This is a genomic window from Erwinia pyrifoliae DSM 12163 (genome assembly GCF_000026985.1).
Taxonomy (GTDB): Bacteria; Pseudomonadota; Gammaproteobacteria; order Enterobacterales; family Enterobacteriaceae; genus Erwinia; species Erwinia pyrifoliae.
Genome location: NC_017390.1, coordinates 979,316 through 1,210,001, shown reverse-complemented (window position 1 = coordinate 1,210,001; position 230,686 = coordinate 979,316). Strand labels below are relative to the sequence as shown.

At 54.1% G+C, this 230,686-nt stretch carries 197 protein-coding genes, 1 tRNA gene, 3 rRNA genes, 1 other RNA gene and 6 pseudogenes (2 of these 208 cut by a window edge); 70 read left to right on the top strand and 138 right to left on the bottom strand.

Features of this window, described 5'->3' with window-relative positions:
* A protein-coding gene (locus tag EPYR_RS05400) for a glucose/quinate/shikimate family membrane-bound PQQ-dependent dehydrogenase (protein ID WP_012667401.1) crosses the window boundary here: on the bottom strand, nt 1–1,272 show its 5' portion. The gene continues 1,158 nt to the left of window position 1, outside the view; the window shows 1,272 of its 2,430 coding nt (coding positions 1–1,272); it begins with the start codon at nt 1,270–1,272; the stop codon falls past the left edge of the window.
* Nucleotides 1,273–1,588: 316 nt separating this feature from the next.
* On the opposite strand from EPYR_RS05400, the gene EPYR_RS05395 reads away from it, so the two are divergent.
* The gene (locus tag EPYR_RS05395) at nt 1,589–2,425 is read left to right on the top strand and encodes an aminoglycoside 6-adenylyltransferase (RefSeq protein WP_041474096.1); all 837 of its coding nucleotides are present in this window, start codon (nt 1,589–1,591) and stop codon (nt 2,423–2,425) included.
* 167 nt (nt 2,426–2,592) lie between these two features.
* Here the strand turns inward: EPYR_RS05395 and der are convergent, their stop codons facing one another.
* The 9 genes from der to ndk all read right to left on the bottom strand — a co-directional run bounded on the left by der (nt 2,593) and on the right by ndk (nt 12,547).
* A complete protein-coding gene (der, locus tag EPYR_RS05390) occupies nt 2,593–4,089 on the bottom strand; it encodes a ribosome biogenesis GTPase Der (RefSeq protein ID WP_012667399.1) in 1,497 nt (498 codons plus the stop codon).
* Between the two features lie 213 nt (nt 4,090–4,302).
* Nucleotides 4,303–5,484 (bottom strand): outer membrane protein assembly factor BamB, encoded by a 1,182-nt coding sequence (bamB, locus tag EPYR_RS05385; protein ID WP_012667398.1) that lies wholly within the window; start codon nt 5,482–5,484, stop codon nt 4,303–4,305.
* A 128-nt stretch (nt 5,485–5,612) separates the two neighbouring features.
* Entirely contained in the window at nt 5,613–6,233 is a 621-nt protein-coding gene (locus EPYR_RS05380; protein ID WP_012667397.1) for a YfgM family protein, read from the bottom strand.
* A 37-nt stretch (nt 6,234–6,270) separates the two neighbouring features.
* The gene (gene hisS, locus EPYR_RS05375; protein WP_012667396.1) at nt 6,271–7,548 is read right to left on the bottom strand and encodes a histidine--tRNA ligase; all 1,278 of its coding nucleotides are present in this window, start codon (nt 7,546–7,548) and stop codon (nt 6,271–6,273) included.
* Nucleotides 7,549–7,774: 226 nt separating this feature from the next.
* The gene (gene ispG / locus EPYR_RS05370; RefSeq protein ID WP_012667395.1) at nt 7,775–8,896 is read right to left on the bottom strand and encodes a flavodoxin-dependent (E)-4-hydroxy-3-methylbut-2-enyl-diphosphate synthase; all 1,122 of its coding nucleotides are present in this window, start codon (nt 8,894–8,896) and stop codon (nt 7,775–7,777) included.
* Between the two features lie 39 nt (nt 8,897–8,935).
* Nucleotides 8,936–9,970 (bottom strand): cytoskeleton protein RodZ, encoded by a 1,035-nt coding sequence (gene rodZ, locus EPYR_RS05365; RefSeq protein WP_014538672.1) that lies wholly within the window; start codon nt 9,968–9,970, stop codon nt 8,936–8,938.
* The gene (gene pilW, locus EPYR_RS05360; protein WP_012667393.1) at nt 9,960–10,691 is read right to left on the bottom strand and encodes a type IV pilus biogenesis/stability protein PilW; all 732 of its coding nucleotides are present in this window, start codon (nt 10,689–10,691) and stop codon (nt 9,960–9,962) included. Before pilW ends, rodZ begins: the two co-directional genes overlap by 11 nt.
* Nucleotides 10,692–10,776: 85 nt before the next feature.
* On the bottom strand, nt 10,777–11,946 hold the full coding sequence (gene rlmN, locus EPYR_RS05355; protein WP_012667392.1) for a dual-specificity RNA methyltransferase RlmN: 1,170 nt from the start codon (nt 11,944–11,946) through the stop codon (nt 10,777–10,779).
* Between the two features lie 169 nt (nt 11,947–12,115).
* Nucleotides 12,116–12,547: a nucleoside-diphosphate kinase gene (gene ndk / locus EPYR_RS05350; RefSeq protein WP_004159115.1), complete on the bottom strand. Its 432-nt coding sequence runs from the start codon at nt 12,545–12,547 to the stop codon at nt 12,116–12,118.
* A 434-nt stretch (nt 12,548–12,981) separates the two neighbouring features.
* Between ndk and sseA the strand changes: the two genes are divergently transcribed.
* On the top strand, nt 12,982–13,842 hold the full coding sequence (gene sseA / locus EPYR_RS05345; RefSeq protein WP_014538671.1) for a 3-mercaptopyruvate sulfurtransferase: 861 nt from the start codon (nt 12,982–12,984) through the stop codon (nt 13,840–13,842).
* Nucleotides 13,843–13,935: 93 nt separating this feature from the next.
* Here the strand turns inward: sseA and EPYR_RS05340 are convergent, their stop codons facing one another.
* The 14 genes from EPYR_RS05340 to trmJ all read right to left on the bottom strand — a co-directional run bounded on the left by EPYR_RS05340 (nt 13,936) and on the right by trmJ (nt 28,940).
* Entirely contained in the window at nt 13,936–14,937 is a 1,002-nt protein-coding gene (locus EPYR_RS05340; RefSeq protein ID WP_012667390.1) for an Ldh family oxidoreductase, read from the bottom strand.
* Nucleotides 14,934–16,523, bottom strand: a complete 1,590-nt coding sequence (locus EPYR_RS05335) for an aldehyde dehydrogenase (NADP(+)) (RefSeq protein ID WP_012667389.1) — start codon at nt 16,521–16,523, stop codon at nt 14,934–14,936. Before EPYR_RS05335 ends, EPYR_RS05340 begins: the two co-directional genes overlap by 4 nt.
* Nucleotides 16,524–16,527: 4 nt before the next feature.
* Nucleotides 16,528–17,805, bottom strand: a complete 1,278-nt coding sequence (locus EPYR_RS05330; protein ID WP_012667388.1) for an NAD(P)/FAD-dependent oxidoreductase — start codon at nt 17,803–17,805, stop codon at nt 16,528–16,530.
* Nucleotides 17,798–18,034 (bottom strand): 2Fe-2S iron-sulfur cluster-binding protein, encoded by a 237-nt coding sequence (locus EPYR_RS05325; RefSeq protein WP_012667387.1) that lies wholly within the window; start codon nt 18,032–18,034, stop codon nt 17,798–17,800. Before EPYR_RS05325 ends, EPYR_RS05330 begins: the two co-directional genes overlap by 8 nt.
* 4 nt (nt 18,035–18,038) lie before the next feature.
* Nucleotides 18,039–19,145 (bottom strand): NAD(P)/FAD-dependent oxidoreductase, encoded by a 1,107-nt coding sequence (locus EPYR_RS05320; protein ID WP_012667386.1) that lies wholly within the window; start codon nt 19,143–19,145, stop codon nt 18,039–18,041.
* Nucleotides 19,145–20,074, bottom strand: coding sequence for a 4-hydroxyproline epimerase (locus tag EPYR_RS05315; protein ID WP_014538670.1), 930 nt, complete (start codon nt 20,072–20,074; stop codon nt 19,145–19,147). The genes EPYR_RS05320 and EPYR_RS05315 overlap by 1 nt, the downstream gene beginning before the upstream one ends.
* A gap of 5 nt (nt 20,075–20,079) precedes the next feature.
* On the bottom strand, nt 20,080–20,772 hold the full coding sequence (locus EPYR_RS05310; protein WP_014538669.1) for a GntR family transcriptional regulator: 693 nt from the start codon (nt 20,770–20,772) through the stop codon (nt 20,080–20,082).
* Between the two features lie 72 nt (nt 20,773–20,844).
* A complete protein-coding gene (locus tag EPYR_RS05305; RefSeq protein ID WP_014538668.1) occupies nt 20,845–21,765 on the bottom strand; it encodes a dihydrodipicolinate synthase family protein in 921 nt (306 codons plus the stop codon).
* A gap of 28 nt (nt 21,766–21,793) precedes the next feature.
* Nucleotides 21,794–23,410 carry an APC family permease gene (locus EPYR_RS05300; RefSeq protein ID WP_012667382.1) on the bottom strand — a complete coding sequence of 539 codons (1,617 nt, stop codon included), beginning with the start codon at nt 23,408–23,410 and terminating at the stop codon, nt 21,794–21,796.
* Between the two features lie 433 nt (nt 23,411–23,843).
* A complete protein-coding gene (sseB, locus tag EPYR_RS05295) occupies nt 23,844–24,623 on the bottom strand; it encodes an enhanced serine sensitivity protein SseB (RefSeq protein ID WP_012667381.1) in 780 nt (259 codons plus the stop codon).
* A 104-nt stretch (nt 24,624–24,727) separates the two neighbouring features.
* Nucleotides 24,728–26,017 carry an aminopeptidase PepB gene (gene pepB / locus EPYR_RS05290; RefSeq protein ID WP_014538667.1) on the bottom strand — a complete coding sequence of 430 codons (1,290 nt, stop codon included), beginning with the start codon at nt 26,015–26,017 and terminating at the stop codon, nt 24,728–24,730.
* Between the two features lie 203 nt (nt 26,018–26,220).
* Nucleotides 26,221–27,420, bottom strand: a complete 1,200-nt coding sequence (locus tag EPYR_RS05285) for an IscS subfamily cysteine desulfurase (protein ID WP_012667379.1) — start codon at nt 27,418–27,420, stop codon at nt 26,221–26,223.
* 139 nt (nt 27,421–27,559) lie between these two features.
* Entirely contained in the window at nt 27,560–28,057 is a 498-nt protein-coding gene (iscR, locus tag EPYR_RS05280) for a Fe-S cluster assembly transcriptional regulator IscR (RefSeq protein WP_012667378.1), read from the bottom strand.
* A 157-nt stretch (nt 28,058–28,214) separates the two neighbouring features.
* Complete coding sequence (gene trmJ, locus EPYR_RS05275; RefSeq protein WP_012667377.1) at nt 28,215–28,940, bottom strand: tRNA (cytosine(32)/uridine(32)-2'-O)-methyltransferase TrmJ; 726 nt, start codon at nt 28,938–28,940, stop codon at nt 28,215–28,217.
* A gap of 262 nt (nt 28,941–29,202) precedes the next feature.
* Between trmJ and suhB the strand changes: the two genes are divergently transcribed.
* Nucleotides 29,203–30,006, top strand: coding sequence for an inositol-1-monophosphatase (gene suhB / locus EPYR_RS05270; protein ID WP_012667376.1), 804 nt, complete (start codon nt 29,203–29,205; stop codon nt 30,004–30,006).
* Between the two features lie 55 nt (nt 30,007–30,061).
* Here the strand turns inward: suhB and EPYR_RS05265 are convergent, their stop codons facing one another.
* Together EPYR_RS05265 and EPYR_RS05260 are read right to left on the bottom strand one after the other, a co-directional pair.
* Entirely contained in the window at nt 30,062–31,048 is a 987-nt protein-coding gene (locus EPYR_RS05265) for a nickel/cobalt transporter (RefSeq protein WP_012667375.1), read from the bottom strand.
* Nucleotides 31,039–31,683, bottom strand: a complete 645-nt coding sequence (locus EPYR_RS05260; RefSeq protein ID WP_012667374.1) for a DUF1007 family protein — start codon at nt 31,681–31,683, stop codon at nt 31,039–31,041. The genes EPYR_RS05265 and EPYR_RS05260 overlap by 10 nt, the downstream gene beginning before the upstream one ends.
* Before the next feature lie 134 nt (nt 31,684–31,817).
* Here EPYR_RS05260 and csiE point away from each other — a divergent pair, with 134 nt between their 5' ends.
* Nucleotides 31,818–33,086 carry a stationary phase inducible protein CsiE gene (csiE, locus tag EPYR_RS05255; RefSeq protein ID WP_012667373.1) on the top strand — a complete coding sequence of 423 codons (1,269 nt, stop codon included), beginning with the start codon at nt 31,818–31,820 and terminating at the stop codon, nt 33,084–33,086.
* A 220-nt stretch (nt 33,087–33,306) separates the two neighbouring features.
* On the opposite strand, the gene glyA is transcribed toward csiE, so the two are convergent.
* The 5 genes from glyA to EPYR_RS05225 all read right to left on the bottom strand — a co-directional run bounded on the left by glyA (nt 33,307) and on the right by EPYR_RS05225 (nt 38,957).
* Complete coding sequence (gene glyA, locus EPYR_RS05250; RefSeq protein ID WP_012667372.1) at nt 33,307–34,560, bottom strand: serine hydroxymethyltransferase; 1,254 nt, start codon at nt 34,558–34,560, stop codon at nt 33,307–33,309.
* Between the two features lie 439 nt (nt 34,561–34,999).
* Complete coding sequence (gene glnB / locus EPYR_RS05240) at nt 35,000–35,338, bottom strand: nitrogen regulatory protein P-II (protein ID WP_012667371.1); 339 nt, start codon at nt 35,336–35,338, stop codon at nt 35,000–35,002.
* A gap of 135 nt (nt 35,339–35,473) precedes the next feature.
* On the bottom strand, nt 35,474–36,808 hold the full coding sequence (gene glrR / locus EPYR_RS05235; protein ID WP_012667370.1) for a two-component system response regulator GlrR: 1,335 nt from the start codon (nt 36,806–36,808) through the stop codon (nt 35,474–35,476).
* A complete protein-coding gene (qseG, locus tag EPYR_RS05230) occupies nt 36,805–37,527 on the bottom strand; it encodes a two-component system QseEF-associated lipoprotein QseG (RefSeq protein WP_012667369.1) in 723 nt (240 codons plus the stop codon). The genes glrR and qseG overlap by 4 nt, the downstream gene beginning before the upstream one ends.
* Entirely contained in the window at nt 37,518–38,957 is a 1,440-nt protein-coding gene (locus EPYR_RS05225; RefSeq protein ID WP_012667368.1) for a sensor histidine kinase, read from the bottom strand. Before EPYR_RS05225 ends, qseG begins: the two co-directional genes overlap by 10 nt.
* Before the next feature lie 281 nt (nt 38,958–39,238).
* Here EPYR_RS05225 and EPYR_RS05220 point away from each other — a divergent pair, with 281 nt between their 5' ends.
* The gene (locus EPYR_RS05220) at nt 39,239–40,036 is read left to right on the top strand and encodes a hypothetical protein (protein WP_012667367.1); all 798 of its coding nucleotides are present in this window, start codon (nt 39,239–39,241) and stop codon (nt 40,034–40,036) included.
* 642 nt (nt 40,037–40,678) lie between these two features.
* Here EPYR_RS05220 and purL read toward each other — a convergent pair.
* The gene (purL, locus tag EPYR_RS05215; RefSeq protein ID WP_012667366.1) at nt 40,679–44,563 is read right to left on the bottom strand and encodes a phosphoribosylformylglycinamidine synthase; all 3,885 of its coding nucleotides are present in this window, start codon (nt 44,561–44,563) and stop codon (nt 40,679–40,681) included.
* Nucleotides 44,564–44,832: 269 nt separating this feature from the next.
* On the opposite strand from purL, the gene mltF reads away from it, so the two are divergent.
* The gene (mltF, locus tag EPYR_RS05210; protein WP_012667365.1) at nt 44,833–46,314 is read left to right on the top strand and encodes a membrane-bound lytic murein transglycosylase MltF; all 1,482 of its coding nucleotides are present in this window, start codon (nt 44,833–44,835) and stop codon (nt 46,312–46,314) included.
* Here the strand turns inward: mltF and tadA are convergent.
* From tadA to murQ, 3 genes are all read right to left on the bottom strand, one after another.
* Nucleotides 46,282–46,782 carry a tRNA adenosine(34) deaminase TadA gene (gene tadA, locus EPYR_RS05205; protein ID WP_012667364.1) on the bottom strand — a complete coding sequence of 167 codons (501 nt, stop codon included), beginning with the start codon at nt 46,780–46,782 and terminating at the stop codon, nt 46,282–46,284. The genes mltF and tadA overlap by 33 nt on opposite strands.
* 160 nt (nt 46,783–46,942) lie before the next feature.
* Nucleotides 46,943–47,581, bottom strand: a complete 639-nt coding sequence (yfhb, locus tag EPYR_RS05200) for a phosphatidylglycerophosphatase C (protein WP_014538662.1) — start codon at nt 47,579–47,581, stop codon at nt 46,943–46,945.
* A 217-nt stretch (nt 47,582–47,798) separates the two neighbouring features.
* A complete protein-coding gene (gene murQ, locus EPYR_RS05195; RefSeq protein ID WP_012667362.1) occupies nt 47,799–48,704 on the bottom strand; it encodes an N-acetylmuramic acid 6-phosphate etherase in 906 nt (301 codons plus the stop codon).
* Between the two features lie 196 nt (nt 48,705–48,900).
* Between murQ and EPYR_RS05190 the strand changes: the two genes are divergently transcribed.
* Entirely contained in the window at nt 48,901–49,740 is an 840-nt protein-coding gene (locus tag EPYR_RS05190) for a MurR/RpiR family transcriptional regulator (RefSeq protein WP_012667361.1), read from the top strand.
* Nucleotides 49,741–50,122: 382 nt separating this feature from the next.
* On the opposite strand, the gene EPYR_RS05185 is transcribed toward EPYR_RS05190, so the two are convergent.
* From EPYR_RS05185 to rpoE, 14 genes are all read right to left on the bottom strand, one after another.
* Nucleotides 50,123–55,165 (bottom strand): hypothetical protein, encoded by a 5,043-nt coding sequence (locus EPYR_RS05185; RefSeq protein ID WP_226060709.1) that lies wholly within the window; start codon nt 55,163–55,165, stop codon nt 50,123–50,125.
* A gap of 172 nt (nt 55,166–55,337) precedes the next feature.
* Nucleotides 55,338–55,718 carry a holo-ACP synthase gene (acpS, locus tag EPYR_RS05180; protein WP_012667359.1) on the bottom strand — a complete coding sequence of 127 codons (381 nt, stop codon included), beginning with the start codon at nt 55,716–55,718 and terminating at the stop codon, nt 55,338–55,340.
* Nucleotides 55,718–56,449: a pyridoxine 5'-phosphate synthase gene (pdxJ, locus tag EPYR_RS05175; protein WP_012667358.1), complete on the bottom strand. Its 732-nt coding sequence runs from the start codon at nt 56,447–56,449 to the stop codon at nt 55,718–55,720. The genes acpS and pdxJ overlap by 1 nt, the downstream gene beginning before the upstream one ends.
* A 74-nt stretch (nt 56,450–56,523) precedes the next feature.
* Nucleotides 56,524–57,261: a DNA repair protein RecO gene (gene recO / locus EPYR_RS05170; protein WP_012667357.1), complete on the bottom strand. Its 738-nt coding sequence runs from the start codon at nt 57,259–57,261 to the stop codon at nt 56,524–56,526.
* A gap of 5 nt (nt 57,262–57,266) precedes the next feature.
* Nucleotides 57,267–58,172, bottom strand: a complete 906-nt coding sequence (gene era / locus EPYR_RS05165) for a GTPase Era (protein ID WP_012667356.1) — start codon at nt 58,170–58,172, stop codon at nt 57,267–57,269.
* A complete protein-coding gene (gene rnc, locus EPYR_RS05160) occupies nt 58,169–58,849 on the bottom strand; it encodes a ribonuclease III (RefSeq protein WP_012667355.1) in 681 nt (226 codons plus the stop codon). The genes era and rnc overlap by 4 nt, the downstream gene beginning before the upstream one ends.
* A 139-nt stretch (nt 58,850–58,988) precedes the next feature.
* Nucleotides 58,989–59,945: a signal peptidase I gene (lepB, locus tag EPYR_RS05155; RefSeq protein ID WP_012667354.1), complete on the bottom strand. Its 957-nt coding sequence runs from the start codon at nt 59,943–59,945 to the stop codon at nt 58,989–58,991.
* Between the two features lie 29 nt (nt 59,946–59,974).
* Nucleotides 59,975–61,774 (bottom strand): translation elongation factor 4, encoded by a 1,800-nt coding sequence (gene lepA / locus EPYR_RS05150; protein WP_012667353.1) that lies wholly within the window; start codon nt 61,772–61,774, stop codon nt 59,975–59,977.
* A gap of 305 nt (nt 61,775–62,079) precedes the next feature.
* The gene (locus tag EPYR_RS05145) at nt 62,080–62,943 is read right to left on the bottom strand and encodes a hypothetical protein (RefSeq protein WP_012667352.1); all 864 of its coding nucleotides are present in this window, start codon (nt 62,941–62,943) and stop codon (nt 62,080–62,082) included.
* A 284-nt stretch (nt 62,944–63,227) separates the two neighbouring features.
* Nucleotides 63,228–64,004 carry an antitermination protein Q gene (locus tag EPYR_RS05140; RefSeq protein ID WP_012667351.1) on the bottom strand — a complete coding sequence of 259 codons (777 nt, stop codon included), beginning with the start codon at nt 64,002–64,004 and terminating at the stop codon, nt 63,228–63,230.
* Nucleotides 64,005–64,429: 425 nt separating this feature from the next.
* The gene (rseC, locus tag EPYR_RS05135) at nt 64,430–64,894 is read right to left on the bottom strand and encodes a SoxR-reducing system protein RseC (protein ID WP_012667350.1); all 465 of its coding nucleotides are present in this window, start codon (nt 64,892–64,894) and stop codon (nt 64,430–64,432) included.
* Nucleotides 64,891–65,847, bottom strand: a complete 957-nt coding sequence (rseB, locus tag EPYR_RS05130) for a sigma-E factor regulatory protein RseB (RefSeq protein ID WP_012667349.1) — start codon at nt 65,845–65,847, stop codon at nt 64,891–64,893. Before rseB ends, rseC begins: the two co-directional genes overlap by 4 nt.
* Nucleotides 65,847–66,503 carry an anti-sigma-E factor RseA gene (rseA, locus tag EPYR_RS05125; RefSeq protein WP_012667348.1) on the bottom strand — a complete coding sequence of 219 codons (657 nt, stop codon included), beginning with the start codon at nt 66,501–66,503 and terminating at the stop codon, nt 65,847–65,849. The genes rseB and rseA overlap by 1 nt, the downstream gene beginning before the upstream one ends.
* Before the next feature lie 30 nt (nt 66,504–66,533).
* Nucleotides 66,534–67,109, bottom strand: a complete 576-nt coding sequence (gene rpoE, locus EPYR_RS05120; protein WP_012667347.1) for an RNA polymerase sigma factor RpoE — start codon at nt 67,107–67,109, stop codon at nt 66,534–66,536.
* A 466-nt stretch (nt 67,110–67,575) separates the two neighbouring features.
* On the opposite strand from rpoE, the gene nadB reads away from it, so the two are divergent.
* The gene (nadB, locus tag EPYR_RS05115) at nt 67,576–69,192 is read left to right on the top strand and encodes an L-aspartate oxidase (protein ID WP_012667346.1); all 1,617 of its coding nucleotides are present in this window, start codon (nt 67,576–67,578) and stop codon (nt 69,190–69,192) included.
* On the opposite strand, the gene trmN is transcribed toward nadB, so the two are convergent.
* Nucleotides 69,177–69,914, bottom strand: a complete 738-nt coding sequence (trmN, locus tag EPYR_RS05110) for a tRNA(1)(Val) (adenine(37)-N(6))-methyltransferase TrmN (protein WP_014538659.1) — start codon at nt 69,912–69,914, stop codon at nt 69,177–69,179. The genes nadB and trmN overlap by 16 nt on opposite strands.
* Nucleotides 69,915–70,046: 132 nt before the next feature.
* Between trmN and srmB the strand changes: the two genes are divergently transcribed.
* Complete coding sequence (srmB, locus tag EPYR_RS05105) at nt 70,047–71,375, top strand: ATP-dependent RNA helicase SrmB (RefSeq protein WP_012667344.1); 1,329 nt, start codon at nt 70,047–70,049, stop codon at nt 71,373–71,375.
* 300 nt (nt 71,376–71,675) lie between these two features.
* On the opposite strand, the pseudogene EPYR_RS05100 reads toward srmB, so the two are convergent.
* Nucleotides 71,676–71,982: pseudogene (locus EPYR_RS05100) on the bottom strand (autonomous glycyl radical cofactor GrcA).
* 129 nt (nt 71,983–72,111) lie between these two features.
* Between EPYR_RS05100 and ung the strand changes: the two are divergent.
* Nucleotides 72,112–72,795, top strand: coding sequence for a uracil-DNA glycosylase (ung, locus tag EPYR_RS05095; RefSeq protein WP_012667343.1), 684 nt, complete (start codon nt 72,112–72,114; stop codon nt 72,793–72,795).
* 151 nt (nt 72,796–72,946) lie between these two features.
* Here ung and grpE read toward each other — a convergent pair whose 3' ends face one another.
* Complete coding sequence (gene grpE / locus EPYR_RS05090) at nt 72,947–73,531, bottom strand: nucleotide exchange factor GrpE (protein ID WP_012667342.1); 585 nt, start codon at nt 73,529–73,531, stop codon at nt 72,947–72,949.
* Between the two features lie 123 nt (nt 73,532–73,654).
* On the opposite strand from grpE, the gene nadK reads away from it, so the two are divergent.
* The 3 genes from nadK to bamE all read left to right on the top strand — a co-directional run bounded on the left by nadK (nt 73,655) and on the right by bamE (nt 76,820).
* On the top strand, nt 73,655–74,533 hold the full coding sequence (gene nadK, locus EPYR_RS05085) for an NAD(+) kinase (RefSeq protein ID WP_012667341.1): 879 nt from the start codon (nt 73,655–73,657) through the stop codon (nt 74,531–74,533).
* 86 nt (nt 74,534–74,619) lie between these two features.
* Entirely contained in the window at nt 74,620–76,281 is a 1,662-nt protein-coding gene (recN, locus tag EPYR_RS05080) for a DNA repair protein RecN (protein ID WP_012667340.1), read from the top strand.
* A gap of 191 nt (nt 76,282–76,472) precedes the next feature.
* Nucleotides 76,473–76,820 (top strand): outer membrane protein assembly factor BamE, encoded by a 348-nt coding sequence (bamE, locus tag EPYR_RS05075; protein ID WP_012667339.1) that lies wholly within the window; start codon nt 76,473–76,475, stop codon nt 76,818–76,820.
* Nucleotides 76,821–76,962: 142 nt separating this feature from the next.
* Here bamE and EPYR_RS05070 read toward each other — a convergent pair whose 3' ends face one another.
* Together EPYR_RS05070 and EPYR_RS05065 are read right to left on the bottom strand one after the other, a co-directional pair.
* Entirely contained in the window at nt 76,963–77,250 is a 288-nt protein-coding gene (locus EPYR_RS05070; RefSeq protein WP_012667338.1) for an RnfH family protein, read from the bottom strand.
* A complete protein-coding gene (locus EPYR_RS05065) occupies nt 77,243–77,677 on the bottom strand; it encodes a type II toxin-antitoxin system RatA family toxin (protein WP_012667337.1) in 435 nt (144 codons plus the stop codon). Before EPYR_RS05065 ends, EPYR_RS05070 begins: the two co-directional genes overlap by 8 nt.
* 161 nt (nt 77,678–77,838) lie before the next feature.
* On the opposite strand from EPYR_RS05065, the gene smpB reads away from it, so the two are divergent.
* Together smpB and ssrA are read left to right on the top strand one after the other, a co-directional pair.
* Nucleotides 77,839–78,321 (top strand): SsrA-binding protein SmpB, encoded by a 483-nt coding sequence (gene smpB, locus EPYR_RS05060; RefSeq protein WP_012667336.1) that lies wholly within the window; start codon nt 77,839–77,841, stop codon nt 78,319–78,321.
* A gap of 49 nt (nt 78,322–78,370) precedes the next feature.
* Nucleotides 78,371–78,778: a transfer-messenger RNA gene (gene ssrA / locus EPYR_RS18935) on the top strand.
* 375 nt (nt 78,779–79,153) lie between these two features.
* Here the strand turns inward: ssrA and EPYR_RS18930 are convergent.
* Nucleotides 79,154–79,429 (bottom strand): annotated as a pseudogene (locus EPYR_RS18930) (IS3 family transposase); the annotation flags it as partial.
* 671 nt (nt 79,430–80,100) lie between these two features.
* Here EPYR_RS18930 and EPYR_RS20985 point away from each other — a divergent pair.
* The 5 genes and pseudogenes from EPYR_RS20985 (at nt 80,101) to EPYR_RS05025 (ending at nt 86,469) form a co-directional block, all read left to right on the top strand.
* Nucleotides 80,101–81,372: a DUF4011 domain-containing protein gene (locus tag EPYR_RS20985; protein ID WP_012667335.1), complete on the top strand. Its 1,272-nt coding sequence runs from the start codon at nt 80,101–80,103 to the stop codon at nt 81,370–81,372.
* Nucleotides 81,276–82,991 carry a DNA helicase gene (locus tag EPYR_RS20980; protein ID WP_226060706.1) on the top strand — a complete coding sequence of 572 codons (1,716 nt, stop codon included), beginning with the start codon at nt 81,276–81,278 and terminating at the stop codon, nt 82,989–82,991. Before EPYR_RS20985 ends, EPYR_RS20980 begins: the two co-directional genes overlap by 97 nt.
* A 69-nt stretch (nt 82,992–83,060) precedes the next feature.
* Nucleotides 83,061–84,229 (top strand): IS3 family transposase gene (locus tag EPYR_RS05035; RefSeq protein WP_104945030.1). Its coding sequence is split into 2 segments (ribosomal slippage): nt 83,061–83,310 and nt 83,310–84,229, totalling 1,170 coding nucleotides; the frame shifts between segments, so codons are not numbered across the junction.
* Between the two features lie 7 nt (nt 84,230–84,236).
* A pseudogene (locus tag EPYR_RS05030) lies at nt 84,237–85,163 on the top strand (DUF3320 domain-containing protein); the annotation flags it as partial.
* Nucleotides 85,164–85,344: 181 nt separating this feature from the next.
* Entirely contained in the window at nt 85,345–86,469 is a 1,125-nt protein-coding gene (locus tag EPYR_RS05025; RefSeq protein ID WP_315942441.1) for a restriction endonuclease, read from the top strand.
* A 563-nt stretch (nt 86,470–87,032) separates the two neighbouring features.
* On the opposite strand, the gene EPYR_RS05020 is transcribed toward EPYR_RS05025, so the two are convergent.
* From EPYR_RS05020 to flgB, 21 genes and pseudogenes are all read right to left on the bottom strand, one after another.
* Nucleotides 87,033–87,653 carry a Tar ligand binding domain-containing protein gene (locus EPYR_RS05020; RefSeq protein ID WP_012667331.1) on the bottom strand — a complete coding sequence of 207 codons (621 nt, stop codon included), beginning with the start codon at nt 87,651–87,653 and terminating at the stop codon, nt 87,033–87,035.
* 126 nt (nt 87,654–87,779) lie between these two features.
* A complete protein-coding gene (locus EPYR_RS05015) occupies nt 87,780–89,804 on the bottom strand; it encodes a capsular polysaccharide biosynthesis protein (RefSeq protein ID WP_012667330.1) in 2,025 nt (674 codons plus the stop codon).
* Nucleotides 89,805–90,170: 366 nt separating this feature from the next.
* Nucleotides 90,171–90,677 (bottom strand): chemotaxis protein CheW, encoded by a 507-nt coding sequence (locus EPYR_RS05010; protein WP_012667329.1) that lies wholly within the window; start codon nt 90,675–90,677, stop codon nt 90,171–90,173.
* Nucleotides 90,674–92,644: a chemotaxis protein CheA gene (cheA, locus tag EPYR_RS05005; RefSeq protein WP_012667328.1), complete on the bottom strand. Its 1,971-nt coding sequence runs from the start codon at nt 92,642–92,644 to the stop codon at nt 90,674–90,676. Before cheA ends, EPYR_RS05010 begins: the two co-directional genes overlap by 4 nt.
* Nucleotides 92,631–93,539, bottom strand: coding sequence for a flagellar motor protein MotB (gene motB, locus EPYR_RS05000; RefSeq protein ID WP_012667327.1), 909 nt, complete (start codon nt 93,537–93,539; stop codon nt 92,631–92,633). Before motB ends, cheA begins: the two co-directional genes overlap by 14 nt.
* A complete protein-coding gene (gene motA / locus EPYR_RS04995; protein WP_012667326.1) occupies nt 93,536–94,432 on the bottom strand; it encodes a flagellar motor stator protein MotA in 897 nt (298 codons plus the stop codon). Before motA ends, motB begins: the two co-directional genes overlap by 4 nt.
* 86 nt (nt 94,433–94,518) lie before the next feature.
* Nucleotides 94,519–95,091, bottom strand: a complete 573-nt coding sequence (gene flhC, locus EPYR_RS04990) for a flagellar transcriptional regulator FlhC (protein ID WP_012667325.1) — start codon at nt 95,089–95,091, stop codon at nt 94,519–94,521.
* On the bottom strand, nt 95,088–95,441 hold the full coding sequence (gene flhD, locus EPYR_RS04985) for a flagellar transcriptional regulator FlhD (RefSeq protein ID WP_012667324.1): 354 nt from the start codon (nt 95,439–95,441) through the stop codon (nt 95,088–95,090). Before flhD ends, flhC begins: the two co-directional genes overlap by 4 nt.
* Before the next feature lie 417 nt (nt 95,442–95,858).
* On the bottom strand, nt 95,859–96,590 hold the full coding sequence (locus tag EPYR_RS04980) for an RNA polymerase sigma factor FliA (RefSeq protein WP_012667323.1): 732 nt from the start codon (nt 96,588–96,590) through the stop codon (nt 95,859–95,861).
* Nucleotides 96,591–96,761: 171 nt separating this feature from the next.
* On the bottom strand, nt 96,762–98,402 hold the full coding sequence (locus EPYR_RS04975; RefSeq protein ID WP_012667322.1) for a methyl-accepting chemotaxis protein: 1,641 nt from the start codon (nt 98,400–98,402) through the stop codon (nt 96,762–96,764).
* An 89-nt stretch (nt 98,403–98,491) separates the two neighbouring features.
* Nucleotides 98,492–99,400 carry a flagellar hook-associated protein FlgL gene (gene flgL, locus EPYR_RS04970; protein WP_012667321.1) on the bottom strand — a complete coding sequence of 303 codons (909 nt, stop codon included), beginning with the start codon at nt 99,398–99,400 and terminating at the stop codon, nt 98,492–98,494.
* A 24-nt stretch (nt 99,401–99,424) separates the two neighbouring features.
* Nucleotides 99,425–101,063: pseudogene (flgK, locus tag EPYR_RS04965) on the bottom strand (flagellar hook-associated protein FlgK).
* A gap of 110 nt (nt 101,064–101,173) precedes the next feature.
* Nucleotides 101,174–102,139 carry a flagellar assembly peptidoglycan hydrolase FlgJ gene (gene flgJ, locus EPYR_RS04960; RefSeq protein WP_012667319.1) on the bottom strand — a complete coding sequence of 322 codons (966 nt, stop codon included), beginning with the start codon at nt 102,137–102,139 and terminating at the stop codon, nt 101,174–101,176.
* Nucleotides 102,139–103,263, bottom strand: a complete 1,125-nt coding sequence (locus EPYR_RS04955) for a flagellar basal body P-ring protein FlgI (protein ID WP_014538646.1) — start codon at nt 103,261–103,263, stop codon at nt 102,139–102,141. The genes flgJ and EPYR_RS04955 overlap by 1 nt, the downstream gene beginning before the upstream one ends.
* A 1-nt stretch (nt 103,264) precedes the next feature.
* Nucleotides 103,265–103,978 (bottom strand): flagellar basal body L-ring protein FlgH, encoded by a 714-nt coding sequence (locus EPYR_RS04950; protein WP_014538645.1) that lies wholly within the window; start codon nt 103,976–103,978, stop codon nt 103,265–103,267.
* 64 nt (nt 103,979–104,042) lie between these two features.
* Nucleotides 104,043–104,825: a flagellar basal-body rod protein FlgG gene (gene flgG / locus EPYR_RS04945; RefSeq protein ID WP_012667316.1), complete on the bottom strand. Its 783-nt coding sequence runs from the start codon at nt 104,823–104,825 to the stop codon at nt 104,043–104,045.
* Between the two features lie 21 nt (nt 104,826–104,846).
* Nucleotides 104,847–105,584: a flagellar basal body rod protein FlgF gene (locus EPYR_RS04940; RefSeq protein WP_012667315.1), complete on the bottom strand. Its 738-nt coding sequence runs from the start codon at nt 105,582–105,584 to the stop codon at nt 104,847–104,849.
* Between the two features lie 12 nt (nt 105,585–105,596).
* Nucleotides 105,597–106,829 (bottom strand): flagellar hook protein FlgE, encoded by a 1,233-nt coding sequence (gene flgE / locus EPYR_RS04935; RefSeq protein ID WP_012667314.1) that lies wholly within the window; start codon nt 106,827–106,829, stop codon nt 105,597–105,599.
* Nucleotides 106,830–106,863: 34 nt separating this feature from the next.
* Nucleotides 106,864–107,544 (bottom strand): flagellar hook assembly protein FlgD, encoded by a 681-nt coding sequence (locus tag EPYR_RS04930; protein ID WP_012667313.1) that lies wholly within the window; start codon nt 107,542–107,544, stop codon nt 106,864–106,866.
* Nucleotides 107,545–107,553: 9 nt separating this feature from the next.
* Nucleotides 107,554–107,958 carry a flagellar basal body rod protein FlgC gene (gene flgC, locus EPYR_RS04925; RefSeq protein ID WP_012667312.1) on the bottom strand — a complete coding sequence of 135 codons (405 nt, stop codon included), beginning with the start codon at nt 107,956–107,958 and terminating at the stop codon, nt 107,554–107,556.
* A 14-nt stretch (nt 107,959–107,972) separates the two neighbouring features.
* Nucleotides 107,973–108,380, bottom strand: coding sequence for a flagellar basal body rod protein FlgB (gene flgB / locus EPYR_RS04920; RefSeq protein ID WP_012667311.1), 408 nt, complete (start codon nt 108,378–108,380; stop codon nt 107,973–107,975).
* Between the two features lie 282 nt (nt 108,381–108,662).
* Between flgB and flgA the strand changes: the two genes are divergently transcribed.
* The 3 genes from flgA to EPYR_RS04905 all read left to right on the top strand — a co-directional run bounded on the left by flgA (nt 108,663) and on the right by EPYR_RS04905 (nt 110,203).
* Nucleotides 108,663–109,367: a flagellar basal body P-ring formation chaperone FlgA gene (gene flgA / locus EPYR_RS04915; protein ID WP_012667310.1), complete on the top strand. Its 705-nt coding sequence runs from the start codon at nt 108,663–108,665 to the stop codon at nt 109,365–109,367.
* 73 nt (nt 109,368–109,440) lie between these two features.
* Nucleotides 109,441–109,740, top strand: coding sequence for a flagellar biosynthesis anti-sigma factor FlgM (gene flgM / locus EPYR_RS04910; RefSeq protein ID WP_012667309.1), 300 nt, complete (start codon nt 109,441–109,443; stop codon nt 109,738–109,740).
* 19 nt (nt 109,741–109,759) lie between these two features.
* Entirely contained in the window at nt 109,760–110,203 is a 444-nt protein-coding gene (locus EPYR_RS04905; protein ID WP_012667308.1) for a flagella synthesis protein FlgN, read from the top strand.
* Between the two features lie 200 nt (nt 110,204–110,403).
* Here the strand turns inward: EPYR_RS04905 and EPYR_RS04900 are convergent, their stop codons facing one another.
* Genes EPYR_RS04900 through fliD form a run of 3 tightly spaced genes read right to left on the bottom strand, consistent with a single transcriptional unit; the run spans nt 110,404 to nt 112,660 of the window.
* Complete coding sequence (locus tag EPYR_RS04900; protein ID WP_012667307.1) at nt 110,404–110,742, bottom strand: flagellar protein FliT; 339 nt, start codon at nt 110,740–110,742, stop codon at nt 110,404–110,406.
* Nucleotides 110,735–111,142 carry a flagellar export chaperone FliS gene (gene fliS, locus EPYR_RS04895; RefSeq protein WP_012667306.1) on the bottom strand — a complete coding sequence of 136 codons (408 nt, stop codon included), beginning with the start codon at nt 111,140–111,142 and terminating at the stop codon, nt 110,735–110,737. The genes EPYR_RS04900 and fliS overlap by 8 nt, the downstream gene beginning before the upstream one ends.
* A gap of 48 nt (nt 111,143–111,190) precedes the next feature.
* Nucleotides 111,191–112,660: a flagellar filament capping protein FliD gene (fliD, locus tag EPYR_RS04890; RefSeq protein ID WP_012667305.1), complete on the bottom strand. Its 1,470-nt coding sequence runs from the start codon at nt 112,658–112,660 to the stop codon at nt 111,191–111,193.
* Nucleotides 112,661–112,990: 330 nt separating this feature from the next.
* On the opposite strand from fliD, the gene EPYR_RS04885 reads away from it, so the two are divergent.
* From EPYR_RS04885 to EPYR_RS04870, 4 genes are all read left to right on the top strand, one after another.
* A complete protein-coding gene (locus EPYR_RS04885) occupies nt 112,991–114,445 on the top strand; it encodes a FliC/FljB family flagellin (RefSeq protein WP_012667304.1) in 1,455 nt (484 codons plus the stop codon).
* 465 nt (nt 114,446–114,910) lie between these two features.
* On the top strand, nt 114,911–115,717 hold the full coding sequence (locus tag EPYR_RS04880) for a winged helix-turn-helix domain-containing protein (protein ID WP_012667303.1): 807 nt from the start codon (nt 114,911–114,913) through the stop codon (nt 115,715–115,717).
* Nucleotides 115,689–116,207 (top strand): hypothetical protein, encoded by a 519-nt coding sequence (locus EPYR_RS04875; protein WP_014538644.1) that lies wholly within the window; start codon nt 115,689–115,691, stop codon nt 116,205–116,207. The genes EPYR_RS04880 and EPYR_RS04875 overlap by 29 nt, the downstream gene beginning before the upstream one ends.
* Before the next feature lie 119 nt (nt 116,208–116,326).
* Nucleotides 116,327–116,896 (top strand): acyltransferase, encoded by a 570-nt coding sequence (locus EPYR_RS04870; RefSeq protein ID WP_012667301.1) that lies wholly within the window; start codon nt 116,327–116,329, stop codon nt 116,894–116,896.
* A gap of 31 nt (nt 116,897–116,927) precedes the next feature.
* On the opposite strand, the gene EPYR_RS04865 is transcribed toward EPYR_RS04870, so the two are convergent.
* The 15 genes from EPYR_RS04865 to fliF all read right to left on the bottom strand — a co-directional run bounded on the left by EPYR_RS04865 (nt 116,928) and on the right by fliF (nt 132,108).
* A complete protein-coding gene (locus EPYR_RS04865; protein ID WP_012667300.1) occupies nt 116,928–118,052 on the bottom strand; it encodes a DegT/DnrJ/EryC1/StrS family aminotransferase in 1,125 nt (374 codons plus the stop codon).
* Complete coding sequence (locus EPYR_RS04860) at nt 118,042–121,425, bottom strand: bifunctional class I SAM-dependent methyltransferase/glycosyltransferase (protein WP_012667299.1); 3,384 nt, start codon at nt 121,423–121,425, stop codon at nt 118,042–118,044. Before EPYR_RS04860 ends, EPYR_RS04865 begins: the two co-directional genes overlap by 11 nt.
* A gap of 162 nt (nt 121,426–121,587) precedes the next feature.
* Nucleotides 121,588–122,367: a flagellar biosynthetic protein FliR gene (gene fliR, locus EPYR_RS04855; RefSeq protein ID WP_012667298.1), complete on the bottom strand. Its 780-nt coding sequence runs from the start codon at nt 122,365–122,367 to the stop codon at nt 121,588–121,590.
* Nucleotides 122,367–122,636: a flagellar biosynthesis protein FliQ gene (fliQ, locus tag EPYR_RS04850; RefSeq protein WP_012667297.1), complete on the bottom strand. Its 270-nt coding sequence runs from the start codon at nt 122,634–122,636 to the stop codon at nt 122,367–122,369. Before fliQ ends, fliR begins: the two co-directional genes overlap by 1 nt.
* Before the next feature lie 9 nt (nt 122,637–122,645).
* Nucleotides 122,646–123,389 carry a flagellar type III secretion system pore protein FliP gene (gene fliP, locus EPYR_RS04845; protein ID WP_012667296.1) on the bottom strand — a complete coding sequence of 248 codons (744 nt, stop codon included), beginning with the start codon at nt 123,387–123,389 and terminating at the stop codon, nt 122,646–122,648.
* Nucleotides 123,386–123,790: a flagellar biosynthetic protein FliO gene (gene fliO, locus EPYR_RS04840; RefSeq protein WP_012667295.1), complete on the bottom strand. Its 405-nt coding sequence runs from the start codon at nt 123,788–123,790 to the stop codon at nt 123,386–123,388. The genes fliP and fliO overlap by 4 nt, the downstream gene beginning before the upstream one ends.
* Complete coding sequence (fliN, locus tag EPYR_RS04835; protein ID WP_012667294.1) at nt 123,790–124,164, bottom strand: flagellar motor switch protein FliN; 375 nt, start codon at nt 124,162–124,164, stop codon at nt 123,790–123,792. Before fliN ends, fliO begins: the two co-directional genes overlap by 1 nt.
* A 7-nt stretch (nt 124,165–124,171) precedes the next feature.
* Complete coding sequence (gene fliM, locus EPYR_RS04830) at nt 124,172–125,170, bottom strand: flagellar motor switch protein FliM (protein WP_012667293.1); 999 nt, start codon at nt 125,168–125,170, stop codon at nt 124,172–124,174.
* Nucleotides 125,171–125,175: 5 nt separating this feature from the next.
* A complete protein-coding gene (gene fliL, locus EPYR_RS04825) occupies nt 125,176–125,679 on the bottom strand; it encodes a flagellar basal body-associated protein FliL (protein WP_012667292.1) in 504 nt (167 codons plus the stop codon).
* A gap of 127 nt (nt 125,680–125,806) precedes the next feature.
* Nucleotides 125,807–126,919, bottom strand: coding sequence for a flagellar hook-length control protein FliK (locus EPYR_RS04820; RefSeq protein ID WP_012667291.1), 1,113 nt, complete (start codon nt 126,917–126,919; stop codon nt 125,807–125,809).
* Nucleotides 126,916–127,347 carry a flagellar export protein FliJ gene (gene fliJ / locus EPYR_RS04815; RefSeq protein ID WP_187298258.1) on the bottom strand — a complete coding sequence of 144 codons (432 nt, stop codon included), beginning with the start codon at nt 127,345–127,347 and terminating at the stop codon, nt 126,916–126,918. Before fliJ ends, EPYR_RS04820 begins: the two co-directional genes overlap by 4 nt.
* A gap of 34 nt (nt 127,348–127,381) precedes the next feature.
* Nucleotides 127,382–128,746, bottom strand: a complete 1,365-nt coding sequence (gene fliI, locus EPYR_RS04810; protein ID WP_012667289.1) for a flagellar protein export ATPase FliI — start codon at nt 128,744–128,746, stop codon at nt 127,382–127,384.
* Nucleotides 128,743–129,453 (bottom strand): flagellar assembly protein FliH, encoded by a 711-nt coding sequence (locus EPYR_RS04805; protein WP_014538642.1) that lies wholly within the window; start codon nt 129,451–129,453, stop codon nt 128,743–128,745. The genes fliI and EPYR_RS04805 overlap by 4 nt, the downstream gene beginning before the upstream one ends.
* Nucleotides 129,440–130,426 (bottom strand): flagellar motor switch protein FliG, encoded by a 987-nt coding sequence (gene fliG / locus EPYR_RS04800; RefSeq protein WP_012667287.1) that lies wholly within the window; start codon nt 130,424–130,426, stop codon nt 129,440–129,442. The genes EPYR_RS04805 and fliG overlap by 14 nt, the downstream gene beginning before the upstream one ends.
* Nucleotides 130,423–132,108: a flagellar basal-body MS-ring/collar protein FliF gene (fliF, locus tag EPYR_RS04795; RefSeq protein ID WP_012667286.1), complete on the bottom strand. Its 1,686-nt coding sequence runs from the start codon at nt 132,106–132,108 to the stop codon at nt 130,423–130,425. Before fliF ends, fliG begins: the two co-directional genes overlap by 4 nt.
* A 266-nt stretch (nt 132,109–132,374) precedes the next feature.
* Here fliF and fliE point away from each other — a divergent pair, with 266 nt between their 5' ends.
* The 10 genes from fliE (at nt 132,375) to speG (ending at nt 141,381) form a co-directional block, all read left to right on the top strand.
* A complete protein-coding gene (gene fliE / locus EPYR_RS04790; RefSeq protein WP_012667285.1) occupies nt 132,375–132,707 on the top strand; it encodes a flagellar hook-basal body complex protein FliE in 333 nt (110 codons plus the stop codon).
* 9 nt (nt 132,708–132,716) lie between these two features.
* Nucleotides 132,717–133,568 (top strand): chemotaxis protein-glutamate O-methyltransferase, encoded by an 852-nt coding sequence (locus EPYR_RS04785; protein WP_012667284.1) that lies wholly within the window; start codon nt 132,717–132,719, stop codon nt 133,566–133,568.
* 2 nt (nt 133,569–133,570) lie between these two features.
* Nucleotides 133,571–134,620, top strand: a complete 1,050-nt coding sequence (locus tag EPYR_RS04780; RefSeq protein ID WP_014538641.1) for a protein-glutamate methylesterase/protein-glutamine glutaminase — start codon at nt 133,571–133,573, stop codon at nt 134,618–134,620.
* A gap of 50 nt (nt 134,621–134,670) precedes the next feature.
* Nucleotides 134,671–135,063: a chemotaxis response regulator CheY gene (cheY, locus tag EPYR_RS04775; RefSeq protein ID WP_012667282.1), complete on the top strand. Its 393-nt coding sequence runs from the start codon at nt 134,671–134,673 to the stop codon at nt 135,061–135,063.
* Nucleotides 135,060–135,692 (top strand): protein phosphatase CheZ, encoded by a 633-nt coding sequence (gene cheZ / locus EPYR_RS04770; protein WP_012667281.1) that lies wholly within the window; start codon nt 135,060–135,062, stop codon nt 135,690–135,692. The genes cheY and cheZ overlap by 4 nt, the downstream gene beginning before the upstream one ends.
* 18 nt (nt 135,693–135,710) lie before the next feature.
* Nucleotides 135,711–136,856 carry a flagellar biosynthesis protein FlhB gene (gene flhB, locus EPYR_RS04765; protein WP_012667280.1) on the top strand — a complete coding sequence of 382 codons (1,146 nt, stop codon included), beginning with the start codon at nt 135,711–135,713 and terminating at the stop codon, nt 136,854–136,856.
* The gene (gene flhA / locus EPYR_RS04760; protein WP_012667279.1) at nt 136,856–138,961 is read left to right on the top strand and encodes a flagellar biosynthesis protein FlhA; all 2,106 of its coding nucleotides are present in this window, start codon (nt 136,856–136,858) and stop codon (nt 138,959–138,961) included. Before flhB ends, flhA begins: the two co-directional genes overlap by 1 nt.
* On the top strand, nt 138,958–139,374 hold the full coding sequence (locus tag EPYR_RS04755; RefSeq protein ID WP_012667278.1) for a flagellar protein FlhE: 417 nt from the start codon (nt 138,958–138,960) through the stop codon (nt 139,372–139,374). Before flhA ends, EPYR_RS04755 begins: the two co-directional genes overlap by 4 nt.
* 453 nt (nt 139,375–139,827) lie before the next feature.
* Nucleotides 139,828–140,694, top strand: coding sequence for a nucleoside-specific channel-forming protein Tsx (locus EPYR_RS04750; RefSeq protein WP_012667277.1), 867 nt, complete (start codon nt 139,828–139,830; stop codon nt 140,692–140,694).
* A gap of 120 nt (nt 140,695–140,814) precedes the next feature.
* Nucleotides 140,815–141,381 (top strand): spermidine N1-acetyltransferase, encoded by a 567-nt coding sequence (speG, locus tag EPYR_RS04745; protein ID WP_012667276.1) that lies wholly within the window; start codon nt 140,815–140,817, stop codon nt 141,379–141,381.
* Nucleotides 141,382–141,416: 35 nt separating this feature from the next.
* On the opposite strand, the gene EPYR_RS04740 is transcribed toward speG, so the two are convergent.
* The 3 genes from EPYR_RS04740 to EPYR_RS04725 all read right to left on the bottom strand — a co-directional run bounded on the left by EPYR_RS04740 (nt 141,417) and on the right by EPYR_RS04725 (nt 143,636).
* The gene (locus EPYR_RS04740) at nt 141,417–141,839 is read right to left on the bottom strand and encodes a hypothetical protein (protein WP_012667275.1); all 423 of its coding nucleotides are present in this window, start codon (nt 141,837–141,839) and stop codon (nt 141,417–141,419) included.
* A gap of 185 nt (nt 141,840–142,024) precedes the next feature.
* Nucleotides 142,025–143,193, bottom strand: a protein-coding gene (locus tag EPYR_RS04735; RefSeq protein ID WP_104945030.1) for an IS3 family transposase whose coding sequence is annotated in 2 segments (ribosomal slippage) — nt 142,025–142,944 and nt 142,944–143,193 — 1,170 coding nt in all. Because the reading frame shifts where the segments join, the coding sequence is not laid out codon by codon here.
* A gap of 107 nt (nt 143,194–143,300) precedes the next feature.
* Nucleotides 143,301–143,636 (bottom strand): DUF2002 family protein, encoded by a 336-nt coding sequence (locus EPYR_RS04725; RefSeq protein WP_012667272.1) that lies wholly within the window; start codon nt 143,634–143,636, stop codon nt 143,301–143,303.
* A gap of 168 nt (nt 143,637–143,804) precedes the next feature.
* Between EPYR_RS04725 and EPYR_RS20235 the strand changes: the two genes are divergently transcribed.
* The 12 genes and pseudogenes from EPYR_RS20235 (at nt 143,805) to emrB (ending at nt 157,020) form a co-directional block, all read left to right on the top strand.
* Nucleotides 143,805–144,050, top strand: coding sequence for a hypothetical protein (locus EPYR_RS20235; RefSeq protein ID WP_012667271.1), 246 nt, complete (start codon nt 143,805–143,807; stop codon nt 144,048–144,050).
* 102 nt (nt 144,051–144,152) lie between these two features.
* On the top strand, nt 144,153–144,395 hold the full coding sequence (nrdH, locus tag EPYR_RS04720) for a glutaredoxin-like protein NrdH (RefSeq protein ID WP_012667270.1): 243 nt from the start codon (nt 144,153–144,155) through the stop codon (nt 144,393–144,395).
* Between the two features lie 4 nt (nt 144,396–144,399).
* Nucleotides 144,400–144,807, top strand: a pseudogene (gene nrdI, locus EPYR_RS18910) (class Ib ribonucleoside-diphosphate reductase assembly flavoprotein NrdI); the annotation flags it as partial.
* A complete protein-coding gene (gene nrdE / locus EPYR_RS04710; protein WP_012667269.1) occupies nt 144,783–146,933 on the top strand; it encodes a class 1b ribonucleoside-diphosphate reductase subunit alpha in 2,151 nt (716 codons plus the stop codon). The pseudogene nrdI and the gene nrdE, both read left to right, overlap by 25 nt.
* A 52-nt stretch (nt 146,934–146,985) precedes the next feature.
* Nucleotides 146,986–147,945 carry a class 1b ribonucleoside-diphosphate reductase subunit beta gene (nrdF, locus tag EPYR_RS04705; RefSeq protein ID WP_012667268.1) on the top strand — a complete coding sequence of 320 codons (960 nt, stop codon included), beginning with the start codon at nt 146,986–146,988 and terminating at the stop codon, nt 147,943–147,945.
* Nucleotides 147,946–148,337: 392 nt separating this feature from the next.
* Nucleotides 148,338–149,534: a glycine betaine/L-proline ABC transporter ATP-binding protein ProV gene (gene proV / locus EPYR_RS04700; RefSeq protein ID WP_012667267.1), complete on the top strand. Its 1,197-nt coding sequence runs from the start codon at nt 148,338–148,340 to the stop codon at nt 149,532–149,534.
* Nucleotides 149,531–150,694, top strand: coding sequence for a glycine betaine/L-proline ABC transporter permease ProW (gene proW, locus EPYR_RS04695; RefSeq protein WP_012667266.1), 1,164 nt, complete (start codon nt 149,531–149,533; stop codon nt 150,692–150,694). Before proV ends, proW begins: the two co-directional genes overlap by 4 nt.
* A 64-nt stretch (nt 150,695–150,758) precedes the next feature.
* The gene (proX, locus tag EPYR_RS04690) at nt 150,759–151,754 is read left to right on the top strand and encodes a glycine betaine/L-proline ABC transporter substrate-binding protein ProX (RefSeq protein WP_012667265.1); all 996 of its coding nucleotides are present in this window, start codon (nt 150,759–150,761) and stop codon (nt 151,752–151,754) included.
* 196 nt (nt 151,755–151,950) lie between these two features.
* A complete protein-coding gene (locus tag EPYR_RS04685; protein WP_012667264.1) occupies nt 151,951–153,135 on the top strand; it encodes an MFS transporter in 1,185 nt (394 codons plus the stop codon).
* 464 nt (nt 153,136–153,599) lie between these two features.
* Nucleotides 153,600–154,130, top strand: coding sequence for a transcriptional repressor MprA (gene mprA / locus EPYR_RS04680; RefSeq protein WP_012667263.1), 531 nt, complete (start codon nt 153,600–153,602; stop codon nt 154,128–154,130).
* Between the two features lie 165 nt (nt 154,131–154,295).
* On the top strand, nt 154,296–155,468 hold the full coding sequence (gene emrA / locus EPYR_RS04675; protein WP_012667262.1) for a multidrug efflux MFS transporter periplasmic adaptor subunit EmrA: 1,173 nt from the start codon (nt 154,296–154,298) through the stop codon (nt 155,466–155,468).
* A 16-nt stretch (nt 155,469–155,484) separates the two neighbouring features.
* Entirely contained in the window at nt 155,485–157,020 is a 1,536-nt protein-coding gene (gene emrB, locus EPYR_RS04670; protein WP_012667261.1) for a multidrug efflux MFS transporter permease subunit EmrB, read from the top strand.
* A 63-nt stretch (nt 157,021–157,083) separates the two neighbouring features.
* Here emrB and EPYR_RS04665 read toward each other — a convergent pair whose 3' ends face one another.
* Nucleotides 157,084–158,118 carry a tRNA/rRNA methyltransferase gene (locus EPYR_RS04665; RefSeq protein ID WP_012667260.1) on the bottom strand — a complete coding sequence of 345 codons (1,035 nt, stop codon included), beginning with the start codon at nt 158,116–158,118 and terminating at the stop codon, nt 157,084–157,086.
* A 238-nt stretch (nt 158,119–158,356) separates the two neighbouring features.
* Between EPYR_RS04665 and trxC the strand changes: the two genes are divergently transcribed.
* From trxC to EPYR_RS04640, 5 genes are all read left to right on the top strand, one after another.
* Nucleotides 158,357–158,776 (top strand): thioredoxin TrxC, encoded by a 420-nt coding sequence (gene trxC, locus EPYR_RS04660; RefSeq protein ID WP_012667259.1) that lies wholly within the window; start codon nt 158,357–158,359, stop codon nt 158,774–158,776.
* 63 nt (nt 158,777–158,839) lie between these two features.
* Complete coding sequence (locus EPYR_RS04655; protein ID WP_012667258.1) at nt 158,840–159,550, top strand: tRNA-uridine aminocarboxypropyltransferase; 711 nt, start codon at nt 158,840–158,842, stop codon at nt 159,548–159,550.
* 70 nt (nt 159,551–159,620) lie between these two features.
* Nucleotides 159,621–162,290 (top strand): bifunctional acetate--CoA ligase family protein/GNAT family N-acetyltransferase, encoded by a 2,670-nt coding sequence (locus EPYR_RS04650; RefSeq protein ID WP_012667257.1) that lies wholly within the window; start codon nt 159,621–159,623, stop codon nt 162,288–162,290.
* Nucleotides 162,291–162,389: 99 nt separating this feature from the next.
* A complete protein-coding gene (gene pssA / locus EPYR_RS04645; RefSeq protein WP_012667256.1) occupies nt 162,390–163,745 on the top strand; it encodes a CDP-diacylglycerol--serine O-phosphatidyltransferase in 1,356 nt (451 codons plus the stop codon).
* A gap of 50 nt (nt 163,746–163,795) precedes the next feature.
* Nucleotides 163,796–164,116, top strand: coding sequence for a YfiM family lipoprotein (locus EPYR_RS04640; protein WP_012667255.1), 321 nt, complete (start codon nt 163,796–163,798; stop codon nt 164,114–164,116).
* On the opposite strand, the gene EPYR_RS04635 is transcribed toward EPYR_RS04640, so the two are convergent.
* From EPYR_RS04635 to gmhB, 6 genes are all read right to left on the bottom strand, one after another.
* Nucleotides 164,117–165,418 carry an MFS transporter gene (locus EPYR_RS04635; RefSeq protein ID WP_012667254.1) on the bottom strand — a complete coding sequence of 434 codons (1,302 nt, stop codon included), beginning with the start codon at nt 165,416–165,418 and terminating at the stop codon, nt 164,117–164,119.
* Between the two features lie 242 nt (nt 165,419–165,660).
* Nucleotides 165,661–165,776: ribosomal RNA gene (rrf, locus tag EPYR_RS04630) — 5S ribosomal RNA — on the bottom strand.
* Between the two features lie 211 nt (nt 165,777–165,987).
* A 23S ribosomal RNA gene (locus EPYR_RS04625) occupies nt 165,988–168,983 on the bottom strand.
* A gap of 225 nt (nt 168,984–169,208) precedes the next feature.
* Nucleotides 169,209–169,284, bottom strand: a tRNA-Glu gene (locus EPYR_RS04620).
* A 71-nt stretch (nt 169,285–169,355) separates the two neighbouring features.
* Nucleotides 169,356–170,897: ribosomal RNA gene (locus tag EPYR_RS04615) — 16S ribosomal RNA — on the bottom strand.
* The 16S, 23S and 5S rRNA genes sit together here with 1 tRNA gene alongside, the layout of an rRNA operon.
* A 411-nt stretch (nt 170,898–171,308) precedes the next feature.
* On the bottom strand, nt 171,309–171,869 hold the full coding sequence (gene gmhB, locus EPYR_RS04610; RefSeq protein ID WP_012667253.1) for a D-glycero-beta-D-manno-heptose 1,7-bisphosphate 7-phosphatase: 561 nt from the start codon (nt 171,867–171,869) through the stop codon (nt 171,309–171,311).
* 188 nt (nt 171,870–172,057) lie between these two features.
* Between gmhB and metN the strand changes: the two genes are divergently transcribed.
* From metN to EPYR_RS04575, 7 genes are all read left to right on the top strand, one after another.
* Nucleotides 172,058–173,089: a methionine ABC transporter ATP-binding protein MetN gene (gene metN / locus EPYR_RS04605; RefSeq protein WP_012667252.1), complete on the top strand. Its 1,032-nt coding sequence runs from the start codon at nt 172,058–172,060 to the stop codon at nt 173,087–173,089.
* Nucleotides 173,082–173,735 (top strand): methionine ABC transporter permease MetI, encoded by a 654-nt coding sequence (locus EPYR_RS04600; RefSeq protein WP_012667251.1) that lies wholly within the window; start codon nt 173,082–173,084, stop codon nt 173,733–173,735. The genes metN and EPYR_RS04600 overlap by 8 nt, the downstream gene beginning before the upstream one ends.
* A gap of 35 nt (nt 173,736–173,770) precedes the next feature.
* On the top strand, nt 173,771–174,586 hold the full coding sequence (locus tag EPYR_RS04595; RefSeq protein ID WP_012667250.1) for a MetQ/NlpA family lipoprotein: 816 nt from the start codon (nt 173,771–173,773) through the stop codon (nt 174,584–174,586).
* Between the two features lie 135 nt (nt 174,587–174,721).
* Complete coding sequence (rcsF, locus tag EPYR_RS04590) at nt 174,722–175,126, top strand: Rcs stress response system protein RcsF (RefSeq protein ID WP_012667249.1); 405 nt, start codon at nt 174,722–174,724, stop codon at nt 175,124–175,126.
* Entirely contained in the window at nt 175,123–175,830 is a 708-nt protein-coding gene (tsaA, locus tag EPYR_RS04585; protein ID WP_012667248.1) for a tRNA (N6-threonylcarbamoyladenosine(37)-N6)-methyltransferase TrmO, read from the top strand. The genes rcsF and tsaA overlap by 4 nt, the downstream gene beginning before the upstream one ends.
* A gap of 92 nt (nt 175,831–175,922) precedes the next feature.
* Nucleotides 175,923–177,641 (top strand): proline--tRNA ligase, encoded by a 1,719-nt coding sequence (gene proS / locus EPYR_RS04580; protein WP_012667247.1) that lies wholly within the window; start codon nt 175,923–175,925, stop codon nt 177,639–177,641.
* Between the two features lie 383 nt (nt 177,642–178,024).
* A complete protein-coding gene (locus EPYR_RS04575; RefSeq protein WP_012667246.1) occupies nt 178,025–179,047 on the top strand; it encodes a hypothetical protein in 1,023 nt (340 codons plus the stop codon).
* Nucleotides 179,048–179,197: 150 nt separating this feature from the next.
* On the opposite strand, the gene arfB is transcribed toward EPYR_RS04575, so the two are convergent.
* Nucleotides 179,198–179,614 (bottom strand): alternative ribosome rescue aminoacyl-tRNA hydrolase ArfB, encoded by a 417-nt coding sequence (gene arfB, locus EPYR_RS04570; protein ID WP_014538635.1) that lies wholly within the window; start codon nt 179,612–179,614, stop codon nt 179,198–179,200.
* Entirely contained in the window at nt 179,611–180,165 is a 555-nt protein-coding gene (locus tag EPYR_RS04565; protein ID WP_012667244.1) for a YaeQ family protein, read from the bottom strand. The genes arfB and EPYR_RS04565 overlap by 4 nt, the downstream gene beginning before the upstream one ends.
* A gap of 306 nt (nt 180,166–180,471) precedes the next feature.
* On the opposite strand from EPYR_RS04565, the gene rof reads away from it, so the two are divergent.
* Entirely contained in the window at nt 180,472–180,735 is a 264-nt protein-coding gene (gene rof, locus EPYR_RS04560; RefSeq protein ID WP_012667243.1) for a Rho-binding antiterminator, read from the top strand.
* Nucleotides 180,736–180,818: 83 nt separating this feature from the next.
* On the opposite strand, the pseudogene EPYR_RS20970 reads toward rof, so the two are convergent.
* The 21 genes and pseudogenes from EPYR_RS20970 to rpsB all read right to left on the bottom strand — a co-directional run bounded on the left by EPYR_RS20970 (nt 180,819) and on the right by rpsB (nt 204,932).
* Nucleotides 180,819–181,133 (bottom strand): annotated as a pseudogene (locus EPYR_RS20970) (c-type cytochrome).
* 18 nt (nt 181,134–181,151) lie between these two features.
* The gene (tilS, locus tag EPYR_RS04550) at nt 181,152–182,453 is read right to left on the bottom strand and encodes a tRNA lysidine(34) synthetase TilS (RefSeq protein ID WP_012667241.1); all 1,302 of its coding nucleotides are present in this window, start codon (nt 182,451–182,453) and stop codon (nt 181,152–181,154) included.
* Between the two features lie 55 nt (nt 182,454–182,508).
* The gene (locus EPYR_RS04545; protein WP_012667240.1) at nt 182,509–182,904 is read right to left on the bottom strand and encodes a VOC family protein; all 396 of its coding nucleotides are present in this window, start codon (nt 182,902–182,904) and stop codon (nt 182,509–182,511) included.
* A gap of 28 nt (nt 182,905–182,932) precedes the next feature.
* Nucleotides 182,933–185,107 (bottom strand): lysine decarboxylase LdcC, encoded by a 2,175-nt coding sequence (locus EPYR_RS04540; RefSeq protein ID WP_041474093.1) that lies wholly within the window; start codon nt 185,105–185,107, stop codon nt 182,933–182,935.
* Between the two features lie 185 nt (nt 185,108–185,292).
* On the bottom strand, nt 185,293–186,252 hold the full coding sequence (gene accA, locus EPYR_RS04535) for an acetyl-CoA carboxylase carboxyl transferase subunit alpha (protein ID WP_012667238.1): 960 nt from the start codon (nt 186,250–186,252) through the stop codon (nt 185,293–185,295).
* Between the two features lie 12 nt (nt 186,253–186,264).
* A complete protein-coding gene (dnaE, locus tag EPYR_RS04530) occupies nt 186,265–189,747 on the bottom strand; it encodes a DNA polymerase III subunit alpha (protein ID WP_012667237.1) in 3,483 nt (1,160 codons plus the stop codon).
* A gap of 30 nt (nt 189,748–189,777) precedes the next feature.
* Entirely contained in the window at nt 189,778–190,401 is a 624-nt protein-coding gene (gene rnhB, locus EPYR_RS04525; RefSeq protein WP_012667236.1) for a ribonuclease HII, read from the bottom strand.
* A complete protein-coding gene (lpxB, locus tag EPYR_RS04520; protein WP_012667235.1) occupies nt 190,398–191,543 on the bottom strand; it encodes a lipid-A-disaccharide synthase in 1,146 nt (381 codons plus the stop codon). Before lpxB ends, rnhB begins: the two co-directional genes overlap by 4 nt.
* Nucleotides 191,544–191,546: 3 nt before the next feature.
* A complete protein-coding gene (gene lpxA / locus EPYR_RS04515; protein ID WP_012667234.1) occupies nt 191,547–192,335 on the bottom strand; it encodes an acyl-ACP--UDP-N-acetylglucosamine O-acyltransferase in 789 nt (262 codons plus the stop codon).
* 3 nt (nt 192,336–192,338) lie between these two features.
* Complete coding sequence (gene fabZ, locus EPYR_RS04510) at nt 192,339–192,794, bottom strand: 3-hydroxyacyl-ACP dehydratase FabZ (RefSeq protein ID WP_012667233.1); 456 nt, start codon at nt 192,792–192,794, stop codon at nt 192,339–192,341.
* A gap of 158 nt (nt 192,795–192,952) precedes the next feature.
* The gene (gene lpxD, locus EPYR_RS04505) at nt 192,953–193,975 is read right to left on the bottom strand and encodes a UDP-3-O-(3-hydroxymyristoyl)glucosamine N-acyltransferase (RefSeq protein ID WP_012667232.1); all 1,023 of its coding nucleotides are present in this window, start codon (nt 193,973–193,975) and stop codon (nt 192,953–192,955) included.
* 3 nt (nt 193,976–193,978) lie between these two features.
* A complete protein-coding gene (gene skp / locus EPYR_RS04500; RefSeq protein ID WP_012667231.1) occupies nt 193,979–194,476 on the bottom strand; it encodes a molecular chaperone Skp in 498 nt (165 codons plus the stop codon).
* A 122-nt stretch (nt 194,477–194,598) separates the two neighbouring features.
* Nucleotides 194,599–197,010: an outer membrane protein assembly factor BamA gene (gene bamA / locus EPYR_RS04495; RefSeq protein WP_012667230.1), complete on the bottom strand. Its 2,412-nt coding sequence runs from the start codon at nt 197,008–197,010 to the stop codon at nt 194,599–194,601.
* 53 nt (nt 197,011–197,063) lie between these two features.
* Nucleotides 197,064–198,413 (bottom strand): sigma E protease regulator RseP, encoded by a 1,350-nt coding sequence (gene rseP / locus EPYR_RS04490; RefSeq protein ID WP_012667229.1) that lies wholly within the window; start codon nt 198,411–198,413, stop codon nt 197,064–197,066.
* Nucleotides 198,414–198,422: 9 nt separating this feature from the next.
* Nucleotides 198,423–199,280 carry a phosphatidate cytidylyltransferase gene (gene cdsA / locus EPYR_RS04485; protein WP_012667228.1) on the bottom strand — a complete coding sequence of 286 codons (858 nt, stop codon included), beginning with the start codon at nt 199,278–199,280 and terminating at the stop codon, nt 198,423–198,425.
* Between the two features lie 18 nt (nt 199,281–199,298).
* Nucleotides 199,299–200,051, bottom strand: a complete 753-nt coding sequence (gene ispU, locus EPYR_RS04480; protein WP_012667227.1) for a (2E,6E)-farnesyl-diphosphate-specific ditrans,polycis-undecaprenyl-diphosphate synthase — start codon at nt 200,049–200,051, stop codon at nt 199,299–199,301.
* 171 nt (nt 200,052–200,222) lie between these two features.
* Complete coding sequence (gene ispC / locus EPYR_RS04475) at nt 200,223–201,437, bottom strand: 1-deoxy-D-xylulose-5-phosphate reductoisomerase (RefSeq protein WP_012667226.1); 1,215 nt, start codon at nt 201,435–201,437, stop codon at nt 200,223–200,225.
* A 149-nt stretch (nt 201,438–201,586) separates the two neighbouring features.
* Nucleotides 201,587–202,144 carry a ribosome recycling factor gene (gene frr, locus EPYR_RS04470; RefSeq protein WP_012667225.1) on the bottom strand — a complete coding sequence of 186 codons (558 nt, stop codon included), beginning with the start codon at nt 202,142–202,144 and terminating at the stop codon, nt 201,587–201,589.
* Between the two features lie 122 nt (nt 202,145–202,266).
* Nucleotides 202,267–202,992, bottom strand: a complete 726-nt coding sequence (gene pyrH / locus EPYR_RS04465) for a UMP kinase (RefSeq protein ID WP_012667224.1) — start codon at nt 202,990–202,992, stop codon at nt 202,267–202,269.
* 155 nt (nt 202,993–203,147) lie between these two features.
* Nucleotides 203,148–203,999: a translation elongation factor Ts gene (tsf, locus tag EPYR_RS04460; protein WP_012667223.1), complete on the bottom strand. Its 852-nt coding sequence runs from the start codon at nt 203,997–203,999 to the stop codon at nt 203,148–203,150.
* Nucleotides 204,000–204,200: 201 nt separating this feature from the next.
* A complete protein-coding gene (gene rpsB / locus EPYR_RS04455) occupies nt 204,201–204,932 on the bottom strand; it encodes a 30S ribosomal protein S2 (protein WP_012667222.1) in 732 nt (243 codons plus the stop codon).
* A gap of 356 nt (nt 204,933–205,288) precedes the next feature.
* Between rpsB and map the strand changes: the two genes are divergently transcribed.
* The 4 genes from map to EPYR_RS04435 all read left to right on the top strand — a co-directional run bounded on the left by map (nt 205,289) and on the right by EPYR_RS04435 (nt 210,484).
* A complete protein-coding gene (map, locus tag EPYR_RS04450) occupies nt 205,289–206,083 on the top strand; it encodes a type I methionyl aminopeptidase (protein WP_012667221.1) in 795 nt (264 codons plus the stop codon).
* Nucleotides 206,084–206,177: 94 nt separating this feature from the next.
* Complete coding sequence (glnD, locus tag EPYR_RS04445) at nt 206,178–208,835, top strand: bifunctional uridylyltransferase/uridylyl-removing protein GlnD (protein ID WP_012667220.1); 2,658 nt, start codon at nt 206,178–206,180, stop codon at nt 208,833–208,835.
* A gap of 96 nt (nt 208,836–208,931) precedes the next feature.
* Nucleotides 208,932–209,756 carry a 2,3,4,5-tetrahydropyridine-2,6-dicarboxylate N-succinyltransferase gene (dapD, locus tag EPYR_RS04440; RefSeq protein ID WP_012667219.1) on the top strand — a complete coding sequence of 275 codons (825 nt, stop codon included), beginning with the start codon at nt 208,932–208,934 and terminating at the stop codon, nt 209,754–209,756.
* Nucleotides 209,757–210,091: 335 nt separating this feature from the next.
* Nucleotides 210,092–210,484: a DUF3461 family protein gene (locus EPYR_RS04435; protein WP_012667218.1), complete on the top strand. Its 393-nt coding sequence runs from the start codon at nt 210,092–210,094 to the stop codon at nt 210,482–210,484.
* An 88-nt stretch (nt 210,485–210,572) separates the two neighbouring features.
* On the opposite strand, the gene degP is transcribed toward EPYR_RS04435, so the two are convergent.
* Both degP and dgt read right to left on the bottom strand, forming a co-directional pair.
* On the bottom strand, nt 210,573–212,021 hold the full coding sequence (degP, locus tag EPYR_RS04430) for a serine endoprotease DegP (RefSeq protein ID WP_012667217.1): 1,449 nt from the start codon (nt 212,019–212,021) through the stop codon (nt 210,573–210,575).
* A 147-nt stretch (nt 212,022–212,168) separates the two neighbouring features.
* The gene (gene dgt, locus EPYR_RS04425) at nt 212,169–213,674 is read right to left on the bottom strand and encodes a dGTPase (RefSeq protein WP_012667216.1); all 1,506 of its coding nucleotides are present in this window, start codon (nt 213,672–213,674) and stop codon (nt 212,169–212,171) included.
* A 119-nt stretch (nt 213,675–213,793) separates the two neighbouring features.
* Here dgt and mtnN point away from each other — a divergent pair, with 119 nt between their 5' ends.
* Together mtnN and EPYR_RS04410 are read left to right on the top strand one after the other, a co-directional pair.
* Entirely contained in the window at nt 213,794–214,492 is a 699-nt protein-coding gene (mtnN, locus tag EPYR_RS04420) for a 5'-methylthioadenosine/S-adenosylhomocysteine nucleosidase (RefSeq protein ID WP_012667215.1), read from the top strand.
* 318 nt (nt 214,493–214,810) lie between these two features.
* Nucleotides 214,811–215,056, top strand: a complete 246-nt coding sequence (locus EPYR_RS04410; RefSeq protein WP_012667213.1) for a hypothetical protein — start codon at nt 214,811–214,813, stop codon at nt 215,054–215,056.
* Nucleotides 215,057–215,159: 103 nt separating this feature from the next.
* Here the strand turns inward: EPYR_RS04410 and erpA are convergent, their stop codons facing one another.
* The gene (gene erpA / locus EPYR_RS04405) at nt 215,160–215,504 is read right to left on the bottom strand and encodes an iron-sulfur cluster insertion protein ErpA (protein ID WP_004159503.1); all 345 of its coding nucleotides are present in this window, start codon (nt 215,502–215,504) and stop codon (nt 215,160–215,162) included.
* A gap of 265 nt (nt 215,505–215,769) precedes the next feature.
* Between erpA and hemL the strand changes: the two genes are divergently transcribed.
* Complete coding sequence (hemL, locus tag EPYR_RS04400; RefSeq protein ID WP_012667212.1) at nt 215,770–217,050, top strand: glutamate-1-semialdehyde 2,1-aminomutase; 1,281 nt, start codon at nt 215,770–215,772, stop codon at nt 217,048–217,050.
* Between the two features lie 42 nt (nt 217,051–217,092).
* Here the strand turns inward: hemL and fhuB are convergent, their stop codons facing one another.
* Genes fhuB through fhuA form a run of 4 tightly spaced genes read right to left on the bottom strand, consistent with a single transcriptional unit; the run spans nt 217,093 to nt 223,012 of the window.
* Nucleotides 217,093–219,069, bottom strand: a complete 1,977-nt coding sequence (gene fhuB, locus EPYR_RS04395; protein WP_012667211.1) for a Fe(3+)-hydroxamate ABC transporter permease FhuB — start codon at nt 219,067–219,069, stop codon at nt 217,093–217,095.
* Entirely contained in the window at nt 219,069–219,947 is an 879-nt protein-coding gene (gene fhuD, locus EPYR_RS04390; RefSeq protein WP_012667210.1) for a Fe(3+)-hydroxamate ABC transporter substrate-binding protein FhuD, read from the bottom strand. Before fhuD ends, fhuB begins: the two co-directional genes overlap by 1 nt.
* Nucleotides 219,948–219,961: 14 nt before the next feature.
* The gene (gene fhuC / locus EPYR_RS04385) at nt 219,962–220,756 is read right to left on the bottom strand and encodes a Fe3+-hydroxamate ABC transporter ATP-binding protein FhuC (RefSeq protein WP_012667209.1); all 795 of its coding nucleotides are present in this window, start codon (nt 220,754–220,756) and stop codon (nt 219,962–219,964) included.
* A 48-nt stretch (nt 220,757–220,804) separates the two neighbouring features.
* Nucleotides 220,805–223,012 carry a ferrichrome porin FhuA gene (fhuA, locus tag EPYR_RS04380; RefSeq protein ID WP_012667208.1) on the bottom strand — a complete coding sequence of 736 codons (2,208 nt, stop codon included), beginning with the start codon at nt 223,010–223,012 and terminating at the stop codon, nt 220,805–220,807.
* Between the two features lie 189 nt (nt 223,013–223,201).
* Here fhuA and EPYR_RS04375 point away from each other — a divergent pair, with 189 nt between their 5' ends.
* Nucleotides 223,202–223,471, top strand: coding sequence for a SymE family type I addiction module toxin (locus EPYR_RS04375; protein ID WP_041474165.1), 270 nt, complete (start codon nt 223,202–223,204; stop codon nt 223,469–223,471).
* A 60-nt stretch (nt 223,472–223,531) separates the two neighbouring features.
* Here the strand turns inward: EPYR_RS04375 and EPYR_RS04370 are convergent, their stop codons facing one another.
* From EPYR_RS04370 to mrcB, 4 genes are all read right to left on the bottom strand, one after another.
* Entirely contained in the window at nt 223,532–223,963 is a 432-nt protein-coding gene (locus tag EPYR_RS04370; protein ID WP_012667206.1) for a hypothetical protein, read from the bottom strand.
* Between the two features lies 1 nt (nt 223,964).
* The gene (locus tag EPYR_RS04365; protein ID WP_014538629.1) at nt 223,965–228,251 is read right to left on the bottom strand and encodes an RHS repeat-associated core domain-containing protein; all 4,287 of its coding nucleotides are present in this window, start codon (nt 228,249–228,251) and stop codon (nt 223,965–223,967) included.
* Nucleotides 228,252–228,263: 12 nt separating this feature from the next.
* Complete coding sequence (locus tag EPYR_RS04360; protein ID WP_012667204.1) at nt 228,264–228,713, bottom strand: DcrB-related protein; 450 nt, start codon at nt 228,711–228,713, stop codon at nt 228,264–228,266.
* Between the two features lie 172 nt (nt 228,714–228,885).
* A protein-coding gene (gene mrcB, locus EPYR_RS04355; RefSeq protein ID WP_012667203.1) for a bifunctional glycosyl transferase/transpeptidase crosses the window boundary here: on the bottom strand, nt 228,886–230,686 show its 3' portion. 716 nt of this gene lie beyond the right edge of the window; the window shows 1,801 of its 2,517 coding nt (coding positions 717–2,517); its start codon lies off the right edge, out of view — the gene reads right to left on this strand; the stop codon is at nt 228,886–228,888.

Genomic DNA, 230,686 nt, shown 5'->3' with positions numbered 1-230,686 from the left:
GTAAGACATTGGCGCCCATGAGTTCGGCGTACTGCGAACATAGTTCTTGCCGTCCTGCAGAAGGGCGTTAGGGTTCTTATTGCCCGGATCGAACGCCCAGCGCATGGCACCGCTGACGACATCAAAACCGCGCAGCACGCCGCCAGGCATATCGGTCTGCACATTGTCCGCTACGCGGCCGCCGACCACCACGGTGGTTCCGGCCAGTGTCGGAGCGGAGGTCAGCTGATATTTGGGTTCGCTGGCGTCGCCCAAACCGGCTTTCAGGTCAACAAACCCCTTGTTGCCGAAGTGCTGGCACAGCTCGCCATTGTCAGCATTGATCGCCACCAGACGCGCATCGATGGTGTTCATCAGAATACGGCGCTGGCAGCTGTCACCCGCCGCCAGGGTAACCGGCGTGACCGGCGTGGAGTCCGGTACGGTGGGTTGCTGCAGCGGTTTACCGGCATCAAAATAGGCCAGGCCACGGCAGCGGTTCCACACCTCAGAATGCGCATTGATTTCGGTTTTCCACATCTGCTTACCACTGTCTGCATCCAGCGCAATCACGTTATTGTGCGGGGTACAGAGGAAGACACGATCGCCGACCTGTAACGGAGTCTGCTGATCTTCCGCACCGTTACCGGTCGGGCTTTCAGGCGTATCACCGGTGTGATAAGTCCATACCGGCTTCAGATCTTGCACATTATCGCGGGTGATCTGATCCAGCGCGACAAAGCGGCTTCCGCCTGCAGTATTGCCGTAGTTATCCCAGTTTTTCTGTTCGGCAGATTTATCAACCGCAACCAGCGGCAGTTCCCGTCCGTCAGAGGGCACGGTCGGGTGCGGCTGGAACATGCCATAAGTAGTAGCCAGCAGGCCGATCGCCGTAATGCCGCTCAGGCCATAGGCAACTTTGGCTCGACTGGTGCGCGCTTCGCGCTGGCGCAGCGACGGGTAAGTCAATAGCGCAAGCAGCAGCATGCCGGCAAGGATCATCAGGCGGGAAACCAGCGGCCAGAAATCAACGCCGGCATCCTGCACGGCCCAGATAGCCGAGCCAATAAACACCAGGGCAAAAATCACTACCGCAGAAGAGCGGCGGCGGAAAAACTGGATGGCGGAAAGAACGGTGAAGGCACCGGCAATGACGAAATAACCGCTACCGCCGAGTGAGACCAGCTTACCGCCGCCGATGACAAAGTAAAGACCGGTTGCCAGTAACATAACACCCAGCACGTAACACCCTAAGCCCAGCCATTTAGAGGACCCGGCGCGTATTTGAGGCATACAAAATACTCCTGGTGGAAATAAGGCCGATTTAACGTAAAACCTTATCTGATTGAAACTGACCTGGGGCTGAATCGCCCTCCTTTTTGCGCAAGCATGGCCGACACACGCCCGGCGTGACCAGCAATATTGGCAAGCAGCAGAATTGTACCACCAGGTTCATAATGTAAAAAAACAGTAAATTAACAATATGGGCATTATGGGTAACGTTTAATTCACTCCTGTCACAAAATGATTGATTGTCAGTAAGGGCATTTCCCCAAAGCAGATGCGTATTGTCGACAATAAGACCCCATTATCAGCCGAGGATGCAAAAGTGACAGAGACAGAAGCAAAGCGTTGTTACCTGTTGGAAAAGATACAACAGTGGGCCAGCAACACCGATAACGTGCGTGCGCTGGTGCAAACCGGATCCCTGGTAAGGGCTGACGGCCTCGCGGATGAATTCTCCGATATCGATATTGAAATAATAGCGCGTGAGCCGCACTTGCTGGCCGTCACCGATGGCTGGATCGGTGCCATCGGGGAAACTATCACCGTTTTACATCTTGACGCTGAAGATGACCAGCAATGGCCAACCCGGCTGGTGATTTTCGAAGGGAGGACAAAAGTCGATTTTACCCTCGCGGGCTTGTCACGCCTGACTCGTATGGCTGCTGATAACCAACTGGATCCTCTGTATCAGCGCGGCTACCGGCTAGTGATGGATAAGGATAATCTGGCGCAACGCTTACCTGCCGCCATATTGACCGGGTCCACTCGCACCATCCCCACAGAAGCGCATTTTTGCCAGCGTGTGGAAGAGTTCTGGTTTGAAGCGTTTCATGTACCCGGCTACCTCGCCCGCAACGAGCTTTTCCTTGTCAAACAGCGTGACTGGACAATGAAGGAACTGCTGCTGGAGATGATCGAATGGCACGCCTTGGTTGATAGCGGGGGGTTAACAGACGTCTGGCACGGTGGGAAAGGCATGCGGGGCTGGGCCGGAGAGGAAATATGGCTACAGCTCGATCAGACCTTTGGCCACTTTGATGCAGAGGATGCATGGCGGGCTTACGGGGCCACAACAACGCTTTACGCGCGGCTGGCCAGGGAAGTCGCCGGCATAAAAGAATGGGTTTACCCCGACCGCGTGGAAAAGCTGCTGCGTTGAAGCGGGCGGCACAAATTCGACGTTGTTATGTAAGAACGGCATCTGTCACTTCGCTAAGCCACATAAAAAAATCCGCCATCCTGGGAGATGGCGGATTATTGCCGGCGTGCAGAGCCTTTCAGCCGTTCAGTTCACGCTTGAACAATCGGCATCAGCCCCCATGCGCATCAGCGTTTGTTCTTTTTCAAGTGGCTCATTAAGCGTTGGCGTTTACGCTGCTGGTTAGGCGTCAGCAGGTTGCGTTTGCCTTCGTACGGGTTATCACCCTCTTTGAACTGGATACGGATCGGCGTTCCCATGATGTCCAGCGAACGACGGAAATAGTTCATCAGATAACGCTTGTAGGAATCCGGCAGATCTTTGACCTGATTACCGTGGATCACCACAATCGGCGGGTTATAGCCCCCGGCGTGAGCATATTTAAGCTTCACGCGGCGGCTACGCACCAGCGGTGGCTGATGGTCGTCAGCCGCCATATGCATGATACGCGTTAACATCGAGGTGTTAACGCGGCGCGTTGAACAGTCGTAAGCTTCGGTCACCGATTCAAACAGATTACCCACGCCGCTGCCGTGCAGGGCAGAGATAAAGTGAATGCGCGCGAAGTCGATAAAGCCCAGGCGATAATCCAGCGCTTCTTTCACTTCATCGCGCACTTCCTGTGACAGCCCATCCCACTTGTTAACCACGATCACCAGTGAGCGGCCACTGTTGAGGATAAAGCCCAGCAGGGAGAGATCCTGATCGGAAATACCTTCGTGAGCATCAATAACCAGCATCACCACGTTGGCATCTTCGATCGCCTTTAACGTTTTGATTACAGAGAATTTCTCGACGGTTTCCGTTACTTTCCCGCGCTTACGCACCCCGGCGGTATCGATCAGGATATACTCACGCCCGTCACGCTCCATCGGGATATAGATGCTGTCACGCGTCGTGCCCGGCATGTCGAAGACCACCACGCGGTCTTCACCGAGAATACGGTTAGTCAGCGTCGACTTACCAACGTTAGGGCGACCAACGATAGCCAGCTTGATCGGCAGATCGAGCGGGTTAAAGTCATCTTCTTCCGCCGTCTCTTCACCGTTGGCTTTGGCTTCTTTTGCTGCCAGTGCGGCCCAGTAGGCTTCGTTTTCTTCTTCTTCGGTCAGCTCGCGCTCAGGGGCGACTTCATCCATCCACGGCAGCAGTACCAGCTCCAGCAGGCTGGTTACGCCGCGCCCGTGGGAGGCGGCAATCGGATGGATCTCACCCAGTCCGAGTGACCAGAAGTCCACTACCGCCGAATCCGCATCCAGGCCGTCAGTCTTGTTGGCCACGATAAACGTGGGCTTCTGACGCGAACGCAGATGCTTAGCGATAGCCACATCGGCCGGCATCAGCCCGGCGCGGGCATCAACCATAAACAGCACCACATCGGCTTCTTCAATCGCCAGCAGTGACTGTTCCGCCATACGGGTTTCCACGCCCTCTTCGTTGCCATCGATACCGCCGGTATCAATACAAATAAATTCGCGCCCTTCTATTTCGGCGCGACCGTATTTGCGGTCTCGGGTAAGCCCGGGAAAATCTGCTACCAGCGCGTCTCGCGTGCGCGTTAAGCGGTTAAACAAGGTGGATTTTCCCACATTGGGACGCCCGACCAGCGCGACCACAGGTACCATATTGAAGCCTCATAACTAAATAATAAGCGCCTGGCTGCGAAGAGTTTTCGCTGCCCGCAGGCAGTTGATCTGACGCAAGGCGCAGGCCGATGGCGCTTAGGATAACACGCCGGGAGAAAAACAAAACGGCTCCTGACTAATCAGGAGCCGTTTACACTTGCTCGTAGAGCCGTCATGCAGGCGAAAACGAACGGGTAGTGATACCAAGGCGGCTTAACGCGTAATCGCGTAAACCTCGCCGTCTTTCGACTGAATCAGCAATTTGTCGCTGGCAACCACAGGTTCAGTCTGGAAACCGGAGTTGTCCAGCTTCTGCTGGGCGACAAAACGACCGTCGTCGGTGTTTATCCAGTGCAGGTAGCCTTCACTGTCACCCATCACCAGGTAACCGTTATACAGTACCGGTGAAGTCAGGTTGCGGTGCAGAAGATCGCTCTGACGCCAGATGCTGACGCCGCCTTCGGCGTTCAGCGCCATCACGCGGTCATCCTGATCGATCAGGAAGATACGACCGGCATCAATGATCATATCGTGCACCGAGCCAATTTCACGTTTCCAGAGGATCTGACCGGAGCGCAGATCCAACGCCGTCAGGTTGCCGTTATAGGCCAGCGCATAGACCACGCCATTGACCACGACCGGAGTGGTATCGACATCGGCCAGACGGTCAATTTCGGTAGCGCCGCTCGGCTGTGAGATACGCTGTTGCCAGATAATCTGGCCCTGATTCATCATCACCGCGCTGACGCGACCGTTGTCGCCACCGACAATGGCCGCACCGAATGCGCTGGCCGGTGCAGATTCGCCACGCAGGCTCAGTGCGGGTACATCAAGGTTGACTGACCATTTGACGTTACCGCTTAACTGATCGAGTCCCTGCAACACGCCGTTGCTGGTATGAACCAGCACCAGGCCATCGCTGACCACCGGACGGGATAACACTTCACCCGCCGCTTTGGTCTGCCAGGCAATCGAACCATCGCTGGTATTCAGCGCAAAAACCTGGGCGCGTTCACTGCCAAGGTAAACACGGCCGCTATCAACGGTCAGGCCACCGGACAATAGTGCAGGGATATTGCTGGAGAAGAAACCGGTTCTTTCAGACAGGTCAACTTTCCACTGTTCTTTGCCATCGCCAGAATTCAGCGCTTTCACCGTACCGTGGCGATCGGCGGCATAAATGGTGTTATCTGCCCAGGCCGGGTGCAGATTAGAGTAAAAATCACCCACGCCATCCCCGACGGAAGTACTCCAGACTTTTTTCGGTTCGAACTGATTCTGCACCGTTGGTAGTGGTGACATGGTGACAACATCTTCTTCACCGCTGAACCATGAACATCCGCTGAGCAGGGTGACTGACATCAGTCCCGGCAGAAGTAACTTACGCAATTCCATGAAATTCCTCTTGTGCCTGTGCAGGCCAAATTTATAGAGCTAAACACGGTATATTTCAAGCCGGAGGGCGGTGGCTGATGCCGTGCCCATCACTGAGCACCGCCCTGAACTTGAATCATTTAGCTGTATCAGCCCGGCAGATTATTCACTTTCATTTGCAGCATCTCTTTCAGCGACGATGACGCATCAGAAGCGATCCCTTTGCTCCACGCATCGCGTGCGCCCTGGATGTCACCCTTACTGAGCAGCGCTTCTCCGCGCACGTCTGCAACGATAGTCGCCCAGCCATCGCCCTTGACGCTATCCAACGTCTTCAGTACCGCATCCGGCTGCTTCTGCTGCAGTTGGATACGTGCCAGACGCAGATTCAGCACTGCCTGTAGATTCGCGTCCTGGGTATTTTTCAGACCGCTTTGTAGTTGTTCAGCGGCTTTATCCAGCTGATTGTTATCAATATAACGTTTTGCCACGTCCAGTGAAGCCAGCGCTCCGTAGGTATTGCTGTTTTCGCTGGCAAACTGCGCTGCCGCTGCAATCGATGCGGGTTTACTGGCATCCAGCGCCGTGGTTACCTGCTGATAGGCGGCAGAGACTTCGCGCGATCCGCTGTCCTGGTGATTGCTCCAGATACGCCAGCCAATTAAGGCACCGACACCCAATACCACACCGACGACCAGCGCTTTGCCGTTCTGGGCAAAGAAATTTTTCAGCGCATCTGTCTGTTCATGTTCGTTGCTATACACTTCCACGCAATACTACTCCTTTAAATCGTGCTCGCCTTAAGGCTTAGCGCTGTAACAGTGCCGCCAGCGTGGTTGCTGCATCACGCTGCGCCAGGGTCTGCTGCTCGCCGTTACGTAAATCTTTGAAAACCAGCTGGCCATTGGCCACTTCATCTTCGCCAAGCACCAGCGCGATACGCGCGCCCCACTTATCTGCCCGGGCGAACTGCTTCTTGAAGTTACCACCGCCAAAATTGCTCATCAGCTTCAGTTCCGGCAGCGCATCGCGCAGCTGTTCAGCCAGCAGCAGCGCCGCACTTTGTACGCCCTGACCCGAAGCGATAACATAGACATCGACAACACGCGTCGGTTCAAATTCCGGGTTAACTGCCTGCACCAGCAGCACCAGGCGCTCCAGCCCCATGGCGAAACCGACAGCTGGCGTGGCGCGGCCACCCAACTGTTCAACCAGGCCATCGTAGCGGCCACCGGCACAGACGGTGCCCTGGGCACCCAGGCTGTCGGTCACCCATTCAAATACCGTGCGGTTGTAGTAATCGAGACCGCGCACCAGACGCTGGTTGACGCGATAAGCGATGCCGGCCGCATCCAGCTGGCGACACAGCCCGGCGAAATGCTCGCGCGATTCGTCATCCAGATAATCCCCCAAAGTCGGGGCATCGTTCAGTAATGCCTGGATATCAGGATTTTTGCTGTCCAGCATGCGCAGCGGGTTGGAGTACATGCGACGTTTACAGTCCTCATCCAACACCTCAACATGCTGCTCAAGGAAGGCGACCAGCGCATGGCGATAGTTCGCTCGCGCTTCAAGCGAGCCGATGGAGTTAAGCTCCAGCCTCACATGGTCAGCAATACCCAATGCTTTCCACCAGCGGGCGGTCATCATAATCAGTTCGGCATCAATGTCCGGCCCCTGCAGGCCAAACACTTCGGCACCAATCTGGTGGAACTGACGATAGCGGCCTTTCTGCGGGCGTTCATAGCGGAACATCGGGCCGATGTACCACAGACGTTGCTCCTGATTGTACAGCAGACCGTGCTCGATGCCCGCACGCACGCAGCCGGCGGTGCCTTCCGGGCGCAGGGTCAGACTTTCACCGTTGCGATCGTCGAAGGTATACATCTCTTTTTCAACCACGTCGGTGACTTCACCGATAGCGCGCTTAAACAACGGGGTCTGCTCTACAATCGGCATACGAATTTCACTGAAACCGTAGCTGCTCAGTACCTGCTTAAGGATCTGCTCTACGCGCTGCCACACGGCGGTTTCAGCCGGCAGATAGTCGTTCATGCCACGAATGGCCTGGATATTCTTCGCCACTAAATATTCTCTTTCATCTGGTGATGCGCAGGCTGGTTTACGGCCCATGACATACCGGGCAGCGCCCGAATCCGTTATTCATCACGTTAACAACTAAAGCGCGGTTGAAACAGGTGAATAATCGTTACATAACTGCGTTACGCTCCCGCTGTTGCGCTGTCACGGTAAAACTGCCTGCGCCGATTACGTCTGGCCAACGACAGAGGCCAGACACAATGCTGTTCAATTATTTTTCAACCTGCTGGATATCAATCCGGCGTGCTGCGTCCAGAATGGTGGCTTTAGCACGAATGCGCGCCTCCAGCTGGTCGATCATATTGTCATTGTCCAAACGTTCGCGCAGACGCACGCCGTCTTCATAAAAACCACTTTTCTTGCTGCCACCGGTCACGCCCATGGTTGAAACCGTGGCTTCTCCGGGACCATTGACCACACAGCCTATAATGGAAATATCCATCGGCGTGATGATGTCTTCCAGGCGCTCTTCAAGCGCATTGACCGTACCAATCACGTCAAACTCCTGACGTGAACAGGTCGGGCAGGCAATAAAGTTAATGCCGCGCGAACGAATACGCAGTGATTTGAGGATATCGAAGCCCACTTTGACTTCTTCAACCGGATCGGCCGCCAGCGAAATACGTAATGTATCGCCAATGCCTTCAGACAGCAGCAGGCCGAGGCCAATCGCTGATTTGACTGACCCGGCGCGAGCGCCACCGGCTTCGGTGATCCCCAGATGCAGCGGCTGCTCGATCTGTTTTGCCAGCAGGCGATATGACTCAACGGCGAGGAACACGTCTGAAGCTTTTACGCTGACCTTGAACATATCAAAATTGAGCCGTTCAAGGTGGTCGACATGACGCATAGCCGATTCCACCAGCGCCTGCGGCGTTGGTTCACCGTATTTTTCCTGCAGGTCTTTTTCCAGCGAACCACCGTTCACACCGATACGAATTGGGATGTTGTAATGGCGGGCGCAGTCAACAACGCTGCGAATACGCTCTTCATTACCGATATTGCCCGGATTGATACGCAGACAGTCAACGCCATACTCGGCGACTTTCAGGGCAATGCGATAATCAAAGTGGATATCAGCGACCAGCGGGACATTAACCTGCTGCTTGATATGACGGAAAGCCTCTGCGGCATCCATCGTGGGTACGGACACGCGCACAATATCCACGCCAACGCGTTCCAGCGCTTTGATCTGAGCGACCGTCGCGGCAACATCGGTAGTACGGGTATTGGTCATGGACTGAACGGCGACAGGCGCGCCGTCGCCCACAGGCACCTTGCCGACGTAAATGCGCTTTGATTTGCGGCGGATAATGGGTGCTTCGTTATGCATATGCTTTCTCCACAATTACTCGCGACCAGAGAAGATGCGTTATTGCGCACCTACGGTCAGGCGGGCAACCTGGTTAGTACGGATAAAACGACTCAAATCGACAGGTTTACCCTGGTATTCGATCTCTACGGCGGCCGGAGCGCCAATCTTCAACCGGTAAGGTGCCTTTCCGGCCAGACTGAGTTGACCTCCGCTGCGCTGCATGCCGCTGAACAATTTCTTGCCCGTCGCATCGGTCACGTCCAGCCAGCAGTCACGCGAAAAGTTCATCACCAGGCTATTGGTATCAGCCGCTGCCTGCGGCGGGGTAATGGCAACCGGCTGCGCATTATCCGATGGTGCGGCAGCATTAGCATTAGCATTAGCATTAGCATTAGCATTAGCATTAGCATTAGCATTAGCATTAGCATTAGCATTAGCNTTAGCAGCTGGTGATAAGTTGCTGCTTTCTTCAACAGGTGCTGGCGTGCTGCCGTTATTTTGCGCTGCATCAGGCGTGATGCTGTTATCTGTCGCTGGCGTGTTATCCAACGGAACGGCAGTTTGCACGCCGCCAGCGGTGCTACTGCTGGCATTGCTATCCGTTAGCGCAATCGACTGATGATTATTTCCGTCAACCGAGGCGTTTTGATCGGCCATCGACACCAAATCGGCCTGAGCGGCTTTGTGATTCTGCCACCACCAGGCACCGGTCAACCCCAGCACCACAAACAGCACCAGCCAGGTCAAAATCATCAACCAGCCGTCTCGCTTCTTGCGTTGTTTACCAAGGGAATAACTTTGCATCATTTCGACCTTGGCGGCTCTGACCGGGGCTTGTTTAGCCATCATCGGTAGCAGCTCTTCTTCCGGCACGCGAACCAGCCGGGCGTAAGAGCGGATATAGCCGCGCAGAAATGTCGATGCCAGTGAGGCAGGCGAGTTATCCTCTTCAATATCTCGAATAGTGGAAAGTTTCAGGCAGAGGCGCTCAGCAACATTCTGCTGAGTCAGTCCCATCTGTTCACGGGCGCTGCGCAGGCGCTCGCCTGTTGAATTTACGTTCGATTTGTCTTGAGTGGCTTCAGTATTCATTAGCTAAAAAATGCTGGTACTGTATCGATTGTGGAAAAATTTGCGCAAGCTGCGCCCCGTGATGTTGTACATCAGCGGGCCGTTTTGCCTGGGCGGCGAAGCGAATCTCTAACCACAAACTTTCCGCAGAAACAGGAAAGTTGTGTTGATAAACATCTAACAGGAGACGCGATTCTGAGCGTCTCCCTTTTCCCAATCGCCTTGCGGCTTCTGCCAGCATGGGCAGTCCCTTAGTTGGATCGGTCTGCACCGCATCCACCAGCGCTTGACGCGCTTTTTCTTGCTGACCGGCATTCAAAAAACAGTAACCCGAATTTTCAACACTGTCGGCACGCAGTCCGTTTGCGGAATCCTTTCTGGCCAGGCTGAACTGGCGCTGTGCCGCATCATACTGCCCTAATCCGCAGAGAAACGCACCGTAATTATTAAGTACATAGCCGTTTGAAGGCGCCTGCGCCAGTGCACGATGGTAATGGTGCTCTGCCCTGCTGCGATCGCCCGTCTGCTGCTGGTAACGCGCCATCGCCAGCTGAACGCGATAATCATCCGGAGCCTGACTGAGCGCACGCTGCAAATTTCTGCGTGCAGCATCCATATTCCCTTTGGACAGATAAGCCAGGCCCAGCTGGATGCGCGTTTCAACCCTTACGTGGCGCTGCGGTGAGGTCTGGCACCCCACCAACAGTAGCAGCAGCATAGCGGCCAGCTTCCCTGTTTTCATCCCTGTTCTCCCTGGTAACAATGGCTACTTATCGTACGCCAATCTCACTGGGATCACAGTGGTGAACAGGGAAAAAGCGCTGTTTTCAGAGCGCCTTCACAGAGATGGCCTCACCGGCCATTTTCTTTTTCAACGTGCGTTTGGTGCGGTCAATAACGTCTCCGGCCAGCTGGCCACAGGCGGCATCAATATCATCACCACGGGTCTTACGCACAATAGTGGTAAATCCGTATTCCATCAACACTTTAGAGAAGCGATCGATGCGACTGTTCGAACTGCGACCATAAGGCGCACCAGGGAAGGGATTCCACGGGATCAGATTAATCTTGCACGGGGTGTCTTTCAATAATGCCGCCAGTTCGTGCGCGTTATCGGTGCTGTCATTAATATGATCGAGCATCACGTACTCGATAGTAACACGCCCCTGGTTAGCGTTAGATTTGCCAATATAGCGGCTGACGGATGCCAGGAAAGTCTCAATATTGTACTTTTTGTTGATCGGCACAATTTCGTTACGAATTGAGTCATTCGGCGCATGCAGCGAAATCGCCAGCGCGACATCAATCATATCACCCAGCTTATCCAGCGCCGGAACCACGCCGGAGGTGGACAGCGTGACGCGCCGCTTCGAGAGGCCAAAACCGAAATCATCGAGCATGATTTCCATCGCTGGCACCACGTTGGTCAGATTAAGCAGCGGCTCCCCCATGCCCATCATTACCACGTTGGTGATGGGACGCTGGCCGGTCACTTTGGCCGCGCCGATGATTTTTGCTGCGCGCCATACCTGACCAATAATTTCCGACACGCGTAGGTTACGGTTAAAGCCCTGCTGCGCCGTCGAGCAGAATTTACACTCCAGCGCGCAACCCACCTGGGAAGAGACGCACAGCGTGGCGCGGTCTTTTTCCGGAATGTAAACGGTTTCTACCTGCTGACCGCCCACCTGGATGGCCCATTTAATGGTGCCATCCGCCGAACGCTGCTCTTCTGCCACTTCCGGCGCGCGGATCTCCGCCAGCTCTTTCAGCCTGTTGCGGAAAACCTTGTTGATATCGGTCATCTCATCGAAATCATCGCAGCAGTAGTGGTAGATCCACTTCATCACCTGATCGGCACGAAACGGCTTTTCACCCAGGCTGGCAAAAAACTCGCGCATCTGCTGACGATTGAGATCCAGCAGGTTGATTTTTTCTTTTTTCGGGATGGTGGTTACAGGTGGTACGGACGACGGCGTCACATTAAGTTCTGACATAATATTCTCTGGCCTCGTTGTTACACGTTATGGCACTGGGTTTTGAGTGAATTAAAGAGAAACGCCCCGCAGAATGAACTGGCGGGGCGCATTATTGTACTCATGACTTATGAAGGGTTAAAGCGGCAGACCAAAATAATTTTGCCCCCTTCGCCGTCAGGCAGCCGTATTAACGGGTGCGTGGGCAGATTTCGCCTTCGCCGAAGAAGTAAGCGATTTCGCGCGCGGCAGATTCAGCTGAATCAGAACCGTGTGTTGCGTTCTCGGTGAAGCTGTCGGCGTAATCAGCACGCAGCGTGCCCGCCAGGGCGTTAGCCGGGTTGGTTGCTCCCATCAGGTCACGATGGCGCTGCACGGCGTTGTCGCCTTCCAGTACGGAAACCACCACCGGGCCGGAAGTCATAAATTCAACCAGGCCATCAAAGAACGGTTTGCCCTGATGTTCTGCGTAGAACCCTTCGGCCTGCTCTTTGCTCAGGTGTAGCATTTTGCTACCAACAATTTTGAAGCCAGCGCTTTCAAAACGGTTAAAAATGGCACCGATAACGTTTTTTGCCACTGCGTTCGGTTTAACGATAGAAAACGTACGCTCAATAGTCATGTGAACCCCTGTTTTATTTTTCGAGTTTAGCCGTAAAAACCTGTCCCAAACCGGGAAAGTGGCCGCGGATTATAGGGGGCATAGCCATGGATGACTATCTGAGTTTCCATAATTTATCGAAAATTCCGCCGCGCATCGCACCAAATCCCCCCATTTCTGCGGCTATTTTACGCAGTTGCACGACAGATGAACAGAAAAGCCACCGGGGAACTGTCTGAAATAAGGGCGTTAGCATATTGTTTATCAGGCTGTCAGTAGGGAGCGCCAGGCCATGCCAGAAACCGGTCTGAAAGAGCCTCTTTCCGCCCGGCTTATGTTATTCACAACCCGTTGCGCAGCCGTATATTAGCCTGAGTGGATCGAGCGTAATTCACCTTGTGATAGCGAAAAAAATCGCTGACACTGCGTCAAACGTGACTGACAATGAGGCAGCAATGACCACACCTTCTTTTTTTGTATCCGCCGACTGGCTGGCACAGCATCTGAGCGATAACGACCTGCAGATGCTGGATGCCCGTATGCTGCCTCCCGGGCAGGAAAAAACACGCGACGTCCACGCCGAATATCTGGCAGCTCACCTGCCGGGTGCACCGTTTTTCAATATTGAAGCGCTGTCCGATCACACCAGCCCTTACCCACATATGATGCCGCGCGCCGAGAGCTTTGCGGTAGCGATGCGCGAGCTGGGCATTAACAGTGCTAAACATCTGGTGGTGTACGACGAAGGCAATCTGTTTTCAGCCCCGCGCGCGTGGTGGATGCTGCGCTATTTTGGCGTGGAGCGGGTATCGATCCTGGCCGGCGGGTTGGCTGGCTGGCAAAAAGCGCAGCTGCCGCTGTCCAGTGGCGCGGTCGATGTGGCAGAAGCGGAGTTTGAAGCGGTTGTGGGCTACGGCGAGATCAAGCGCACAACCGACGTGCTGCTGGTCAGCCATGAGGGCGGTGCGCAGATTGTTGATGCCCGCGCCGCCAACCGCTTTCACGGAGAAGTCGATGAGCCGCGTCCCGGCCTGCATCGTGGCCGTATTCCTGGCAGCCTGAACGTTGCCTGGAACACGCTGGTCGCCTGCGGGCGGTTAAAACCCGCCGACGAACTGCGGGCAATCTTCAGTCAACAGGGCGTGGACCTGGCGCAGCCGGTGATCGCCAGCTGCGGTTCTGGCGTTACGGCGGCGGTGGTGATTCTGGCATTAGCCAGCCTCGGGGTGAAAAACATCGCGCTGTATGACGGTTCCTGGGGTGAATGGGGCAGCCGTAATGACCTGCCAATCATCAATGATGCGTTATCGGCCTGAAAAACAGCCTGCTGGCATGAGCGGAACAGTAGCCGCAACAGGGAGATCTTCAACAGGTGATACATTGACCTGTTGAAGACGGATATGCGTGACTCAGGTTAATTGCAGTAAGTCCTGATAGACCGAATCGCAAACCTCCAGCCCGTGCGTCAAACTCTGTTTTCTCGCCTGATAGCGGCGCTGCGAGGGTAATCTGGCCCCCTGCTCTACCACCGATGCGAAGAGATTTTCCGCACGGGCAACATGCTGCGCAACCGCATCGCCGAGGAAACGTTCGGGATCGACAGCTATCAGTAACTCACCGTGATACGGTGAAGACTTGCTGCCCGCGTCGTGAGCCAGCGACTCGGCGCTGGTCAGATCGCCAATCAGCGGGCCGGCAAGCAGCTCTATCATCGTCGACAACGCCGAGCCTTTATGGCTGCCAAACGTCAGCATCGCCCCGTGATCGAGCACTTCTGCCGGATCGGTACAGCTATTGCCCTGCCTGTCTACGCCCCACCCCTGCGGAATAGACCTGTACTCGCGGCGATGGAGTTCAATTTCTCCTCGCGCCACCGCGCTGGTAGCGAAGTCGAAGACGTATGGCTCCCCCTCTTTTCTCGGCCATCCGAAGGCCATCGGGTTGGTGCCAAACACCGGTACGGTTCCCCCCGCTGGCGCGACCCACGCGTGACTGGGCGTGAAGGCCAGCGCCACCAGCCCTGCCGCCGTTACGCGTTCAATTTCAAGCCATAATGCCGAAAAATGGACGCAGTGGTTGATCGACATGGCGGCGATGCCCTGCGTTTTGGCTTTATCGACCAGATAAGGCAGGCCGGTTTCGAACGCCAGAATGGAAAATCCCCCTTGCGCATCGACCCTGACCAAACCGGGCGCAAGGCTATCGGCCTGCGGCCGGGCATCGGGTATCACTTTGCCATTATGCAGGGTTCTGACGCACCCGAGGGTGCGCCACAGGCCGTGAGCCGTACAGCCGTCAATTTCACTGGCGACAAGGGTTTGCATCACCGCATGCGCATTAGCCTGATCAAAACCGGCTTTCAACAGGATAGTTTTTACCAGTTGCCTGGCGTCATCGATGCTGATTTTCATTTATCCCCCCGGATGGCGTCACGCGTCAGTGAGCCATTCACCAGGCGCATAATGCCAAGCGGATTTCCATCTTTCAGGGCGTCTGGCAGCCACTGCTGCGGGTAGTTTTGATAACAAACCGGGCGCAGATAACGCTCAATGGCCAGCGTGCCAACCGAGGTGCCGCGTGAATCGGAGGTGGCCGGATAAGGACCGCCGTGGATCATGGCATCACAGACTTCAACGCCTGTAGGATAACCGTTCACCAGCAAACGCCCTGCCTTTTGTTCCAGCAGGGGCACCAGCAGCGGGTGGGCGTTCACATCCTCCGGCTCGGCAATTAACGTCGCGGTCAACTGACCACGCAGACCGTTGAGAACCTGCTGTAGTTCCGCTTCATCACTGACCTGTACCACAATGGTGACAGGGCCAAATACCTCTTCCTGTAACAGAGCATCGCCCTGCATCAGCAGCCTGGCCTCGGCCTGGAAAAGCTGCGCGCTGGCCTGTTGAGCGTTCTGATCCTGCCCTGCCAGCCAGGTGATGCCGTTATGCTGATGAAACGCGTTAAGCCCCTGTCGATAGCTATGTAAAACGCCGCGATTAAGCATCGTTTGTCGTGGGCTGGCGCTAATATTGTTTTTCATCTCATTAAGGAAGCGGTCAAACGCGCCAGAGCGGATGCCAATAATCATGCCCGGGTTGGTACAGAACTGGCCACAACCAACCACCACAGAGTCCGTAAATTCCCTCGCTATCTTCTCCCCACGCTTTTCCAGCGCGCCCGGCAGCAGGACAACGGGGTTGATGCTGCTCATTTCGGCAAACACCGGAATGGGTTGCGGGCGTGCTGCCGCCATATCGCAGATAGCTCGTCCCCCTTTCAGTGAACCGGTGAAGCCGACGGCCTGAATGGCCGGGTGCTTGACGAGGGTCGCACCAATATCCCGGCCGTAAATCATATTGAATACGCCGCAGGGCATGCTGCTTTTCTCGGCAGCGCGCACAATGGCTGCGGCAACCCGCTCCGCAGTGGCCATATGTCCACTGTGCGCCTTCATCACCACCGTACAGCCTGCGGCCAGGGCTGAAGCGGTATCGCCTCCCGCAGTGGAAAACGCCAGCGGGAAGTTACTGGCACCAAAGACCGCAACCGGGCCGATGGCTAATTTGGCCTGGCGCAGGTCCGGGCGCGGCAGCGGCTTTCTGTCGGGCAAAGCGCAGTCAATGCGCGCAGCGAAAAAATCACCACGGCGCAGTACCTGGGCAAACAGGCGCATTTGCCCGCTGGTGCGCGCACGCTCACCGCGAATGCGTGCTTCCGGCAGCGCCGTTTCCTGCATCACCAGCCGGATAAACGCGTCGTCCAGCGCGTCCAGTTCGTCGGCGATGGCTTCAAGAAAAACCGCACGCTGTTCTGCAGAGGTCGAGCGGTATTCGGCAAAGGCACGCCGGGCTGCAAGGCATGCCTGCTCCGCTTCTTCTTCGGTCGCCTGCCAGAAGCGGTAAGGCAGCGCTTCACCGCTTTGCGCATCAAAGCTGGTCAGCGTTGCGTCACCCTGACTGCTTCTTTTTCCATCAATAAAGTTCTGACCATCAATGTTCATAAGCTTATTCCTGTATTTTCAGTGGGTAAGGTGGAGTGTCATCCGGCAGGCACAATGTTTCCAGCCGGGCCGTTACGATCGGTGGACGAGCCTGTTCCGCTGACCAGTTTTTCAGCCAGCCGAGTGAAGCGTGGCAAATTTTTCCCTGGCAGGCCCCCATCCCGCACCGGGTTTGCATTTTGGCCTGCTTCAGGCCGGCAGCATTTTTCACGGAGCCGAACGCAACGTCTTCACAGCGGCACAGGATGGTTTCATCGGTGACCAGCGTTTTAAGCCGTTCATCCAACTCAAAGGTTTGCTGCAACAGGCCAGCAAAGCGTGACCAGCTTGATTTGGCCTGGCGCCAGGGAGCACATTTTTGCCAGGCTCCGATTGCCTGGAACCCGGCAATAAATCCTTCGGCAAGCGACAATTCACTCCCGCCCACGCCGGTGCATTCCCCGGCGGCGTAGATGTGTGCGCATGTGGTTTGCTGGTCGCTGTTCACCACCACCGCTCCCCTGGCGGTGTTTACCCCAAGGAGCTGCGCAATCTGCACGTTAGGCCGTAATCCATAGCCACAGGCAAGACGATCGCAATACACTTTTCTGAGACGCCCGCGCTGGTTGATCATCACATATTCCAGCTTGCCCTCGCCGTGCGCAGATACCACATAGCTGGCGGGTCGATAGTGCAGATTGCTCAGCGCTAACGCCTGGGCGACTTTTCCGGGCCAGCGCCAAAGTTGTGCCAGCATCCGGCTTAGCGTCCTGATGTTTTGCTGCTCACAGATTTGCACCACCTTCGCGCCCTGCTTGCCTGCCGAATGCGCGCTGGCCAGCAAAAGTGGCCCGCTGCCGGCGATAACCACACGCTGGCCGCTGACATCCAACCCCGACTTAATTAACGCCTGTAATCCGCCGGCACCGGTCACACCAGGCAATGTCCAACCCGGAAAGGGAATAAACAGTTCACGCGCCCCGCTACAGATAATCAGGCGACCGGCCGTCACCTGCAGCGCCTTGTCGGGGGTTTCCAGCAGGAACTGCTCAGGCGCAACCTGCATAATCAAACGCGTCTGCGGCAGCAGCTTGATACGCGGGTCGTGCAAAAAATTCTCCAGGTGCTTCAGCGCCACACGGGGTAAACGGCTTCCCGGACCAGCGCGCCAGATTTGTCCACCGGGTCGGGGATTATCGTCAATCACCAGCACATCAGCACCCGTGCTGGCCGCCGCGATGGCCGCCGCCATCCCGGCGGGACCTGCTCCGATAATCAGTACGTTGGCGGCAAGCTTATTCATGGGTTATCACCGCCATCGCTTCGGTACACAATGTCTGGCAAGCCAGCCTGCGCCTGCCGTCAATATTGACCCGGCACTCCTGGCAGATGCCCATACCGCAAAACGGGGCGCGGCGCTGGTCGGTGACCGAGGTGCGACTACAGCCGTCGGCAACCTGCGACAATGCCGCCGCCACGCTGGCGCCATCCACTACCGTGACGGGCGCGCCGTCGATAAACAGTGCGATCATGTGACTAGCCTCCGGATAAGAAACGGTCGGGTAAATACGCCCCGGCATCCAGCTGGTGATGTTGCTGAAAAATGGCGGCTTTAATCAGATCCGCCGTGGCGGTGGCCGTGGTCACGCCCAGCCCTTCGTGCCCCACCGCAAGCCACAGGCCGCAGCGTACCGGATGGCGCCCTATCAGCGGCAAACCGTCGGGTGAGGCGGCCCTGAATCCTGTCCAGGTACGGATCGCGTTCATCTCTTTAAGAGCGGGGACATACTCACAGGCTCTGCGCACCATCTTGCTGAGCATCCACGGCTCAACGGCAGGATCAACGCTATCGAACTGACGGGTTGATCCCACTAAAAGCTGTCCGGTCGGGCGCGGCTGGATATTGCAGGCGGCAGACGACCCGGTGGCATGGTGAGCGCGGGTGACGTAGCCCAGTTCAACTAACGTTCGGGTGATGCCGTGCGGATAGCGATCGGTGATCAGCAGGTGCCCTTTCTTTGGCACCAGCGGTAATTCGGCTAGCAGTTCTGACGCCTGAATGCCATTGGCAAGGACGATATGTCCGGCCCGGTACTGCCTGCCATCGTCAAGGACGACATAAGGTTCGTTGATGTCGACAACGCGCCCGTGCACCTTTTTGATCTGGGGATGATCTGACATCCATTGTGCGACCACGGGCGCGTACAAAATCCCGTCATCTTTGACCAGCAGACCTCCCTTTAAACCATGACGGATGGCAGGCTCGGCCTGAGTAACCTGCTCTGCTTTGAGCAGATCGCACTCTTCTCCCAGCTGGCGCAACAGATGATATTTTTCTTCGGCCACCGCCATCTCTTCTTCATTGGCGGCCATCCACAACGTGCCGTTTCTGCGATATGCCGCCGCCTCAGGCAAGGCGTGGCTTATCTCTTTCCAACGCTTCAGCGAATAGCGCGTCAGATCGCGCTCGGCAGAGTTGTCATCAAGGATCAGTAGATGACCCATGCCCGCCGACGTAGCGTTGGGCAAGCCGGCGTCAATGACTATGACTTTCAGACCGGCATTGGCCAACGTCCACGCGCAGCAGGCCCCGACAATGCCGCCGCCGATAACAATGACTTCAGCAGCCTCGCGGGCCGACATTAGGGTATCCCCCAGGCAAAGGGATCGTTGTCATCAATCACCAGCGTGGTCTCGGCGCAGATGGAAGCCACACCGCGTATGACCGGCTCAATGCCGGTTACCAGTGGCCGGTACCAGGCTTCAAATACGCTGCCGATCACGCTGGCCTGGCGCCAGACGGTATCAGGAGCCAGCTGGTTATCCGCAGCCATGCAGGCCAGCTTGGCACTGGTGCCGGTGCCGCAAGGGGAGCGATCGTACGCCCCCCCCGGGCATAATACGAAGCTGCGACTGTCGGCGATGGCATCGCTTGCAAACAGCTCAATGTGGTCGACAGGCGCACCGTCATCGCCAAATATCCCTTGCATCAGCAGCGCCTTCTGAACGGCAGTGCAGTATTCGGCTAACTGTGCGAGGTTGTCGCGCTGTACCGCCAGCCCGTGATTGCTGATAAGAAAGAACCAGTTCCCCCCCCAGGCAATATCGCCGGTTACCCTGCCGAATTTTGGCACCTCAAGGGAGAACGACTGCTTATAACGCCGGGCGGCAACGTTGCGCACGCTGACGGAGAGATCTTGATGCAGCACGGCCAGCACGTCACCGACCGGGGTTTCAATTTTGTGTTCGCCGGGAGAGATTTTCCCCATCCAGGCAAGGGAGCGCACCAGCCCGATGGTGCCGTGGCCACACATTCCGAGATAGCCGCTATTGTTGAAGAAAATCACCCCGGCACAAGCATCCGGCGAGACGGGGGGGCAGAGTAAAGCCCCTACCAGGACATCATTGCCACGGGGTTCGAGAATGACGGTGCGGCGATATCTGTCGTATTCTCTGGCAAGCAAATCACGTCGTTCCGACATCGAACCTCGTCCGAGATCGGGAAAGCCGTCAATGACCAGACGAGTGGGTTCTCCACCCGTATGAGAGTCTATGACTGAAATTCTATGCATCAAACTCACCTCATAATATCAAATCCTTGTTCACGAGATTTGACATGTAGATTGTCTAATAATGACTGGCAAACGCCATAAATATGCTTTTTCAGCAAATTAACGGCGCCAGCGATATTTTTCTGTCGACAGAAAGAAATAATTTCTGCGTGTTCGCTGTCGGATTTTTCTTTGCCGTTCGACAGACTGAGCTGCATTCGTAGATAGCGTTCAAGCTTTTGGTTAATCGCTTTGACGGTTTCCACAATCAGCGGGCGATTAGCCGCACGGTAAAGCGCCAGATGGAAATCCCAGTTTAATACTGCCCAGTTCATCACATTCTTGTCGCAGATATATTTATTGCAGGCTTTTTCAATATAAATAAAATCTTCTTTTCCCATATTGGGAATAGCCAGCTCAAGCAGCCTCACCTCAAGGAGAATACGCATTTCAAATAACTGGGCGAGTTCAGCGGCACTCATGCGCGTCACCGTAGCCCCTTTATTTTTAACAAACAACACTAATCCTTCTGCTTCGAGTTTTTTTAACGCCTCTCTGACTGGGATCTTACTGACGTTAAATTTCCTGGCTATTTCATCCTGTCGAACAGGCTTATCCTCTGCGAAATGACCGTTCAGAATGGCCCGGCGTAAATATTGCGTAATGACATCTGAAGTTGAAGGCGCGCTGCTTAAATCAGGCGTTTCGAACATATTCATATTTACCTTGTAAATAAGAGTCTGTCGGCCTTCAATATCTTCAGGAACTACCACATGTTCCCGGTAAGCGAACTAAAGACCAACATCGGGTAATACAGGGCGGGTTTCCATAGCAACACGCATAATTTCATAGACGTGTTCACGATCTGCACCCTGTAAAGGCAGGCGTGGCGGGCGAGTCAGCGCACTGCCACGCCCGGCAATTTCTTCACATAGCTTGATGCACTGTACCAGATCCGGACGGGCATCAAGGTGCAGGATAGGCATCAGCCATTCATATATTGGCATAGCCTCCTGATAACGCCCCTGCTGGCACAGGCGAAAAATGGTTTCGCCCTCTTTGGGGAATACGTTCGACATGCCGGAGATCCAGCCTTGTGCGCCAACGGCGAGGCTTTCCAGTACCACGTCATCCAGTCCAGCAAACAGAACAAAGCGATCGCCAACCCGATTACGCACGTCAATAAAGCGGCGCGTATCGCCAGAGCTGTCTTTGAAGCAGACAATATTTTCACAGTCTGCGAGAGAAATCAGGATATCCGGCGTGACATCATTTTTGTAAATCGGTGGGTTATTGTAAACCATCACCGGGAGGTTAGTATGATTGGCGACATAGCGGAAATGCTGAGCCGTTTCATGGGGTTTGGCGGAATAGACCAGCGCTGGCATGACCATAATGCCGTCTACGCCAACGCTTTCCACGGACTTGGCTACTTTAGCAGCGCCCTCGCTGGTGAATTCGGCGATACCGCAGATCACCGGAATGCGGCCTCGGGCAGCATCCTTTGCCACCTGGGTTACCGCCATTTTTTCCTCGATGGTCAACGACGTATTTTCACCGACGCTGCCACAAACAACCAGGCCCGAAACGCCATCTTTTACCAGATTGCTAATAACGGTATAGGTTGCTTCAAGATTAATGGAATAGTCATTATTGAATTGAGTTGATACTGCCGGAAATACACCGGACCAGTTAACGCTGTCAGTCATCATAGTTTCCTTTTATAGAATGAATAAATTATTAACCGTAGGTACTCACCGAGGCTTTCACATTTTCCTCTTCAATCTGTACGTCAGTCACCTCATCATATTCAAAATCGATAAGATGATGTGGAATACTCACGGCCACGGCCCATTGATAAATAATAAAGGCAACAACGGCCACAACCACACTGTCCGCTGGATGAGAAATATAGCCGTGACCGCCGAAGCTTCCTGCCCATGAAATGGCAATTATCATGGCGTAGTAGGTAGTCAGCCAGGAAGATGAAACAATTTGCTGCTTCAGGCTGATTCTTTTAGTCGGCACATGGCGGCCACAAAGGATATAGATAACGAACATGGCAATCTGCAAACTTAACAGCCACGAAAGCGTCGCCCACCCCGACCAATAGATAATCAGTGATGCAATCATAAACGTCACAGGCCCGATAACGTCGTACCTTGCTACACGAAAGGGACGCGGAAGGTCCGGGCATGTTTTACGTAATGCGCCTACTGAAATGGGGGCAAGGGCATAACTTAATACCAGAGCCGCAGATACCACGTTAATCAGCGCTTCCCACGATGGAAACGGCAATGTCCAGAAAATAGAGAGGCCAAAGGTGAGCCACAACGCACGGCGTGGAATACCGGATTTACCGTCAATCTGCGTGAAGCAGCTGAACAGCGTCCCCGATCTCGCCCAGGCATAAACGATGCGGGGCGTGGCGTTCATATAGATATTACCCGCACCGGCCGGTGAAACGATGGCATCCGCCACCACCATATAACCCAGCCAAATCACGCCTAACATCAGCGAGATATCACGGTAAGGCAGTGTAAATTCCTTGCTGATACTATGCCATCCCTGCGCCAGCATTTCGGTTGGAATACTGCCGACAAAGGCCAGCTGCAACGCGGCATAGATAGCGGTAGAGAGTAAAACCGACAGGATCATGGCGATGGGGATCGTGCGTTGCGGATTTTTGACCTCGCTGGCCACTGCGATAATCGGGGTTAAGCCAAGGTAGGCAAAAATCACGCCTCCGGCAGATACCGCCATTTCAACCCCGCTCATCCCGAAGGGGGCAAAACTTGCAATGGTGAGATTGACCGGCTTAAAGAAAGTGAAAAGGGTAAACAGGACCAGTAGCGGGACAATAAATTTGAAGACGCTGATGATATTGTTGGTTTTAGCAAAGGTTTTCACGCTGTTGTAATTGATGTAGAAAAAGCCGCACAACAGTACAAACTGGAATAGCCATCCAACCCCTGTTGGGTTGCTGCTACCCGGCTGCGTCAGCTGTTCGAACCAGGCTCCGGCATACTGGCGCGCGGCAACCACCTCTATTGCAACCAGGCTGGTGAAAGCGATAACGGTAATGGATCCCATCATGTAACCCAGCAATGGCCCGTGGGAAAATACCGGGTAGCTGATCACCCCCCCTGCGCGCGGCAGCGCCGCGCCGAGTTCACAAAAGACGATGCCGAGCAGCAATACGGCACCGCCACCAATCAGCCATGAAAAAATCCCGGCCGGTCCCGCAATCGATGAGACGTGACTGGCGGCAAATAACCAACCTGAACCGAAAATGGCACCCAAACCAATAAACGTTAAATCGGTCAGCGTTAACTGCTTTTTAAATTTTCCAGTCATAAACACCCCTGTATTTTATATTAAATCAGCGTATTCAGAAGCGCATTAAAACAACAAATGCAATGGTATATCGTATATGATGTTAATTTTAATAATTTCCAGCAACCATGCCAATATTATAACTTATTGATAAATATATAATTAATCACAGAATGCCAGTTTCACTGAATAGTGATGCTGTCTGGTAATGCATCAGTTGCACCAACATTGCACAGCGGATATGAATAACGCCAGAAATTTCAAAAAATTTGAATCAAAAAGGTGATCTCGCACAGAGGAATAAGCAAATAGGGTTGCGGGGAAATGGGTCGGTCTCACTATTATCAGACGATGAGGCAATATTACAGGCGCATCCGCAGCAGAGGGGTTTAGCTTTTTTCATCCATCCCCTGCCGGGAATAGTTGATGTCGCTGATGCGCCTTCGAGGTTTATTTAGTCGATGTTTTTAACGTTGAAGTCGCGCAGGAAGCTGCCCCAGCGACGCTCATAGAACGGGGTAATATGGGCAGTAAAGAAATGGCTGATGCCCTTCTCCCCCTCTGCCACCCGACAAATATCAATCGGTTCATCGCCCGGTAGCGTATCGGTTGCCACACTGCCCGCCGCCTGAATAATCGCGTCGATATCGCCATCGGCCTCAATGCCAATCAGCAGATTGGCTGGCTGGTCTGCCGACTCTTTGATCTGCGCCATGTAAGCACGACGCACATGCTTTAAGCCGGCAAACAGCTGGGTGAGTGAATCGACCATCTGCGCCGGGGGGGTTACGACTTCGGACAGTAACAGCGAGGTTCCTCCCTCCAGCACCGTCTGCTGGCTAAGGGCATTGCTGTCATCGCCCAGTAAATGCGTGATTTCACGCGGCGTAAACTCTTTACCGCTATCCAGCTTCGGGTTGAGGAACAACGTTTCACCCAGAGTCATGGCAAACAGCGTACGCACCGGCATCACCAGATATGCCTGTTCGCCACTGACTGCTTCCTCCAGCGCATTGACCGAGGTGAAAAACGGAATGATGTCAGTACCGTCCTCTTTTTCCCAGTGCTGCAAGTCAACCGGTGAGCGGGCATCAATCGGCTGTTCGGGCCGTGCACTGACGCCCGGCACGATAACGCTGGCCTCCATCAGCAGGGCGAAAAACTCCGGGCGGTGCGCAGGTTCCGTCGCCGCCAGTTTCAGCACGTCTTCCAGACGCGGATTAAGGTCATTCATTGGGGTATTCCAGTTCTACACGGTATGTTCAACGGACAGGCCAGCTAACAGGCTCGCCCTGATAATGGGGCAGTAAGGGGCGGTTTATCACCGCCGCCCTCTTGCTATGCGCGGCTGAGCAGCAGGTTAGCCAGGGTGCGCACGCCCAGCCCGGTTGCACCGGCAGACCATTGATCTACGGCACCTTTGCGGTAGGTGGCTGAACAGTCAATATGCAGCCAGCCCTGCTTGTAGTCGCGAACGAAGTGCGACAGGAAAGCCGCTGCGGTGCTGGCACCGGCAGAATGGGCCGGGCTGGCAATATTGTTGAGGTCGGCAAAGTTTGACGGCAAATGGCCGCGATGGAACTCCGCCAGCGGCAGACGCCAGAACGGCTCGTTTTCCCCGGCAGCACTGGTTAACAGCGACTCGGCCAGCGCATCGTCAAAGCTAAACAACGCGTGATAATCATTCCCCAGCGCGGTTTTTGCGGCGCCGGTCAGCGTTGCAGCGTCAATAATCAGCTCCGGGTTAAGCGCACTGGCATCGATCAGGCCATCGGCCAGCACCAGGCGCCCTTCCGCGTCGGTATTCATCACCTCAACGCTTTTGCCATTGCGATAGCGAATGATATCACCCAGCCTGAAAGCGTTGCCGCTCACCATATTGTCGGCACAGCACAGGATAAGCTTTACGCGCTTGTTCAGGCCACGGCTGATGGCCAGCGCCAGCGCGCCGGTCAGAGTCGCCGCTCCGCCCATATCGGACTTCATTGAGTCCATAAAGCCACTCTGTTTCAGGCTGTAGCCACCGGTATCAAAGGTAATTCCTTTACCAACCAGGCAGGCAAACACCGGGGTTGCATCGTTGCCGCCCGGATTGTAGTCCAGCGTCAGCAGTACCGGGCTGCGTGAGGAGCCACGGCCTACGGTATGTAGCCCCATATAATTTTGCTGGCGCAGATCGTCACCTTTGGTAATGCGATAGCTCACCGCATCGCAGGCAACATCACACAACAGATCGATCGCACGCGTGGCCAACTGCTCCGGGCCAAGCTCTTCCGCTGGCAGATTAATGATATGACGTACCCAGTCAACCATCTTCAGGCGGTTTTTGAGTTCCTGCTGGTCGGTGTCGCTTAACGCTGCCCACTGCACTTCGCGCTCGCCTTTCGGCCCGCGATAGCCTTGCCAGAACGCCCAGCTGTTCTCCAGATCCCAGCCTTCGCCGCTCAGGCTAACGTGACGGATGCCCTGGTTGTCGATTTTGCGCGCGGCGCGCTGAATGGTCACCAGCGGTTCGCTGCCGTTCAGGTGGATGGTCATACCCTGATCGTTGCTGCTCAGTATCGCTTTTTCGCCCCAGCGTGGGTCGGCCGTGGCCGTTGACAGAGTAATATTCATCGGGGGGGTCATCGCATGGCTCCTTATCATTTTCGTCATTTTCGTTATTTTCGTCGGTTTTGCCGACCGCTGCGCTGCGCCGTAGCACGATGCTAGTTGAATTCGTCAGGTCAGACTAACAGAAATCTGTCAGGGAAGTTTTCACGGGATGCGGTCATGGAGAGCAAAACGGGCCGGATAATTCCGGCCCGTTAAGTAAACGGCTGTGGATCAGGTTAACCTGCCTGCACATCCATGCTGGCTTTAAAAGCCTGCCACGCCGGGGAATGTTCACGCAGGCGGGAAACTGACTTTTGCAGCAGCTGAACAGCATAATCAATCTCTTCTTCGCTGGTGAAGCGGCCAAGAGAGAACCGCACAGAGCTGTGCGCCAGTTCATCGCTCAGCCCGATAGCACGCAGGACGTAAGAAGGCTCTATACTGGCGGAGGTACAGGCCGATCCGGTAGACACTGCCAGATCTTTGAGCGCCATAATCAGCGATTCGCCATCAACGTAACCGAAGCTGACGTTGAGAATGTTCGCCGCGCCCTGCTGCAACGAGCCGTTAACAGCAACCGCCTCAATGCGGCTAATCCCCTGCCACAGTCTGCTACGCAGCGCGCTGATACGCGCCATATCGTCAGCCATCGCCTCTTTAGCAATACGGTATGCCTCACCCATGCCGACGATCTGGTGCACCGGCAGCGTTCCGGAGCGCATACCGCGCTCGTGTCCGCCACCGTGGATCTGCGCTTCAAGACGAATACGCGGCTGACGGCTGACATACAGTGCGCCGATGCCTTTCGGCCCGTAAATCTTATGGGCCGAGAAAGACATCAGATCCACTTTCAGCTGGCCGAGATCAACGGGCAACTTGCCTACGCTCTGCGTCGCATCCACATGAAAGACGATGCCACGGGCGCGGCAAAGTTCTCCGATGGCGGCAATATCCTGCACCACGCCAATCTCATTATTGACGTGCATGATCGACACCAGCACCGTGTCGTCGCGCAGCGCGTCTTCCAGTTGCCGTAGCGTGATGGAACCATCACTTTGCGGGTTGAGATAAGTGACGCTAAAGCCTTCATGCTCCAGATGAGCACAGGTGTCCAACACCGCCTTGTGTTCGGTGGTACAGGTAATGATATGGCGGCCCTTTTCCTGATAGAAAGTGGCTGCACCTTTGATCGCCAGGTTGTTAGCTTCGGTGGCACCGGAGGTAAAAACGATTTCGCGCGGGTCAGCACCCACCAGTTCGGCTACCTGGTTACGGGCAACATCGACCGCTTCTTCAGCCTGCCAGCCAAAGCGGTGTGAACGCGAGGCAGGATTGCCGAAAGTGCCGTCCTGGGTGAGATACTGCATCATCCTGGCTGCCACGCGCGGATCGACTGGCGTGGTGGCAGAATAATCCAGATAAATCGGTAATTTCATTGCTTGTTAAGCTCCGGAAAGTTGCTGTCTGCCGCCCTTCTGCGCCCCCGGATCTTTACGGATAGCAGAAACGAACAAAAGGCCGCTACAGGCCTTTTGTTCGTTTCTGCGGGCGAAGAAGACTTCGCCGTCACTGCGGTCAGGCGCGCAGATTGACGTCAATGGTTTCGTGCTTACGGCCATGCGGCGCACGACGGATTTCATTGCTGTTCTGGCGGTCGGCCACATCCAGGATCTCCTGGTTGTTGACCAGCTCGGCCAGGGTAATGTTATTGAGGAAGTCGCTGATGCGCTCGCTCAGGTCACGCCACAAAACGTGAGTCAGGCAACGCTCACCGCCCTGGCAGCCTTCTTTGCCCTGGCATTTGGTCGCATCCACCGATTCATCAACGGCGGTAATCACCGCACCTACCGCGATGGCATCGGCTGCTTTACCCAGCAGATAACCCCCACCCGGACCGCGCACGCTTGCCACCAGACCATTCTTGCGCAGACGAGAGAACAGCTGCTCAAGATAAGAGAGCGAGATGCCCTGCCGCTCTGAAATATCAGCTAAAGGCACCGGGCCTTCGTGAGAATGCAGTGCAACATCAAGCATAGCGGTAACAGCATAACGGCCTTTGGATGTCAGTCTCATGGCGTAAAAAACCTCGGTTATAACCCTGATGGGTGTTAACAAATTATGTTCGCCAGTCTGCCATTCCCGAGTAATTTGGTCAAGTATTTAACCTGGTAAAACAGTCAACTATTTAACCGAGTAATTCACTCAACTATTGTGCTGTTTTTTTACCGCCTTAATCGCCCTGTCGCTTCTCAAGTGACGACAGCATGCCGCGCAGAATATTCAGTTCATCACGTTCCGGACGAGCACGGGTAAACAGGCGCCGCATTTTGCTCATCACCTGTCCCGGGCTGGCCGCACGGATAAATCCGCTGTCGGTCATTATTTTTTCCATATGCTGATAGAAGCGTTCAAGATCCTCCACCAGCGGATAGGGAGTCTCATCAGGCTGCGTCTGCGGCGTTTCAACGGATTGCAGGTAAGCCATGCGCACCTCATAGGCGATAATCTGTACCGCCATGGCCAGATTCAGCGAGCTGTACTCCGGGTTGGCGGCAATCGCTACGTGGTAGTGGCACTTCTGCAACTCATCGTTAGTCAAACCCACGCGTTCGCGACCAAACACCAGCGCGACCGGAGCCTGCTGACCTTCTTCGACGCTCTTTAAACCGCATTCCCGAGGATCCAGCATCGGCCACGGCAATGAGCGCGAACGCGCGCTGGTGCCCACCACCAGGCTACAACCTGATATCGCCTCGTCCAGCGTATCAACGATTTTTGCTTCGCCGATCACATCACTGGCTCCGGCGGCCAGCGCTATCGCCTGTGAATCAGGTTTGACCAGTGGATTAACAAGATAGAGGCTGGTTAAGCCCATCGTTTTCATCGCACGGGCAACGGAACCCATGTTGCCGGTATGAGAAGTTTCCACCAGCACAATTCGGATATTTTGCAACATAAGGATCAGGGGTCTTCCGGGTCTGAGAGATAATTTAGCGATGCTAGCATATTTTCAGGACATATACCGACGTTCCCTGCTATACTACGCGCCGTTTTCTATCAGATTATGATAAAAATCCAAATAATTGCAGTGGCTATAAGGGGATCGCCTTATCTGGCACGCATCTATCGGTGCGGACAGGTGTTCATGCGTTGCTTTTTACCCAGTGCAAATATTCAGGATAACCCGTTCTTTAACATCCAGTGAGACGATACTACCTATGCATCCGATGCTCAACATTGCCGTGCGCGCTGCGCGCAAGGCCGGAAACGTCATTGCCAAGCACTATGAAATCCCGGACTCCGTCGAAGCCAGCCAGAAAGGCAGTAATGACTTTGTCACCAATGTTGGCCGCGAAGCGGAACGCCAAATTATTGAAGTGATCCGCAAGTCTTACCCCAAGCACACCATTATTGCTGAAGAGAGCGGTGAGCTACAGGGCGAAGATCAGGATGTGCAATGGGTTATCGATCCACTGGGTGGCACCACCAACTACATCAACCGTCTGCCTCATTTCAGTGTTTCTATCGCCGTGCGCCTGAAAGGCCGCACCGAAGTGGCGGTGGTTTACGATCCGATGCGTAATGAACTGTTCAGCGCCGTGCGCGGTCAGGGCGCTCAGTTGAACGGTTATCGTCTGCGCGGCGGCACCGCACGCGATCTGGATGGCACCATTCTGGCAACTGGCTTCCCGTTCAAAGTGAAGCAGCACGCCACCCCTTATATCAACATCGTAGGCAAACTGTTCACCCAGTGTGCTGATTTCCGCCGCAGCGGTTCTGCCGCGCTGGATTTGGCCTATGTGGCTGCCGGCCGCGTCGACGGTTTTTTTGAGATTGGTCTGAAGCCGTGGGATTTTGTTGCCGGAGAACTGCTGGTGCGTGAAGCGGGCGGTCTGGTCACCGACTTCACCGGTAACCACGGCTATATGCACTCCGGTAACATCGTGGCGGGCAATCCGCGCGTAGTGAAAGCGATGCTGGCCAATATGCGCGATGAGCTGAGCGAAGCGCTGAAGCGTTAATCGTTTAAGGCCGCAAGGGCCGATCGCAAACAGACGATCGGCCCCCAGTTAACGGTCAAAACATAGGCCGGATGCCGCCAGAGATCGCCGGTTGTGCACTAAGCCATAGCATTGCCCCCGCAGCCACCAGCATTAATCCTCCCAGCAGCGCCAGACCATTCAGCGCGATAACCTGCCAGCCCGGCGTATGGCCACGACGGAGCCGCAACGCAAGCCTTCTGCAAAGATGCACCAGCAGCGCCATCGCCGAGACGGTCAGCGCCGTCCCCATCGCCATCACCAACGCCGACAGTACGCCCCAGAACCAGACGCCGACCACTTTGGAGAACAGCAGCATCATAATGGCGCCCGAGCAGGGGCGTAATCCCATCGACAGCACCACCATGATTTTTGTCTGCCATCCCGGTGCTGGTGCCAGCGTATTAACGTCCGGCACATGTTGATGACCGCATCCACAGTGCGCGCCGTGCTGCTTTCCGCGAGGCAGCACACGCTTTATCTTCATGCCCGGCGGCACGGCTACCAGCTGGAGTGCCAGTTTTCTTAGCGCACGCCAGCACAGCCACAATCCCAGCCCGATAACCAACAAATAGCTGCTCTTTTCCAGCCAGTAGCTGCTGAGGTGCAGCTGACGCGCAGAAAGCTGGAGCACCCCCAGCACCAGCATGACCAGGGCAATAGCGACGCAGCCCTGTACCAGCGCCGCCGCCAGCGTCAGTTGCAGACTGGTTTTCATTTTCGTCGGATGAGTGGCAAGGAACGTTGTGATGATCACCTTGCCATGCCCCGGCCCCAGGGCATGTAAAACGCCATACAGCAGGCTGAAGCCCATCAGCGCCAGCCCCGCCTGCTGCGGATGACCGGCGACCTGTTGCAACAGCTGGGTCATCTGACGGTGCAAATCCTTTTGCCACAGGGCGCTTTGCCAGAGCATTTGCGGCCAGCATTGCCAAATCAGCAGCCCGCCGGTGACGAGCAGCGCCAGCAACAGAAGCAGCGGCCAGGCACGGTATCGGCGAGTTATTGGCGCATTCACTGGCATGTCAGCGTCACCTGCTGAGCAAACTGTCGGCCAAGTTCCCTCTCTTCTGCCGGTGCATCGGCTTTATCCAGCGCCAGCGCATAAGCCTTTACCGAGGCACCCGGCTGCGGGGTCTGTAGCTGCAAACGGCACTGCGAGGCCAGTTCAGGCGGTACGGTTAAGTCTTTTTCAGAATCGTAATACATATCTACAAAGTAAGTCGGGTCGAAAGTAGCAAAACGGTAGCGCTGGCCTCTTAACGGCTGCGGATGAGAAAGCGGTAAAACGAACCCCAGCACCGCCTTGTGCCCCTGGCGCGACAGATGGTACTGCGTCGGCATCTGGCCAAATTTTACCGGCTGCTTCTGGTGCCAGAATTCGGTGAAATAGTGCTGAACGAGGACATTTGCCATCACTTCGGCCGCCAGCTTTTTCCAAACCTCCGAATCAGGTTGCGCGTGACCGGCATCATAAAGCAGATCGGCAGAGGTGATTTCATCCATCACCCAGCGCATTTTTAATCCGGTAAGGCTGTCGCCCTGATGAACCAGCGTGGTTTGCATGGCAATAAAGCTATGCGGATGTGCCGAAACCGCTGGCGCGCCGGCAGCCACCAGCCACAGCAGGTGGGCGGTTGATTTGTTATAATATAACAAAATTACGTCCTGTCAGAAATTTTCCGCTCATTTTTGTGACCTGCCTTAAAAGCTCGGCATAAACCGGGGCTGACGGGCTACTGACCACGCTGCCGGGGCTATGCTTAATACTTCTACCGCTACTGAGATCGCAGATGACGAGTGTATATTTACCTGAACATGCTGTCCTCTCCCCTGCGCAGCGCCGTTGCCGTCTGCTTTTAACTCTCTGTCTTCCTGACTGCCTGGTGACGCTGGAGTCGGTATGCCAGCTTAACGGCGTTGATCTTCCCCTCGTCCGGCAAGATATAGCGGAGCTGACAACAGAAATCCAGCGCAATCATCATCTGGCCATTGAGCAGGACGGGCAGGGTCGCTTGTCGCTTAACGGTACAGCGCTAAACCAGCGGCTGTGCCTGATGCACGGCTTACGCCGCGCAATGCGCGTGTCGCCCCAGTTTGTCAGCGGCTGGTTTGCTGACGCCGTCAAACGCCGGTTGCAGGCGCAGTTCATTGATAAAGCGCTGTATAGTGAGCATAACCTGACGAGGTTGATCCGGCATTGTTCACAGCGGCTGGCGCGGGAGTTTAGCCTGCGCGACAGCCATTTTTTGCACATCTGGTTACAGTTTTCTCTTGCCTGGCCATGCCAGCCGCAGTTCAGCTCGCTACAGCAGCAGTGGCTGCAACATAAAGCCGAGTATGCGCTGGCTCAGGAGATTATCCGCTGCTGGCAGAAGCGTGGCTGGCCTGCCGATGATAATCAGGCAGCCCTGCTCGCTCTGCTCTTCAGCCAGCTGCACGCGCCACTGATTGAGGAGATCGCCTGCGAAAGTGAGCGCTCGCTGCTGCAAGCGGTTGAGTTATTGATTCAGTGTTTTCAGCAGATTGCCGGTATTGAATTTCATCATAAGGCCGGCCTTAGCGTGCGCCTGTATACCCACCTGGCCCAGGCGCTGGAGCGTACGCTATTCGCCATCGCTATCGATGACAATCTGGCAGAAAATGTCGCTTTACAATATCCACGCCTGTTGCGCACCACGCGTGAGGCGATTGTCGCTGTTGAACAGCAGTACGCGGTCACGTTTTCACAGGAAGAGGTGGAACTGATGGCGATTATTTTCGGTGCATGGCTGGTACAGGAGCATGCCCCGCATGAGAAACAGGTGCTGCTTCTCACTGGAAAAAATCCCAAACTGGAACGCCAGATCGAGCAGCAGTTACGTGAACTGACGCTGCTGCCGCTGAACATCAAATATCTGGATGTTAACGACTTTCAGCGTGACAGCGCGCCGCCAGGCATCACGCTGGTTATCAGCCCGTATGCCACCTCGTTACCGCTCTATTCACCGCCGCTGATCCATGCCGAACTGCCGTTGGGAGAGCACCAGCAGCAAAGTATCCGCACGCTGCTGGAGTCGTAATCTGGGGTTCGGCGCTGGGGGCAGCGCCGGGTCAAGCCGCTGCAAACAAATGACGCCTGCTCTCTGAAAGCCGCGAAACGGGCGATCGCCGGAGACAAACACCCCGAAGAACAAAACGCAGTCAGAAGGCGCGGTAACCAGAGCAAAAAAAACGGGACACTAACGTGTCCCGTTATTATGACTTCATAACTTCATTCCCGGTGACGGGGGTAAAGCTGGCTTATGCGTAAACCGGGAAGCGGGCGCAGATATCCAGCACCTGTTTCTTCACGCGCTCACTCACGCCTTCGTCGTTGATATTGTCGAGAATATCGCTGATCCAGCCAGCCAGCTCGCGCACTTCGGCTTCTTTAAAGCCGCGACGAGTGATCGACGGCGAACCGATACGGATACCGGAAGTCACAAACGGACTTTTCGGGTCGTTAGGCACGCTGTTTTTGTTAACGGTAATGTTGGCGCGGCCCAGGGCAGCATCCGCTTCTTTACCGGTCAGGTTTTTGTCCACCAGATCCAGCAGGAACAGGTGGTTATGCGTGCCGCCGGAAACCACGTTGTAGCCGCGCTCCAGGAACACGTCGACCATCGCTTTTGCATTCTTCGCGACCTGCTGCTGATAAGTCTTGAACGCCGGCTCCATCGCTTCTTTAAAGGCTACCGCCTTGCCGGCAATAACGTGCATCAGCGGGCCGCCCTGGCTGCCAGGGAAGACGGCAGAATTGAGCTTCTTATAGAAGTCTTCGTCACCGCCTTTCGCCAGAATCAAGCCACCACGCGGGCCTGCCAGCGTTTTATGGGTGGTCGTGGTAACGATGTGGGCGTACGGTACCGGGTTCGGATAAACGTCAGCCGCAATCAGGCCCGCAACATGTGCCATATCAACAAACAGGTAAGCCCCGATGCTGTCGGCGATTTCACGCATTTTAGCCCAGTCGCACACGCCGGAATAGGCGGAGAAACCACCAACGATCATTTTTGGCTGGTGCGTTTTAGCCAGTTCAGCCAGTTCGTTGTAGTCAATTTTGCCGTTTTCGTCGATGCCGTAAGAGATGACGTTATACAGTTTACCGGACAGGTTGACCGGAGAACCGTGAGTCAGGTGACCACCATGAGCCAGGCTCATACCCAGAATGGTATCACCCGGCTGCAGCAGCGCCGTGTAAACGGCGAAGTTGGCCTGAGAACCGGAGTGCGGCTGCACGTTCGCGTAGTCTGCGCCGAACAGCTCTTTGGCGCGGTCGATGGCCAGTTGCTCAACGATATCAACATGTTCGCAGCCACCGTAATAACGCTTGCCCGGATAGCCTTCAGCATATTTGTTGGTCAGCTGAGATCCCTGAGCCTGCATGACACGAGGGCTGGTGTAGTTTTCTGAAGCGATCAGCTCAATGTGCTCTTCCTGACGCACTTTCTCCTGCTCCATCGCCTGCCACAACTCGGCATCGTAATCGGCAATGTTCATATCACGCTTTAACATCTGCATCTCCTGACTCAACTGACTTTTATAAAGGTATGACCCCATGCGGGGGGGTGCCAGGCAACAGTGTAAACTGTTTTCCCACCCGTTGAATAGCGTCAAGGCCGCCTTTTTACGCAAACGATTGGCTTCACGGCCGGTAAGGCCTGGTTCCGGTTCAGGGCAAGCCTTTGCTGGCGGAGTTTTCTTCATCAGGCAGTTGCATGAATTTCATTTGCCCCGGAACAGATTTGCCCCGGAACAGGATATAAAACGCCCCGACGGATCGCAGTGCAGGTATAACACGCTTCAGGCAACAACAGACAGATATCGCAACGCCGCGCCTCAGAAACCGGGGCATTCGGGGGAAGGCACAAAGGTGGGCGCATAACAAACGGCGGGAACAGCGTCAGCATTCAGAGCCTGAGAAGCCAGGCCCTGCGGTCAACATCAGCGATAATTAAATCGCTTCTTCGTCTTCTTCACCGGTACGAATGCGCACCACCCGCGCCACATCGTAGACGAAAATTTTGCCATCGCCGATCTTTCCGGTCTGCGCCGTGCGCATGATGGTATCCACACAGGTATCGACGATGTCATTAGCAATGACGATCTCAATTTTCACCTTGGGCAGAAAATCGACCATATACTCTGCGCCACGGTAAAGTTCGGTATGCCCTTTCTGGCGACCAAATCCTTTGACTTCAGTCACCGTCATCCCGGTGATGCCGACTTCCGCCAGCGCTTCACGCACATCGTCCAGTTTGAACGGCTTGATAATTGCATCAATTTTTTTCATGGCAGATCCTTTTTCTTCCTCCGCCGGGCGCGGCAGGGTAATCAGTTAACATCGCCGGACAGATCGCGCCGGGCGTGCTGTCTCTGGTTTCAACCCGCTAAACTATCATAACTGGCGCGCTTAGCGGCACAGGAATTATCCTTTAAAATCGGCCGCATCCAGCTCATGACGCGACAACAGTTTATAAAATTCGGTGCGATTGCGTCCCGCCAGACGTGCGGCATTGGTCACATTGCCTTTGGTCATTTGCAGCAGTTTACGCAAATAATTGAATTCAAACTGGTTGCGCGCTTCGACAAAGGTCGGAAGTACCGTATTTTCTCCCACCAGCGCCTGTTCGACCAGCGCTTCGCTAATGACCGGTGCTGAGGTCAGCGCCACACACTGCTCGATGACATTGACCAGCTGACGCACGTTGCCCGGCCAGCTGGCGGCCATCAAGCGCCGCATCGCCTCGGCCGAGAAGCTGCGCACAAACGGTTTGTGTCGCTCCGCTGACTGCTTCAGCAGATGGTACGCCAGCAGCGGGATATCTTCTGCACGTTCATGCAGCGCCGGGAGCTTCAGGCTCACCACGTTCAGGCGGTAGAACAGGTCTTCACGGAACTCTTTTTTCTCCATGGCTTTGGGCAAGTCGCGATGGGTGGCGGAGATAATTCGCACATTGATATCCAGGTCGCGATTGCTGCCCAGCGGGCGCACTTTCCGCTCCTGTAATACGCGCAGCAGTTTTACCTGCAACGCCTGCGGCATATCACCAATTTCGTCAAGAAATAGCGTGCCACCTTCGGCGGCCTGGAATAATCCCTCACGGCTGCTCACCGCGCCGGTAAAGGCTCCTTTGGCATGACCGAACAGTTCCGACTCCAGCAATTGTTCCGGCAGTGCGCCGCAGTTAATGGCGATAAAGGCTTTACCCGCCCGCTGGCTGACGCCGTGAATTGCCTGAGCCAGCACCTCTTTCCCCGTGCCGCTCTGCCCGTGGATCAGCACGCTAACATCTGACCGGGCCACCATTCGTGCTTGCTCAAGCAGACGTAGCATCTGCGGGCTGCGGGTGACAATCTTTTCACGCCAGGCTTCATCACCGACCGGTGCACGATAAGCCAGCGCCTCGTCTATCGCTTTGTACAGCGCATCGCGGTCTACCGGCTTGGTAAGGAAACTGAATACGCCCTGGCGGGTAGCGGCGACGGCATCGGGAATGGAACCGTGAGCGGTCAGAATAATCACCGGCATGCCCGGCTTTAGCTTCTGAATTTCGACAAACAGCGCCATGCCGTCCATTTCATCCATGCGCAGGTCGCTGATCGCCAGGTCGACATTTTCGCGGTTCAGCACGCGCAGCGCCTCCGGGCCACTGCTGGCGGTATCGACGGTGAATCCTTCGCTGCGCAGTCGCATCCCCAACAGCTTCAACAAACTGGGGTCATCATCGACCAGCAGCAGTCGCGCTGATGTTTTGTTCATGGGTTTGCCTCATCCGTTGCGCGCTTGCCCGCTGTGCCATCGTCTTGCCCACTGTTCTCGGCCGCCTCCGGCGTGCGGCGTGAAGAGAGCTGGCGTTCAATATCGGTCAGCCTGTCCAGTTTGCGCCGCGTGCTGGCCAGGTCTTTGCGTAGTTCCGTTTGCTGCTGGCGCAGAGCGTCCAGTTCGGCGTCACTTTTCTGCTGCAAAAAGGCATATCGCGTGCGCTCGGCAGATAATTGCAACAGCGCGCCCTGCCCTTCACGCCACAGCATCAGCAGCGGGCGCACTGCCGCCGGGTAATCAGCGCCGTAATTATCCAGCCGCTGCAGATAATGACGCCGTTCAACAGAAGTGACATTGCCATTACTGAGCAGTACTGCCTGTCTGAACGCATTTTGCCAGTTATCCGCCGGCCAGCCTTTCGCTTCAGCGCGGGCATCAGCAGGCGACAGACGAACAGCACAGTCAATGGCTCGCTGCCAGTAAAGCGGGTTTTCCAGCGCGGGGCCGTCGGCCCAGGACCAGATGCGCTCACAGTTTACCAGCCGGAAATCGGCAAGGCTGTTTTCAGGTTCACTCAGGCTACTGTCCGCCCCTTTTACCGCTTTCTGCGGCAGATTCTGACAGCAGGCCGTCAGGATCAACGCCAGCAATGCGCTGGTGAGGGATCGGCCACAACGTCTGCGCTGCAATACGACAATAAAACGGGCTAGCTGCATGATTCTCCTTTTCCGGCGATGGCATGTAATTCAATGCGGAAGCAAACATCAGCGTCAACGCTTTCGATCAGTTGCAAATCCCCCTGCAGCTGGCGCACGCAGTCTTTGGCAATACTGAGTCCCAGACCACTGCCTTTTATCGCGCCTTTACGTTGCAGATCCCCCTGAAAAAAGGGTTCAAATATCATCGCCCTTTCCGCGAGGGGGATCGCAGTACCGGTATTTGCCACCTCAATCAGCACCACGCAGCCCTGCTGCCGACTGCGTATCGATATTTGTCCTGATTCTGCACCGTAGTGTAGCGCATTGGAGTAGAGATTATCGATTGCCCGTAGCAACAAAGTCGGTTCAGCGCGGCAGCTGCTCACCTGTAAATCGATACGGGTGTGAACCCGCTTAGCGCGTGCCGTAAGACTGTGGGAGGAAACCAGCGTAGCGATCAGCGGCTGAAGCGGGACATCCTCCAGCTCCGGCGGGGCATCCGCCAGTTTACGGTTGTAATCCAGCAGCTGTTCGATCAGACGTTGCAGATGACGGCTGCTGTCATCAAGAATGCTGACCACTTCGCGCTGGTCGGCGGTCAACGGGCCTGCCACCTGGTCGGCCAGCAGTTCGGTACCTTCGCGCAGACTCGCCAGCGGGGTTTTAAACTCATGAGAGATATGACGCAAAAATTCGTGGCGCTGAGATTCCAGCCAGGCAAGACGCTCGCTAAGCCAGAGAATACGCTGTCCCAGCGAGCGGATCTCGCGCGGCCCTTTAAACGCCAGGTTCTGATCCAGCGGCTTGCCCTCACCCAGTCGGTTGATCATGCGCTCTACCGCTTTGACCGGGCCGATAATCATGCGGGTAAACAGCAGCACCAGCCCCAGGCTGAGCAGAAACAGGATCAGCGCCTGCCAACCGAAATACTGGCCGCGCTCGGCGATTTCCCGCTGCAATTGCAGACCGCGCGCAAACGCCACTTCACGCGTTGAACGAACCAGCTGACTATTGGCATCAGAAAACACTTCCAGCCATTCTGTCGCCGTGCGCAACGGGGCGCTGTTTTCACAGTGCATGTGGCCGAGCTGGCTGAGGGCTTGCCGCAGAATTTGATCAGTGCGCATATCCGGCAGCACTGCGGCATGCGCATCCAGCATTTGTGAATAGCGGCCGTGCTGAGTCTGATACAGGCGCGCCAGCATCGGGTCATCCAGCACGCAGTACTGGCGATAGCTGCGCTCCAGCTCCAGCGCCGTGCGCGCCATGGCTTCACTTCTGCGCACGTCGGTCAGCGTGGTGCGGTTGGTGTCTGCCGCACGCTTACTGAGCGCCGACAGGCTCTCCCACGCCTGCCAGGCCAGCACCAGTAACGGTAACAGCACCAGTAAAAACGCCATCAGCACCAGCTGGCGCAGCGAACGTGGAAACAGACGCCATCTCTTCACGGCAGGATCTCATTTGAACAATTAACGCTGATGCTAGCTGAGAGCATGCGCAGAAGGAAGCGCTACCTGCCATGACCCGCGCTGATCAAGGCTTAGATCCGTATTTACCCGTGCTGAACTGCACTTTATTTTTCCCGGCTAACGCTGGCTGAAACTGAAACACTGGCGAGTCACATCCTGTAACAGAACGACTCGTCGTAGAAGAGAAAGATGAGTTTGACGGAAATATGAAAGAATTCCGCCATTGATAGGGATAATCTCTACTTTTTTGGGAAAACCAAATGTTACGTACATCAGGAAATGTGAATAATGGCGCAAATGCCCCTCTTGCCGTTAATCAGGTTGAATCCGGAAGAGCGGATCTGATTTCAGGCGAAAAGGACATTTTACAAAAAATATTATCCGTTTCCATTACAGACTGTCAGCATTCCAGGAACGGATCTACCCAGACGATGGAGAGCAGGAGTGTCCCAGACCTGCAAATGCTGGCAACGTCGGCCACCCTTGGGAAAATGCAGGAACCGGGTGATCTGAATCGTATCGCGCGTTTAATCTATACGTTGGCTCCTGGGCTGGAGCCCAGTCTTGTACAGTTTGCTGGCGACAAATTGGCGCAAGTCACCATGATGATTGCCAAAAAGCGTGTCATGAACGGCGAATTATGGGATACCGTCGCCCAGGAACATAGCATCACGGAAGAGCAGGACACACTCGAGCTTCAGATGATAGTCGTCGATGGTTCGGCCAGAGAGCGTGTCATGAGGGGACAACACTGCGGTGAGGTCAGTGAGCTATTTAAAATCAATCATATACTGGCCACCATAAGACTTCAGAGGATAGCCGTCGACGGTCCGGCCAGCAAGTCTGTCCAGAAAGGCGAACACTGCGCCATAGTCGCCAACCGACATGGAATCGAGCACTCCCTGGCCATACTCGAACTTCAGATGGCAGCCGTCAACAGTTATGCCAAACAGCGTATCGATGAAGGCGTAGACTGGGCTGAAGTCGCCAAGAAATGTGGGATCACGCACGTCAAGGCTTTTAACTACCTTCACCAGTATGCATTGCGCGCCTCATAGAAAAATAAGGATCTGTCGGGCATGCGGTTTCTGGAGTCAGTGCCCCCCTGTCGTTCAGTTTTTTCATTTTCAGCTAATGTGGGCTGGAGAAAACGGAATGCAGGTCACCACGCCAGGATCAAAATGAAAAAAAGGCCGGTTCCAGTGAACCAGCCTTCCAAAGTCACGCCGGTAAACCCGCGTAACAAAATAGATGGTACCTGACTCAACGTAGCGTCCGATGTCTGATAACGCCACAAAGTGAACGATTATCGGCGGGGTGGACGACAGGCACCGTATTGTGCGTCATTCGAATGTTATGGGCACTTGTCCGCTTGAGCAGGGCTGTCATAACCGGGTGAATGAGCCACTGCACTGTTATAAGCAATTGGCATGCCAGATTTGAGAAACCCTGTAACATACTGTTCATCAAGCTATTTTCTCAAAACGGTAGCTGAGCCGTACTAAAATATGCGTCGTTGATATTAAGAAACGTCTCCATATAGAGACGTTTACAAGGCTTATTCACAAAAACAGGGGAAATCAATCAGCTGAATGTCTCCTTTCGGAGACATCTGCTCACTGCATTGTCGGCAAAATGCGACAACACGCCGGGACGATACCAAAAGGCCGGAATGGCTCCGGCCTTTACCACAGCTTGACTTAACCCAGCTGTTTACGCGCATTACGGAATATCCGCATCCACGGGCTGTCCTCTCCCCACTCTGCCGGGTGCCAGGAGTGGCTGACGGTGCGGAATACGCGTTCCGGGTGCGGCATCATAATGGTGACACGACCACTTTCGTTGGTTACCGCAGTAATGCCGTTCGGCGATCCATTCGGGTTAGCCGGGTACTGCTGAGTGACGTTGCCAAGGTTGTCGACAAACCGCAGCGCCACTAAACCTTTATTTTCCAGCCGGGCCAGGTGCGCCTCGTTACGCACTTCAACGAAACCTTCACCATGAGCCACCGCAATCGGCATTCGCGAGCCGACCATACCGTCCAGCAGCAGTGACGGGCTGGCCGCCACTTCCACCAGGCTGAAGCGCCCTTCAAAGCGCTCTGACTGGTTGCGCACAAAGCGTGGCCACGCTTCGCTGCCAGGGATCAGCTCGCGCAGATTAGACATCATCTGGCAACCGTTACATACGCCAAGCGCCAGCGTCTGTGGCCGATGGAAGAAGGTTTCAAACTCGTCACGCACGCGCTCATTGAACAAAATTGACTTCGCCCAACCTTCGCCGGCACCCAGTACGTCGCCGTAGGAGAAGCCACCACAGGCGACCAGCGCCTGGACGTCGCTCAGTCCACGACGCCCGGCAAGCAGGTCGCTCATGTGCACGTCAACCGCGTCAAATCCGGCACGGTGGAAGGCGGCAGCCATCTCAACCTGGGAGTTAACCCCCTGCTCACGCAGCACCGCCACTTGCGGACGGACGCCGGTTGCAATGAATGGTGCGGCGATATCTTCCTGTGGCTTAAAGGTCAGCGCAACGTTAAGACCCGGATCGCGATCGTCTTTCTTCGCCTCATGCTCCTGATCGGCACAGGCCGGGTTGTCGCGCAGACGCTGCATCTGCCAGGTGGTTTCTGCCCACCAGGTACGCAGAGTGGTACGGCTTTCGCTGTAGATCGCTGAATCACCGCTGGAGAGGGTGAAGCGGTCACCGCTGACCGCCCTGCCCAGCAGATGCACGCAGTCGCCAAGGCCGTGGGCCGCCAGCAGCGCTTTAACGTCCGCCAGGTCAGCGGCGGCCACCTGAATCACCGCGCCCAGTTCTTCATTGAACAGAGCGGCCAGGCTGTCGTTGCCCAGCGTGGCAATGTCGGCCTCAATACCGCAGTGGCCGGTAAAGGCCATCTCGGCCAGCGTTACCAGCAGCCCGCCGTCTGAACGGTCGTGATAGGCCAGCAGTTTGCCCCCGGCAACCAGCGCCTGAATCGCATGATAGAAACCGGCCAGCTGCTGCGCATCCCGCACGTCGGCAGGCTTATCGCCCAGCTGGCGGTAAACCTGTGACAGCGCCGTGGCACCCAGCGCATTTACGCCGTTACCGAGGTCAATCAGCAACAGCGCGTTATCGCCGGTCTGCAACTGCGGCGTCACGGTTTTACGCACGTCCTCCACGCGGGCAAATGCGGTGATCACCAGCGACAGCGGCGAGGTCATCTCGCGCTGTTCGCTACCCTGCTGCCAGCGGGTTTTCATCGACATGGAGTCTTTGCCCACCGGGATGGTGATGCCCAGCGCCGGGCACAGCTCTTCACCCACCGCTTTGACCGCGGCATACAGGCCGGCGTCCTCACCCGGGTGACCGGCTGCCGCCATCCAGTTTGCCGACAGTTTGATGCGCGTCAGTGGGCCGATCTGCGTGGCGGCAATATTGGTGAGCGCTTCACCGACCGCCAGGCGACCGGAAGCGGCAAAGTCCAGCAGCGCCACCGGCGTGCGCTCGCCCAGCGCCATCGCTTCGCCGTGGTAGCTGTCGAGGCTGGCGGTGGTCACTGCACAGTTGGCCACGGGAACCTGCCACGGCCCGACCATCTGGTCACGGGCAACCATGCCGCCAACCGAACGGTCACCGATGGTAATAAGGAAGGTTTTCTCCGCCACGGCAGGCAGATGCAGCACGCGATGTACCGCGTCCACAAGCGAAATGCCATCGCGCACCAGCGCCTCGCCTTTCACCTGCAGGCTGGTGACGTCACGGGTCATTTTCGGCGTTTTGCCTAACAGCACGTCCAGCGGCATATCGATAGGCGTATTGTCGAAATGGCTGTCAGTCAGCGACAGGTGCATCTCTTCCGTCGCCTCGCCAATCACCGCATAGGGCGCGCGCTCGCGCTTGCACAAGGCATCAAACAGCGCCAGGCTTGCCGGGGCAACAGCCAGCACGTAGCGCTCCTGCGACTCGTTGCACCACACTTCCAGCGGGCTCATGCCCGGTTCATCATTGAGAATATCGCGCAGATTAAACCGGCCGCCGCGCTCACCGTCGCTCACCAGCTCCGGCATGGCGTTGGACAGACCGCCAGCGCCAACATCGTGAATAAACAGAATCGGGTTATCTTCCCCCAGCTGCCAGCAACGGTCGATCACTTCCTGGCAGCGCCGCTCCATTTCCGGGTTGTCACGCTGTACCGATGCAAAATCGAGGTCCGCATCAGACTGGCCGGAGGCCATTGACGAAGCCGCACCGCCGCCGAGGCCAATATTCATTGCCGGGCCACCCAGCACGATAAGCTTAGCGCCGACGCTGATTTCGCCTTTCTGCACATGGTCTGCACGGATATTACCGATACCACCCGCCAGCATAATCGGCTTGTGGTAGCCGCGTAGCTCGCTGCCATTGTGGCTGTTAACGCGCTCTTCATAGGTCCGGAAGTAGCCGTTCAGCGCCGGGCGACCAAATTCGTTGTTAAAGGCCGCACCGCCCAAAGGCCCTTCGGTCATGATGTCCAGCGCGGTGACGATGCGATCAGGCTTGCCGAAATCCTCTTCCCACGGCTGCTCAAAGCCCGGAATACGCAGGTTAGATACCGAGAAGCCGACCAGACCTGCTTTCGGTTTTGCGCCGCGCCCGGTGGCGCCCTCGTCACGAATTTCACCACCGGAACCGGTCGCCGCCCCCGGCCACGGCGAGATAGCTGTCGGGTGGTTGTGCGTTTCCACCTTCATCAGAATGTGCGCATCTTCCTGATGGAAGTCGTAGCGCCCCTGCGGATCGGCGTAGAAACGCCCCACCTTTGAGCCTTCCATGACCGCCGCGTTGTCTTTATAGGCTGACAGCACATGATCCGGAGTTTGCTCAAAGGTGTTCTTGATCATCTTAAACAACGATTTAGGCTGCTGCTCACCATCAATCAGCCAGTCAGCATTGAAGATTTTATGGCGGCAGTGCTCAGAGTTGGCCTGAGCAAACATATACAGTTCAATATCGTTCGGGTTGCGCCCCAATTTTTCAAACGCCGCCAGCAGGTAGTCGATTTCGTCGTCCGCCAGTGCCAGGCCCAGTTTAATATTGGCCTGGACCAGCGCATTGCGGCCTTCGCCCAGCACATCGACGCTTTGCAGCGGTGCGGGCTGATGATGGGCAAACAGCGCTTCGGCCTGCTGAAATTCGCTAAACACGGTTTCCATCATGCGGTCATGCAGCAGTGCAGCCAGCTGCCCCCACTGCGCTTCGGTTAACTGCGGGGCCTTAATATAGAAGGCCATGCCGCGCTCCAGGCGAATGACCTGCGGCAGCGAGCAGTTATGAGCGATATCCGTCGCTTTTGAAGACCAGGGCGAGAGGGTGCCGGGACGTGGCGTCACCAGCAGCAGACGGCCTTCCGGAGTATGTTCCGCGAGAGAGGGACCGTATTTCAGCAGGCGCTGCAGGCGTGATTTGTCATCGGCACTGAGCGGTGCGCTGACATCGGCAAAATGGACGTACTCGGCGTAAATATCACTCACCGGCAGGTGAGCGTCCTGAAAGCGGGTCAGCAGTTTGTTAATACGAAATGCCGACAGAGCGGGCGAACCACGCAGAATTTCCATCATTAAAGATCTCTCGTCTCGAAGCGCCGGGCGACGCTTCATTGGGCGCAACAGGGAAAACCGGCGCCATTATAGAGAATCCCGGTTCGTTACGAAACCGTTTGCGCAGAATTAATCGGCGAACCAGGACGGCTAAAAAACACACTAAAGGGGTGAAATTCAGTTGCGGTGCAGCCCGGAGTTGAGCAAAATGCCCCACGCTCGGGTTCGATTACAGACCATAAATACTGCCTAAAAAGACAGAAGACCGAGAAAAATCGAGAGATAACTACTTGAAACGCCTTAAATTTAATTATCTGTTGATCGGATTAATCACCGTGCTGCTTGCGCTGGCATTGTGGCCCTCGATCCCGTGGTATGGTGGCTCTACCGACCGTATCGCGCAGATTAAATCGCGCGGAGTGCTGCGTATCAGCACCATAAATTCCCCGCTGACTTACTACACCGTTAAGCAATCTCCGGCTGGCATGGATTACGAGCTGGCGAAGCGCTTCGCCGATTATTTAGGGGTCAGGCTTGCTGTCACCGTACGCCCGAATCTGGCCGATCTGTTTGAAGACCTGGCTGACGATAAAGCCGACGTGCTGGCTGCCGGTTTGATTTACAACAGTGAGCGGCTGAAGCGTTTTCGTGCCGGTCCGGCATATTATTCCGTTTCACAGCAGCTGGTCTACCGCATCGGTACGCCACGCCCGAAAAACCTTGGCGATCTTAAAGGCCGCCTGACGGTGGCTTCGGGTTCAGCCTATCTGTCTTCGCTCTGCGAGGTTAAAGATCGTCAGTATGCCGATCTCGACTGGGCGATCTCCACCGATCGGACGCCAGAGGGCTTGTTGCAGGCCGTGGCTGACGGTAAGCTCGACTATACCATTGCCGACTCGGTATCAATTGGACTGATGCAGCGTATTCACCCCCAGCTGGCGGTGGCGTTCGACATTACCGATGAAGAAGCCGTCACCTGGTACATGCGGCAGGAAGCCAATGACAGCCTGAGCGCGGCGATACTCGATTTCTTCAGCCGGATGTCAGAAGAAGGTGCCATCGCCCGCCTTGATGAGAAGTATCTCGGCCATGTCGGCACTTTTGATTATGTTGATACCCGCACTTTCCTGCGTTCAATTGACGAAACGCTGCCGGATATTCGCCGACTGTTTGAGAAGTATGCCAGGGAAATTGACTGGCGGCTGCTGGCGGCAATCTCTTATCAGGAGTCGCACTGGAATCCGCAGGCCACCTCCCCTACCGGCGTGCGCGGCATGATGATGCTAACGCGCAATACGGCCGAAAGCCTGAATGTCAGCGATCGTACCGACCCCGAGCAGAGCATTCGTGGCGGCAGTGAATATCTGCTACACATGATGGAGAAAGTTCCGCCGGGCGTGCCTGAAGATGAACGGATCTGGTTCGCGCTGGCTGCCTACAACATGGGCTACGCCCATATGCTTGATGCGCGCAAACTGACGGAAAAACAGAAAGGCAATCCGAACAGCTGGGCGGATGTGAAAGTACGGCTGCCGATGCTCAGTCAAAAACGCTACTACAGCCAGACCACTTACGGCTATGCCCGTGGCCAGGAGGCTTATAACTACGTGGAGAATATCCGTAAATACCAGCTGAGCCTGGTGGGTTATCTGCAGGATCAGGAGAGAAAGCTGGCGCAGAAGGCGGTGACAGAAGCCGAACTGAGCCAGGCTTACCCGGCGGTTGAGGTTAACACAGCGTTAAACCCGACCGGGGTTTTGCTGCTGCCGTAGCGCTTTTTTTTCAGCCCGCCGCTGGCGAAAAAAATCACTTAGCATTGCGGCGCACTCATCACGCAGCACGCCACAGTCAACCTGCACATGATGGTTCATCCCCGCATGCCCCAGCACATCGAGCAAGGAACCTGCCGCACCGGTTTTCGCATCACGCGCCCCATACACCAGCCGTCCGACACGGCCGTGGATCATCGCACCAGCGCACATCACGCAAGGCTCCAGGGTGACATACAGCGTGGTGTCCAGCAGGCGATAATTCTCTATGACCTTGCCGCCCTGGCGCAGCGCCATCATTTCCGCATGCGCAGTCGGGTCATGCTGACCAATAGGGCGGTTCCAACCCTCGCCGATAGCCTGGCCATCCAGCACCAGCACCGCACCCACCGGCACCTCGCCCTCGTCCCAGGCTCGGCGAGCCAGCCGGAGCGCGTGGCGCATCCAGTATTCCTCATTGTGATCGGTCACCTGCGCCTCCAGAAAAAAAACGCGACATTATATACCGAAATAATTCCGCATGCAGGAAAGCGTAAAATGAATGAAAAGCGCAGGAACCCGGCCCGGCAAGCCAGCAGGTAGCCATCGCATCAGCAGCTTGCAGGATGACCGGACTAAACCGAGCGGCGCATTATTCCAGCTGCTGTAGCTCCCCCACCGGGGTAACACGAAAACGGTGCTGGCAGAAAAACAACAGCGGATTGTCCTGTTTGCTGTCGCTGTAACCACTGTGAAGCTGTAACGGCGTACCGATCTGCTCTTCCAGCTGAGCCACCTTTTCATGGCCCAGGCAGCGCATTATCAGCACTCTGCCGCCATAAGCACGCGCCATTTGACTGGCGATCAGTTTCACCCCCGGCAGAAAAGCGGAATCGAAATAGACCCGCTCCACCAGCGGCTGGGGTGAACCGGTGATCAGCCAGACATCAGCATCTTCACTGCCCAGATAGTCGTTCAGCCGCTGCTGCACCAGCGGAAAAGCCGTTACGCGCTGACGAAACCAGTGGGCAAACTGCGCCTCCCGTTGCAGCAGACGCTCTTCTCCGTGGCCAAAAGTGATTGACCACAGCAGCAGGCTCATCGGCCAGCGCGCCGCGCGCCCCTTCACCAACAGGCCCAGACCAATCACCGGCAATAATGGCACTACCAGCAGCAGATTAAGCGGCTGACGCCACAGCAGCCAGCGCATAAAAGTGCCAAACATATCCTGCTGATGCAGGGTGCCATCTAGGTCAAAAAAGACCACGCGTCGTTCACTACCGGTTGTCAAACCTGACTCCTCAGGGTAATCAAAACCCATAAACCAGACCAAAGGAAAACCGCAGACTGCTGCGCTTAACCACCCGGCCAAAAAAACCCTTATTTAATCGACAAAAACGGGAAGTGCCGGTGGTCGCCTGTACGGGGTAACGCAGATTGGGCTGGCAACCTTAGCATAGCCAATGACGGCCAGGCCAATCGCTCGCCTCAGGTTTTTTTCTGTCCTGTTAGCGCCGGCCGGGGTTCTGCAGTGCCGCACGCAAAAAGCCGTGATGGGCAGACAGGCTCTGCTTAGCCTGTTCGGCGGGCAGGTCGGTCAGCAGCATCAGGATGGCGGTTTTTACCTCATATTGCGTCTGCTTTAAGGCGGCCTCTGCCTGTTGCGCCTCGCAGCCGGTGGCTTCACACACCATGCGGCGCGCGCGGTCGACCAGCTTGATATTCGACGCCCGCATATCCACCATCAGGTTCTGATACACCTTGCCGATTTTCACCATTGCACCGGTAGAAATCATATTCAGCACCAGCTTTTGCGCCGTACCGGATTTCAAACGGGTAGAGCCGGTCAGCGCCTCCGGCCCGACCAGCGGTGAGATCGCTATTTCGGCTGCAAGAGCCAGCGGTGAATGCGGATTACAGGATATCCCGGCGGTACGGCAGCCCAACTGACGGGCATAGCGCAGCGCAGCCGTGACGTAAGGAGTGCGCCCGGATGCGGCCAGACCGACCACCATATCGTTAGCGTTTATCTTCAGCGCCTGCAGGTCACTGATGCCCAGCTGCTCATCATCTTCCGCCCCTTCTATCGACGTGACCAGGGCTGCCGGGCCTCCGGCAATCAGCCCAATCACCACCCCGTTTGCTACGCCAAAGGTAGGCGGGCATTCAGAAGCATCCAGCACGCCCAGGCGGCCGCTGGTTCCGGCTCCGATATAGATCAGCCGCCCGCCGGCAGACAGCGCGGCGGCGGCGGCATCAACAGCGTCGGCCACCTGCGGCAAAGTCAGGCTGACCGCCCCCGCCACGGTGGCATCCTGCTGGTTGAATTTAGTCACCATCTGCAGCGTCGACAAATTATCAAGATCGAGCGTCTCGGGATTACGCGTTTCGGATATCAGTGAGCCAAGATTCATCAATATTTCTCCTACTGCCTGTTTTATTTATCCAGCGATGACTATATCGGCATCCGCCGAATTTAATCTCAACCTTGGGTTATTTTAACGCGTTTAGTCATGGAAACCCTAAAATGCCGCGTTAAACTGAGCATTCTGTCTGTTATGTTTAGCAATCATTCACGATAACAGGCCTGAATACTTAAGAGGAAAAGAGATGAGTTCACTGCTGCGTATCCGTCAGCTTTATCCCAGCCTGGCGATGAACGAACGCCGTCTTGCTGACTACCTGCTGTCGCAGCCGGAGCATGCACTCCACCTGAGTTCACAGAAACTGGCTGATGAGTCGGGCGTCAGCCAGTCAAGCGTGGTCAAGTTTGCCCAGAAGCTGGGTTACAAGGGGTTCCCCGCATTAAAGCTGGCGCTGAATGCATCACTAACGGAGAAAGACGCCATCACCGTGCACAATCACATCCTGAGTGACGATGCGCTGAAGGTGGTTGGGGAGAAGCTGTTTACCGAAAAGACGTCAGCCATCCGCGCCACGCTGGATATCAACAGTGAAGAGAGGCTGCTTGAGACGCTGCGCCTGCTGAAACAGGCCAGGCGCATTGTATTGATAGGGGTTGGCGCGTCCGGGCTGGTAGCGAAGGACTTCTCCTGGAAGCTGATGAAAATCGGTATCAGCGCCGTAGCCGAACAGGATATGCATGCGCTGCTGGCCAGCGTCCAGGCATTAAGCGTGGGCGATGTGCTGCTGGCCATCTCCTATACCGGTGAACGGCGCGAGATTAATCTGGCGGCACAGGAAGCCCGGCGCATCGGTGCCACGGTTTTGGCCTTCACCGGCTTCACCCCGAATACCCTGCAACAGTCGGCCAACCATTGTTTGTATACCGTAGCGGAAGAGCAGACCACGCGCAGCGCCGCTATCTCATCCACGACCGCCCAGCTGGCGCTGACCGATCTGCTGTTTATGGCCTTGATCCAGCGCGATCCGGAACGCGCCTCCAGCCATATTCGCCACAATGAAGCGCTGGTGAAAAAACTGGTTTGATCGAGGCGTGCGCGTATAATACCCGCGCACTTTATCATGTTAACCAGAGAGAATGTTGGCGTTGCTATTACCTCAAAATGTATCAACTGCGATATGTGCGAGCAATGATATTTAATCATTTAAAACTGCAGTTTAAACTGATATTTACTTATTGCGTTAACAGATATAGCACATCAATTTTGTATTTTTAAACGACCCTAACACAAAAAAATCATTTCACTGCCTGCATCAAAATGCCTGTCCTGAAACAAGTTTGTCATTTAAATTGTGTAATTCCCTGATTTTGATATGTTCACTCCAACAACGGAGATAGGAAAACTCAGAATTAAAGATTTCCAGAACTATACCAAAAGCCGGGTGAGAACCTCAGGTGATGCCAGAATTACATCAGGACATTTACAGTTTTTCCTGTGTGTATATTTTTAGCGATTTTAGATAGAGGGAGGTCGACTTCAACAAGCGTGACAACGATTCTTTTTTTTACTTCTAATGCATGGCTCCCACTGGTTACATCATCAGCAATAGCAATTTGCTTTATCTTGAAGGCTGAGTTTCTTTTGAAGACGGATTCCAATTCATCCGAAAAAGTTGCACTTCCTTTTAGTAAAGGCTTTGATGAGTAGGTATTTTCCAATACCAAATATACATTAGCTACAGCATCAGATATGGCCTGGGTCTCTTGGTTAATATATGTAAAATCCGATGACACACTCATATAGCAAGGGTAGTTGGTAACAATATCCCCTGGCTTTAAATCACTATCCCAGGGAGTGGTGAAATCAGTATATTCAGAAACTCTAATAAAATCACCTTTCTGTGAAGGTATTTTATTTAATGCTGAGTCAAAAAGTCTCACCATATTCCTTTCATCTTCATTTAGTTTTTCTGCTGTGGCCAGTTTTTTATTTAAGTCATAATTCATCGGATTCATACCCATTTTAGTAGTATCCTTCATACCATCACTGAAAACCTCATCCAGGTCATCATCAACAGCAGTCCAGCGTCTTACGGCAAGTTTTTCATTTTTTGTGAGAGCCGGATGACTAACAACTCCAGCATCTGAATGATCGGAAAACACCAATTCGCCCCTGGAAATATTTATGTCTTTATCCGAAAAAATACTTTCATAAGCAGATGCATCGATATATTCTTGTTTTAGATGCATTCTGTTGTTTTCATAAAATAAAGCATCATCAATTTTATTTTTAACATCTAGCCGGGTAGATGTATCCATACCATACAACCCTCGATACCGGACATCAAACTCATGTGATTTCTCGTAGCCATCTAATTGAACATTAATTCTGTAATTTATAGTTTCACCACCCACTTCAGGTATTCCAATACATGTAACATCAGGATTAACCAAAAGTTTCCTACCACCTGCACGCGAGGAGCACCAGGTGTCATCGAGATACTTAAAATTTTCTATGTTTTTATTTTTATTCTTGTTAACAACTATAAAATCACCAGAGAGCTGTTCTTTTTTTATAATTAACCTACTACGTACCCCTTGCATCATGTAATATTCCCCCTGACTAAGCTCAGTAATGGAAAACCCCTTCCTTTTATATAGCAGAAATAACTCACCCGTATCTTCACCCTGTAAGTCCAGAGTCGTGTATAATCCAGATCTATGGGGGGTGATTTCATATTTATTTAATTTCTTAAAGTTAAATAGACGCCATTCAACTCTGCCAGTGACTTTGTTGTCATGAATTCCCCCCCCCTTTTTTCTGGTTATACAGTTGATAAGTTTGTCAGAACCTTCCTTAAAGTATTTCTTACCGAAAAGCGCCCCCGTCTCAGGGTTCATCTGCACGTAAATATTTCTGTCTGCCTGCCGTCCTATGGCCTTGACAGGCAAGGACAGTTGAGTTTTCGGTATTATCCCCATGACTATCTCATCTGATGGCGGCCACGGGAGTTTTTCTAAAATGCCCGCTGAGATAATGCTCTTCGTCAGGCCAGCCATTTCTTTATCGGCAGAAAGGAGCTTCACAATTATATTGCCAAACTTCCTGCTGATACCGGTCATGAGTTCAAAGCCAGGGTCTGCTGCACGGAGAGCGTTTTTCCCGAGCGAGGTCAGTTCAGCAGTCGTTGGTAGGCTGACTTCCCGGAGGAGATTTCTACCCGCCACCTGAATCCCTTCCCTACCCGCTATAACCGCGCCACTGCGAAGCGCCCTGGCAAATCCCATACCAAACTTCCCGCTCAGGCTTGCAGCCTCACCAAAAACAGGAATGAATGCAACGGCGTCCATAAGACAGGTAGGAACGGCCTGCTGCAGATTATTATTTACAATATCTTCAACACAGTCATAAAAAGGAATGAGATGTTTAACCACACCCCATATTTTCTGGATATCAGATTTATCGTTCCCTGCTTCATATAATGCGTTATATAGATCATCATGATGTTTTTTACTCAATGAACTTGTAATCGTGTTGATATGACTATCGTTCCCTGTCAATGCTTGTTCAGTTATTTTTACTGCAAAGTTGGCTATGTCCTGACTATCCTCCACCTTATCCCACGTAATCTTATAGTCATCAAAAGTTTCCCCAAAAATTCCGCCAGATATGTACTGTTTTACATCACGATCCACCCTGAAAAGCTTGTAGCCATTATCATTATTTCTTTCTGCTTTTAAAGCATAAATCCTTTCCTCAACCTCTTGTTTCACAGCAAAGAGGTCTGTGCGATCGACAAAATGTTTATGTGTTACAAAAGTAGAACCAGGCTCTCTCATTTGTATATAGGCGGTCGCAAGGTGTATGCTTGCATCAGGTAACTGAATAAAGCTACTTTCGTTCTCTGGCAATGAACTGATTGCTGAAATAATAAGGTATTTATCAATCTCACGAAAACTATCTGAAACATCTGCCGTTAGTCTACGATATTCGTTGCTCAAGCTTTCTGGTGCACTTTCACAAGGTTTTACTATTTCGTTCAGGTAATTTTGTTTTGCAAAATACTTAGCGTTTTCTCTTTTCTGCTCCGGAGTACTTATATCTTCAGCTAAATCAGGAAGAGCGGCGCTAAGAGCAGGACATTGAGCGATTATAACATCTGCCAGCTTCCCCTTCCTAAGCCATGCTTTGGCTGCAAAAAGATATTTATTGTATTTCTCTTTTATATCCTTCTGTACTTCTCTGACCTCTTTTCTGTATTGGATATAGTAATTAATGGCATCAATATCATCATTGCTTTCCTGCATTCTCTTTGCGGATAAAGAAGATTGTGTGAAAAATAGTGCAGGCGCTCTGTAACAGGCTAAGTTATCAATCGTAACACCCTCACTGACTGCTAACTCCCACATTTTCTCTCCTGTACTCATCGCTTCTTCTGCAGTGTAATTATTAAATGAACTCAATGTCAGAAATCGGGAGCCGGAATACAGATGAGAAAAACTGTGATCTTTTAGCTCCAGTTTTTTTATCGACTCATCGGTAAATTTCAGGAAAGGCATTTCTTCTGTCAGAAAAGAGTACCACATCGCATTTAGCTCTCCCCATTGTGACAAGGGAATCTCTCTTAAATGCAAATGTTGTTCTTTAAGCAATTTCTCCATAGATAGCAAGTGATGAATGCTGCTTATGGTATAATATCCTGGATAAGCCCCCACCTTAATATTATTAATAATATACTCTACAGGAGACATACCCATAACATTATTGAATACCCACGAGCGAAGTACCGATTTAGCCTGTGTTGTAAAGAGCTGATCACCATTTCCTCCGCCATATAGCTCATCTGCAGAAAGAATTTTCCTGGCCAGCTTCTGGATCTTGTCAGCGCTACCTGCAATGCCATTTTTGTTACCGAAAAGGTACTCAGCCATGGCAGATAACAATTTTTCCTTATTAACAACTTCTCCTTTTTTCAGTAATCCTTCATTCACCAGAATTTTTTTAATTCTAATATTTTCTTTTCTCGTCTTGAGAGGGCTGTTTTCTATGTTATCAATTCTGTTGACAGGTTTTTCTTCCGCATTGTGTGCCGGCAATTTATCCCACAGAAGTTTCCCGACCATGGTAATCCCGGTAAGCCCTGCCATACCGGTTGCTGCAATGACAGTTTTGCTTTTCACAGACTGCACATATAGATTTGGTAATGCTGCTGCCGTCATCACCAGAGGTAGCAAAGCTTCTCCGCCACTCCGGCTTGTTGCTGGTGAGAATACCTGCGTTTCCGGTTTCTCTGTGTGTACGTGCGTATTCTCTGCCGGTTTTCTAAGCGATTCAGGATAAACCGTGGCGTCACATTTCGTATTGATATGCGTGTCAGTAACGACCTTTCCGTTTGTCTGTTGACGGGTTTCAGTTTTCCGGCTGACACAGTACGCCACGGCTGACAGTTCGCTTTTCTGCCTGAGTTTTTCCACCGCCCGAAAATGTATCTGGTCAGGGATAGTGAAAACGTCACTCTGGCCGGGAGCAGATATCGGTTTGTTATGTACTGCCCCCCGGGAGCAAGCCTCAGGAATAGCGGTTGAATTTGACGAATATGCGGTTATCCGTGGTGATAAGGGGGGACAGGAAAAGGCAGCATCGCATACATCCTCTGTCATTTCCAACGAGGTATCAACCTCGAAAGCCGGCATCTTTTCTAGTAATTCAGATATTTGGCTAGTTTCTCCGCTGGGCGGAAGACGGCTCGCCATATTTTTTATCACACTCATGTAAAAATTGACGTGGATGAAAATATGAGCCACAAAGGTCGGAACTTTCAGCCAACCACGCTGCGGAGCCCCCTCATTTTTCATCCTGCGCCCGATAACAATGGCCGTAATGGCAAGTAAGTTACACACGCAGGTGGAGATGCGACTCTCCTTACCTCCCAGAAACTGCTGCAGGAAAGTCCCATGAGTCCAGCCGTCAAAGGTATCCCAGATAAAAGCGGCCAGTTGATTAACGATATCAGTCTTATCATGAAAATACTCTGATGCCACTGCAGAGGCATACAGTGCTGCCTTACCCATATTTCCTTGCCCTGTAAACGCGTCATACAGAGATTTTACCGCTGCAACGAGTACGCTCGGGACGCCGGGGAGAATTAATCTAATGCAGGCAAAAAAAAAGTGGCTCTCCGCGCATTCTCGTATGGTGAGGACAAACTCTATAAGAGCACGTCTCGAGTCTTCCGTGAACGGAATCCGGGAAGCTGAGGCATCTCCGGCAGAAACCGGGGCAGCATGATGACTGTCGCAGGCGCAGGCGTCAAAAAAAGTTTCGTCCATTTCAACATACCCGGTAGCGTCGAACCAGATATCCTGCTCTTCCAGATTTGAACGGTACGGGGATTCCGGTGTTTTGTGGGCTGATGATGAGCCTGCGGTTGGGTTAAGAGGTGGCATATTTATTTGAATGTGGCTGTTGATAACCTTCTTTTTAGCAGACTGGGATATTTTTTCTTTCAAAAAAACATCTTATATCTGCGATGTAAGGTATCTCGCAGCCCAGCGCGTATATGTGCTCAAAAACGGCGTTATTTGATTTTCGGGGTTCTGCGCGACAGTAAGCGGCATTGAAATGCCTGTCCTGTACCTCACTGCGAGACAGGCTATGGGCAAAATTGGTACTGCTCGCCGGTTAACTCTCGATAATTACCGTGGCACAGGCGTAGTGACGTTCGTCGGCCAGCGTGACGTGCACATGCGCCACGCCCAGCTTCTGCGCCATTTCATGCGCGTGTTGCAGAAATCTCAGGCCCGGCTTGCCCAGCTCATCGTTGTAAACCTCGAACTGATTAAACGCCAGGCCGCCGCGAATACCGGTGCCAAACGCCTTCGCCGCTGCTTCCTTTACGGCGAACCGTTTGGCAAGAAAGCGCACCGGCTGCTGATGTGCCTGATACTGAAGCCATTCGTTTTCGCTCAGTACCCGTTGTGCCAGCCGATTGCCGCTGCGGGAAATCACCGCGCCGATGCGGGCGATCTCCACGATATCGCTACCGAGACCGAGAATAGCCATTAGCGGCGTGCTTCACGCAGCAGCTGCTTCATCTCTTGTACCGCAGCGGCCAACCCAGTAAATACCGCACGGCCAATGATGGCATGACCAATATTCAGCTCGTGCATTTCCGGCAGTGCAGCAACCGGCAGCACGTTGTGGTAGGTCAGGCCGTGACCCGCGTTAACCTTCAGGCCCTTGCCCGCTGCACAGGTCGCCGCTTCGGCAATGCGTGCCAGCTCCGCGTCACGCGCTGGCCCCTCCGGTGCTTCGGCATAGGCTCCGGTGTGAATTTCAATGTAAGGCGCGCCCGCAGCCACTGCGGCATCGATCTGACGCGGGTCGGCATCAATAAACAGCGAAACCAGGATGCCGGCGGCGCTAAGCCGTTTAACCGCCGCAGTCACTTTATCCTGTTGTGCTGCCACGTCGAGACCGCCTTCAGTGGTCACTTCCTCACGCTTTTCCGGCACCAGACAGCAGAAGTGCGGCTGGATCTCACAGGCAATGTCGACCATCTCATCAGTGACGGCCATTTCCAGATTCATACGCGTTTGAATGGTTTCGCGCAGAATACGCACGTCACGGTCGGTGATATGACGGCGATCTTCACGCAGATGCACGGTGATGCCGTCCGCCCCTGCCTGTTCGGAAACAAATGCTGCCTGAACCGGATCGGGATAGTGGGTGCCTCGGGCATTACGTACGGTCGCAACGTGATCGATATTGACGCCTAATAACAGCTCTGCCATGAGAGTCCTCAGATTTTCATAAACGGTTTTGCCGAGTGTACAACGTTCACGGCTTTGAAGGGTATGACCCGTGACTATTCTTCGCCTGCTGGCGCGGTGCCTGCTGGTTTTCTCGGCAAGAATTGCCGAAAAAGCTCGCCACTCTTCAGGGGTTTACCGCCAAGATAAGGTTTCAGGGCAATACGGGTAAAACGTTTGGCGGCACGCAGGGTGTCTGCATCAGGGAATTCACGAGCAGACAGCGCACGCAGCTGGCGACCAGAGAAACTACGGTGTCCTGCAACCAGGCTGGCAATAAAGCCTTTCTCTTCGCGGTAGCTGTAGGTCATGCTGTCCGCCACCTCTTCACCACTGCCGGCGCAGTGCAGAAAGTCAACGCCGTAGCCCAGATGGCCCAGCATTGACAGTTCAAAGCGCCGCAGCGCCGGTTCGGGCGAAGCGGGATCAGCCGCCAGCGTCTGGATGCATTGCAGGTAGTCGAAGAACAGTTCGCTGAAGGCCGTTTCATGTTGCAGCACGCGGGAAAGGAGTTCGTTAACGTACAGGCCGCAGTAAAGCGTGTTGCCGCTAAGCGGCAACGCCAGCGATACCGGCTCGGCAGCGCGCAGGGTTTTCACTTCGCCACGACCGCTCCAGCGCACCAGCAGCGGCGTAAAGGGCTGTAACGCGCCTTTCAGGCTGGAGCGTTTCGAGCGGGCGCCTTTGGCCAGTACCCGCACCCGGCCGTGCTGTTCGGAGAACAGGTCAAGCAGCAGGCTGGTTTCGCTCCAGGGGCGTCCATGCAGGACAAATGCGCGTTGCCAGCCTTCCATCGGGATCAGAGGTCGTCGGTATAGCCCAGGCTACGTAAGGCGCGTTCATCATCCGCCCAGCCGGACTTCACTTTGACCCACAGTTCAAGGTGGACTTTCGCCTCGAGCATCTCTTCCATATCTCTGCGCGCTTCAATACCGATGGTTTTGATTTTCGCGCCTTTGTTGCCGATCACCATCTTTTTCTGTCCCTCGCGCTCCACGAGGATCAGGCCGTTAATGGTCAGACCGCCACGCTCGTTGGTGACGAACTGCTCAATCTCAACGGTCACGGAATACGGCAGCTCGGCACCGAGGAAACGCATCAGCTTTTCGCGGATGATTTCAGACGCCATAAAGCGCTGCGAACGATCGGTGATGTAATCTTCCGGGAAGTGGTGTTCCGCTTCCGGCAGCCGCTTACGCACAATGCTGGCGATGGTATCGACGTTGCTGCCTTTCTCAGCGGAGATCGGCACCACGTCCATAAAGTTCATCTGCTGGCCAAGGAACTGTAAATGCGGCAGCAGGATGCTTTTGTCAATGATGTTGTCAACCTTGTTGATCGCCAGCAGCACCGGCACTTTGCCGTCTTTCAGCTTGTTCAGCACCATTTCGTCGTCGGCGGTCCAGCGCGTGCCTTCCACAACGAAGATCACCATTTCAACATCGCCAATCGAGCTGCTGGCCGCACGGTTCATCAGGCGGTTAATTGCCCGTTTCTCCTCCATATGCAGGCCCGGTGTATCAACATAAATGGCCTGATATTGCCCTTCGGTATGGATGCCCATAATGCGGTGGCGCGTGGTTTGTGGCTTACGCGAGGTGATGGAAACTTTCTGCCCCAACAGCTGGTTCAGCAAAGTGGATTTTCCAACGTTCGGACGGCCTACAATAGCAATAAAGCCGCAATGGGTGGTTTGTTCGCTCATTCAATTCCCAGCTTAGTCAGCGCCTGTTCGGCCGCTGCCTGCTCAGCTTTACGGCGGCTCGACCCGGTTCCCACAACCGGATCTGCCATGCCGCTTACCTGGCAGTGAATAGTAAATTCCTGATCGTGCGCTTCGCCCCGAACCTGTACCACCAGATAAGATGGCAACGGCAGATGGCGACCCTGCAGAAACTCCTGCAGACGCGTTTTTGGATCCTTTTGTTTGTCGCCTGGACTGATCTGATCGAGACGGCTGGCGTACCAGCTGAGGATCAGTTGTTCCACCGTCTGGATGTCGCTGTCGAGGAATACCCCGCCAATCAACGCCTCAACGGTGTCAGCCAGAATCGATTCACGACGGAAACCGCCGCTTTTTAGTTCTCCCGGCCCCAGGCGCAAACATTCGCCCAGGTCAAATTCCCGTGCCATTTCAGCCAGCGTATTACCGCGAACCAGCGTAGCGCGCATACGGCTCATATCGCCTTCATCCACGCGTGGGAAGCGTTGATAAAGTGCATTGGCAATCACGTAGCTTAGAATAGAGTCGCCGAGGAATTCCAGTCTTTCATTGTGCTTACTGCTGGCACTGCGGTGAGTGAGCGCCTGCTGTAATAATTCCTGATGGGTAAAAGTGTAGCCCAACTTCCGCTGAAGCTTGTTAATTACGATGGGGTTCATGCGTTACCAATTTCTGAATGCGTCAATTATGCTGCACAGGGAACAGGGCTGAGCCAGTACACCAACACTTTCTGTTTCGTGTGCAGTGGCCTGTCAGGTTTACAGGCCACCCTAAATCAATGTCAGCCACAGGCAGACATTAGTGAATACCGCCAATGCGGCTCAGGCGAACGCCAGTCGGCCATTGCCCTTCCTGCTTGTCAAAGCTCATCCAAATCGCGGTCGCTTTGCCAACCAGGTTACGTTCAGGTACGAAGCCCCAATAACGGCTATCAGCACTGTTATCACGGTTATCGCCCATCATAAAGTACATGCCTTGTGGCACTGTCCAGCTCGACTGCGGCTGCCCCGGCTGCTGATAGTACGAACCTGGCTGACTTTGCGCCTGGGTCACCATCAGAATACGGTGCGTCACGTCACCCAGCGTTTCATCACGGGTCGCTAAACGCAGTCCACCCGGCATCGATTCATTCTGCGGCATCTGGTAGAAGCCATTGCCGGCTTCATTGCCGTCAAAGCCGCTAAAAGTCTGAATAAAGTCACTTTGCCGCACGTCAGAATAGGTCACCGGCAGCGCGTTTGCACAGCTTTGACCCTCGGCGCAAGCAGGCTGCACCGATACTGTTTTGCCCAGCGGATCGTAAGTTATGCGGTCGCCCGGCAGGCCGATCACGCGCTTAATGTAGTCCAGGCTCGGGTCTTTCGGGTATTTAAATACCGCAATGTCGCCACGCTTCGGGCGCCCGGTGGCAATCAGCGTAGTCTGCGTAATCGGATCTTTGATGCCATAGGCATACTTCTCTACCAGAATAAAATCACCGATCAACATTGTCGGCATCATCGATCCTGAAGGAATTTGGAACGGCTCATAAATAAACGACCGTACCACAAAAACGACTAACAGAACCGGAAACACCGACGCGGTGGTTTCTACCCAGCCTGGCTGTTTCTCAGCCTGGGTTTCTGCTATCCCTTCAGCGCGCGCCGCAGCACGTTTTGCCCGGCGAGCCGGCGCCCATTTCACTTTGTCGATGCCCCAGACAATGCCGGTAACAAGCGTTGCTATCGCCAAAATCAGGGCGAACATATTAGCCATTCCAATTCCCTCTCGGCCCGAAAACGGGCTTATTTACTCTCTTTACCGACATGGAGAATGGCAAGGAACGCTTCCTGTGGTAACTCGACGTTACCCACCTGCTTCATGCGTTTCTTACCGTCTTTCTGTTTCTGCAGCAGTTTTTTCTTACGACTCACATCACCGCCATAGCACTTGGCAAGCACGTTTTTGCGCAGCTGCTTGACCGTTGAGCGGGCAATAATGTGGTTGCCAATCGCCGCCTGGATGGCGATATCAAACTGCTGACGCGGGATCAGATCTTTCATCTTCTCTACCAGCTCGCGCCCACGGTACTGTGAGTTATCGCGGTGGGTGATCAGCGCCAGTGCATCAACGCGCTCGCTGTTAATCAACACATCAACACGCACCATGTCAGAGGCGGCGAAATGTTTAAAGTTATAATCCAGTGAGGCATAGCCGCGTGACGTCGATTTCAGGCGGTCGAAGAAATCAAGAACCACTTCCGCCATCGGGATCTCATAGGTTAGCGCCACCTGGTTACCGTGGTAAACCATATTGGTCTGCACGCCGCGTTTTTCGATGCACAGCGTGATGACGTTGCCCAGATACTCCTGCGGCAACAGCATATGACACTCGGCGATTGGCTCGCGCAGCTCTTCGATGTTGTTGAGCGGCGGCAGCTTGCCGGGGCTGTCAACGTAGACAGTTTGCCCGTCGGTGGTCTGCACTTCATACACCACGGTCGGCGCAGTGGTAATCAGTTCAAGATCGTACTCGCGCTCCAGGCGCTCCTGGATGATCTCCATATGCAGCAGGCCAAGGAAGCCGCAGCGGAAGCCGAAGCCCAGCGCCGTGGAGCTTTCTGGCTCATAGAACAGAGAAGCGTCGTTCAGGCTCAGTTTGCCCAGCGCGTCACGGAAAGCTTCATAGTCGTCAGAGCTGATCGGGAACAGACCGGCATAAACCTGCGGCTTGACCTTTTTGAAACCCGGCAACGCTTTTTCCGCCGGATGACGCGCCAGCGTCAGCGTATCGCCCACCGGTGCGCCCAAAATATCTTTGATTGCACAGACCAGCCAGCCCACTTCGCCACAGTTCAGCACGTCAGTATCTTCACGTTTTGGTGTGAAAATCCCCAGGCGATCGGCGTTATAATTCTGGCCGGTGCTCATCACCTTGATTTTTTCGCCCTTGCGCATGGTGCCATTTTTGATACGCACCAGCGAAACCACGCCCAGATAGTTATCAAACCAGGAGTCGATGATCAGCGCCTGCAGAGGGCCTTCCGGATCGCCTTCCGGCGGCGGAATATCCCGTACCAGACGTTCCAGCACGTCAGGTACGCCCACGCCGGTTTTTGCCGAGCAGCGTACCGCATCAGTGGCATCGATGCCGACGATATCTTCAATTTCCTGCGACACGCGGTCCGGCTCCGCCGCCGGCAGGTCGATTTTGTTCAGTACCGGTACAACTTCCAGATCCATTTCCATCGCGGTGTAGCAGTTAGCCAGAGTCTGGGCTTCCACACCCTGCCCGGCATCAACAACCAGCAGTGCACCTTCACAGGCCGCCAGCGAGCGGGAAACTTCGTATGAGAAATCTACGTGGCCAGGCGTGTCGATAAAATTGAGCTGGTAAGTTTCACCGTCTTTCGCGTGATAATCGAGTGTGACGCTTTGCGCTTTAATCGTGATGCCACGCTCGCGTTCTAAATCCATCGAGTCCAGCACCTGTGCTGCCATTTCGCGCTCGGTCAGGCCGCCGCAGATCTGGATCAGACGGTCAGAAAGCGTTGATTTGCCATGATCGATGTGGGCGATGATTGAAAAGTTTCTTATATGCTTCATTTATATGATTTTTTTTCGCAAGTTAAATCGTACGTTTCTGCGTAGTGGACACGACTTTGGACATTTCTCTCATTGCACCCACCATCAATGTGCCAGCATATTACACTGTTCGCTGCGCTCACGAAAGAATACAAGGCAACAAGGGCATAAAGTAATGGCGCATTAGCGTTTATCATAAGACCAACGGGTCAGCCTGCCGATAAACGGCAGGCTATTCATGTTGGTGACTGAGTCACATTGGCAGAAGCCTGGCGGGCGCAACAGTCCATTCCGCGAGGATATTCGCCATTGATACAGCCCGCTATTTAGTTAATCACCTGATCGCCCGCCCGGTAACTGAACGTTGCGTCAGAGGATAATGACCTCGGTAACGTTAACCTGATAATCGGTACGATCATGCCCGTTTGCTGATAAAAATCGCGCTGGTCGTGCTGAGCATTCTTCAACCCCCCGTCGATATAAAAAAATGCCTGCAGAGGCAGTTTTCCGGGCGCACCTGACGGCCAGCGAGCCAACCTCAGTTCGTTCTGAATCGTCAAAAATTCATTCCCCATCAATCGCCTGGCCTTCAGTGACTGGAGAAAGTAATCACCATTTTTAGACGCACTTTCCTGCGTGTCGAAACCACACTGGTGCTGGCGTGCAGGATGATCGATGCTTTTGTAGTGCTGGTACCAGTCATGGGCAGTGCGGATGCCCATCGTCCGGCAGGACTTACTTGAACCGGGGTAAGAGGCGTGAAAGCCACAGCCTTTGTTCTTTCTGTTAACCGTGTCCGCATCCACCGGGAATGCGCACAGCACCTCAATCTGATATTTATCCGATGGAGCCTTATTATGCGGGTAGAAAATCATGCCATTTTTGTAGCCATACGCCAGACGCGTAAACTTTGCATCCTCCCGGAGATAAGAAAAGGACACACCGCCACTTTTTAATGACTGCGGACTGGGATCCCATGAATGATATTTATCCGAAATGGCAGTAGCGCGCAGTAAGACTCCGGAACACAAAAAGGCAGGCTTATTTTCGCTGCCGCAGTTTTTCGAATGATTATAGTAATTTTCCGTAATGTCGTGGGCCGTCCTTGGCGGCGTGACAATCGACAACGTCTGAGTTGAGAAAGCAAGTGCAATGGCAGCCGATATTAACTTACCGTTGGTGGTTATCATGATTAATTTCCTTTTAAAGGGCAGTGATTAACGAGGCAGTTTGCAGCAGCGGCAACAGGGTGCATTGCCTGGCTGCCGCTGACGGAGTGGTGAATTTCAGGCACAAAAAAGCCCCGAACCAAGTCGGGGCAGACGGTGACAGAATGCCAGAAAGCAAAAAGGCTCCGCGTTTTGCGGAGCCTTATGTCGGGCCGGGATGAGTTTGATATTGAAATCCCACTCTGTTATCGATGATTATCCATTTTTATGCAAATTTCACCCCGGTTCGATCAATGTTTCGCCTGTTAAGCAGTAATTTTGCGAAATTCAGCGGCAGCCAGGGCAGCTTCAGCTTCACATTTAGCTATCAGCTGCAGGTAGAACGGCTTCCAGTTACGCGACCAGGATGACTGAGTCAGTTGCGGCACCTGACAACGGATCGCGCTGAAAACCCGCGACGACGGTGCACGCCTGAATCCACGTCCACCGCAATATCCGCAAATTTTCTCCACCGGCATCCCCTGCCGTTTCGATGCCGCAATATCCCGTACGCGCCCGCTGCCGCTGCAGCGACAGCGTATACTGACCGTGCCTGTGCCATGACAGGTTGCGCAGCTGTTGCCAGGCTGCTGTTGATATTTCAACGGCCTGCGACCGTTAGCCCAAGGTGCAACGTTTTCACCCGTCAGCTTGACGCCTGTCGACATGAAGTTCACTCCGCTCCCCATGCAGGTACCACAGACCTGACGATCGGCCGCAGAACGTGTGTAATTGTGCCAGGCAAAGGTGGCCAGAATCCTCATGCACTGGGCTACTTTGCCGCCTGCGGCTTTTCTGAGCAGGGCCGGAGCGGATTTGCCCGCATAACGCGTCAGCTGGCTGATAACCTCGTCGCCGCCCTGCTGACTGATACCCATTTTGCCGATCCAGACGCTGACGCCAAACCCCGCCCTGCTCTGACATATCGCCAGGGCGGCCATCACCTCGCTGGCGCTCAGGCGGTCAGGCGCGCGCGTACGGGCATCATCGGTGATTTCCTGCCCTTTCGGGTTGAAATAATTGAGTGCGGTTTCGATCTTCACTGTCGGATCCCTCTCACTTAGCGGCGTATCCACTACGCTTTGCCAGACTGAGCTGCAAAAAATGCCTTCAGCTTTGATAACGCTCTCTCCCACCTGACTTGAGACGAACGAAATAGCTGATATCTGATAAGAAACACATCGATGGCATAATTTACCAAGCGCTACCTTGACTCATTTAAGAAAAGTTGATGCCAAAGTGATAAAACCTGGCGACGCAGAATAGGCAAAGCTCTTATCAGGGGCGGGTTCAGCCTTAACGTTGAGGATGACAATATCGCAAAAATGATGTTTTGCCGGGTTTCCGCCGGCTTTGAACAGGCTGCCGGGCGCTTAGTTGATGAGGGTAATTGAAGGTGGGTGCCGGGAAGTATGAGAATGAACATACCCGCACAGGCTGATGCACCCGGCGGGTAACACAGGTATTATCAGCCGTCGCTGGAAATACGCAGCGCGTCTGGCGGCAATGCCACGCTGAGGATCACCGGCTGAAACGAAGCGGAACGCCCCAGTAAACCTGAAATGCCTTTAGCGAGAATAAAACCACCGATGCCGCCCAACAGCGCACCGCTGGCCGCCGCCAGATCGCTGTGAAACAGCATCTGGAACACGCCGCCCAAGGTAAACAGCCCAATCAACGGGGTCATATACACTAAAAACGCTGAACCGAGCAGGCTGGTTTCAGCAATGCCCAGTTCAATGCGCTGACCGGGGATAAGGGGCTTAGCGCTGGCGATTTTCATCACATGCGCATTTTTCGGCCCCAGTTTCTCCAGCATATGACTGCCACAACCTTTTCGGGCGGAGCAGCTGTTACAGGACGTCTTCATTTCGGCGTGCAGCGTAGCAATACCATCTTGCCACGACACCACCGTTGCCCATTCTTTCATCATCGCGCGGTTCCTAAGGTAATACTGTCAGCAATGCGTTTGGCCGTAGCCGGCGGGAGTTCGCCGACCACCGTGATTTCCGCATTATTACGCACTTCGGTCTGCATGGTACGACGACCGGTACGCAGCAGCTGCGGCGAACTGGTTTTATCTGCCAGCGTAACGTTGACCGAGAAGCTAAACAGCCCATCGGAGAACAGGCGCGACTCGACCGGTCGGTTGAGCGTCGGGAGCTGGCGACGGCTTTGTGATAGCTCTTTCATCCCAGACGGCAGCCAGCCGACCTGCCAGTTAAAGGTGACCGGGTTGCCCTTCGGTAACGACAGCACCGCAGGGAATTTGGCGTTTTTCAGCTCCTGCATCATTTTGCCCACGCCATCATCGACGGCAAAGCTCACCACACGATACTGTTCAAGCGTTTCACCGTCACGATCGAGCAGGTCGACGCGCAGAGGCAGTCTGCTTTCGCTGTCCAGCCAGACGATGTAGCCGTAGCGGGTGCCGTCACGCGGCACAATGCGAATGGCTTCACAAAGTTGATCGGCAATACGCGTGCGGCCAACAGAGACAAAATCATAGTCCGTAGCAAGCTGACGGAAATCGGCGTAAATCAGCGAAGGCAGTGAATCAACGATATGGTCGCCCTGCATGGCAAAAGGCTCCAGACCGGATTCAAAATAGCTCACTTCGTTGCCGCGCTGAATGATTTCCCGTCGCGGGCCATCCATCTGCAATAGCTGGGCATACACCGTGCCGTCAATGATGGCGTGGCGATAACGCACAGACTCAATGCCCAGACGAGAGACATTGATGTAGGCAAGTTCGTAACTGAGAGACTGGCTGGCCTGTTTCATCTGCTGTAACAGCACCCCGGACTGCACAGGTGCGGCCGGGGCGACAGATGAGAACATCAGGCTGCCAGCCATCAGGCTGACGGCATACCAAAGCGGCTTCATTACTGCGATTGCATTCCTAACGACTGATTACCGGGAACCTGAGCGGCGGCCTGCTGCTGATTAGGGCTTTCTAACTGCAGCTGTTGTGCATTCAGCCGGCGTTGCAGTTCATAGTCCTGCAGCATGGCATTGACGCGGCGACGCTGATCCTGCACCTGCTGATTGGCACTGGTTGCGGCGGCGTTAGCATTATCGGCCGGGACGCCCAGACTCACTGGTGAAGCCTGTCCCATCATCGGCAGCGTGTTAAACACCGGCGCATCAGAAGACTGCACGGCAACCGGCCGGTTGTACTGTTGCACGCCAACAATCACCGCAAGGGAAACGCAGGCCGCAACGCCAATCTGCGTAATCTGAGCGGCCCACGGACGTACTTTTGCCCAGAACGGCATAGCAGCGGCTGCCTGTTCAGGCACCGGCTGCGCTTCAGGGATAAGTTGGGTGATGTTTTTCGCGGGTTCAGCTTCGATGGCGGCGGCAACGCGAGCAGCCAAGTCGAAATCAAGCCGGGCGGGGATATCACCACATAAAGTATCGCGGATCAGGTGATAGCTTTCCCAATCTTTCTGCAGCGCGATATCACCGGACAGCGCTGATATCAGCTCGTTGTCCACCGTTTCACCGTCCATTAAAGCGGAAAGTTGTTCTTTCTGCATGGCTCTATACCCTTCCTGTATCCGCTATCGCTAGCGTTGGATAAGTGGTTGAATTTTGTTATCAATAGCCTCTCGGGCACGAAAAATACGGGAACGAACCGTACCCACCGGGCAATCCATGATAACGGCTATTTCTTCATAGCTCAGGCCGTCGAGTTCACGCAGGGTGATGGCCATACGCAAATCTTCGGGTAATGTCTCGATGGTACGAAAAACTATCTTTCTCAACTCATCAGACAACATTAAATTCTCAGGGTTCGATATTTCTTTTAGCGCACCGGCGCTTTCGAAGTTTTCGGCGTCGATAGCATCGACATCGCTGGTTGGAGGGCGTCGCCCTTGGGCAACCAGGTAATTTTTGGCCGTATTGACGGCTATGCGATAGAGCCAGGTATAGAAAGCACTGTCACCCCGGAATGAATCCAGCGCACGATAGGCTTTAATAAACGACTCTTGTACCACATCTGGCACGTCTCCTGACGGGACATAACGGGACACCAGACTCGCCACTTTGTGCTGGTAGCGCACTACCAGTAAGTTAAATGACTTCCGATCGCCTTTCTGTACTCGTTCAACGAGAACCTGATCCGTTAACTGCTCGCTCATCTGAGGTAAGGTCTCCCCCAATCTTGTTCCACGCGTAACCACCATCCCAGTGTTGACTTCCTATTTTCGAGCAAGCATGCGGTATGAGTCGGTATCATGCTGAAAGTTCCATTACGCCCTAATTAAGTGTTGTCATCATGTGACGCAGACAAACCTGCTGGCTTTATTATGCATTATCGCTGATTTGTACTGACGTTGCTCACGGTTATGATCCGCGCACAAGCCTGATGACGCCCGCAGAGTAACGCAACACGCTTCTTATTTCACCTTATAATCACTCCGCCCCACCAGAGTTTAGGATGGTAAACTCAACACCGAATTACCTCACTATTCCCAGCGGTCATCCGGTTCATCCCCCCCGCAGCCTGACATTAACCAAACCCATTATTCCTTCGCCTTAGTCTCTTTTTTTTCACGAATTTGCGTGCTAAGCTCGGCGCATGACGCGTTTAGTAAGTTAAACAATATGACACTTTCCTCCGATTATTTCTGTGATGTATTAATCATCGGTAGCGGCGCTGCCGGGCTGTCACTGGCGCTGCGCCTGGCAGATAAGCAGCGGGTTATCGTACTGAGCAAAGGCCCGGTACACGAGGGGGCGACCCGGTATGCCCAGGGCGGTATTGCTGCCGTATTCGCCGAAACCGACAGCATCGAATCCCATATTGAAGATACGCTTATCGCCGGTGACGGATTGTGCGAACGTGATGCAGTTTCGTTTATCGCCAGCAATGCGCGTTACTGCGTGCAGTGGTTAATTGAAAAAGGGGTGTTGTTCGACAAGGCTGGCTGCGCCGACAGCCCGCATCGCTACCACCTGACGCGTGAAGGGGGTCACAGCCATCGGCGCATTCTGCACAGCGCCGATGCCACAGGTAAAGCGGTGGAAACCACGCTGGTGAACCAGGCGCTTAGCCACCCGAATATCACCCTTCTTGAACGCAGCAACGCCATCGACCTGGTGATGTCCGACAACATTGGCCTGCCTGGCGAACACCGGGTGGTCGGGGCGTGGATCTGGGATTGCCAGCGCGAAGCGGTGGCAACCTGCCGCGCACGCGCAGTGGTGCTGGCCACCGGAGGGGCGGCAAACGTTTATCAGTATTCAACCAATCCGTATGTCGCCTCCGGTGACGGTATCGCCATGGCATGGCGTGCCGGATGCCGGGTGGCTAACCTTGAATTTAACCAGTTCCACCCAACCTGCCTGTTCCACCCGGAGGCCCGCCATTTTCTGCTAAGCGAAGCATTGCGCGGCGAAGGAGCGGTGTTAACGCGCCCGGACGGCTCGCGCTTTATGCCCGCTTATGATCACCGTGAGGAGCTGGCACCGCGTGACATCGTGGCGCGCGCTATCGACCATGAAATGAAGCGCCTCGGCGCGGACTGCATGTATCTGGATATCAGCCATCGCCCGGCCGAATTTATTCGCGCCCACTTTCCGACTATCTGCCAGAAACTCCTCACGCTGGGCTTCGACCTGACCCGCCAACCAATACCGATTGTCCCTGCTGCGCATTACACCTGCGGCGGCGTGATGGTGAACCGCCAGGGACGTACCGATGTTAACGGGCTGTATGCCATCGGAGAAGTGAGTTATACCGGCCTGCATGGCGCTAATCGCCTGGCATCAAACTCTCTGCTGGAATGTCTGGTTTATGGCTGGTCAGCGGCAGACGATATTCAGCGTTGTCTGCCTGACCTGCCCCTGGTCGACAATCTACCCGCCTGGGACGAAAGCCGGGTTGACGGCGCTGATCTACAGATGGTCATTCAGCATAACCGGCATAAACTCCGCGTACTGATGTGGGACTGTGTCGGCATCGTTCGTAGCAGCAAACGGCTGGCGCGCGCCCTGCGGCACATCACCATGCTGCAACAGCACATTGACCAGTATTACGCCAACATCCGCGTCTGTGACGCTCTGCTGGAACTGCGCAATCTGGTGCAGGTGGCGCAGCTGATGGTGCGCTGCGCCATGGAACGTAAAGAAAGCCGGGGACTGCACTACATTCTTGACTATCCGCTTACAGCGGGGGAAGCACGCCCAACCATTTTGCGCCCCCTTCAGCGGAACAGATAGAAATCGCGCGTCAGGCTACAGTGCTCTTCTGAATAGTGCTGATCCGGGCCACGGATGGTCATGCGGTCCAGCAGCTGTTCGCCAGGCTGGGGGGACAGTGCCAGCAGGACACGATTAGGCGGCCGCGTGTCATTGTCGGCTACATCGGTGCGAAAACGCAGATGCCAGCCACGCTGCAATGCCTGTTCCACCAGCTTATTCCCTGCGGGTTCAGGCAGGATCACGCAGAAGAAACCGTCTTCGTCAATCAGTTCCTCGGCACAGCCCAACAGCACCTCATGTGTCAGATCCGTGGTATAGCGTGCCGCAGTTCGTTGCGGCGACGCGCATTGCGACCCCGGAGAGAAATAAGGAGGATTACTGACGATCAGTGAATAGCGGTGTTCGCAACGTTGCGTCCATTCAACGATATCAGCTTGCTGTACGCGCACTTTATCCGGCCAGGGTGATGCCGCCACATTTTCCTGCGCCTGCAAAGCGGCCGCTTCATCCAGTTCTACGGCATCAATGTGCACCCGGTCGGCGGTTCTCTGCGCCAGCATTAACGCAATCAGTCCACTGCCGCTACCGATATCCAGCGCGCGCTGCACGTTGGCAACCGGAGCCCACGCGCCCAGCAGCACGCCATCGGTGCCCACTTTCATCGCACACCTGTCGTGAGCGACAAAAAATTGTTTGAAGGTAAATCCGTTGGGGCGAAGAATAGCTTTCTGTGGTGACATTTGACTGACCTGAAAGGGAAACGGCGCTAGCATAGGACAAACTCTGATGAAGGAAAAGTCATTAACTCCACACAAACAGATGAAGATCGCGCTTAATCTGTCTATAATCAGCGCCCCAAACTGAGGTAGACCATGACTGTAACCACTTTTTCCGAACTTGAACTAGACGAGAGCCTGCTGCAGTCCCTGCAGGAGAAAGGCTTCACGCGCCCTACGGCTATCCAGGCCGAGGCTATCCCGCCAGCACTGGAGGGTCGTGACGTTCTGGGTTCGGCACCAACCGGTACAGGCAAGACTGCGGCCTATCTGCTGCCCGCACTGCAACATTTGCTCGATTTCCCGCGTAAGAAGTCAGGTCCGCCGCGCATTCTGATCCTGACCCCAACCCGTGAACTGGCTATGCAGGTCGCCGACCAGGCACGCGAGCTGGCAAAACACACCCACCTGGATATTGCCACCATCACCGGCGGCGTGGCCTTTATGAACCACGCTGAGGTGTTCAGCGAAAACCAGGACGTGGTCGTTGCCACCACCGGACGTCTGCTGCAGTACATCAAGGAAGAAAACTTCGATTGTCGCGCCGTCGAAACGCTGATCCTGGATGAAGCCGACCGGATGCTGGATATGGGCTTTGCTCAGGATATCGAAACCATCTCGGCTGAAACCCGCTGGCGCAAACAGACGCTGCTGTTCTCCGCCACGCTGGAAGGCGAAGCTATCAAAGATTTCGCCGAGCGTATTCTCAATGAGCCGGTTGAAATAGAAGCCGATCCGGCGCGGCGCGAACGCAAAAAAATCCAGCAGTGGTATTACCGTGCGGATGACATCAAACACAAAACCGCGCTGTTACTGCATCTGCTGAAACAGCCGGAAGTGACGCGTGCAGTGGTGTTTGTGCGTAAGCGTGAGCGCGTGCATGAAGTCTGTGGCTGGCTGCGTGAAGCAGGCATTAACAACAGCTATCTCGAAGGGGAACTGGTACAGGCCAAACGTAACGAGGCGATTAAGCGCGTGGTTGACGGCCGGGTGAACGTGCTGGTAGCCACCGATATCGCCGCACGCGGCATCGACATCGATGATGTCAGCCATGTGATTAACTTCGATATGCCGGTCACCTCCGATACCTACCTGCACCGCATCGGCCGCACCGGGCGCGCTGGTAAAAAAGGCATCGCCATCTCGTTGGTGGAAGCGCATGACAATTTGCTGCTGGGTAAAATCATCCGCTACGTTAAAGAGCCGATAAAAGCGCGCGTCATTGATGAACTGCGCCCGACCACGCGTGCGCCCAGCGAAAAGCTGAAAGGTAAGCCATCGAAGAAAGTGCTGGCTAAACGCACAGAACAGAAAAATAAACAAAAAGCAGAAGAGAAACCACGCGTGAAAGAGCGCCATCGCAACAGAAAAAACATTGGTAAACGCCGTCAGCCTGCCAGCGCTAAAACGGACCCAGCTGAATAGCCTGAGCGTTGGCTTATTTGCCTTAATTAACGGCACCGCAAACGTTGTCCAGCCAGCAAGTCGCGGTGCCGTTTTTTCATCCGCATTATCCGGGTACAACCAGCCCCGAGTCATCATTCAGTGAGTCAGTAATAAAAACACACCCTATTGCTTACCGCCGTACTGGATGGACATTATTGGGTTTATCAGATCGGATAATCAGATATAAAAACGGCTGGTGAGTTATTCAACACCCGCTCAGTTATCATCCCCGTTTCAACCTTACAGACTGCCCGTAAAGGCACGGATATGCACGTCACGCTACTGTTCCGGCGTCAGTGCATGAAAACGGACAACATAACGGACCACATAGTAGATACGCGTAGGGTTAGCTGCGGGGTAATCTCCGGATGTTTCACCACTTCTTCCAGCCCTTCCCGGCTAAGAAAATTGGCATTAAGGTGCTGACCGCCTGCCACGCGCAGCCGATATGCAACCTCCAGGGGAATTTCGCGACATTTAATCTGCCCTGAATCGCTTACCGCTATCAGCGGATCCTCACGGTAACCTGCTTTAGCACAGACGCATCGCACCCGCCTTTTTTGCCATCCAGCAGCCAAAAAAGCAACTTTCTGTTTTGCCTCTATTTTTACGCCCTTAACCGCTTATTCGCTTGTGCAAACTTTCCCTCTTTTTCGTTATTACATGCAGGCAAAGCGCGATAAGCTACGCACTCTGACAGATTAAGGAGAGGATAATGGTTAATACCATGACCTGGCACGACGTGCTGGCTGAGGAAAAAGAGAAACCTTATTTCAGGGACACTTTAGCAATGGTCGCCGCTGAACGCGCGTCCGGTAAGACCGTTTTTCCCCCACAAAAGGATGTCTTCAACGCCTTCCGCCTTACCGAATTAGGCGCAGTGAAGGTGGTGATTTTGGGACAGGACCCCTACCATGGCCCCAATCAGGCGCACGGGCTGGCCTTTTCCGTGCTCCCCGGCGTTGCGGTGCCCCCATCGCTGGTCAATATATATAAAGAACTGCTGACCGATATTCCCGGCTTTGAGCGCCCAAACCACGGCTTTCTGGAAAGCTGGGCGCGCCAGGGAGTGATGTTGCTCAACACGGTGCTGACGGTGGAAGCCGGTCAGGCACATTCGCATGCTAAGTTCGGCTGGGAAACCTTTACTGATAATGTGATCGCCGCCATCAACCAACACCGTGAAGGCGTGGTGTTTCTGTTATGGGGATCTCATGCTCAGAAGAAAGGCAGCATCATTGACCGCAAGCGCCACCATGTCTTGCAGGCCCCGCATCCTTCGCCCCTTTCCGCACATCGCGGCTTTTTTGGCAGCGCTCACTTCTCTAAAACCAACCGCTGGTTGAGTGAACAGGGTGAAACGCCGATCGACTGGATGCCACAACTCACGCCGCAGTAGCCTTATATGTGCGCTCCCTTTCACGGTGCGGTTATGGCAATGCGCCTGCGGGCGCATCATCAATGGTTTGATGCCATCAAAAGCGGCTTACGGATAAAAAAATAGCCGCTTGAAGCGGCTATTTGATGTCGGGAGCGTCTGGCTGTAAGGATCAGCTTTTACTTTTAGCCACTGCGACCATCGCCGGGCGCAGCAGGCGGCCGTTAAGCGTATAGCCGCGCTGCATCACCATCATAACGTGGTTAGGCTCGACCTCTTCCGATTCCATCATCGACATCGCCTGGTGCAGCTCCGGGTTGAATGGCACGTTGGTGTCACCCACCACTTCAACGCCGAACTTGCGCACTGCACCCAGCAACGACTTCATCGTCAGCTCGATACCTTCGATCATGGCGGCCAGTTCAGGATTAGACTTATCCGCCACTTCCAGCGCACGTTCCAGGCTGTCAATCACCGGCAGCAGTTCGTTAGAGAATTTCTCCAGCGCAAATTTATGCGCCTTTTCCACATCCAGCTCGGCACGGCGACGGATGTTTTCGATTTCGGCCTGAGCGCGCAGCTGTGCATCACGCACGCCGTTCTGTGATTCAGCAAGCTGGACCTCCAGCTGAGCAATACGCTCATCACGCGGATCCACCACTTCTGCTGCCGTCTCCGCGTCCTGATTTTGTGCCTGCTCCATCTCAATTTCGTCTGAGACTTGCTCGATAGGTGTGTTCTGTTCTTTACTACTCATGAATTTCTCCGCGTTTGTGCATATTCATCTCGCTGGTTCGCTTATTATGGGGATCAGAATCGCGGTTTCAAGGGAACCAGCCACATTGTCGGGGGAGTTTACCTCGTAAGGAATGTCAGTAACATGAATAACCCTTTCAGCTGTATCGGGATCGTTGGCCATCCACGCCATCCAACCGCGCTCACCACGCATGAAATGCTGTATCGCTGGTTAACGAAGAAAGGCTATCAGGTGATTATCGAACAGCAGATAGCGCGTGAATTAAAGCTGGAAGGCGTTGAAACCGGTACATTAGCAGAAATCGGCCGCAGAGCCGACCTGGCAGTGGTGGTCGGCGGCGATGGCAATATGCTGGGTGCCGCTCGCGTGCTGGCGCGCTACGATATAAAAGTCATTGGCATCAACCGTGGCAATCTCGGGTTCCTCACCGATTTAGACCCGGATAATGCCTTGCAGCAGCTGGCCGACGTGCTGGAAGGCGACTATTTCGTTGAAAGCCGTTTTCTGCTGGAAGCGCAAGTATGCCGCCAGTCCGGTACGCCCCGCATCGGTACTGCCATAAACGAAGTGGTGCTGCATCCGGGCAAAGTGGCACATATGATTGAATTCGAAGTGTATATCGATGAAAACTTCGCCTTTTCACAGCGTTCTGACGGGCTGATCATCTCGACCCCGACCGGCTCCACCGCCTATTCACTCTCTGCCGGGGGGCCAATCCTGACGCCGTCGCTGGATGCCATTGCGCTGGTGCCAATGTTCCCACATACCCTGTCAGCGCGTCCGCTGGTGATTAACAGTAGCAGTACCATCCGCCTGCGTTTTTCACATATGCGCAACGACCTTGAGATCAGCTGCGACAGCCAGATAGCGCTGCCTATTCAGCAGAGTGAGGATGTGCTTATCCGCCGCAGTGATTACCACCTCAATTTAATTCATCCGAAAAATTACAATTATTTCAATACGCTAAGTTCAAAGCTCGGCTGGTCAAAAAAATTATTCTAAAAAATCGCCTGGTTTGTTTACTGTTTATAAAACCAGTATATACTGTATGTAAAACCATATCTGTGTTTTCATACAGGAAGGCAACTATGCTGTCACAACTGACCATCAGTAATTTCGCCATCGTGCGCGAGCTGGAGATCGATTTTCAGCGCGGTATGACTGCCATCACCGGCGAAACAGGTGCGGGTAAATCCATCGCCATCGACGCGCTGGGTCTTTGTCTGGGGGGGCGTGCCGAAGCAGATATGGTACGTCAGGGAGCATCGCGAGCTGATATCTGTGCCCGCTTCTCGCTGAAAGATACCCCATCAGCCCAGCGCTGGCTGCTCGACAATCAGCTGGATGACGGCAATGAATGCCTGCTGCGCCGGGTGATCGGCAGCGATGGCCGCTCACGCGGCTTCATCAATGGTACCGCAGTGCCGCTTTCACAACTGCGAGACCTGGGCCAGACTCTGATTCAAATCCACGGTCAGCATGCCCATCAGCTACTGCTCAAATCCGAACACCAGAAAACGCTGCTTAATGCCTATGCCGCAGAACCTGAGCTAATGCAAAGCATGGGGCGGCACTATCGTCAGTGGCACCAGAGCTGCCGCGCCCTTGCCCAGCATCAGCAGCAATCGCAAGAACGTGAGGCCAGACGTGAACTGTTGCACTACCAGCTGAAAGAGCTGAATGAATTTGCCCCGGCCAGCGGCGAATATGAACAGATTGATGAGGAATACAAGCGTCTGGCCAACAGTGGACAGCTGCTTTCCACCAGCCAGCGGACGCTGCTGATGCTGGCAGATGGCGAAGATAACAATTTGCAAAGCCAGCTGTACAGCGCACGCCAGCTGATGAGCGAACTGATCGAGATGGATGATAAACTGAGTGGCGTTTTCTCTATGCTGGAAGAAGCCGCTATCCAGATAGGCGAAGCAAGTGACGAACTGCGCCACTACTGCGATCGTCTTGACCTTGACCCTAACCGCCTGCACGAACTGGAACAGCGTCTTTCACGTCAGATTGGGCTGGCGCGCAAGCATCATATCAGCCCGGAAGAGCTGCCCGGCTTCCATCAGCAGCTGCTGGCCGAGCAACAGCTGCTGGACCAGCAGGAAAGCGACCAGCACCAACTGAGCCAGGCCGTTAACACGCACTATTCCGCCGCCGTTAGCTGTGCAGAGCAGCTACATCTGCGCCGCGTTCACTTCGCTGAAGAACTGAGCGGTCTTATCACTGACAGTATGCATATGCTGTCGATGCCACACGGCCGCTTTACCATCGACATTCAATTAAACCCGGACCACCTGACTGCTGAAGGAGCCGACCGCATTGATTTCCGCGTCAGCACTAACCCGGGTCAGGCAGTCCAGCCGCTGGCGAAAGTGGCATCGGGTGGGGAACTGTCCCGTATCGCGCTGGCAATTCAGGTGATCACCGCACGTAAAATGGATACCCCGGCGCTGATTTTCGACGAGGTGGATGTGGGCATCAGCGGTCCAACGGCTGCCGTGGTCGGCAAAATGCTGCGCCAGCTGGGCGAATCTACGCAGGTCATGTGCGTTACACATCTGCCGCAGGTCGCGGGCTGCGGTCATCAGCACTTCTACGTTAGTAAAGAAACCGACGGTGAGATGACCGAAACCCGTATGCAGCCGCTGGATAAGCGCTCGCGCCTGCAGGAACTGGCACGTCTGCTGGGCGGGAGCGAGGTGACACGCAACACGCTGGCGAACGCCAGAGAGCTTTTAGCTGCCTGACCATTGCACTTTATTAGCGGTTTGTGGTCATATCGTTGCTTCACAGAGGTTTTAAACTGCGGAAAGGTTTATTATCATCGGCAGCTGAAGCTGGAGTTGTCGCTGCCTACTGACAGCCCCGGAAGACCTGACGCTGCGGTTTCAGGCATTCAGGGGATACGAATATAGCCACAAAGGAATAAACATTGATTATGCGCTGTAAAACGCTGACTGCTGCTGCGGTGGTTCTTCTGATGATGACCGCCGGGTGTTCCACTCTGGAGCGAGTGGTTTACCGCCCGGATATCAACCAGGGCAATTACCTGGTTGCCAACGATGTTGCAAAAATTCATGCCGGAATGACACAGCAGCAGGTTGCTTACACCTTGGGCACACCGATGATGCATGACCCGTTTGGGAGTAACCAGTGGTTTTACGTCTTCCGTCAGCAGCCAGGCCATGAGCAGGTTAAGCAGCAAACGTTAACGCTGACTTTTGACAGAAGCGGCACGCTGACCAACATTGATAATAAGCCGGCTCTGAGCAACAACGCAGGTTAACCCCTGCTTGCAAGGTCTGAACGAGGTTAAGACCAGCAGAACCGACCTGCTGTTTCGCACAGCCTGGTACATATGGTCAATCGGGAAGACGTTTAACCGGTCGTTACTGGTGGGCTGGAGCAGATAAGGCGCATGAAGCGCCTTATTTTTTTGCCGCACGCTCGGCGCGCTGGCGACGCAGATCTTTGGGATCGGCTATCAGCGGGCGATATATTTCCACGCGGTCGCCGCTATTAACCTCATCCTTCAGCTTTACTGGCCGGCTAAAAATGCCCACCTTGTTTTCCTGCAGATTGATCTCCGGGCGCAGCTGCAACAGCCCTGAGGCTTTTATCACCTGCTCTACAGAGCTACCCTGCGGAACCTTAATATTGTAGATATACTGCTTTTCAGGAAGTGCATACACCACTTCTACAGTGATATCAGACACTGTAAACCTCTTTTGCGCGCTGGGTAAATGCCTGCACCATGCTGCTGGCCAGCTCTTTGAACACCCGACCAAACGCCAATTCCACCAACATGTTGGTAAACTCAAAATCCAGGTTCAGCTCTACCTTACAGGCTTCTTCGCTCAGTGCGGTAAAACGCCAGCCGCCGCTCAGTTTGCGAAACGGACCGTCGACCAGCTGCATATCAATACTCTGGTTATCAGTCAGCGTGTTACGCGTGACGAAAGTTTTACTTATCCCTGCCTTAGAGACATCCACTGCGGCGGTCATCTGAGCGGGGCAGGCTTCCAGAATCCGGCTTCCTACGCAGCCCGGTAGAAACTGCGGATAACTGTCTACATCGTTAACCAGGCGGAACATTTGCTCAGCACTGAACGGGACCAGCGCAGAACGACTAATCTGGGACATATCGATTCCTGTCATTTCTCATAACCGCCTGATAATACCATCGACCGTTATCAAACAAAAATTCTCTACTGCGAAGCTTCTGCTAAAATAGCTTTTTTTCCCTCGCGGCCGCCGTGACGGGGATGCCATTAATCACCGCTTCATGTACACTAACGGGCACTATGACAAAGAAAAAAGCACATAAACCCGGTTCCGCTACCATTGCCATGAATAAGCGCGCCCGCCACGAATACTTTATTGAAGAAGAGTTCGAAGCCGGGCTTTCGCTACAGGGATGGGAAGTTAAATCTCTCCGTGCCGGCAAGGCCAACATCAGCGACAGCTATATCCTGCTACGCGATGGCGAAGCCTTCCTGTTCGGTTCCACCTTCCAGCCGCTGAGCGTTGCGTCATCACACATTGTGTGCGACCCAACCCGCAGCCGTAAGCTGCTTTTAAAGCAGCGTGAACTGGATACGCTATTCGGCAAGGCCAACCGTGATGGCTATACCATTGTAGCGCTATCGATGTACTGGAAAAATGCCTGGGCCAAGCTGAAGATCGGCGTGGCGAAAGGTAAGAAAGAGCACGACAAGCGCGATGATATTAAAGATCGCGAATGGAAATTAGACAAAGCACGTATTATGAAGCACGCCAACCGCTAACATACTGGTGCAGCGCCCGCTTTTTATGATATAGTGCACGACAGTACTTGGGGCTGATTCTGGATTCGACAGGATTTGCGAAGCCCTAGGAGCATGCCGAGGGGCGGTTTGCCTCGTTAAAAGCCGCAAAAAAATAGTTGCAAAACTAAAGTATAACGAATCTGTAGCTAACGACGGTGAGTATGAACTCATCGCCGCAGCTGCTTAATCAGCTTAATACACTGAAGGTTCCCTCTCTCCCTAGCCTCCGCTCTTAGGACGGGGATCAAGAGAGGTCAAAACTAAAAGAGATCGCGTGGATACCTTGCCTGGGGTTGAAGCGTTAAATCCAATCAGGCTAGTTTGTTAGTGGCGTGTCCGTTCGCAGCTAACCGGTGAATGTAATAACTGGACTAAGCATGTAGTGCCGACGGCGTAGTAATTCTGGACGCGGGTTCAACTCCCGCCAGCTCCACCACTTTTAGCAGGACTGCACCCAGACAGTAACTATAAAATCAGTTACTTATGGACACTGACCAGACAGAAAGCAGACCACAAAAAGACAAAAACATGCACGTCAAATCCACGTACATTTAGAAAAACCCCAGATTTTACGATCTGGGGTTTTCTATTTGTAAGTAAGCGAAACAATTTATCCCCCCCCCCCGTACACCCACCCATTCAGCCTGATTAAATTCAGAGTAGCTACGATTCATTAGCCCGGGTTATCATGGGTAAATGGCAGTGGCCGGAAGAGACGTTCGGGTAAGGTCTTTGTGACGCTTGCAAATACACAGCGTGCATTTGACAAAAGATCAATTCAGACGCTTATTTATCAGGGATAGGGCGAGTTGGTCACCCGCAACTTTTTGCCATTGTCGCAGCGGAACTCGAAGCCGTCTGAGCACCAGCATCGGTTACTCTCAGCCACCGCCACGCGTCCTTTATGGGCCTGCTTCCGATGGTTATCAGCAGGCTTACGCTCGAGAAGCAGATGGTGTGTGCACATGCGGTACACCCGTTTTGCGTTAACAACAGGCTGTCCGTCACGATCAGACTCCCGCCGCAACAGCGCCCATACCCGTCGATAACCGTACGTGGGCAGGTCGGCCACGGCGGTATTTATCCGGCAACACAGTACATCTCCTCGCGGTTGGGATAGGCCCTCTTTCCCGCGTTGCCTGTCTATTGGAATGCGCCCGCAAACAGCCAGGTTTCAGTGCCTGCGATGCTGAAAAGTGAAACAACATCTATGCGGTTAAACTCCAGTCGCTTCTGCCTACACTGCCAGTCGTCGAAAGTGCATTCTCGAAATTTAACCAAAAGATCCTCATTGTAATCATTAACTTGCGCAAGGTGAACTTTGATTGCATCAGGTGTTAGATCTGGAAATTCCATCTGCAGATAATCAAAAAGCTTCCATTCGCTTCCTCATCATAAGTCTGGACTTTTCATACGCTACGGTGACGCAACTACCCCACCAACCATAAAATTGCTGCCTATGAGGTTAGAATAATTTGGTATTAGCAATGTCCTCTGCTGACGTGCAGTTTTTGATCTCACCAAAAAGTAACATCAATTTATCTTATTAGTAATAATTTACAAAAAAAAATAGCTTTCACATAAATCATTAAATAATTGATTTAATTGAACTAAAAAACAAAGCACAAAAATTTATAAGAAAAATCTTAATATTTACACGGAAATATTCTAATATGTATAGAAAATCTTTAGTAACTTAATCATCAAAGCATAAAGCACTGATAAATAAATAAAATATTAATTCAAAGGTCATGCGTAATGGACGATAATGAAGGTTCACTTTACAGAAACTCAAATCTATCACTCAGTCAGAAACTTGAAAAGGCGCGAGCAGAACTCCTCGATCTGACAGCCAGAAATCGTTTACTTAACATACCAAAATCAAAAAAAACAAAATTTTTAGAAATTGTTAATGAACGTTCTGACATCCTGTTCAAAATGCTTTTTGAAGAAGGTAAACTATTTACTTTTCTCCATGGAAAAGAAGATAAAAAAACAGATGAAAGCGATGAACCCAATGATATGGATTCTGACTCTGAAAATATTATTTTCTTAGAAGACTCAGAATCAAACCATACGGATACAAAGCTTCAGACTAAGCTCACACCAAAGACATTACAAAAAAAGTTATTAGATTTATATTATGACTCAAAAACTCTTGAAGAAGAACAAGGCGTAAATATCCTGTTTCTTTCTTTGGGCTTACTAAAGTGGATAGATCCTAATAATAAAGCAAATATACGCTATGCACCTCTAATATTATTACCAGTTGAGTTAATGCGAGCCAAAGCAGGTGAGCGTTTCAAAATAAAAGTCAGGGATGAAGACATTATTAGCAATCTTTCCCTCGAAACATTCCTTAGTCGTGTTCATCAAATTAGTCTTCCCGCCCTATATATTGATGATGAGTTTTCTTTAAAGGATTATTTCGTTTCAATTAAGCAAGCTGTTTCATTGAAAGAAGATTGGGAAGTATTAGAAAATGAAGTAAATTTAGGTTTATTTTCTTACGCCAAATTCATGATGTATACAGATTTAGATCCAGATAACTGGCCCTCAGGTTCAAAAATTACAGATCAAGAAGCAATTAAGTGCCTCTTAGAAACTGGCTTTTCTGGCGGGGAGTTAATGTCTGACGACATTGTTATTGATTCAGTGATTCCTCCCCGCGAAATGCTACATATTTTGGATAGTGACAGCTCACAGACTCTTGCCATTCAAGAAGTACGTAATGGTAAGAGTTTAGTTATCCAAGGCCCCCCGGGAACCGGTAAATCTCAGACTATCGCAAATATCATTGCTGCAGCTATAGCAGACGGTAAAAAGGTATTGTTTGTTGCTGAAAAAATGGCTGCACTTGAAGTAGTTAAGCGCAGGCTGGACCAGGCTGGACCAGGCTGGACCAGGCTGGGATTGGAGATGCTTGCATTGAATTGCATAGCAATAAAACGAATAAAAGAGCATTTCTTGAAGAGCTTAAACGTGTTTGGGAACTCGGTTCACCTCGGGGAGAGTTTCCAGATACGTTAATCAATAATCTCACAGAAAGTCGTGATATTCTTAATACTCACCCCAAAAGAATTCATAAATCCTATATGCCCTGTGGGGTAACGCCATATAAGGTTATGGCGCAACTGATACGACTCAGGCAATCAGGTTATAATCCAAATGATTATAACCTAAATGGGTACGAACTATGGACTAACGACGATTTTGATAAAAGACACGCACTCATAGATGAGTTAATTGAAAGAATAAGCGATATCGGTATTCCTGATTTTCACCCATGGAAAGGTATTGGCAGGACTGAGATACTTCCGAGTGAAGTTGAACGACTGACATCTTCATTAAGAAATTTAGACTCTGAATTTATGAATACTATTGAGGGAACGTCTAACCTCTCAAAAGTTACAAATGAAGTCTATTGCGTTGAAAAAATCAATGACTTGCAGGAACTCATCCGAATTGCTGAATTAATAAACTCAGCACCCAAAATATCATCTGAATCATTAATCTCATCACTATGGGATAGCTCACAAGATGATATCAAATCCTTAATTGAAGAAGGATTCTCGTTTAAAGAACTTCGCAGTAAAGTTGAAAGTCAGATAAATGCAGAAAAATTCCACATCGAGGTTACTAACCTTGTAGAAGATTATAATAAACTTCCTAAAGATTTTAATATTAATGCTTTTACTGCTACGCATAAAATCAAAACACTTGCACCTAAGCTCTTGAAAGAGGCTTCGAAATTACAGCAAGAATTAGGATCAAAAATAGGGTTTTCAAATCTAAATGAAATTAAAAGTCTTATTGAGCTGGGAGAAAGTATCACTCATGCTCCCAATGTTAGCTCGGAGGCATTCATTGCCACTGTATGGGAAGGGGGCATTGAAAAAGCTGCAAACCTGGTTACAGATATAAAGCAACTTAGCATATACAAAGAAAAAGTTAACGTTACCTTCATTGAAAATGCCTGGGAAACAGATGTTGAAATCGCCAAAAATTGCCTGGTAAACAAAACTGGTGCTTTTAAAATACTCAATGGCGAATGGAGAAAATCGAAAAAGTTGGCTCTTTCCTTAATACGTGACCAAAGTTTAACGATCCCGCAGCAAATTGAGAAGCTCAAGCTTTTACTTAAGGCACAGAAACTTAAAAAATCAATTAACGAGTTGAATGACTTCGGCCAGTCTGCATTCAGTTCTGACTGGCGAGGTGAAAACAGTGACAGTGAGCTTTTAAGATCTCTTGTTGAATGGATGCAAACTCTGGGTGGAATTAACTCTGAAGCAAGGATTATTGCGAGCCGTCTTGCCAATAAAGATGCTTTGATTTATCAGGTTAGTCAACTCAAAAAACTGACAGATGAAGTGCTCAATGAAAGCCACATTTTGTGGAACTCTCTGGGAAGCTCACCAGAAGAATATTTTGATAACTGTTACTCTGTAAAAAATATTCCGTTGAGATCCTTGGCCGAAAAATCTGATTCGCTCAGTACTATCGACTCAGTATACAACGAAATATTTGTGAATGCTGGATTGTCAGTTCCTGATCGCATTGAAGTTCTGAATTTATTATCCAGCACGCAACAAAAATTCAAAGCCATTCATTCTTATGATGACATAGCTCAATCAACAATGCATTGAAGTGGTTTACTGAATTTGGCCATCTGAACAGAGGTGATATGCTCACCTCAGAACAACACAGGTGCTCCAATGAAAAGAAGAAATTTTAGTCCTGAATTCAAACGTGAATCCGCTCAGTTGGTTGTTGATCAAAACTACACCGTCTCTGATGCCGCTAAGGCTATGGATGTCGGTCTTTCCACGATGACAAAATGGGTCAAGCAACTGCGTGATGAGCGGCAGGGCAAAACACCAAAAGCCTCTCCGATAACACCGGAACAAATCGAAATACGTGAGCTGAAGAAAAAGCTACAACGTATTGAAATGGAAAACGAAATATTAAAAAAGGCTACCGCGCTCTTGATGTCAGACTCCCTGAACGGTTCTCGATAATCGGGAAACTCAGGGCGCGTTATCCTGTGGCCACTCTCTGCCATGTGTTTGGGGTTCATCGCAGCAGCTATAAATACTGGAAAAATCGTCCTGAAAAACCAGACGGCAGACGGGCTGTGTTACGAAGTCAGGTACTTGAGCTACATGGCATCAGCCACGGTTCGGCCGGAGCAAGAAGCATCGCCACAATGGCAACCCAGAGAGGCTATCAGATGGGGCGCTGGCTTGCTGGCCGGCTCATGAAAGAACTGGGGCTGGTCAGTCGCCAGCAGCCGACTCACCGGTATAAGCGTGGCGGTCATGAACACGTTGCTATCCCGAATCACCTTGAGCGACAGTTCGCCGTAACAGAGCCAAACCAGGTGTGGTGCGGTGATGTGACCTATATCTGGACAGGCAAACGCTGGGTATACCTCGCTGTTGTTCTCGACCTGTTTGCAAGAAAGCCAGTGGGCTGGGCAATGTCGTTCTCGCCGGACAGTAGACTCACCATGAAAGCACTGGAAATGGCATGGGAAACTCGCGGTAAGCCCGCAGGAGTGATGTTCCACAGCGATCAGGGCAGTCATTATACGAGCAGGCAGTTCCGGCAGTTACTGTGGCGCTACCGGATCAGGCAGAGTATGAGCCGGCGTGGAAACTGTTGGGATAATAGCCCAATGGAACGCTTCTTTCGGAGTCTGAAAAACGAATGGGTGCCAGTGACAGGTTACGTAAGCTTCAGCGATGCGACTCACGCCATAACGGACTACATCGTTGGATATTACAGCGCACTCAGGCCGCACGAATATAATGGTGGGTTGCCACCAAACGAATCAGAAAATCGATACTGGAAAAACTCTAACGCGGTGGCCAGTTTTTGTTGACCACTTCAACCCTCAGGTCGGTATCGCAGGTTTCTTCATTGATTTAGCCATTGCCGACCCTGACATGCCGGGCCGCTACCTGATTGGGATTGAATGCGATGGAATGACTTACCACTCTTCCCGGTCTTCGAGAGAAAGAGATCGTCTACGTCAGGCGGTGCTTGAAGATCATGGATGGATCATTCACAGAATTTGGAGTACTGACTGGTTCCAGCGTCCTGAAGAGCAACTTCAGAAAACTCTCTCTGCTATCCAGGCGGCTAAGAAGGAGCTCGAAAATCGTTCTGAAACTTCGCTATCTCGTTCGAGAGCTGTACCTATCGAGATAGTGACAGTAGAAAGAGAGACTGTCACAGAAATTGGTTTACAGACGATTGAAGACAGCTCCAACGAAGCCGTGGCATATTTTGAGGCTGTTCCTGACGTTGATACAAGAGTCCAGATTCATGAAACCCCAGTGGGAATACTCGCCAAGATAGTCGAACAGATTGTTCTTATTGAAGCCCCGATACATGTGAATGAAGTAATCACTCGCATAAGATCCGCATGGGGTTTACAACGTGCGGGGGCTCGTATTGAATCAATTGTCAAAGACGCTATAAAAATTACAATCTCAAATGATGCAATTTCTTTGGAAGATGATTTTATATACCACAATAGTCATTCCATAAAATTGAGAGACAGGACATATGTTAAATCTGCAGGATTAAGGAAGTCTGAAAACATATCGAATAAGGAAATGGAGGCAGGAATTATTGATATTATCAATAAGAGCTTTGGTGCTACCCAAGATGAGCTAGTGAATTCTTTATCTAGAGCCATGGGGTTCAAGGCTACAAGCGGTAGTTTGAAAAACCTTATTTCCTCAATAATTGAAAAAATGGAAATCGATAATAAGATTGTTTACATAGAGCCCATGTTTCATATCGCTTAAATTAATAATTTAGCGGCTTACTTTGTTAAGCCGCTCAAGGAGATCGCGAATGAAAACTACAAGGCTACTATTTTCGGGCGTCTCCTGATAACACCTAAAATAATCGATAGATTTAACAGCTTAAAATGGGGTTAAGATTATGATTTATCTATGTTATTAATGCAATAAAACATCTTTTGAGATCAACTGTCCTTGGTGCTCTGGCGGCGTTACAACGGCAACAAATGCATGGGGTACGAAAACGCCAGCGCCCATAACTTCAGAACAAATGATACCTATCAACCCTTCCTTTTATCCAGAATTTCAGTACCAATCAAAAGGCATTTTGAAAGATTTATTTGGGAAAAAGAAAGAACAATCCCAGCTAAATCAGCTTTTGCAAGATGTTTTAGATAAATATGCAGCGTTCAAAGATCCATATTTTACAAACTTCATTTATACAACTAAGTTTTCGCACGATAAGCAATCAGAAAATGATTCATCAAAAGATAAGAGTACTTATTCTGATTTTGTGCTGTTCCGTGAGGTTCTTGTTAGAAAGGGATTTAATGAGTTAGAAGAACTACCAATGCTTTTGGACAAACTTTTGCTTACTACATCATTCAACGCTTTGTATAACGGATTTGCGAAAGAGATAAAAAGGCATATCAAACCGACATTTACTGAATCGTTGAAATCATGGATAGAAGAAGCAGGAACAACGTTTAGATCTGATCTTTCATTGTTTTTATATTTCACCTGGAGTAATAGAATAGCTTTCTCTTCTTTAGAGTTTAATGAAGATGCTGAAAAAATGCCTGGTGTTCCGTTATTATCATTTGATTATATTAGAAAATACATATCCGTCTGCGAAAATATTTACTTTGACATATTAGTTGAAAGACTTGCCACCCGACTTGAACACTTTAACCCGGAAAAATATATTAATATGTATTCGGTCGATTCTATGAATGGTTTCGAGTTTGAAGACTTCTTAGTTAAAGTTTTCCAGACTCTCGGGTATGACGTCAAAGAAACCAAGAGAACACAAGATCAAGGCGCAGATCTATTTGTAAAACGTTTTGACAAAAGCATTGTAATTCAGGCAAAAAATTATTCTGGTTCAGTTGGCAACTCAGCAGTGCAGCAGGCCATCTCGGCCAAAACATTTTATTCTTGTGATGAAGCAATGGTTGTTACAAACTCATATTTCACAAACTCGGCGAAGGAACTTGCAGAGTCAGCAAAGGTCCGTTTGGTTAATAGAAACGAACTGCAAAATTATATAGATGATTACAATCAAAAGATAATTGAAAACTTCCAATAATTTAAATCTCACCACTTTCAGTCAAGGTGGTTTATAGTTTAAATATACCTGGCTGATTAGCAATGTAAGATTTTGACAGTTTTCAAAAGGAGAAATATATGCTGACCCGCCAGGAAAAAGTAAAATAATTTTAATTTAGCGCCTGCAAGTTTTAGTGGCTATTTTGAATTAAATTCGAAAACCGTTTCTTTCGACCTTCATAAAACTATTGGAGCAGTTCTTATTTCGATTTAAAACATCACTTATAATAGAAGTTATATCAACCTAAAGGTTGCGTTGAGTGGATTGAAGCATCGTGCGTAGCTGCTGGTAATTCTTTTGCGATTATCAGCCGCGACGATGATCTGTTAGGTTTGGTACTGTGCCACTACAATATCTCGAAAACGTCAATTAAAGCTTTCAATAAATCCGTTCTGTGTTGCTTTGTCCGGCTAAATAAGCCGAAGCTTCAGGCCGGACATGAGAGAAGAACCACTAAATACAGCCAAACCCCGTTGATATCCAATTATGCTGTGAGTTGAGGGAGCGAGGATCAAACAGCCGTTATATCCGGCATTTCTGTTCTATATCTGCGGCGCGACATAATTTATACCTTTCACCGGTTCAAAATAGGGCAGCCCCATAATGATACCAAAAAAATAATTATCGCCGGGGCTGGCATTTAACTGTTGGGAATAACGTTCATGCAGCATAAGCTCGCCGCTGAGGTGTTTTTCGAATTTCGCTCTCAGTTTGGCCACCGTTAACAACGCGGCAGAAAACGCCTCCCGGTCATGGCGTTCTGCGGATGCCATTAGCGGCCCCATCCCCTGCTGGCGCAGCTCAAGATAGCTCGACCGGTAGCACTCTTTTAGTTTCTCTTCCCCCGGCAGTAACTCCGTCTGTATAAATGCCGTAAAGGCCGCATCGGCCTTTACCAGCAGGGATTTTGCCAGGGTAAGTGACTCTGCTGCACGCTCGAAATCGCCAGAATCAATTTCTTCCAGATAATTCTCCAGATACATCTGACTGGTACGCCCGTGATTAATCGGGTCGATCAGTGACAGAATAACGCCAATTTGCAGGTCGATATCCTGCGATGACGCTTTCAGTTGCTCTTTATCGGTTGGGTCATGACTGGTGCCGATCGTTATGGCCAACATAAAAATAGCAAAGCCAATAAAAATGTATTTTCTTGAAGGCATAGTTAAGATTCTTATTCCCTCTGTTTGCCGCAGGATTTCGATCGGAAAATTTAGCCTCTGTTGCCAAATATTCCGTTCATCCAGCAGATATCCCTGCTGCCGGATTTTCTGTTCCCGGGCGGGTTATCAGAACAGCCTGAGCTTGATAAACATCATTAGCTGGCGGAAATAGTGCCTGAGCCTGCGGCGAATTTTTTTCATGGTGCACGGCCTGCCATGCGGCGCTTCGACTAGTATTGCCACCGCATCCTCAGGGCTAATCACCGTATAGGTATGTGGATCAAGATAGGTGGGATAAGCGATCAGTCCTTGATAAATCAGATCGTTTGGCGTCAGTTTGCGCGTGCGGCGGGCGCAGGGTAATTCATCGTCCGTTAGCCCCCAGCCTGCATAGAAAGGCAATCCGTAGCAATGAACACGTTTTCCGTGCAGCAGCGCTTCAAATCCCCACAGTGAAGTCATGGTGTGCACTTCATCTGCCTGCATGATGCACGGGATAATATCGACGTCGCGCGCGTCGAAATCCGCCAGGCGGCTCAGTGCATCAGGTGAAATATCCCCCTTCAGATCCCCCGCCAGCGCGTTCGGATGTGGCTTATAAAAAATAAATGCCTGGGGATAGTTTTCTCGCACGCGGTGCAATAAATCATGATTGGTACGCACCCCGAGCGCGCCGGTGGCAAGCGAAATATCGTCTTCCACCTGGCCCAGTACCAGTATCGCTAGGCGATTAGCGGCGGCGGCGGGCAGTTGAAAATGGTCAACGTCTTGTTTAACGGTGCGCTGCTCCACCAGCCGCTGATGAAGCCGCTGCGCTCTTGTCGCTTGTTGCGCTGACAGCTGACTGTTATTCAGCATCTGTTCCAGATCGCTCGGGCGACGCGCATCGTAATAAATGCCCTGTTTATCAAGCACCAGCGACAGCGGCGGCTTCTGAGCTGCCCCGTGTCCACTGGAACGCAGCAGGCCATTTTCCATGCGCCAGACGGGAATACCGCGCTGTTGTGCCAATCTGCCCCAGCGATGCTCTCCTTTGATCCCCCAAACCACGCAGGCTTCTGCCGGTCGGCAACGCCTGGCCATGGTCAACTGATTATCACGCGTGTGCAAAAATGGCTTCACCATCGTCGCTTTCCACAGCGGAAGCCCGGGCGCCCATAGATGCCCGACACGTTGCAGGCCGTGCCGGCGCTCACGCACCAGCCACTCAAGGACCTCGGTCAGTCTCGCCGGTTGCCCGCTTGCGGGATGAATATAACGGCTATACCGCAAATAGGCGGCGGTAAACAGCGCGGTCAGTGAGGCGCGCCCCCGTCGTTCCGCCAGGCAGGCGGCTCCAGAATGGCGGTCGTCGGTCAGCCCCCAGGCGGAATACCACGGCAGACCAAAACACACTACCGGTTTACCCGCCAGCAACGCCTCGAAACCTAACTGCGAGGTGACAACATAGACTTTAGTCACCACGCGTAGCAAAGACTGCGGGCTGACATCTTCAGTGAACAGATGGACTCGTTCATCCAACTCTACCGCCCCCAAATAGCCCTGCTTAGAACCACTCAGTACATCAGGATGAACCTTGACCCAGATTGTCGCGTAAGGATTTTCGCTCAGCGCTGCATTCACCATGCGGGTAAAATCGGTCGCTCCGCCACCGCCCCACTTGACTGACAGATCGCCAGCGGTTTGATCCACCACCAGCACCACGTCAGACGGCATCGGCGTTGTGCGTTTAAACGGCAGAGCGTGATTGAATTTGGAAAGATCTTCGTTAACGATGGTACGCATGGCGTCTTCCGCTTCCGCTACCAGCACGCTGCTACCTGGCGTGTCCTGAATCAAACGTTCAAGCGTACTGGGGCGTCCTGCATCGTAGTACATGCCAAGACGATCAACGACCATGGAAAATGGCGACGCGCCTTCTACACCCAGTCCCAGCGAACGGATAAAACCGTCCTCAAGTCGCATCAGGGTCTTACCGGCGGATTGGGCAGCCCGAACCTCCTTTTTACCGGATGGACGATAGCCCCATACGGCGATTGCATCTACCTCTGCGGGTAGGGCATGGCGCAGCGCAACTTTGTGGCAACGCTCACGCAAAAAGTTGGCCAGATAAGGAATACGCCAGATGCCGGAAGAATAAATGCCAATCATAATGCTACCTGTTGCTTAACCTGCCATTCGCTTTCCCGCCCGGACTGCTGAAAAAAAGCATCGCGAACGGGGCCAGTCGTTATCTTGTGCAGCGTGTTGATTTCCCTATCACGCCAGGCTCCCTTGTGCCGGGACGGCGGGCGGGTAATGCGGGTCGGGTATATGCCGGATGTCTTCAATGTTCTGTAAAAACGCAGCCGGATATTCCGCTCCCGACAAGGGAAAAATGGCCGTTAGTCGGGAAAGACATTGCGTTTGAGGCCGGCATGAGGCATATCAACCCGGTGAACGATGCCTTGAAATACCCCATTGACAGAAAGCCCACCGTGCTGGTTTTCTGCCGCTCCCCCCTGCGTGCCGGGTTGTTTATTTCGCCATGGCATCTGCCAGCGATCCCACCACCTGCATCTCTTCGCGACTGAGCAGCATTTCGATATTCACCAAAATGACCATGCGCTTGTCTATCACGCCGATCCCTTCAAGATAGCTGCTGGCCATCACTGAGGAGACATCCGGCGTCGGCCTGATTTGGCTTTCATCCAGTGACAGCACGTCGGCAACGCCATCAACCATAATGCCCAACACGCGATCTTTAAGATTCAACACGATAACCACAGCAGCGGCATTTTCGGTCTCAACCACCTGGTCAAAACGCACGCGCAAATCGACAATCGGCACAATCACGCCGCGCAGGTTGGTGACACCGGTGATAAATTCAGGCACGTTGGGAATACGCGTAACCCTGTCGCAGCCGCGAATCTCCTGCACTTTCAAAATATCGATGCCGTACTCTTCATTCGCTAAGCGAAATACCAGGTATTTTTGTCGACCGGCATCGGATACGGCAAGATGATTGCCAGCGTTTAAGGTCATGATTTCTTTCCTTCTAAACGATCGGATTGATGACTCAGGCTGGCCAGTTCAATGACATCCAGAATCAGCGCCACGCTACCATCGCCCAGGATGGTCGCGGCGGAGATACCGGGCACTTTGCGATAATTGTGTTCAAGATTTTTCACCACCACCTGATGCTGGCCAACCAGCTGATCGACCCACAGCGCATAGCGGCAGCCACCGCTCTGTACAATAACGATGATGCCGTCTTCAGATGCAGCCTCACCAGACACATCAAATGCCTGGCGCAGTTCCGTTAACGGCAGATACTCACCGCGTACCTGCACCAGCCGTGACTGACCAACAAATTGATAAAGCATATCTGCACTGGGCTTCAACGATTCCATCACCACGTTCAGCGGCAGCACGTAGATTTCGTCCCCCACCTTGACGGACATGCCGTCAAGGATGGCCAGCGTCAGCGGCAGCAGAATACGGATGGTGGTGCCTTGATCCTTGACCGAACAGACTTCCACATGTCCGCCCATTGCCAGAATATTACGCCGCACCACATCCATACCGACTCCGCGCCCGGAAACATCGGTGACGTTAGTTGCCGTAGAAAAACCGGCAGCAAATATCAGCATCCACACTTCATCGTCGCTGGCTGAATCGGCTATCTGGGTGCCGCGCGATCGCGCTTTGGCCAGCAGTTTTTCCCGATTCAGGCCGGCACCATCATCTCTGACTTCAATAACGATATTGCCGCCGTGATGTTCTGCCGACAGCGTAAGATTGCCCGTGGCGCTTTTCCCTTTACGCAGACGTTCGTCTTTTTCCTCGATGCCATGATCGAGACTGTTACGTACCAGATGCGTTAACGGGTCGATAATGCGTTCAATCAGACTCTTATCCAGTTCGGCGGCACCGCCCAGCAGGGTCAGCTCAACGTCTTTATTCAGCCGGGCGCCAAGGTCGTGAACCAGGCGCGGGAAGCGGCTAAAGACGTAATCCATTGGCATCATGCGGATCGACATCACCGACTGCTGCAGCTCGCGCGCATTACGTTCCAACTGCGCCACGCTGCTGAGCAACATGCCGTACTTGGCCGGGTCAAGCTGTTCGGTCAGCTGGGAAAATATCGATTGGGTGATAATCAGCTCACCCACCTGATTAATGATCATGTCAACTTTTTCTACAGCGACACGAATGCTGCCGGACTCCGTTCCGGTGGTACGCTTCGCCATCTCAGGCTTAGCATTGACGATAACTTCCGCTGCCGCAGACACTGCCGGGATCTGTGCAGGTGCGACCGCATCGGGTTCGATCGGCGCACTGACGGCAGCCGACGGGCGAATATCAATTTGGGTTTCATCAAGCACAAAACACAGCACCGCGCCGATCTCATCGCCGAGTACCGAGGTCTCGAGTTCCACCTCAATGCCGCTGCCGACAGGCCGCTGACTGATAACGGTTCCGAGGTTAGCTAGCTCATCAAGCAGCAGCGGCTGCTCTTGCGGTTTGATACCGCTTAGCGTGACGGTAAGGCGACCATCGCTTTTCGGGGCATGTGTTACAGATGGCGTGGCAGGTTGCACTACCGGCTGCGACAGTTCGCCTTTTTCCGACAAAGCAATCTGCTGTAGCGCCGCACAAATATAGCGAAAACTCTCTTCATCTGGTTCCTGCAACGACTGATAGGCTTCAAGCTGCGCTTGCATAATGTCCTTACCTTCCAGAAAAAGATTAACCATATCGCGGCTCAGCTGTATCTCACCGCAGCGGGCTTTATCCAGTAAATTTTCTAACAGATGCGTGGTTTCCTGCAGCACGCTAAATCCGAAGGTGCCCGCACCGCCCTTCAGTGAATGGGCCGCACGGAAAATCGCATTCAGCTGCTCAATATCAGGACGCGCGATGTCCAGCAGCAGCAGATGTTGCTCCATATCGGACAACAGCTCTTCAGCTTCTGAGAAGAAAACTTGTGAAAAATCATTTAGATCCATCTGAATATCCCTGAACCGCGCTCACGCTGGTTCCCAGTGGGAGGGCCGTGTCCGCCTGCTGGAGAATGCTGTTTTCCTCCAGCACCTGCCGTTCCTTGAGCTTGCTCAGCACCAAAATGCTGATACGTCGGTTCATCGGGTTATCCGCGCTGATATCCGTCAGTCCCATGCGGCTACCGGTACCTATCACGCGTAAAATATGATCATCACCCAGTCCGGCGTTAACCAGCACACGTCGTGCCGCGTTGGCACGCCCGGTGGAGAGTTCCCAGTTGCTGTAGCCACCGCTGCCACCGGCATAGGCCAACGAGTCGGTATGCCCGGTCAGGCTGAGCGAATTAGGCAGCTCTTTCAGTAAAGGGACCAGCGCCTGCAGAATGCCTTTCATATACGATTCAGGCGATTCACTGCCGGTCTTGAACATTGGCCGCTCCTGACTGTCGGTAATTTGAATCATCAGGCCGTCATCCGTCAGCGTCAGCAGCAGGTTGGATTTAAAGTTGCTCAGACGCGGATCGCTTTCGATCATCGCTTCCAGATGGGTTTTGACCTTTTTCAAACTTTCCACGTTCTTAAATTTGTCCAGCTTGTCGACCTGGTATTTGGAAACTTCACCCTCTTGCCTTATCACGTCATCGCCGCCGCCGGGGATGACACTTTCGCTGAAACTGGTCTTATTTCCCTGTCCCATCGTCGGCTTAATCGGCATACGAAAATAATCGGCGATCATTTCGCGCTGCATATCGGAAGAGGAAGCGAGCAACCACATCACCAGAAAAAAGGCCATCATTGCCGTCATAAAATCGGCATAGGCGATTTTCCATGTCCCGCCATGGTGAGCATGCTTTTTATGCTTGCGCTTGCGCTGCCTGATAATGGGAGTGGTTGCCTTCATTCAGCAGCATCCCCAGACTGATTTTTGAAACTCCCATTGCTTTTGACCTCACGTACGTGGGTTTCCAGCTCTTCAAAGGAGGGGCGCTCGCTGGTATACAACGTTTTACGGCCAAACTCGACCGCGATTTGCGGCGCATAGCCATTGAGACTGGAGAGCAGGGTGACCTTAATACATTGCAGCATTTTGACCTGATCGCTGCTCTTCTGACGCAATACCGTCGCCAGCGGCAGCACAAAGCCATAAGCGATAAGAATACCGAGGAAAGTACCCACCATGGCATGTGCAATCAGCATGCCCAGTTCGGCAGCGGGACGGTCAGCCGCCCCCAGCGCGTTCACCACGCCCATGACTGCCGCCACAATACCAAAGGCCGGGAAGGCGTCACCGACGGTATTAAGACTCTGTGCCGGAACTTCCAGTTCTTCCTGACAGGTTTCAATTTCTTCGTCCATCAAATCTTCAATTTGGTGGGCGTTCATACTGCCGCTGATCATCAGACGGAAGTAATCCAGCACAAAGTTGATCAGCGTCGGGTCAGAAAGTAAACGCGGATAGGCACTGAAAATATCGCTGTTGGCCGGATCTTCGATATCCTTCTCCAACGACATCAAGCCCTGAACACGGCTCTTGGAGAGCAGAAGAAACAGCATAGCCATCAGATCCATGTAAACGACTTTACTGTAGCTACGACCGAAGAAAAGACGAACCAGCGCTCTGCCGGTGGCCTTCAACGACTTCATATTATTACCGACGATAAAGGCGCCAACACCTGCCCCACCAATAATCAGTAGCTCAACCGGCTGAAATAATGAGCTAAGACTGCCACCGGAAAGCACAAAACCACCAAAAACAGTCGCAATAACAACCAAATAGCCAATGACTACTAACACACTTACTCCTTTTTATCGTTTATGTCCCGTGCCGACGTCTTTGCCTGCAAGGGAAAACCGGCCCGTTGACTGCCATGCAACGTTGTTCAGGCAGATGCAGTCAACTGCTGAGGGTACGAACTGACGTACTCATGGTTGTTGACCTGCGTTTTCTTCAGCGCCCGTGAAGGCGGGCTGCACAGGCTGCAGGTAAACGGATTCTTGATAAATTCCGTCGCCACCACAAAGCCCCCTTTGCATACAGCACAAGACTTCTGCGAAATAATTCCGCAGCCGACAAACCGTAATAGCGTCCACGCACGCGTTAATCCCAATACGGGTTTTTCTGACGAGCGCGGATAACACTGTTCAAGATAAAGCCGGTAGGCTTTCATCAGGGTTTTAATCGGCCGCCCTTTTTCAGCTTTCTGCAAATAGAGATAAATATTATAAAACATTGAAGAATGAATATTTTGTTCCCAAGACATAAACCAGTCTTCGGAAAAAGGCAGCATGCCTTTAGGCGGCGGGCAGCCGCGTAATTCTTTATATAAACGCAGCAGACGCCGACGACTGATTGACGTTTCCGATTCAAGAACCTGCATCCTTGCACCGAGGTTAATCAATTCCATAGCAATATTCACTTCGTGAATTTCATTCAGCAGGCTCTTATCACTCATGACTGGCCTCCGGATGAAGTATTTTGCTGACAGCTTAATTTATTAAGCAAATCTGTCGACAAAAGGATCCCGGTATGAATTTGCTGTAAAGCTTCAATTCGTGAATCCTTGGTCAGATTTTCAATAGCAATATCATCATCAACACGCAGACGACAAATCAGCTGATTAGTTGCAGCCAGTTTCATCAGCTGAGGTAATGAAAGTGCTTTCAGGTTATCAATCGTCGCCTCAGACAATCCAAGGCGAAAGCCAGCAGCAAATTTATCTTTACGAATTAATTGTTGTGAAAGCAGTAAATATGACAAATTAATATCATGAATACTCTGCAGGTGCTCATCAAAACTAGGCATTATCTAATTCTCTTAATATCACTCAGTACGAACCGGCCATGTCATTATGTAAAAGATATCCAAAATAAAACCGGCAACCAGATACTGACACAAAGCCTTTTTGCATTGATACTCACGGCGACCAACCTTGCAATGGGTTAGGCGCAACAAAATATGAATGTATTGATTTCCCTGTCGACTGCGGCTGCATCAAAATCGAGGAAGCATCCTAACCATACCGGTTTTCAATCACAATACATCCAAAAGCACCACCTGCCTGAAAGACACATAACTGATTGATTAAAAGAAAAATTAAAACAAATTAAAAGGATTATTTCTTATTAAATCGCAACATAATCATGTTAAAGGTGAACAAAAATGAAAACCCTGCTTTCTATTGAAATCGACACCCTAATTCATTCGACTAATAACAAAAATTCACTCACAACCGTTCAAGGCATCCATTCTGGCCCTGATTCTTTTTATCGCCAGACTGTGTAACTGACTGACCCGCGTCTCTGTCAGGCTGAGAACTGCGCCAATCTCTCTCATATTCAGATCTTGCTGATAGTAAAGTTGCAGGATCCTCTGCTCTCTTTCAGGTATTACACTGATATGTTCTGCAATCTTACCCACCAGGTTTTCCTGCACGGCCTGATGTACAGGATTTAATGCTTCATTCCCTTCATCGATCGTTTCATACGAATCAGCAAACTGTTCTTGCAGTTCATCAAGCGAATAAATCTGGCTGCTATTGGTATCTGCTAGCATCTGCTGCAATTCACCGACAGAAACGCCCATTTCTGTGGCAATATCTGCTTCTGATGCCTCACCGCCTTTATTTTGCTCCAACTGCTGAATAACCGCCGTCACTTCCCTGGCATGTTTCCGTACCCGTCTTGGCACCCAGTCACGCTCACGCAATTCATCCATTAATGCCCAGCGTATACGTTGGGCAAGGAAAGCGCTGAGCGTTACCCCTTTGGTCGGGTCAAAATGATCAATTGCGGACAAAAAACCTAGCGAGCCAGCCTGAATAAGATCATCAAGTTCCACACTGGCCGGCAGACGCTTTTGTAAGCGTAATGCCTCTTGACGGACAATATGGTTATATTTCCCCCATAATATCGTCTTATCTTCAATGCCACCCGGGGTATAAATTCCGCTCACGCTAATGCTCTCACCCAATAATATCAACTGAAATTATCCGATGAAACGTGGAATTTAAATAGTGCAAAAAACCTTTATAAAAATGCCTAATCCGCTACTTTGATTACCCGATAAATAGTGCGTTAAATTCACGCCATGAATTACCACCACAAATAATGGCATTACCGGGAGTTAAAAGGTTTCCCATTGGTCGTTATCCACATGCATCGCTGCGGTTTTATAATCATTGACCTGCCCAGCTCGGGTTAATTCTACCGGGGTACTGTCACGGTTTTCATTAAGCACAAACTGCGCCACCAGGTTCTCAAGGGCATCAGACTGCATCTCCAGCTCGCCGGCAGCCATCGCAGCTTCTTCAACCATCGCAGCATTTTGCTGTGTCACTAAATCCATCTCGTTAACCGCTTGGGATATCTGGTTAATCCCCGCGCTCTGTTCGTCAGAGGCTGAAGTGATTTCTCCCATAATCTCAGTAACCTGAGTAACGGAAGAGACAATTTCCTGCATCACGCCGCTGGCCTGTACCACCTGACGCGAGCCGGCATCCACCGTAGATACACAGGTGTTGATCAGATGATTGATCTCTTTCGCCGCCTCGGCGCTGCGTTTTGCCAGGTTACGCACCTCTTCGGCTACCACGGCAAAACCGCGTCCCTGCTCGCCGGCACGGGCAGCCTCTACCGCAGCATTCAGTGCCAGAATATTGGTCTGATTAGCAATACTGTCAATCACGCCATTGATATCGGCAATCTGACGTGAGCTGGTGCTGATTTTCTGCATAATTTCCTCAAGATTATGCATTGCATCACCGCCACTACGGGCATTGCCGCTGGCGCTTTCAGCCAGCTGACGTGCGGTATGGGCATTATCGGCATTCTGGCGCACGGTGGTTTTGATTTGTTCCATGCTGGCTGCCGTTTCCTGCAGCGCCGACGCCTGCTGTTCGGTACGCGATGACAGCTCATTGTTACCGGTAGCGATTTCACGGGCATTTTTGTGAATGCCCAGCACGCCTTTGCGAATACCGACAATGGTGCCCGTCAGCGCATTACGCATCTGCTCTAGCGCTCTTAGCATTATGCCAATTTCATTATGGTTACCGGCCAGCACTTTTTTACTTAAATCGCCTGCAGCAATGGTTTGTAGTGAGTTTACGGTCAGTTCCAGGCGTTGTACCAGCGTACGTTTCAGCCAGTAGCGCACGAATATCCACATCATCAGCGCGCCTATCACAACGATAATACTGATAGCGATCATTTTCTTATTATCACTTTCAGCCTCATTAATATAGGCACTACTGACGTGGTTTGAGGCTTCGTTATAGCCTCTTAGCTTTGTGCGCAGCAGGTCACGCATCTCCACTTCACTTTCCAGTGAGCCGGTATAGCGTGCCGGCGTGTTAACAAACTGCTTTTTGTTCACCGCCATCGCATAGAGCCGATTAAACACGGTCAGGATCTCCGCTGCCGCTTTACGCTCCTCCTGGCTGTTAAACGACGAGGCCATGAAATCATCCATGCTCTGACGTGCCTTACCAAGTATGTCATCGGTGGCATGCACCATGTCCTGGGAAAGGGGCTTACCTGACGCAGTTTGCAGCATCTCACTGTTAATATGCGCAATGCCGGCAGTGATATTATAAGCTGCATCACCTACGTGTCGCTCACTGGAGGCGGCGGCAACAATATGGTTAAGGTGCTTGTTGGCCACAAAACCGTTCATCGCGAAGAAGCTGGTGGTCAACAGCAGCGTGATAGCGAACAGGCCAATAATCAGGCTGACCGTGGTGTTAATTTTCAAATTTTTAAACATAGTATCCATTAAGCATGCTGATAACAGGCTTTTGTCCGCTGTCAGCATGCTGCCTCATTACCGGGTAAGTGCTACACGGAAGATAAGAATTAAGATCTGAACAGGCTCATCTTTTGCATCGACTGAAATACTTTCATCGAGGCTTCCATAACCACTTCAGCCATTTTTGTTTGCTGAATTAAGTTAATCTGCGTACTGGTGTCTGCTCCTAGCACGCTCTGCAGTTTGCCGACGATGGAGTTGAAATCGTTATCAGCCTGAATATCCAGCGCGTCAAGCTGTTGCAATTGAGTCCCCAGATCGGCCTGCACCTTGCCCAGACGGTCAATACCGGCATCTACCGCTTTGCTCGCCGCACCCAGAGCTAATTTAAGCTGTTCTTCATCAAGCGGCGATTTGGTCAGCTCGCTGGCCGCACTCTGCAGGTTCTTGAACAGGTCGCTGCTGGTTCCACTCATAAAAATATCGCTACCGAGATGGCTGATTTGCATATCGCTACCATCGGCTACCGTCTGATGAATAGCGGTATCCCCGCCCTGATAGTTACCCTGCTCATCGAACGCGGCAGTACCGGTTTTAAATCCGGAGAAGACATAGCGACCACTGCCGTCGCGGGTATTGGCCAGGTCCAGCAGATTTTTACTGATACCTTCAATTTCCTGCCCCAGCACGGCTCGGTCTTCTTCCGACAGGGTACCGTTCATCGCGGCAACCAGCTTCTCGCTGAGGTTTTTGGTCAGCAATTTTCCAACGGAACTCAGGGTAGAATCCTCCTGCTCCATGCCGCTGCGCGCCCCGGAGCGGGCATCTTTATACAGCTCCATTTTTGCCAGCGCATTCTGCAGAATAACGGCATCTGCTGCACCGCCGGGATTGTCGGACGCGGCCAACAGGGTTTTGCCCGCGCTGATACGGCTGAACAAGCCGTGGTTTTGAGTCATCTGTGCAGACATGCTCTCCATGTTCTGCTTATACATATATTGCGTACTTAGGCGCATCATTCTTCCTCTTTCGCGGGGCAATTACTTAATGGCTAACAGCGTGTCCAGCATCGTGGTGGCCGTTTGCAGAACCTGCGCATTCGCCTGGTAATACTTTTCAAACATACTCAGGGTCACATACTCATCTTCCAGGTTAACGCCAACCACCGACTGCCACTTGGTGGTCAGCTCGTTCAACACGCTACCTGCCGTCGCATAATCGGCTTTTAACGCACTGGTTGATGAACCCAGCCCACTGACCAGGCTGGCATAGGACTCGGTCAACGTTGCTTTACCGATCAGCTTTTCATCCTGAATCCCCAGCAGTTTTGCCAGGTTTTTGTTATTCGAGACTTCCTCTGGATCGCTGGAATCGGAGGCGGCGATCGCCTCGCCGTTGTCAACAGCCACGCTGACATTTTCCGCCACGCCTGCCGCCGGGTTCAGCATAAAGCTGTCGCCTTCCTCTGCCGTGCCACTGACGCCGAGGCTGACACCATCAAATTCCAGTTCGCCGGCGGCGTTAACCGTATGCGGCACCACGCGACCATCTGCCCCTTTGACTTCCCAGTCACCGTTGGTGAAGGTGATGGTGTAGTCCTCCGCTTTCACGTCGGTGTAAGGTGCGGTTAATCTTGCATCAATGCTGGCATCGCCGCCGTTATTGCGGTTGGCCAGCGCTTCAGGGGTGGGAACGTTAAACAGATCGCCGCCCGGGTTGCCGTTCTGGTCATAACCCTGGCCGTTGACTTCATTAAAGCGCCCCGCCATCTTCAGCGCCATCTGGTTCAGCTCATTGCGCGCCTTGCTCAAATCTTCGTTGCGGAAGGTAAACAGGCCGCCCAGCGCGCCGCCGGTCATGCGCTCTTCGTCAAGCCGGGTGGCATTACCGCTGGCATCGATGTAGGAAACGACGGTTTTATTGGGATTCTCCGCGCTGGCCTCTGCCTTCAGCTGATAGACCCGTGTGCCAGAAACCAGCGGGCGGCCGTCGGCCAGCGTCACGTCCATCCGCCCGGTGAGCTTGTCTTCATTGACCTTGATGCCAGTCTGCATACTCAGGTCTTCCAGCAGGCCGTCGCGCGCGTCCAGCAGATCGGCCGGTGGCGTACCGTGCTGCGAGACGATCTTTTCGATATTTTCATTCAGCTTCGCCAGCTGTTGCGTGCAGCTGTTGATATCATCAACGCTTTGCTTAATCTGCGTGTTGGTGCTTTTTTCCAGTCCGGTAAGGCGCTCACTGCTGCTGTTAAACTGATAGGTCAGTGAACCGAGCGTGCTATAAGCCGACTGACGGGCGGCGGGCGCGCTCGGATCCTTTTCCATCTCTTTTAACGCCTCAAAAAAACTTATTCAGCGAAACGGAAGGGTTGGTTTCATCGTTGCCGAGCATATTGTCGATTTCAGCCAGCTGCTCATAACGGGTTTTGTGGCCGGCACAGGCGGTAATTCCGCCGCGCAGCTCATTGTTAATAAAGGCATCATAGCCGCGCTGCACGCCGTTAACCTGCACGCCGAAACCGTAAAAGCCTTTACCCGAAATCATGCCACCGGATTCGCCCAACAGAATATCGCGACGGCTATAGTGCCCGTTCATGGCATTATTAATATTGCTGCCGATAACGCTTAATCCTGCTTGTGAGCTACTGAGGCCACTTCTGGCGATATTAAAAAGGTTCATCGTTTATCCACCTGATTCTGAGTGCACCACCCGGAGGTTAATGCCGGGCGATCTGAATTCCACTGTTCTTAATTACTTCATCGGTCATTAGGAAATTAACTAAAACTTTCTTAAAAAATATCGTTCAGGTCACTTTTATAAGCCTGAATGCCGGTACTGATGCTGCCTTTTACCTGCTGAATAATATTCTTAAGTTTGCTGGCGTAAGCCGGATCGGTGGCGTATCCCCCGGCCTGTAGCGCGTGTGCACCCTGTTCAGCAGAAGTGGATTGTGCTACATGGCGATAGCGTGGATTATTGGTCAGCAACCTGGCGTAATCGGTCAGCGCATCGCTATAGGAGTCATAGACACGGAAGGCCGCCTTCACTTTATGTGGACTACCATCACGGTATTCCGTAGTGGTAATTTCCGTGGTTTTCCCCTGCCAGTCAGCGCTGGCTTTAATACCAAACAGGTTGTGGCTTGGTTTGCCGTCGCTGGCCGCGATCTCGCGTTTCCCCCAGCCAGACTCCAGCGCTGCCTGTGCCAGGATCAGATGCGGATGAATACCGCTGCTCTGCGCCGCCTGCAATGCGGGCCGCAGCAGACGCTGAATAAACGGCTGCGAGCTGCTGCCCTGTGCACAGGCTAAGTGGGTCGGTGATGATGTCGACATAGCCACAGGCGATGACGGGGGTACCGCCGCCGTTTTCGCCGAAGGAGGACGTAAACCATCGGGTAACGACGACCAGGATGCAGCGGCAGGTGCGGCAATGTTCGCGGTTGGCGATGCGCTTTCCCCGCCCATCTGACGCACGATCATCCCGGCAAAACCGAGCTGGCTTTTTTGGGCAATATCCTGAGCCAGCTGCTGATCGTGCATCGAGGTGTACATATCCGTTGCCGGGCTGTGCAGCGCGTCGTCTTTGATACTGGCGTCACGCATACTTTTCAGCATCATCTGCACAAACAGCCCTTCCATCTGCTGCGCCGCAGCCTTGAGCGCCTGCGGTGCGTTATTGGTCGCCTTCAGTTTGAGCGCATCAAGCGAACGGAGATCCCATGCGGCAGTGCTGAACGGTGGGTTAGCGCTCATCAGTTAATCTCCAGCTTCGCCCGCAGACAGCCAGCACTTTTCATCGCCTGTAAAATCGACATCAGCTCGTTAGGGGTTGCGCCCAGTCCGTTTAACGCGCGAACCACGTTATTCAGATCCGCACTGCTGTTAACACGCTGCAGCGCGCCGCCGCTATCGCGTACCGAGATTTGTGCCTGCGGCACCACCACGGTTTCACCGCCTGCCAGTGGCGTATCCGGTTGACTGATAAGATTGTTTTGCGCCACCTCAACGGTCAGCCCACCGTGCGCAATGGCGCAGGATTCGAGGGTAACGTGACGGTTCATCACCACCGATCCAGTACGCGAATTGACGATCACTTTGGCATCCTGCACGGCAACATGCAGCGGTATGTCCTGAATATTGGCGAGAAAGCGCACGCGTGACGGCCCGTCAGTCGGGCCGAACAGGCGTACGGTGCGCGCATCTTCAGGCACCGCACCGCCGCTAAAGCGGCGGTTAATGGCATCGCTAATCTGCTGGGCCAGCGAAAAATCGGTCTCGTTGAGCTGCAGGCGCAACGCCGTTTGCTTAGCAAAATCGTTAGGCACTTCCCGTTCGACGGTTGCCCCACCGCTAATGCGCCCGCCATTAAGCTGATTAACCTGAACCCGACTGCCGCCCGCCTGCGCGCCTGCGCCGGAAATCAGGACATTACCTTGTGCCAGGGCGTAAATCTGGGTATCCGCGCCTTTCAATGGCGTCATCAGCAGCGTACCGCCGCGCAGACTTTTAGCGTTACCGAGCGAAGAGACGACAATATCAATGCGGTCACCAGGCCGGGAAAATGCCGGCAGTTCGGCAGTGACCATCACCGCTGCAATATTCTTCAGCTGCATATTGGTTCCGGCCGGTACGGTAATCCCCAGCTGGGAGAGCATGTTGTTCAGGCTCTGTCCGGTGAAGGGAGCCTGCATGGTCTGATCGCCGGTGCCGTCCAGCCCCACCACCAGGCCGTAGCCCATCAGCGTGTTGGCGCGTACACCCTGCACCGAGGTCAGATCGCGTATACGCTCGGCCCGAACCATGTTGGGGAGTGCCACCAGCAGAGAGCACAGCAGCACGCTAACGGACATTAAAAGGGTTTGTTTTTTCATCATCATTTCAGAAAGGTGAGATATTCAATAACACGCGCTGTAACCAGCCCATGTTCTGCGATTCATTGATATAGCCATTGCCGACGTATTCGATGCGCGCATCTGAAACCTGCGTCGAAGACACGGTATTACTGCCGCTGATGGTGCGGGGGTTAACCACCCCGGAGAAGCGGATAAATTCCGTCCCCTGGTTAATGGCGATCTGCTTTTCACCCACTACCTGCAAGTTACCGTTTGGCAGCAGCTGGTTGACGGTGACGGTAATCGTGCCGGTGAACGTGTTACGCGCCGCAGCGCCGCCCTTGCCGGCGAAATCAGATTGACCTTCGGCGTTGAAATCCAGCTTGCCATTGCCAAGCGCACCGCTGACGGATGACGGTACGACTTCAAGCCCCATCCCGGCGGATCCATTACGGTTGGCACTGGCGGACGAACTTTTGCTGGCGCTGACGTTTTCCTGCAGCAGAATGGTCAATGTATCGCCGACGTTACGCGGTCGGCGATCTTCAAACATCGGCTGATAGCCATAGTTCATAGCCTGCCCGCTCTGAAACAGCGAGCCGCTGGCACCGGTCGGAGCCATCTGTAATGGTGTCGCAGAAGTGGGTCCCTGAACCAGCGGTTGCTGCATGATATGCGCACAGCCAGTCAGCAAAAGAGCCGCGCTAATGGCGGCGACGCGGCACCAGCCGTGATGAGAAACAGAACAAGAATTATTCATATCATTTATGACTAAAGGGTCCACAACCCGCCCGGCATCATCCGTCGGCGGGTAAAGGTAAAGATTACAGCTGGGCAAGACGCTGTAACATCTGATCGGAAGCTGAAACCGCTTTACTGTTGATTTCGTAGGCGCGCTGAACCTGGATCATCGTCACCAACTCTTCCGCCACGTTGACGTTAGACGTTTCGATGTACTGGTGTTTAAGGCGACCCGCTCCATCCATTCCGGGAGTGGCTTCATTTGGTGCACCGGATGCCTGAGTCTCTACGTAGAGATTGCCACCCAGGCTTTCGAGGCCGGCATCATTGATAAAGTTCGCCAGCGTCAACTGACCAATCTGCTGCGGGGCTGCCTGCCCGGGCACGGTGGCGGTGACAATACCGTCTTCGCCGACGGTCAACTTCTGCGCATCGGCCGGTACGGTAATATCTGGCTGTACCGGGTTGCCCTCCGCCGTCACCATTTGACCATTTTCATTCAGGCTGAACGATCCATCGCGGGTATAGGCCGTGGTGCCGTCAGGCAGCTGCACCTGAAAGAAGCCCTTACCCTGGATCGCCATATCGTAATCTCTGCCGGTTTGCGTCAGCGATCCCTGGGTGTGCATACGCTGAGTCGCCACCGTGGCAACACCCGTACCTAACTGCATACCGGTCGGCAAGGTCGTCTGTTCTGATGCCTGTGCACCAGGCTGGCGCATGGTCTGATAGAGCAGATCCTGAAATACCGCACGCTGGCGTTTAAAGCCGGTGCTGCCGACGTTGGCCAGGTTGTTGGAAATAACGTCCATATTGGTCTGCTGTGCTTCCAGACCGGTTTTTGCAATCCATAAAGAGCGGATCATCTTATGACTCCCGTACGGGTTTTAGCCCACACTTAATAACTGATTAGCCTGCTTGGCATTTTCATCGGCGGTGCGGATGGTTTTCATGTTCATATCGAAGCTGCGGGCGGTGGCGATCATCTCCGTCATGGCTTTCACCGGACTGACGTTGCTGCCTTCCAGCGTTTCCGGACTCAGGCGCAACCCGGCGTCAACCGGCAGTGAGTCACCCGCTTTCGGATGAAACAGCCCTTCATCGCCGTGCAGTAAATCCTGGATACTGGCGTTGGCCATCTTCAGGCGTCCGACCGGCGTGACGGTGGTCGGGTCGTCGCCGGCACCGAGCGCCGTCAGCGTGCCGTCCGGCGCGATGGTGACCGCCGACTGCGGTGGAACCGTCAATGGTGCGCCGTCGCCCATCAGCGGATAGCCGTTGACGCTGAGCGCCCCGTCACGATCCACCTCGATGGCACCGTTACGGGTATAGCCTTCGGTGCCGTCAGGCATGGCTACGGCGAGCCAGCCGTTCTGCGGCAGCGCAACGTCCAGGCTGCGACCGGTGTGATTAAGCGGGCCCATGCTGCCATCATGGTACGGCGTGCTGTCGACCACCAGCGCGCGCGTGGCGATGGTTTCCCCTTCAACCGGTACCGCGCGGAACGCCGCCATTTGAGCGCGGAAACCGGTGGTTGCGGCGTTGGCCATATTGTTAGACGTTACCGCCTGGCGATTCAGCGCCGCATTCGCGGCGCTCATCGCGGTATAGATAGCGCGATCCATTTATGACCGCCCTTAGCGCAGATTAACCAGGGTCTGCAACATCTCAGACTGGGTTTTGATAGTCTGCGAGTTCGACTGGTAGTTACGCTGGTAGACAATCATATTGACCATCTCGCTACCCAGATCGACGTTGGAGTTCTCCAGCGCACCGCCGGTCAGGCTACCAAAGCTACCGGTGCCGGCCGTTCCGATGATGGAACCGCCGGACTGCGGAGATTCCACCCAGGTGTTATTGCCGTTCTGCTGCAAACCGCCGGGGTTAGCGAAGTTCGCCAGTACCACCTGAGCGATCAGCTGTTTTTCACCGTTGTCGTAGTTAGCGGTGATTTCACCGTTATCACCGATCTGGAAGTTGACATAGTTACCGGCGGCGTGGCCGTCGGTTTTCACCGGTTCAAACGTCGAGGCATCGGACTCATGCTGCGTGATGCCGGAGAGATCGAGCTGAAGATCCAGCGGGGTCGCACCGTTGAGGCCGGCGCTCTTGACGTTGAGAATGCTGCTGGCCGCATCGTTGGTCAGCTTGCCATTTTCATCAAATTTGATATCCAGTTCGGTGTATTCAGACTTGGGCGGCGTACCGCTGGTCACCGGCGCGCTGGCGTCGTTGGCATAGGCTTTCCATTCACCCGTTGCGGTTTTCACATAATAGATATCGATGGTGTGACGATTGCCGAGGCTGTCGAAGGCTTCAATCTGACTGGATGAGTTAAAGGTTTCGCCATCAGTGTGGTCGAAAGGCGTTTTAGTCACCACTTCGGCGCTGGCCGTCAGGTTGCCATTCAGCTTACCGCTGGTGGAGGCGACCGGCGGCATCCCGGTCTTATCGATCTGGATCGGCGCAACGGCGGCACCCGCCTGAATGGCAGGTGGCGTACCGGTCGCCTGATAGCCGGTCAGGCGCAGGCCGTTAGTCAGGTTAGTGATATAACCGTTAACATCGGTATCGAACTGGCCGTTGCGGCTGTAATAGGCCTGGCCCGCTTCATCCATCAGGCGGAAAAAACCGTTGCCATTAATGCCCATATCCATGTTACGGCCGGTGCCGGTCAGGCCGCCGTCTTTGAAATTCTGGCTACTCCCCGCAACCTGAACGCCCATGCCCTGTGCTCCGGCGAAAATATCCGCAAAACCGATAGATCCGGCTTTAAAACCAAAAGTTTGTGAGTTGGCGATATTGTTACCCACCACGTCCAGCGCGCTGGCTGCGGCGTTCAGTCCGCTAAGGCCTTGTGAAAAGCTCATAATAAATGTCCAGAAAGTAAGGTTTGAAAGAGAGTTACTGAATCACAAAAATGTCATTAATGGCGGTGGTGCCTTTACTGGCAAGGTGCAGCACCGCACGTCCCTGGTCAAACGACACCGACTCAACCTTGTCGAGGACAAGCCCGGTGACCGTTGGCGCTTCTCCCCCGGCATTGCTGGCAGAATAGGTGACGGTATACTCGCTGCCTGCTGGCGGTGACGACGGCTGGAAGTTCTCCAGATCGCTCAGACTGAACTTATTCACCCCGGGCTTAGCATCCTTCAGCTCTGCGGTATAGCTTTCACCGTTATCATTGGTCAGGGTTACCGTGACCGTCTCCGCGTCGCCGCTGAGATTGAAGTTCAGCTCTTTACCGGCATCAGCATATGGCTCTGCGGCATTACCCCAGGTAACTTTGGCATCGCCTGCGATCATCACTTCGCGCCCCACCCAGGAGGTAGCACCCATCTCCTGCATCTGCACCAGCATGCCGCCCACAATGGCAACTGAGTCGTTGAGTTTCTCGACCCCGGCAGCGGTATTAAACTGCGCCAGCTGCGACGTCAGCTGGTTGTTATCCATCGGGTTAGTCGGGTCCTGATTCTGCATTTGGGCAATCAGCAGCGTCATAAAGCTGCCGGAAATATCGGCAGCGCTGCTCCCCATATCAACCTGACCAGGGCCACGGGTATTGTTAACGGGTGAAACTGACATTGATTATCCTTACTGACCCAGTGAAAGGGTCTTTAACATCATGGCTTTGGCGGAGTTCATCACTTCGACATTGGCCTGATAGCTGCGGGAGGCGGAAAGGGTGTTGACCATTTCATCCACTACGTTGACGTTGGGCATGCGCACATAGCCCTGCTGGTCTGCCAGCGGATTACCTGGCTCATATACCAGACGATCCGGGGCGCTGCTTTCCACCACTTCGCCCACCTTAACGCCACCAATCTCGTTGCCAGCGGCGGCATCGACTTCAAATGTCACCTGACGGGCGCGATAAGGCTGCCCATCCGGACCGACAACGCTGTCAGCGTTGGCCATATTACTGGCGCTGACGTTGAGTCGTTTTGACTGCGCCGCCATCGCCGAGCCTGAAATATCAAAAACGCTAAATAACGACATGGTTACGATGCTCCTTAAGCCAGCACGCTCATCATTTTCTTAATATCAGCACCGAGGAATGTCAGGCCAGACTGATATTTCACGTTGGTATCGGCCATGCCAATACGCTCACGATCCATATCCACGGTATTACCGTCCGCACTCGGCTGATCCGGCGTGCGATACAGCAAATTCGCGTCATCAAACAGCCTGCCTTTTCCCTCAATATGTTTTTCTGCGGTTAAAGACAGTGACACGGGCGATTTAGCCATCGACTGATTCGCCAGGGTATTTTTAAGCTGCTGAGAAAAATCAATATCCCGTGCCATGTAGCCTGGGGTATCCGCATTTGCAATGTTAGATGCCAGCACTTCCTGCCGACGCGAGAGTAAACTCAACGCCTCCTGCTGAAAGAGAAACGCATCATCAAGTTTATTAATCATGAATATCTGTTCTCGCGCCTGTAAATTAACCGTCACATTTTAGCCAGCAGGGGGAAAATATTACACCGCAAGGAAATAACACAAACAGGCGTATTTAAGGGAATAAGAACACAGTTAGATAAAATAGAGAATTTAGCTTTTAAATTAGCTGCAAAAGCGCTGGCATTTAGTGCAATAACATCTTCTCATACCAGGTTATAATTTATACCGTCAGCGACAGGAATCAGATCGCTTATTCGTAGTTATCCGCAAGCTATTAACAGATGTAAGGCACGCTTAAATATGTTTTCTCGTTATCGTTATCTGATCCTGGCGCTGTGCTGGAGTTCGACGCTGTATGCCACTCCACATACCTCCTCCGGCATTGAGCAACGTCTGTCGGTAAGAATCGATGAGCTATTGAAGAAAAGACAGGGAGAGGAGCATGACGGTAACGTGGTTCAGCTGGCGAAACTGCTGACGCCCGCCCGCCAGCTGGCGGCGATCTGCCCCGATCCGGTGCTGTCACTGGCCGGTAATGATACCAGGCTGACCGGCAAACGCAGCGTGATCGCCCAGTGCGGCGCACGCCGCCACTATTTACAGATTCAGATCAGCGCACACGGCAGCTGGTGGGTGGCAAAGAAAAATCTGCCGGTGGGCAGCGTCATCCGCGCCGAGGATATTGAATCCCATACCGGTAGCTTGGATCATCAGCCAGCCGGCATCCTGTTTGACATCAACCAGATCGTTGGTCAAACCACCACGCGCGCGCTCAATGTCGGTAGCCCGATTGTGCAAAATCAGCTGCGCCAACAGTGGCTGCTGCATGCCGGGCAAATGGTGGATATTATCACCCAGGGCGACGGCTTTCGTATTCGCAGCCAGGGTAAGGCGCTCGCCAACGCGTCAGTTGACGATATGCTGAAAGTGCAGACGCGAACCGGGCGCACCATCAGTGGTAAAGTGGCCCATGACGGCCAGGTTGAGATTTTACTGCAACAATAATTTTAGTTTTTTCCTCGCACGCCGATGAGAAAAGTATACACAGAATAAATAAAGACTATTTGGCGAGGATAAAATGAGTATTGACCGTACCACACCGGCCGCCGCCGCTAATGCTATTGCTGCCGTCCGTGATATGCGCGGCCGTCAGCTGAATCAGGACGCCGGCAACCCCGTAGCCCACAACACTTCCGGGGATGACAAAACCCAGGTGAGATTAAGCAGCCTGGTACAACAGATGAAAAACGACAGCAGCAACGATATAGATGAACAACGTGTTGCTGAAATTCGTGCCGCATTAGATGCCGGTGAACTGCCGTTGGATCCGCAAAAAATCGCTCGTGCGCTGGTGATGGATATTTTTCAATTTAATTAATGAATGAGTTGAGTTTGTTATGGATAAGCTATATCCGATCTTGTCTCAAATGAAAACGTCGCTCGGCGAACTGGAAGGGATAATGATTGAAGAGTTCAATCATTTAAGCCGCCCGCAGATTAACCCCGTTTCGCTACAGATATTAACGGATAATAAAAGCCAACTGTTATCGACCATTCATTATTATGATGAACTGCGCCGTAAGGAAGAGGCAGAAATGCATATTTCTGCACCCTACCGTCAGCAGGTAAAACTATTCACCTGCTGGCAGCAATTGAGTGAGAAAGTTGAAAGTACCAAGAAACTCAACCTTAAAGTTGAAGAGCTGCTGAATATGCATATGAAGACCAATCTGCAGATGAAGCAGATCGTCACCACCGTGGGGGGTAACAACAGCCTCTATGGCTCGACGGGAGAATCGCACTCTGCCCCCGTGGGGGGAAGCTATCGTATCAGCGTGTAACCCCAGCCTCTCCTACAAATTATTGTGCCCTTTTGCCAGCTAGCCGCTGGCTTTTTTTTGCCTGAAATTCGCGTTAATAAAGGTCATCACCGCAGCGGGAATAAGACAGCGCATCACCAGGATTTTACACCGGTGAGCAGCTGGGAGATTGAGAACAGCAAAAGTCATGGCAGCGCGGGGAATAAAAAGGACAGGGCAACTCAACGAATGCTGGCGGTAAACGGGGCGGCGTAGGCGTTGCTGACCGCCTTACCTTTGTTAAGCCCCGACATCTCTTCACGCAGCTGGTCAAGCCTGGCGCGCATACGCTGAACCATCAGCGCTTCATTGTTCTGCAAAGTGGTCATAAGCTCGCGGGCGGCAGCCAGCTCTTCCGGACTCAGGGCGCTGCTATCCAGCTGCATGGCCTCATGGAGAAGGTCGGCACAGGGATCCAACGCGGCGATAAACTCATCCCAATGGCCTTCACAACTTAGCACCATCAGCTCATCATGCAGCTGGCTGATGCGCTGCAATTCGGACATCAGCGTCTTATCCATGTTTCACCTGCTTTTTCGCCGGCTCTATCTCTTTCCAGGTATTGGACATATTGGTCATCAGTTCAATCAGCTGCGGCAGCGGTTCGGGGTTCTGTTGCAGGTTAACCAGCAGCAGATTGCGCGAAACATACTCGTACAGGCTCTCCATCTCTGCGGAAATGTTGCCACCGACCTGATGATTTAGCCCGGCGCGCAGGCCGTTGTCGATGATATTAATCGCGCGCGAGATCATCTCTCCACGGCGTGGAATATTGCCCTGCTCAAAATAGATTTTCGCCCGCAGCATGGCGTTGATAGCCCCCTCATACAGCATGGTGATCAGCTGATGCGGCGTGGCGCCAGCCAGCTGACTTTCCAGCGAAATTTTCGCGTAGGCGTTCTGGCCTGATCGGGTATACATAGTGCGTTTTCCTGCCGGGCGCGCAGCCGCGCCCGGCGTCTTATAGCGTTAAAGTCCGGCCAGCATGGAAGAGAGCTGGCTGCTCATGTTGTTCATCTTATTCATCGCCAGATCGAGGCGTTCGAAGTCTTTACGGTTACGCTCCACGGTGGCATCGATCATCTTTTGCACCTGGCTCATGCGCGCACTGACCTGTTTGGTCTGCTCTTCCAGCCCTTTGGTGGTTTGTCCGATGATGCCGGTGGTTTTAGGAATGCTGTCCTTATCGCCGATGTAGGTTTTGATCATCTCCTGTAACTTGTCGGCGATGCCTTCAGATTCCCCTTTGCCGAGGAACAGCGCCTCGATCTCGTCAGGATTGTTTTTAACCGCTTCTTCCAGCTTGCTGCTGTTAATCGTCAGCTTGCCGGTGCCGGCATCTTCGACTTTCACTTCGATCCCCAGCTTCGCCAGAGAAGAAAACACCTGGCTCAGCTGACTGTTATCACTGCCGGTAATGAAACGGATATCGTTGGTCAGGCGGCGCAGCGTACCGTTACCCATCAGCGGGCCGTTGCCGGGATTCGCCTCGCCCTCGGCGTCGTCAGTCGGTGCATTCCACGCGCTGGCGCTGTCGGACGCGCTGATAAAGGCGTTATACAGTTTGACAAACTCTTCGATTGCATCCTTGAATTTACTGGTATCGCTGGTGATCGACAGGTTTTCATAGGCATACTCGCCATCCTTGTCTTTCTCTGATACCTGCTGCAATTCCAGAGTCACCCCTTCAACGGCATCGTTAATGGTATTGCTGCTGCGCTCCAGACGGGTGCCATCGATCACCATAATGGCGTTTTGCGCCTCGGTAACGGTGGACATCGCGTTGCTACCCGCTCCTGGCTGCACATTGGGGTCAAAATCCAGCACTCCGGCCAGCGCGTCATCGCCGCTGACTTCCACGGCGATCTGCCCTTCTTCCCCGGTTTTCTTCGAGGTCATCACCAGCGTGAAGCCGCCCTCTTCGGTCGGTCGCACCGAGGCCGTGACGTCGCCTTTTTCCTGGTTAATCTTTTTGGCGATCTGCTCCAGCGAGGTCTGATCCTTCGCCAGCTCGATTTCCATCGGCTCGCCGTCGCCCACGGTGATTTTCAGCGTTCGCGTATCCACGCTTTGATCGCCCAGATTGCTGGTTTTGTCGGCCTGCGATCCGGTGCCGATTTTATGCGCGCGCGCCAGCTGCTCAACGTAGATTTCGTAGCTGTCCGGCTGGGCGCCCGCCTTGGCGGTGGCCTTAAATGCCTTGTTGGTGCTGACGTTGACGCCGTGGAAGCCGTCCTCGCCCATCTTGCTGATATTGTCGCTCAGTGCCGACAGCGAGCTGGAGATTTTTCCCCACGCCGATACCTGGCCGGTATAGGCCGTTTTACGTTTGTCATAAGGAACCAGCTTCTGCTGTTCAGCCATTTTTATTTGATCGAGCATCGAACTAAAATCGATGGTGCCGCCAGAACCCAGTCCTGGTATTGCAAATCCAGCCATTTTTCTCTCCTGCATATCATATGCAATTTATCATCGTCATTATAGAAATCGGATGTTCTGTTTTTTAGTTTAATTTTTTATCGCGTAGTCAACAATACGCATTGACGGGTATAAGTAGTTTTGTTACCTGTTCTCACATTTAATGATGCAATAAAGGAAAGGCGATATTTTAAATAGAAGAATTAGCGACAAATCTGACTCTATTTCTCATATTTTGAAAAATACGCTAAAAAAATTTCAGTCCTTTTTCATTCCCACCGATAGATAAGTTATGCGCAACAACGGACGCATAAGCTTAATTAAGCCCAACCAATCTACGAGGATATGAATATGGCCCAGGTCATTAATACTAACGCACTGAGTCTGATGGCTCAGACTAACCTGAACAAATCCCAGGCCTCTCTGGGCACCGCGATCCAGCGTCTGTCTTCTGGTCTGCGTATCAACAGTGCGAAAGATGATGCTGCCGGTCAGGCCATCAGCAACCGTTTCACTGCCAGCATCGAAGGCATGACTCAGGCGGCACGTAACGCCAACGACGGTATCTCTCTGGCGCAGACCACTGAAGGCGCACTGAACGAAATCAACGACAACCTGCTGAACATTCGTCGTCTGACCGAGCAGGCGCTGAACGGCACCAACTCAGAATCTGATAAGAAATCCGTACAGGAAGAGATCACCGCGCGTCTGGCTGAAATTGGTCGTATCGCTAAAGACACCGACTTCAACGGCGTAAACGTGCTGGACGGTTCTACTTCTCAGCTGCAGATCCAGATCGGCGCGAAAGATGGCCAGACTATCGGCATCGACCTGCCGGCAATGGACCTGGAAAAACTGGGCCTGGATGGCTACGACGTGACCGGCGCGCTGGCCAGCTCTGGTGCTAAGCCTACGCTGGATGCGGCAGGTACTCCTGTTACTGGCACTGTCACTATTGGCGGAGAAGATATTGCCCTTGATCCCGCAGCAATGACTGAAATTGAACAAGCCGTTGGTGCAGCTAAGGGTGACGTTTCTCTGTACAGCGTTGTTGAAGCGGGTAAAGAAACTTACTATGCCTTTGACTCCACGAAAGGCAAAGCAACCGAAGTCACTCTTAAAGGTGATGGCTCAGGCAAATTGGTTTCAGCTACTGCCGGTAAAGAACTCAGCGCAGTCGATGCCGATATCCTGGTTAACGGCCCAAGCAAGCTGAAAGGCGAAGGCGAAGTGCTGAAAGCCGGTCAGGAAATCGATCTTGGCGGCGCGGCGCATAAACTGACCGAACAGGATATGACCGAAATTGCTACCGCAATGGGTGGCGATGCTTCTTCCGTCGCTAACATGGAGCTTATCGGCCTGACTGATGATGCGGGCAAAGTGTCTTACTACGCGGTTCACACCGATGCGTCTGGCGTGAAAACTGGCGCAGAGATGACCCTGGCTGATAATGCTGGCGCAATCAAAGCCACTAAAGGCACTGACCTGAAAGCTGCGGATATGCAGAAAGTGGGCGAGCTGGCTAACGGCGGCGGCGGCCTGCTGGCAACTATGGACTCCGCGCTGGCACAGGTTGACAGCTTCCGTTCAGGTCTGGGTGCGGTACAGAACCGTTTCAACTCTATTATCAGCAACCTGAACACCACCGTGAACAACATGACTGAAGCGAAATCACGCATCCTGGATGCTGACTTCTCTGCAGAAGTGTCTGCCATGAGCCGTGCAAACATCCTGCAGCAGGCCGGTATCACCGTCCTGTCACAGGCAAACCAGGTTCCTCAGAACGTACTGAGCCTGTTGCGTTAATTGCGCTGATTTAACGCCCTGCCTTCATTCCGGGCTAAAGCCCTCCCTTCGGGGAGGGCTTTTTTATTCCCTGTCGAAATCATCCCGCCAGCAAATTATCGTCCTGGTCAGATTATTCTTCTTCGCTCAGGCTGAATTAAACCTTTCCCGCCGATATCGCTTATTCATCACGCATAAAATGACCTCTCCAATAATGAAGAATAATAATGATACGGGTAACTAGCACGACATATCGCGAAAAATTGTGCATAATAAACAAAGTCTTTTACGGGTTTTTTAGCCCGTTACAGGATGCTATTCAGCACCCTTTTAACAAATACATTAATAGGGGTAAGGCATGCGCGAACCTGCCCGCTATTACCCTGTAAACAATAAGTCTATCATTCATGCCGATCAGGGATAATCTGCACGGACCATTTAATCTATAACTCACTGACACCTGTACTAATAAGATGAGTCCATACAATGGATAACAATATTACCATCGGTGACCTGGTCAGGCTGGACAGGCGCACACGATCGCTATCGCGCACTCATGACGGAAAAAGCGTGATGCTTCCGACCGCTGCCTGCCGCTGCCTGGCGGCGCTGGCACAGGCGAAAGAACAGGTGCTATCTCAAGAGCAGCTAATGGATATTGGCTGGCGACATGCCGGGGTGGAGGTCACCGACAACAGCGTGCGGGTGATGATCACCAAAATTCGCCGGGCGCTGGTCACACTTAAGGTGGACGAGCGCATCCAGCTGATCGCCGTGACGCGCAGCGGATACCGGCTGATCGTACGCGCGGATCGGCCTGGCGCAACGGATCTTTCCGCAGCAAAACGTGGCGTACAGGCTGCCCGCATCCTGCCCGCAGCGGGGGGCGATGCGTTGCCCGTTATCGCCCCCCGCTCCCGGTTACAACGACGCATCGCGGCTGGCGGGGCGGGGCTGGTTTTGGGCAGCTGCGCGGTGGCGGTGACCGGCTGGCTGCTGACCATCGATCCCGTGCCGGTACATTATATCCGCTGGTACGATGGAAAAGCGCCTCCCCAGAGTGAAGTCTGGGTACCCGAGAAAGCTCAGCCAGAGAAACAACAGGTCATCCAGACGCTGCAACTCTATACGCAGTTTGCGCTAAATAAGGAGGGGGATATCAATGCGGAACATGCCCGTTATCTCTATATAACGACCGGCAAATCCAGCCCTCATCTGGGCCTGATAGCCTGCGTCACCCCGCTGCGGGACTCGGAGAACAACTGTGAATCGTACTCTTTTACATACCGTTAAGTCGCCCACCGTTCTGCTGTTTATTGGCGGGTTTTTACTGCCGATTGCGGCCTTTCTGCTGAAAGAGATGATGTTCTTTCCGCTGAAGGCCAGCTGCGTTGCCCCACAGGCCTGGTATGAAATCAGTGATAACAAGAACTGGACGCTGACGCGCGGCATTTACCGTTTTTATCGTGAAGGTCTGACGCAACGGCGCGTGATCTACACCGGCAGTATCAACCACTATGTTAACGGCGGCAGGTCGCTCCATCCTGTCGCGGTGCTGCGGGAAGTCACGCTCAGCACCACCATCAGCGGCAACCGACTGCACAGCACCGTGCTTCAGCAAAGCAGCAGGCTGGGCGATCAAAGCAGCAATGCAGACGTGGTGAAATATGTTTTCCCGCATATCGTTCCTGGTGAAACCAGTATCAACGCGGTTTATCTGCTGGACGGTAAAGCGCTGGCCATTGGCAGTGCCAGCAGCGCACGCACGCTGTGCATAAACTAAAGGATCGGGCGTTATTACGCTGAATTAGCGCAATCGCCGAGCGCTGACCAGGACAATGCCGGGGGATAAAAACCGCTAAGATAGCGCGATATTTTAGCTTCATAACGGGAATCAACAAGATGAAGAGGTTTAATCCCGGTTATTACACCGAAGAAGAACTGAAAGACTTTGGCATCAAAACGGCAGGAACCAACGTGCGTATTGCACGCAACTGCACCATTGTTGGCCTGGCTAATATCAGTATTGGCAGCAATGTCAGAATAGATGGTTTTTCCACCATCATTGCGCCAACGGCAGGATGCCTTAACATGGGTTCACATATTCATATCGGTGGATACAGCACGATCCTCGCCGCTGCCGGGGTGGAAATGCATGACTTTTGCGGTTTGTCCCAGGGGGTTAAAATCTATAGCAAAAGCGATGATTACAGCGGTGAGTTTATGACTAACCCAATGGTGCCGGCACATTTGACTAACGTCACCAGCGGCACGGTGGTCATTGGCCGTCACGCGATAGTTGGCGCACAGTCGATCGTGCTGCCGGGCATCTGCCTCGCCGAGGGCACCGCCGTGGGTGCCAACGCATTAGTCACCAAAGATACGCTGGAGTGGTCAATCTACTTCGGGTCACCGGCAAAAAAAATCAAAAATCGCAAACGCAATCCGTTAAGCCTTGAGAAACTGCTGTAACCCGCCCGGCGGCGGTTCAGCCGCCGGTGGATCACGCGTTGGCCGAATGATAACGGATAATCTGCACGATGCGCGCGATCGTCTCCTCTTCCAGCCCCGGATAGAGCGGCAGACAAATAACCCTCCCGGCCGCCCGGTGCGCATTTAACAGGTTTTCCGCCTGCGCCCCTGGCACATCTTTATACATATGAAAATGGCTGATCAGCGGGTAGAAATAGCGGCGCGGTATAATATTGTGTGCGATCAACGCCTGATACAACTGGTCGCGGCTAAGTGCATATTCTGCTTCGACCACGATGGGAAAATAGGCATAATTCCATTTAATCCCGGCGGGGATAGCCGGCACGGATATGCCGCCGATCTGCGCCAGCCCTTGGCGGTACTGCTGGTCGCTGGCGGCGCGTTGGGCGATGGCACAGTCAATATGCTTAAGCTGTAGCAGCCCGTAAGCCGCCTGTAGCTCATTCATTTTACCGTTGATGCCCGCTGCCACCACGGTGGTTTCATCGGCAATACCAAAGTTTTTCAGCAGGTCGATACGGCGCTTCATGCTGGCGTCATGACTGATAATCGCCCCGCCCTCAATGGTGTTAAACACCTTGGTGGCATGGAAACTGACGACGGAGAGATCGCCCTCCAGCAGCACGCTGCGCCCCTGTTGCTGCACGCCAAAGGCGTGGGCGGCGTCATAAATCACCTTCAGACCATAGAGATCGGCTATCTGCCCGATACGTGCCGTGTTGCAGGGAACGCCATAGCAGTGCACCGGCATAATCGCCGTGGTACGCGCGGTAATGGCCTGCTCCAGCTTTTCCGCATCGATATTAAAACCGTCCGCCTCGGTATCGACAAACACCGGAGTCAGACCGTTCCACAGCAGGGAGTGCGCGGTGGCGACAAATGAGTAGGGCGTGGTCAGCACTTCCCCGCTGACGCGCAAAGCCTGCAAGGCAGTCAGCAGTGCAAGGGTGCCGTTGGAAAACAGGCTGATATGCTGAACGCCAAGATAGTCCGCCAGCGCCTGCTCCAGCTGCTGGTGGCAGGGGCCGTTATTGGTTAACTGCTGGTTGTGCCAGATTTGCTCCAGATAGGGAACAAACTCCTCCAATGGTGGCATCAGCGGGCGGGTAACGTAGATTTTTTTATCAGATTGCATCTGGCTTATCCCAGCGGTGCGCGTCGGCAATCGACAGGGGGGCAGGCGGCTGCCCGGCAAGATGGCGCTGCCAGACCGCATCAATCATCTGCTCAAAATAATACGCGTTGTGGCTGTGCGCATTTTCACGCTGCGCGATACGCGCCCTCATTGACCGGCGAATCGCATCAAGCGCCTGGTAGCGGGAGTTCCATGCAATCACCTTTTGCGCATACTCATCCAGGCTGTGACAGACAAACTCGTCGAGATTAAGGGTTTTCATCGCCATCGCCGTGGTGCGTGAGACGGCGGAACCTTCAATGGCGGTGATCAGCGGCACGCCCATCCACACGGCGTGCTGCGCCGTGGTGCCCGCCGAGTAAGGATGGCTGTCCAGCAGGATATCAACCTCTTGATGCATTGCCATGTAGGCGGCAAAATTTTGTTTGCTGCGAAATGCCAGCTGTTCAGGCTTTACGCCGCGCCGGGTCATTTCCGCCAGGTAGCGATCGCTCATCTGCTGGTCGGCCATAAAACCAAACAGCAGACGGGCATCCGGCAGCGCCAGCAGAATGTTTGCCCAGCAATCAAGAAGTTCCGGGGTCAGTTTTTGCGGACGGTTGAAGTTGCCCAGCGTCAGGTGGCCGTTTTTCAGTGCGGGTAACGGATTGATAGCGGGCGCTGTGGCATAGTACTCAAACAGTTTCGCTGAAGGCAGGGAAACCAGTTTTTCACTGAAGATGCTGTCCAGCTCGCCGGGTTCCGCCATGCCGTGATAAACAATGTAGTAATCCATCTCCTGCAGGCCGGTGGTGCCGACAAAGCCAATCCACGACATCTGGATCGGGGCCGGCTTCAGCGCAAAGCTCAGCAGCCGGTTACCGTTGGTAAAACCAGAAAGGTCGATCAGTACATCAATGCCGTCTTGGCTAATCTGGCGCGCCAGCTCTACGGCATTCAGGGCGGCAACGTGGCGGAATACGCTGGCGGAGGACTGATAACCTTCGGTCACCGCATCCTCTTTGCCCGTGGCATAGGCATAAAGCTCATAGCGCTCGCGGTTCAGAGTTTTCCATACCGGCCAGACAAAATGATGCACCGGATGAGAATTCAAATCCCCGGAGACAAAGCCAATACGAATTTTCTCGCGCTCATCGCGCGGTTGCTGCAGCCTGTTTGTCGGCATCACGGCGCGCGCCCAGCGCTGGGCTAACTGACCGAATTGGCGGTGGGCAAGGAATTTTTCCTCTGCCGTCAGCGCCGCATCGTGCGACAGGATAAATACATACATTGCCTGAGCATTCGCGCGGGTGAAGGCCGATAACTGCCCCTTCAGCGCCTTCCGGCACAGCGCTTTGGCTTCTTCCAGCCGCCCGGTGTGACTGTACAGCGTCGCCATGCGTAACATATTGATGGCGTTATCCGCATCCCGCTGTATCGCCTTCTGCAGGCAGCGCTCTTCCCGCGCCAGGTCGTGCGCCGAATTGTAGAGACCGGAGAGTTTCAGCCACAGTTCGCTATTGGCGTCGTCCAGCTTTAGCAGATGATGAAACAGGATTTTCGCCAGCGGCGACGTGCTGTCCTGACTGGAGACGATGCTCGCCAGCAGAGTGATGGCCGGCAGGCAATCGCCGTTCAGGGCGAGTCTTTTCATCGCCACGCTTGATGCCGTAGCGTAGTCGCCACATTTGTTAAAGGTGGCCGCAGCCAGCAGCAGGAAAGTAGCGTCGTCCGCATGCTCTGCCAGCAGTGCGGTAATAGCTTCTTTAGCCTGAGTCATGTAGCCCGCGTTGAGTAGCTCTTCGGCCTTGCGCGCTTTTTTAGGATTAACCGTTTCAACAAGTTTTGCCGCGCGTACCACCTGCTGTTGTGCGCTGGTCAGCATTCCCCCGGCGCTTTCGGCGCTGGTCGCCAGCAGATAAGCGCGCATACAGCCGTTCAGCAGGGCCTGATCGCCACAGGAATAGATACGCTGCCAGAAGCGCGACCAGCTTAATGCATCACCGCTCAGCAGACCTTTACCGGCCAGGGCAAGGGCGAGTCTGGCATCCTGTTCATTTTCAATGGTCAGTCCACGTTGCCAGAGCGCATGCTCCTGCTGCTTAAAAGCCAGACGCTCCCCCCACCAGTTGGTACGCACACACAGGGCTGCATCGCCTGCCTCGGCTTCGCTGTAGGTGCAGATCGGCTGCAACTCTTGCGCGGCGGCACTGTTGTAGGGGGAGGGCGTGCTGCTCAGATACAGCGACGGCTGTTTATTAATAAACAGCGTTTGCAAGGCGGCCAGCATGACTTCGCGATGATCGTCAGGGCTTTCCGGCTCCAGGGTTAGCCGAATAAGCTGCTCCGTGCTCAGGCTGCGCGGCCAGGCGGCACTTAGGCAGTCAAGAATGCGGCGGATCGCCGGATGGCTGGCGTCCACTTTTTCGCCATAGCGGGTGATGCGCACATGTTCATCATCCCCCGGCATACAGCTGGCCGCCCAGTGCATAATTGCCAGCTGGTTAAGGTCAGGCTTATCGCTAAAGGTCTGCGCTGATTTCTGTGCCACCAGCAGGCTGAAACGCTCACTGCGCATCACGGCAAAATCGAGGTACTGCCGCAGCTGTAAAGGGTCGCTGGCAGGGGCAACGGCCTGTTGCAGCATGGCAACCTTATCGCCATAGTACTCTGCCATCTCGTACTGCGGCACCACATCCCCCAGCAGCTGCAGCTGTTCCGCATTGACGCGTACGGCAAAGTCGCTAAGCAGGCAAGCATCCTGATTGTCTTCCAGGAACTGGCCCAGCAGTTCGGCATCGGTTAACGTCAGCGCCCTGCCCGCAGCCTGTTTCAGCGCGCCGTCAGCCTCGCTCATTTCTATAAACGACAGCATCCCCCTGGCGCTGGCCAGCCACTCCGGTTCCGTCTGTGCAGGGCGGCAGTGGTAAGCAATCGCCTGGCGCAGCTGTTGCTGCGTGCGCGCTCCCGGCTGGGTGCTCCAGCACAGGGCGATCACGCCATCCGGGCTTAGCTGGCGCCGGCACCAGTTAATGAGCGCGCTGCGTGCGTGAGCGTCCAGCATGTTGTACATGGAAGGGATAATAATATAATCGAATTTCCCCACCTCAATGGACAACAGATCCTGCAATCCCAGGCAGTAAAAGTGCAGATTATTCAGCGCTGCTTCCTGCGTCTGGCGTACGCCTTCAGCAATGCGTCCGGCATCAATATCAATACCCACGCAGATACTTTGCGGATAAGCCGCTGCGTGACGGAGTAAATTGCCGCCACCTGCACAGCCCACTTCTAAAACAGAGGCCGTGCTGATATCCACGCTGGTAAAACGATACAGGCACGCGGCCGAGGCAATGGCCGCCGGGGAATAATGCCAGGAAGCATATAAAGTATTCACGAGGGATCCTGATTAATATTTCTCTGGCTGCGTTCAGCCGCGATAAATGCCTTGCGGCTAATTAAAGAAATGGAATTGATTTTGGTTATTCTAACACCCGTAGTAACAGGGCTAATTACCAATAAGCCGACAAAAATAGCAACAAATAAGGGGCTATCTTATTCAGGCCAGCGCCGATATCAGCGCGGTGAGATTGTCAAATACGGTGGCCATCAGTTTTTCGATAAAGGGCGCCAGCGTCTGCGAAATAAGCGACAGTGCCACCATGCCCACGGTGAGCGTTAAAGGAAAGCCAATGACAAATATGGAGAGCTGCGGGGTCAGGCGGTTCAGTAATCCTAAGGTAAAGTTAATGCACAGTAGCAGCGAAATAATCGGCAGCCCCAGCATCAACCCTTCGCGGAACACCAGCCCGGCCTGCTGCACCAGCAGGAACAAGCCGCCGTTATGCAGCGGGGCAGCGTCAACCGGCAGCTGGTGAAAACTTTCTGCCAGCAGTGCAATCAGCCACAGATGACCGTTGAATACCAGAAACAGCAGCGTCACCAGCAGATTAAGAAAGCGGGCAATCACCGGAACGTTACCGGCGCTGGGATCGAAGAAGGTAGCGAAGGACAGCCCCATCTGCATACCGATGATTTCGCCCGCCATACGCACCGCCACGAATAAAAGCTGCATCGACAGCCCTAAGGCCGCGCCGATCAGCAGCTGTTTACCAACGGCCCAAACGCCCTGAAACGAATAGAGTGCAATATGACTGTCCGGGATATTGCCGCCAATCAGGGCAGCTATCAGCAGCGCCAGCCCAACGCGCACGCGGGTATTGACGCTTTTTTCACTGAACACCGGGGCGACGGTCAGCAGCGCGGCAATGCGCACCATCACCAGGAAGTAGTGACCGAGCTGATCGTATATCTGCGGCAGCGGAAGGGAGAAAGCCATCAGCCAATAACGAACGGAATGTTGGTGAGCGTCAAACGGGTATATTCAATAAAATTGCGCATCATCCACGGCCCCAGCACCACCGCCACCCCGATAATCACCAGAATTTTCGGGATAAAGGTCATAGTCATTTCGTTAATCTGCGTGGCAGCCTGCAGAATACTGATAATCAGGCCGGTGGCGAGTGCCGCCAGCAGCAGCGGCCCGGCCACCATCAGGCCGAGTTTAATCGCCTGGATACCAAGGGCCATTACGCTTTCAGGTGTCATCAACGTTACCTAACTGTAGAAGCTCTGTGCCAGCGAACCCATCAGCAGCTGCCAGCCGTCAACCAGCACGAACAGCATCAGTTTGAAAGGCAAGGCGATGGTCGCCGGAGGCACCATCATCATCCCGAGCGCCATCAAGATACTGGCGACCACCAGGTCGATAATCAGAAACGGAATAAAGATAGTAAAACCAATCTGGAAGGCGGTTTTCAGTTCGCTGGTGACAAAGGCCGGCACCAGAATGCCGAGCGGCACCTCTTCCGGGCCTTTAAATTCACCGGCTTTGGCAATTTGCGCAAACATCGCCAAATCATTTTCCCGCGTCTGATCCAGCATAAAGGCACGCAGCGGCTTTACGCCCTGCTCCAGAGCGACTTCCATGGTGATTTTGTCTTCCTGCAGTGGCTGCCAGGCCTGCTGGTATATCTGATTGAATACCGGCGACATCACGTAGAAGGTGAGGAACAGCGCCAGACCAACCAGCACCTGATTGGGCGGAGCCGTTGGCGTGCCGAGGGCATTGCGCATCAGCCCCAGCACAATAATGATGCGGGTAAAACCGGTCATCATCAGTAATACTGCGGGTAAAAAGGTCAGCGAGCTAAGCAGTACCAGCGTTTGCACCGGCAAAGTCCAGCCGCCATTGCCCTGCGGGCTGGCCAGGGTGATGTCGCTGTTGGCCGCCAACGCGCCAACGGCAGACAGCATGCCCGCGACCAGCAACAGCGCGCGCAGCAAGGTACGGTGCTTCATAGCGCCCCCCCTTTGCCATATTTCTGGCGCAGTTTGCTGAGTAACGCCGGGAAATCAGCGACGGGCTTCGCCTGCATATCCTGTTCTGCCTGAGCGGGTTTTTCCATGCTGCTAAGGCAGGCGATCTGCGTTGCCGTCACCCCCAGCACCAGACGACGATCCTCGACGTCAATCACTACCACTCGCTCGCGCGTGCCGAGCGATTTAGTGGCCACCACGGTTATCAGACTATGACCGTCATTAAAGCGGCGGGTTATGCCACTGCGACGGGCCAGCCAGGCCAGCGCGACCATAAAAAGCACGATTAACGCCAGCGCGCCAGATACCGTAAGCAGCACGGAATCAGACGCGGGCGATCCGCCCGTGGGTGCGGAATGAATGATTGACGACGAGGTTTTCATTATCTGCTCAGGCGATGCATACGCTCAGAAGGGGTAATAATATCGGTGATACGAATACCGAATTTATCGGAAACCACCACCACTTCCCCTTGGGCAATTAAATAGCCGTTAATTAAGATATCCAGCGGTTCCCCCGCCAGGCCATCCAGCGCAACGACCGAACCCTGGCTTAAACGCAGCAGCTCTTTAATGGTCATTTTGGTACGACCCAGCTCTACGGTCATTTTTACCGGGATATCGAGAATTAAATTTAATTCATCAGAAATATGTGGTGCGGACATAGCTTGCGTCATTCCCTCTGAGGTCTGTTCGCTCATCGCCTCAGCCCCCAGGTCATTTACAGCTGAACCCGACGAGAGTTTATTGTCGCTCATGGGGAAATTATTCCTTATTTAACGAATGTAATGCTGAAGGGATCATCTGCTCTACTTTCAGAGCAAATTGATTGTTAACTGAGCCATATTTTGCCGTAAACACCGGCACGCCACCCACGCTGGCGGCGATCAGCTCTGGCTTATCGAGTGGGATGACATCCCCTTTCTTAAACTTCATCACGTTAGTCAGACGGGTTGGCACGTCGGGGAACGTTGCCACCAGCTCCAGCTCGGTTTCCCGCATCTGGCTGACCAGCAGGCCACGCCACTGAGTATCTTCCTGGCCGGAGTTTTCCATCGGCGGGTTACTCAACAGCTCGCGTAACGGTTCGATGGAGCTGAACGGAATGCAAATATTGAACTCACCCTGATGCGAACCGATTTCGATGGAAAACGGCGTCGTTACCACCACATCATTCGGTGAAGACGTAATGTTGGTAAACTTGACCTGGATCTCAGAACGAATGTATTCGGTCTTGATTTTAAATATCGTGCTCCAGGCAAACTCATACGCCTCCTGCGCCATCGTCAGCATGCGATGAATGACCCGCTGTTCAGTCGGGGTAAATTCACGCCCGTCCGCTTTGGTGGGAAAACGCCCGTCGCCACCAAATAAATTGTCCACCGCCATAAATACCACGCCGGGGGAAAAAGCCATCAGCGAGGTGCCGCGCAGCGGATTCAGGTGCAGCAAATTCAGATTGGTTGGCACCGGCAGATTGCGTGCGAACTCGTGGTAAGGCTGAATTTTAATATTCCCGGCGGTAATATCCGGGCTGCGACGCAGTAAATTAAACAGTCCCATACGAAACTGTCGGGCGAATCTCTCGTTGATAATTTCCAGCGAGTGCAGACGTTCACGGATCACCCGCCGCTGGGTATGCGGGTCATAGGGCTGCGCTTCCCGAGTGACAGAACCGGACTGCTCTTCAACCTGACGATCGTCACCGCCGTCAGCGTTAAGCAGATGATCAATTTCAGCCTGGGATAAAAAATTATCAGACATAGTCATTACCGCAGAATAAATTCATTAAATAACACGTCTGCGACTTTTACCGACTGATTAGCTGCCAGAGGCTTGGTCACTTCATGTTTAATTTTTTCTACTAATAACTGCTTACCTTCATGGGTAGCCAGTTCTTCGTAGCTTGATTTCGCCAGCAGAATAAGAAGACGGCTGCGGTATTCCGGCAGAAATTTCTCAATCGTCAATAATGACTGCTTGTCGGCCATACGTAATGACAGCCCGACAAACAGCACGCGATCATTTTCATTTTCTGTCGGTTTCAGACTGACGGTGAAGGTATTCAGGGACTGATAGAGCGGATCTGCATGAACCGTTGCCTCTGCCTGTAATCCCGCATTCTGCTGAGCTGACTGGCCTGCTGATTTACTCATTTCCCAGACGGCATATCCGGCAATACCGCAGGTCGCCATCATCACCAGAAACATGAAGGTAAACACCAGCGTACGCAACGAGCCGCCGCCAGATGTTTTTTTAATTTTGTTACTCATTAACTCAATCCTGTCATTAGAACCCGCGTCAGCGTTATTTCAAATCAGATAAGGCGCATATTGTAGACTACTTAATCAGCAGGCTAATTATGTGATGAGGTTGCATTACCGTGGCCATTTAGGCACATCAGGCGAAGGTATTAATCCCCGACACGGGCAACGCAGTCTGCGTCACGCTTAGCCGCTCATTATTATCTTCGTCATCAATACCTTGTTCGCCGTGTTCGGCGCTTTTCCCCCCAGAACCTCTCTGGGCGTTAGCGTCGGTAGAAGATGAGCCGTCAGCGCTGACGCTGGCTTGTCCCAGCTGTAGGCCGGACTCTGCCAGCGCGCTACGCAGCTGAGGCAGAGCCGCTTCCAGCGCCTGGCGCACCTGAGGATGTTCGCTGATAATATGTAACTGCGCCTGATCCTGCTGCATACGCACGCTAATTTGCAGGGATCCCAACTCTTCAGGATGCAGCCTGATCTCGGCGTTCTGCACGCCGTCACGGGTGAAAATCGCCAGCTGCTGGCTCAACGAATGTTGCCAGGCAGCCGATCCGACCGGATGCGAATTGTGTGCCGTCGCCGGTGCGGGCAGCGCCGCCGTTCGCGCTGCCAGCTCGGCGGCCTGTAGCTGGCGCGGCACGCCAGCGTCAAGGTGCGCGCCCGGAGCCGGCGCGTCGGCCGGGGTGGCCACTTCCGTCAACCCGGTCTCCCGTAGTACAGCGGTCACAGGCTGCGATTTATCATCCAGCGGATTAACGCCTGGCAGCACCGGTGGGGCGGTGCCGTCCTGCCTGTCGCTCAACTTCAGGCTTAACGGCAGTTGCGGCAACGGGTTATGCGCTTTGCTACCGGATATCTCATCCGCCGCCAGCGTCTCCGCGCCCCCGTCACTGCCCGACGCGTTTTGCATCACCACCTGCTGTAGCTGCCAGATCGGGCTTTTCTCCCATCCTTCCGGCATGACCGGCAGGGCCAGCAACGCGCCGGGGTCTTCATCCGCTATGTGATTTTCCGGTGGCCATTCGTCGCTCTGCTGCGGGCAAAGGGTTTCCGCCAGCTCCGTGCTTATCTCCTGCGCGACGTTCGTTTCAGGGAGATCGCCCGGCGCGCAGTCCGGCAACAGCGGATGCCCGTCAGGCATCTCTGCCATAATGCGGTGAAACAAGCCCGCCGGTACCGCAGCCTGTCTCAGCCCTTTAACCTTGCCGACGACCTCGCCAGTAAGCAGGGCGTTGATATCAATATTCATCGTATTTCTCGTTTTTGCCCGGCACGTTGCGCGAACTCATCCATCAATTTCTGCTCATAGCGGCTGTCCGCCTGTATGCGCACGTTTTCACGCCGCGTCAGCAGCGTTTCAAAAGCATTGAGCCGCTGTTTGTCGTTAATCCAGTTCTGCTTCGCCTGCGCCACGGCCTGCTCGCAGTGGGCAACATGCTGCCCCTGCTGCTTAAGCACCTGATTAAGGGATAAAATAAACGACTGGTGATTGACCAAATCGGCCACGCTCATCCCACGCGTCTGCATGCCGCTGCGTAGCGACTGCTGATATTCACGCTCGTAACGCTGTAAATGCTGTTCCTGGGCGATCGCCTGTTGCCAGTTCTGCTGTACGGCTCCCAGCGCCTGCGTGGTCTTTGTTAACTGTTCTTCGGCCATCTCACAAAGCCTCGTCATGGGATTTTTCACCTTCATGCCAGGCTCCGGTTTATCAGGTTACGTCAGGCAGCAGCGTAGAGAGTGCGCTAACGGCTTCTGCATAGCCGCAGCTTTCATGGATCGACTGATGCAAAAAGCTTTCCATTTGCGGGTAACGCGCAATGGCACGATCGAGCAAGGCATCGCTGCCGCTGACATAAGCCCCCACGCTCACCAGGTCGCTGTTGCGCTGATACGATGAAAGTTGCTGCTTGAAGCTTTGCACCTTGCGGTACTGCGCGTGCGGAATAAGTTCGGTCATCGCACGGCTGATCGAGGCTTCAATATCGATTGCCGGATAGTGGCCGGACTCGGCGAGACGCCGTGACAGCACAATATGCCCGTCGAGAATGGCGCGCGCAGAGTCAGCAATCGGATCCTGCTGATCGTCGCCTTCGGTGAGAACGGTATAAAAAGCGGTGATAGAACCGCCCCCGGCAACGCCGTTACCCGCACGCTCAACCAGCGCCGGCAGGCGCGCAAACACCGATGGCGGATAACCTTTGGTTGCCGGCGGTTCACCAATTGCCAACGCCACCTCACGCTGTGCCATGGCGAAACGCGTCAGAGAGTCCATGATCAGCAGCACGTTCATTCCGCGATCGCGGAAATCCTCTGCCAGACGGGTCGCGTAGACCGCACCCTGCATGCGCAAAACAGGCGACACATCGGCAGGTGCTGCGATCACTACCGCGCGTTCGATCCCCTCTGCACCGAGAATGTTCTCAATAAAATCTTTGACTTCACGACCACGCTCACCGATCAGCCCGACGACGATCACATCGGCATCGGTAAAACGCGCCATCATGCCCAGCAGCACGCTTTTACCCACTCCGGAACCGGCAAACAGGCCCATACGCTGCCCGCGCCCGACGGTCAGCAGGCCGTTAATGGCGCGTACGCCAACGTCGAGCACGCTTTTGATCGGATCGCGGTGCAGCGGGTTAATCGGCTGGGTGAACAGGCTGGCGCAGCGGGTTTTTAACGGTGCCGGACGTCCGTCCAGCGGGCGCCCCTGCGCATCCAGCACCCGGCCAAGCAGCTGTGGCCCGACCGGAAGCTGTTTACCCTCGTCGTTGTCACCATCCGGGGCGTACACGCGCGCGCCTGGCAGCACGCCATCCACATGCTCCAGCGGCATCAGATAAAGCAGCTGGTCTTTAAAACCCACCACCTCACTTTCGACCGGCATAATACCGTCACGGGTGTGGCGCTCTACGACACAGATTGCCCCAATGGGTAACTTCAGCCCCACGGCTTCCATCACCAGGCCGGTGGCACGAGTCAGGCGGCCATAACGGCGAAACGCCGGGATTGCGCCCATTTTGGCTTCGGTGCGTTCAATCGTGTCCAGCCAGCTTTTCAGATGGCGGGTCATATGGACAGCTCCTCACGCGCCAGCTGGCACAGAGTCTGCCAGCGGGTTTCCAGCGTGGCGTCCAGCTCCGCGTCTGCCGTCAGGATGCGGCAACCGCCGGGTGACATCTGCGCATCAAGCTGCACTTCCCAGTCGCTGGCCTTCAGCGTATCGCCGAGGATTGATTCGATCATCTCGCGGTCATCGGGGTGAACCACCAGCCGCACTTTCCCCTGCAGCAAAGCATCCTGCCTGATAAGCTGTCTAATCTGTGCCAGCAGTACGGAGCCGTTAGTCACCTGTTCGCTACCGTGCAGATCCTGTACCGCCTGCAGCGCCAGCTGAACCAGCCGGCTGGGGATCAGGCTGTCGAGGTTATCCAGCGACAACTTGAAAGAGGTGATCCAGCCCTCGATGCTCTTCAGTTGCACCTGCTGCGCGGCTTGCGCTTCGGCGATCCCTTGGGCAACTCCCGCTTGATGCCCGCTCTGGTAGCCGGCATCGTAGCCTTGTTTCCTGCCCTCTTCTTTTCCCTGCGTCACGCCCTGGTTATAGCCCTGCTGTTCAGCCTGTTTACGCAAACGTGCCAGCTCGGCCTGTGTCTGCGCGTCAGAGGTGCCGCTTTCCATGGTCGGCAGGGGATCATGCTGAGGAATGACCGCTTCCAGCAAGTTATCCGGCTGCCAGCTGCGCCATTGTGGCTTACTGCTTTGATCAGACGTAGGCATCGTCGCTGCTCCCAATCAGAATGTCCCCGGCTTCTGCCAGACGACGTACTACCAGCAATACGGCTTTCTGCTGTGCTTCGACCTGCGACAGGCGCAACGGCCCGCGCGAGGCCAGATCTTCGGCCATCAGGTCTGCCTGACGACGCGACATATTGCGGAAGAATTTATCGCGCAATGCCATATTGGCACCTTTCAGCGCCACCAGCAGCGTTTCGCTTTCGATCTCTTGCAGAATTTGCTGGATGCTACGGTCATCGACCTCGACCAGATTTTCAAACAGGAACATTTCATCGATGATCTTCTGCGCCAGCTCGCCGTCGAACTCGCGAACTGCATCAATCGCCGCTTCTTCCTGTTGTGATTTCATCAGGTTGAGGATCTCGGCCGCCGGTCGTACCCCGCCCATTTTGCTGCGTTTGAGATTCTGACCGTGCAGCAGGTTGTTCAGCACTTCGGTCAACTCCTGCAGAGCGGCAGGCTGTACGCCGCCGAAGGTGGCGATACGCAGCATGATGTCATTACGCTCTTTATCGTCAAATTTGCCCAGCACGTCAGCCGCCTGGTTACGTTTCAGGTGCACAAGAATGGTGGCAATGATCTGCGGATGCTCGTCACGGATCAGGTCATATACCGCCTGCGGCTCCATAAAGTTCAGCGTTTCAATACCGTTGGTGCCCTGATGGGTATCCAGCAAATCTTCCAGCAGGGATGCCGCGCGCTCTTCGCCCAGCGCTTTCACCAGCACGTTGCGCAGATAGTCGTTAGTATTGAGGCTTAGTGCCGCATACTCACCAGAATCGCGGCTGAAGTCTTCCAGTACCGCAGACATCTGATCGTGGGTAAAGCCAGCCATATTCACCATTGAACTACTGATTTGCTTCACCTCGTGCGCATTAAGGTGTTTGAAAACTTCAGCAGCCAGCTCATCGCCCAACGTCAGCATGACGATGGCGCATTTGTCACAAGCATTCATGATTTGTGTTCCTTGTTCAGCCACTGACGCATAACCAGGGCGATAACCCGTGGTTCCTGTTCTGCCAGTTCACGCAGTTGCTGACCATTAATCTCGGTATCGGTGCGGCGTTTTGCTTTGGCATGGGCGGTCATTTCTGCCGCATTGTTTTTCTCATCCAACGCAAGCTTGCGCGCTTCTTTTTCCAGTTCCAGGCGCTTGATGGTGGTGTCCTGATGGCGGATCCAGACGGGCTGTACCAGCCGGCGCCACATCACCCAGCCAATAATGGCAATCACCAGATAGCGGGCAAGCGTCATCATCAACGTCTGGAAGCTGTGCTGCTGCCAGAGCGGCGGCATCACCTCTTCGGCTACGCCGTTAAACGGTGAGTTGACGATATTAATGCTGTCACCGCGCTGCTCGCTGTAGCCAATGGCCTCTTTGACCAGTGTATTAATGCGCGCCAGTTCGGCAGCAGGCAACGGACCGGGTTTACCTTCAGCACCTTGCGCCATATGGTTGATCACCACGGCGACAGAGAGACGCTGAATATGGCCAACGCTGGTTTTGGTATGGATCAGGGTACGATCCAGCTCATAGTTGGTCGTTTCGTCATTACGGTTGTTGTAAGGCTGAGCTACCTCGCCAGCGGCCGGGGTTTTCTCATTGTTCGCATTCTTGCCGTTCGCTGCTGGCGCATTAAGCGGTTTGGTCAGCGGCGCTGTTGCCGGCGTTGGTGGCTGATTGCTCAGCGCGCCCGGCACACCGCCGGCACCACGGCCGTTGCCCTGCGCGGCCTGGCTTGACTGGCGACTACGGATCGCCATTTTCTCCCGCTCGGCGTTCGGCTGGTACTGTTCGTCGGTACGCTCCTGCTGGGTAAAGTCCAACTGTGCCGTCACCTGAGTACGCACATTGCTGTCCCCGACAAGCGGTGCCAACAGGCGCTGAATACGCTGCTGATAATCCGCTTCAATCTCATTGGTGTACTTCACCTGCGAAGATTGCAGTGCGCCCGTGCCGCTTTGCGTCAGCAGGTTGCCGCGCTGATCGACGAGGGTAACATTCGCCGCCGGTAGCCCGGATACCGCACTGGAGATCAGATGCGTAATGGCCGTCACCTGACCGTCATCCAGCGTACGACCCTGCGCCAGCGTCACGTTGACCGAAGCCGTAGGCTGCTTCTGATCGCGCACAAACATCGACGGTTTGGGCACGGCCAGATGCACGCGGGCATGTTGGATCGGGCCAAGATTTTCGATGGTGCGCGCCAGCTCACCTTCCAGCGCCCGCTGGAAGTTAACCTGCTCGCTAAACTGGCTGATGCCGAACTTTTCCTGGTCGAGCAGTTCAAAGCCAACGGAGCCGCCTTTCGGTAACCCCTGCTGTGCCATTTTCATCCGCACTTCATGAACCTGAGCTTCCGGCACCATGATAGCGCCCCCCGGCGTATCAATGCGGTAAGGGACGTTCATCTGCGATAGCTGGCTGACAATGGCACCGCCATCCTCATCGCTGACATTATTGAACAGGACGCGATATCCCGGCTCTTTGGCCCAAAACATCAGGGCAATCATGACCGAAATCGCCGCAGCAGCAGCGATCAGTAGCATCAGCTTAGGGTTATTGCGTAACGAGTTCATCGCCGCCTTGACGCTATCTGCGGGATTGTTTTTTAAATCATCTGTTGTGGCACTCATGCCGTAATCCTGTAACAAGAAATCACGCAGCGAATAACTGCTTACAAACCTGCTAAAAAGCAAGGCAGCAGCCGACGAAGTTTTTTCGGATAAATTTTGAGGTCGGTATTATCCTCTGAGTGGAGTTTTTTTTAAGGATAAATAAGCTCGATGTTCTGTCGGCTTTTCGGGTTTTTCGCCATTAATCACCGCATGTTAAGCTACACCCACATAAAGCTGCACAAAACTTGCTACATTCTGATTTATTTATTATCCGGGAAAAAATAATGTCATCTTCAATTCACAATGTGATTGGGCAAATGCATTCGCAGGCACAAAAAATATCTGCGCCTGATGAATTTCTTTCTAACGGAAAGTTAACAAGCCTGGGTGGCGGCCCAAACTTTTCTGATGCTTTGTTTAATAGCATTAATGAAATCAATAAATCTCAACAAACGGCAAAAGCGCAAACCCAGAGCTGGATGTCCGGTAGCAGCGATATTGGCCTGAATGATGTGATGCTGTCCCTACAGAAATCATCCGTTGCTTTCAGCTTTGGCGTTCAGTTACGTAATAAAATGCTAAGCGCCTATCAGGAAGTGATGAATATGCCTGCATAAAGGTTTTGCATGAAAAATGAGAATCTACGTAGCTCTGCGCGTTTAAGCCACTCGTCGGATGCACTGACCGACCGGGAATTAGAAAAAATCAGTCAGCTGATATATCAGCGGGCGGGAATTGTCCTTAGCCAACAGAAGCGGGACATGATATTTAATCGCCTGTCCCGGCGACTGCGGGAATTATCTTTAGACAGTTTTAGTGAATATATTCATATTCTTGAATCCAGCCTGGACAGTGAAGAATGGCAGATATTTGTTAATTCGTTAACCACTAATCTGACCTCTTTTTTTCGCGAGGCGTACCATTTTCCCATGCTGGAAGAGCATGCCCGCAGCCACGGTGCCGGGTACCGCGTCTGGTGTACGGCAGCCTCAACCGGTGAAGAACCTTGCTCTATTGCCATGACGCTGGATGCCTGTCTTGGTCCGGCCATTGGTGGCCCCAGAGTTTGGGCAACGGATATTGATACCGACGTGCTGAACCGGGCCAAAGCCGGGGTCTACCGCATGGCGGATTTACACACTCTCAGCCCGCAGCAGAAGCGACAATATTTTCTGCGCGGCATCGGAATAAACAGCGATCGGGTACGGGCCAAGCGTGAGCTGCTGGCGGCGATCCACTATCAGCGACTGAATCTGCTGGACGAATCGTGGCAGGTTCCCGGTCCGTTTGATGCGATTTTTTGTCGTAACGTGATGATCTATTTCGATTTGCCGACCCAAATCCGCCTGATCCAGCGCTTTGCACAGCAGCTGAAGCCGGATGGACTGTTATTTGTCGGCCATTCGGAGCATTTCAACCATCGCCAAAGCCCGTTCCGCCTGCTTGGACAGGCAGCTTATGCGCTAACGGAGAGCTGAAGTTGAGCAAGATACGAGTGCTGTGCGTCGATGATTCCGCGCTGATGCGCAATATGATCAGCGCAGTGGTGAATCAGCAACATGATATGGAAATGGTGGCAACCGCATCCGACCCGATTAACGCCCGCGAGTTGATAAAAAAATTTAATCCGGACGTGCTGACGCTCGATATCGATATGCCACGAATGAACGGCCTGGAGTTTCTCTCCCGGCTGATGCGCCTGCGCCCGATGCCGGTGGTGATGATCTCATCGCTGACGGCAAAGGGATCGGCGAGCACGCTGAACGCGCTGGAGATGGGAGCGGTGGATTTTATCGCCAAGCCGGATGCCAGCCAGATTGCGGAGTTAAGCAGTTGGGCAGTACAGGCGGCGGAAAAAATCCGTCTCGCGGCGAAGTCGACGATGCCTTATCGCCTGCCGATATCGGCAGACAGCCTCGGCACCGCGCGTTTTGGCGTAAAAACGATCATCGCTATTGGTGCATCGACTGGCGGAACCGAGGCACTGCGCCAGGTACTGACACGGATGCCCGCCAATAGCCCCGGAGTGGTGATTGCACAACATATGCCACCCGGTTTTACCCTGTCTTTTGCCCAACGTTTGAATGCGCTGTGCGCCATGCGGGTGAAAGAAGCCGTGGACGGCGAGCCGGTGGAGAGCGGCACCGTGTACATTGCTCCCGGCGACAGGCATATGCAGATCGCTGGCCTGGAGAAGGGATATCAAATCTGCCTTAACCGCAATGCGGCGGTGAACCGCCATCGGCCTTCGGTCGACGTGCTGTTTCACTCCGTTGCCGCCGGGGCTGGCCATTATGCCGTCGGTGCCATTCTGACCGGCATGGGCGCTGACGGAGCCAAAGGCCTGCTGGCGATGCGCCAGTCAGGCGCCTGGACGCTGGCGCAGAGTGAACGAACCTGTGTGGTGTTTGGCATGCCGCGTGAGGCCATTGCCCTACAGGCGGCAGCAGAGGTCATCGATTTGCAGGATATCAGTCAACGGCTGATCGCACGTTGCAGCCGACAAGGTCGGGCAAAGCCACCAAAGTAAATGCGGTACACCTCCACCGAGTCAGGAGGATTTTTGAGAAAACAATCTAAATGGATAAAAACCTACGTTTCCTGGTCGTTGATGATTTTGCCACCATGCGACGCATCGTCCGCAATCTGTTGCAGGACCTGGGATACAAAAATATCGAAGAGGCTGAAGACGGCCAGGATGCGCTGAACAAACTGCGCACCTCATCGTTTGATTTCGTGGTGAGCGACTGGAATATGCCGCATATCGATGGTCTTCAGCTGCTGAAAACCATTCGTCAGGAGCCTGAACTGATGACATTGCCGGTGCTGATGGTCACCGCCGAGGCAAAACGCGAAAACATTATTGCCGCCGCTCAGGCCGGTGCTAATGGGTATATCGTCAAACCCTTCACCGCTGCCACGCTTGAAGAGAAGCTGGGCAAAATATTCGAAAAACTCGGTCAACGCCAATGACAATTGATAATAGCGCCGACAACTTCAAAGATATTTTTTCACGTATCGGGCAGTTGACGCGCGTGCTGCGTAACAGCATGGCAAACCTCGGTCTCGAACAGGTGCTCAAGGAGATGGCCGGTGCCTTTCCTAATACCCGCGACCGTCTTGACTATGTGGTAGATAAAACCTCGCAGGCTGCAAACTGCGCATTAACCTGCGTCGAGGTTGCCCGTCCGCTTCAGGAGCAGCTGGGCAACCAGGCGACTGCCCTGTCGGCCAACTGGGACGCATGGTTTGCCAACCCACAGCCGCTTGAGGACGCACGCGAGCTGGTGATACAGACACGCGCCTATCTGCAACAGGTACCTGAGGTTACCCGGGAAACCAATCAGCAGCTGACCGAGATCATGATGGCGCAGGACTTCCAGGATTTGACCGGGCAAGTTCTGCAAGGCCTGGTGAATGTGATTGAGCTGGTGGAAAAAGAGCTGATCTGCGTGCTGCTGGAAAATATGCAGGAGATAGAACCCGATCGCGACGATTCTCAAGCGCAGCTGAAAAATGGTCCGCAAATCAACTCTACCGCCGAAGGCATCGTCGCCTCGCAGGAGCAGGTGGATGATTTGCTGGAATCGCTTGGCTTCTGAGTGAGCTGATACGCCACTATGTCGCAAGAAAGTGATAACGAAAAAACCGAAGCCCCCACGCCCAGTCGGATTGCCAAGGCGCGCGAAGAAGGACAGATCCCGCGTTCTAAGGAGCTGACCACGCTATTGATGCTGCTGGTCGGCTGGGGGCTGATGCTGTGCTCCGGCGGTAATCTGGTGCGCAGTTTACAGAGTTTGCTGCACAACGCGATGATTTTTGACCGGCTATTGATCCTCGACCCGGCGCAGATGCTGCAGCGTAGCTCTTCCCTGCTCGGTCAGGCCTTTAAGGCCATCATGCCGTTTGTCTTCGGTCTGCTGCTGACGGCTGTCAGCGCGCCGCCGCTGATCGGTGGCCTGATCCTGAGCGGAAAGTCGTTAGCGCCGAAGCTGAAAAAGCTCAATCCGCTTAGCGGCATCAAGCGCATGTTTTCAGCACAGATGGCGTCAGAAATGGTGAAGGCCATTCTGAAAGTGCTGCTGGCCACCCTCGGCGGTGGTCTGTATCTGCTGCTGAATAAAGAGAAGTTTATCCGGCTGATTTTTGAACCGCTCGGTATGGCATTAACCGATATCAGCGGCCTGCTGCTTGGCTGCCTGCTGGCGGTCATTATGTCGCTGATCCCGATGGTCGCTTTTGACGTGATTTACCAGTTGTACAGCCACTGGAAAAAGCTGCGCATGAGCCGCCAGGAAATCAAAGATGAGTTCAAGAAGCAGGAAGGCGACCCGCAAATTAAAGGGCGCGTCAGGCAGATGCAGCGCGCCATGGCGCAGCGACGCATGATGACCGATGTACCGGATGCGGACGTGATAGTGAATAACCCGACCCACTACTCCGTGGCGCTGAAATATCAAGACGGCAGCCTGGGCGCACCCAAAGTTGTGGCGAAAGGCAGCGGTCTGGTTGCCTTACGCATTCGCGAACTGGCTGAAAACCATAAGGTTCCGATGCTTGAAGCGCCCCCGCTGGCGCGAGCACTTTATCGCCACTGTGAGATTGGCGCGCCGATACCGGCCGATTTATATCATGCGGTGGCGGAAGTCCTTGCCTGGGTTTATAGCCTCAGGCGCTGGCGTAAAGGCTATGGACAACGGCCAAACACCCCTGAAAACCTTCCGGTGCCTGAAGCACTGGATTTTGCCCAAGAGAGTAAAGAGTGATGGCCAATCTAGCCGCCCGGTTACGTTTACCGAAGATGAAAGACACGCAGTGGCAAGTTCTCGCCGGCCCTGTGCTGATTATGACGATCCTGGCAATGATGATCCTGCCGCTGCCAGCCTTCGTGCTGGATCTGCTGTTCACCTTCAATATCGTGCTGTCGATCATGATCCTGCTGGTGGCAATGTTCACCCAGAAGACGCTGGAGTTCTCGGCATTTCCGACGGTGCTGCTGTTCTCCACGCTGTTGCGCCTGGCGCTTAACGTGGCTTCAACGCGTGTGATCCTGATGGATGGCCACACCGGAACCGCTGCCGCTGGCCACGTTGTTGAAGCCTTTGGTAACTTCCTGGTAGGGGGTAATTTTGCCATCGGGATTATCGTCTTCATTATCCTGATCATCATTAACTTTATGGTCATCACCAAGGGTGCCGGGCGCATCGCCGAAGTGGGTGCTCGCTTCACGCTGGACGGGATGCCGGGCAAACAGATGGCGATAGATGCCGATCTCAACGCCGGACTGATTGGCGAAGAGGAAGCCAAGCGCCGCCGCCAGGAAGTCACGCAGGAAGCCGATTTCTACGGTTCGATGGACGGTGCCAGTAAGTTTGTGCGCGGTGACGCGATTGCCGGGCTGATGATCATGGTGATCAACGTGCTGGGCGGTCTGATGATTGGTATTATGCAGCATGATATGTCGGCGGGAATGGCGGCAGAAACCTATACGCTGCTGACCATCGGCGACGGCCTGGTCGCGCAGATCCCGGGGCTGGTGATCTCTACCGCTGCCGGCGTGGTGGTCACGCGTGTGGTCAACGAGCAGGATGTTGGCGAGCAGATGATCGGCCAGCTGTTCAGCTCGCCACGCGTTATCTTGCTGGCAGCGGGGGTGATCGGCCTGCTCGGTCTGATCCCCGGCATGCCAAACATGGTGTTTTTACTGTTTACCGCCGTGCTGCTGGGCATCGCCTGGTGGCTGCGCGGCCGTGAAGGCCAGACAGGCGCACGTCCCGGAAGCCCGACGGAATTAGCGGAAGATAAAGCGCGGGCCGAAGCCGAAGCGGCACAGGTCAATGAAGCCACCTGGTCTGACGTGCAGATGGAGGACGTGCTCGGGCTGGAGGTCGGCTACCGGCTGATCCCGATGGTCGATCAGGAACAGCAGGGCCAGCTGTTGACGCGCGTGCGCGGTATCCGTAAAAAGTTTGCCCAGCAGATGGGCTTTCTGCCGCCGCCGGTGCATATTCGCGATAACCTCGATCTCTCTCCCACCTCCTACAGCATCTTGCTCAAAGGCGTTGAGATCGGTCGCGGCGAAGTGATACCGGAACGCTTTATGGCGATCAACCCGGGCTGTGCGGAAGGTGACGTACCGGGCACGGCCTGCGTGGAACCGACATTTGGCTTACCCGCTCTGTGGATCGATGAAGTGCAGCGCGAGCTGGCACAAACTTTGGGCTATACCGTGGTCGATCCCAGTTCGGTGGTCGCCACCCATCTGAATCATCTGATCAGCATCCATACCGAAGAGCTGTTTGGCCGCCAGGAAGCGCAACAGCTGCTTGACCAGCTGACCAAACAGTCACCTAAGCTGGTCGAAGACCTGATACCTGGCGTGATCTCGCTGACCACGCTGCATAAGGTGCTGCAAAACCTGCTGGCCGAACGTATTGCCATCCGCGACATGCGCACCATCATCGACACGCTGGCCGAATTTGCCAGCGCGCAGAGTGATGCCGATGAATTAACCGCCCGCGTGCGCGTGCGCCTGGCGCGCTCAATCACCCATCAGTGGTTTACCGCTGATGACGACATTCAGGTGATTGGGCTGGATCTGTCACTGGAACAACTGCTGGTGCAGGCCACACAAAGCGGCAGCGCCATTGAGCCGGGTATTGCGGAAAACCTGATGAAGCAGACCGGACTGGCTCTGCAACATCAGGAAGGCATTGGAGCCCCGCCGGTGCTGCTGGTTAACCCCTCTCTGCGCCTGATGCTGTCACGCTATTTGCGGCGCATCTTCCCGCAGCTGGTGGTGCTGTCAAGTCAGGAGATAAACAGCCAGCGTAATGTGCGCATGACCTGGATGATAGGCGGCCAGTCGTGAAAAGCGTGCTGCCTGCCCTGCTGCTGATCCTGCCGCTTGCCGTGCACGCCAGCCACAGCGGTTCCTGGAGCCGTCAGAGCTTCGGCGGCGTGATTGCTCGCGGTCAGCAGGAAATCACCAGTCGCCAGCTACAGCCTGGCGGGCCGCTTCCCACATCGGCCGTGGTCGCACGGGTAGCATGGCGCATTACCCCCGACAGCGCTCCACCGCCTGGCCTGAAAATAACGTTATGCAGCCGGGGGCGCTGTATGGCGTTGCCCGCGCTGTCCGGTGAGCAGGCGTTGCCGTCGTCATTTCCCGCCGACGGCCCTTTCCGCTTTGTCTATACCACGGTGACGCGGGGACCACTGGATCCGGTACTCACCATCCTCAATAATCATCTGACCGTCAACTACCGCACCAGCGCGCGATAGCAGTAACGGGCCAAGTCGGCGCGCCCATCGCGACGGCGGCTGGCTGTCAGTCAGCAATCCAGGCCTTTATTTTATAAGAAAACCTTATTATTTAGCGCGTTCGGTGCGCAACCAGATCGATAGGGTCAGTAACTAAAGCGGCGCGATTTGCCCATTCATGACCAGGCAACCGTTTACCCTGAGAAAAAATCTTCTCAATAGCACCATAGCGATAAAGTTCACTCTGCATGGTTTTTTTGTGATTAAAGTCACACTTTAACTAAATTGAAATGAAACAGACTTTGACAAGCGCGAGTGATACCTATTTGCTAGAGCGCTGATAGCGGCACACTGCCGCAGCATTTAAGCGGGTGTTTTCGCCACAGCTGTAACCACCCATTTTCGCCTGTAGAAGCGGCAACCCGACCTGAACGATAGCTGCCAGACAGGTCACTGAGCATGTGAAAAGCACGAATGAAATATAAAATAATGATCGCCGGAGCGCTGGCCGCGCTCTCTTATACGCAATCCTCAGCCGCTGAAACCGGTAACGCCGAATACGTTTCAGACTGGTGGCATCAGAGCGTTAACGTGGTGGGCAGCTATCACACCCGCTTCGGACCCAAGCTGAGTAACGATGTGTATCTTGAATACGAAGCCTTTGCGCATAAAGACTGGTTTGATTTTTACGGCTATATCGATGTGCCGAAATTCTTTGGCACCGGCAACGGTAATGACACAGGCGCGTGGGATGACGGTTCCCCGTTCTTTATGGAGATCGAACCACGCTTCTCTATCGATAAACTGACCGGCACCCAGCTGGGCTTTGGCCCGTTCAAAGAGTGGTATTTCGCCAACAACTACGTCTACGATATGGGCGATAATAAAGCCAACCGCCAAAATACCTGGTATATGGGGCTGGGCACCGACATCGATACCCATTCTGACATTGGCCTGTCGCTGAACCTGTATGCGAAATATCAGTGGGAAAACTACGGCGCAACTAACGAGGACAGCTGGGACGGCTACCGCTTCAAAGTGAAATACCTTGTGCCGCTCACCACCCTGTGGGGCGGTAATCTGAGCTATATTGGCTTCACCAACTTTGACTGGGGTTCCAACCTTGGCGATAACGCCCGGCCGGCACGCACCAGCAATGCCATCGCCTCCAGTCATATTCTTTCTCTCGGCTACGACCACTGGCACTACTCGTTTGTTGCGCGTTACTTCCACAACGGCGGACAGTGGAACGACGGCGTGGTACAGAACTTCGGCGGCGGGGATTTCACCGTGAAATCCACCGGCTTCGGCTACTACCTGGTGGTTGGCTATAACTTCTGATCGCCGGCAAGGCGCACGATAAAGACGCCAACAGCTCAACGCGCCGTCCGGCGCGTTTTTTTGCTGCCGGCAAAACACTATACTTGGCGGGCAATACAGCATCTGCAAACAGGAAGAGTTATGTGTGCCAAATTTGTTGACCACGACGTTACACTGCGCCCGCTGGAACGGGAAGATCTGCGGTTTGTCCACCAGCTGGATAATAACGCCAGCGTGATGCGCTACTGGTTTGAAGAACCCTATGAAGCTTTTGTGGAGCTGTCAGATCTCTATGACAAGCACATTCACGACCAAAGCGAGCGGCGTTTTGTGGTGGAGCATGCCGGCAGCAATGCGGGGCTGGTAGAACTGGTGGAAATTAATCATATTCACCGCCGGGCGGAGTTTCAGATTATCATCGCCCCCAGTCATCAGGGCAAAGGACTGGCCAGTCAGGCGGTCAAGATGGCAATGGATTATGGCTTCTCGGTACTGAATCTCTACAAGCTTTACCTGATTGTCGATAAAGAGAACGAAAAGGCGATTCACATCTATCGCAAGCTGGGCTTTGAGGTGGAAGGCGAGTTAATCCACGAGTTCTTTATTAACGGTGAATACCGTAACACCATCCGTATGTGCATCTTCCAGCCACAGTTTCTGGAGCGTTACAAACCCGCACAGGGCATGGTACAACCCACCGCACAGTAAGCTGGCCGGAAATCCGGCCAGGCCTGGTTTAATCATCAGGCTCCGCGAGCGCCGACCCGGCTCATCACGACCTGCAGGCGCGGAGGCTCTATTTTGTACATCCCGCCATAGAACGGGTCAACCACCAGCCAGCCAGGGAACCCAAGCAGTGGAATATTGCCCAGCAAATACCACAGGTTCGCGCTCTCTTTCAGCGGCAGCGTCTGCGGCACATAGCCGGCACGCTCCAGCATGACCAGATACTTTTTCTTACCGAAGTAGTTGCCGTTAGACTTTTCCAGCGTCACGGTTTTTGGCGTATAGCCTTCTGCTACCGCTTTACCGCTCTCGTCCTGCACCACAAATTTCACCCCGGGGGGCTGGGTTTGCAGCGTGACATCCTGCGTCTCGCTGGAGACGATGGTTGCACACCCCGTTAACATCCACGCCGCTATCAGCGCTGCGATCGGCCGTTTCATCATTATTCCTGCCTGAGTCCTGTATGCTGACAGTCTAAGCCTGACCGGGTAAGTTTTCATTATTTACCCGTACATACCAGCGGCGGAATACAACGGTTAATTAGCGGGTTATTCAGCCATCAAATGGGAAATAATCTGCGTGTATTTTGAGTGCGCATGCCTTTAAGCTCCTTTTTGTGAAGTGGTCAACAAAAACTGGCCACCGCGTTAGAGTTTTTCCAGTATCGATTTTCTGATTCGTTTGGTGGCAACCCACCATTATATTCGTGCGGCCTGAGTGCGCTGTAATATCCAACGATGTAGTCCGTTATGGCGTGAGTCGCATCGCTGAAGCTTACGTAACCTGTCACTGGCACCCATTCGTTTTTCAGACTCCGAAAGAAGCGTTCCATTGGGCTATTATCCCAACAGTTTCCACGCCGGCTCATACTCTGCCTGATCCGGTAGCGCCACAGTAACTGCCGGAACTGCCTGCTCGTATAATGACTGCCCTGATCGCTGTGGAACATCACTCCTGCGGGCTTACCGCGAGTTTCCCATGCCATTTCCAGTGCTTTCATGGTGAGTCTACTGTCCGGCGAGAACGACATTGCCCAGCCCACTGGCTTTCTTGCAAACAGGTCGAGAACAACAGCGAGGTATACCCAGCGTTTGCCTGTCCAGATATAGGTCACATCACCGCACCACACCTGGTTTGGCTCTGTTACGGCGAACTGTCGCTCAAGGTGATTCGGGATAGCAACGTGTTCATGACCGCCACGCTTATACCGGTGAGTCGGCTGCTGGCGACTGACCAGCCCCAGTTCTTTCATGAGCCGGCCAGCAAGCCAGCGCCCCATCTGATAGCCTCTCTGGGTTGCCATTGTGGCGATGCTTCTTGCTCCGGCCGAACCGTGGCTGATGCCATGTAGCTCAAGTACCTGACTTCGTAACACAGCCCGTCTGCCGTCTGGTTTTTCAGGACGATTTTTCCAGTATTTATAGCTGCTGCGATGAACCCCAAACACATGGCAGAGAGTGGCCACAGGATAACGCGCCCTGAGTTTCCCGATTATCGAGAACCGTTCAGGGAGTCTGACATCAAGAGCGCGGTAGCCTTTTTTAATATTTCGTTTTCCATTTCAATACGTTGTAGCTTTTTCTTCAGCTCACGTATTTCGATTTGTTCCGGTGTTATCGGAGAGGCTTTTGGTGTTTTGCCCTGCCGCTCATCACGCAGTTGCTTGACCCATTTTGTCATCGTGGAAAGACCGACATCCATAGCCTTAGCGGCATCAGAGACGGTGTAGTTTTGATCAACAACCAACTGAGCGGATTCACGTTTGAATTCAGGACTAAAATTTCTTCTTTTCATTGGAGCACCTGTGTTGTTCTGAGGTGAGCATATCACCTCTGTTCAGATGGCCAAATTCAGTAAACCACTTCAGTCCCTCCGATTCAGGAAATCGAAGGAGGGGGACATTAACCGAACATGCGCTCCAGATAACGCTCCAACGCCATGCGGGAACTGAAACCGTGGGGAATACCGTAGTGATCGTTGGCCTCACCGGCCAGATACATCGGGAAACGGACATAGTGATCGCAGGTTTTCACCTCTGAGGCCGCAGTAGCGATGGCCTGGCTTCTCTCTTTAAGCGTGGGGTGGATGACCAGCGCGGTACGACCAAGGCGCGCTTCACGGTTGACATAAACATAGTCTTCACCGCGACGATAACCGTAGGTTTTGGTGGTTATCGTATCCATTTCAAACCCCACTTTTTCCAAAACGCGCGCTACCTCATCAGGCCGTAAATACATGCTTGTTCCTCTCAGTCTGCAAACCCGTGAACCTTACAACAGGCTTTGCCTCCTGGGCTTTCGGAATAATCCATAAACGCCGCCCCTCAGGCGGCACAATCTGAGCCAGTCCTGTAACTGATAGTCGATTTCCGCACAAAGTAACAAATATTTGGGGGATTTGGCTGCATGACGTCAACGGCATCGATACTGAAAACGCTTCAGGAAGTAATTTTTGCCGTGCTTATTGCGGGCGCGCCGATGCCGTATTCACCGGCTGCGGCCCGGCAGCCACAAGCTAACGCAGATTTTTTTCGCTTATTTTTCCACGCTGAAGGCTTGTGCCAGAAGCACTTGGTCGGGATGGTGCAAGAAAAACCTGATGACCTGAAATTTGTATGGTTGCAATCCGCAGATGCTATATCTAGTATTTAGAACAAGAAAAATACGCTATATGATGTGTATTACTGGTAAATCACACCCACTGAGTGGGAGCCAAAATGAATAACCTCCCGGCCAAAAAGGTAAATGCGAATCATGCGCATTATTATTTACACTAAAGATAACTGTGTCCAGTGCAACGCCACAAAAAATGCCCTGGACAAGAAAGGGATTGATTATCAACTGATCAACCTCGACCACGAACCGGCACATGCCGAGACGCTGAGATCGTTAGGTTATCGCCAGGTACCGGTGGTGGTGGCTGAGCAAGAACACTGGAGCGGCTTTCGCCCGGACAAAATTCTTGCGCTAAGCCATGCCGCAACGGTGCGAGGGTAACCGCATGGCTTTGCTGGTCTACTTCTCCAGCCTGTCAGAAAACACCCACCGTTTTATCGCGCGCTTAAACCTGCCGTCACGCCGTATTCCGCTGGATTGCGCGCAGCAGCTGCAGGTCACTGAACCCTATATTCTGGTGGTGCCCAGTTACGGCGGCGGCACGCGTCATGGGGCGGTGCCAAAACAGGTGATCCAGTTTCTTAATAACATCAATAATCGTCAGCTTATCCACGGCGTGATTGCCGCTGGTAACCGTAACTTTGGCGAGGCTTTTTGCCTGGCTGGCGAAATCATTGCGCAAAAATGCCAGGTACCCTATCTCTATCGCTTTGAGCTAATGGGTACCTCTGAAGATATCGCTAACGTCTACCACGGAGTAACTGAATTTTGGCAGCGACAGACAGCACATTCCCAGAGGCCCCGGCGGGCACGGCGGATTATCACGCGCTCAATGCAATGCTCAATTTGTACGACGACAATGGCCATATTCAGTTTGAAAAAGACAGAGAAGCCGCGCGCCAGTACTTTATTCAACACGTCATCCCCAACAGCGTTCAGTTTAACTCCATCGCCGAGCGCCTGCAGTTTCTGGTGGCCGAAGGCTATTACGAAGCTTGCGTATTGAATGCCTATCCGTTCGAGTTTGTCTGTTCGCTGTTCGCCCAGGCCGCTGCACGCCGCTTCCGCTTCCAGACATTCCTCGGCGCATGGAAGTTTTACACCAGCTATACGTTGAAAACCTTTGATGGCAAACGTTATCTGGAAGGCTTTACCGAACGCGTATGTATGGTGGCATTAACGTTAGCCAAAGGTGACCAGCCGCTGGCGCTGGCGCTGACGGATGAAATTCTGAGCGGCCGCTTCCAGCCGGCAACGCCCACCTTCCTTAACTGCGGTAAGCAGCAGCGCGGTGAGCTGGTCTCCTGCTTCCTGCTGCGAATTGAAGACAATATGGAATCGATTGGTCGTGCGGTCAATTCGGCGCTGCAGCTCTCCAAGCGCGGCGGCGGCGTGGCGTTCCTGCTGTCTAATCTGCGTGAGGCCGGTGCGCCAATTAAGCGCATTGAAAACCAGTCTTCCGGCGTGATCCCGGTGATGAAGATGCTGGAAGATGCTTTCTCCTACGCTAACCAGCTGGGGGCGCGTCAGGGGGCGGGAGCGGTTTATCTGCATGCGCACCACCCGGATATCCTGCACTTCCTTGATACCAAGCGCGAAAACGCCGACGAGAAAATCCGCATCAAAACCCTGTCGCTCGGCGTGGTGATCCCCGATATCACCTTCCAGCTGGCCAAAGATAACCAGCCGATGGCGCTGTTTTCACCGTATGACGTTGAGCGAATTTATGCTTTGCCGTTCGCCGATATCAGCATGAGCGAAAAGTACCCTGAGATGCTGGCCGATACGCGTATCCGCCGCACCTTTATCAACCCGCGTGAATTTTTCCAGACGCTGGCGGAGATCCAGTTCGAGTCCGGTTATCCCTATATCATGTTTGAAGATACGGTGAACCGGGCGAATCCTGTCCCCGGGCGTATCAATATGAGTAATCTGTGCTCGGAAATTCTGCAGGTCAACAGCCCAACCGAATATAACGATGACCTGAGCTATCGCCGCATCGGCAAGGATATTTCCTGCAACCTCGGCTCGCTGAATGTCGCCCATGCGATGGATTCTGCCGATTTTGCCCGCACGGTGGAGATCGCCGTGCGCGGACTGACGGCCGTATCCGATCAAAGCCATATCCATTCGGTGCCTTCAATCGAACAGGGCAACGCGCAGTCACACGCCATTGGCCTGGGGCAGATGAACCTGCACGGCTACCTGGCGCGGGAAGGTATTCAGTACGGATCCGAAGCGGGCCTGGACTTCACTAATATGTATTTCTACACCGTGACTTACCACGCCCTGCGCACCTCAAACCAGCTGGCGCGTGAACGTGCTACCACCTTTAGCGGCTTTGCGGATTCACGTTATGCCAGCGGCGAATATTTTAACCAGTATGTCGGGCAACGCTGGCATCCACGTACTGCTCAGGTCGCCGCGCTGTTCGCCAACGCCGGGATTGCTATCCCATCGCAGCAGCAGTGGCAGGCGCTAAAAGAAGCGGTGATGCAGCACGGGCTGTACAACCAGAATTTGCAGGCGATCCCGCCGACCGGGTCGATCTCCTATATCAACCACGCCACCTCAAGTATTCACCCGATTGTGTCGCGCATTGAGATCCGTAAAGAGGGTAAGACTGGCCGCGTCTATTATCCTGCCCCGTTTATGAATAACGATAATCAGGCATTGTATCGTGATGCCTATGATATCGGGCCGGAAGCGATTATCGATACCTATGCCGAAGCCACCCGCCACGTCGATCAGGGGCTGTCGCTGACGCTGTTCTTCCGCGATACCGCTACCACGCGCGATATCAATCGTGCGCAAATTTACGCCTGGAAGAAAGGCATTAAAACGCTGTACTACATTCGTCTGCGTCAGATGGCCCTGCAGGGCACCGAGGTCGAAGGCTGTGTCTCCTGCTCGCTGTAATTCTCTTTCCATCGCGGGTCAGATATCGCTGGCCTGATAACAAGATATCACTATGAAACTAAAGAAAATTCAGGCAATTAACTGGAATAAGATTGAAGATGATAAAGATCTGGAAGTGTGGAATCGCCTGACCAGCAACTTCTGGCTACCGGAAAAAGTTCCGCTTTCCAACGATATTCCGTCGTGGAATTCCCTCAACGCCGAACAGCAACAGCTGACTATCCGCGTGTTTACCGGCCTGACGCTGCTGGACACCATTCAAAATACCCTGGGCGCTCCGGCGCTGATGGCCGATGCGCTGACGCAGCATGAGGAAGCGGTGATGTCGAATATCAGCTTTATGGAAGCGGTGCACGCACGTTCTTACAGCTCGATTTTCTCAACGCTGTGCAACACCAGCGATGTCGATGCCGCCTATGCATGGAGCGAAGATAACGCGCCATTACAGGGTAAAGCGCAGATTATCCTGCAACATTATTACCACAACGACCCGCTGAAAAAGAAAATTGCCAGCGTGTTCCTTGAGTCGTTCCTGTTCTATTCCGGTTTCTACCTGCCTGTGTACTGGTCCAGCCGGGGCAAACTGACCAATACCGCCGATCTGATCCGGCTAATTATCAAGGATGAGGCGGTGCACGGCTATTACATTGGCTATAAGTACCAGAAAGCACTGGAAAAAGAGACGCCGCTGCGTAAAGAGGAACTGCAACAGTTTGCCATTGAACTGCTTCTTGAACTGTATGAAAACGAACTTGCTTACACTGAAGCGCTGTATGCAGGCGTGGGCTGGCAGGAAGACGTCAAAAAATTCCTGCATTACAACGCCAATAAGGCGCTGATGAACCTCGGTTACGAGGCGCTGTTCCCCGCCGATATGACCGATGTCAACCCGGCAATCCTCGCCGCGCTGTCGCCCAATGCCGATGAAAACCACGACTTTTTTTCCGGTTCAGGCTCCTCCTACGTGATGGGCAAGGCGGTAGATACCCAGGACGAAGACTGGGACTTTTAAACCGTTGAGCGATGGCTGCCACCGGCAGCCAATTTTCATTCCTGGCTATTTTGCTGGTTTTCTATTTCAGTAAGATTTTGCATTCTTGTTGACTCAAATATGACCATTTCTTAACGGTTATTTTCCGGCAGCGGACAACCATCAGAACAATATCTGGCTCTTCAGAGAGAAAATTCCTGGAGAAATAACCCCTTTTTTTTCCTCGTGTAACTCGCTGCAATCCCTTACCCACACTGGCATTAGCCGAGCCGCTCGTTTGGATGAATGTATTCTAATTGCCCGCAGAGGGTTGCCTCAGAATCTCAGTATGCTACGGTATAGGCCGATAATATTTAATTACAAAGAAGAATCAACATAAGAAAATCAACTTTAACCGGGAAATAAATTAATGCATGGCTATTAAAATCGAAGTTAAGAATCTATATAAAGTTTTTGGCGATAATCCCGACCGCGCGTTTAAATATATTGAAAAAGGGATCACTAAAGAAGCGCTGCTGCAGAAAACCGGTCTGTCTCTTGGCGTTAAAGACGCCAGTCTGGCCATTGAAGAAGGCGAGATTTTTGTCATCATGGGGTTATCCGGTTCCGGTAAATCCACTATGGTTCGCCTTCTCAATCGTCTGATAGAACCTACCCGTGGCCAGGTCATCATTGACGGTGAAGATATTGCGAAAATATCGGACAGCGAATTACGACAGGTGCGCAGAAATAAAATCAGCATGGTATTCCAGTCATTTGCGTTAATGCCACATATGACGGTATTGAATAATGCCGCATTTGGTATGGAATTATCCGGCGTACCCATGGCAGAGCGTCAGGAAAAAGCGCTTGATGCACTGCGCCAGGTCGGTCTGGATAATTATGCTCATGCATACCCGGATGAACTTTCCGGCGGCATGCGTCAACGTGTCGGATTAGCCCGCGCGTTAGCCATTAACCCCGATATATTATTGATGGATGAAGCCTTCTCTGCGCTCGATCCGTTAATTCGTACCGAAATGCAGGATGAGCTGGTCAAACTGCAGTCGCGCCACCAGCGGACCATCGTCTTTATCTCGCACGATCTGGATGAAGCGATGCGTATTGGCGACCGCATCGCCATCATGCAGGGTGGTGAAGTGGTACAGGTCGGTACGCCGGATGAGATCCTCAATAACCCCGCCAACGACTATGTGCGCACCTTCTTCCGTGGCGTGGATATCAGCCACGTATTCAGTGCGAAGGACATCGCCCGCCGCAGTGCTGCCGCGCTGATCCGTAAAGCGCCGGGACTTGGCCCACGTTCGGCAATCAAACTGTTGCAGGATAACGACCGTGAGTACGGCTACGTGCTGGAAAAACAACGCTTTGTCGGCACCGTCTCCGTCGACTCGCTGAAGGCTGCGCTGGCAGAGGGAGCGGGGCTCGATCGCGCGCTGCTGGACAGCCCCCAGGCGATGCCTGCTGATACCACGCTTAACGATTTGCTTTCCCATGTCGCACAGGCTCCGTGCGCGGTGCCGATTATCGATGACGAGGGGCAGTACGTCGGCATTATTTCCAAAGGTATGTTATTGCAAGCATTAGATCGTGACGGAGGCCAGCCATGAGTGAACAAACCCGTAACCAGTGGGACTCTGCAACCACAAATCAGAGCGCGCCGGCTGATGCCAGTCAGGCCACCAGCGGCAGCAGCGACCCATGGGGAGCGCCGAATGCCGCGACAACCAGCCAGCCAGCAGCCGACTCTGCTACCGGCAGCAGCGATGCCTGGGGGGCTTCTTCTGGCGCTTCACACGACGCGGCAGGAAGCGGCGACTGGCTGAATAGCGCCCCGGCACCGCAGGTGGAGCATTTTAATATCCTCGACCCGTTCCATAAAACGCTGATCCCGCTCGACAGCTGGGTGACCACCGCGATTGACTGGGTTGTCACCCACTTTCGTCCACTGTTCCAGGGGATCCGACTGCCAATAGATTATATCCTTAGTGCCTTTCAGCAGCTGCTGTTGGGCATGCCGGCCCCGGTGGCAATTATCGTTTTTGCCCTGATAGCCTGGCAGCTTTCCAGCCTCAGTATGGGTGTCGCCACGCTGGTGTCGCTGGTGGCAATTGGCGCTATCGGCGCATGGTCTCAGGCGATGGTGACGCTGGCGCTGGTGCTGACCGCCCTGCTGTTCTGCATTGTCATTGGCCTGCCTTTGGGCATCTGGCTGGCACGCAGTCAGCGCGCGGCGAAAATTATTCGCCCGCTGCTGGATGCAATGCAAACCACGCCAGCATTCGTCTACCTGGTGCCGATCGTGATGCTGTTTGGCATCGGTAACGTGCCGGGCGTGGTGGTAACCATTATCTTTGCCCTGCCGCCGATTGTGCGTCTGACTATCCTGGGTATCAAGCAGGTGCCTGCTGACCTGGTGGAAGCCGCAGAATCCTTCGGTGCCAGCCCGCGTCAGATGCTGTTTAAAGTCCAGCTGCCGCTGGCGATGCCAACCATTATGGCCGGGGTCAATCAGACGCTGATGCTGGCGCTGTCGATGGTGGTTATCGCTTCGATGATTGCCGTAGGCGGTCTCGGCCAGATGGTGCTGCGCGGTATCGGCCGCCTGGACATGGGGCTGGCTACCGTCGGCGGCGTCGGCATCGTTATTCTGGCGATCATCCTTGACCGACTCACGCAGTCAGTGGGTAGAGACAAACGCAGTCGCGGCAACCGTCGCTGGTACGCCAGCGGCCCGCTGGGTCTGTTGACCCGCCCCTTTATAAAATAATTCTCTGGCGGCACGCCACCGTGCCGCCCGCAACCTCCGCTCGACCAAACATTAAGGAATCGCTATGCGCAAGACAGCACTGCTGGCCGCCGCGTTCATCACGCTGGCCGCCGCCCAGGTTTCTGCCGCCGATCTGCCGGGTAGGGGCATTACCGTGAAGCCCGCTCAAAGTACCATTACCGAAGAGACGTTTCAGACGCTACTGGTAAGCCGCGCACTGGAAAAACTGGGCTATACCGTTGACGATCCCAGTGAGGTTGATTACAACGTCGCCTACACCTCAATTGCTGCCGGTGATACCACTTTTATGGCCACCAACTGGCGACCGCTGCACGATGATATGTACCAGGCGGCGGGCGGCGACGCCAAATTCTACCGTCATGGAGCCTACGTGCAGGGCGCCGCCCAGGGTTATCTGATTGATAAGAAAACCGCAGACAAGTACCACATCACTAATATCGAACAGCTGAAAGATCCTAAGCTGGCCAAACTGTTCGATACCAACGATGACGGCAAAGCCGACCTGACCGGCTGTACGCCGGGCTGGGGCTGTGATGATGTGATCACCCACCAGATCAAGGCTTACGGGCTTAGCAATACCGTTACGCATAACCAGGGCAACTACTCGGCGATGATCGCCGACACGATTACCCGCTTCAAAGGCGGCAAACCGGTGCTGTACTTCACCTGGACACCTTACTGGGTAAGCGATGTGCTGGTTCCGGGTCGCGACGTGGTGTGGTTGCAGGTGCCGTTCTCATCCATGCCGGGCGCGCAGAAAAATGTCGATACCAAGCTGGCAAACGGTGCCAACTACGGCTTCCCGGTTAACTCCATGCACATTGTGGCGAACAAAGAGTGGGCGCAGAAAAACCCGGCGGCGGCAAAACTGTTTGCCGAAATGAAGCTGCCGTTAGCGGATATCAACGCGCAGAACTCGCGTATGCATCAGGGCCAGTCTTCCGACGCGGATATCAATGCGCATGTCAATGGCTGGATTAAAGCGCATCAGGCACAGTTTGATGGCTGGGTGAAAGACGCGCTGGCTGCCGGGAAATAACCGACAGGTGGGTTGTCGCCCCCGCATGCGGCAACCTGCTGACGCTATAGTGGCTGACCAACAACTTTTGGTCAGCCTGCAGTTCGACGGTTGATGCCGTCAATCTGGTTTGTCCTGTTAATTATCATGTGAGTGAAATAGTTTTTTAGGTTATTATTAGTCTATAGGACATTTCTTACACTCATATTTGGTTTTTATGAAATCCCCCCATCAAGCTCTTACACCCGCTTTAGTGACGCTGATGTCAATTGCCACCGGCCTCTCCGTGGCATGCAACTATTATGTGCAGCCGCTGCTGGCCACTATTGCCCATACTTTCGGCCTCTCATTCCATCAAGCGGGATTTATTGTCACCACGGCACAGCTGGGATATGCCGCCGGGCTGCTTTTTTTGGTACCGCTGGGTGACATGCTCGAACGTCGTAGCCTGATTGTGTCGATGAGCTTGCTGGCAGCGGGGGGATTGGTGATCACCGCTATGTCCTCAACGCTTCCGCTTATGTTGCTGGGTACGGTGCTGACCGGGTTGTTTTCAGTGGTCGCGCAGATCCTTGTGCCGCTGGCGGCAACGCTCGCCGCGCCGGAAAAACGTGGCAAGGTGGTTGGCACCGTAATGAGCGGTCTGCTGCTGGGGATCCTGCTGGCGCGAACCGTGGCCGGTGGGCTGGCAGAGCTGGGCGGCTGGCGCAGCGTGTTCTGGATAGCCAGTTTACTGATGGTTTTGATGGCGCTGGCGCTGTGGCGCTATCTGCCGCGCTATCAGCAGTCGTTAACGCTCAATTATCGCCAGCTGCTGGGATCCATTTTCACCCTGTATGCGCGTCATCCCGTGCTGCGCACCCGGGCCATCACCGGTTGCCTGGCGTTCGCTAACTTCAGCGTGCTGTGGACCTCCATGGCATTTCTGCTGTCTTCGCCGCAGTGGAACTATTCAGTGGGCGAGATTGGTTTGCTCGGCCTGGTCGGGGCGGCAGGAGCGCTGGCGGCTCGTCATGCCGGTGCACTGGCGGATAAAGGCCATGCCCGGCTGACCACCAGCGGAGGGTTGCTGCTTTTACTGGCATCGTGGGGCATTACCGCACTGGGCGCTCACTCTCTGCCGGCGCTGATTATGGGAATTATCTTGCTCGACCTTGCGGTTCAGGGCGTGCATATCACCAATCAGAGCGTGATCTACCGCCATATGCCGGAAGCACGTAACCGACTCACTGCCGGTTATATGACCAGTTACTTTACTGGCGGAGCGGCCGGGTCATTATTGTCGGCATCGGCTTTTCAGGCAGCAGGATGGTATGGGGTCTGTACTGCTGGCGTTCTGTTAACCCTGTGTAATTTGATTATCTGGTGGCGTGGCCATCACCAGGAAGCCGCAACAGAGTGATTTTTTGAATCATAATTGGCGCTTTTTAGATTTTACGGCCTGTTAAGACAATTCCCGCTCTGTTATGGTTAGGCGCAATTTATTAAAGATGGTTATGTTTTTCAGTAAAATTTTTTGGTGATTGCAAATCAGCCATTTGTCATCGTAGTTATTTCCCCGTCAGAGGGATCCCCTATGTATGGTAATGATATCGCTCTCATCCACGTTTTACTGGGTATTGCAAACCAGCCATCATTTCCTGACCGGATGATGCCGGACCTTTCAGGTTCCGCCTCTCCTGTTATGATTTATCATTATACGCACAGCATTGTTTTCGTGGCTATTTAGTGGCCTGGGTTATGGAATGACCGTGAAACTACGGATGATGACTACGGCAATGTGAAAATCTCACCGACGGTAAAGTCGCATTACCCATTAATCACCATCATTATTATACCCGTTGCAACTAGTGAGGTTCATTTATAATGGAAAGTTCATTTACTCCCATTGAACAGATGCTGAATTTTCGTGCGAACCGCCATAAAGATTTCCCATTGCAGGAGATTATGCTGACGCGCCTGTGTATGCACATGCAGAGTAAATTGCTGGAAAACCGCAATAAAATGCTGAAAGCACAGGGAATTAACGAGACGCTGTTTATGGCATTGATTACGCTGGATGCACAGGAAGACCACAGTATCCAACCGTCTGAGCTTAGCGCTGCCCTCGGCTCTTCGCGCACTAACGCCACGCGTATCGCTGATGAGCTGGAAAAACGCGGTTGGATCGAGCGCCGTGAAAGTGACAACGACCGCCGCTGCCTGCATTTGCACCTGATGCCAAAAGGCGACGAATTCCTGCGCCAGTTGCTGCCACCGCAGCATCAATGCCTGCAACTTTTGTGGTCGGCATTGAGCGAAGCCGAAAAGGCGCAACTGGAAGTCATTACTCGTAAACTGTTGAATCGTTTAGATCAAATGGATGAAGAAGAAGTCGTCGCTTCCCTGTCACGTTAATTAGCCACTCAATAGCATATTGTGCGACACAACCCGAGTCGCAAATCGCTACCTTACTCCCCGTCATTTTCCCTTATGCCAGCGCTAACCCGCTGGCATTTTAAACTCAGACGATAGCCGCCATGATGTCAGCAGCACGGGTGGGCAAGAATTCAGGAGGATATCATGGGCGCAAGTGCGGCGGCGCAGAAGCCACAGCAGCCGGAAAAGAAGAATAAGACGCGCAAAACGACATTGATTTTTCTGGCCCTGTTGCTGGTGATGATTGGCATTGCTTATCTGGCATGGTGGTTACTGGTATTACGTCACTATCAGGAAACCGATGATGCCTACGTTGCCGGAAATCAGGTGCAGATGATGGCTCAGGTCGCGGGCAGCGTCAACAAAGTGTGGTTTGACAACACGGATTTCGTTAAAAAAGGGGATGTGCTGGTCACCCTTGATCGCACCGATGCCGGCCAGGCATTTGAGAAAGCGCAAACGGCATTAGCCACCAGTGTGCGTCAGACACATCAGCTGATTATTAACGGTAAACAGCATCAGGCGGCGATAGAGCTGCAAAAGACCGCGATGGAACAGGCACAGGCGGATTTACGCCGCCGCGAGCCGCTGGGGGCGGCAAATCTGATTGGTAAAGAGGCCCTGCAGCACGCGCGGGATGCGGTAGCCACTGCCAAAGCGCAGCTGGATGTGGCGATGCAGCAGTACAATGCCAATCAGGCGATGATCCTCAATACCACGCTGGAAAACCAGCCTGCGGTGAAAAAGAGTGCCGCCGAACTGCGCGATGCCTGGCTTACTCTGCAGCGCACCAGCGTAGTCAGCCCGATTGATGGCTATGTATCACGCCGTAGCGTACAGGTCGGTTCGCAGATTGGCACCACCACGCCGCTACTGGCTATTGTCCCGGCGAATCATCTTTGGGTAGACGCAAACTTTAAGGAAACCCAACTGGCTGGTGTGCGTATCGGCCAACCGGCCACCGTGCTTAGCGATATTTACGGTGATGACGTGGTCTATCACGGTAAAGTGGTTGGGCTGGATATGGGTACCGGGAGCGTGTTCTCGCTGCTGCCCGCACAAAATGCCACCGGTAATTGGATCAAAGTGGTACAGCGCCTGCCGGTACGTATCGCCCTCGATGCACAGGAAGTGGCAAAACATCCGCTGCGCATCGGGCTGTCGACGCGGGTGAAAATAGATACCCGCAGCAGTGAAGGAGCGGTGCTTGCCACCAGCGTGCACAGTAAACCGGCTTACGCCAGTGATGCGCTGGTGCTGGATCTGGCTCCTGCGAACCGACTTATCGCCGATATTATTCGCGCTAATGCCAGCTAAATCAGCGGGGAATGATATGGCGCGTCAACCGCTTACGGGTATGCCGCTGGTTTTAATGACCATCGCGCTGTCACTGGCCACTTTCATGCAGGTACTGGATTCCACCATTGCTAACGTGGCCATCCCGACCATTGCCGGCAACCTTGGAGCCTCAAACTCACAGGGCACCTGGGTGATCACCTCTTTTGGCGTGGCGAACGCCATTTCCATTCCGCTAACCGGCTGGCTGGCTAAACGGCTGGGCGAAGTGAAGCTGTTTCTGTGGTCAACCATCGCCTTCGTCGTGGCGTCATGGTTGTGCGGCATGTCTGAAAACCTCACGATGCTTATTTTCTTCCGCGTCATTCAGGGGATCGTTGCCGGCCCGCTGATCCCCCTGTCGCAGAGCCTGCTGTTAAACAATTATCCCCCGGCGAAACGCAGCCTCGCGCTGTCGCTATGGGCAATGACGGTGATCGTTGCCCCCATCTGTGGCCCGATCCTCGGCGGCTGGATCAGTGATAACTACCACTGGGGCTGGATCTTCTTTATCAACGTGCCTATCGGCGTAGCGGTGGTGATCCTCACCTTACAGACGCTGCGCCATCGCGAGACGCCCACGGCGATCCGCCCTATCGATACCGTCGGCCTGGTACTGCTGGTCGTCGGCATCGGTTGTTTACAGGTGATGCTCGATCGCGGGAAAGAGCTGGACTGGTTTAGCTCACCGGAGATCATTACGTTAACCGTCATCGCCGTGGTAGCCCTGGCGGTGCTACTGGTATGGGAGCTAACGGATGACCATCCGATCGTGGATTTGTCGCTGTTTAAATCGCGTAACTTCACCATTGGCTGCCTGTCTATCAGCCTCGCTTATATGCTTTATTTCGGCTCCATCGTACTGTTACCGCAGCTGCTGCAGGAAGTATATGGCTACACCGCGACCTGGGCCGGGCTGGCTTCAGCCCCGGTGGGGATTATCCCGGTGATCCTGTCGCCGATTATTGGCCGTTTTTCCCATAAGCTGGATATGCGGCGACTGGTCACCTTTAGCTTCATTATGTATGCGGTATGCTTCTACTGGCGTGCTTATACCTTTGAACCCGGTATGGATTTTGGCGCTTCGGCGTGGCCGCAGTTTATACAGGGTTTTGCCGTGGCGTGCTTTTTTATGCCGCTGACTACCATTACCCTTTCAGGATTACCGCCGGAGCGCCTGGCCGCAGCTTCAAGCCTGTCTAACTTTACCCGCACGCTGGCTGGTTCGATTGGCACGTCGATTACCACCACTATGTGGAGCAATCGCGAATCGATCCACCACAGCCAGCTCACGGAGTCGGTGACGCCTTACAGTGTGAACAGTCAGGAGATATACGCGAAGCTGGAACAGGCGGGGTTGACTCACGATCGGGCATCGGCCTGGATTGCACAGCAAATCACCAATCAGGGGTTGATCATTTCAGCCAATGAAATTTTCTGGGCGTCTGCCGGGGTATTTCTTATCCTGCTGGTGCTGGTGTGGTTTGCCCGGCCACCGTTTTCGGCGGGTAACGGCGGCGGCGGCGCGCATTAAACAGGGCGGATAGCCGATCCGCCCTGTTTGAGGGAGCCATCGCTCCCTTTATTTGTCAACGCGTTACGCGTTCTGACGCCACCATTCAGCGAGTAACACGCCGGTCGCTACCGAAACGTTAAGGCTTTCTACGTTGCCGGTGCCACTGATAGAGACGCTGAGATCGCCCTGCCGGAAAGTGCTGTCCGACAGACCGTCACGTTCCTGCCCCAGCACCAGCACCATTTTAGCCGGCAGTTCCGCCGTGGAAAGCGGGACGCCCTGGTGGCTGGAGGTGGTCACAATGGTGTAACCCGCTTGACGGAAAGCATCCAGTCCGGCAGCAAAACTTTCGCCGCTGATGGCCCGAACATGCTCCGCGCCGCCCTCTGCGGTACGCACCGCAGCACCTGACTCCAACAGAGACGCATCGTCCACCAGCAAACCTTTTGCGCCAAAGTGCGCACAGCTGCGCATAATGCCGCCGAGGTTATGTGGGTTGCCGATATCCTCCAGCGCCACCACGCAGTCTTTCTGACCGGCCTGTGCCAGCCATTCGCTTACCGGCATACCAACACGTTTTTTAATCAGGAAGCAGACGCCGCCGTGGTGTTCCGTGCCGGATGCCTTTTGCAGTTCGGCGTCATCTACGGTGTGATATGCCTTACGGTTAGCCGCCATCCACTTTAATGCTTCCCGAAAGCGTGGCGTGACGCCTTGCACAAACCAGGCGCGAACGATAGATTCCGGGCGACTCTGGAACAATGCCTGGCAGGCATTTTCACCGTAGACGCGCGTCTCTTCCATACGCTGGCGGCGTAGCTGCTCAGGATTGATAAAGCTTTTCCCGCTGATCCCACAGTGATCGGGTTTGTCATCCGCCGCAGCGGCATTCGGCGCACGGGATACGGTACGCCACGGAGAGTCAGAACGCCCTTCGTCGCGATCGCGCCCGCCACGTGGCTTGCTGTCTGCATTGCGCGCGGGACGGCGTTCACCATCCTGACGATAACCACCTTTGCCGGTGCGCGGATTTTTACCGCTTTTGCTGTTTTCGTCATCGCCGCGAACATACATCACTTTGACCTTGTTGCTCTTACCTTTCAATTCGTCGTTCATTTTTCCTCCACCTGGGCTGAGCGCGAAGCGCGCAGATTACCTGATGTCGCGGTAGTTAGCTATCAACTTCCAATAAATGCGCCCGTTTTCCGTGTATCAGCATCAACAGCTGTGCGAGTTTACCTATTATACTTATTGAACGAATCACATTGTGACCCTCATCACCCATCCGCATACTGTTGGCTTATGTTCGGTAAACGCAGTAAGCAATCACTTACTCCTGAAACGAGGTGAAGAAATGAATACGGTTTGCTCATCCTGTCAGGCAACCAATCGCCTGCCGGCTGAACGCATTGCGCACGGTGCTAAATGCGGCCGCTGTGGTGACACGTTGTTTGACGGGCAGGTAGTGAATGCTACCGGCGAGACGCTGGATAAATACCTGCAGGACGACCTGCCGGTGGTTATCGATTTTTGGGCGCCCTGGTGCGGCCCCTGCGTGAACTTTGCCCCCGTCTATGAGTCGGTCGCCCGGCAACGCAGTGGTAAAATACGCTTTCTGAAAGTGAATACGGAAGCTGAACCGGCGCTGAGCGCCCGTTTCCGTATTCGCAGTATTCCAACCATCATGCTGTTTAAGCAGGGCCAGGTAGCCGATGTGCTGAGCGGAGCGATGCCTAAAGCGCCTTTCGAAGCCTGGCTGGATGAAAACCTGTAAGCATCTGAGCGGGCGGCTGAGGTCAGAATCCGTTAGAATGGCAGTTTTCGCTGATGACTGATAATGAACGATAACGCTGTTCTGCGCCTGCGCACCTGGCGACTCGCCCGCGCCACCCGCCCTTTCCTTGCCCGTGGTCATCGCATTAGTCGCTGTCAGGGCTGCCTGCTGCCGCATAAAAACTGCCTGTGCGCCACGATTAACCCGCGTGAGGCACGCAGCCGTTTTTGTCTGGTGATGTTTGACAGCGAGCCGATGAAACCGAGTAATACCGGGCGGCTGATTGCCGATATTCTGCCTGATACCCTGGCATTTGGCTGGTCACGCACCGAGCCGGATGCCGGGCTGCTACAGGCAGTGAAGAATGCGGATTATCAACCGATGGTGGTTTTTCCTGCATCCTATGCCGACCCCGGCCGCCCGGTACTGAACTCACCGCCGCTCGACGGCAAGCCCCCGCTGTTTATCATGCTGGATGGAACCTGGACGGAAGCACGTAAAATGTTCCGTAAAAGTCCCTGGCTGGACTCGCTGCCGGTGATGTCGCTCAATCTGACGCGCCCGTCAAATTATCAACTGCGCATGACCCACGCTGCTGGCCAGCACTGCACGGCTGAAGTGGCGGCAGAACTGCTGCTGCAGGCGGGCGATAGCGCGGCGGGGGAAGCGTTATTCAGCCACTTCGATCTGTTTCGCCAGCGTTATCAGGCCGGCAAGCCGCATCATCCGCTGCACCCATCCGCTGAGAATGAATCACCACCTGCTGCTCGTTAGCTGATGTACAACACAGCATCTTCGCCCACCCCGGAGTAGAATCAGAACACTATTTACTGAGGGAGCAACAATGAGCCAGCGTGGACTAGAAGCCCTGTTAAAACCCAAAACAATTGCGGTGATCGGAGCCTCCATCCGGCCGGAGCGCGCCGGGTATGTCATGATGCGTAATCTGCTGGCCGGTGGCTTCAGTGGCCCGGTGCTGCCGGTAACGCGGAAATACCAGGCGGTATGTGGCGTGCTAACCTCGCCAGATATCGCCAGCCTGCCACTCTTACCGGATTTGGCAATTCTCTGTACCCATGCGCGGCGTAACCTGAAATTACTGCATGCGCTGGCTGAGCGCGGTTGCAAAGCCTGCATCGTCCTCTCTGCCCCGCCCAATCAGTTGGCAGAACTGAAAGCCTGTGCCAGCCGCTGGCAAATTCGCCTGCTTGGCCCGAATAGCCTCGGCCTGATCGCCCCCTGGCAGGGACTGAATGCCAGCTTCTCGCCGGTGCCCGCCAGGCAAGGAAAGCTGGCTTTTATCTCGCAGTCGTCTGCGGTTTCCAACACCATTCTTGACTGGGCGCAGCAGCGCCAGCTGGGGTTCTCGTGGTTTATCGCACTGGGTGACAGTCTGGATATTGATGCCGATGACCTGCTGGACTTCCTCGCCCGCGATGGAAAAACCAGCGCTATTCTGCTTTATCTTGAACATCTTAGCGACGCGCGACGCTTTGTCTCTGCCGCGCGTAGCGCCTCACGCAATAAACCGATTCTGGTGATTAAAAGCGGCCGTAGCCCGCAGGCCCAGCGCCTGCTAAACACCCAGGGGGGTATGGATGCCGCCTGGGATGCCGCCATTCAGCGTGCTGGCCTGCTGCGCGTTCAGGACACCCATGAATTATTTTCGGCGGTGGAAACGCTCAGTCATATGCGCCCGCTGCGCGGAGAGCGGCTGATGATCCTCTGCAACGGAGCCGCACCGGCAGCATTAGCGCTTGATGCGTTATATGCCCGCAACGGTAAGCTCGCCACATTGAGTGAGCCTTTACTAACTTCATTAGCTCCGCTGTTGCCTGAAGGGATCGTGCCGGGTAACCCGCTCGACCTCAAAGATGATGCAACACCAGAGCGTTATCTGCTGGCGCTGTCGATGCTGCTTAACAGCCAGGACCTCGATGCGCTGTTGATCATCCACGCCCCCAGCACGGTAGCGCCCCCTGCGCTTACGGCGCGTAAAGTCATCGATCGGGTAAAACAGCATCCGCGCGCGCAGCAGATCGCCTTGCTAACCAACTGGTGTGGGGAGTTCTCCTCACAGGAGGCGCGCCAGCTGTTTAATGAAGCCGGAATTCCAACTTACCGTACCCCGGAAGGCGCGATCAGCGCCTTTATGCATATGGTGGAATATCGCCGCAACCAGAAGCAACTGCGTGAAACGCCGTCGTTACCGCTTAATCTGACCGCCAACACCAGCGATGCCCATCGTTTGATCCATCAGGCGCTCAGCAGCGGCATCACTTCACTGGATACTCACCAGGTGCAGCCGATTTTGCAGGCTTACGGGCTGAATACGCTACCCACCTGGATTGCCAGCGATAGCGTGCAGGCGGTGAAGATTGCCGCACAGATCGGTTACCCGGTGGCGTTGAAACTACGCTCGCCGGATATCCCGTATAAATCGGAAGTACAGGGGGTGATGCTTTACCTGAGAACGGCCGATGAAGTTCAGCAGGCGGTAGATGCCATCATCGGCCGCGTCAGTGTGGCATGGCCGCAGGCGCGCATCGACGGACTGATGGTACAAAGCATGGCAAACCGCGCCGGGGGGCATGAGCTGCGTATCGTGGTAGAACAGGACCCGCTATTCGGGCCGGTGATTATGCTGGGGGAAGCTGGCATGCCCTGGCAGGACGACCGCCAGGCCGCGATCGCCCTGCCGCCGCTCAATATGACGCTGGCGCGCTATCTGGTTAAACAGGGCGTTGCCAGCGGAAAAATACGCCGCCGCAGCACGCTGGAACCGCTGGATCTGGATGGGCTTAGCCAGGTGCTGGTGCAGGTCTCAAACCTGATTGTCGATTGCCCGGAAATTGTTGGTCTTGATATCCATCCGCTACTGGCCAGCGCTGGCGGCTTTACTTTACTCGACGTTACGCTCCGGCTGGCGCACTACCACGGCGTTGCGCAGGCACGGCTGGCAATACGCCCTTATCCCCAAGAGCTGGAAGAGGCCGTCCAGCTGAAAAATGGCCAGCGCGCGCTTTTCCGCCCGATCCTGCCGGAAGACGAACCGCTGCTACAGCAGTTTATTGCCCGGGTGACAAAAGAAGACCTCTATTATCGCTACTTCAGTGAGATAAATGAATTCACCCATGACGATTTGGCGAACATGACGCAAATCGACTACGATCGGGAAATGGCTATCGTCGCGGTGCGCCAGCACAATGGCCTTAATGAGATTATCGGCGTCACCCGCGCCATCTCCGATGCTGATAATATCGATGCGGAATTTTCTGTGCTGGTGCGATCCGACCTGAAGAGCCTGGGCCTGGGCCGCCGTCTGTTGGAGAAGATGATTGTCTATACGCGTCAGCATGGTTTACAGCAGCTGAACGGGATTACCATGCCGGGCAACCAGGGCATGATATCACTGGCGCGCAAGTTAGGATTCAATATCGATATCCAGCTGGAAGACGGCATCGTCGGGCTTACGCTACCATTGCGGGATGATCAGGCAGATCGTCAGAAGTAAATCTGCTACCATCCGGGCTAACTAATGGTATTATTCGCGGTTAGAATCATGATTTTATCGCACAGAGTCATTATATGAACAGGGAAGCAACGCACTGTGATGTTGTCAAAATTTAAACGCAATAAACACCAACAGCACCTTGCGCAGCTGCCAAAAATTCCGCAGTCAGCGGCAGATTTCCGTACGCTGTTTTCACCGACAGATTTCCGTGAGACGCTGTTGGAAAAAATTGCCTCCGCTACCCGGCGTATCTGCATCGTGGCACTGTATCTGGAAAACGATGAAGGGGGGCGCGCTATCCTTTCTGCACTTTATGCCGCTAAACAACGTCGACCGGAGCTGGACGTTCGCGTGCTGGTCGACTGGCATCGTGCTCAACGTGGCCGTATCGGTGCCGCAGCGGGTGTGACTAACGCCGACTGGTATTGCGAAATGGCCAGCCAGCATCCTGATGCTGACATTCCGGTTTATGGTATTCCGGTGAATACGCGCGAAGCGCTGGGCGTTCTGCATTTAAAAGGCTCCGTCATTGATGATACCGTGCTGTATACCGGTGCCAGCTTCAATGATGTTTATCTGCATCAGAAAGACAAGTACCGCTACGACCGCTATCAGCTGATCGGCAACCGGGTTCTGGCCGATACCCTGTTTGACTGGATCGAAACGAATTTGATTCAGGCCGAGGCGGTGCATCATCTCAACCGGCTTGAACGCCCAACCAGCCCGGAAATCAAAAACGAAACCCGCCAGTTCCGTCAGGATTTGCGCGGCTTCGACTACGAATTTAACGGTGTTGCCAGCAATGAAGAGTTGTCCGTCACTCCGCTGGTGGGTCTGGGAAAGCGCAGCCTGCTTAACAAGACCATCTATCATTTGATGCCCTGTGCCGAGCAGAAGCTGACGATCTGTACCCCTTATTTCAACCTGCCGGCTATTCTGGTGCGCAATATTATCTGGCTGCTGCGGCGGGGCAAAGAGGTGGAAATCATCGTCGGCGACAAAACCGCCAATGACTTCTACATCCCCGAAGATCAGCCCTTTAAGATCATCAGCGCCTTGCCTTATCTGTATGAAATCAACCTGCGCCGTTTTCTCAGCCGCCTGCAATATTACGTTAACAGCGGGCAGCTAACCGTACGTCTGTGGAAGGACGGCGAGAACAGCTACCACTTGAAAGGGTTATGGGTGGATGACGAATGGATGATGGTGACCGGAAATAACCTGAACCCGCGCGCCTGGCGTCTGGATTTGGAAAATGCGGTGCTGATCCACGATCCGCTGCAACAGCTGGCCGCGCAACGCGATCGGGAACTCCGTCTGATCCGCGAACATACTACCCGCGTGCAGCATTTCCACGATCTGGAAAGCATTGCGGAATATCCGGTAAAGGTGCGCAAATTAATCCGCCGTCTTCGACGTATCCGTATAGATCGACTCATCAGCCGTATTCTCTGACCGGTTGTATTGCTTTCAAACCTTGCAGTAACGGACTTCTGAGGGGCTGTGTGCGCATTTTCCTGCTTATTACCCTGCTATGTTGCAGTGGCTGCACTCATCTGGCGAAGGATGAGTGGACCGGCCAGGATAAAGCCCAGCATTTCCTCTCTTCAGCCTTTTTTGCCGCAGCGGGTAATGCTTATGGTGAACGCCAGAACTGGAACCAGAGCCGCAGCGCTGGCTTCGGCGTGTTATTTTCCATCAGCCTTGGTGTGGCAAAAGAGCTGTACGACAGCCGCGCCGGGGGAACAGGCTGGAGCTGGAAGGATTTAAGCTGGGATGTAGCCGGTGCTGCCACCGGCTACGCATTATGGAATATGAGCCGTTAATTACAGTTTTAAGCCCTGCCCGCGTCGATGCAACATTAGTGAGACAAGGAAAGCGATTGCCCCCATCCCCGATACGTACCAGAAGAAACTGGTTTCACTGCCGGCGGCTTTCAGTGACAGGGCAACATACTCTGCTGAACCACCAAACAGCGCGTTTGCCACCGCGTAGGATAATCCCACCCCTAACGCCCTGACTTCCGGTGGAAACATCTCCGCTTTCAGGATCCCGCTAATTGAGGTGTAGAAACTGGTTATCGCCAGCGCCAGCATCACCAGCATAAATGCCAGCACCGGACTGGTCACGTTCTGTAATATCGTCAGGATTGGCACGGTACAGACAGCAGCCAGAGCACCAAAAATTAACATCGAATAGCGGCGGCCAATTTTATCTGACAGCGCACCTATTAATGGCTGAAGCAGCATAAAGATAAACAGCGCTGCGGTCATCAGCGCACTGGCCGTTTTATGATCCATCGCAGCGGTATTGACCAGGTACTTCTGCATATAGGTGGTGAAGGTGTAAAAACTGAGAGAGCCTCCGGCGGTAAAGCCCAGAACCATAATGAAAGCGCGGCGGTGTTTCCACAGTCCTTTTAGCGACCCGGCATCTTTATGAGCACGGGTTTTATTATCCGATGTTTCATTCAGCGAGCGCCGCAGATAGAGCGCCACCACGGCAAGCAAAGCTCCCAGCGCGAACGGGATACGCCAGCCCCAGTCACGCAGCTCCTGATCGGACAATACCTGCTGCAGTACCACCACGGTTAAAAGCGCCAGCAACTGCCCGCCAATAAGGGTAACGTACTGAAAAGAGGCATAAAAACCCTTGCGCCCTTCGACTGCAACTTCGCTCATATAGGTCGCACTGGTGCCATATTCCCCGCCAACAGAGAGTCCCTGAAACAGACGAGCCAGCAACAACAACGCCGGCGCCCAAATCCCAATCGTGTTGTAACCAGGAAGACAGGCAATCACCAGCGAACCAAAACACATCATGCAGACTGAGATCAACATCGAGGCTTTCCGCCCGTGTTTATCACCGATATAACCAAAAATCCAGCCACCTATTGGCCTCATCAAAAACCCTGCGGCAAAGACCCCCGCCGTCTGTAATAGCTGGGTGGTTGGGTTACCACTGGGAAAAAAGATGTGGGCAAAATAAAGCGAGCAGAACGAGTAGACGTAGAAGTCGAACCACTCTACGAGGTTACCTGAAGAGGCCCCGACAATGGCCCAGATACGCTGACGGGTGGTCATCGAGCCTTGCAACTGCGTGTTGTTTTTGGTCACGGACTCTGCCATTAGATACACCTCGTGATTAATTCCCTGCTTTGCTAAGCACCAAAGGCGATCAATGTACCAGTTAACTCAACCCGCTGTTTGTTATGAATTTATTTTAAAGGTATTGAAAGTGTTTTTTGTGAGCCAGCGCTGACTATTGCCTGGGGGAAGAGGTCACTAACAGAAGCAGGTAGGTTATCAAATGGGTGGAACTGATAACGCAAAAAGGCCATCCCGGAGGATGGCCTTTTGCCTGATTTGATGCCTGGCAGTTCCCTACTCTCGCATGGGGAGACCCCACACTACCATCGGCGCTACGGCGTTTCACTTCTGAGTTCGGCATGGGGTCAGGTGGGACCACCGCGCTAAAGCCGCCAGGCAAATTCTGGTGCACGAAACGAATCTTTTTCACTGATGCCGCGTTGGCCGCGCTTGTAAACTCAGTCACATACCTCAGTATGCTCCTTCATTTACTGCACTTGCCGCCTTGCATCAGCAAAAAATCTTTCGTTCCCGCTAATTCTTTATCCGGTTCAAGCTGAAAATATCTCTTCGTCNCTCAACACAACCCAGAACGCTTCTGGCGTTGTAAGGTTAAGCCTCACGGGTCATTAGTACCGGTTAGCTCAACGCATCGCTGCGCTTACACACCCGGCCTATCAACGTCGTCGTCTTCAACGTCCCTTCAGGGGTCTCAAGGACCCAGGGAAGATTCATCTCGAGGCAAGTTTCGCGCTTAGATGCTTTCAGCGCTTATCTTTTCCGCACTTAGCTACCGGGCAATGCCATTGGCATGACAACCCGAACACCAGCGGTGCGTTCACTCCGGTCCTCTCGTACTAGGAGCAACCCCTCTCAATCTTCCAGCGCCCACGGCAGATAGGGACCGAACTGTCTCACGACGTTCTAAACCCAGCTCGCGTACCACTTTAAACGGCGAACAGCCGTACCCTTGGGACCTACTTCAGCCCCAGGATGTGATGAGCCGACATCGAGGTGCCAAACACCGCCGTCGATATGAACTCTTGGGCGGTATCAGCCTGTTATCCCCGGAGTACCTTTTATCCGTTGAGCGATGGCCCTTCCATTCAGAACCACCGGATCACTATGACCTGCTTTCGCACCTGCTTGAGCCGTCACTCTCGCAGTCAAGCCAGCTTATGCCATTGCACTAACCTCACGATGTCCGACCGTGATTAGCTGACCTTCGTGCTCCTCCGTTACTCTTTGGGAGGAGACCGCCCCAGTCAAACTACCCACCAGACACTGTCCCCACGCCGGATTACGGCGCCAGGTTAGAACATCAAACGTTAAAGGGTGGTATTTCAAGGTTGGCTCCACGCAGACTGGCGTCCACGCTTCNAAGCCTCCCACCTATCCTACACATCAAGGCTCAATGTTCAGTGTCAAGCTGTAGTAAAGGTTCACGGGGTCTTTCCGTCTTGCCGCGGGTACACTGCATCTTCACAGCGAGTTCAATTTCACTGAGTCTCGGGTGGAGACAGCCTGGCCATCATTACGCCATTCGTGCAGGTCGGAACTTACCCGACAAGGAATTTCGCTACCTTAGGACCGTTATAGTTACGGCCGCCGTTTACCGGGGCTTCGATCAAGAGCTTCTCGCAGCGCGATAACCCCATCAATTAACCTTCCGGCACCGGGCAGGCGTCACACCGTATACGTCCACTTTCGTGTTTGCACAGTGCTGTGTTTTTAATAAACAGTTGCAGCCAGCTGGTATCTTCGACTGGCTTCAGCTCCGCGAGCAAGTCGCTTCACCTACGCGCCAGCGTGCCTTCTCCCGAAGTTACGGCACCATTTTGCCTAGTTCCTTCACCCGAGTTCTCTCAAGCGCCTTGGTATTCTCTACCTGACCACCTGTGTCGGTTTGGGGTACGATTGGTCGTTACCTGATGCTTAGAGGCTTTTCCTGGAAGCAGGGCATTTGTCACTTCAGCACCGTGGTGCCTCGTCATCACGCCTCAGCCTTAAAGAGTTCCGGATTTGCCTGGAACTCAAGCCTGCACGCTTAAACCGGGACAACCGTCGCCCGGCCAACATAGCCTTCTCCGTCCCCCCTTCGCAGTAACACCCAGTACGGGAATATTAACCCGTTTCCCATCGACTACGCCTTTCGGCCTCGCCTTAGGGGTCGACTCACCCTGCCCCGATTAACGTTGGACAGGAACCCTTGGTCTTCCGGCGAGCGGGCTTTTCACCCGCTTTATCGTTACTTATGTCAGCATTCGCACTTCTGATACCTCCAGCAGACCTCACNGTCCACCTTCGACGGCTTACAGAACGCTCCCCTACCCAACGGACGTATCCCGAGGCCCACTCGACTTTNATGGGCGCATTGACGTCGCTGCGCTCCGTCAATCGTTATCCACTACCGTGAATGTGCCCGGGTGATACGTCCGCTGCCGCAGCTTCGGTGCATGGTTTAGCCCCGTTACATCTTCCGCGCAGGCCGACTCGACCAGTGAGCTATTACGCTTTCTTTAAATGATGGCTGCTTCTAAGCCAACATCCTGGCTGTCTGGGCCTTCCCACATCGTTTCCCACTTAACCATGACTTTGGGACCTTAGCTGGCGGTCTGGGTTGTTTCCCTCTTCACGACGGACGTTAGCACCCGCCGTGTGTCTCCCGTGATAACATTCTCCGGTATTCGCAGTTTGCATCGGATCGGTAAGCCGGGATGGCCCCCTGGCCGAAACAGTGCTCTACCCCCGGAGATGAGTTCACGAGGCGCTACCTAAATAGCTTTCGGGGAGAACCAGCTATCTCCCGGTTTGATTGGCCTTTCACCCCCCAGCCACAAGTCATCCGCTAATTTTTCAACATTAGTCGGTTCGGTCCTCCAGTTAGTGTTACCCAACCTTCAACCTGCCCATGGCTAGATCACCGGGTTTCGGGTCTATACCCTGCAACTTAACGCCCNGTTAAGACTCGGTTTCCCTGCGGCTCCCCTATACGGTTAACCTTGCTACAGAATATAAGTCGCTGACCCATTATACAAAAGGTACGCAGTCACACCACGAAGGTGCTCCCACTGCTTGTACGTACACGGTTTCAGGTTCTGTTTCACTCCCCTCGCCGGGGTTCTTTTCGCCTTTCCCTCACGGTACTGGTTCACTATCGGTCAGTCAGGAGTATTTAGCCTTGGAGGATGGTCCCCCCATATTCAGACAGGATGTCACGTGTCCCGCCCTACTCNTCGAACTCACAGCAGGTGCCTTTTTGTGTACGGGGCTGTCACCCTTTACTGCGCGACTTTCCAGACGCTTCCACTAANGCACAAACTGATTCAGGTTCTGGGCTGTTCCCCGTTCGCTCGCCGCTACTGGGGGAATCTCGGTTGATTTCTTTTCCTCGGGGTACTTAGATGTTTCAGTTCCCCCGGTTCGCCTCATGCCACTATGTATTCATGACATGATAGTGCAACGGATTGCACTGGGTTTCCCCATTCGGGTATCGTCGGTTGTTGCGGTTCATATCACCTTACCGACGCTTATCGCAGATTAGCACGCCCTTCATCGCCTCTGACTGCCTGGGCATCCACCGTGTACGCTTAGTCGCTTAACCTCACAACCCACAAGCGTCCCGAAAGACGTCTGTCAGTTGCAGGCATTGAGAGACTCGAACNTATCGTTAGCTTCATTCTTATTACGGCGAATGAATACGACACGTCGTTTCAATTTTCAGCTTGTTCCGGATTATTAAAGAGCAAATATCTCAAACGTGACTCACCGTTAAGGTGGAATCAGTTTTGAGATACGGTTGATAACGTCTTTCACTTCGTTACCGGTATGGCGTCCCCAAGGGGATTCGAACCCCTGTTACAGCCGTGAAAGGGCAGTGTCCTGGGCCTCTAGACGATGGGGACTCTGGTGTGACTTTGCTCGTTACTTCTATCAGACAATCTGTGTGGACACTGCGCCGGAAGGTATCTTCAGGTAAGGAGGTGATCCAACCGCAGGTTCCCCTACGGTTACCTTGTTACGACTTCACCCCAGTCATGAATCACAAAGTGGTAAGCGCCCTCCCGAAGGTTAAGCTACCTACTTCTTTTGCAACCCACTCCCATGGTGTGACGGGCGGTGTGTACAAGGCCCGGGAACGTATTCACCGTAGCATTCTGATCTACGATTACTAGCGATTCCGACTTCACGGAGTCGAGTTGCAGACTCCGATCCGGACTACGACGCACTTTATGAGGTCCGCTTGCTCTCGCGAGGTCGCTTCTCTTTGTATGCGCCATTGTAGCACGTGTGTAGCCCTGGCCGTAAGGGCCATGATGACTTGACGTCATCCCCACCTTCCTCCGGTTTATCACCGGCAGTCTCCTTTGAGTTCCCGACCGAATCGCTGGCAACAAAGGATAAGGGTTGCGCTCGTTGCGGGACTTAACCCAACATTTCACAACACGAGCTGACGACAGCCATGCAGCACCTGTCTCACGGTTCCCGAAGGCACTTCCGCATCTCTGCAAAATTCCGTGGATGTCAAGGCCAGGTAAGGTTCTTCGCGTTGCATCGAATTAAACCACATGCTCCACCGCTTGTGCGGGCCCCCGTCAATTCATTTGAGTTTTAACCTTGCGGCCGTACTCCCCAGGCGGTCGACTTAACGCGTTAGCTCCGGAAGCCACTCCTCANGGGAACAGCCTCCAAGTCGACATCGTTTACGGCGTGGACTACCAGGGTATCTAATCCTGTTTGCTCCCCACGCTTTCGCACCTGAGCGTCAGTCTTNGTCCAGGGGGCCGCCTTCGCCACCGGTATTCCTCCAGATCTCTACGCATTTCACCGCTACACCTGGAATTCTACCCCCCTCTACNAGACTCTAGCCTGCCAGTTTCGAATGCAGTTCCCGGGTTNAGCCCGGGGATTTCACATCCGACTTGACAGACCGCCTGCGTGCGCTTTACGCCCAGTAATTCCGATTAACGCTTGCACCCTCCGTATTACCGCGGCTGCTGGCACGGAGTTAGCCGGTGCTTCTTCTGCGGGTAACGTCAATCGACAGGGTTATTAACCCCATCGCCTTCCTCCCCGCTGAAAGTACTTTACAACCCGAAGGCCTTCTTCATACACGCGGCATGGCTGCATCAGGCTTGCGCCCATTGTGCAATATTCCCCACTGCTGCCTCCCGTAGGAGTCTGGACCGTGTCTCAGTTCCAGTGTGGCTGGTCATCCTCTCAGACCAGCTAGGGATCGTCGCCTAGGTGAGCCGTTACCCCACCTACCAGCTAATCCCATCTGGGCACATCCGATGGTGTGAGGCCCGAAGGTCCCCCACTTTGGTCCGTAGACGTTATGCGGTATTAGCTACCGTTTCCAGTAGTTATCCCCCTCCATCGGGCAGTTTCCCAGACATTACTCACCCGTCCGCCACTCGTCGGCAAAGAAGCAAGCTTCTTCCCGCTACCGTTCGACTTGCATGTGTTAGGCCTGCCGCCAGCGTTCAATCTGAGCCATGATCAAACTCTTCAATTAAAAGTTCGATTTGCTGNAACCAGTGACAGCGATGCTCAATCGTAAAACGTCATAATGAATGTCATTATGTGTTCACTCATGAGGCTTGATATTTTTTGCGCCTTGCGGCGCTGATATCAATCCTGCGAGTGCCCACACAGATTGTCTGATAAATTGTTAAAGAGCGNTGCGAACAGTGCCTTAAGCTTCCTGTCGCGAGGTGGCGTATANTACGCTTTCCTCCTTCGGAGTCAACCTCTTTTTCAGAGGTTTTTTCCGGCGGTTCAGAACTTCCTGAACCTCTCAACACCGTGGCCTGNAAGCCGTTGTTCCGTGTCGATGGAGGCGCATTATAGGGATGACTCACGGGAACGCAAGCGGAAACCTGAACTTTTTTCCTGTCCGCTGTAAATTTATGCTAAATGCTGTTTTTTAGCCCTGTTTGATGCGTGCAGGTAGATCTTTAAGGCTATCAAGCACCCAGTCGGCGGCATTTTCACCTTCTGGTGTGATTGGCTTGCCGCTGCGTACCAGCACTTTCTTACCAATACCCGCCGCTGCCGCCGCCTGCATATCTTCTATTTTATCGCCCACCATATAAGAAGCAGACATGTCGATGTGCAATTCCTGCTGTGCGGTAAGCAGCATACCCGGCTGTGGTTTACGACAGTCACACGACTGGCGTAGCTGCTCTACCACCGCTTCAGGATGATGCGGGCAAAAATAGATGCCGTCCAGATCGACATCGCGATCCGCCAGCGACCAGTCCATCCACTCGGTCAACTGCATAAACTGCTCTTCACTAAACATCCCGCGCGCGATGCCTGACTGGTTGGTGACCAGCACCAGCGCATAGCCCATTTGCTTTAGCTCTCGCATCGCGTCAATGACGCCGTCGATAAACTCAAAGTTGTCGATTTCAGAGACATAACCGTGGTCGACATTTATTGTGCCATCACGATCGAGAAAAATTGCGGGGACCTTATCAGCCACGTCGAAACTCCTGCTACATAATTTGCCATAGAGTATCGCATGATTGCCTGAAAAGAGAGAACGCCCGTTTACATCACTTCGATTGATTTAGACGTCTGGATGCCTTACCATCCACTTAGTTTCATCAGTGCGGGGGGCGGTTCTCATCAACTCCACGGCTCATTCCCATCACAATAATAAATAACTCAATGATTAAACTTTCAAATATCACCAAAGTGTTTCAGCAAAGCATGCGCACTATCACGGCGCTGGCGGATGTCAGCCTGCATGTACCCGCCGGGCAAATTTATGGTGTGATCGGTGCATCTGGCGCGGGTAAAAGTACCCTGATCCGCTGCGTCAATCTGCTTGAACGCCCCACTTCTGGTCAGATTATGGTTGATAACCAGGATCTCACTACCCTTTCAGAGAGCCAACTGACGCTGGCACGCCGTCAGATAGGGATGATTTTCCAACATTTCAATTTATTGAACTCACGCACCGTTGCCGGAAATGTCGCGTTGCCGCTGGAGCTGGGCAATCTGACTAAAGGCGAGATTAAAACTCGCGTTACCGAGCTGCTGGATTTAGTCGGTCTGGCAGACAAACACGACGCCTGGCCTGCCAACCTGTCAGGGGGTCAGAAGCAGCGCGTGGCGATTGCCCGTGCGCTGGCCAGCAACCCTAAAGTGCTGTTATGTGATGAAGCGACCAGCGCTCTGGATCCCGCCACCACCCGTTCTATCCTTGAACTGTTGAAAGACATCAACCGCCGCCTGGGTATTACCATCCTGTTGATTACGCATGAGATGGATGTGGTGAAGCGTATTTGTGACTGCGTTGCCGTTATCAGTAATGGTCAGCTGATTGAGCAGGATACTGTTAGCGAAGTGTTCTCTCATCCCAAAACGCCACTGGCACAGCAGTTTATTCAGTCGACCCTGCATCTGGATATTCCGGAGGATTATCAGCAACGGCTGACGTCTGAAATCATCACGTCTAAGGTGCCATTATTACGCATGGAGTTCACCGGCCAGTCAGTCGATGCCCCTTTACTGTCGGAGTCGGCTCGTCGTTTTAACGTCAACAACAACATTATTAGCGCGCAGATGGATTATGCCGGAGGCGTGAAGTTCGGCATTATGCTGGCCGAAATCCACGGCGAAGCGGCAGATATACAGGCTGCCATCGCGTTTTTGCAAGATCACCATGTAAAGGTAGAGGTACTGGGTTATGTCTGAGGCAATGTTGTGGTTACTGGGTCGCGGCGTTTGGGAAACCCTGATGATGACCTTTGTCTCTGGCTTCTTTGGCTTTGTTATCGGCCTGCCGGTCGGCGTTCTTTTATATGTCACCCGCCCGGGGCAGATCGTCGCCAATGCCAGGCTGTATCGCGTGCTGTCAGCCGCAGTGAATATCTTCCGTTCGATCCCGTTTATCATTCTACTGGTGTGGATGATCCCGTTTACCCGGATAATCGTCGGCACATCAATCGGGCTACAGGCGGCCATCGTTCCACTGACGGTTGGCGCAGCCCCCTTTATTGCGCGTATGGTTGAGAATGCCCTGCTCGAACTGCCAAGCGGCCTGATTGAAGCTTCCCGCGCCATGGGAGCAACCCCACTGCAAATTATCCGCAAGGTTCTGTTGCCGGAAGCGCTACCAGGCCTGGTGAATGCCGCTACTATTACGTTAATCACTTTGGTCGGTTACTCAGCAATGGGTGGCGCCGTCGGGGCTGGCGGTTTGGGCCAGATTGGCTATCAGTATGGCTATATCGGTTACAATGCCACGGTGATGAACACGGTTTTGGTCCTGCTGGTTGTTTTGGTGTATTTAATTCAGTTCTGCGGCGATCGCATTGTTCGAGCGGTCAGCCACAAATAAACACAACAGTAATTCTCTCAATTTAAGGAAGGGATATGTCTTTTAACTTTAAAACATTTGCTGCTGTAGGTGCGCTGATTGGAACCCTGGCTCTGGTGGGCTGCGATCAGAAAGCGAAAGATCCGAACCATATTAAAGTCGGTGTCATCGTTGGCAGCGAGCAGCAGGTTGCTGAAATCGCTGCCAAAGTGGCCAAAGAAAAATATGGTCTGGACGTTGAACTGGTGACCTTCAATGATTATGTATTACCCAATGAAGCGTTGAGCAAAGGCGATATCGATGCTAACGCTTTCCAGCACAAACCTTACCTCGACCAGCAGATCAAAGACCGTGGCTACAAGCTGGTTTCTGTCGGTAATACCTTCGTTTACCCTATTGCCGGTTACTCGAAAAAAATCAAGTCACTGGATGAACTCCAGAATGGTGCCCAGGTTGCTATTCCTAACGATCCCACCAATCTGGGGCGTACCCTGCTGCTGCTGCAGAAAGTCGGTCTGATCAAATTGAAAGATGGCGTTGGCCTGCTGCCAACCACGCTGGATGTGGTTGAAAACCCGAAAAACCTCAAACTGGTAGAGCTGGAAGCGCCACAGCTGCCACGTTCACTGGACGATCAGCAGATTGCCCTGGCGGTGATTAACACCACTTACGCCAGCCAGATTAATCTGACTCCGGCGAAAGACGGCATCTTCGTTGAAGACAAGAACTCGCCTTACGTTAACCTCATTGTGGCACGCGAAGATAACAAAGACGCGGAAAACGTGAAAAAATTCGTTCAGGCTTATCAGTCTGATGAAGTCAATGACGCTGCAAATAAAGTATTTAACGGTGGCGCAGTAAAAGGCTGGTAACAGCTTAATGCGGGCAGCAGCCGCTGCCCGCGACGATTTGTTCCTGCTATACGACCCCATCTGAACGCTATCTGCTTGTTATTTCCGCTCCAGCTTGCTTCAATAACGCCACTTTTCCGAATGAGGATTTCCCCCATGCGTGTTTTACCGCTCTGTTTGTTAGCAATGACGCTGACAGGGTGTTCGTTACTGACGCGGCCTTATAAGCCTGTAACGCCTTTTCCACCGACAGCGCAAACCGAGTTAACCCAGACTAAGGCCACTGCGCGCCCTGCCCCGGTAAAACTGTATACCGATGCTACCGATTTGGTCAGCATGCCTTTCCGCGATCTCGGAGAAGTGTATGGTGATGATTGCCAGATCAGCACACAGGACTCTCCGCCTAACCTTGCTACCGCACGTAAACGCATGCAGCTGCGCGCATCAGGCTTGAAAGCCAACGCGGTGCTGGTACACAGGTGCGAAATTGTCAGTGCCGTTCAGGGTTGCTTCCGTCAGGCGATATGCCAGGGTTCAGCACTCAAAGTCAGTAAGCCATGAGTGATTTTTTCTTCGCCCAGATTGGGGTGATCCACTCCCCGTGGAAGGAGAAATTTGCCGTTCCGCGCCAGCCAAGGCTGGTTGAAGACGGCGGCGGCGAGCTTCATCTGCAGGCTCCATACAATCACCCGGAGGCGGTAAGAGGCCTGGAGGATTTCAGCCATCTGTGGCTGCTGTTTATCTTTCATCAGACGATGGGAGGCGGCTGGCGTCCTACCGTTCGTCCACCGCGTTTAGGTGGCAACGCACGCATGGGCGTTTTCGCTACTCGTTCCACCTTCCGCCCTAACCCGGTGGGGATGTCGCTGGTTGAGCTAAAAGGCATTCGCTGCGAAAAGCAGCAGGTCATTCTGCAATTAGGCAGCCTCGACCTGGTGGACGGCACCCCGGTTATCGATATCAAACCTTATTTGCCCTTTGCCGAAGCGCTGCCCGAAGCCCGCGCAGGCTTTGCCCGGCAGGCCCCCGCTGCTGATATGCCGGTCAGTTTTAGCGCAGAGGCAAGGCTTCAGCTGGCGCAACATCAGCAGCGCTATCCGTATCTTGAGCGTTTCATTACTCAAACACTGGCGCAGGACCCTCGCCCCGCATATCGCCAGGGCGAAGAAAGCGGGCGCGAGTACGCTGCATCGCTGCTGGAATTCAATGTGCGCTGGCACGTCACGCCTGCAGGCAGCGAAGTGATTGCCATAGACCCACGTTAATTTCTCCCGGCATCTTTTGACTCCACGAACACGCTGCTACACTAGCGTCCACGTTTTTTGGCTCTTTTTCCGTTTATATGGAATCTTAACTCATGCGTACTACTCAATATCTGCTCTCCACTCTGAAGGAGACCCCTGCCGACGCTGAAGTCATCAGCCACCAGCTGATGCTGCGCGCCGGGATGATCCGCAAACTGGCCTCTGGCCTGTATACCTGGCTGCCAACGGGTCTACGCGTGTTGAAGAAAGTGGAAAACATCGTGCGTGAAGAGATGAACAACGCCGGCGCCATTGAAATTTCCATGCCGGTGGTGCAGCCAGCCGACCTGTGGCAGGAGAGTGGGCGTTGGGAGCAGTATGGCCCGGAACTGCTGCGTCTGGTTGACCGTAGCGACCGTCCTTTTGTGCTCGGCCCGACGCATGAAGAAGTGATCACCGATTTGATCCGTAATGAGCTGAGTTCATATAAACAGCTGCCGCTGAATCTGTTCCAGATCCAGACTAAATTCCGCGATGAGGTACGCCCACGCTTTGGCGTAATGCGTTCGCGTGAGTTCATCATGAAAGATGCTTACTCATTCCACACCAGCCAGGGATCCTTACAGGAAACCTACGACGCCATGTACCGCGCTTACAGCCAGAGCTTCAGCCGCATGGGGCTTGATTTCCGTGCCGTGCAGGCGGATACCGGCTCGATCGGCGGCAACGCATCCCACGAATTCCAGGTACTGGCGCAGAGTGGTGAGGATGATATTGTGTTCTCTACCGGATCAGATTACGCGGCCAATATTGAGATGGCCGAGGCTCTGCCACCGACAGGCGGCCGTGCCGATGCCACGCAGCAACGGGTACAGTTCGCCACGCCAGAGGCAAAAACCATTGCCGATCTGGTTGAGCAGTTTAATCTGCCAATTGAAAAAACCGTTAAAACCTTGATGGTCAAGGCAACCAAAGAGAGTGGCCATACGCTGGTTGCTCTGCTGGTGCGCGGTGACCACGAGCTGAACGAAATTAAAGCTGAGAAGATCGACATCGTGGCCGCTCCGCTGACTTTCGCCAGCGATGAAGAGATCCGCGCACAGGTTAATGCGGGGCCGGGTTCACTGGGGCCGGTTGGCCTGAACATGCCCATTGTGGCCGACCGCAGCGTGGCGGCAATGAGTGATTTCTGCGCCGGAGCCAACGTTGATGGCCAGCATTTTAGCGGTATTAATTGGGATCGCGATTTGCCGCTGCCCCGTATCGCAGATATTCGTAACGTAGTTGAAGGCGATGCCAGCCCGGATGGTAAAGGCACGCTACAGATCAAACGCGGTATCGAAGTAGGCCATATTTTCCAGCTTGGCACCAAGTACTCTGAAGCGATGAAAGCGTCCGTACAGGGTGAAGATGGGCGTAACCAGATTTTGACTATGGGCTGCTACGGGATCGGTATCACCCGCATCGTTGCTGCCGCGATAGAACAAAACCACGATGAGCGCGGGATTATCTGGTCTCCGGCGTTAGCGCCTTTCCAGGTGGCCATTCTGCCGATGAACATGCAGAAATCGTTTCGTGTCAAAGAGCTGGCTGAAGAGCTTTATCACCAGCTGCGTGCTAAAGGTATTGACGTTATTCTGGACGACCGCAAAGAGCGTCCGGGCGTGATGTTCGCTGATATGGAGCTGATTGGTATTCCCCATACTGTCGTGATTGGCGAACGTAATCTTGACAGCGAAGAGGTTGAGTACAAATCCCGCCGGGCAGGAGAGAAACGCATGATGAAAACCAACGAAATCGTTGACTTCCTGGTGGCAGAACTGGCGCAATAATTTCTGCAACAGACAGTTGGCCTGCATTATTGACATGACCCCGGTCGTTGGTTAGCCAGCAACCGGGGTTTTTGTTTGTCCCTGACAGGCCGGCCTGACGATTGCCGCTCCCCTTTTTGCTAATCCCACACCTGCTGCCTTAGCCTTATTAAAGCGTCAGATAATCGACACTTCAGACGATTATCTCGCTATTAATCCATAATGCCAAAATATAAGGTATTAAAATTCATTATTGATATTTGAACTCATTAAAATCCGCAAAAAACCCGCCTGCCATTCAATATACTGATCCGCAATCAGAAAGGCCTAAGTTAGCGACATGAATAAAATTACCGTTTTAATTCCTGCCCGCTACCCCCTAAAATAGTCAAATTGAGAGAACGATGAAACGCTTCACTGGAATGAGTCTGCTGGCACTTTTTATGCCCGTCGACGCTTTAGCACATGTAAAATGGTTTGTTGATTACGATACGACAAGAGAGCCTGTGCCTCTGACGGAAATGATGCAGTCCACGGAATTTCTGGGGCTGTTGTTCTTATCCACGCTGGTTATTTTCCTGTCTTCCGTACTGGACAGAAAAATCCCCTCACCGGTTGATGTGAGCCGCTGGCAGCCGCGCCTGGCCTCCCTGGAGGAGATGGTACCCAAGGTGATGCGTTATGGTACTTCGGCATTCTTCCTGACTCTGGCAGTATTTTTCCCCAGCATCATCCTGACCCCGGAGCTGGTGATTGAAAACCCCGGTTTGGTTTATGTTCATTTTCTGATTGCCGTAACCGCTTTTCACCAACGTACCAGCCTGATTGCCGGGGTGGCAATCCTGTTCCTGTATGGCTATGCCATCCAACTGTATGGATTATTCCATATGCTGGATTATCTGGTGTTTATCGGTACCGGCGTCTATCTGATTATGCAGACCTTGAAGCCGGAGGTTTTCCGTGGACTGTCCCTGGAGCTGGTTCGCTTTACTCTTGCCTATTCTTTCCTGTGGGGCGCGATAGAGAAGTTCATGCACCCTGAGCTGTTCCATCAGCTTTTGACCGAACATAACTATCTGACGATGGGAATGGACTGGTCGTTCTTTATCCGCGCCAGTGGGTTTGTTGAGTTCTGCTGTGCCTGGCATATTTATAGCGGCAGGGCGGCAGGTTATGCCGGGATCGGGGTAATGGGCTTCTTTGTGACGGTAGCCGTTATTCCTTTTGGCATGATCGACTTCATCGGGCACTTCCTGTTTATTATCCCGCTGGTCGCTATCTTGTTTATCCCGCGTAAAAAGCCACTTTGCGTCACCGCAACCGGTAATACTTTCGGCTTCTTGTTTACGCTGGGACTGTATATGGGCCTTTCCTATGCCACTTATTATATTTTGCACTTCTATATGCATATGCACCTGTTTTCCTAACCGTCAACTGTCCCAGGTGCGGTAAACAATGAGCAAGCCTGTTGCGCTTAATCATTCAAACCAGCAGCACCCTGATGGCAATAACCCATGATAAAGTTCTGGCCTCACCGCCAGAACTTTATCGTTATCAGATGAACAGCGGTAACTGACTCAATCGCCACGAACTTTGCCGCGCAGTGATTTGGTCGAGGCCTTACGCGCCTTACCTTCCAGACGGCGTTTTTTCGACGCCAGCGTCGGACGCGTTGCCCGACGGCTTTTCTCCACGGTGGTCAGTTCGATAATCAGATTTTCCAGACGCTTTAACGCGGCATCACGGTTCATTTCCTGACTGCGATACTCCTGGGCTTTGATAATTACCATCCCTTCCGGGGTAATTAAATGGTGACTGACCGCCAGCATCCGCTGCTGGTAAAAGTCCGGCAGGCTGGAAGCGCGAATATCAAAGCGCAGATGGATAGCCGTCGAGCTTTTATTCACATGTTGACCACCGGCTCCCTGCGCGCGGATAGCAGAAAGCTCTATTTCGGCATCAGGAACAACGATCCCGCGTGGCAACACTATCACCTGTTTTTCCCGCCTTCCTGCCACTGCTCGAACTGAATTTCCAGGTGATGGCTGTCATCAGAAAGCCAGACGGTCGCGTCCTGGATGGTCGCCTGTAGGGTCATTGAGCGTGAAGCCAGCTGCGCCAGAGCATTGAGCTGTTGATCGTCCAAATAACGCACCGTCAGATTATCGTGCTGCGCCAGTTTGTTCTGCTGCTGCTGCCACCACGGTTGAGCTGCCCGTCCGTTATACGCATACAGCCAGACGTGCTGCGAACGGCTACAGGCTTTTTTAATCCTGCGCTCATCCGGCAGACCGAGTTCTATCCAGAGATCGATGCCATTGTGGTCGTTGAGCTGCCAGACCTCAGGCTCGTCTTCAGCGCTCAGCCCGCGCGTGAAGGCCAGGCGTTCGTTGGCATGTATCATCCAGGCCAGCAGGCGCAGCATCATTCGTTCTGCGGTTTCAGAAGGATGACGCGCCAGGGTCAAGGTATTGTCAATAAATACGTTACGGTCCATATCCGCGACATTAACCGTGGCTTTATAAATCGTTGCTTTCAGTGCCATAAGGATCCTTATCTTAGTTGCGCGCCATTGTACTCTTAAGACGTCGTAAATCACCCGATAACGGGCTGATTTACCCAAAAGGGCTGTGCTATAGTCGGATTAACGCCAGAGGGATCTCTCAAGGAGGTGCAAATGCAAGCGTATGATTAATGATGTTCGCTGGACAAAAGCCGGGCAAGGCAGTGGCGAGCTGGGAAACATGCCTGACGCATGAAAGCACTCAATGAGGTAGCAACAAGTCAAAGCTACACTCTTCTATCAGGGAACAGGCGGCATCTGCTGCCACAATGTTAAAGGTGAGCAACTATGTTGACGAATGAAGTGTACAAACCGATCAACTGTGATGATTATGACAATCTGGAGCTCGCCTGCCAGAACAAATGGCTACTGACGCTGGTATTGAAGAATAGCGAGCAGTTGGAGGCACGGGCAGAAGGTATCCTGTCACGTAAGAACGTGGAGTACCTTAGTATTCAGGTTGCCGGCGCGTGCCGGGATCTGCGCCTTGATCATATATTGAGCTTTAGCCACCCCCAACTCGGTACGGTGGTGGTCAGCGAACCTGATTAGCCTCGCAGCCAGCGGGCGGTTCGACGATCCGCCCCAGCCCAGCTTCCCCCGCGCTCCACACAGGATCCAATCCCGCCCCTTCGTTAAGGTTTCTGCCCCGCGTAGTAAGCCGCTAAATCGTCAATATCTTCGTCACTCATTCCGGCAATAAAGGCTTTCATCGCCTCGGCCTGACCACCGCCGCGCGCGCCGCTTTTGTCAGCCCGTCATGCCAGGGCCAGCCTGGGGGCATGTTGCCCGGCAAGATGGGGGTAAATCGGCGCGGCGGCTTTACCTTCTGCGCCGTAGCAGGCGACACAGCATGCGGACTTTTCCTGTCCTGCATGGCTATTACCGTTAGCCAGCACCGGCTGGCTGCAAGCGAGCAGCAGCAGTGCCATCAGGCATTGTTTCATCATGACTCTCCACGAATGGGTTTATCGACGCCAGTCGATGTGCCAGGCATTTTCGCCCTGTTGTGCACAGCCGTCACGGGTCACAAATACGCCCAAGGCGGCAATGAGACGATTGCCATAGAAAATTAACGGAATGCGTTCACGCTGCCACGGGGGGATGCCGTGCTCCTGCCACAGCTTTTTCAGCGAACGGCTACCGGCCCGGCCGACGATATGAAAAGCCCCCGCAGCCTGAAAACGCACGCTGACGCACTCTGTCGGCTGCGGATAGCGCAGCGCGATCCCCGGTGAACACTGATGTAGCTGTCCCAAACCGTCCGGCAGCGTCAACGGCTGCCACGGCGCGGGCCACGCCAGCTGGCTCGCCCCCAGTGGCAGCAGCTGCGGTAGCCAGTAGAGACGATCGCGAAACCGCCGGACTTCATTGCCGCCAATTCTGAGGCGTGGCTCTGCGTCCGCACGGCTAGAGGCAACCTCCAGCCATATCCGTTGCAGCGCAGCGCGTGAGGGCATGCGGCCGTGCTGGCGGGCTATCCAGCGCCGTAGCAGCGCAGAACGCCGGGCATCACTCATCGTTAACAGCGGTGTAAAGCATAACGCGCCAGATTCATCCACCAGCGCATCAAGCGATTCGGACAGCAGCTCATCAAGCAGGCGCTCCTGCTCGCCGCACAGCTGCGCGCTGCGCGCCACCGCGCTGGCAAAATGCGGCCAGCGCTGGTTGAGCAGTGGCATGACCTGTAAACGCAGGAAGTTGCGGTCATAGCGCGCGTCCTGATTGCTGTCATCCTCAATCCAGTTAAGCCGGTAGCGTTGCGCCCAGCTTTCAAGCTGCTGACGACTCTGCGTAAGTAGCGGACGCAGATGACGATGTTCTCCCTGTCGCTGTTCCTGTGGCATCGCTGCCAGGCCAGCGGGGCCGCTACCACGTTTTAACGCCAGCAGCAGCGTTTCGCTTTGATCGTCCAGATGCTGCGCGGTCAGCAAGGTTTCCCCCGCTATCAGATGCTCACGCAGCGCACGATAACGCGCCTGACGTGCTGCTGCTTCAATCCCCCCGTCCCTGGCATCGACCTGCACCCTGACCACCACCAGCGGCACCTGCCACCGATCGCACTGCTGCTGGCAGTGCGCCGCCCAATCGTCGGCCAGCTGGCTCAGTCCATGATGGATATGTACGGCGCGCAGTTGCAGGTGCGGGCGCTGCTCTCGCAGCTGCACCAGCTGATGCAGCAGTACGCTGGAGTCGAGACCGCCGCTGTAGGCCAGCAGCACGGCGCGCTCCGTGGCAAGAGCATGTTCAAGATGGGAAATGGCAGACATGGCGCTCCAGACATGAATAACCCGGCAAGCGGGCCGGGTTTAACCGGGGGTTATTTTATGCCTGATACAGCTCTAACGGCAAACCATCCGGGTCGTTAAAAAAGGTAAAAAGCTTGCCGGTCAACGGATCGCTGCGTAGCGCTTCACAACATATGCCGTGCTTTTCCAGATGACGTATGGCAGCAGCAATATCATCGACGCTGAACGCCAGATGGCGCAAACCACAGGCTTCCGGCCGAGTTGCTCGCGCAGGCGGCACAGGGAATGAGAACAGTTCGAGGGTGTAATCACCGTTCAGCGCCAGATCCCCTTTCCATGAACCGCGCTCCGCCCGATATGCTTCGTCCATCAGGCTGAAGCCGAGGATATCGCAGTAAAACGCCTTACTGACCTGGTAGTCACGGGCGATAATCGCGATATGATGCACTTTTTTTAATGCCAAAGCTGACATATTAGCTCCTGATTAATACCCGACAATGTTAAACCACCGCATTTCCGGCAGCCTGCACTTCGCCATCGTGCTTCAGCACCCGCACCAGATATTGCCCCACTTCGGTCAATTTTGCACCGTGAATATCGGTTTCAAAGCCAGGATAATGTCTGCCGATGGTACACAGCATCAGTAAGAAATCGAGCAGCGGACGACTCTCCGCAGTGATCATTTCCCCCGGCATCACCAGCGGCACGCCGGGCGGATAAGGCAGGATCATATTGGCCGACACGCGCCCAATCAGCTGGCTGATATCAACCGTTTCCACATTGCCTTTTACCTGCTGCTGAAACATCTGGTGCGGCGTTAACTTCATTTCCGGCAGCATGGCGAAGGCTTGCAGCATCAGGCGTGGCAAATCGTGCTGGCGGATCAGGCTGTGAATGCCCTGTGCCAGGGTTTGAATACGCATATTGCGGTAGAAGTCTGGATCCTCTGCGTACAGATCCGGCAGCATGTTTTTTACCCGCAGATTGAGATCGTAAGCGCGTTTGAACTCCGTCAGTCCGCGCAATACGCTCATTGCTTTGGTTTTATCAATACCGATGCTGAACAGGAACAGCAGGTTGTACGGCCCGGTTTTTTCCACCACCACGCCGCGCTCGTCAAGGAACTTGGCCACCAGCGCCGCCGGAATGCCCTCTTCTGCCATCTCGCCCATCTCGCTCATACCGGGCGTCAGGATCGTCACCTTGATCGGGTCGAGGTACATATGATCGGCATCGGCATCGCGGAAACCGTGCCACTCCTCGTCACCGGGCTGGATCGCCCAACATTCCGGCTCCTCAACCCCGTCCGGCTGCCAGATATCAAAGAACCAGCCGTCTGACTCTTCACGCAGCCGCTGTACTTCGCGGCGGAAATGCAGCGCACGCTCTACCGAGCGGTTAATCAGACGTTTGCCTGAATTACCGCGCAGCATCGCCGCTGCCGTTTCGATAGAGGCGACGATGGCGTAGTTCGGCGAAGTGGTGGTATGCATCATATAGGCTTCATTAAAGGTCTGTTCATCGTAGTCGCCTTTAATGTGGATCAGCGAAGCCTGAGAAAACGCGGCCAGCAATTTGTGTGTGGACTGCGTCTCGTAAATCACCTTACCCGGCGTACGTTCGCCGCTCATACCGCTCAATCCCCGATAGATCGGGTGGAAGTTAGTGTAAGGCACCCATGCCGAGTCGAAGTGAATCGACGGTACCTCCAGCGTCTCTTTGATGTATTGCGTGTTATACAGCAGCCCGTCATAGGTCGAATTCGTGATCACCGCATGTAGCGGCCAGCTGGCGCGCGGCGTTTGTGCCACTTTGAGCGCAATGCTCTCTTTGGTAAATTCGCGCTTCGGGATGCCGCCAAGAATACCCAGCGCATTGCGCGTTGGCTTCAGCCAGACGGGAATAATATCGCTCATCATCAGCAGATGGGTCAGGGATTTATGGCAGTTGCGGTCTATCAACACGGTACTGCCTGCTGCTGCCGCGTACATACCGACAATCTTGTTGGCGGTGGAGGTGCCATTGGTGACCATATAGCTCTGTTCCGCGCCAAAGGTGCGCGCTATATACTCCTCCGCCTCAAGGTGGGGGCCGGTGTGGTCGAGCAACGAACCTAATTCGCTAACCGAAATCGAGATATCCGCCTTCAGCGTATTGGCACCAAAGAAATCATAGAACAGGCTGCCCACCGGGCTTTTCTGGAATGCCGTACCCGCCATATGCCCTGGCGTACAGAAAGTTGTCTTTCCCTCTTTGACGTAGTTAAACAGCGCTTTGGTCAGCGGCGGCGTGATGGTATCAATGTATTCATCGGTATATTGGCGAATGCGCTGGGCAATCTCTTCACCGGCATTGAGCGCATACTCGAAGAACCAGATCGCCATGCGCATCTCGTTAACGCCGACATCCATCGTCGAATCGGTATTGATAAACGCGTAAAGCGGCAAATATTCATTCAGCTGGTTGATCTCGCTACAGAGATCAAGACTGTACTCATCCCAGTCAAACACCACGCCGCAGATGCGCGGATTGTGCTCGACAAGCTTCAGCAAATCCTCAGCACCCTGCGGATGAACGGTGTGAAACCCCTGTCGTTTTAATGCGACATCCAGCTCACGGACAGGCTCGTCTTTGTAGAAGACGTGGTGCGGGCCCATGATGGCAATAATATTCATGACATTCTCCAGAGAGTTTTGCCTGATCCACACGCGGCGTCTGGCAGCAACATAAGGATAACCGGGCAGCAGGGACACCGAAACAAAAAGGGCCAGACAGGAAACCGTACCGGCAAATGTCAGATTGAAGTCCAACATATGCGGTTCAGTTCACTGTCCGGCCCTTAATAAAGCAGAATCAGCTATCAGGCGTATCCGTAGCTCATCAGGCGTTGATAGCGACGATCCAGCAGCTCTTCTTTAGTCAGCATATCCAGCTCTGCCAAATCGGCCAGCAGCTGTGCTTTCATTGACGCGCCAATCGCCAGCGGATCGCGATGTGCACCACCTAATGGTTCCGGGATCACGCTATCAATCAGCTTCAGCTCTTTCAGACGCGGAGCAATAATGCCCATCGCTTCGGCCGCCAGCGGCGCTTTGTCCGCACTCTTCCACAGAATAGAGGCGCAGCCTTCCGGTGAAATCACCGAGTAGGTGCTGTACTGTAGCATATTGACCTTGTCACCCACGCCAATCGCCAGCGCGCCACCGGAACCGCCTTCACCGATAACGGTACAGATGACCGGTACTTTCAGGCCGGACATCTCGCGCAGATTGCGGGCGATCGCTTCCGACTGGCCGCGTTCCTCTGCGCCCACGCCCGGATAGGCTCCCGGCGTATCGATAAACGTGATGATCGGCATGTTGAAACGCTCGGCCATTTCCATCAGGCGCAGCGCCTTACGGTAGCCTTCCGGCGCGGGCATACCGAAGTTACGCCGGATTTTCTCTTTGGTTTCACGCCCTTTCTGATGCCCGATAATCATCACCGGACGGTCTTCAAGGCGTGCAATGCCGCCAACGATAGCTTTATCATCGGCATAGGCACGGTCGCCCGCCAGCTCGTCGAAATCGGTGAACACGTTGCGCACGTAGTCCAGCGTATACGGGCGTAGCGGATGACGCGCCAGCTGCGCGATCTGCCAGGCACCTAAATCGGAGAAGATTTTACGCGTCAGCTCCACGCTTTTATCGCGCAGACGCTGAACTTCTTCATCCAGATTAATATCCAGTTTTTCATCCTGACGGCCAACCGACTTGAGCGAATCAATTTTCGCTTCAAGCTCTGCGATTGGCTGTTCGAAATCCAGGTAATTAAGACTCATAATAATCCTGTTTTAGTCAAACTCCAGTTCCACCTGCTCCGATCCTATCAACGACCGCAGATCGTTTAACAAACGATCGCTCGGCGACACGCGCCAGGTTGCACCAAAGCGCAACTTTGCCCGCGCATCTTCTCTCTGATAGTAGAGATGTACCGGAATTGTCCCCGAACGATAAGGTTCAAGGGATTGACGGAGACGGTTTAAAAGCTGGTCATCAATTTGCCTGTCCGTCAGCGAGATAGCAAGCCCGCGCGCATATTTTTCGCGTGCTTCATCGATGTCCATCATATCACGGGCCATCATTTTAAGCCCGCCGTTGAAGTCATCGAAGCTGACCTGCCCACTGACGATCAGAATACGGTCTTTCTCCAGCATATGCTGGAACTTGTCTAACGCATCTGTAAATAACATCACTTCCAGGCGACCAGAACGGTCATCCAGCGTGCAGATGCCAATACGGTTACCGCGTTTAGTTACCATCACGCGGGCCGCCACCACCAGACCGGCGGCGGTGGTCATTTTACCACGCTCGGTCGGGTGCATGTCTTTCAGGCGCTGTCCACCGACATAGCGCTCAATCTCTTTCAGATACTGGTTGATCGGGTGGCCGGTTAAGTAAAGCCCTAAGGTTTCCCTTTCGCCGTCCAGCTGAATCTGTTCCGGCCACGGTTTGACGTCTGAATAGGACTGCTCCACCTGCTCCGGGGCTTCTGCCAGCACGCCAAACATATCCACCTGGCCAATCGCCTCTGCCTTAGCGTGCTGGTCGGCGGCTTTTAACGCATCCGGCAGCGCGCTCATCAACGCAGCACGGTGCGGACCTAAACGGTCAAACGCACCGGACATAATTAATTTTTCCAGCATCCGGCGGTTCATTTTTTTGGTGTCGGTACGCGCGCAGAGGTCAAATAACTCGCGGAAATAACCGCCCTCGTTACGCGCCTCGATAATCGCTTCGATCGGACCTTCACCGACCCCTTTAATCGCGCCGATGCCGTAAACGATTTCGCCTTCGTCATTGACGTGGAACTGGTACAGGCCGGAATTAATGTCCGGCGGCAGTACCTTCAGCCCCATCCGCCAGCACTCATCCACCAGGCCAACCACCTTTTCGGTGTTGTCCATATCGGCCGTCATCACCGCCGCCATAAACTCCGCCGGGTAATGCGCTTTCAGCCACAGGGTTTGATAGGAAACCAGGGCATAGGCGGCAGAGTGCGATTTGTTAAAGCCGTACCCGGCGAATTTCTCCACCAGATCGAAAATTTTGATCGCCAGTTCGCCGTCTACGCCGCGTGCTTTCGCCCCGTCTTCGAAGCCGCCTCGCTGCTTGGCCATTTCCACCGGGTTCTTTTTACCCATCGCACGGCGTAACATGTCCGCCCCGCCCAGGCTGTAACCGGCCAGCACCTGGGCTATCTGCATCACCTGTTCCTGATACAGGATGATGCCATAGGTCGGCTCCAGCACCGGCTTAAGCGACTCATGCTGCCACTGAATATCCGGGTAGGATATCTCTTCGCGCCCGTGCTTACGGTCGATAAAGTTATCCACCATGCCGGATTGTAACGGCCCCGGGCGGAACAGCGCCACCAGCGCGATCATGTCCTCGAAACAGTCAGGCTTCAGGCGCTTTATCAAATCCTTCATGCCGCGCGATTCAAGCTGGAATACCGCCGTGGTCTCCGAGCGTTGCAGCATATCGAAACTTTTTTTATCTTCAAGCGGAATCGCAGCGATATCAATCGGCGCTTCACCGCTCTTTGCACGCTTGGCGTTAATCATCGCCAGCGCCCAGTCAATAATGGTTAGCGTGCGCAGACCGAGGAAATCAAACTTCACCAGCCCGGCATATTCCACATCATTTTTGTCAAACTGGGTGACCGGATGGTCGCCGTTTTCATCGCAGTACAGGGGGGCAAAATCGGTGATTTGCGTTGGCGCGATCACCACGCCACCGGCATGTTTACCGGCGTTACGCGTCACGCCTTCCAGCTTGCGCGCCATATCGATCAGCGCTTTTACCTCTTCGTCTGCTTCGTAAATTTCCGGCAGCTGCGGTTCGGCGGCAAAGGCTTTTTCTAGCGTCATGCCAGGATCGGGCGGCACCAATTTGGAGATACGATCGACAAAGCCATAAGGATGGCCCAATACGCGCCCGACGTCGCGGATAACCGCTTTCGCCGCCATCGTACCGAAGGTGATAATCTGTGACACCGCCTTGCGGCCGTACATCTCCGCAACGTGCTCAATCACCAGGTCGCGTTTTTCCATGCAGAAGTCGACGTCAAAATCGGGCATCGAAACGCGTTCCGGGTTAAGGAAACGTTCAAACAGCAGGTCAAATTCCAGCGGGTCGAGGTCGGTGATCTTCAGCGCATAGGCCACCAGCGAACCGGCCCCTGAACCGCGTCCTGGTCCGACAGGAACATCATTATCCTTGGACCACTGGATGAACTCCATGACGATCAGGAAGTAACCTGGGAAGCCCATCTGATTGATAACGTTCAGCTCAATATCCAGACGTTCATCATATTCAGCACGGCGCACGGCACGCAACTTCTCATCCGGGAACAGAAATTCCAGACGCTCTTCCAGGCCCTGCTTCGATTTCACCACAAGGAAATCTTCCGTGCTCATCTCGCCGGTCGGGAACTGCGGCAGGAAATATTCGCCAAGACGGATGGTGACGTTGCAGCGACGGGCTATTTCCACGCTGTTTTCCAGCGCTTCCGGAATGTCCGAGAACAGCTCGCACATCTCCTCCTCGCTGCGCAGATACTGCTGCGGGCTGTAATGGCGCGGGCGCTTGGGATCGTCAAGGGTGAAACCGTCGTGGATCGCCACGCGGATCTCGTGGGCATCAAAGTCTGATTCGGCCAGGAAGCAGACTTCGTTGGTGGCGACAACAGGCACACCCCGCGCGACCGCCAGTTCTACCGCCGCGTGCAGATACGTCTCTTCATCAGGACGCCCGGTGCGGATCAGCTCAAGGTAATAGCGATCGGGAAAATATTGCTGATAGAAGTTCAGACACTCGTTAACCTGCGTAGGGTTACCGCGCAACAGCATTTTGCCGACATCGCCACGACGACCGCCGGAGAGCAGGATCAGCCCCTGCTGATGTTCAGCCAGCCAGTCACGATCGATGGTCGGCCCCGCCGGCCCGTAACCCCGCTGATAGGCGCGTGAAATCAGCAGCGTCAGGTTCTGATAGCCATCATTATCGGCGGCTAATACGGTGATTTGCGTCAGCTCATCGCCCATCGCTTCACTGCTAACGTTGAAATCTGCGCCAATAATCGGCTTCATGCCCTGGCCGTGCGCCGTTCCGTAAAACTTCACCAGCCCACACAGGTTGGTAAAATCCGTGATGCCGATGGCCGGCATACCCATGCTTGCCGCGTATTTCACCAATGAGCCCGTTTTCGCCAGCCCATCGATCATGGAGTAGTCGCTGTGAACGCGTAAATGAATAAAACGAGGTTCGGCCATCTGTGTTCCTGTTAACGCTAAGGAGGAGAATTACAGCGTGCGGGTAGCCGCAGCGGCCAGTTCGGCATCCAGCAACGCATTGCGTACCGGAGCAAAACTGCGGCGATGCTGAGGCGTTACGCCAAACCGCGCCAGCTTTTCCATATGCACAGCCGTCGGGTAGCCTTTATGCCGGGCAAAGCCATACTGGGGATACTGCTGATCCAGTTCGCACATTTCACGATCGCGCGTGACTTTAGCCATGATAGAAGCAGCGCTAATCTCTGGCACCAGGCTATCACCTTTTACCACCGCCCGGCTCGGCATCGCCAGCTGAGGGCAGCGATTGCCGTCAATCAGCACAAAATCCGGCGTCAAATGCAGTCCTGCCACCGCACGCTGCATCGCCAGCATGGTGGCGTGCAGAATATTAAGCCGATCGATCTCTTCCGGCTCTGCGCGGCCCAGGCTCCAGCTGAGTGCTCTATCTTTAATCTCATCGTACAGTGCCAGCCGACGTTTTTCCGACAGCTTTTTTGAATCCCCCAGACCGACAATTGGTCGGGAAGGATCGAGGATCACCGCAGCGGTAACCACCGCGCCCACCAGCGGGCCACGGCCCACTTCATCAACCCCGGCAATCAGCCAGGCTTCAGGATAGATAAATTCGCTCATCGACACAGCTCCAGTACCGCTGCCGCCGCCTGCTCATCGGCATTCCAGCGGATTTGATGATGCAGCTCGGCGAAGGTGGCCAGCAGCGCATCACGGGGTTCGCCAGCAGCCAGCAGCGGCTCTAACGCGGCTGCCAGCCGTTGCGGTTGACACTCATCCTGCAACAGCTCTTTCACCAGCTCGCGGCCCGCCAGCAGATTGGGCAGTGAAACATAATCCGTTTTCACCAGCCGTTTTGCCAGCCAGAAGGTGAAGGGTTTCATGCGGTAACCCACCACCATCGGGCATTTCGCCAGCATGCACTCCAACGCGGCGGTACCGGAGGCCAGCAGAGCCGCATCGCTCGCCTGCATCGCCTGGCGACCTTTGCCATTCAGCAGGTGCATTGGCAAATCTGGAGCCACTTCGGCTTTAATCGCTTCAAACTGTGTGCGGCGGCGCGGATTCACCAGCGGAACAACAATTTCCAGCTGTGGAAATTTTTCCCGCAGCAGCATTGCCGTTTTCAGGAAATCAGCGCTCAGCATCTCGACTTCGGCACTGCGGCTGCCGGGCAGCAGCGCCAGGCACAGGGCCTGTGGCGCAATGCCCAGCTCACGGCGCGCGGCCTGCCTGTCGGGTTCAATCGGCATCGCATCCGCCATAGTGTGGCCGATAAAGCGACACGGCACGTTGAAACGGTCGTAGAACGCTTTTTCAAACGGTAAAAAAGCCAGCACGAGGTCGGTGGATCGGCCAATTTTAAACACGCGTTTTTGACGCCAGGCCCAAACCGAGGGGCTGACGTAATGAATAGTACGGATCCCCTGCTGTTTCAACCGCCCTTCCAGGGTAATGTTGAAATCAGGCGCATCAATGCCAACAAAAACGTCGGGCTGCAGCGCGGTGAAGCGGCGGGTGAGATCGCGGCGGATATGCAGCAGGCGGCGTAGACGACCCAGCACTTCCACAATGCCCATTACCGCCAGTTCTTCCATCTCATACCAGGCTTCACACCCTTCGGACTGCATCAGCGGACCGGCCACGCCAACAAAACGGGCGTCAGGATGTTTCTCTTTCAGTGCACGGATAAGACCGGCACCAAGAATATCGCCGGAGGTTTCTCCGGCGACAAGGGCAATCGTTAAGGGGTGCTTTGGCATGGGTTAACGAATCAGGCCCCTTTTAGAGCGGGCAAAGAAATCGTAAAACGGCTGAACTTCCGGGTGCGCCTGTGCGATGTCGGCGATCTCCGGCTTAACTTCATCAAGCGTCTTACCGCTGCGGTAAAGCAGTTTGTACGCGGCACGGATAGCGTGCAGCGCCTCTTTGCTGAAGCCGCGTCGTTGCAAGCCCACAAGGTTGATGCCAAAAGGCGTGGCGTGGTTCCCCTGGGCAATCACGTAAGGCGGCACGTCCTGGGCAACGCCAGAACAGCCGCCAACCATAACATGCGCGCCAATAGTACAAAACTGATGCACCGCCGTCATACCGCCGATGATCGCAAAATCATCGATGATAACATGCCCGGCCAGCGTGGCATTGTTAGCCAGAATACAGCGGTTACCGACTACACAGTCATGGGCAACGTGCGCATTTACCATCAGCAGGTTGTCATCGCCAACCCGGGTTACCCCGTCCGATTGTGCCGTGCCACGATGAATGGTGACGCTTTCACGAATACGGTTGCGATCGCCAATTTCAACCCGCGTGGGTTCGCCAGCGTATTTTAAATCCTGATTCGCTTCACCTACTGAAGCAAACTGCCAGATGGTATTGTCTTTGCCGATACGGGTATGGCCATTGACAACAACATGCGATTTCAAAATCGTGCCTTCGCCAATCGACACGTTCGCGCCAATCACGCAAAACGGACCAATCTGAACGCCAGCGCCAATGACCGCACCTACTTCAACGATCGAGCTTGAGTGGATAACGGCGGTACTATCAATCACGAATTAAGCCTCCCGGCTGCGGGCACACATCATCGTTGCTTCGCAGACAATTTTACCGTCAACGGTTGCCACGCCTTTAAAGCGTGTCAACCCACGGCGGGTTTTCTCGAAGGTGACTTCCATGATCATTTGATCGCCAGGGACTACAGGGTTCTTGAAGCGCGCGTGGTCAATACCGGCAAAATAATACAGTTCCCCAGGTGCCAGTTTACCCACACTCTTAAAAGCCAGAATCCCGGTAGCCTGAGCCATCGCTTCCAAAATCAGCACGCCTGGGAAAATCGGTTTACCAGGGAAATGCCCCTGGAAAAACGGTTCGTTGACCGAGACGTTTTTCACCGCACGCAGATACTTGCTTTCTTCAAACTCAAGGACTCGATCGACCAGTAAAAACGGGTAGCGATGCGGTAAAAGTTCAATAATCTCTTCAATCTTCAGAGTATGAGTTTTAGTGGTCAAAATACTCTTCCTGTCCTAAAAAAATCTGATGGCATCAATAACACGGCCTGCAACAATCTGTCGATCGTCCGCAGGCCGCGAATCATTTCTGTGCGCCAGGCTTTCCCTGCTTCGCATGTTTTATTTATGAAAGCCGGACAGCGTTGGTGCGTGTTCGCTTAGTCTTTACCGACTTTGCGCTCGATGTTTTTCAAGCGTTTGCTTATTTCATCGATATTCATCACCAGTGCCGCAGTTTTGCGCCAGGTTTTGTTGGGCTGAAGCGGGATACCGGAGGAATATACCCCAGGCTCGGTGATGGGTCGCATCACCATTCCCATTCCGGTGACGGTCACTTTGTCACAAATTTCCATATGACCGTTTATCACGCTGGCCCCGCCAATCATACAATAGCGGCCAATTTTGAGGCTTCCAGCCATGATAACACCACCCGCCACTGCGGTATTGTCGCCAATGACTACGTTGTGCGCAATCTGGCACTGGTTATCTATGATAACACCATTACCGATTTGGGTGTTATCAAGAGCGCCACGATCGATAGTGGTACAGGCACCAATCTCAACGCGATCGCCAATAATCACCGTTCCCAACTGCGGGATTTTCACCCAGTTACCGCGATCGTTGGCATAACCGAAGCCATCTGCACCGATCACCGTACCAGATTGAATCAGACAGTCGCGGCCAATCTGCACTTCATGATAGACAGAAACGTTAGCCCACAGACGGCTGCCAGCACCGATATGGGTCTTTTTGCCGACGAAGCAGCCAGGGCCGATCGCCACGTTATCACCGAGCACCACATCGGATTCGATCACCGCGTTAGCGCCAATCGATACGTGGTTGCCAAGCCGGGCAGTGGCATCAATTATCGCGCTCGGAGCGATATCTTTCGCCGGCTGCGGCGTGCTGTCCAGCAGCTGCGCCATACGGGCGTAGGTCAGGTAAGGGTTTTTAACCACCAGCGCGGAGCCAGGGAAAAAGTCCAGATCCGCTTCCGTCAGCACCACGGCTGAAGCCTGACAGGCTGCGAGCTGCTCGCGGTAGCGGCTGTTCGAAAGAAAAGTTATCTGACCAGTTTGCGCGGATTGCATAGAAGCAATGCCGGAGATGGCGACTTCGCCATCTCCGTGCAATTCTGCATCCAACTGCTGGGCTAATTCAGCCAGTCGAATTGAAAACATGACTTATTTAACCTGTTTCAAAACATCGGCAGTGATGTCTTTAGATTTGGCAACGTAAGCTACCGCGTTCTGATCGATAACCACATCGTAGCCTTCACTATCAGCCACTTTCTGTACGGCGTCCTGAATGCGGCTCAGGATTTTATTACGCTCTTCCATCTGACGACGACGGTTATCCTGCTCAAATGCCTGAGCTTTAGTAGAGAACGCTTCACGCTGGGCCATCACGTCTTTTTCCACACGGCTGCGCTCGCTGACTTTCATCGTAGAGCCATCACGCTGCAGACGCTGCATTTTAGTTTGCAGATCGCGCTCCATACCTTGCAGCTCAGTGGCACGGCCTTTGAATTCGTTTTCCAGCTGTTTCGCGACGGTCGCACGCGCTGGTAACTGTTGGAAAATGCTGGAAACGTTCACCACTGCAATCTTATCAGCAGCCTGAGCGCCAGCGGAAACCGCCAGAGCAATACCCAGACCTGCAGCACACAACAACTTTTTCACTATAAAACTCCTTACCATCAACGTTTGTGTCACGGACACATGTGTTGCGCTTCATCGAGGCCAGAACAAGGCCACGATAAACAGTGCGCTACCCTGTTACTCCGCTTCCTTGCAACACCGAATTACCAGGTTTTACCAATGTTAAACTGGAACTGTTCGGCCTTATCTCCGTCATACTTTTTCAACGGCTGGGCGTATGAGAACACCAGCGGCCCAAGAGGTGACATCCATTGCAGCGCCATACCCGCTGACATGCGGATGTTACCCGGTTTGCTGTAATCAGGAATACCTGCCGCGCTGGTCGCTGCGGTGTTGTCCCAGTTGGTATCCCAAACGGTGCCCGCATCAACAAACAGGGAAATACGCACCGAATTAACGTATTTCTCACTGATGAACGGCGTTGGCGTAATCAGCTCGGCGCTGGCAACGGCCATTGCATTGCCACCAACCGCATCGTCAGAACTACAAATTCGGGTGACATCACTGCCGGAACAGTTGGAAGAACCATTGTTGTAATAGGCCGCTTTCGGACCAATGGTATTGGAACGGAAGCCACGTACGGTGCTGGAACCACCGGCGTAGAAGTTCTCGTAGAACGGCAATTCTTTACCGCTCAAACCACCGCCGTAACCCACGCGACCACGGCCTGACAGCACCCATGTATGATCTTGATCGAGCGGCAGATACTGCTGCGTATCCAGCGTCGCCTTATAGAAGGCATTATCCGAGCCGGGGAGCGTTACCTTGCCGTTCAGGTTGGTACGGTTACCCGCCGTAGGGAAGAAGCCACGGTCGAGGGTGTTATACGTCCAGCCGTAGTTAAAGGTAAAATCATCCGTCGAGAAATCTTCGTCGTCTGACAGTGACGGATTTTTCCCTACGGAGCGTAGATAACGCCACATCGCCACCTGTGGCTGCATATTAGACAGGCTGTTGTGTATATAGCCTGCACCAAAACGCAGAGTATTGTTTTCATTGACCGGGAAGCCCAGCGTGCCGTCCAGACCGTAACTCTTGTTGGTATAGTCTGACAGATCGGCATCGTCGGCCTTAAAATCGTTATAGAACAGACGGCCACCAAGACTGACGCCGTCAACCGTGAAGTAGGGGTCGGTCAGTGATAATTCAGCGTAGGTCTGGTAATCGTTTTTGGTTCCGCTAATGCCAACGGTATTACCGGTGCCAAGCCAGTTATCCTGGGTGATACCCGCCTGGAAGCTAACGCCACTTTCAGTACCGTAGCCCACACCGAAGTTCAGCGTACCGGTGTTGCGCTCTTTGATTTTGTACACCACGTCGACCTGGTCCGGGGAACCTGGCACGCGCTGGGTATCGGTATCAACCGTTTCAAAGTAGCCAAGACGGTTCAGACGCTCTTTGCCCTGCTCAACCAGGTCGTTACCTAACCAGGCACCTTCCATCTGGCGCATTTCACGGCGCAACACGGCATCTTTCGAGGTATCGTTCCCTTCAAAGCGCACTTTACGCACGTAGTAGCGGTTACCCGCATCAGCGTTGACATGCAGCTTAACGGTTTTGTTGGCGTCATCAATCTCAGTCTGAGTCTGCACGCGCGGATAGGCATAGCCATAACGACCCAATAGTTTCTTGATGTCGTCTTCCGTACGGGTGATTTTAGCGCCGTTATACAGCTCGCCGGGCTTGACTTTGCTCAGCCCTTCGATTTCAGCGGAGTGCCCGGCGAGGTTGCCGCTTACCGCCACGCCGGAAAGCTTATACTGTTCGCCTTCGGTAATATTAACGGTAATGTAAATGCCTTTTTTATCCGGCGTCAGGCTGACCTGAGTCGAATCGATATTGAAACGGGCATAGCCGCGATCCAGATAGAAGCTGCGCAAGGTTTCAAGATCACCGGCCAGTTTCTGTTTCTGGTATTTACGATCGCCAACCAGGTTCCACCACGGTACTTCATCACGAAGCTGGAAACGCGAAATCAGTTCATCCGAGCTGAAAGCCTTGTTGCCCACCACGTTAATCTGTTGGATTTTGGCAGAAACACCTTCAGTGAAGACCAGCTTCAGGTCAACACGGTTGCGGGGCAGTGGCGTAACGACTGCTTTCACGCTGGCGCTGTATTTGCCCACGCTAAAGTAGAAGTCTTCCAGCCCCTTCTCGATGGTGCTGATGGTGGTGCGATCCAGCGCTTCACCTACGCGCACGCCAGAGGCTTCAAGGTTCTGCTTCAGCATGTCCTCTTTCACCGCTTTATTGCCGGAGAAAGTGATACTGGCAATGGTTGGGCGCTCTTTGACCTCGACAATCAGCGTGTTGCCATCGCGCAGAACCTGAACGTCTTCAAAATTTCCGGTCGCAAACAGTGCGCGAATGGTGTTACTGAGATCTTCATCAGAGACGGTGTCTCCGACGCGGACGGGCATACTGAGCAATGCCGCACCGACGGCGACTCGCTGCAGGCCTTCGAAATGAATATCCTTCACCACGAATCCATCTGCACCGTATACGGTAGCGCTGCTAAGCAGCAGCGACGCTATGAGCAACTTTTTCATCGCCATCGTTGTTATGCATTCTTCCTAGCTGGTTCCCACGAATCACTTGCCTGGGCAAATCAGAAACGTGAGAAATCATTGAATAGCGCAAGCCCCATTAACAGCACCAGCAAAATTGAGCCGATACGATAACTGAAGTCCTGAACTCGCTCGGACAACGGCCCTCCTTTGATTTTTTCAATCAGCAGGAAAAGCAGATGACCACCATCTAACACCGGCAGTGGGAACAGATTGATAATCCCAAGGTTCACGCTAATCAGAGCGAGGAACATCAGGTAGTAAATCAAACCATATTCCGCTGACATCCCAGCCCCTTGGGCGATCGAAATCGGCCCGCTGAGATTGTTCAGTTTTACATCGCCGACAATCAGTTTGCCCAACATACTCACCGTCAGTTTCATCAGCTGCCAGGTTTTCATGCTGGCTTCACCGATTGCAGCGAACGGCCCGTACTGGCGCACCGTTTTGTATTCATCAGGCAGTGGGACAATACGCGGTATCACCCCGGCAAACCCTTCAGCCTTGTTATGCGGATTGACATCAGGTATCAGCGTCAACTGCACCCTACTGCCCGCGCGTTCTACCTCAAGAGCTATCTTTTTTCCCGGATTATCACGCACCACAGTGACAAAACTCTGCCACTGGTTTAAAAGCTGACCACCGACTTTAACGATCCTGTCGCCAGCTTGCAAACCCGCCCGACCTGCAGCGGAATTCTTCTGCACCTGGACCAACACCGATTCGATATGCGGCCCACGGGGCTGAATACCCAAAGATGTCACCGGATCCTGCTTATCAGGCTCGAACTGCCAGTGACGCAGATCGATTCTTTTTTCACTGGTCTGCTCGTTGCCAAAAGGCGCGACGGTGATACGCGTATCGTCTTCACCAATCCTCGCCATCAGCGCCATGCGCACAGCATCCCAGTCAGGCGTTTCGATACCGTCAACGGCTTTAAGTTCCGTACCGGGGGCAATTTGTGCCTCTGCCGCCGGCGAGCCGCTCATTATTTCGCCAACAACCGGACGAACGCCAGGCACGCCGATAATAAACACCAGCCAGTAAGCGAAGATAGCAAAAAGGAAATTGGCGACCGGACCGGCGCTAACGATGGCTGCGCGTTGCAGCACGGTTTTATTATTGAATGCCTGATGGCGGATTTCAGCCGGCACGCTGGCAACGCGCTCATCCAGCATCTTAACGTACCCGCCCAGTGGGATAAGGGCGATGACGTACTCGGTGCCCTGCTTATCGAAACGCCGCCAAAGTGCCTTGCCAAAGCCAATCGAGAAGCGCTCGACTTTGACCCCGCAGCGACGAGCCACCCAGAAATGGCCAAACTCATGCACGGTGATTAAAATCCCCAGTGCAACGACAAAAGCAGCAAAACTCCAGAGTACACTCAGCATTGTGTTTCCCTACAACGTTCCAAAGACCAGCAACAACAGCCAGGCAAATACCGGGACCGCAGCCGTAAGGCTGTCAATGCGGTCAAGAATACCACCGTGACCGGGGATTAAATTACCACTGTCTTTAATACCGGCTTCGCGTTTAAACATGCTTTCGGTCAGGTCACCCAGAACGGATGCCAGTGCGGCGGCAATCGAGCAAATCAGCAACGTGGCTAGCGGAACAGACAGTGGAGCAAATTCGCTGAACAGCCAACATATCAGCGCCGAGGTCAATAGCCCCCCGGCGAAACCTTCCCAGGTTTTTCCCGGTGAGACTCTGGGCGCCAGTTTATGTTTACCAAACAGTTTGCCAAACATATAAGCCCCTGAATCCGCTCCCCATACCAGCAACATCAGGTAAAGCAGCCACCAGGCACCGGCAAAGTGGTCTGATTCATAGTGATACTGGCGCAGCGCAAGCATGCCCCAGAAGAACGGCACGATGGTCAGCAAACCAAACACTAAACGCAATGGACGCGAATTGCGCCAGCATGAGGCAGAAGAAGGGTAGAACAATACCAGCAGCAGCGCCACTATCCACCAGCATGACGCCGCCCAAAGGGTGTCACCAATCTGCGGCAGATGTACCGAATGCTGGTAAGCGGGGAGCGTGAAAAGCATCAATGCCAGCAGCAGGCCGCATAACAACGCCAGCCAGACGCGCTGCGAACGGGCAGCAAAACCTGCCAGCGGCCCCCATTCCCAGGCGGCCAACATGCTTATCGCCAGCATGGTGATGGCAAACCCTAACGGCGGCAGCAGAAAAAGCGCTGCAATAACGATGGGAATTAACATAAACGCGGTAATCAGCCGTGATTTTAACAAAGATTACCCCCAGAGCGCTTATGCGCCACCGGGTGTAGCACCGCCAAAGCGACGCTCTCGTTGTGCAAACGCATTCAGTGCACCTTCAAAAACGTGTTCATCAAAATCAGGCCAGAGAGTATCGGTGAACCAAAACTCTGCATAGGCCACTTGCCACAGCAGGAAGTTACTGATGCGATGCTCTCCCCCGGTCCTTATTACCAGATCTACAGGTGCCATGTCATTCAGGCAGAGGTGCATTCCCAGAGTGTCTTCTTCGATCTGATCCGGACGAAGAAGCCCTTCCTGCACCTGCTCTGCAATTTTTCTAACGCCGTGGATAATATCCCAACGTCCGCCATAATTCGCGGCAATGTTGAGCGTTAGTCCATTATTTTGTTGCGTCATCTCTTCAGCACGGCGAATACACCCTTGTAATCGGCGATTAAACCGACTGATATCTCCGATAATTTTCAGCCGGACATTATGCTTATGCAAACTCTTCACTTCGCTGTCGAGCGCCCAGACGAACAGCTCCATCAACGCCAGCACTTCCTGCTGTGGGCGATTCCAGTTTTCACTGCTAAAGGCATAAAGCGTGAGCGCATCCAGCTTGCGACTGACGGCAAAGCTGACGGCACGACGAACGGATTTCACTCCCGCTTTATGACCAGAAATGCGCAGCTTGCCCTGGTTTTTAGCCCAGCGGCCATTGCCATCCATAATGATGGCCACATGGCGGGGGCCTGCCCCCTGCGGGTCATCGGTTTTTAATTGATTTTCGGACGACATAACGCGTAATAATTCCTTGACTCAGAATTCAACGGCTTCTGAAATATCTCACCCGGCTGGCGCAAAAAAAGCTGCGAATGCATAGGCGTTGTCCGCTTAACCACGTCATTAGCCCTGAACGGTGGGGCAAGACTATACCATCTCCGCCCAGCGCTCACAAATGGCGGCGAGTTAGCTCACGCCGCCATGACCAGCCGCAAAGCGTGGCAATAAAGCACGCGCAGCTGCTCTGGCTTCGCCGTCAATGGCAATCACCGCATCGACGCTGCGCGGTTCCTGACAGGACAACGTCTCCAGCACCGCAATATTCAGCGCAGCGATATCGGTAAAGCGGATTTCTGACGCCAGAAACGCCGCTACCGCAATCTCATTCGCCGCATTTAACGTGGTTGTCGCCGCCTGTCCGGCTTTGCTGGCGTCAATCGCCAACTTCAGACAGGGATAACGTGCGTAGTCAGGCTCTGCGAAAGTCAACGCCGACATCCGTGTAAAATCAAGTGGTTGTACACCTGAACTGACGCGGTGTGGCCAGGCCATAGCATGAGCGATTGGCGTACGCATATCCGGCGAACCAAGCTGGGCGATCACGCTGCCATCACGGTAACGCACCATTGAATGGATCACCGACTGCGGATGCAAAATCACTTCCATCTGCGCATCGGTGGCATTAAACAGCCAGCGGGCTTCGATATATTCCAGGCCTTTATTCATCATGGTGGCCGAATCGACGGAGATTTTACGCCCCATTGACCAGTTCGGATGCGCGCATGCCTGGTCTGGCGTCATATGACGCAATTCAGCCAACGGCGTGTCACGAAAAGGGCCACCAGACCCCGTGAGAATAATGCTTTCAATACCATTATTCTCCAGAGAAGCGTACCCTAACTGCTGCTGGAGGGAAGCAGGCAAACTCTGAAAAATCGCGTTGTGCTCGCTGTCTATCGGTAACAGCTGGGCCTGCGAAGCGCTTACCGCCTCCATAAACAGGCGGCCGCAGGTGACCAGCGATTCTTTATTCGCCAGCAGCACCTGTTTTCCGGCACGGATGGCGGCCAGGGTAGGTAATAATCCTGCCGCGCCGACGATCGCCGCCATCACCTGGTCGACATCATCCAGCGCGGTCAGATCGCCAGCAGCCTGCTCACCGCTTAATACCTCGGTGGCAACATTGAGATCGTTGAGACGCAGCCGCAGTTCATTCGCCGCTCGCTCATCCGACATCGCGGCATATGCCGGGCGGAACTCCAGGCATTGCCTGGTCATCATTTCAACGTTGCGCCCGGCAACCAGCGCCTTGACGGCGAACCGCTGTGGGTTAGCGCGCACCACGGCAAGCGTACTGGTGCCGATTGAACCGGTCGAGCCAAGGATGGTCAGTTGCTTCATGCGTTTGCTCAGTATAATGACCCGGCACGGGCGCCCCACAAAAAGCGTGACGGGCGGCGGTCGGGCAAGTTAACAAATGCAAAACGCCGTCAGACTGCCCCTTCATACGAACGGCATTCTGTACGGCGTTTGGGCGGATAGTGACGAACTCAGAAGTCCATCAGCTCCGTTTCTTTATCTGCCAGAGAGGCATCCATTTTCTTGATAAAGATGTCAGTCATCTTCTGCACATCTTCCTGTGCGCGACGGTCGTCGTCTTCACTGATTTCTTTATCTTTCAGCAGCGCTTTCAGTTTGTCGTTAGCATCACGGCGCACGTTACGCACGGAGACACGACCCTGCTCGGCTTCGCCGCGCACCACTTTAATCAGGTCTTTACGACGTTCTTCGGTCAACGCTGGCAGCGGAACGCGAATATCGCTACCGGCTGAACTTGGGTTCAGGCCGAGATCCGAAGTCATAATCGCTTTCTCAACGGCGGCACCGATCGAGCGATCGAAGACGTTAATTTTCAGCGTGCGCGAGTCTTCCACGGTGACGCTGGCCAGCAGACGCAGCGGCGTAGCAGAACCATAGTAATCAACCATGATGCCGTCGAGAATACTCGGTGATGCGCGACCGGTACGGATCTTGCTGATGTGGTTTTTGAATGCTTCTACGCATTTTTCCATGCGCGTTTCTGCATCTTTTTTGATGTCATTAATCACGTTGAAACCCTTGGATTCTGTTTGATCCACCAGCCTCTGCCAGGCAGAAGCCGTTCAAATGCAAATTACTCATTGATAATTCTGACAGGCAGAATATACCTTATTCTAACCGCAGACGGATACTAATGCGCGATCAGCGTACCTTCTTTTTCGCCCATTACCACGCGGCGCAGCGCGCCAGGCTTGTTCATATTGAACACGCGAATAGGCAGAGAATGGTCACGCGCGAGGGTAAAGGCCGCCAGATCCATCACTTTTAACTCTTTATCCAGCACTTCAGCGTAGGTCAGGCGCTCGTGCAGGACGGCATCCGGGTTGCTCACCGGATCGGCAGAATAAACCCCATCTACTTTGGTGGCCTTCAGTACCACGTCGGCTTCGATTTCGATACCGCGCAGACAGGCTGCGGAGTCAGTGGTAAAGAACGGGTTACCGGTACCGGCGGAGAAGATCACCACGCGGTTATTACGCAGCAGGCTGATCGCCTCTGCCCAGCTGTAGTTGTCGCAAACGCCGTTAAGTGGAATAGCGGACATCAGGCGGGCGTTGACATAAGCACGATGCAGCGCATCACGCATGGCCAGGCCATTCATCACCGTTGCCAGCATGCCCATATGGTCGCCGACAACGCGATTCATACCCGCTTTCGCCAAACCAGCGCCGCGAAACAGATTACCACCACCGATCACCACACCCACCTGAATGCCCAGCTCTACCAGCTCTTTCACTTCCTGAGCCATACGATCCAGCACGCTGGCATCGATACCGAAACCTTCAGCACCTTGCAGTGCTTCACCGCTCAGTTTCAGCAGGATACGTTGATATACGGGTTTTGCATTGGTCGCCATGGTTATTTTCCTGGAAGATATCGTCGAAAAGGGGTGTTAACTGCGTGCGGTATTATCCTAAAAGCAGTAAAGAAATACTATTGGGATGAGACTGAAAATGCGCTGCCGGAAGGCAGACAAAAAAGAACCGCCGTTTGGCGGTTCTTGTCGGACCATTAAGACTGCTTGGACATAGCAGCGACTTCCGCCGCGAAATCTGTCTCAGCTTTCTCGATGCCTTCGCCCACTTCAAAGCGGATGAAGCTGGTCACGTCTGCGTTTTTCTCTTTCAGCAACTGACCCACGGTCTTGGCTGGGTCAATAACAAAAGGCTGACCGGTCAGAGACACTTCACCGGTGAATTTCTTCATGCGGCCTTCAACCATTTTTTCAGCGATTTCTTTTGGCTTGCCGGACTGCATGGCGATATCCAGCTGAACCTGGTACTCTTTTTCTACCACTTCAGCAGACACGTCTTCTGGCTTAACGAATTCTGGCTTGCTGGCTGCTACGTGCATAGCCAGCTGCTTAACCAGCTCTTCATCCGCTGCGGTAGCGGAGATCAGCACGCCGATACGTGCGCCGTGCAGGTAGCTGCCCAGCACGTCGCCTTCCAGGGAAGCCACGCGGCGAATATTGATGTTCTCACCAATTTTCGCGACCAGCGCAACGCGCTCTTCTTCGAACTGCGCTTTCAGCACGTCAACGTCAGTGATTTTGCCTGCAACGGCCGCATCCAGCACTTTGTCAGCAAAGGCCTGGAAACCGGCATCTTTAGCCACGAAGTCAGTCTGGCAGTTCACTTCCAGAATCACGCCGTAGTTGCCTTCAATGCGGGTTTTGATCACGCCGTCAGCCGCTACGTTGCCTGCTTTTTTCGCCGCTTTGATCGCGCCAGATTTACGCATGTTTTCAATCGCCAGCTCGATGTCGCCGTTGGCTTCGGTCAGTGCTTTCTTACAATCCATCATGCCTGCGCCAGTACGCTCGCGCAGTTCTTTTACCAGAGCAGCGGTAATGTCAGCCATTCTCTAATCCTCGGTTAGCTTGCATCTGCCAGTCATACCCACAGGCGTTAACCACAAATGTCGGTCTTGGGAGAAACATTCTGCCCCGCCGATTATCACAACCGGCAAAGCGAAGTCGAAAAAATAAAGGGGCCAATTCAGGCCCCTTCGTTACAGATTGATATCTGATTGATAAGGGGCTCTTTATCAGAGCAAGCCTTATTACTCAGCGTCAGCGTAGATTTCTTCAGCCTGCTGAGCCAGATCTTTAGAGCAACCTTTACGTATAGCGGCAGACACTATACTCAGGTACAGCCTAATCGCACGGATCGCATCGTCATTACCCGGGATAATGTAGTCAACGCCGTCTGGATCTGAGTTGGTATCAACGATTGCAAACACCGGGATACCCAGGTTGTTTGCTTCTTTGATAGCGATGTGTTCGTGATCGGCATCGATAACAAACAGTGCATCCGGCAGGCCGCCCATGTCTTTGATACCACCCAGGCTGTTTTCCAGCTTGGCAAGTTCACGAGCGCGCATCAGCGCTTCTTTCTTGGTCAGCTTGTCGAAAGTGCCATCCTGAGACTGAATTGCCAGATCTTTCAAACGCTTGATTGACTGACGAACGGTTTTCCAGTTAGTCAGCATGCCACCCAACCAGCGGTGATTAACGTAGAACTGGTCGCAGCTCAAAGCGTACTCTTTTACCGCTTCGCTTGCAGCGCGCTTGGTACCAACAAACAGGATCTTGCCTTCACGGGAAGAAATTTCTTCCAGCTCATCCGAGGCTGTTTCGAACATTGGCTGCGTTATATCAAGGTTGATGATGTGAACTTTGTTACGAACGCAGTAGATGTATGGCTTCATTTTCGGGTTCCAGAAACGGGTCTGGTGACCAAAGTGTGCACCGGCCTGGACCAGATCACGCGTGGAAATTAAATCAGTTGCCATGATTACCTCTATAGATAGTTTGGGGTTAAGCCTCCACGCATCCCATACAACCGACCCGTCGGTTCTCTCGAACCAGCAAGGCACCCCGGCGTAGGTGTCGATACGTGTGTGTTATTTACACATAGTGAGAGTTATGCGTTTCTCTGCGACAATAAAATTCAACGTACAAAGAATCGTCGGCGCGCTTTATACCACAAAGCCGGCATTGAAGCCAACTGTTGTTACTTTTGCAGCCCGTCGTCCCCTGCGAGGCTGCTCAGAGATCAAACTCCAATTGGCAGCGTCCTGGTGGACTGCTACCATTGCCCGACTCTCATTATTATTGTCGAAAATGACGACAAATGCGGACCGAATGAATGGCAATTTCAATAAAAACTCCTGAAGAAATCGAAAAAATGCGTGTGGCCGGTCGCCTGGCCGCCGAAGTTCTTGAGATGATTGCAGAACACGTCGTACCCGGCGTCAGCACCGCAGAACTGGACCGCCTGTGTCACGATCACATCGTGAACAGGCAGCACGCGGTTTCCGCCTGTCTCGGCTATCACGGCTTCCCGAAATCCGTCTGCATCTCGGTCAACGAAGTGGTGTGCCACGGCATCCCGAGTGACGATAAAATCCTTAAGGATGGTGATATAGTTAACATCGACGTCACGGTGATCAAAGATGACTATCACGGCGATACCTCCACCATGTTTATCGTCGGCAAACCAACCATTCAGGGCGAGCGCCTGTGCCGTGTGACGCAGGACAGCCTGTATCTTGCCCTGCGCATGGTCAAACCGGGCATCCGCCTGCGTACCCTGGGCCGCGAGATTCAGAAGTTTGTTGAAGCACAGGACTTCTCCGTGGTACGCGAGTACTGCGGCCACGGCATCGGCAAGGGCTTCCATGAAGAGCCTCAGGTGCTGCACTACGATGCCGATGATGGCGGCGTGGTGTTACAGCCGGGTATGGCATTTACCATTGAGCCAATGGTCAACGCCGGCGATTACCGCATCCGCAGCATGAAAGATGGCTGGACGGTAAAAACCAAAGACCGTAGCTTGTCCGCGCAGTACGAACACACTATTGTGGTCACTGAAAACGGCTGCGAAATTATGACGCTGCGTAAAGATGACACCATTCCGGCCGTTCTGACGCACGAAGGCTAACTTTCCCGCAGCTGGCCTGATACGGATCGCGTCATATGTTCAGCAATCTCAAGCCGGCCGCCGCCGGCTTTTTTTATCTCTTCGGAGCGGTGAAATGAAGAAAGACGTGACGGACGTCAGCATCCTGAAAAAGCTGACAAAAGCCCCGCGACGCTGGGATGATGATGAGCTGAACCGCGATACGCTGCGGCAACACCTTGATACTTTCCAGCAGTACCTCGCCACCGCTTTCGACGCCGGGCAGGATGCGGAAAGCCTGATTGCAGCCCGCACCCTGTTTATTGACCGCCTGCTGCGCCGCCTGTGGCGTTTTTTTGCCTTCCCGGAAAAAGAGGGTATCGCCCTGGTGGCGGTCGGCGGCTACGGTCGTGGTGAGTTGCATCCGCTGTCTGATATAGATGTGCTGATCCTCAGCCGCCAACCGCTGTCCGACGATGATGCCCGGCGCACCAGTGAACTGCTGACGCTGATGTGGGATTTAAAGCTGGAGGTGGGCCACAGCGTACGCACGCTGGAAGAGTGCCTGCTTGAAGGGCTTTCCGATCTCACCGTGGCCACGAACCTGATCGAATCACGGATGCTGACCGGCGATTTGGCGCTGTTTCTTGAAATGCAGAAAAACGTGTTCAGCGACGGATTCTGGCCATCTGACCGCTTTTTCGCCGCCAAAATAGCCGAGCAGCAGGAACGCCACCAGCGCTACCACGGCACCAGCTACAATCTGGAGCCGGACATCAAAAGCAGCCCCGGCGGCCTGCGCGATATCCACACGCTGTTATGGGTAGCACGCCGTCACTTCGGTGCAACCTCAATGACTGAGATGGTCGGTTTCGGTTTTCTCACCGAAGCGGAGCGCAATGAGCTTAACGAGTGCCAGAGCTTCCTGTGGCGCATCCGTTTTGCCCTGCATCTTTCCCTGGCACGTTACGATAACCGTCTGCTGTTTGACCGCCAGCTCAACGTAGCCCGGCGCCTGAACTATCAGGGCGAAGGTAATGAACCGGTCGAACGCATGATGAAGGATTTCTTCCGCGTGACGCGCCGCGTGAGTGAACTGAATCAGATGCTGTTGCAGCTGTTTGACGAGGCGATCCTCGCACTGGGCGCTGACGAAAAGCCGCGTGCGGTAGATGACGAATTTCAGCTACGCAGTACGCTAATCGACCTGCGCGACGAAACGCTATTTACCCGCCAGCCGGAAGCGATCATGCGCATGTTCTATACCATGGTGCGCACGCCGCAAATCACCGGCATTTATTCGACTACCCTGCGCCATCTGCGCCATGCACGCCGTCATCTGAAACGGCCGCTCTGCACCATTGCTGAAGCTCGCGAGCTATTTATGGCGATTTTGCGTCATCCCGGAGCCGTCAGCCGCGCGCTGGTGCCGATGCATCGGCACAGCGTGCTGTGGGTCTATATGCCGCAATGGAGCAGTATCGTCGGCCAGATGCAGTTTGACCTGTTCCACGCCTACACCGTGGATGAACACACCATCCGCGTATTGCAGAAGCTGGAAAGTTTCGCCGATGAAAGCATCCGTCCACGTCATCCGCTGTGCGTGGAGCTGTGGCCGCGTCTGCCCCAGCCGGAGCTGCTGCTGATGGCGGCGCTGTTCCATGATATCGCCAAAGGGCGCGGGGGCGATCACTCGATCCTCGGCGCACAGGACGCGCTGGAGTTTGCCGAAATGCACGGCCTGAATTCGCGCGAAACGCAGCTGGTCGCCTGGCTGGTACGCCACCATTTGCTGATGTCGGTCACCGCGCAGCGCCGCGATATTCAGGACCCGACCGAGATCCAGCAGTTCGCGGAAGTGATGCAAAATGAAAACCGGCTGCGCTATCTGGTATGCCTGACGGTGGCGGATATCTGCGCTACCAATGAAACCCTGTGGAATAGCTGGAAACAGAGTCTGTTGCGCGAACTGTTCTTCGCCACCGAGAAACAGCTGCGTCGCGGTATGGAAAACAGCCCGGATCTGCGCGAGCGCGTGCGGCACCATCGCCTGCAGGCGCTGGCGCTGCTGCGCATGGATAATATCGACGAAGAGGCGCTGCACCGTATCTGGGGGCGCTGCCGCGCCGACTATTTCCTGCGCCACACGCCGAACCAGCTGGCCTGGCATGCGCGCCACCTGCTGGTTCACGATCATGATAAACCGCTGATCCTGGTCAGCCCGCTGGCCACACGCGGCGGCACCGAGATTTTTATCTGGAGCCAGGACAGGCCATATCTGTTTGCCGCCGTCGCCGGGGAGTTGGATCGGCGTAATCTCAGCGTCCACGACGCCCAGATTTTTACCAGCCGCGACGGCATGGCAATGGACACCTTTATCGTGCTGGAGCCGGACGGCAGCCCGCTGGCGACCGACCGTCATGAGGCAACGCGCCATGCGCTGGAACAGGCCATCTGTCAGACCGACTGGCAGCCACCCCGTACCCGCCGTCAGTCAGCGCGTCTGAAGCACTTTAATGTGGAAACGGCAGTGAACTTTCTACCCACTCATACCGACAGACGAACTTATCTGGAATTGATCGCGCTCGATCAGCCCGGTTTGCTGGCTCGCGTTGGCGAGGTCTTCGCCGATTTAAGCGTGTCACTGCACGGCGCACGCATCAGTACCATCGGTGAACGCGTCGAGGATTTGTTTATTCTCGCCAACAGCGAACGACGTGCGCTGAACACAGAATTGCGCGAAGTACTGCAACAACGGTTGACAGAAGCCCTGAATCCAAACGATAAAGTGTGACCCATATTCACTTTTTAACCGCGCCACCGCCGATTCCGCTCTGGTGGGATCGTATCTTTTCAACAGCGGTTGGCAAAAACCAGGAAGAGACTAACTATGCAACAGTTACAGAATGTTATTGAAGCGGCCTTCGAGCATCGGGCTGATATTACCCCGGCCAACGCCGATACGGCCACTCGTGACGCGGTCAATCAGGCTATCGCCCTGCTGGACAGCGGCGCTCTGCGCGTCGCCGAGAAGATCGACGGCCAGTGGGTCACCCACCAGTGGCTGAAGAAAGCGGTCCTGCTCTCTTTCCGCATCAATGACAATCAGGTAATTGAAGGTGCAGAGAGTCGTTTTTACGACAAGGTGCCGATGAAATTCGCTCATTACGATGAAGCGCGTTTCAAAAAAGAGGGATTCCGTGTGGTGCCACCAGCGGCAGTACGTCAGGGATCGTTTATTGCCCGTAACACCATACTGATGCCCTCGTACGTCAACATTGGCGCTTACGTCGATGAAGGCTCGATGGTCGATACCTGGGCCACCGTGGGTTCCTGTGCACAGATTGGTAAAAACGTTCACCTGTCCGGCGGCGTCGGCATCGGTGGCGTGCTGGAGCCATTACAGGCGAATCCAACCATCATTGAAGATAACTGTTTTATCGGAGCACGCTCTGAAATCGTTGAAGGCGTGATCGTGGAAGAAGGTTCAGTGATCTCGATGGGCGTCTATATCGGCCAGAGCACGAAAATCTACGATCGCGAAACCGGTGAAGTGCATTACGGCCGCGTTCCGGCTGGCTCGGTCGTGGTTTCCGGCAACCTGCCCTCAAAAGACGGCAGCTACAGCCTGTATTGCGCAGTGATTGTAAAAAAAGTGGACGCCAAAACGCTGAGTAAAACCGGCCTCAACGAACTACTGCGTACCATCGACTGATCCCGTCTGCGGGCCACCAGCGTGGCCCGTCTCCCTCTGTCACGCTAACTTTACAATCCTGCCTGCAACAACCTCTCTAACCCTGCGCAACGGGTGATGCTATTGTGCACAATCTGGTCCATAATCCGCGCCATTCTGCGCAACGCCGCTCTCCCCGATTCGTTTTTTTGCTTTTGAACCTATACTGACCTCAGTACAGGAAGACCGGGCTAAGCAAAGACCAGGCTCACCGCAGCCGGAACGTACACGCAGTACGTAAGGACAGCGAGCACAGTACAAACCCGTATTTGCCACACGCAGCCAAAACGACAATCTCCCGCATAAGGAACAGAACCATGTATGACAATTTGAAAGGGTTGGGCATTGCGTCACCTGAAGATATTGACCGTTACAGCCTGCGTCAGGAAGCCAGCCACGACATCCTGAAAATTTATTTCCGTAAGGACAAAGGCGAATTCTTCGCCAAAAGCGTGAAATTCAAATACCCACGCCAGCGCAAAACCGTGGTGGCAGATAACACCAGCCAGGGCTACAAAGAAGTGCAGGAAATCAGCCCGAATCTGCGCTATGTGATTGATGAGCTTGATCAGATTTGTCAGCAGGATCGCATTGAAGTCGATCTGAAACGCAAAATACTGGATGACCTGCATCATCTGCAAAGCGTGGTATCCAATAAGATCGCAGAAATTGAATCCGATCTGGAGAAACTGACCCGCAACGGCCGTTAATAGCAACGGACAAAAAACGGTGCCAGCTGGCACCGTTTTCTTATCTGTCTTAGGCAACCACCGATAACGGGTTTTCGCGCAGCGGCGATTACTGCATCAGCAGGTAGATCGAGCTGTCACCACGCTGAATACTCAATGCCAGCACCGACGGTTTACTGTCGAGGATTTTGCGCAGTTCACCCAGGTTAGTCACCGTATGTTGGTTAACGCCCAGAATAACATCATCTTTCTTCAGACCGATACGCGCCGCAGCAGAACCCGCTTTCAGATTGTCGACTTTAACGCCCTTCACCCCTTTGACATCGTAATTACTGAGGTCAGCCCCTTCAATACCGGTATAAATGGTGGCGGAGTCCACTTTCGCCGCGCTGCCCTGTTGCAACGCGAGGTTAACCGTTATCGGCTTCCCGTCGCGGATCAGGCCCAACTCCATTTTGGTGCCTACCGGCAGCGAACCCACCTGAGCGCGCAGCGCGGCAAAGCTGGAGATCGGCTTGTTATTGATCGAAACAATAACGTCACCCGCCTGAATTCCGGCCTGTGCCGCCGAAGACTTCGGCAACACCTGACTGACAAATGCGCCGCGTTGAGCATCGACTTTCATCGCTTTCGCCAGCTCGGAGTTCAGCTCGGTGCCGATGATGCCCAGCTCTCCGCGCCTGACCTGCCCGTACTCAACCATCTGAGCGCTCAGGTTTTTCACCATGTTCGATGGAATGGCGAAGCCAATACCGATATTGCCGCCGTCCGGAGCCAGAATCGCGGTGTTAATCCCGACCAGTTCACCGTTGAGATTGACCAGCGCGCCGCCGGAGTTGCCACGGTTAATCGCGGCGTCAGTCTGGATAAAGTTTTCGTAGTTTTCCACGTTCAGACCGCTACGCCCCAGGGCAGAAACAATCCCTGAAGTCACGGTTTCGCCCAAACCATAAGGGTTACCGATAGCCACGGTATAATCCCCCACGCGCAGATTGTCGCTGTCGGCGATCTTAATCGCGGTCAGATTCTTCGCTTCTTTCAGCTGGATCAATGCGATATCGGAACGGGGATCTTTGCCGATCACCTTCGCATCATATTTGCGACCATCGCTCAGCTGCACCTGAATTTTTGTTGCATTATCAACAACGTGATTGTTAGTGACCACATAACCTTTCACCGCGTCAATCACCACGCCGGAGCCAAGCGCCTGGAATTTCTGCTGCTGGCCATCAATACCGTTACCGCCGGGCGCGCCACCCTGGCACAGTGGCGATCCAAGGAAGGGAGAGCCCTCCTGGCAGAACGGTGAATTGCCACCAAAGAACTGCTGGAACTGCTGAAACTGTTGGGACTGCTGCGCCCTGCGCGGTGTCGTACCCTCCACGTTGATGCTGACGACTGAAGGCATTACCGTTTCCAGCATCGGCGCCAGGCTGGGTAATTGTTGGCTGCTTGTAGAGGACGAAGAGGCGGTTTCAGCCGCGCTGGCCGCTAAGGGGTTTAACGCCAGACCCAGGCTAAAAGCCAGTGCACTCAGAACTAACGTATTCTTTTTCATTGGGCGGATTCTCAAGTGATTCAACAAAGTAACAGTCAGGTCGGTTGTGAATAATGAGATTGATATTGTTGCGCTAAGTTCATGTTTCAAGATGAAGAATAAGTAAAAAAATATTGTTCATCTTTACAAAAGTTAGCGCACTGCCATTTACTCCACCGCCATCAAGCGTCGGTACTCATCCCAGGCATACAAATCAGTCATACCGCTAATATAATCCTGTAACAGGCGCACGCGATAATAGTATTCCCAAATTTCCTCTTCCTGCTGATTTTTATCCAGTTGCGCCACGGCTTCGCTATAGGCAAGACGAAAGCGTGAAGAAAGTTTATGGAACAGCCGGGTTTCAATCGGGTATCCTTTCAAATAATCTCTCGCCGCCAGTTCACTGAACTCTTCACGCGTCAGCAGTAGTAACGGACGGTAGATATCTAACAAACCACGGATCACCCGGTAGCCCTGTAATTCCAGCTGCTCAACGTCAGGATGATTAAATACATGACGGAACGCGACTTTTTTGAAAATATTCAGCAGTTGGCTGTGAGGACTGCTATCTTCCAGCAGCGCTTGGTTAAAATCCCCGCGATAAACTGCAGGCAGATTATCAATAAAACGACTGGCGGCATAAGGCACCAGTTGCGCCACGGTATTAACGCGTAAATACATAAAGAACTGATCTTCACTATAGCAATGGGTCTGCTGGCTACGCGACTTATCCAGCGCGCTGGTGACCACGCTGGCAAACAGATCGTCCTGCTGATGGTGGGGCCAGATTTGAAAGAGATATTGATACAGCTGCTCAACGGTGAAAATATTTTTCTCCACCGCATCTTCCAGGTCCGCTACGCAATAAGAGATATCGTCAGCCGCTTCCATAATATAGGTCAGCGGGAAACGGCAGTGCGGCTGAAGGTCTAATTCTTCCCGGAGTTTAGCGATAAACTCTTCTTCAGCCAGATAGAATCCTGGCTTTTTCATTAAGTAATTGTGGCTGGCGGGGATTGGGCTGGTCTGCCACGCGGGCCGGGTGTATTTCAAAATACAGCCCACCTGCGCCCAGGTCAGATTCATTTTCATCAGCGTATGCACCACGCGGATCGCCTGGGCATTACCTTCGAAGTGCGCCAGATCCTGGCGAACCTTCGCGCGCAGTGGATCCAGTCCGTCATCCTGACGATGCAGTACCCGTGGAACACAGCGGTCTTCACGCCCGCTGTTCGGCAGCCAGCCAGCGTCCAGCTGCTGGCAGAACCAGTCGTTAATCGCCGATTCGCCAAAATGCCCGAATGGCGGGTTGCCGATATCGTGCATCAGGCAGGCCATCTCGACGATACTTTCGAACGGGGCGGTCAGCTGTGCCAGCCCCAGGCTTTCCAGCCGCCCCGCCTCCTGCAACCGCGTCAGCACTTCTTTGGCGATATAGCGCCCGACCTGCTGCACTTCCAGCGAATGGGTCAGACGGGTGCGCACCGCCGCATTGCGCTCCAGTGGAAAAACCTGGGTTTTTTGCTGCAGGCGACGAATGGCCGCTGAATTGATAATGCGGCCACGGTCGCTCTCAAAGATGCGCAAAATCTCATGCTCGTTTTTCGCTCCCCGGTCGGGCCGATAGCAACGCTGCCAGTTAATTTTGCTGCGAAAGTCGATCCCGGTCATCTCTGGTTCCCTCTGATTTAAGACGCAACGAAAGCCGCAGAGCAGATCTCTGTTCAGCAGCCATGATAGACTATGCGCCGAAATAAATGGCAAATTCCACTAATTCAGAGAGTATCCCTATGAAAGCAGGCATTATTGGTGCAATGGAACAGGAAGTGACGCTGCTACGTGACAAGATCGAAAATCGTCAAACTCTGACGCTGGCAGGCTGCGAAATTTACACCGGTACCTTGAATGGCGTAGAAGTTGCCCTGCTGAAATCGGGCATTGGTAAAGTCTCTGCGGCGCTGGGCACCACCCTGCTGCTGCAGTTGTGCAAGCCGGATGTGGTGATCAACACCGGTTCAGCGGGCGGGCTGGCGGCAACGCTGAAAGTGGGCGATATCGTCGTTTCAGACGAAGTACGCTATCACGATGCCGACGTTACCGCGTTTGGTTACGAAGCAGGCCAGATGGCGGGCTGCCCGGCGGCTTTCAAAGCCGACGAAAAGCTGATTACGGCGGCAGAGCAGTGTATCGAAGAACTGAATCTGCATGCGGTGCGCGGTCTGGTGGTCAGTGGTGATGCCTTTATCAACGGCGCGGCACCGCTGGCACGCATACGCAACACTTTCCCGCAGGCCATTGCGGTTGAAATGGAGGCGACCGCCATCGGTCATGTTTGCCACCAGTTTGCTACGCCATTTGTCGTGGTACGCGCCATCTCCGACGTGGCGGATCGGGAATCACATCTCAGCTTCGATGAGTTCCTGGCCGTGGCGGCGAAGCAGTCATCACTGATGGTCGAAACCCTGCTCACCCGCCTGACCGAGGGCTAATACCCTGCTCTGTGACAGCCGTGGCAACCCTTCCCGCCACGGCTGATAGCCCGCTGCTGGCTAACGCGCGCAAATGACCCACCATAAACCTGGATTAAAACTGGCTCCATCGCGGCGGAAAGCGTATGATGCGCGCTGCGCAAAAAATGAGCGGGCAGCTGTAATGGCCTGAACTGCCTGAAGCGTGCAAGCATCATCTTTAAAAGCGATTAAAGATTCACCAAAAATAGTCGTTAACTCAATGACCCGCGGCATTGTCGCTTATTGAAATACAAGGCTTCTGCCTTGTTTTGACTTAAAACACCAGGAAATACCCGCATGAAAACAGTTTATCTGGCTCTTGGGCTGATGATAACGGGTCATGCCTTTGCTGCAACCATCACCGGCAGCATAGGCGTGTCTTTAGTCATCTACTCAGAGTGCAGTATCGACGGCAAAAACCCGTCATCCCTTACCATTCCCTGTGCAAAACAAACTGAAACAAGGCCAAAAATCACCCAGAGCCTGCTAAAGCGCGATGCTAAAACCGGGCGGCAGGAGAACTTAGTCACCGTTGAGTGGTAAAAAAAGGCTTCCTGGTCGCTACGACCTGGAAGCCTTTTCTTAATAATCATTACGTTACGCTCAAACCATTCGGCAAAGATGCCGAATCGCTGACGCAAGCCAATCAGATACTGAATGAAGAGCCACACCCGCAGGTGGTTTTGGCATTCGGGTTAGTCACGATAAAACGTGAACCCTCCAGCCCTTCCGTATAATCCACCGATCCGCCCACCAGATACTGCAGGCTCATCGGATCTACCACCAGCGCCACGCCCGATTTCTCAATGGTCATATCACCTTCGTTGATCTTGTCGTCAAAGGTAAAACCGTACTGGAAGCCGCTGCAGCCGCCGCCGGTAATATACACGCGCAGCTTCAGGTCGGGGTTGTTCTCATCGGAAATCAGGTTTTTGACTTTACTGGCCGCAGCATCAGTAAATTGCAGGGGCAGGGCTACATCGTCAGTCATTGCAAACTCCAGTATTCGTACAGGCCGGGTGCCTGAAAGGTCATTATTCGACCATAATTGCGCCCATTATCTTATAGCCAGATACAGCAATCAAGCTTTGCCGCCCTGAGTGCGCATGCCTCACGGGATGATAGCACAGCATGATACTTCCTCAGTGGTGAAATAAGGGTGACCACATCTTGCCTGAAACACAGCGGCCTTTCGCCGGATGGCGAAGTTCCCTTAGAATAGACGCGTTTTTACCCTAATGATCAGGAGCGGTTCCATGAGTAAGTCTGAAAACCTGTACGCTCAGGCGCAGCAGTTAATCCCCGGCGGCGTCAACTCGCCGGTGCGAGCCTTTAACGGCGTGGGCGGCGTGCCGCTGTTTATCGAGCGTGCCAACGGGGCTTATCTGTATGACGCTGACGGTAAAGCCTATGTTGACTACGTCGGCTCCTGGGGGCCAATGGTGCTGGGCCATAACCATCCGGCCATTCGCCATGCGGTGATCGAAGCGGCCGAACGTGGTCTCAGCTTTGGCGCACCTACCGAGATGGAAGTCAAAATGGCCGCGCTGGTCACCGAGCTGGTGCCGACGATGGATATGGTACGCATGGTCAACTCCGGCACCGAAGCCACCATGAGCGCCATCCGCCTGGCGCGTGGCTTTACCCATCGCGACAAAATCATCAAGTTCGAGGGCTGTTATCACGGTCATGCCGACTGTCTGCTGGTGAAAGCCGGATCGGGCGCATTAACCCTCGGCCAGCCGAACTCACCGGGTGTACCGGCAGACTTCGCCAAACATACGCTGACCTGCACCTATAATGACCTCGCCTCGGTACGTGCCGCTTTTGAGCAATATCCGCAGGAGATCGCCTGCATTATCGTGGAGCCGGTGGCCGGCAATATGAACTGCGTACCGCCGCTGCCGGACTTCCTGCCGGGGCTGCGCGCGCTGTGCGATGAATTTGGCGCGCTGCTGATTATCGATGAAGTGATGACCGGCTTCCGCGTGGCGCTGGCGGGCGCTCAGGCTTATTACGGCGTCAGGCCGGATCTGACCTGCCTTGGCAAAATCATCGGTGGCGGTATGCCGGTGGGGGCATTTGGTGGTCGCCGCGAAGTGATGGAGGCGCTGGCTCCCGGCGGTCCGGTTTACCAGGCCGGAACGTTGTCGGGCAATCCGATTGCGATGGCAGCGGGCTTTGCCTGTCTGACCGAAGTCTCCCGGCCCGGTACGCATGCGACCCTGACCGAACTGACCAGCCAGCTGGCTGATGGCCTGCTGGCGGCAGCGAAAGCAGAAAGCATCCCGCTGGTGGTCAACCACGTCGGCGGCATGTTCGGACTGTTCTTCACCGATGCCGCCAGCGTGACCCGCTATGCTGACGTCACCCGCTGTGACGTAGAGCGCTTTAAGCGCTTCTTCCATCTGATGCTGGATGAGGGCGTTTATCTGGCACCGTCAGCGTTTGAAGCTGGATTTATGTCGCTGGCGCATAGCCCGGCGGATATTCAGCATACGGTCGATGCCGCCCGCCGCAGCTTCGCCAAACTGTAATCTCACGGGGCTGACGGCAACAGACCGTTTCGCCCCGCTACCTCACACCTTGCGTAGCAGATAGATAAAGTACGGAGCACCAATAAAGGTTGCCAGCAGCCCTGCCGGGATCTGATTCGGGAACGACAGCATGCGCCCGCACCAGTCCGCCGCCACCATCAGCCCGCCGCCCAATAATGCCGCCATCACCTGCTGCGGTAATGCGCGTCGGAAACCCAGCATCCGAGCCATATGGGGTGCCATCAGCCCGACAAAACTTAACGGACCGATAGTCAGGGTCGCCGCTGCCGTCAATCCTGCTGCCAGCAGGAGTAAGGCCAGACGTGACGGCGTCAGCGCCATCCCCACCGCGCGTGCGGTAACACCACCCAACGGCAAAATGGTCAGCCAGCGACGGCACAGCGGCACCACGGTTAGCAGCAGCAGGGCGATAACCAGCGTGCGCTGCGCCTGCAAAGCATCAATAGGGTAAGTAGAACCTGATATCCACGTCATTATGCCCCGCATGCGCGGATCGCCGCTGGCAAGTAGCAGCATGATCAGCGTGCTGAAAGCGGTACTGAGCGCCATTCCGGCCAGCAGCATGCGCTCGGGCGAGAAGCCGCCGCGCCCGGCGACGATAGAGATGATCAGCAACGTTAATCCCGCTCCCAGGCTACCGGCCGGCAGCAGCCAGCCAAAGGCATCTCCGGGGACGATAAACAGCATGATCACCACGCCAAATGCCGCACCGGAACTGATGCCCAGTACTTCCGGACTGGCCATCGGGTTGCCGGTCAGACGCTGCACCACGCAGCCCGCCACGCCCAGCATCATGCCGGTTGCCAGCGCCGCCACCAGACGAGGCCCGCGCCACGGCAGCAGCTGCTGCCACAGTTCGCCGCTGGCCCATATCCAGCCTTCGGTACTGCGACCAAAGCTCAGCCCCACCGCCAGCAGCAGCAGCAGGACGCCACCGCCCAGCAGCGCCCACCACAACACGCGCTGGCGCTCGGCTGGCACCTTATCGCCGAGATCCAGCGCCGGAGGCTGCGCCGCGCCTCGCAGACGCGGCAACAGCCACAGCAGCAGGGGCGCGCCGATAACGGCGGTCACCGTCCCGGTAGAAATTTCCCCGACGCGACCGGTCAGCCACAGCACCGATTGATCCGCCAGCCACAGCAGCAGCGCCCCGATCAGCGGCGCAACCACCAGACGGCTCGCCAGGCGGCGAAAACCGAGCAATTTCGCCAGCAGCGGTGAAAACAGGCCGATAAAACCGATAATCCCGGCGGCGTTGACCAGCGCAGCACTGAGCACAATCGCCAGCGCCAGCGTGGCAATACGTGCCAGAGAGAGAGCCAGCCCGAGGTTTTTTGCCACGCCGTCATCCAGCCCCATCAGGATCATCGGGCGCAGTAACAGCAGCGTCAGTAACAGCCCGCACAGCAGATACGGCCAGAGAAACGCCACGTTGCTCCAGTCCATCTGATTCAGCGAGCCGGTACTCCAGAGAAACATATTCTGCAGCTGGTCATGATTAAAGATGGCAACGATCTGATTGACCGCACCGCAGTACAATGACACCACCAGCCCGGCCAGGATCAGCGTGATCGGCGACAGGCGTTTTCCCCAGGCCACGCCAAACACAATCACCCCGACCAGCACCGCGCCGATCGGCGCCGCCAGCGGCTGCGGCACCACATTTGCGGCGGCTCCCCACAGGGTAACCACCGTCAGCCCCAGCTGAGCGCCGCTGGCAACGCCGAGGGTAGCCGGTTCGGCCAGCGGATTGCGCAATACCTGCTGGAACAGCAGTCCTGCCAGCCCCAGCCCCGCGCCGACTAACAGCGACAGCGCCAGACGCGGCAGCAGGCTGTAGTGAAACAGCATCTGATCGATGTGGTTGAGATCGGGAGAACTGAGCGCATTGAGCCACAGTTTAACGGGCAGATGTTGTTGCAGGTTAAGCAGGGTCAACGCCAGCGCCGCAGCAAACAGCAGCGGCAGCAGTATCAGCGACAGACGAGACGGACGCATTATTTATCCCCCAGCACACGGTCAAGACAATGGATAAACTGCATTGCCGACAGCGTGGCACCATAAAACCAGACGCGCGGCACCTGGCGGAAACGCTGCTCGCGCACGAAAGGCATCGACTGCCACAGCGCGCTGGCGGTGACCTGCTGCATCAGATTATCGTTACCATGTTCGAAGCAGATAACCTCAACATCACGCATCGTTGCCAGCCTTTCAATGCCGACGACCGCACTTCCCCAAAACGTTTTCTCACCCTTCCAGGCATTTTCCAGGCCGAGGTGGTCCATCACTTCCTGGAACAGGCCGTTAGCGGTAAACACGATGGCGTGACGCGCATCCAGTATCGACATCAGCAGTAAAGGACGATGGGAACGGCCAGCCAGCCGCGCTTTCACCTGCTGCATCAGCGCATCCAGCTGCGCCAGGTGCGCCTGTGCCTGCGCCATGCGGTCAATACGATTTGCCAGCGCCATCAGCGCATGGCGTGCACCGGTCAACGGTTTACCGCTACCGTCGTTAAAGGCAAACCCCATGCCCGGCGCAATACGCTGAAAACGCGCGGGATCGGGGCCGTATCCCTGCGAGAAAAGGATCAGTGATGGCTGCATCTGGGTAATCAGTTCCAGATTTGGCTCGGTACGCAGCCCGACATCCACCACCGACGGCGGCAGCTCGGGCTTACCGACCCACAGGCGGTAGTTATGCAATTCCGCTGCCCCCAGCGGCGTAACGCCCAGTGCCATCAGCAGTTCGAGCGGCAGCCACTCCAGCGCGATTATGCGCGGTGCGCTGGCAGCATGTGCAACGCCGGGAAGCCTTGCCAGCAGCGGAGAAAAAGCCAGAGCCGTTAACAGACGGCGACGCGGTAAATCCGGCATCACGATATCAATCCTTAGTAAACAAAACTGACCGGTGCACCGCCCTGCGGGTGCGGTAAAATCCCCATCGGGATGCCATAAATCTGTTCAAGCACCGTCGCCTGCATCATCTCTGCGGGATCGCCCTGAGCAATCACTTCCCCGGCACGCAGCGCGACAAGGCTGTCGCAATAGCGTGCGGCCATATTAATATCGTGCAGCACGGCAATCACCGTCAGGCCGCGTTCGCGGCTGAGACGCTGGATCAGCGCCAGCACCTCAACCTGGTGAGCGATATCAAGCGCCGAGGTCGGCTCATCCAGCAGCAGGCAGCGGCTGTTCTGCGCCACCAGCATGGCAATCCATGCACGCTGTCGCTCCCCGCCAGACAGACTGTCCACCAGCCGCTGCGCGAAAGCTTTTAGCCCGACCAGCGCGATAGCCTCATCAACCCGCTGCCGATCTTCTGCGCCATAGCGGCCGAGCGCACCGTGCCACGGATAGCGGCCAATCGCCACCAGCTCGCGCACCGTCATCCCTTCGGCGGCGGGCAACTGCTGCGGCAAATAGGCCACTTCACGGGCAAACTCCTTGCTGTGCCATGCGCCCAGCGGCTGCTGATTAAGCAACACCTGCCCCGCCGTGGCGCTATGATGGCGACCCAGCATTTTCAGCAGGGTCGATTTCCCGGAGCCGTTATGGCCGATCAGGCCACAGACTTTTCCAGCGGGAAAGGACAGCGACAGGGGATGTAACAGGGTTCTGCCCGGAACGCTGAAGCTGACGTTATCCAGGGTAAAGGAGGTTTCGTTTGCGTGCGGTTGATACATGGTTTTCTTCTGCCAGGCGGGCGCGGCGAACCGCACCCGGTTTGAGAGTTAGAAACGGAAGGTCGCCGTGCCAACGATTTGGCGCTCGGCACCCCAGTAGCAGGCGTGTTCGCGATAGCAGCTGGCGACATATTCACGATCGAACAGGTTGTTGACGTTAACGCCAATGGAAGAGCCGGGCAAGCCAAAACGGGCAAGATCGTATTTCACCGCCGCATCGACCAGCGTATATCCGGCAACGTCAAAGTTCTGATCCTGATTATCACCGTTAGCAGCAATGTGGCGATACAGCCCTTTGCTCGCGCCGACATAGCGTAACCCCGTGCCCAGCGTCAGGCCAGACAGCGCCGTCTGATTAAAGGTGTAATCTCCCCACAGTGATGCCATATGCTTCGGCACCTGCACCGGGGTTTTACCGCGCAGATAGTTATCCTCGGTATATTCTGCATCAGTATAGCTGTAAGACGCAGTTAAATTGACGTTGGCATTGACTGCGGCTTTGGCTTCAAATTCAAAGCCGCGAGAGCGGATTTCGCCCCCCTGCACGCTGAACAGCGGCGCGGACGGATCGCCCATCAGGTTATTGTTTTTGGTCAGCTGATAAACCGCAGCGGTGATAACAACCGGTCGATCTTTCGGCACAAACTTCACGCCAGTTTCATACTGCTTCGCGCGTGATGGCTGGAACGTATCGCCAGTAAGGGTTGTTCCGCTATTAGGGATAAAGGATTCGCTGTAGCTGAAATACGGGGCAATCCCGTTATCAAACACATAGTTCAGACCGCCGCGCCAGGTGAAAGCCTGATCGTGGGTCTTCGTCTCGCTAGCGTTACGGTTAAACGCTGACATCATCAGATAGTCATAGCGGCCACCCAGCGTCAGCACCCAGCGATCCCATTCCATCTGATCCTGCGCATACAGGCCCGTCTGCTGCTGTTTATTCAGGTACTGATAAGGGCTGTAAAGCGCGGTTGGCTGGTCGTTACCATACTGCGGATTCAGGGCATCCAGCGGTGCCCCTGCGCCAAAAATGGCGTCAATATCGTTGCGCGAACGCTGATAATCCACGCCGGCCAGCAATATGTGATCCAACTGCCCGGTGGCAAATTTAGCCTCGGCCTGGGTATCCACGGCAAACTGATTCAGCTGCTCCTGAGAATGCGCATAGCCACGATTGATGGTGTTATTCGCGGTGTTCAGGCCATCACCATAGATGCTGAGATAATCAGTCCGCAACTCGGAGTAACGCAGATTCTGGCGTACCGCCCAGGTATCGTTAAAGGCATGCTCAAAGCTATAACCCACCATCTTAGTATTACGCGAGATTTTATTGCTGGCTTCGCCTTCATCAAAATCGGTCGGCAGCTTGTGCTGATTGCCGTTTGCATCGGTGATTGGCACCACGGTGCCCTCGCGCGGTAGCCAGCCGTAGTAGCCGGTCTCCAGCTCATTCTGGAAATAGCTAAGGAAGGTAAAACGGGTCTTTTCATCCGGCTGCCAGCTAAAGGAAGGCGCACTGGTATAACGCTTCTCTTTGTTCATCTGCTGCTGGGCGTCTGCGCTGCGTGCCAGACCGGTCAGACGGTAAGAGAACTCGCCGCTATCGTCCAGCGCGCCAGCGAAATCAAACCCGGTCGAATAGAGATTATCGCTGCCCATCTTGAACTGTACTTCGCGCAGGGTTTCCGTCGTCGGGCGCTTGCTGACCATCGCCAGCACGCCGCCGGGGTTACTTTTGCCATACAGCACCGATACCGGGCCGCGCAGCAGCTCTGCACGCTCCAGGAAATACGGATCGATGGCGAATTCAGAGTAGTTATCAGCCTGTAGCTTCAGGCCATTCAGATACTGATTGGTATTGGTTTCGCTGAAGCCACGGATCGACAGAGCGTCAATCACGTTAGATGCCCCACGGTTTCCCACCATCACCCCAGGCGTATAACCCAACGCCTCTTTCACCGACGCTGGCTGATGAATATCCATCTCCTGTCGCGTCACCACTGATACCGACTGCGGATTTTTCTCAATCGGCGTATCGGTTTTGGTGCCGGTGGCACTGCGTTTAGCGGCAATGGTGGCTGACGGCCCCCAGGCACTTTCCGCAGACTCGCTGCTGGCATTAGCATCTAGGGTGATGGTTTGCTCAGCGGCAAAGGCCGAACCGCTGGTCAGAGACAGAGCAATCAGCACCGAAAGCTGGCATCTGGCCGTATTAATAGATGAAAAAGGTGAAGATATTGTGCGCGTACTGGCCATGATCTTTCTCTGGTAAAAAATTATTGAATGGGAAACGAAACGATAATTATTCTTATAACGCCCGGATAATATGCGAAACGAAGCGCGTTCCGCAAGGAAAAAACCGTGGCTGGCGTGACCTGCTGGCACATGGTGTGCTGGCAGGATCAGGCGCATTTTCAGCCCCTCCTTTTGAGGTTAATAGCGGCGATGAACAAACCGCAGCGGCGCGTTATCGTCGGCTACCGCNCGAAGGGGGGAGAACGCGATACGCCACAGGTCAGTATTGCGGGCAAGTGGCTGGCGGAGGCGGGATTTGCGGTGGGAACCGGCGTCAGCCTGACGGTGCTGGACGGCTGTCTGCTGCNGATCCCCGACAGCCGCGAGGAGANGCGGCTGCGGGCAATGGAGCAGCAGCTGAAGGCNCAGCAGCAGGAGCTGGAACAGACTAAGCAGCGNATGATCGCCATGCTGGCNTAAAGGGCGGCTGAAGGTAAAAGCCGGAAGGATCTTNGGGGGATCGCTTCCGGCTAAGTCATGTTATATATTGAAGAACCATTCAATGAAGTCGTTAAAATTATCCCACTGAGGATTAATATTACCAGCTTGAAAATCCTCCAGTTCTTTACCTAAACTTAATTCTATAACTTGACCGGTTTTTTTATTATAAAAAAAACCTTTCTCCCCTTCAAAACTATCGAGAGGGATATATTCATCTTGTAAACCCAACACATCATGACTTCTTTTTAAATCCAGATCATAATTTGAGTTCAATATAAACCAAGCAAGTTGGTATATTTCTTTTTGCCGACTATAAAAAGTCGGCCCATCTTCTGCATGAGCATAAAACTCATATATATCTGAGGATTGAATCAAACCCAGATTATCGAGGGCATTTTTATAATCTTCAGATACATCATCGAACCACCACCCTTGATTTTCAAGGTATTCTTTTATCGATTGAGATAACATATTAACCTCTACAGTTAGTTTTTAATCTTCGGCTATGTAGTTCACTTTCGCCGCGCTGTCGCCAATAACTATCACGATCGCCATTAAAACTATCTCTGTTGACGGGATTTATTGGATGCGGATTAGGTAAGTACGGATGTAATGCATTCGTCCCATAGTATTTCTGATGAGTAGCTGCTGAAAGTTCAAACAATGATCCTAATCCATCTTGCTTCGAGTGATGTAGATTTATCTGGGAGTACTTTCCATTTTTAACCACAAATGGACTTTTACCATCTAACGCTAAATCCAGATTTGTTTTAACTCCACTTCGTGTGTTGACAGGTAAATCCCAATCGATTTTTTGCTGGTAAACAGTATGTGTACTACCGGACGGAGCATTGAATACCGATGGTATAAAGAAATTGCTCAGCCCCAGCGGATCCACCCACCCATACGGATTCGGNGCATAAGCATACAGGTTCAGTCCGCCACGGATAGAAATTGGATCCTGGGTCGTGAATCTTCCTACATCAGGCTCGTAAAAACGGAACAGATTATAGTGCAGTCCGCTCTCGTTGTCCTGGTACTGCCCGGCGTAGCGCAGCGGCTGATCGTAGACCGGCCCCGTGCGCTGTGCCGCCCCGGCGACCGTCTGGCCCAGCAGTTTGCCGAAGGTGTCGTANTGTCCCGACCAGCGCAGATTGCCCTCTGCGTCGGTGACCTCCAGCGGCGCGCTGTTGAGGTCGGCGTTCAGCCAGTAAATATCGGCCTGCTCAGCGTCACCCGCCTGTTCGATGGCCGCCAGCGGCGTCCACGGGCTGGCCGGGTCGTAGCTCCAGGTGCGGCGCGTGCCGTTGCCGCGCTGCTCCTGCAGCAGCCGGTAGCCCTGCCACAGGAAGCGCGTGGTCTGCGGCGCTTTGCCCGCGAAGGTGACCTCCTTGCGGCTGCGCCTGCCCAGCGCGTCATAGTGATACCGCGCGCTGAATTCGCCCTGCGGACCGAAGCCGCGCGCGNGTATCAGGCGGTTGTCGGCGTCGTAGGTGTAATGCTGTTCGTTGACGCCGTGGCGGCGGCTGACCAGATTGCCCCAGACGTCGTAGCGGTAGAACAGCCGCTGCCAGTGCGGCAGGCGGTTGCTGCTCAGCGGCGGCGGCGGCGGCTGTNCCGGGTCGTCGTGCGGGCTTTGCCCGCCCAGCAGGTTATCGGCGGCGTCATACAGCAGCCGGTTGCCAACCCTGCCGGACTTCAGCTCGCGGTGCTGCAACAGNCGGCCTTCGGCGTCGTAGCCGTAGTGCACCTCGCCGCGCAGCGCATCGCTGANGCCCGCCAGCTCGCCGCGCCCGGTATAGCGGAANGCCCGCCACAGAATACCGTCCTCCGGCCGGGTTATCTTCCCGTCACTGAAGGCGCTGCTCTGCCAGCTGCGCCTGCCCAGCGCATCGTAGCGCCGCTGCTGGTGCAGCGCGCCCTGGCTGCGCCCGGTTTCGCGGTGCAGGCGGTCACGGGTAAATTCACTGACCCGCTGCCGGTTGAACTTCAGCGCGCTGACGTGGCCGGAGCCGTAGTGCAGCCACTGCAGGCTGTCGCCCTGCGGCAGCGTCAGCGCCTGCAGGTTAGNCAGCGCGTCCCACTGGTAGTGCAGCCCGCCGTTCACGCCGCGCTCGCACAGCAGGTTGCCCGCCCGGTCGTACTGCAGCTCAATGCGGTCCGCTTCAATCCCCGCCTCCGCCCCGGCGGCGGTGGGGGTACGCGTGAGCNGGCTCAGCCTGCCGGCGGCATCGTAGTGATACTGCCATTCGGCGCTGTCGTTGCCGCGCCATGCCGGGCGACCCGCCCCGTCAAAGCGGAAGCGGTGCAGGCGGTGCGCGGGCGGCGCAAGGCTGTTCTGCGGGCCGGTTTCCCGGTGTTCGGCCAGCTGGCCGTCCGGGCCGTAGCGGTACAGGTGGTCGGTGTTGTCCGGACGCCGTTCGGCGGTGATGCGCCCGGCGGCATCGTGGCTGAANTGATACTCGCCGCCGTTGCCGTTCTCCAGCCGCGTCAGCCAGCCGCGCGGGTTGTAGTGCCAGTTTCGCGTGCGGTTGATGCGGTCGGTGATGCTGACCGGCTGGCCCAGCAGGTTGTAGCGCCAGTGCGTCTCGCTGCCGGGCGGNTCCTGATGCCGCACCAGCTGCCCGCGTTCGTTCCAGGTGAAATGCTCTTCGCTGCCGTCCGCGTGGTGCAGGGTGTGCAGGCGACCGGCGGCATCCCGGCGGTAGCGGGTCACACTGCCTTCCGCATCGGTACGGTCGGTGAGCTGGCCGAAAACGTCATAGCCATAGGCGGTGACGCTGCCGGAACAGTCGGTATGGCGCGTCAGCAGCCCCCGGCCGTTCCACTCAAGCTGCACCACGCCGCCGGAGGCNTCGGTGATGCGCGCCGGCAGGCTCTCTTCTTCGTCCGGGTAGTGGTAAAGCGTGGTGTTTTCTGCCGCGTCAGTCTGTTTAATCAGGCGCCCCTGGCGGTCCCATGACCGGCTCTCGCGGCTGCCGTCGGGGTGGGTGACACAGACCAGCCGGTCGCTGTTACGCTGGTACTGGTAAAGGGTTTTGCGCCCGGTCGGGTCGGTTTCGCTCAGCAGTCGCCCGTAGCGGTCCCACTCGCTCTGACGCTGGCCGCCGTCCGGCAGCAGCACGCTGCACAGCTCGCCGCGGGCGTAGACAAACGCCAGCCGGCGGCCGTCAAAGTCGGTGAACTGCGCCACGCTGTCGTCGTCGTCCAGCTGCCACCACGCCTGCATGCCGTCGTCGCGCACCGCCCGGCGCGTGCCGCCGCTAAAGTCGTAGTGCAGCGCCAGCTCTTCCCCGGCGCTGTGCCGCCAGCCGGTGACGCGCGGCAGGCCGTCAATCTCCTGCCACAGATATTCGTTCAGCAGCCCGTTGGCGTCCTGGTGGCTGGCCATCAGCCCGTCGCGCCAGCTGAAGCGGCGCGTCACCTCGCCGGCGCGGTTGCGCACGGTGACAAGCTGCCCCTCGTCGTCATAATCGTAGCTGACCAGCGTGCNCTCCCCGTCCGGGGTGTGCAGCAGCACCGCGCTCAGGCGGTCATGCCCGGCGGCGCGGGTCAGATAGCGGCAGCTCAGGCGCTGACCGGCGCTGTCCACCAGTTCGCTCAGCCGTCCCTGCTCATCGTAAAACAGCGAGGTGGCGTTNCCGCCGGCGTCCGTCAGCATGTGCAGCCGGGCGGGATGCTTACCCTCGGGCGGCGGATAGTGCCAGACCTGTTCACTGACGTCGGACACCTGCCAGCTGCCGTCGGCATTGTGCATCAGCCAGCATTTTTCCGCTTCGCACCAGCTTTTGCGGCCGCGTGGCACCATCGGGAACGGGACAAAGTCACCGGACGGCGCGCGCCACACCAGGCCGTCATCATAATGCTGCAGGCGGCTTTCCCAGAACAGGCTCCAGCCGCGCCCCAGCACGCTTTCCGCCGGGTTGCCGCTGCGCCAGTAGCGCTGCCATTCGACCGGCAGACGTGAGGGCAGCACGAAGTCCAGCTCGTCGTCGCCGGAGAGAAANTTCTGCCCGCTGATGATATCCACCGGGCGGGCGATGATGCCCGCTGCGGCGCTGGCGGTCATCAGGGTGCCGAAGCGGCAGGCCACCTGCGCAAGCTTACTGATGCCGGGCAGCCTGCTCAGCAGTTTACCCAGCCTGCCAGCCTTACCGGCCGCGCCGCCGGCACCGCCGAGCAGCCCGGTAAACAGCAGCGTCAGGTCAGAGGCCTTGNAGGCCCACTCCGGCACTTCGGGTTTTATCGCCAGCGTGGTGGCGGTGCCGCCGCCGATGTGCACGNTGGGCGAGCCGGCCATCACCGTGGCACCGCAGTTGGTTTTGTCGCCGACGCGGGAAGCGGGCTGGCCGTTGATAAACACCCGGTCGGAGCCTTGCGCCATCTGCATCGACGGCCCGTCCTTATCGCAGCCCGCCTGGCTGACCGTGGCGATGGCCGCCGGTTTGCCGTTGATAAACACGTCCGGCGAGCCGGTCAGTATCTGCCCCGAAGCGGACAGGCTGGCTGCCCCGGCGGCGGCCATGCCGTCGCGCGCCGCCGTGGCCGCCTCCCCGGTGAGATAACCCACCGCCAGGCTGGCACCCATCAGCAGCACGCCAACGCCGAGACAGGCCGAGGCCAGCCCGGCGACAAACAGCGCACCGGCGGCCACGGCACCGGCGGCGGCAATCAGCCCGCCGACAATCGTACCGCCGATCATCCCGGCCAGCGCGGAGGAATGGCCGGTGGCATCGCCAACGCGTGCGGCTTCACTCATGATAAATTCCTTTTATTCCTGGCGGATATCCACAGGCTGACGGTAGCTTGCCAGCACCTGTTGCAACAGGGCTTCATCCTGCGGCGACGGCTTACGCGGCTGCGCCAGGGTAAACACCAGTACGCGCCCTTCCGCCAGCGCAAANACCGCCTGGCGCTGCCAGATTCGCTGGCCGTCGCGCAGATAGCTGGCCGACACGCTTTCGCCGGGCAGCTGTTCCCCGCCCAGCGTCGCCGGTTCGCGCCCCTTCAGCACCCAGCCTTTCAGGCTGGCGGACAGGGTGGCAAGCTGGCGGGTGATGTAGTCCGCCACGGCTTCACCGGGCTGCAGCGTGTCGCGCGAGATATTGAGGGAGGGGGACGCATCGTCGCCGGCCAGCAGCACGTTNACGGTGCGGTCGCTGTAGCCTTCCGGCAGCGTCACGCTGCCTTCCGTGAAGGTACAACGGGAAAAATCGGGCATGGCCTGCATCCTTTTGATTAACCGGGTTTAAGCATCGCATAAGTCAAAAAAAAATTAAATCCTTCAATCGATAACGTGTTTGCCCCACAGCAGCCAAAAAGGATGACCGCCTGTTAAAAATAAAGTGAAAAAGCCGGTTATCCGGCTTTTTCACTGAGCGGCGTGCGAGCGGCTACTGACCAAACATATCTTTGATCCAGCCAGCGACCCCGTTAGCATCTTTCTGCTGGTTCTGCTGGTCCTGCTGCTGCGGTGGCTGATCCTGCTGTTGCAACATATGTTGCTGCTGCTGCTGTTGCTGCTGGCAGAGCGCACTGGCATCCGTGGTCCACACCGGCAGACGACGCCAGCTGCTACTGGCGCTGTCGCAGACGAAGTTACCGGCAGAGTCGACGTTCATCGGCGCAATATCTTCCGGCGGGTTCAGTATCAGCGGCAGCGGGGCCTGGTTTTCCAGGTAGCGACGGTAAAGCTGCATCGCCCCGGTGCCACCGTACAGTTTGGTCGGCTGGTTATTGTCGCGGCCAATCCAGGTAATCGTCACCTCTTTGCCGTCGATACCGGCGAACCAGCTGTCCACCAGGTTGTTGGTCGTCCCGGTTTTCCCCGCCAGGGTCGCTTTAGGGTATTTTGCTCCCAGCGCGCGCGCCGTACCGTGGTCAACCACCTGCTGCATGCTGTACAGCGTCAGATAAGCCGCCTGGGCCGGCACCGCGCGTTCCGCCTGCGGGAAGCTTTGATACAGCACGCTGCCATCTTCGGCAATCACCGAGCGCAGTGCCGACAGCGGCGCACGGCTGCCGCCGCTGGCGATGGTCTGAAACGCCTGAGCCACCTCAATCGGAGTCAGGTTCAGCGCCCCCAGCAGCATCGCCGGAACCGGCTGCAGCTGATCTTTCGGCGCGCCCAGACGGGTCCAGGTATCCACTACCTGCGGCAGCCCCAGCGTCATGCCGAGGTTGACCGTCGGCACGTTCATTGAGTTGGTCAGGGCATCCACCAGCATCACCTGGCCGCTGAAGCGGCGGTCATCGTTCTGCGGCTTCCACACCTGGCCATTTGGCTGTTTCAGCGCCAGCGGATTGTCGGCAATCCAGGTGTTGAGGCGATAAGCATCCGGCTGGCTCAGGGCGGTGAGATAGGTAGCCGGTTTCGCCAGTGAGCCGATTGAACGCCGCGCCTGTAGCGCACGGTTATAACCGGCAAACTGCGGATCGGCACCGCCGACCATAGCGCGCACTTCGCCGCTGAAGCGATCGACCACCACCATTGCGGTTTCCAGATCGTTCAGGCCGCGCTGTTTACGCAGCGCCGGGATGCCCTCTTCCACCGATTTTTCGGCGGCATCCTGCGATACCGGATCGAGCGTGGTGAAGATTTTCACCCCGGACAGATCCTTCACTTTATCGCCAAGGCTGGCCTGCAGCTCGTTACGCACCATCTGCATAAAGGCGGGCTGCGGGGTGATCACGCCACCTTTCGGCTGCACGCCCAGCGGGCGCGCACTGAGCATCGCGTACAGCTCTTCGTCAATCACCTTCTGCTGTTGCAGCAGGCGCAGCACCAGGTTACGGCGTTCCAGCGCCAGCTTCGGGTTACGCCACGGGTTGTAGAGCGATGCGCCTTTCACCATACCGACCAGCAGCGCCTGCTGGTCAAGGCTCAGCTCATCGACCGGACGGCCAAAGTAGTACAGGCTGGCCAGCGGGAAGCCACGGATCTGATCGCTGCCCGCCTGGCCGAGATACACCTCGTTCAGATAGAGCTCAAGAATGCGATCTTTGCCGTAGCGCGCGTCCATGATCAGCGCCATATAGGCTTCGTTGGCTTTACGCCACAGCGAGCGTTCGTTGGTCAGGAACAGGTTTTTCACCAGCTGCTGGGTCAGGGTACTTCCCCCCTGCACGGCGCGTCCGGCGGTGATATTGGCGAGGAAGGCGCGGCCAATCGAATAGAAGCTGATACCGTCGTGC

Bases quoted from the DNA above. Each gene is read 5' to 3' on its own strand.
- der (WP_012667399.1), bottom strand. From the start codon at position 4,089: ATGGTACCTGTGGTCGCGCTGGTCGGGCGTCCCAATGTGGGAAAATCC.
- bamB (WP_012667398.1), bottom strand. From the start codon at position 5,484: ATGGAATTGCGTAAGTTACTTCTGCCGGGACTGATGTCAGTCACCCTG.
- ispG (WP_012667395.1), bottom strand. From the start codon at position 8,896: ATGCATAACGAAGCACCCATTATCCGCCGCAAATCAAAGCGCATTTAC.
- pilW (WP_012667393.1), bottom strand. From the start codon at position 10,691: ATGAAAACAGGGAAGCTGGCCGCTATGCTGCTGCTACTGTTGGTGGGG.
- rlmN (WP_012667392.1), bottom strand. From the start codon at position 11,946: ATGTCAGAACTTAATGTGACGCCGTCGTCCGTACCACCTGTAACCACC.
- ndk (WP_004159115.1), bottom strand. From the start codon at position 12,547: ATGACTATTGAGCGTACGTTTTCTATCGTTAAACCGAACGCAGTGGCA.
- sseA (WP_014538671.1), top strand. From the start codon at position 12,982: ATGACCACACCTTCTTTTTTTGTATCCGCCGACTGGCTGGCACAGCAT.
- EPYR_RS05340 (WP_012667390.1), bottom strand. From the start codon at position 14,937: ATGAAAATCAGCATCGATGACGCCAGGCAACTGGTAAAAACTATCCTG.
- EPYR_RS05335 (WP_012667389.1), bottom strand. From the start codon at position 16,523: ATGAACATTGATGGTCAGAACTTTATTGATGGAAAAAGAAGCAGTCAG.
- EPYR_RS05330 (WP_012667388.1), bottom strand. From the start codon at position 17,805: ATGAATAAGCTTGCCGCCAACGTACTGATTATCGGAGCAGGTCCCGCC.
- EPYR_RS05325 (WP_012667387.1), bottom strand. From the start codon at position 18,034: ATGATCGCACTGTTTATCGACGGCGCGCCCGTCACGGTAGTGGATGGC.
- EPYR_RS05320 (WP_012667386.1), bottom strand. From the start codon at position 19,145: ATGTCGGCCCGCGAGGCTGCTGAAGTCATTGTTATCGGCGGCGGCATT.
- EPYR_RS05315 (WP_014538670.1), bottom strand. From the start codon at position 20,074: ATGCATAGAATTTCAGTCATAGACTCTCATACGGGTGGAGAACCCACT.
- EPYR_RS05310 (WP_014538669.1), bottom strand. From the start codon at position 20,772: ATGAATATGTTCGAAACGCCTGATTTAAGCAGCGCGCCTTCAACTTCA.
- EPYR_RS05305 (WP_014538668.1), bottom strand. From the start codon at position 21,765: ATGATGACTGACAGCGTTAACTGGTCCGGTGTATTTCCGGCAGTATCA.
- EPYR_RS05300 (WP_012667382.1), bottom strand. From the start codon at position 23,410: ATGACTGGAAAATTTAAAAAGCAGTTAACGCTGACCGATTTAACGTTT.
- sseB (WP_012667381.1), bottom strand. From the start codon at position 24,623: ATGAATGACCTTAATCCGCGTCTGGAAGACGTGCTGAAACTGGCGGCG.
- pepB (WP_014538667.1), bottom strand. From the start codon at position 26,017: ATGACCCCCCCGATGAATATTACTCTGTCAACGGCCACGGCCGACCCA.
- EPYR_RS05285 (WP_012667379.1), bottom strand. From the start codon at position 27,420: ATGAAATTACCGATTTATCTGGATTATTCTGCCACCACGCCAGTCGAT.
- iscR (WP_012667378.1), bottom strand. From the start codon at position 28,057: ATGAGACTGACATCCAAAGGCCGTTATGCTGTTACCGCTATGCTTGAT.
- trmJ (WP_012667377.1), bottom strand. From the start codon at position 28,940: ATGTTGCAAAATATCCGAATTGTGCTGGTGGAAACTTCTCATACCGGC.
- suhB (WP_012667376.1), top strand. From the start codon at position 29,203: ATGCATCCGATGCTCAACATTGCCGTGCGCGCTGCGCGCAAGGCCGGA.
- EPYR_RS05265 (WP_012667375.1), bottom strand. From the start codon at position 31,048: ATGCCAGTGAATGCGCCAATAACTCGCCGATACCGTGCCTGGCCGCTG.
- csiE (WP_012667373.1), top strand. From the start codon at position 31,818: ATGACGAGTGTATATTTACCTGAACATGCTGTCCTCTCCCCTGCGCAG.
- glyA (WP_012667372.1), bottom strand. From the start codon at position 34,560: ATGTTAAAGCGTGATATGAACATTGCCGATTACGATGCCGAGTTGTGG.
- glnB (WP_012667371.1), bottom strand. From the start codon at position 35,338: ATGAAAAAAATTGATGCAATTATCAAGCCGTTCAAACTGGACGATGTG.
- glrR (WP_012667370.1), bottom strand. From the start codon at position 36,808: ATGAACAAAACATCAGCGCGACTGCTGCTGGTCGATGATGACCCCAGT.
- qseG (WP_012667369.1), bottom strand. From the start codon at position 37,527: ATGCAGCTAGCCCGTTTTATTGTCGTATTGCAGCGCAGACGTTGTGGC.
- EPYR_RS05220 (WP_012667367.1), top strand. From the start codon at position 39,239: ATGTTACGTACATCAGGAAATGTGAATAATGGCGCAAATGCCCCTCTT.
- purL (WP_012667366.1), bottom strand. From the start codon at position 44,563: ATGATGGAAATTCTGCGTGGTTCGCCCGCTCTGTCGGCATTTCGTATT.
- murQ (WP_012667362.1), bottom strand. From the start codon at position 48,704: ATGAATCTTGGCTCACTGATATCCGAAACGCGTAATCCCGAGACGCTC.
- EPYR_RS05190 (WP_012667361.1), top strand. From the start codon at position 48,901: ATGAGTTCACTGCTGCGTATCCGTCAGCTTTATCCCAGCCTGGCGATG.
- acpS (WP_012667359.1), bottom strand. From the start codon at position 55,718: ATGGCTATTCTCGGTCTCGGTAGCGATATCGTGGAGATCGCCCGCATC.
- pdxJ (WP_012667358.1), bottom strand. From the start codon at position 56,449: ATGGCAGAGCTGTTATTAGGCGTCAATATCGATCACGTTGCGACCGTA.
- recO (WP_012667357.1), bottom strand. From the start codon at position 57,261: ATGGAAGGCTGGCAACGCGCATTTGTCCTGCATGGACGCCCCTGGAGC.
- era (WP_012667356.1), bottom strand. From the start codon at position 58,172: ATGAGCGAACAAACCACCCATTGCGGCTTTATTGCTATTGTAGGCCGT.
- rnc (WP_012667355.1), bottom strand. From the start codon at position 58,849: ATGAACCCCATCGTAATTAACAAGCTTCAGCGGAAGTTGGGCTACACT.
- lepB (WP_012667354.1), bottom strand. From the start codon at position 59,945: ATGGCTAATATGTTCGCCCTGATTTTGGCGATAGCAACGCTTGTTACC.
- lepA (WP_012667353.1), bottom strand. From the start codon at position 61,774: ATGAAGCATATAAGAAACTTTTCAATCATCGCCCACATCGATCATGGC.
- EPYR_RS05145 (WP_012667352.1), bottom strand. From the start codon at position 62,943: ATGATAACCACCAACGGTAAGTTAATATCGGCTGCCATTGCACTTGCT.
- rseC (WP_012667350.1), bottom strand. From the start codon at position 64,894: ATGATGAAAGAATGGGCAACGGTGGTGTCGTGGCAAGATGGTATTGCT.
- rseB (WP_012667349.1), bottom strand. From the start codon at position 65,847: ATGAAGCCGCTTTGGTATGCCGTCAGCCTGATGGCTGGCAGCCTGATG.
- rseA (WP_012667348.1), bottom strand. From the start codon at position 66,503: ATGCAGAAAGAACAACTTTCCGCTTTAATGGACGGTGAAACGGTGGAC.
- rpoE (WP_012667347.1), bottom strand. From the start codon at position 67,109: ATGAGCGAGCAGTTAACGGATCAGGTTCTCGTTGAACGAGTACAGAAA.
- nadB (WP_012667346.1), top strand. From the start codon at position 67,576: ATGACACTTTCCTCCGATTATTTCTGTGATGTATTAATCATCGGTAGC.
- trmN (WP_014538659.1), bottom strand. From the start codon at position 69,914: ATGTCACCACAGAAAGCTATTCTTCGCCCCAACGGATTTACCTTCAAA.
- srmB (WP_012667344.1), top strand. From the start codon at position 70,047: ATGACTGTAACCACTTTTTCCGAACTTGAACTAGACGAGAGCCTGCTG.
- ung (WP_012667343.1), top strand. From the start codon at position 72,112: ATGGTTAATACCATGACCTGGCACGACGTGCTGGCTGAGGAAAAAGAG.
- grpE (WP_012667342.1), bottom strand. From the start codon at position 73,531: ATGAGTAGTAAAGAACAGAACACACCTATCGAGCAAGTCTCAGACGAA.
- nadK (WP_012667341.1), top strand. From the start codon at position 73,655: ATGAATAACCCTTTCAGCTGTATCGGGATCGTTGGCCATCCACGCCAT.
- recN (WP_012667340.1), top strand. From the start codon at position 74,620: ATGCTGTCACAACTGACCATCAGTAATTTCGCCATCGTGCGCGAGCTG.
- bamE (WP_012667339.1), top strand. From the start codon at position 76,473: ATGCGCTGTAAAACGCTGACTGCTGCTGCGGTGGTTCTTCTGATGATG.
- EPYR_RS05065 (WP_012667337.1), bottom strand. From the start codon at position 77,677: ATGTCCCAGATTAGTCGTTCTGCGCTGGTCCCGTTCAGTGCTGAGCAA.
- smpB (WP_012667336.1), top strand. From the start codon at position 77,839: ATGACAAAGAAAAAAGCACATAAACCCGGTTCCGCTACCATTGCCATG.
- EPYR_RS20985 (WP_012667335.1), top strand. From the start codon at position 80,101: ATGGACGATAATGAAGGTTCACTTTACAGAAACTCAAATCTATCACTC.
- EPYR_RS05020 (WP_012667331.1), bottom strand. From the start codon at position 87,653: ATGCCTTCAAGAAAATACATTTTTATTGGCTTTGCTATTTTTATGTTG.
- EPYR_RS05015 (WP_012667330.1), bottom strand. From the start codon at position 89,804: ATGATTGGCATTTATTCTTCCGGCATCTGGCGTATTCCTTATCTGGCC.
- EPYR_RS05010 (WP_012667329.1), bottom strand. From the start codon at position 90,677: ATGACCTTAAACGCTGGCAATCATCTTGCCGTATCCGATGCCGGTCGA.
- cheA (WP_012667328.1), bottom strand. From the start codon at position 92,644: ATGGATCTAAATGATTTTTCACAAGTTTTCTTCTCAGAAGCTGAAGAG.
- motB (WP_012667327.1), bottom strand. From the start codon at position 93,539: ATGAAGGCAACCACTCCCATTATCAGGCAGCGCAAGCGCAAGCATAAA.
- flhC (WP_012667325.1), bottom strand. From the start codon at position 95,091: ATGAGTGATAAGAGCCTGCTGAATGAAATTCACGAAGTGAATATTGCT.
- flhD (WP_012667324.1), bottom strand. From the start codon at position 95,441: ATGCCTAGTTTTGATGAGCACCTGCAGAGTATTCATGATATTAATTTG.
- EPYR_RS04975 (WP_012667322.1), bottom strand. From the start codon at position 98,402: ATGTTTAAAAATTTGAAAATTAACACCACGGTCAGCCTGATTATTGGC.
- flgL (WP_012667321.1), bottom strand. From the start codon at position 99,400: ATGCGCCTAAGTACGCAATATATGTATAAGCAGAACATGGAGAGCATG.
- flgJ (WP_012667319.1), bottom strand. From the start codon at position 102,139: ATGAGCGCTAACCCACCGTTCAGCACTGCCGCATGGGATCTCCGTTCG.
- EPYR_RS04955 (WP_014538646.1), bottom strand. From the start codon at position 103,263: ATGATGATGAAAAAACAAACCCTTTTAATGTCCGTTAGCGTGCTGCTG.
- EPYR_RS04950 (WP_014538645.1), bottom strand. From the start codon at position 103,978: ATGAATAATTCTTGTTCTGTTTCTCATCACGGCTGGTGCCGCGTCGCC.
- flgG (WP_012667316.1), bottom strand. From the start codon at position 104,825: ATGATCCGCTCTTTATGGATTGCAAAAACCGGTCTGGAAGCACAGCAG.
- EPYR_RS04940 (WP_012667315.1), bottom strand. From the start codon at position 105,584: ATGGATCGCGCTATCTATACCGCGATGAGCGCCGCGAATGCGGCGCTG.
- flgE (WP_012667314.1), bottom strand. From the start codon at position 106,829: ATGAGCTTTTCACAAGGCCTTAGCGGACTGAACGCCGCAGCCAGCGCG.
- EPYR_RS04930 (WP_012667313.1), bottom strand. From the start codon at position 107,544: ATGTCAGTTTCACCCGTTAACAATACCCGTGGCCCTGGTCAGGTTGAT.
- flgC (WP_012667312.1), bottom strand. From the start codon at position 107,958: ATGTCGTTATTTAGCGTTTTTGATATTTCAGGCTCGGCGATGGCGGCG.
- flgB (WP_012667311.1), bottom strand. From the start codon at position 108,380: ATGATTAATAAACTTGATGATGCGTTTCTCTTTCAGCAGGAGGCGTTG.
- flgA (WP_012667310.1), top strand. From the start codon at position 108,663: ATGTTTTCTCGTTATCGTTATCTGATCCTGGCGCTGTGCTGGAGTTCG.
- flgM (WP_012667309.1), top strand. From the start codon at position 109,441: ATGAGTATTGACCGTACCACACCGGCCGCCGCCGCTAATGCTATTGCT.
- EPYR_RS04905 (WP_012667308.1), top strand. From the start codon at position 109,760: ATGGATAAGCTATATCCGATCTTGTCTCAAATGAAAACGTCGCTCGGC.
- EPYR_RS04900 (WP_012667307.1), bottom strand. From the start codon at position 110,742: ATGGATAAGACGCTGATGTCCGAATTGCAGCGCATCAGCCAGCTGCAT.
- fliS (WP_012667306.1), bottom strand. From the start codon at position 111,142: ATGTATACCCGATCAGGCCAGAACGCCTACGCGAAAATTTCGCTGGAA.
- fliD (WP_012667305.1), bottom strand. From the start codon at position 112,660: ATGGCTGGATTTGCAATACCAGGACTGGGTTCTGGCGGCACCATCGAT.
- EPYR_RS04885 (WP_012667304.1), top strand. From the start codon at position 112,991: ATGGCCCAGGTCATTAATACTAACGCACTGAGTCTGATGGCTCAGACT.
- EPYR_RS04880 (WP_012667303.1), top strand. From the start codon at position 114,911: ATGGATAACAATATTACCATCGGTGACCTGGTCAGGCTGGACAGGCGC.
- EPYR_RS04870 (WP_012667301.1), top strand. From the start codon at position 116,327: ATGAAGAGGTTTAATCCCGGTTATTACACCGAAGAAGAACTGAAAGAC.
- EPYR_RS04865 (WP_012667300.1), bottom strand. From the start codon at position 118,052: ATGCAATCTGATAAAAAAATCTACGTTACCCGCCCGCTGATGCCACCA.
- fliR (WP_012667298.1), bottom strand. From the start codon at position 122,367: ATGGCTTTCTCCCTTCCGCTGCCGCAGATATACGATCAGCTCGGTCAC.
- fliQ (WP_012667297.1), bottom strand. From the start codon at position 122,636: ATGACACCTGAAAGCGTAATGGCCCTTGGTATCCAGGCGATTAAACTC.
- fliP (WP_012667296.1), bottom strand. From the start codon at position 123,389: ATGAAGCACCGTACCTTGCTGCGCGCGCTGTTGCTGGTCGCGGGCATG.
- fliO (WP_012667295.1), bottom strand. From the start codon at position 123,790: ATGAAAACCTCGTCGTCAATCATTCATTCCGCACCCACGGGCGGATCG.
- fliN (WP_012667294.1), bottom strand. From the start codon at position 124,164: ATGAGCGACAATAAACTCTCGTCGGGTTCAGCTGTAAATGACCTGGGG.
- fliM (WP_012667293.1), bottom strand. From the start codon at position 125,170: ATGTCTGATAATTTTTTATCCCAGGCTGAAATTGATCATCTGCTTAAC.
- fliL (WP_012667292.1), bottom strand. From the start codon at position 125,679: ATGAGTAACAAAATTAAAAAAACATCTGGCGGCGGCTCGTTGCGTACG.
- EPYR_RS04820 (WP_012667291.1), bottom strand. From the start codon at position 126,919: ATGAATATTGATATCAACGCCCTGCTTACTGGCGAGGTCGTCGGCAAG.
- fliJ (WP_187298258.1), bottom strand. From the start codon at position 127,347: ATGACGAGGCTTTGTGAGATGGCCGAAGAACAGTTAACAAAGACCACG.
- fliI (WP_012667289.1), bottom strand. From the start codon at position 128,746: ATGACCCGCCATCTGAAAAGCTGGCTGGACACGATTGAACGCACCGAA.
- EPYR_RS04805 (WP_014538642.1), bottom strand. From the start codon at position 129,453: ATGCCTACGTCTGATCAAAGCAGTAAGCCACAATGGCGCAGCTGGCAG.
- fliG (WP_012667287.1), bottom strand. From the start codon at position 130,426: ATGAATGCTTGTGACAAATGCGCCATCGTCATGCTGACGTTGGGCGAT.
- fliF (WP_012667286.1), bottom strand. From the start codon at position 132,108: ATGAGTGCCACAACAGATGATTTAAAAAACAATCCCGCAGATAGCGTC.
- fliE (WP_012667285.1), top strand. From the start codon at position 132,375: ATGTCATCTTCAATTCACAATGTGATTGGGCAAATGCATTCGCAGGCA.
- EPYR_RS04785 (WP_012667284.1), top strand. From the start codon at position 132,717: ATGAAAAATGAGAATCTACGTAGCTCTGCGCGTTTAAGCCACTCGTCG.
- cheY (WP_012667282.1), top strand. From the start codon at position 134,671: ATGGATAAAAACCTACGTTTCCTGGTCGTTGATGATTTTGCCACCATG.
- cheZ (WP_012667281.1), top strand. From the start codon at position 135,060: ATGACAATTGATAATAGCGCCGACAACTTCAAAGATATTTTTTCACGT.
- flhB (WP_012667280.1), top strand. From the start codon at position 135,711: ATGTCGCAAGAAAGTGATAACGAAAAAACCGAAGCCCCCACGCCCAGT.
- flhA (WP_012667279.1), top strand. From the start codon at position 136,856: ATGGCCAATCTAGCCGCCCGGTTACGTTTACCGAAGATGAAAGACACG.
- EPYR_RS04750 (WP_012667277.1), top strand. From the start codon at position 139,828: ATGAAATATAAAATAATGATCGCCGGAGCGCTGGCCGCGCTCTCTTAT.
- speG (WP_012667276.1), top strand. From the start codon at position 140,815: ATGTGTGCCAAATTTGTTGACCACGACGTTACACTGCGCCCGCTGGAA.
- EPYR_RS04740 (WP_012667275.1), bottom strand. From the start codon at position 141,839: ATGAAACGGCCGATCGCAGCGCTGATAGCGGCGTGGATGTTAACGGGG.
- EPYR_RS04725 (WP_012667272.1), bottom strand. From the start codon at position 143,636: ATGTATTTACGGCCTGATGAGGTAGCGCGCGTTTTGGAAAAAGTGGGG.
- EPYR_RS20235 (WP_012667271.1), top strand. From the start codon at position 143,805: ATGACGTCAACGGCATCGATACTGAAAACGCTTCAGGAAGTAATTTTT.
- nrdH (WP_012667270.1), top strand. From the start codon at position 144,153: ATGCGCATTATTATTTACACTAAAGATAACTGTGTCCAGTGCAACGCC.
- nrdF (WP_012667268.1), top strand. From the start codon at position 146,986: ATGAAACTAAAGAAAATTCAGGCAATTAACTGGAATAAGATTGAAGAT.
- proV (WP_012667267.1), top strand. From the start codon at position 148,338: ATGGCTATTAAAATCGAAGTTAAGAATCTATATAAAGTTTTTGGCGAT.
- proW (WP_012667266.1), top strand. From the start codon at position 149,531: ATGAGTGAACAAACCCGTAACCAGTGGGACTCTGCAACCACAAATCAG.
- proX (WP_012667265.1), top strand. From the start codon at position 150,759: ATGCGCAAGACAGCACTGCTGGCCGCCGCGTTCATCACGCTGGCCGCC.
- EPYR_RS04685 (WP_012667264.1), top strand. From the start codon at position 151,951: ATGAAATCCCCCCATCAAGCTCTTACACCCGCTTTAGTGACGCTGATG.
- mprA (WP_012667263.1), top strand. From the start codon at position 153,600: ATGGAAAGTTCATTTACTCCCATTGAACAGATGCTGAATTTTCGTGCG.
- emrA (WP_012667262.1), top strand. From the start codon at position 154,296: ATGGGCGCAAGTGCGGCGGCGCAGAAGCCACAGCAGCCGGAAAAGAAG.
- emrB (WP_012667261.1), top strand. From the start codon at position 155,485: ATGGCGCGTCAACCGCTTACGGGTATGCCGCTGGTTTTAATGACCATC.
- EPYR_RS04665 (WP_012667260.1), bottom strand. From the start codon at position 158,118: ATGAACGACGAATTGAAAGGTAAGAGCAACAAGGTCAAAGTGATGTAT.
- trxC (WP_012667259.1), top strand. From the start codon at position 158,357: ATGAATACGGTTTGCTCATCCTGTCAGGCAACCAATCGCCTGCCGGCT.
- EPYR_RS04655 (WP_012667258.1), top strand. From the start codon at position 158,840: ATGAACGATAACGCTGTTCTGCGCCTGCGCACCTGGCGACTCGCCCGC.
- EPYR_RS04650 (WP_012667257.1), top strand. From the start codon at position 159,621: ATGAGCCAGCGTGGACTAGAAGCCCTGTTAAAACCCAAAACAATTGCG.
- pssA (WP_012667256.1), top strand. From the start codon at position 162,390: ATGTTGTCAAAATTTAAACGCAATAAACACCAACAGCACCTTGCGCAG.
- EPYR_RS04635 (WP_012667254.1), bottom strand. From the start codon at position 165,418: ATGGCAGAGTCCGTGACCAAAAACAACACGCAGTTGCAAGGCTCGATG.
- metN (WP_012667252.1), top strand. From the start codon at position 172,058: ATGATTAAACTTTCAAATATCACCAAAGTGTTTCAGCAAAGCATGCGC.
- EPYR_RS04600 (WP_012667251.1), top strand. From the start codon at position 173,082: ATGTCTGAGGCAATGTTGTGGTTACTGGGTCGCGGCGTTTGGGAAACC.
- EPYR_RS04595 (WP_012667250.1), top strand. From the start codon at position 173,771: ATGTCTTTTAACTTTAAAACATTTGCTGCTGTAGGTGCGCTGATTGGA.
- rcsF (WP_012667249.1), top strand. From the start codon at position 174,722: ATGCGTGTTTTACCGCTCTGTTTGTTAGCAATGACGCTGACAGGGTGT.
- tsaA (WP_012667248.1), top strand. From the start codon at position 175,123: ATGAGTGATTTTTTCTTCGCCCAGATTGGGGTGATCCACTCCCCGTGG.
- proS (WP_012667247.1), top strand. From the start codon at position 175,923: ATGCGTACTACTCAATATCTGCTCTCCACTCTGAAGGAGACCCCTGCC.
- EPYR_RS04575 (WP_012667246.1), top strand. From the start codon at position 178,025: ATGAAACGCTTCACTGGAATGAGTCTGCTGGCACTTTTTATGCCCGTC.
- EPYR_RS04565 (WP_012667244.1), bottom strand. From the start codon at position 180,165: ATGGCACTGAAAGCAACGATTTATAAAGCCACGGTTAATGTCGCGGAT.
- rof (WP_012667243.1), top strand. From the start codon at position 180,472: ATGTTGACGAATGAAGTGTACAAACCGATCAACTGTGATGATTATGAC.
- tilS (WP_012667241.1), bottom strand. From the start codon at position 182,453: ATGTCTGCCATTTCCCATCTTGAACATGCTCTTGCCACGGAGCGCGCC.
- EPYR_RS04545 (WP_012667240.1), bottom strand. From the start codon at position 182,904: ATGTCAGCTTTGGCATTAAAAAAAGTGCATCATATCGCGATTATCGCC.
- EPYR_RS04540 (WP_041474093.1), bottom strand. From the start codon at position 185,107: ATGAATATTATTGCCATCATGGGCCCGCACCACGTCTTCTACAAAGAC.
- accA (WP_012667238.1), bottom strand. From the start codon at position 186,252: ATGAGTCTTAATTACCTGGATTTCGAACAGCCAATCGCAGAGCTTGAA.
- dnaE (WP_012667237.1), bottom strand. From the start codon at position 189,747: ATGGCCGAACCTCGTTTTATTCATTTACGCGTTCACAGCGACTACTCC.
- rnhB (WP_012667236.1), bottom strand. From the start codon at position 190,401: ATGAGCGAATTTATCTATCCTGAAGCCTGGCTGATTGCCGGGGTTGAT.
- lpxB (WP_012667235.1), bottom strand. From the start codon at position 191,543: ATGCCAAAGCACCCCTTAACGATTGCCCTTGTCGCCGGAGAAACCTCC.
- lpxD (WP_012667232.1), bottom strand. From the start codon at position 193,975: ATGTTTTCAATTCGACTGGCTGAATTAGCCCAGCAGTTGGATGCAGAA.
- bamA (WP_012667230.1), bottom strand. From the start codon at position 197,010: ATGGCGATGAAAAAGTTGCTCATAGCGTCGCTGCTGCTTAGCAGCGCT.
- rseP (WP_012667229.1), bottom strand. From the start codon at position 198,413: ATGCTGAGTGTACTCTGGAGTTTTGCTGCTTTTGTCGTTGCACTGGGG.
- ispU (WP_012667227.1), bottom strand. From the start codon at position 200,051: ATGTCGTCCGAAAATCAATTAAAAACCGATGACCCGCAGGGGGCAGGC.
- ispC (WP_012667226.1), bottom strand. From the start codon at position 201,437: ATGAAGCAACTGACCATCCTTGGCTCGACCGGTTCAATCGGCACCAGT.
- pyrH (WP_012667224.1), bottom strand. From the start codon at position 202,992: ATGGCGACCAATGCAAAACCCGTATATCAACGTATCCTGCTGAAACTG.
- tsf (WP_012667223.1), bottom strand. From the start codon at position 203,999: ATGGCTGACATTACCGCTGCTCTGGTAAAAGAACTGCGCGAGCGTACT.
- rpsB (WP_012667222.1), bottom strand. From the start codon at position 204,932: ATGGCAACTGATTTAATTTCCACGCGTGATCTGGTCCAGGCCGGTGCA.
- map (WP_012667221.1), top strand. From the start codon at position 205,289: ATGGCAATTTCAATAAAAACTCCTGAAGAAATCGAAAAAATGCGTGTG.
- glnD (WP_012667220.1), top strand. From the start codon at position 206,178: ATGAAGAAAGACGTGACGGACGTCAGCATCCTGAAAAAGCTGACAAAA.
- dapD (WP_012667219.1), top strand. From the start codon at position 208,932: ATGCAACAGTTACAGAATGTTATTGAAGCGGCCTTCGAGCATCGGGCT.
- EPYR_RS04435 (WP_012667218.1), top strand. From the start codon at position 210,092: ATGTATGACAATTTGAAAGGGTTGGGCATTGCGTCACCTGAAGATATT.
- degP (WP_012667217.1), bottom strand. From the start codon at position 212,021: ATGAAAAAGAATACGTTAGTTCTGAGTGCACTGGCTTTTAGCCTGGGT.
- dgt (WP_012667216.1), bottom strand. From the start codon at position 213,674: ATGACCGGGATCGACTTTCGCAGCAAAATTAACTGGCAGCGTTGCTAT.
- mtnN (WP_012667215.1), top strand. From the start codon at position 213,794: ATGAAAGCAGGCATTATTGGTGCAATGGAACAGGAAGTGACGCTGCTA.
- EPYR_RS04410 (WP_012667213.1), top strand. From the start codon at position 214,811: ATGAAAACAGTTTATCTGGCTCTTGGGCTGATGATAACGGGTCATGCC.
- erpA (WP_004159503.1), bottom strand. From the start codon at position 215,504: ATGACTGACGATGTAGCCCTGCCCCTGCAATTTACTGATGCTGCGGCC.
- hemL (WP_012667212.1), top strand. From the start codon at position 215,770: ATGAGTAAGTCTGAAAACCTGTACGCTCAGGCGCAGCAGTTAATCCCC.
- fhuB (WP_012667211.1), bottom strand. From the start codon at position 219,069: ATGCGTCCGTCTCGTCTGTCGCTGATACTGCTGCCGCTGCTGTTTGCT.
- fhuD (WP_012667210.1), bottom strand. From the start codon at position 219,947: ATGCCGGATTTACCGCGTCGCCGTCTGTTAACGGCTCTGGCTTTTTCT.
- fhuC (WP_012667209.1), bottom strand. From the start codon at position 220,756: ATGTATCAACCGCACGCAAACGAAACCTCCTTTACCCTGGATAACGTC.
- fhuA (WP_012667208.1), bottom strand. From the start codon at position 223,012: ATGGCCAGTACGCGCACAATATCTTCACCTTTTTCATCTATTAATACG.
- EPYR_RS04370 (WP_012667206.1), bottom strand. From the start codon at position 223,963: ATGTTATCTCAATCGATAAAAGAATACCTTGAAAATCAAGGGTGGTGG.